General features: G+C 65.4%; 191 protein-coding genes, 2 tRNA genes, 1 other RNA gene and 3 pseudogenes (1 of these 197 cut by a window edge). 104 read left to right on the top strand and 93 right to left on the bottom strand.

Going from position 1 to position 230,686, the window contains the following annotated elements; translation table 11 throughout:
- Window positions 1-298: 298 nt before the first annotated feature.
- The 9 genes from pheT to rpmI form a co-directional block, all read right to left on the bottom strand.
- Complete coding sequence (pheT, locus tag J6595_RS11840) at window positions 299-2,713, bottom strand: phenylalanine--tRNA ligase subunit beta (protein ID WP_209594775.1); 2,415 nt, start codon at window positions 2,711-2,713, stop codon at window positions 299-301.
- Between the two features lie 66 nt (window positions 2,714-2,779).
- Window positions 2,780-3,181, bottom strand: coding sequence for a hypothetical protein (locus tag J6595_RS11845; RefSeq protein ID WP_209594776.1), 402 nt, complete (start codon window positions 3,179-3,181; stop codon window positions 2,780-2,782).
- A 55-nt stretch (window positions 3,182-3,236) separates the two neighbouring features.
- Window positions 3,237-3,656: a GFA family protein gene (locus tag J6595_RS11850; RefSeq protein ID WP_209594777.1), complete on the bottom strand. Its 420-nt coding sequence runs from the start codon at window positions 3,654-3,656 to the stop codon at window positions 3,237-3,239.
- A gap of 38 nt (window positions 3,657-3,694) precedes the next feature.
- Entirely contained in the window at window positions 3,695-4,153 is a 459-nt protein-coding gene (locus tag J6595_RS11855; protein WP_209594778.1) for a hypothetical protein, read from the bottom strand.
- Window positions 4,146-4,466 (bottom strand): hypothetical protein, encoded by a 321-nt coding sequence (locus tag J6595_RS11860; protein ID WP_209594779.1) that lies wholly within the window; start codon window positions 4,464-4,466, stop codon window positions 4,146-4,148. The genes J6595_RS11855 and J6595_RS11860 overlap by 8 nt, the downstream gene beginning before the upstream one ends.
- 55 nt (window positions 4,467-4,521) lie before the next feature.
- On the bottom strand, window positions 4,522-5,610 hold the full coding sequence (gene pheS, locus J6595_RS11865; RefSeq protein WP_209594780.1) for a phenylalanine--tRNA ligase subunit alpha: 1,089 nt from the start codon (window positions 5,608-5,610) through the stop codon (window positions 4,522-4,524).
- 145 nt (window positions 5,611-5,755) lie between these two features.
- Window positions 5,756-6,478: a sulfite exporter TauE/SafE family protein gene (locus J6595_RS11870; RefSeq protein ID WP_245198257.1), complete on the bottom strand. Its 723-nt coding sequence runs from the start codon at window positions 6,476-6,478 to the stop codon at window positions 5,756-5,758.
- Between the two features lie 440 nt (window positions 6,479-6,918).
- A complete protein-coding gene (gene rplT, locus J6595_RS11875) occupies window positions 6,919-7,338 on the bottom strand; it encodes a 50S ribosomal protein L20 (protein WP_209594782.1) in 420 nt (139 codons plus the stop codon).
- Between the two features lie 43 nt (window positions 7,339-7,381).
- Complete coding sequence (gene rpmI / locus J6595_RS11880) at window positions 7,382-7,582, bottom strand: 50S ribosomal protein L35 (RefSeq protein ID WP_209594783.1); 201 nt, start codon at window positions 7,580-7,582, stop codon at window positions 7,382-7,384.
- A gap of 297 nt (window positions 7,583-7,879) precedes the next feature.
- Here rpmI and trpS point away from each other — a divergent pair, with 297 nt between their 5' ends.
- The 18 genes from trpS (at window position 7,880) to trmB (ending at window position 22,910) form a co-directional block, all read left to right on the top strand.
- Window positions 7,880-8,944 (top strand): tryptophan--tRNA ligase, encoded by a 1,065-nt coding sequence (gene trpS / locus J6595_RS11885; protein ID WP_209594784.1) that lies wholly within the window; start codon window positions 7,880-7,882, stop codon window positions 8,942-8,944.
- Window positions 8,945-9,018: 74 nt separating this feature from the next.
- Window positions 9,019-9,276 (top strand): hypothetical protein, encoded by a 258-nt coding sequence (locus J6595_RS11890; protein WP_209594785.1) that lies wholly within the window; start codon window positions 9,019-9,021, stop codon window positions 9,274-9,276.
- Window positions 9,273-9,569 carry a type II toxin-antitoxin system RelE/ParE family toxin gene (locus J6595_RS22950; RefSeq protein WP_209594786.1) on the top strand — a complete coding sequence of 99 codons (297 nt, stop codon included), beginning with the start codon at window positions 9,273-9,275 and terminating at the stop codon, window positions 9,567-9,569. The genes J6595_RS11890 and J6595_RS22950 overlap by 4 nt, the downstream gene beginning before the upstream one ends.
- Window positions 9,570-9,626: 57 nt before the next feature.
- A complete protein-coding gene (locus J6595_RS11900) occupies window positions 9,627-10,118 on the top strand; it encodes a universal stress protein (RefSeq protein ID WP_209594787.1) in 492 nt (163 codons plus the stop codon).
- A 174-nt stretch (window positions 10,119-10,292) separates the two neighbouring features.
- Window positions 10,293-10,865 carry a NifU family protein gene (locus J6595_RS11905; RefSeq protein ID WP_209594788.1) on the top strand — a complete coding sequence of 191 codons (573 nt, stop codon included), beginning with the start codon at window positions 10,293-10,295 and terminating at the stop codon, window positions 10,863-10,865.
- A 79-nt stretch (window positions 10,866-10,944) separates the two neighbouring features.
- Complete coding sequence (locus tag J6595_RS11910) at window positions 10,945-11,166, top strand: type II toxin-antitoxin system Phd/YefM family antitoxin (protein WP_209594789.1); 222 nt, start codon at window positions 10,945-10,947, stop codon at window positions 11,164-11,166.
- Between the two features lie 41 nt (window positions 11,167-11,207).
- Window positions 11,208-11,465, top strand: a complete 258-nt coding sequence (locus tag J6595_RS22955) for a PIN domain-containing protein (protein WP_425342149.1) — start codon at window positions 11,208-11,210, stop codon at window positions 11,463-11,465.
- Window positions 11,453-12,208, top strand: coding sequence for a tRNA (adenosine(37)-N6)-threonylcarbamoyltransferase complex dimerization subunit type 1 TsaB (gene tsaB, locus J6595_RS11920; RefSeq protein WP_209594791.1), 756 nt, complete (start codon window positions 11,453-11,455; stop codon window positions 12,206-12,208). The genes J6595_RS22955 and tsaB overlap by 13 nt, the downstream gene beginning before the upstream one ends.
- Before the next feature lie 149 nt (window positions 12,209-12,357).
- Complete coding sequence (locus J6595_RS11925; RefSeq protein WP_425342150.1) at window positions 12,358-12,870, top strand: GNAT family N-acetyltransferase; 513 nt, start codon at window positions 12,358-12,360, stop codon at window positions 12,868-12,870.
- 102 nt (window positions 12,871-12,972) lie between these two features.
- Window positions 12,973-13,764 (top strand): lyso-ornithine lipid O-acyltransferase, encoded by a 792-nt coding sequence (gene olsA, locus J6595_RS11930; protein ID WP_209594793.1) that lies wholly within the window; start codon window positions 12,973-12,975, stop codon window positions 13,762-13,764.
- Window positions 13,765-13,908: 144 nt separating this feature from the next.
- Window positions 13,909-15,339 (top strand): tRNA (N6-isopentenyl adenosine(37)-C2)-methylthiotransferase MiaB, encoded by a 1,431-nt coding sequence (miaB, locus tag J6595_RS11935; RefSeq protein ID WP_209594794.1) that lies wholly within the window; start codon window positions 13,909-13,911, stop codon window positions 15,337-15,339.
- On the top strand, window positions 15,336-16,382 hold the full coding sequence (locus J6595_RS11940) for a PhoH family protein (protein ID WP_209594795.1): 1,047 nt from the start codon (window positions 15,336-15,338) through the stop codon (window positions 16,380-16,382). The genes miaB and J6595_RS11940 overlap by 4 nt, the downstream gene beginning before the upstream one ends.
- A gap of 138 nt (window positions 16,383-16,520) precedes the next feature.
- Entirely contained in the window at window positions 16,521-17,066 is a 546-nt protein-coding gene (gene ybeY, locus J6595_RS11945; RefSeq protein ID WP_342453172.1) for an rRNA maturation RNase YbeY, read from the top strand.
- Between the two features lie 63 nt (window positions 17,067-17,129).
- A complete protein-coding gene (locus J6595_RS11950) occupies window positions 17,130-18,212 on the top strand; it encodes a hemolysin family protein (protein ID WP_425342144.1) in 1,083 nt (360 codons plus the stop codon).
- 100 nt (window positions 18,213-18,312) lie between these two features.
- Window positions 18,313-19,995: an apolipoprotein N-acyltransferase gene (lnt, locus tag J6595_RS11955; RefSeq protein WP_245198258.1), complete on the top strand. Its 1,683-nt coding sequence runs from the start codon at window positions 18,313-18,315 to the stop codon at window positions 19,993-19,995.
- Between the two features lie 138 nt (window positions 19,996-20,133).
- Window positions 20,134-20,559 carry a helix-turn-helix domain-containing protein gene (locus tag J6595_RS11960; RefSeq protein WP_209594797.1) on the top strand — a complete coding sequence of 142 codons (426 nt, stop codon included), beginning with the start codon at window positions 20,134-20,136 and terminating at the stop codon, window positions 20,557-20,559.
- Window positions 20,560-20,749: 190 nt separating this feature from the next.
- A complete protein-coding gene (metK, locus tag J6595_RS11965) occupies window positions 20,750-22,015 on the top strand; it encodes a methionine adenosyltransferase (RefSeq protein WP_209594798.1) in 1,266 nt (421 codons plus the stop codon).
- A gap of 193 nt (window positions 22,016-22,208) precedes the next feature.
- On the top strand, window positions 22,209-22,910 hold the full coding sequence (trmB, locus tag J6595_RS11970) for a tRNA (guanine(46)-N(7))-methyltransferase TrmB (protein ID WP_209594799.1): 702 nt from the start codon (window positions 22,209-22,211) through the stop codon (window positions 22,908-22,910).
- A 13-nt stretch (window positions 22,911-22,923) separates the two neighbouring features.
- On the opposite strand, the gene J6595_RS11975 is transcribed toward trmB, so the two are convergent.
- From J6595_RS11975 to mutS, 5 genes are all read right to left on the bottom strand, one after another.
- Complete coding sequence (locus tag J6595_RS11975; protein ID WP_209594800.1) at window positions 22,924-23,316, bottom strand: VOC family protein; 393 nt, start codon at window positions 23,314-23,316, stop codon at window positions 22,924-22,926.
- A gap of 3 nt (window positions 23,317-23,319) precedes the next feature.
- Window positions 23,320-24,951: a murein biosynthesis integral membrane protein MurJ gene (murJ, locus tag J6595_RS11980; protein ID WP_209594801.1), complete on the bottom strand. Its 1,632-nt coding sequence runs from the start codon at window positions 24,949-24,951 to the stop codon at window positions 23,320-23,322.
- On the bottom strand, window positions 24,948-27,824 hold the full coding sequence (locus tag J6595_RS11985) for a [protein-PII] uridylyltransferase (protein ID WP_209594802.1): 2,877 nt from the start codon (window positions 27,822-27,824) through the stop codon (window positions 24,948-24,950). The genes murJ and J6595_RS11985 overlap by 4 nt, the downstream gene beginning before the upstream one ends.
- A 131-nt stretch (window positions 27,825-27,955) precedes the next feature.
- Window positions 27,956-28,375, bottom strand: coding sequence for a hypothetical protein (locus J6595_RS11990; RefSeq protein WP_209594803.1), 420 nt, complete (start codon window positions 28,373-28,375; stop codon window positions 27,956-27,958).
- Between the two features lie 281 nt (window positions 28,376-28,656).
- A complete protein-coding gene (gene mutS / locus J6595_RS11995; protein ID WP_209594804.1) occupies window positions 28,657-31,377 on the bottom strand; it encodes a DNA mismatch repair protein MutS in 2,721 nt (906 codons plus the stop codon).
- 367 nt (window positions 31,378-31,744) lie between these two features.
- Here mutS and J6595_RS12000 point away from each other — a divergent pair, with 367 nt between their 5' ends.
- Complete coding sequence (locus tag J6595_RS12000; RefSeq protein ID WP_209594805.1) at window positions 31,745-32,050, top strand: DUF1236 domain-containing protein; 306 nt, start codon at window positions 31,745-31,747, stop codon at window positions 32,048-32,050.
- A 428-nt stretch (window positions 32,051-32,478) separates the two neighbouring features.
- Here the strand turns inward: J6595_RS12000 and olsB are convergent, their stop codons facing one another.
- The 5 genes from olsB to J6595_RS12025 form a co-directional block, all read right to left on the bottom strand.
- Window positions 32,479-33,321: a l-ornithine N(alpha)-acyltransferase gene (gene olsB / locus J6595_RS12005; protein WP_209594985.1), complete on the bottom strand. Its 843-nt coding sequence runs from the start codon at window positions 33,319-33,321 to the stop codon at window positions 32,479-32,481.
- 314 nt (window positions 33,322-33,635) lie between these two features.
- Window positions 33,636-34,631 (bottom strand): acrylyl-CoA reductase (NADPH), encoded by a 996-nt coding sequence (gene acuI, locus J6595_RS12010; RefSeq protein WP_209594806.1) that lies wholly within the window; start codon window positions 34,629-34,631, stop codon window positions 33,636-33,638.
- A 98-nt stretch (window positions 34,632-34,729) separates the two neighbouring features.
- Complete coding sequence (gene lspA / locus J6595_RS12015) at window positions 34,730-35,236, bottom strand: signal peptidase II (protein WP_209594807.1); 507 nt, start codon at window positions 35,234-35,236, stop codon at window positions 34,730-34,732.
- Window positions 35,233-36,102 (bottom strand): TrmH family RNA methyltransferase, encoded by an 870-nt coding sequence (locus tag J6595_RS12020; protein ID WP_209594808.1) that lies wholly within the window; start codon window positions 36,100-36,102, stop codon window positions 35,233-35,235. The genes lspA and J6595_RS12020 overlap by 4 nt, the downstream gene beginning before the upstream one ends.
- Window positions 36,095-37,183, bottom strand: coding sequence for a class I SAM-dependent methyltransferase (locus J6595_RS12025; protein ID WP_209594809.1), 1,089 nt, complete (start codon window positions 37,181-37,183; stop codon window positions 36,095-36,097). Before J6595_RS12025 ends, J6595_RS12020 begins: the two co-directional genes overlap by 8 nt.
- Window positions 37,184-37,347: 164 nt before the next feature.
- Here J6595_RS12025 and J6595_RS12030 point away from each other — a divergent pair, with 164 nt between their 5' ends.
- The 3 genes from J6595_RS12030 (at window position 37,348) to J6595_RS12040 (ending at window position 39,448) form a co-directional block, all read left to right on the top strand.
- Entirely contained in the window at window positions 37,348-37,815 is a 468-nt protein-coding gene (locus J6595_RS12030) for an SRPBCC family protein (RefSeq protein WP_209594810.1), read from the top strand.
- A gap of 134 nt (window positions 37,816-37,949) precedes the next feature.
- Window positions 37,950-38,921 (top strand): alpha/beta fold hydrolase, encoded by a 972-nt coding sequence (locus tag J6595_RS12035; protein ID WP_209594811.1) that lies wholly within the window; start codon window positions 37,950-37,952, stop codon window positions 38,919-38,921.
- Between the two features lie 125 nt (window positions 38,922-39,046).
- On the top strand, window positions 39,047-39,448 hold the full coding sequence (locus J6595_RS12040) for a carboxymuconolactone decarboxylase family protein (protein ID WP_209594812.1): 402 nt from the start codon (window positions 39,047-39,049) through the stop codon (window positions 39,446-39,448).
- A 98-nt stretch (window positions 39,449-39,546) separates the two neighbouring features.
- On the opposite strand, the gene hisN is transcribed toward J6595_RS12040, so the two are convergent.
- Complete coding sequence (gene hisN, locus J6595_RS12045) at window positions 39,547-40,329, bottom strand: histidinol-phosphatase (protein ID WP_209594986.1); 783 nt, start codon at window positions 40,327-40,329, stop codon at window positions 39,547-39,549.
- 291 nt (window positions 40,330-40,620) lie between these two features.
- Window positions 40,621-41,523: an N-formylglutamate amidohydrolase gene (locus tag J6595_RS12050; RefSeq protein WP_209594813.1), complete on the bottom strand. Its 903-nt coding sequence runs from the start codon at window positions 41,521-41,523 to the stop codon at window positions 40,621-40,623.
- Window positions 41,524-41,678: 155 nt separating this feature from the next.
- Between J6595_RS12050 and cpdR the strand changes: the two genes are divergently transcribed.
- On the top strand, window positions 41,679-42,044 hold the full coding sequence (gene cpdR / locus J6595_RS12055; protein WP_209594814.1) for a cell cycle two-component system response regulator CpdR: 366 nt from the start codon (window positions 41,679-41,681) through the stop codon (window positions 42,042-42,044).
- Between the two features lie 209 nt (window positions 42,045-42,253).
- Window positions 42,254-42,328: transfer RNA gene (locus J6595_RS12060), tRNA-Val, on the top strand.
- Between the two features lie 287 nt (window positions 42,329-42,615).
- On the opposite strand, the gene J6595_RS12065 is transcribed toward J6595_RS12060, so the two are convergent.
- On the bottom strand, window positions 42,616-45,447 hold the full coding sequence (locus J6595_RS12065) for a glycosyltransferase (RefSeq protein ID WP_209594815.1): 2,832 nt from the start codon (window positions 45,445-45,447) through the stop codon (window positions 42,616-42,618).
- A 634-nt stretch (window positions 45,448-46,081) separates the two neighbouring features.
- On the opposite strand from J6595_RS12065, the gene trxA reads away from it, so the two are divergent.
- Both trxA and J6595_RS12075 read left to right on the top strand, forming a co-directional pair.
- On the top strand, window positions 46,082-46,399 hold the full coding sequence (gene trxA, locus J6595_RS12070) for a thioredoxin (protein ID WP_209594816.1): 318 nt from the start codon (window positions 46,082-46,084) through the stop codon (window positions 46,397-46,399).
- A 176-nt stretch (window positions 46,400-46,575) separates the two neighbouring features.
- Window positions 46,576-47,148, top strand: coding sequence for a DUF2937 family protein (locus J6595_RS12075; protein WP_209594817.1), 573 nt, complete (start codon window positions 46,576-46,578; stop codon window positions 47,146-47,148).
- 58 nt (window positions 47,149-47,206) lie between these two features.
- Here J6595_RS12075 and J6595_RS12080 read toward each other — a convergent pair whose 3' ends face one another.
- The 8 genes from J6595_RS12080 to J6595_RS12115 form a co-directional block, all read right to left on the bottom strand.
- Window positions 47,207-48,541: a bifunctional folylpolyglutamate synthase/dihydrofolate synthase gene (locus J6595_RS12080; protein WP_209594818.1), complete on the bottom strand. Its 1,335-nt coding sequence runs from the start codon at window positions 48,539-48,541 to the stop codon at window positions 47,207-47,209.
- A 45-nt stretch (window positions 48,542-48,586) separates the two neighbouring features.
- Window positions 48,587-49,552: an acetyl-CoA carboxylase, carboxyltransferase subunit beta gene (accD, locus tag J6595_RS12085; RefSeq protein WP_209594819.1), complete on the bottom strand. Its 966-nt coding sequence runs from the start codon at window positions 49,550-49,552 to the stop codon at window positions 48,587-48,589.
- A 65-nt stretch (window positions 49,553-49,617) separates the two neighbouring features.
- Window positions 49,618-50,448, bottom strand: a complete 831-nt coding sequence (gene trpA / locus J6595_RS12090) for a tryptophan synthase subunit alpha (RefSeq protein ID WP_209594820.1) — start codon at window positions 50,446-50,448, stop codon at window positions 49,618-49,620.
- A 181-nt stretch (window positions 50,449-50,629) separates the two neighbouring features.
- A complete protein-coding gene (gene cutA / locus J6595_RS12095; protein WP_209594821.1) occupies window positions 50,630-50,956 on the bottom strand; it encodes a divalent-cation tolerance protein CutA in 327 nt (108 codons plus the stop codon).
- A gap of 33 nt (window positions 50,957-50,989) precedes the next feature.
- Complete coding sequence (locus tag J6595_RS12100; RefSeq protein WP_209594822.1) at window positions 50,990-51,274, bottom strand: type II toxin-antitoxin system RelE/ParE family toxin; 285 nt, start codon at window positions 51,272-51,274, stop codon at window positions 50,990-50,992.
- Window positions 51,271-51,552 (bottom strand): CopG family ribbon-helix-helix protein, encoded by a 282-nt coding sequence (locus tag J6595_RS12105; RefSeq protein WP_209594999.1) that lies wholly within the window; start codon window positions 51,550-51,552, stop codon window positions 51,271-51,273. Before J6595_RS12105 ends, J6595_RS12100 begins: the two co-directional genes overlap by 4 nt.
- Before the next feature lie 68 nt (window positions 51,553-51,620).
- Complete coding sequence (gene trpB, locus J6595_RS12110; protein WP_209594823.1) at window positions 51,621-52,838, bottom strand: tryptophan synthase subunit beta; 1,218 nt, start codon at window positions 52,836-52,838, stop codon at window positions 51,621-51,623.
- A gap of 20 nt (window positions 52,839-52,858) precedes the next feature.
- Window positions 52,859-53,512 (bottom strand): phosphoribosylanthranilate isomerase, encoded by a 654-nt coding sequence (locus tag J6595_RS12115; protein WP_209594824.1) that lies wholly within the window; start codon window positions 53,510-53,512, stop codon window positions 52,859-52,861.
- Between the two features lie 479 nt (window positions 53,513-53,991).
- Here J6595_RS12115 and J6595_RS22960 point away from each other — a divergent pair, with 479 nt between their 5' ends.
- A complete protein-coding gene (locus J6595_RS22960; RefSeq protein WP_425342151.1) occupies window positions 53,992-54,213 on the top strand; it encodes a hypothetical protein in 222 nt (73 codons plus the stop codon).
- Window positions 54,138-54,668, top strand: coding sequence for a helix-turn-helix domain-containing protein (locus tag J6595_RS12125; protein WP_245198260.1), 531 nt, complete (start codon window positions 54,138-54,140; stop codon window positions 54,666-54,668). The genes J6595_RS22960 and J6595_RS12125 overlap by 76 nt, the downstream gene beginning before the upstream one ends.
- Before the next feature lie 83 nt (window positions 54,669-54,751).
- Here J6595_RS12125 and J6595_RS12130 read toward each other — a convergent pair whose 3' ends face one another.
- From J6595_RS12130 to J6595_RS12145, 4 genes are all read right to left on the bottom strand, one after another.
- Window positions 54,752-55,528, bottom strand: coding sequence for a M48 family metallopeptidase (locus tag J6595_RS12130; RefSeq protein WP_209594826.1), 777 nt, complete (start codon window positions 55,526-55,528; stop codon window positions 54,752-54,754).
- Between the two features lie 186 nt (window positions 55,529-55,714).
- On the bottom strand, window positions 55,715-56,158 hold the full coding sequence (locus J6595_RS12135) for a DUF2852 domain-containing protein (RefSeq protein ID WP_209594827.1): 444 nt from the start codon (window positions 56,156-56,158) through the stop codon (window positions 55,715-55,717).
- Window positions 56,159-56,377: 219 nt separating this feature from the next.
- Complete coding sequence (locus J6595_RS12140; RefSeq protein WP_209594828.1) at window positions 56,378-56,965, bottom strand: DUF2380 domain-containing protein; 588 nt, start codon at window positions 56,963-56,965, stop codon at window positions 56,378-56,380.
- Window positions 56,966-57,028: 63 nt separating this feature from the next.
- The gene (locus J6595_RS12145; RefSeq protein ID WP_209594829.1) at window positions 57,029-58,600 is read right to left on the bottom strand and encodes an SLC13 family permease; all 1,572 of its coding nucleotides are present in this window, start codon (window positions 58,598-58,600) and stop codon (window positions 57,029-57,031) included.
- A gap of 245 nt (window positions 58,601-58,845) precedes the next feature.
- Here J6595_RS12145 and J6595_RS12150 point away from each other — a divergent pair, with 245 nt between their 5' ends.
- Window positions 58,846-60,108, top strand: coding sequence for a glycerophosphodiester phosphodiesterase family protein (locus J6595_RS12150; protein WP_209594988.1), 1,263 nt, complete (start codon window positions 58,846-58,848; stop codon window positions 60,106-60,108).
- Between the two features lie 542 nt (window positions 60,109-60,650).
- Complete coding sequence (locus J6595_RS12155) at window positions 60,651-61,316, top strand: ceramidase domain-containing protein (protein ID WP_209594830.1); 666 nt, start codon at window positions 60,651-60,653, stop codon at window positions 61,314-61,316.
- A gap of 12 nt (window positions 61,317-61,328) precedes the next feature.
- Here the strand turns inward: J6595_RS12155 and J6595_RS12160 are convergent, their stop codons facing one another.
- Together J6595_RS12160 and J6595_RS12165 are read right to left on the bottom strand one after the other, a co-directional pair.
- Entirely contained in the window at window positions 61,329-62,426 is a 1,098-nt protein-coding gene (locus tag J6595_RS12160; RefSeq protein WP_209594831.1) for a quinone-dependent dihydroorotate dehydrogenase, read from the bottom strand.
- Between the two features lie 33 nt (window positions 62,427-62,459).
- The gene (locus J6595_RS12165; RefSeq protein ID WP_209594832.1) at window positions 62,460-62,807 is read right to left on the bottom strand and encodes a DUF952 domain-containing protein; all 348 of its coding nucleotides are present in this window, start codon (window positions 62,805-62,807) and stop codon (window positions 62,460-62,462) included.
- Window positions 62,808-62,962: 155 nt separating this feature from the next.
- Here J6595_RS12165 and J6595_RS12170 point away from each other — a divergent pair, with 155 nt between their 5' ends.
- The 3 genes from J6595_RS12170 to J6595_RS12180 all read left to right on the top strand — a co-directional run bounded on the left by J6595_RS12170 (window position 62,963) and on the right by J6595_RS12180 (window position 64,096).
- Entirely contained in the window at window positions 62,963-63,442 is a 480-nt protein-coding gene (locus tag J6595_RS12170; RefSeq protein WP_209594833.1) for a hypothetical protein, read from the top strand.
- Between the two features lie 302 nt (window positions 63,443-63,744).
- Window positions 63,745-63,834: transfer RNA gene (locus tag J6595_RS12175), tRNA-Ser, on the top strand.
- Between the two features lie 100 nt (window positions 63,835-63,934).
- Window positions 63,935-64,096: a hypothetical protein gene (locus J6595_RS12180; RefSeq protein WP_209594834.1), complete on the top strand. Its 162-nt coding sequence runs from the start codon at window positions 63,935-63,937 to the stop codon at window positions 64,094-64,096.
- A gap of 60 nt (window positions 64,097-64,156) precedes the next feature.
- On the opposite strand, the gene J6595_RS12185 is transcribed toward J6595_RS12180, so the two are convergent.
- Both J6595_RS12185 and J6595_RS12190 read right to left on the bottom strand, forming a co-directional pair.
- Entirely contained in the window at window positions 64,157-66,142 is a 1,986-nt protein-coding gene (locus tag J6595_RS12185; protein ID WP_209594835.1) for a CHASE2 domain-containing protein, read from the bottom strand.
- A complete protein-coding gene (locus J6595_RS12190) occupies window positions 66,142-69,726 on the bottom strand; it encodes a FecR domain-containing protein (protein ID WP_209594836.1) in 3,585 nt (1,194 codons plus the stop codon). Before J6595_RS12190 ends, J6595_RS12185 begins: the two co-directional genes overlap by 1 nt.
- A gap of 199 nt (window positions 69,727-69,925) precedes the next feature.
- Here J6595_RS12190 and J6595_RS12195 point away from each other — a divergent pair, with 199 nt between their 5' ends.
- From J6595_RS12195 to J6595_RS12220, 6 genes and pseudogenes are all read left to right on the top strand, one after another.
- A complete protein-coding gene (locus J6595_RS12195; protein WP_209594837.1) occupies window positions 69,926-70,408 on the top strand; it encodes a Pycsar system effector family protein in 483 nt (160 codons plus the stop codon).
- Window positions 70,409-70,587: 179 nt separating this feature from the next.
- Window positions 70,588-70,758 carry a hypothetical protein gene (locus J6595_RS12200; protein WP_209594838.1) on the top strand — a complete coding sequence of 57 codons (171 nt, stop codon included), beginning with the start codon at window positions 70,588-70,590 and terminating at the stop codon, window positions 70,756-70,758.
- A 157-nt stretch (window positions 70,759-70,915) separates the two neighbouring features.
- Window positions 70,916-71,140, top strand: a pseudogene (locus J6595_RS12205) (AraC family transcriptional regulator); the annotation flags it as partial.
- 126 nt (window positions 71,141-71,266) lie between these two features.
- The gene (locus J6595_RS12210; RefSeq protein ID WP_209594840.1) at window positions 71,267-72,730 is read left to right on the top strand and encodes an aldehyde dehydrogenase family protein; all 1,464 of its coding nucleotides are present in this window, start codon (window positions 71,267-71,269) and stop codon (window positions 72,728-72,730) included.
- A 19-nt stretch (window positions 72,731-72,749) separates the two neighbouring features.
- Window positions 72,750-73,799 (top strand): tartrate dehydrogenase, encoded by a 1,050-nt coding sequence (locus J6595_RS12215; RefSeq protein ID WP_209594841.1) that lies wholly within the window; start codon window positions 72,750-72,752, stop codon window positions 73,797-73,799.
- Window positions 73,800-73,803: 4 nt separating this feature from the next.
- Window positions 73,804-75,261 carry an NAD-dependent succinate-semialdehyde dehydrogenase gene (locus J6595_RS12220; protein ID WP_209594842.1) on the top strand — a complete coding sequence of 486 codons (1,458 nt, stop codon included), beginning with the start codon at window positions 73,804-73,806 and terminating at the stop codon, window positions 75,259-75,261.
- A 77-nt stretch (window positions 75,262-75,338) separates the two neighbouring features.
- Here the strand turns inward: J6595_RS12220 and J6595_RS22535 are convergent.
- Window positions 75,339-76,616, bottom strand: a pseudogene (locus tag J6595_RS22535) (NAD(P)/FAD-dependent oxidoreductase).
- A gap of 4 nt (window positions 76,617-76,620) precedes the next feature.
- Window positions 76,621-77,283, bottom strand: a complete 663-nt coding sequence (locus J6595_RS12235) for a haloacid dehalogenase type II (protein WP_342453173.1) — start codon at window positions 77,281-77,283, stop codon at window positions 76,621-76,623.
- A gap of 243 nt (window positions 77,284-77,526) precedes the next feature.
- On the opposite strand from J6595_RS12235, the gene argE reads away from it, so the two are divergent.
- The 9 genes and pseudogenes from argE (at window position 77,527) to J6595_RS12280 (ending at window position 88,212) form a co-directional block, all read left to right on the top strand.
- Complete coding sequence (gene argE, locus J6595_RS12240; protein ID WP_209594846.1) at window positions 77,527-78,675, top strand: acetylornithine deacetylase; 1,149 nt, start codon at window positions 77,527-77,529, stop codon at window positions 78,673-78,675.
- Between the two features lie 150 nt (window positions 78,676-78,825).
- Window positions 78,826-79,671 carry a GNAT family N-acetyltransferase gene (locus J6595_RS12245; protein WP_209594847.1) on the top strand — a complete coding sequence of 282 codons (846 nt, stop codon included), beginning with the start codon at window positions 78,826-78,828 and terminating at the stop codon, window positions 79,669-79,671.
- Between the two features lie 21 nt (window positions 79,672-79,692).
- Window positions 79,693-81,072 (top strand): aspartate aminotransferase family protein, encoded by a 1,380-nt coding sequence (locus J6595_RS12250; RefSeq protein WP_209594848.1) that lies wholly within the window; start codon window positions 79,693-79,695, stop codon window positions 81,070-81,072.
- A 5-nt stretch (window positions 81,073-81,077) separates the two neighbouring features.
- Window positions 81,078-82,006 (top strand): annotated as a pseudogene (locus J6595_RS12255) (2-hydroxyacid dehydrogenase).
- Window positions 82,007-82,291: 285 nt separating this feature from the next.
- On the top strand, window positions 82,292-82,996 hold the full coding sequence (locus J6595_RS12260; RefSeq protein ID WP_209594849.1) for an HAD-IA family hydrolase: 705 nt from the start codon (window positions 82,292-82,294) through the stop codon (window positions 82,994-82,996).
- A gap of 62 nt (window positions 82,997-83,058) precedes the next feature.
- Window positions 83,059-84,672: an ABC transporter substrate-binding protein gene (locus tag J6595_RS12265; protein WP_209594850.1), complete on the top strand. Its 1,614-nt coding sequence runs from the start codon at window positions 83,059-83,061 to the stop codon at window positions 84,670-84,672.
- A 74-nt stretch (window positions 84,673-84,746) separates the two neighbouring features.
- The gene (locus J6595_RS12270) at window positions 84,747-85,703 is read left to right on the top strand and encodes an ABC transporter permease (RefSeq protein WP_209594851.1); all 957 of its coding nucleotides are present in this window, start codon (window positions 84,747-84,749) and stop codon (window positions 85,701-85,703) included.
- Window positions 85,700-86,551, top strand: coding sequence for an ABC transporter permease (locus J6595_RS12275; protein ID WP_209594852.1), 852 nt, complete (start codon window positions 85,700-85,702; stop codon window positions 86,549-86,551). The genes J6595_RS12270 and J6595_RS12275 overlap by 4 nt, the downstream gene beginning before the upstream one ends.
- The gene (locus tag J6595_RS12280) at window positions 86,551-88,212 is read left to right on the top strand and encodes an ABC transporter ATP-binding protein (RefSeq protein WP_209594853.1); all 1,662 of its coding nucleotides are present in this window, start codon (window positions 86,551-86,553) and stop codon (window positions 88,210-88,212) included. The genes J6595_RS12275 and J6595_RS12280 overlap by 1 nt, the downstream gene beginning before the upstream one ends.
- A 27-nt stretch (window positions 88,213-88,239) precedes the next feature.
- Here the strand turns inward: J6595_RS12280 and J6595_RS12285 are convergent, their stop codons facing one another.
- Window positions 88,240-88,731, bottom strand: a complete 492-nt coding sequence (locus J6595_RS12285) for an Lrp/AsnC family transcriptional regulator (RefSeq protein WP_209594989.1) — start codon at window positions 88,729-88,731, stop codon at window positions 88,240-88,242.
- A 219-nt stretch (window positions 88,732-88,950) separates the two neighbouring features.
- Here J6595_RS12285 and J6595_RS12290 point away from each other — a divergent pair, with 219 nt between their 5' ends.
- A complete protein-coding gene (locus tag J6595_RS12290) occupies window positions 88,951-90,276 on the top strand; it encodes an NAD(P)/FAD-dependent oxidoreductase (protein ID WP_209594854.1) in 1,326 nt (441 codons plus the stop codon).
- Window positions 90,277-90,368: 92 nt separating this feature from the next.
- Entirely contained in the window at window positions 90,369-91,265 is an 897-nt protein-coding gene (locus J6595_RS12295) for a LysR family transcriptional regulator (protein ID WP_209594855.1), read from the top strand.
- Window positions 91,266-91,273: 8 nt separating this feature from the next.
- Here J6595_RS12295 and J6595_RS12300 read toward each other — a convergent pair whose 3' ends face one another.
- A complete protein-coding gene (locus J6595_RS12300; protein ID WP_209594856.1) occupies window positions 91,274-92,410 on the bottom strand; it encodes an NAD(P)/FAD-dependent oxidoreductase in 1,137 nt (378 codons plus the stop codon).
- 166 nt (window positions 92,411-92,576) lie between these two features.
- On the opposite strand from J6595_RS12300, the gene J6595_RS12305 reads away from it, so the two are divergent.
- From J6595_RS12305 to J6595_RS12325, 5 genes are all read left to right on the top strand, one after another.
- A complete protein-coding gene (locus J6595_RS12305) occupies window positions 92,577-94,634 on the top strand; it encodes a hydantoinase/oxoprolinase family protein (protein ID WP_209594857.1) in 2,058 nt (685 codons plus the stop codon).
- Between the two features lie 4 nt (window positions 94,635-94,638).
- Window positions 94,639-96,624 carry a hydantoinase B/oxoprolinase family protein gene (locus J6595_RS12310; RefSeq protein WP_209594858.1) on the top strand — a complete coding sequence of 662 codons (1,986 nt, stop codon included), beginning with the start codon at window positions 94,639-94,641 and terminating at the stop codon, window positions 96,622-96,624.
- On the top strand, window positions 96,621-96,923 hold the full coding sequence (locus tag J6595_RS12315; protein ID WP_209594859.1) for a (2Fe-2S)-binding protein: 303 nt from the start codon (window positions 96,621-96,623) through the stop codon (window positions 96,921-96,923). The genes J6595_RS12310 and J6595_RS12315 overlap by 4 nt, the downstream gene beginning before the upstream one ends.
- A complete protein-coding gene (locus J6595_RS12320) occupies window positions 96,920-98,311 on the top strand; it encodes an FAD/NAD(P)-dependent oxidoreductase (protein ID WP_209594860.1) in 1,392 nt (463 codons plus the stop codon). Before J6595_RS12315 ends, J6595_RS12320 begins: the two co-directional genes overlap by 4 nt.
- 457 nt (window positions 98,312-98,768) lie before the next feature.
- A complete protein-coding gene (locus J6595_RS12325; RefSeq protein WP_245198262.1) occupies window positions 98,769-100,634 on the top strand; it encodes a methyl-accepting chemotaxis protein in 1,866 nt (621 codons plus the stop codon).
- Between the two features lie 164 nt (window positions 100,635-100,798).
- Here J6595_RS12325 and J6595_RS12330 read toward each other — a convergent pair whose 3' ends face one another.
- Both J6595_RS12330 and J6595_RS12335 read right to left on the bottom strand, forming a co-directional pair.
- A complete protein-coding gene (locus tag J6595_RS12330; RefSeq protein ID WP_342453175.1) occupies window positions 100,799-102,535 on the bottom strand; it encodes a chloride channel protein in 1,737 nt (578 codons plus the stop codon).
- A 202-nt stretch (window positions 102,536-102,737) separates the two neighbouring features.
- Window positions 102,738-103,226: a cupin domain-containing protein gene (locus J6595_RS12335; RefSeq protein ID WP_209594863.1), complete on the bottom strand. Its 489-nt coding sequence runs from the start codon at window positions 103,224-103,226 to the stop codon at window positions 102,738-102,740.
- Window positions 103,227-103,727: 501 nt separating this feature from the next.
- Between J6595_RS12335 and J6595_RS12340 the strand changes: the two genes are divergently transcribed.
- Window positions 103,728-106,253 (top strand): methyl-accepting chemotaxis protein, encoded by a 2,526-nt coding sequence (locus tag J6595_RS12340; protein ID WP_209594864.1) that lies wholly within the window; start codon window positions 103,728-103,730, stop codon window positions 106,251-106,253.
- 506 nt (window positions 106,254-106,759) lie between these two features.
- Here the strand turns inward: J6595_RS12340 and J6595_RS12345 are convergent.
- The 5 genes from J6595_RS12345 to J6595_RS12365 all read right to left on the bottom strand — a co-directional run bounded on the left by J6595_RS12345 (window position 106,760) and on the right by J6595_RS12365 (window position 113,236).
- Window positions 106,760-108,238: a Ppx/GppA family phosphatase gene (locus J6595_RS12345; RefSeq protein ID WP_425342145.1), complete on the bottom strand. Its 1,479-nt coding sequence runs from the start codon at window positions 108,236-108,238 to the stop codon at window positions 106,760-106,762.
- A gap of 28 nt (window positions 108,239-108,266) precedes the next feature.
- Complete coding sequence (locus J6595_RS12350; protein ID WP_209594990.1) at window positions 108,267-110,468, bottom strand: RNA degradosome polyphosphate kinase; 2,202 nt, start codon at window positions 110,466-110,468, stop codon at window positions 108,267-108,269.
- A 363-nt stretch (window positions 110,469-110,831) separates the two neighbouring features.
- Entirely contained in the window at window positions 110,832-111,500 is a 669-nt protein-coding gene (locus J6595_RS12355; RefSeq protein WP_209594866.1) for an HdaA/DnaA family protein, read from the bottom strand.
- 6 nt (window positions 111,501-111,506) lie between these two features.
- Window positions 111,507-112,673: an AI-2E family transporter gene (locus tag J6595_RS12360; RefSeq protein WP_209594867.1), complete on the bottom strand. Its 1,167-nt coding sequence runs from the start codon at window positions 112,671-112,673 to the stop codon at window positions 111,507-111,509.
- Window positions 112,670-113,236 (bottom strand): CDP-alcohol phosphatidyltransferase family protein, encoded by a 567-nt coding sequence (locus tag J6595_RS12365; protein WP_209594868.1) that lies wholly within the window; start codon window positions 113,234-113,236, stop codon window positions 112,670-112,672. The genes J6595_RS12360 and J6595_RS12365 overlap by 4 nt, the downstream gene beginning before the upstream one ends.
- 195 nt (window positions 113,237-113,431) lie before the next feature.
- Between J6595_RS12365 and purM the strand changes: the two genes are divergently transcribed.
- The 4 genes from purM (at window position 113,432) to J6595_RS12385 (ending at window position 116,109) form a co-directional block, all read left to right on the top strand.
- On the top strand, window positions 113,432-114,502 hold the full coding sequence (purM, locus tag J6595_RS12370; RefSeq protein ID WP_209594869.1) for a phosphoribosylformylglycinamidine cyclo-ligase: 1,071 nt from the start codon (window positions 113,432-113,434) through the stop codon (window positions 114,500-114,502).
- A complete protein-coding gene (purN, locus tag J6595_RS12375; protein WP_209594870.1) occupies window positions 114,499-115,209 on the top strand; it encodes a phosphoribosylglycinamide formyltransferase in 711 nt (236 codons plus the stop codon). Before purM ends, purN begins: the two co-directional genes overlap by 4 nt.
- Window positions 115,210-115,298: 89 nt before the next feature.
- The gene (locus J6595_RS12380; RefSeq protein WP_209594871.1) at window positions 115,299-115,727 is read left to right on the top strand and encodes an I78 family peptidase inhibitor; all 429 of its coding nucleotides are present in this window, start codon (window positions 115,299-115,301) and stop codon (window positions 115,725-115,727) included.
- A 151-nt stretch (window positions 115,728-115,878) separates the two neighbouring features.
- Window positions 115,879-116,109 (top strand): hypothetical protein, encoded by a 231-nt coding sequence (locus J6595_RS12385; RefSeq protein WP_209594872.1) that lies wholly within the window; start codon window positions 115,879-115,881, stop codon window positions 116,107-116,109.
- A 311-nt stretch (window positions 116,110-116,420) separates the two neighbouring features.
- Here the strand turns inward: J6595_RS12385 and J6595_RS12390 are convergent, their stop codons facing one another.
- The 3 genes from J6595_RS12390 to J6595_RS12400 form a co-directional block, all read right to left on the bottom strand.
- On the bottom strand, window positions 116,421-116,879 hold the full coding sequence (locus tag J6595_RS12390) for a c-type cytochrome (protein ID WP_209594873.1): 459 nt from the start codon (window positions 116,877-116,879) through the stop codon (window positions 116,421-116,423).
- A gap of 202 nt (window positions 116,880-117,081) precedes the next feature.
- Window positions 117,082-117,684, bottom strand: a complete 603-nt coding sequence (locus tag J6595_RS12395; RefSeq protein ID WP_209594874.1) for a superoxide dismutase — start codon at window positions 117,682-117,684, stop codon at window positions 117,082-117,084.
- A 201-nt stretch (window positions 117,685-117,885) separates the two neighbouring features.
- Window positions 117,886-118,764: a branched-chain amino acid aminotransferase gene (locus J6595_RS12400; RefSeq protein WP_209594875.1), complete on the bottom strand. Its 879-nt coding sequence runs from the start codon at window positions 118,762-118,764 to the stop codon at window positions 117,886-117,888.
- 211 nt (window positions 118,765-118,975) lie between these two features.
- Between J6595_RS12400 and J6595_RS12405 the strand changes: the two genes are divergently transcribed.
- Both J6595_RS12405 and J6595_RS12410 read left to right on the top strand, forming a co-directional pair.
- Window positions 118,976-119,638 (top strand): haloacid dehalogenase type II, encoded by a 663-nt coding sequence (locus tag J6595_RS12405; RefSeq protein ID WP_425342146.1) that lies wholly within the window; start codon window positions 118,976-118,978, stop codon window positions 119,636-119,638.
- Window positions 119,639-119,934: 296 nt separating this feature from the next.
- Window positions 119,935-120,642 (top strand): L,D-transpeptidase, encoded by a 708-nt coding sequence (locus J6595_RS12410; RefSeq protein WP_209594877.1) that lies wholly within the window; start codon window positions 119,935-119,937, stop codon window positions 120,640-120,642.
- 186 nt (window positions 120,643-120,828) lie between these two features.
- Here the strand turns inward: J6595_RS12410 and J6595_RS12415 are convergent, their stop codons facing one another.
- The gene (locus tag J6595_RS12415) at window positions 120,829-121,674 is read right to left on the bottom strand and encodes an ion transporter (protein ID WP_209594878.1); all 846 of its coding nucleotides are present in this window, start codon (window positions 121,672-121,674) and stop codon (window positions 120,829-120,831) included.
- 301 nt (window positions 121,675-121,975) lie between these two features.
- Here J6595_RS12415 and J6595_RS12420 point away from each other — a divergent pair, with 301 nt between their 5' ends.
- The 3 genes from J6595_RS12420 to J6595_RS12430 all read left to right on the top strand — a co-directional run bounded on the left by J6595_RS12420 (window position 121,976) and on the right by J6595_RS12430 (window position 125,039).
- On the top strand, window positions 121,976-123,553 hold the full coding sequence (locus J6595_RS12420) for an FAD-dependent oxidoreductase (RefSeq protein ID WP_209594879.1): 1,578 nt from the start codon (window positions 121,976-121,978) through the stop codon (window positions 123,551-123,553).
- Window positions 123,554-123,846: 293 nt separating this feature from the next.
- Complete coding sequence (locus tag J6595_RS12425; protein ID WP_209594880.1) at window positions 123,847-124,401, top strand: sigma-70 family RNA polymerase sigma factor; 555 nt, start codon at window positions 123,847-123,849, stop codon at window positions 124,399-124,401.
- Complete coding sequence (locus J6595_RS12430; RefSeq protein WP_209594881.1) at window positions 124,401-125,039, top strand: NrsF family protein; 639 nt, start codon at window positions 124,401-124,403, stop codon at window positions 125,037-125,039. Before J6595_RS12425 ends, J6595_RS12430 begins: the two co-directional genes overlap by 1 nt.
- 62 nt (window positions 125,040-125,101) lie before the next feature.
- On the opposite strand, the gene J6595_RS12435 is transcribed toward J6595_RS12430, so the two are convergent.
- Complete coding sequence (locus J6595_RS12435) at window positions 125,102-125,515, bottom strand: hypothetical protein (protein WP_209594882.1); 414 nt, start codon at window positions 125,513-125,515, stop codon at window positions 125,102-125,104.
- Window positions 125,516-125,686: 171 nt separating this feature from the next.
- Here J6595_RS12435 and J6595_RS12440 point away from each other — a divergent pair, with 171 nt between their 5' ends.
- Both J6595_RS12440 and J6595_RS12445 read left to right on the top strand, forming a co-directional pair.
- Window positions 125,687-127,315: a long-chain-fatty-acid--CoA ligase gene (locus tag J6595_RS12440; protein ID WP_209594991.1), complete on the top strand. Its 1,629-nt coding sequence runs from the start codon at window positions 125,687-125,689 to the stop codon at window positions 127,313-127,315.
- Between the two features lie 132 nt (window positions 127,316-127,447).
- Complete coding sequence (locus J6595_RS12445) at window positions 127,448-128,368, top strand: DUF1499 domain-containing protein (RefSeq protein ID WP_209594883.1); 921 nt, start codon at window positions 127,448-127,450, stop codon at window positions 128,366-128,368.
- Between the two features lie 18 nt (window positions 128,369-128,386).
- Here J6595_RS12445 and J6595_RS12450 read toward each other — a convergent pair whose 3' ends face one another.
- The 4 genes from J6595_RS12450 to J6595_RS12465 all read right to left on the bottom strand — a co-directional run bounded on the left by J6595_RS12450 (window position 128,387) and on the right by J6595_RS12465 (window position 133,608).
- A complete protein-coding gene (locus J6595_RS12450; protein WP_209594884.1) occupies window positions 128,387-129,328 on the bottom strand; it encodes an MBL fold metallo-hydrolase in 942 nt (313 codons plus the stop codon).
- A gap of 235 nt (window positions 129,329-129,563) precedes the next feature.
- Window positions 129,564-131,063, bottom strand: coding sequence for a TadE/TadG family type IV pilus assembly protein (locus J6595_RS12455; protein WP_209594885.1), 1,500 nt, complete (start codon window positions 131,061-131,063; stop codon window positions 129,564-129,566).
- A gap of 122 nt (window positions 131,064-131,185) precedes the next feature.
- Window positions 131,186-132,511: a lysine N(6)-hydroxylase/L-ornithine N(5)-oxygenase family protein gene (locus tag J6595_RS12460; protein ID WP_209594886.1), complete on the bottom strand. Its 1,326-nt coding sequence runs from the start codon at window positions 132,509-132,511 to the stop codon at window positions 131,186-131,188.
- A complete protein-coding gene (locus J6595_RS12465; RefSeq protein ID WP_209594887.1) occupies window positions 132,508-133,608 on the bottom strand; it encodes a hypothetical protein in 1,101 nt (366 codons plus the stop codon). The genes J6595_RS12460 and J6595_RS12465 overlap by 4 nt, the downstream gene beginning before the upstream one ends.
- A gap of 109 nt (window positions 133,609-133,717) precedes the next feature.
- Here J6595_RS12465 and J6595_RS12470 point away from each other — a divergent pair, with 109 nt between their 5' ends.
- From J6595_RS12470 to J6595_RS12480, 3 genes are read left to right on the top strand one after another with little or no spacing between them, the layout of a single operon-like run.
- Window positions 133,718-135,358, top strand: coding sequence for an IucA/IucC family protein (locus tag J6595_RS12470; RefSeq protein ID WP_209594888.1), 1,641 nt, complete (start codon window positions 133,718-133,720; stop codon window positions 135,356-135,358).
- Window positions 135,355-136,233, top strand: a complete 879-nt coding sequence (locus J6595_RS12475) for a GNAT family N-acetyltransferase (RefSeq protein WP_209594889.1) — start codon at window positions 135,355-135,357, stop codon at window positions 136,231-136,233. Before J6595_RS12470 ends, J6595_RS12475 begins: the two co-directional genes overlap by 4 nt.
- Before the next feature lie 2 nt (window positions 136,234-136,235).
- A complete protein-coding gene (locus J6595_RS12480) occupies window positions 136,236-137,981 on the top strand; it encodes an IucA/IucC family protein (protein WP_209594890.1) in 1,746 nt (581 codons plus the stop codon).
- A gap of 252 nt (window positions 137,982-138,233) precedes the next feature.
- Here the strand turns inward: J6595_RS12480 and J6595_RS12485 are convergent, their stop codons facing one another.
- The 7 genes from J6595_RS12485 to J6595_RS12515 all read right to left on the bottom strand — a co-directional run bounded on the left by J6595_RS12485 (window position 138,234) and on the right by J6595_RS12515 (window position 148,936).
- Window positions 138,234-139,268, bottom strand: coding sequence for a siderophore-interacting protein (locus tag J6595_RS12485; RefSeq protein WP_209594891.1), 1,035 nt, complete (start codon window positions 139,266-139,268; stop codon window positions 138,234-138,236).
- Complete coding sequence (fhuB, locus tag J6595_RS12490) at window positions 139,265-141,469, bottom strand: Fe(3+)-hydroxamate ABC transporter permease FhuB (RefSeq protein ID WP_209594892.1); 2,205 nt, start codon at window positions 141,467-141,469, stop codon at window positions 139,265-139,267. Before fhuB ends, J6595_RS12485 begins: the two co-directional genes overlap by 4 nt.
- Window positions 141,379-142,296: an iron-siderophore ABC transporter substrate-binding protein gene (locus J6595_RS12495; RefSeq protein ID WP_209594893.1), complete on the bottom strand. Its 918-nt coding sequence runs from the start codon at window positions 142,294-142,296 to the stop codon at window positions 141,379-141,381. The genes fhuB and J6595_RS12495 overlap by 91 nt, the downstream gene beginning before the upstream one ends.
- Window positions 142,297-142,317: 21 nt before the next feature.
- Entirely contained in the window at window positions 142,318-143,148 is an 831-nt protein-coding gene (locus J6595_RS12500; RefSeq protein WP_209594894.1) for an ABC transporter ATP-binding protein, read from the bottom strand.
- A gap of 6 nt (window positions 143,149-143,154) precedes the next feature.
- A complete protein-coding gene (gene rhtA, locus J6595_RS12505) occupies window positions 143,155-145,392 on the bottom strand; it encodes a TonB-dependent siderophore receptor RhtA (RefSeq protein ID WP_209594895.1) in 2,238 nt (745 codons plus the stop codon).
- A gap of 453 nt (window positions 145,393-145,845) precedes the next feature.
- The gene (locus tag J6595_RS12510; RefSeq protein ID WP_209594896.1) at window positions 145,846-147,807 is read right to left on the bottom strand and encodes a phosphatase PAP2 family protein; all 1,962 of its coding nucleotides are present in this window, start codon (window positions 147,805-147,807) and stop codon (window positions 145,846-145,848) included.
- 400 nt (window positions 147,808-148,207) lie between these two features.
- A complete protein-coding gene (locus tag J6595_RS12515) occupies window positions 148,208-148,936 on the bottom strand; it encodes a GntR family transcriptional regulator (protein ID WP_209594897.1) in 729 nt (242 codons plus the stop codon).
- 112 nt (window positions 148,937-149,048) lie between these two features.
- Between J6595_RS12515 and J6595_RS12520 the strand changes: the two genes are divergently transcribed.
- From J6595_RS12520 to J6595_RS12540, 5 genes are all read left to right on the top strand, one after another.
- The gene (locus J6595_RS12520; RefSeq protein ID WP_209594898.1) at window positions 149,049-150,032 is read left to right on the top strand and encodes a C4-dicarboxylate TRAP transporter substrate-binding protein; all 984 of its coding nucleotides are present in this window, start codon (window positions 149,049-149,051) and stop codon (window positions 150,030-150,032) included.
- Between the two features lie 99 nt (window positions 150,033-150,131).
- On the top strand, window positions 150,132-150,710 hold the full coding sequence (locus J6595_RS12525; RefSeq protein ID WP_209594899.1) for a TRAP transporter small permease: 579 nt from the start codon (window positions 150,132-150,134) through the stop codon (window positions 150,708-150,710).
- 9 nt (window positions 150,711-150,719) lie between these two features.
- On the top strand, window positions 150,720-151,997 hold the full coding sequence (locus tag J6595_RS12530) for a TRAP transporter large permease (RefSeq protein WP_209594900.1): 1,278 nt from the start codon (window positions 150,720-150,722) through the stop codon (window positions 151,995-151,997).
- 137 nt (window positions 151,998-152,134) lie between these two features.
- The gene (uxuA, locus tag J6595_RS12535) at window positions 152,135-153,343 is read left to right on the top strand and encodes a mannonate dehydratase (RefSeq protein WP_209594901.1); all 1,209 of its coding nucleotides are present in this window, start codon (window positions 152,135-152,137) and stop codon (window positions 153,341-153,343) included.
- Window positions 153,344-153,716: 373 nt separating this feature from the next.
- The gene (locus tag J6595_RS12540; protein ID WP_209594902.1) at window positions 153,717-154,634 is read left to right on the top strand and encodes a hypothetical protein; all 918 of its coding nucleotides are present in this window, start codon (window positions 153,717-153,719) and stop codon (window positions 154,632-154,634) included.
- Window positions 154,635-154,751: 117 nt separating this feature from the next.
- Here J6595_RS12540 and J6595_RS12545 read toward each other — a convergent pair whose 3' ends face one another.
- The 9 genes from J6595_RS12545 to ffs form a co-directional block, all read right to left on the bottom strand.
- Entirely contained in the window at window positions 154,752-155,489 is a 738-nt protein-coding gene (locus tag J6595_RS12545; protein WP_209594903.1) for a FadR/GntR family transcriptional regulator, read from the bottom strand.
- Entirely contained in the window at window positions 155,486-156,469 is a 984-nt protein-coding gene (yjfF, locus tag J6595_RS12550) for a galactofuranose ABC transporter, permease protein YjfF (RefSeq protein ID WP_245198264.1), read from the bottom strand. The genes J6595_RS12545 and yjfF overlap by 4 nt, the downstream gene beginning before the upstream one ends.
- Window positions 156,466-157,509 carry an ABC transporter permease gene (locus J6595_RS12555; protein WP_209594904.1) on the bottom strand — a complete coding sequence of 348 codons (1,044 nt, stop codon included), beginning with the start codon at window positions 157,507-157,509 and terminating at the stop codon, window positions 156,466-156,468. Before J6595_RS12555 ends, yjfF begins: the two co-directional genes overlap by 4 nt.
- Window positions 157,506-159,077: a sugar ABC transporter ATP-binding protein gene (locus tag J6595_RS12560; RefSeq protein WP_245198265.1), complete on the bottom strand. Its 1,572-nt coding sequence runs from the start codon at window positions 159,075-159,077 to the stop codon at window positions 157,506-157,508. Before J6595_RS12560 ends, J6595_RS12555 begins: the two co-directional genes overlap by 4 nt.
- 291 nt (window positions 159,078-159,368) lie before the next feature.
- On the bottom strand, window positions 159,369-160,331 hold the full coding sequence (gene ytfQ, locus J6595_RS12565) for a galactofuranose ABC transporter, galactofuranose-binding protein YtfQ (RefSeq protein ID WP_209594905.1): 963 nt from the start codon (window positions 160,329-160,331) through the stop codon (window positions 159,369-159,371).
- A 560-nt stretch (window positions 160,332-160,891) separates the two neighbouring features.
- The gene (locus J6595_RS12570) at window positions 160,892-161,920 is read right to left on the bottom strand and encodes an endonuclease/exonuclease/phosphatase family protein (protein WP_209594906.1); all 1,029 of its coding nucleotides are present in this window, start codon (window positions 161,918-161,920) and stop codon (window positions 160,892-160,894) included.
- 16 nt (window positions 161,921-161,936) lie between these two features.
- Window positions 161,937-163,439, bottom strand: a complete 1,503-nt coding sequence (locus J6595_RS12575) for an AMP nucleosidase (protein WP_209594907.1) — start codon at window positions 163,437-163,439, stop codon at window positions 161,937-161,939.
- A gap of 49 nt (window positions 163,440-163,488) precedes the next feature.
- Window positions 163,489-163,683, bottom strand: coding sequence for a hypothetical protein (locus J6595_RS12580; RefSeq protein ID WP_209594908.1), 195 nt, complete (start codon window positions 163,681-163,683; stop codon window positions 163,489-163,491).
- A gap of 463 nt (window positions 163,684-164,146) precedes the next feature.
- An RNA gene (gene ffs / locus J6595_RS12585) (signal recognition particle sRNA small type) lies at window positions 164,147-164,244 on the bottom strand.
- 81 nt (window positions 164,245-164,325) lie between these two features.
- Between ffs and J6595_RS12590 the strand changes: the two genes are divergently transcribed.
- On the top strand, window positions 164,326-164,739 hold the full coding sequence (locus tag J6595_RS12590; protein ID WP_209594909.1) for an HIT domain-containing protein: 414 nt from the start codon (window positions 164,326-164,328) through the stop codon (window positions 164,737-164,739).
- 52 nt (window positions 164,740-164,791) lie between these two features.
- Window positions 164,792-165,787 carry an NAD(+) diphosphatase gene (nudC, locus tag J6595_RS12595; protein ID WP_209594910.1) on the top strand — a complete coding sequence of 332 codons (996 nt, stop codon included), beginning with the start codon at window positions 164,792-164,794 and terminating at the stop codon, window positions 165,785-165,787.
- Between the two features lie 376 nt (window positions 165,788-166,163).
- Here the strand turns inward: nudC and phaR are convergent, their stop codons facing one another.
- The gene (gene phaR, locus J6595_RS12600) at window positions 166,164-166,784 is read right to left on the bottom strand and encodes a polyhydroxyalkanoate synthesis repressor PhaR (RefSeq protein WP_209594911.1); all 621 of its coding nucleotides are present in this window, start codon (window positions 166,782-166,784) and stop codon (window positions 166,164-166,166) included.
- Between the two features lie 400 nt (window positions 166,785-167,184).
- On the opposite strand from phaR, the gene J6595_RS12605 reads away from it, so the two are divergent.
- The 5 genes from J6595_RS12605 (at window position 167,185) to J6595_RS12625 (ending at window position 171,740) form a co-directional block, all read left to right on the top strand.
- On the top strand, window positions 167,185-168,369 hold the full coding sequence (locus tag J6595_RS12605) for an acetyl-CoA C-acetyltransferase (RefSeq protein WP_209594912.1): 1,185 nt from the start codon (window positions 167,185-167,187) through the stop codon (window positions 168,367-168,369).
- Window positions 168,370-168,396: 27 nt separating this feature from the next.
- A complete protein-coding gene (locus J6595_RS12610; RefSeq protein ID WP_209594913.1) occupies window positions 168,397-169,167 on the top strand; it encodes a hypothetical protein in 771 nt (256 codons plus the stop codon).
- A gap of 5 nt (window positions 169,168-169,172) precedes the next feature.
- Window positions 169,173-170,069, top strand: coding sequence for a patatin-like phospholipase family protein (locus J6595_RS12615; RefSeq protein WP_209594914.1), 897 nt, complete (start codon window positions 169,173-169,175; stop codon window positions 170,067-170,069).
- A 91-nt stretch (window positions 170,070-170,160) separates the two neighbouring features.
- Complete coding sequence (gene phbB, locus J6595_RS12620) at window positions 170,161-170,886, top strand: acetoacetyl-CoA reductase (protein ID WP_209594915.1); 726 nt, start codon at window positions 170,161-170,163, stop codon at window positions 170,884-170,886.
- A 512-nt stretch (window positions 170,887-171,398) separates the two neighbouring features.
- Window positions 171,399-171,740 carry a PepSY domain-containing protein gene (locus J6595_RS12625; protein WP_209594916.1) on the top strand — a complete coding sequence of 114 codons (342 nt, stop codon included), beginning with the start codon at window positions 171,399-171,401 and terminating at the stop codon, window positions 171,738-171,740.
- Window positions 171,741-171,947: 207 nt separating this feature from the next.
- Here the strand turns inward: J6595_RS12625 and J6595_RS12630 are convergent, their stop codons facing one another.
- The 7 genes from J6595_RS12630 to J6595_RS12660 all read right to left on the bottom strand — a co-directional run bounded on the left by J6595_RS12630 (window position 171,948) and on the right by J6595_RS12660 (window position 184,334).
- A complete protein-coding gene (locus tag J6595_RS12630; RefSeq protein ID WP_209594917.1) occupies window positions 171,948-174,443 on the bottom strand; it encodes a DUF1217 domain-containing protein in 2,496 nt (831 codons plus the stop codon).
- A gap of 209 nt (window positions 174,444-174,652) precedes the next feature.
- The gene (locus J6595_RS12635; RefSeq protein WP_209594918.1) at window positions 174,653-175,759 is read right to left on the bottom strand and encodes a Gfo/Idh/MocA family protein; all 1,107 of its coding nucleotides are present in this window, start codon (window positions 175,757-175,759) and stop codon (window positions 174,653-174,655) included.
- A 13-nt stretch (window positions 175,760-175,772) separates the two neighbouring features.
- On the bottom strand, window positions 175,773-176,558 hold the full coding sequence (locus J6595_RS12640) for a ThuA domain-containing protein (RefSeq protein WP_209594919.1): 786 nt from the start codon (window positions 176,556-176,558) through the stop codon (window positions 175,773-175,775).
- Between the two features lie 67 nt (window positions 176,559-176,625).
- Window positions 176,626-179,331, bottom strand: a complete 2,706-nt coding sequence (gene treY, locus J6595_RS12645; protein WP_209594920.1) for a malto-oligosyltrehalose synthase — start codon at window positions 179,329-179,331, stop codon at window positions 176,626-176,628.
- Complete coding sequence (gene malQ, locus J6595_RS12650; RefSeq protein WP_209594921.1) at window positions 179,328-181,187, bottom strand: 4-alpha-glucanotransferase; 1,860 nt, start codon at window positions 181,185-181,187, stop codon at window positions 179,328-179,330. Before malQ ends, treY begins: the two co-directional genes overlap by 4 nt.
- Window positions 181,187-183,073 carry a malto-oligosyltrehalose trehalohydrolase gene (gene treZ / locus J6595_RS12655; RefSeq protein WP_209594922.1) on the bottom strand — a complete coding sequence of 629 codons (1,887 nt, stop codon included), beginning with the start codon at window positions 183,071-183,073 and terminating at the stop codon, window positions 181,187-181,189. The genes malQ and treZ overlap by 1 nt, the downstream gene beginning before the upstream one ends.
- A 187-nt stretch (window positions 183,074-183,260) precedes the next feature.
- A complete protein-coding gene (locus J6595_RS12660; RefSeq protein ID WP_209594923.1) occupies window positions 183,261-184,334 on the bottom strand; it encodes a zinc-binding metallopeptidase family protein in 1,074 nt (357 codons plus the stop codon).
- Window positions 184,335-184,561: 227 nt separating this feature from the next.
- On the opposite strand from J6595_RS12660, the gene J6595_RS12665 reads away from it, so the two are divergent.
- Window positions 184,562-188,011: a transglutaminase family protein gene (locus tag J6595_RS12665; protein ID WP_209594924.1), complete on the top strand. Its 3,450-nt coding sequence runs from the start codon at window positions 184,562-184,564 to the stop codon at window positions 188,009-188,011.
- Between the two features lie 224 nt (window positions 188,012-188,235).
- Window positions 188,236-189,660: a DUF2252 domain-containing protein gene (locus J6595_RS12670; protein ID WP_209594925.1), complete on the top strand. Its 1,425-nt coding sequence runs from the start codon at window positions 188,236-188,238 to the stop codon at window positions 189,658-189,660.
- Between the two features lie 184 nt (window positions 189,661-189,844).
- Here J6595_RS12670 and J6595_RS12675 read toward each other — a convergent pair whose 3' ends face one another.
- A complete protein-coding gene (locus J6595_RS12675) occupies window positions 189,845-191,914 on the bottom strand; it encodes a thioredoxin domain-containing protein (protein WP_209594926.1) in 2,070 nt (689 codons plus the stop codon).
- Window positions 191,915-191,966: 52 nt separating this feature from the next.
- A complete protein-coding gene (locus tag J6595_RS22965; RefSeq protein ID WP_425342147.1) occupies window positions 191,967-192,269 on the bottom strand; it encodes a hypothetical protein in 303 nt (100 codons plus the stop codon).
- Window positions 192,270-192,528: 259 nt separating this feature from the next.
- On the opposite strand from J6595_RS22965, the gene J6595_RS12685 reads away from it, so the two are divergent.
- The 4 genes from J6595_RS12685 to J6595_RS12700 all read left to right on the top strand — a co-directional run bounded on the left by J6595_RS12685 (window position 192,529) and on the right by J6595_RS12700 (window position 196,673).
- On the top strand, window positions 192,529-193,644 hold the full coding sequence (locus J6595_RS12685) for an NADH:flavin oxidoreductase (RefSeq protein WP_209594927.1): 1,116 nt from the start codon (window positions 192,529-192,531) through the stop codon (window positions 193,642-193,644).
- 302 nt (window positions 193,645-193,946) lie between these two features.
- Window positions 193,947-194,579, top strand: a complete 633-nt coding sequence (locus tag J6595_RS12690) for a LysE family translocator (protein WP_209594928.1) — start codon at window positions 193,947-193,949, stop codon at window positions 194,577-194,579.
- A gap of 112 nt (window positions 194,580-194,691) precedes the next feature.
- Window positions 194,692-196,140 carry a tRNA uridine-5-carboxymethylaminomethyl(34) synthesis GTPase MnmE gene (gene mnmE / locus J6595_RS12695; RefSeq protein WP_209594929.1) on the top strand — a complete coding sequence of 483 codons (1,449 nt, stop codon included), beginning with the start codon at window positions 194,692-194,694 and terminating at the stop codon, window positions 196,138-196,140.
- Between the two features lie 11 nt (window positions 196,141-196,151).
- Window positions 196,152-196,673, top strand: coding sequence for a GNAT family N-acetyltransferase (locus J6595_RS12700; RefSeq protein ID WP_209594930.1), 522 nt, complete (start codon window positions 196,152-196,154; stop codon window positions 196,671-196,673).
- Window positions 196,674-197,283: 610 nt separating this feature from the next.
- Here the strand turns inward: J6595_RS12700 and J6595_RS12705 are convergent.
- Complete coding sequence (locus tag J6595_RS12705; protein ID WP_209594931.1) at window positions 197,284-198,000, bottom strand: gamma-glutamylcyclotransferase; 717 nt, start codon at window positions 197,998-198,000, stop codon at window positions 197,284-197,286.
- A 165-nt stretch (window positions 198,001-198,165) separates the two neighbouring features.
- On the bottom strand, window positions 198,166-198,744 hold the full coding sequence (locus J6595_RS12710; protein ID WP_209594932.1) for a Uma2 family endonuclease: 579 nt from the start codon (window positions 198,742-198,744) through the stop codon (window positions 198,166-198,168).
- 232 nt (window positions 198,745-198,976) lie between these two features.
- Here J6595_RS12710 and mnmG point away from each other — a divergent pair, with 232 nt between their 5' ends.
- The 4 genes from mnmG to J6595_RS12730 all read left to right on the top strand — a co-directional run bounded on the left by mnmG (window position 198,977) and on the right by J6595_RS12730 (window position 203,654).
- Window positions 198,977-200,893 carry a tRNA uridine-5-carboxymethylaminomethyl(34) synthesis enzyme MnmG gene (gene mnmG, locus J6595_RS12715; RefSeq protein ID WP_425342148.1) on the top strand — a complete coding sequence of 639 codons (1,917 nt, stop codon included), beginning with the start codon at window positions 198,977-198,979 and terminating at the stop codon, window positions 200,891-200,893.
- On the top strand, window positions 200,883-201,683 hold the full coding sequence (gene rsmG / locus J6595_RS12720) for a 16S rRNA (guanine(527)-N(7))-methyltransferase RsmG (RefSeq protein ID WP_209594933.1): 801 nt from the start codon (window positions 200,883-200,885) through the stop codon (window positions 201,681-201,683). Before mnmG ends, rsmG begins: the two co-directional genes overlap by 11 nt.
- A 94-nt stretch (window positions 201,684-201,777) precedes the next feature.
- A complete protein-coding gene (locus tag J6595_RS12725) occupies window positions 201,778-202,587 on the top strand; it encodes a ParA family protein (protein ID WP_425342152.1) in 810 nt (269 codons plus the stop codon).
- An 83-nt stretch (window positions 202,588-202,670) separates the two neighbouring features.
- Window positions 202,671-203,654 (top strand): ParB/RepB/Spo0J family partition protein, encoded by a 984-nt coding sequence (locus J6595_RS12730; RefSeq protein WP_209594935.1) that lies wholly within the window; start codon window positions 202,671-202,673, stop codon window positions 203,652-203,654.
- A gap of 109 nt (window positions 203,655-203,763) precedes the next feature.
- Here J6595_RS12730 and J6595_RS12735 read toward each other — a convergent pair whose 3' ends face one another.
- Window positions 203,764-204,159, bottom strand: coding sequence for a (R)-mandelonitrile lyase (locus J6595_RS12735; protein WP_209594936.1), 396 nt, complete (start codon window positions 204,157-204,159; stop codon window positions 203,764-203,766).
- A gap of 815 nt (window positions 204,160-204,974) precedes the next feature.
- On the opposite strand from J6595_RS12735, the gene J6595_RS12740 reads away from it, so the two are divergent.
- Window positions 204,975-205,907, top strand: a complete 933-nt coding sequence (locus J6595_RS12740; RefSeq protein WP_209594937.1) for an aldose 1-epimerase — start codon at window positions 204,975-204,977, stop codon at window positions 205,905-205,907.
- Between the two features lie 404 nt (window positions 205,908-206,311).
- Here the strand turns inward: J6595_RS12740 and holA are convergent, their stop codons facing one another.
- From holA to leuS, 3 genes are all read right to left on the bottom strand, one after another.
- Window positions 206,312-207,358 carry a DNA polymerase III subunit delta gene (gene holA, locus J6595_RS12745; protein WP_209594938.1) on the bottom strand — a complete coding sequence of 349 codons (1,047 nt, stop codon included), beginning with the start codon at window positions 207,356-207,358 and terminating at the stop codon, window positions 206,312-206,314.
- Window positions 207,359-207,507: 149 nt separating this feature from the next.
- Window positions 207,508-208,104: a hypothetical protein gene (locus J6595_RS12750; protein WP_209594939.1), complete on the bottom strand. Its 597-nt coding sequence runs from the start codon at window positions 208,102-208,104 to the stop codon at window positions 207,508-207,510.
- Window positions 208,091-210,709 (bottom strand): leucine--tRNA ligase, encoded by a 2,619-nt coding sequence (gene leuS, locus J6595_RS12755; RefSeq protein WP_209594995.1) that lies wholly within the window; start codon window positions 210,707-210,709, stop codon window positions 208,091-208,093. The genes J6595_RS12750 and leuS overlap by 14 nt, the downstream gene beginning before the upstream one ends.
- Before the next feature lie 420 nt (window positions 210,710-211,129).
- Between leuS and J6595_RS12760 the strand changes: the two genes are divergently transcribed.
- From J6595_RS12760 to J6595_RS12775, 4 genes are all read left to right on the top strand, one after another.
- The gene (locus J6595_RS12760) at window positions 211,130-211,801 is read left to right on the top strand and encodes a YggS family pyridoxal phosphate-dependent enzyme (protein ID WP_209594940.1); all 672 of its coding nucleotides are present in this window, start codon (window positions 211,130-211,132) and stop codon (window positions 211,799-211,801) included.
- A gap of 305 nt (window positions 211,802-212,106) precedes the next feature.
- The gene (locus J6595_RS12765; RefSeq protein ID WP_209594941.1) at window positions 212,107-212,835 is read left to right on the top strand and encodes a gluconate 2-dehydrogenase subunit 3 family protein; all 729 of its coding nucleotides are present in this window, start codon (window positions 212,107-212,109) and stop codon (window positions 212,833-212,835) included.
- A gap of 3 nt (window positions 212,836-212,838) precedes the next feature.
- Window positions 212,839-214,602: a GMC family oxidoreductase gene (locus tag J6595_RS12770; protein WP_209594942.1), complete on the top strand. Its 1,764-nt coding sequence runs from the start codon at window positions 212,839-212,841 to the stop codon at window positions 214,600-214,602.
- Window positions 214,602-215,825 carry a cytochrome c gene (locus J6595_RS12775; RefSeq protein WP_209594943.1) on the top strand — a complete coding sequence of 408 codons (1,224 nt, stop codon included), beginning with the start codon at window positions 214,602-214,604 and terminating at the stop codon, window positions 215,823-215,825. Before J6595_RS12770 ends, J6595_RS12775 begins: the two co-directional genes overlap by 1 nt.
- A gap of 148 nt (window positions 215,826-215,973) precedes the next feature.
- Here J6595_RS12775 and J6595_RS12780 read toward each other — a convergent pair whose 3' ends face one another.
- Window positions 215,974-216,642, bottom strand: a complete 669-nt coding sequence (locus tag J6595_RS12780; protein WP_209594944.1) for a DedA family protein — start codon at window positions 216,640-216,642, stop codon at window positions 215,974-215,976.
- 625 nt (window positions 216,643-217,267) lie between these two features.
- Complete coding sequence (locus tag J6595_RS12785) at window positions 217,268-219,475, bottom strand: TonB-dependent siderophore receptor (protein WP_245198266.1); 2,208 nt, start codon at window positions 219,473-219,475, stop codon at window positions 217,268-217,270.
- Between the two features lie 499 nt (window positions 219,476-219,974).
- Between J6595_RS12785 and J6595_RS12790 the strand changes: the two genes are divergently transcribed.
- The 7 genes from J6595_RS12790 (at window position 219,975) to J6595_RS12820 (ending at window position 229,448) form a co-directional block, all read left to right on the top strand.
- Window positions 219,975-220,883, top strand: coding sequence for a helix-turn-helix domain-containing protein (locus J6595_RS12790; RefSeq protein WP_209594945.1), 909 nt, complete (start codon window positions 219,975-219,977; stop codon window positions 220,881-220,883).
- A 107-nt stretch (window positions 220,884-220,990) separates the two neighbouring features.
- The gene (locus J6595_RS12795; protein ID WP_209594946.1) at window positions 220,991-222,100 is read left to right on the top strand and encodes an AI-2E family transporter; all 1,110 of its coding nucleotides are present in this window, start codon (window positions 220,991-220,993) and stop codon (window positions 222,098-222,100) included.
- 80 nt (window positions 222,101-222,180) lie between these two features.
- Window positions 222,181-223,200, top strand: coding sequence for a purine-nucleoside phosphorylase (locus tag J6595_RS12800; RefSeq protein ID WP_209594947.1), 1,020 nt, complete (start codon window positions 222,181-222,183; stop codon window positions 223,198-223,200).
- Between the two features lie 405 nt (window positions 223,201-223,605).
- Complete coding sequence (locus tag J6595_RS12805) at window positions 223,606-224,004, top strand: DUF1761 domain-containing protein (RefSeq protein WP_209594948.1); 399 nt, start codon at window positions 223,606-223,608, stop codon at window positions 224,002-224,004.
- Between the two features lie 149 nt (window positions 224,005-224,153).
- On the top strand, window positions 224,154-226,103 hold the full coding sequence (gene acs / locus J6595_RS12810) for an acetate--CoA ligase (RefSeq protein WP_209594949.1): 1,950 nt from the start codon (window positions 224,154-224,156) through the stop codon (window positions 226,101-226,103).
- A 606-nt stretch (window positions 226,104-226,709) separates the two neighbouring features.
- Complete coding sequence (locus tag J6595_RS12815; protein WP_342453177.1) at window positions 226,710-227,723, top strand: MBL fold metallo-hydrolase; 1,014 nt, start codon at window positions 226,710-226,712, stop codon at window positions 227,721-227,723.
- Window positions 227,724-227,864: 141 nt separating this feature from the next.
- Complete coding sequence (locus J6595_RS12820) at window positions 227,865-229,448, top strand: peroxidase family protein (RefSeq protein WP_209594950.1); 1,584 nt, start codon at window positions 227,865-227,867, stop codon at window positions 229,446-229,448.
- 893 nt (window positions 229,449-230,341) lie between these two features.
- Here the strand turns inward: J6595_RS12820 and J6595_RS12825 are convergent.
- Window positions 230,342-230,686: the 3' portion of a PRC-barrel domain-containing protein gene (locus tag J6595_RS12825; protein ID WP_245198267.1), read on the bottom strand. 570 nt of this gene lie beyond the right edge of the window; the window shows 345 of its 915 coding nt (coding positions 571-915); the start codon falls outside the window, past its right edge — the gene reads right to left on this strand; the stop codon is at window positions 230,342-230,344.

The following is a 230,686-nucleotide window of genomic DNA, read 5'->3' on the forward strand; positions in this document are numbered from 1 at the left end:
CAGCCTCATGCAACTGTTCAGGTTTCGAAGACGGCGCGGGAAGGGGCCATGCCAGGCACCGGTCTGCCTTGCGGACGACCAGGATTCTCTCGGCCTCCTTCCCGCCTCCCACCATACACCAACGGCCTCCTTCCCGCCTCCCACCATACACCAATTCGAACACACAGGATTCTCGGGACGGGGCCCGAGAATGACGAAGCGTCGAATGGTGCGCCTTATCGATCAAGCCGTGGCCGGCCCTCGAGGATCGTGTCGTGCACTGCGGCGTCCGTTCGGACGCACGCCGCTCTAGGGCCGATCAGCCGCGCAGGGTCGCGCCGGTCGCTTTCTGAACCTGCGAGACGATCTTCGCCGAAACCGCCTCAAGCTCCTCTTCGGTGAGGGTGCGCTCGGCTGGCGCCAGGGTCACCTCGATGGCGACGGACTTCTTCGCTTCGCCGAGCGCGGAGCCGGCGAAGACGTCGAAGACCCTCACTTCCCTGACCAGCGCCTTGTCGGCGCCCTCGGCGGCCCGCACGATCCGGCCCGCCTCGACCTGATCGTCGACGACGAAGGCGAAGTCGCGCCGCACCGGTTGGAAAGGCGAAAGCGTCAGGACGGGCTTGGTGCGCGTCGGCTTCTTCTTCGGCTGGGGCACCTTGTCCAAAAACACCTCGAAGCCGCAGAGCGGGCCGGAGACGTCGAGGGTCTTCAGAACGGTCGGATGGAACTCGCCGAACTCGGCGATGACCACCTTCGGCCCGAGCTTGATGCGGCCCGAGCGGCCGGGGTGATACCACTCGCTCGCCGGCGCCTCGATCATCAGCTTGTCGGCCGGGAAGCCGGCCGCTTCGAGGACGGCGAAGGCATCGGCCTTGGCGTCGAAGACCGACACGGCGGGCGAATTGCCGGCCCAGTCGCGGCCCGTCCCGTCCAGTCCGGCCGTGCCCCGGCGGATGCCGCCGGCAACGCGCTTCTGGCCATCCGGCAGATCGGAGACATAGACCCCGGCCACCTCGAACAACGCCGTGTCGCCATAGCCGCGGGCGGCATTGCGGCGGGCGGCGGCGATCAGCCCCGGCAGCAGCGAGGGCCGCATGTCGGAGAGATCGGCCGAGATCGGATTGGCGAGCTTCAGCGACGCATCGCCGCCGCCGAAGGCTTTCGCCTCGGCCTCGGAGACGAAGCTGTAGGAGACGCACTCGACCATGCCGCGCGAGGCCAGCGCCCGGCGGGCGGCCCGGTCGCGGATCTGGGCCGTCGTCAGGATCTTGCCATTGACGGCCGCCAGCGAGGCGAGCGGCGCCGGCTTGATCTCGTCGACGCCGTGAAGACGCATGACCTCTTCGACGAGATCGGCCTTGCCGTCGACATCCGGGCGCCAGCTCGGCACGGTGGTGACAAGGGTCTCGCCCTTTCGGCGGGGCTGAAAGCCGAGAACGTCGAGGATGCGCTCCTGCTCGGCCGGCTCGATGGCGAGCCCCGTCAGCCGCTGGAACTCGGTCAGCGGCAGGACGACCTCCTTCGGCTCGAAGGGTTTGACGCCTTCGACGACGCGCTTGGACGCGGTGCCGCCGCACAGATCGAGCACCATCTTCGTGGCCAGATCGAGCCCCGGCTCCATGAAGGCCGGGTCGACGCCGCGCTCGAAGCGGTAGCGGGCATCGGTGATGATGCCGAGGGCGCGGCCGGTGCGGGCGATGTCGAGCGGCTCCCACAGCGCCGATTCGATCAGGACTTCGGTGGTGGTCTCGTCGCAGCCCGAATGCTCGCCGCCCATGATGCCGGCGATGGATTCGACGCCCTTGTCATCAGCGATGACGCAGGTGCCGGCGGCAAGGGTGTATTCGCGCTGGTCGAGGGCGAGGATGGTTTCGCCCTCTTGCGCGTCCCTAACCTTGAGGGCGCCCGCCACCTTCTTCGCGTCGAAGACGTGGAGCGGCCGGCCGCGATCGAAGGTGATGTAGTTGGTGACGTCGACGAGGGCGTTGATCGGGCGCAGGCCGATCGCCTTCAGCCGCTTCTTCAGCCACTCCGGCGAGGCGCCATTCCTGACGCCGGACACCCGGCGGAGCGCGAAGCCGAGACAGGTCGCGCTGGAAACGTCGAGCGCGACGCCGACGTCGCCCTCGCCTTCGATGCGCGGCACCTCGGGTGTCTTGAGCGTGCCGAGGCCGGAGGCGGCGAGATCGCGGGCGATGCCGAAGACGCCGGTGGCTTCCGGGTGGTTCGGCGTCAGGTTGATCTCGATCACCGGATCGATGAGATCGGCGTAATCGGCATAGCGCGTCCCAACCGGCGCGTCGGCCGGAAGGTCGATGATGCCGTCATGGGCCTCGGAAAGTTCGAGCTCGCGCTCCGAACACATCATGCCGAAGGATTCGACGCCGCGGATCTTGCCGACCGACAGCGTCGTGTCGATGCCGGGAACATAGGTGCCGGGCAGCGCCAGAACGCCGACGAGGCCTTCGCGGGCATTGGGCGCACCGCAGACGATCTGCAGCGGCTTGCCGTCGTTGACCTCCGGCCCGGCATCGACCGAGAGGAGCTTCAGACGGTCGGCATCCGGGTGCTGAGAGGCGGCGATCACCCGGGCGATGCGGAACGGTTCGAACACCGCCCGGTCGTCGACGGATTCGACCTCGAGGCCGATCATCGTCAGCCGCTCGCAGATGTCGGACAGGCTCGCCTCGGTCTCGAGGTGATCCTTCAGCCAGGAGAGTGTGAATTTCATCGGGTCAGCACTTCATTCGGTTCGAAACAGGACGTCGGTCCGCCGACTTGCGCCAGCGGTATCGGACTAGGAAAGCGTTCGATCGGCCTTGCCGCCAAGATCGGACGCTTTGCGTCCGGCGCGCACGAAGCGATAAGTGAACAGCGCGACGACGGAAAACACGACATAGAGAAACGTGAGCGATGTCGTCGACAGGGACGAGCCGAAGACGATCTTCTCGGCGACGAGCGGCACGACCACGCCGGTAAAGAAGGACGCGATCGCCGCCCCCGTCGCAGGTAGAACGCGATAGTAGAAGGCGAACAGGCCGACGGTGAGGAGGACGATGATCCACCGGCCGATCGACGCGACCATGCCGGTGACCGAGAGGTTGAACAGCACCCAGCCGAGGATGTCGACGACGAAGAGGCCGACGATGGCCCCGGCCAGAACGGCGATGATGTCGAGAACGAGCAGGCGGGTTTGCATTTCGGGGGTCCGTTCGGAATTTTGGGTTTGGCGGTCTTGCGTCGCGACGGGTCGTTCAGGGCCGGGGAACGCCGCCCTTATCGCGAGCCGGCAGATCGATGGCAATGCAGGCGAAGGGCAGCCTTTCGGCTGCATAGGCCTGCAGCGTCGGCTCGTAGCGATGCGGCGCGTCCATCGCGCCGAGATTGAAGTAGATCCTATCCGGCAGCCGCGTGTCGTAATAGGCGATCGGCGCCCCGCATGTCTCGCAGAAGCTCCGCCTGGTCGGCCCGCTGCCGTAGCCTCTCCCCTCGCCGCCATCGAAGCTCACCTCGCTGCGATAGAAGCCAACAAAGGAAAGAAATGGCGCACCGGACGCCCGGCGGCAGTCCTCGCAATGGCACAGAGACGCGAAATGCGGATCGGCGGAGGCCGCAAAGCGGATCGCGCCGCAGCGGCAGCCGCCGGTGTGGTGAGGGGTGGAGGGGTGGGTCATGGCAAGTTCCGATTTGCGCTGCAACGTCGCATGGCCAGTTAGTCCTTCCTCACGCGAAACAGCAGGCAGACCGCAAGTTTGCGGCAGTCCGCAACACTGAGGCTGCGCAGAGCAGCTATCACGTTTCGGGCCTGCACGATGAGATCGGCTACTTGGCTCAAAGAGAAAAGCGAGGGATCGCTCGGCAGATAGTCGGCCCTGGCCCGTTCGATCTGTAGCTGAACGACGGACTGGCCGATCATCCGAAACCGTTCGTCGTCCTTCAAGGGAAACTGAAGGAAGACATTCTTGAGCGGTCCATGGTCGAGCGAGCGGTAAGTACGGGCATACTCCCAGCTGTCGGAGTTCATCTGCGGCAGCAAAGTGCTGGCTGCAAGGTCGGCCAAGGCATGAAAAACCGCATAATAGGCCGTGCTTACGGCCTTTCGCCGCGAGGATTGGTTCTCGCCGCCCTCGCGCAGGAGGGCTTCAGCCGTCAGAAGGAGGTCGTCAACCATCGTTCGAACCGGGATTAACGGCTGACATACCGACTCCGGAGGCAGGATCGGGACGGCGATAGGTCAAAAGCGCAAACCGCGCGTCTCCGCGATCGAGCAAAGCGCCCCAGATCTCCCCGCCCACATCGAGCATGGCACGGCCCGATACCTGCCGATCGACGTCCACCGTGAGCCTCAGAACCATGTCGCCGTCGAAATCCTCCTCGGAGCTGACGACAACACCACGATAGCCGAACTCCTTCAGCCGCTCCCGCAAGAGGGGATCAACAAGGCGGCGCGCTTCATCGTCACTCAACACCGTGATGATCGACATCCCGTTTTCCTTCCTGCTTCTGGGGCCTAATCCAGCGGCTCCCCGTCTTTGACTTTTACCCCTGGCTCAAGCCCCCGAACAGCGTCGGCATGTCGAGCGGGCGGAAGCCGTAATGCTCCAGCCAGCGAACGTCGGCGTCGAAGAAAGCTCTGAGATCGGGCATGCCGTATTTCAGCATGGCGATGCGGTCGATGCCCATGCCCCAGGCAAAGCCCTGATAGACGTCCGGATCGAGCCCGCCGGCGCGCAGGACGTTGGGATGCACCATCCCGCAGCCGAGGATCTCCATCCAGTCATTGCCCTCGCCGAAGCGCACCTCGCCGGCTTTCGACCGGTCGCACTGGATGTCGACCTCCATCGACGGCTCGGTGAAGGGGAAGAAGGACGGCCGGAACCGCATCTTGAGCTGCGGCACCTCGAAGAACGCCTTGCAGAACTCCTCCAGCACCCAGCGCATGTTGGCGATGGTCGCGGTCCTGTCGATGACGAGGCCCTCGACCTGGTGGAACATCGGCGTGTGGGTGGCGTCGGAGTCCTGCCGGTAGGTCTTGCCGGGAATGACGATGCGGATCGGCGGCTCCTGGGCTTCCATGGTGCGGATCTGCACCGGCGAGGTGTGGGTGCGCAGCACCTTGCGCTCGCCCTTGTCGTCCGGCGAGAGGAAGAAGGTGTCGTGCATCTCGCGGGCGGGATGGCCCTCGGGAAAATTCAGCGCCGTGAAATTATAGTAGTCGGTCTCGATGTCCGGCCCTTCGGCGATCGAGAAGCCCATATCGGCGAAGATCGCGGTGATCTCGTCGATCACCTGGGAGATCGGATGAATGCGCCCGCGCGCCGCCGCGCCCTGGCGTACAGGGAGCGTCACGTCGAGGCGCTCGGCGGCAAGCCGTGCGGCGATCGCCGCCTCGGCCAGCACCTCGCGCCTTGCCGCAATCGCAGCCTGCACGCGGTCGCGCAGGCCGTTCAGCCTCGGGCCGGCCTCCTTGCGCTCTTCGGGGCTCATCTTGCCGAGCCCCTTCATCATCTCCGAAATCCGGCCCTTCTTGCCGAGCTCGGCAATGCGGATCGCCTCCAGCGCTGCTTCGTCCTTGGCAGCGGCGATCTTTTCGGTCAGCTCGGCCTCGATCGTGTCGCTCTCGCTCACGCGGTCACTCCAAACATGTCAAGTCGCCGGACACCCGGCCATTCTCGACGCCTCGTTAACGCAAGGGGCGGGATGATGGAAGCGCGGCGGCCCGAACGACGGTCCGCCAACGATGCGAATAGGCCGATTGCCCGGCCCGTTACTCTCACGATCGCAGCAGCGGGTCGAGAACCGGCAGGCTGATGATCGTCGCGCCCGCGATCAGGCCGTAGCAGATCCAGCGATAGGTCCGGTCGCTGGCTTTGCCAAAGAGTCGCGATCCGGTGAAAAGGCCCAGGCCGTAAAGCGGCGTGGCGGCCCATGCGAGAGGCACCAGCGACCACTGGAAAAGACCTCCGACCGTGTAGCTGACGGTGGTGACGAGGGTTCCGAATGCGAAGAACATGACGATGTTCGCCCGCACCTTCGCACCATCTGAGCCCGTTCCCAGCCAGTATGCGACGACCGGCGGCCCGCCCGCCCCCGCAGCGCCCGTGAACATGCCCGACATCCATCCGACCGCCACGGTCAGAAGCGGTGGCCTCCGGCCCGAATAGCGCCAGCCCGAAAGCAACAGGACGAGAAGACCCGTCACCATCGCGGCGATGAACCAGCGCACGGTCAGCGGCGAGACCAGCGCGAGCAGCGCCGTCCCAAGCGGGATACCGACAATCGCCCCGATCGCCATCACGGCAACGCCGCGAATGTCTGCCCGCCCCAGCGCATTCGGGATCAGGCCGGATGCAGCGATCCCGTCGACGATCAGAAGCAGAGGCGCCGCAAGCTTCGGCCCGATCAGCGAGCTTGCAAGCGGAACGAAGATCAGCGCGGCGCCGAAGCCGGAAAAGCCTCTCGCCAGCCCTGCAATCAGGGCGAAGGCGGCGATCAAGACGACATGTTCCGTGGGAAGGGATGATGCGAAGTCGAACAATGCCGGACACTCCCCTGCCTCGAACGCCCCTGCCTCGAACGCAAAGACCCGCGGCTCGCCGCGGGTCTTGAAAGCATCAGAACGCCCTGCGTCCTATTGGACGCCATAGTGCATGAGGGGCGGCCGCGACTTGATCGAGAAGGCGCACCATTCGACGCTTCGTCATTCTCGGGCCCCGTCCCGAGAATCCAGAAACGTTCGACAAAACAGACGCTTAATCGGCGCACTGGATGCTCGGGACGGGGCCCGAGCATGACGAGCGCGATATAAACACACGCCTGATCTCGGAGTGCCAAGCCTTCGATATGCGCCGTTCGACGAGACTGTCGTCCACTATGATTGGACGCGGGAAAAACGCTCTGAACGTCTGAATCTGCGTATCGGAAAGGCTAAGCCGCTCAGGCCGCCTTCTTCTCGCCGACAGCCCGCTCGTAAGCGTTCGGGAACTCGCTCTCTTTGAGATAAGCAAGAGCGGTCTTGGCCTGCTCGCATAGGGCGGCGAAGGCCTCCGGCTCGTGGATCGCGATGTCCGACAGAACCTTGCGATCGACCTCGATGCCGGCCTTGGCGAGACCGTCGATGAAGCGGCCATAGGTCAGGCCATGCTCGCGGACGGCAGCGTTGATGCGCTGGATCCACAGGGCGCGGAAGTTCCGCTTCTTCACCTTGCGGTCGCGGGTCGCATACTGCTTCGAGCGGTCGACGGCGGCTTTCGCGGTGCGGATGGTGTTCTTGCGGCGGCCGTAGAAACCCTTGGCCTGCTTGAGAACCTTCTTGTGCTTTGCGTGGGACGTGACGCCCCTTTTGACGCGTGCCATGATCTAAACTCCTGAAATCAATCTATGCCGGGATACGCGCCGCTCAGCGGTCGTAGGGCATGTAGGTCTTGACGATCCGCTCGTCGGGCTTCGACAGGATCATCGTGCCGCGCGCGTCGCGAATGAAGTCGTTGGAGCGTTTGATCATGCCGTGGCGCTTGCCGGCGGCACCGGCCTTGACGTGGCCGTTGGCGGTCATGCGGAAGCGCTTCTTGGCGCTCGCCTTGGTCTTCATCTTGGGCATTTTGCTCTCCTGATTAAGAGGATCGCGACTTGAAGCTCCACCGCCTCTCGGCGCCGGGACTGACTGCCTTCTCTCAAAGGAAGTGTCGCGAACAGCATTTGGAGCCGCCACGGCATGCCCTGCCGGCCGGCTCTCGTCTGAACGCGGGTCTCTTACGCGAGAGGCGGGACATGCGCAAGGCTCTCGTGCCGGTTGGTGCCGGTTTTCGTCGCCGCACCGCCCACTGCTTGATCGCCGCCCTCCCCTCCGCCATAAGGCCCGGCAATATCAGTGAAGCTTTCCCTCGGGAGCCACCCCATGAGCGATTTCGCCCCCCGTGTCTTTTCCGGCGTCCAGCCGACCGGAAACCTGCATCTCGGCAATTATCTCGGCGCGATCAGGAAATTCGTCGCCCTGCAGGAAAGCCAGGACTGCATCTATTGCGTCGTCGATCTGCACTCGATCACCGCGCAATTGGTGCACGAGGATCTCAAGAGCCAGATCCGCTCGATCACCGCGGCCTTCCTCGCCGCCGGCATCGATCCCAAGCGCCACATCGTCTTCAACCAGAGCCGGGTGTCCGGCCATGCGGAGCTTGCCTGGATCTTCAACTGCGTCGCCCGCATCGGCTGGATGAACCGGATGACCCAGTTCAAGGAGAAGGCCGGCAAGGACCGCGAGAACGCCTCGCTCGGCCTCCTCGCCTATCCGAGCCTGATGGCGGCCGACATCCTTCTGTATCGCGCCACCCACGTCCCCGTCGGCGACGACCAGAAGCAGCATCTGGAGCTGACCCGCGACATCGCCATCAAGTTCAACAACGACTTTTCCGAGCGCATTGCCGAAGCCGGCCTCGGTACTGAGATCGCCGTGGGCGAGGAGACGGTGAACGGCTATTTCCCGATCACCGAGCCGCTGATCGGCGGCGAGGCGACGCGCGTCATGAGCCTGAAGGACGGCGCCAAGAAGATGTCGAAATCCGATCCCTCGGATTTGTCGCGCATCAACCTCACCGACGACGCCGAGCAGATCGCCCGCAAGATCAAGAAGGCCAAGACCGACCCCGACGCCCTGCCCTCGGAGCCCAAGGGCCTCGAAGGCCGCCCCGAAGCCGACAATCTCGTCGGCATCTTCGCAGCACTGGCGGAGAAGACCAAGGCGGATGTCCTCAGCGAATTCGGCGGCCGGCAGTTTTCCGAATTCAAGCCGGTCCTCGCCGATCTCGCCGTCGAAAAGCTCTCGCCGATCAATGGCGAGATGCGCCGGCTGATCGACGATCCCGGCCATATCGACGCGGTGCTGAAGGACGGCGGCGAGCGGGCCGGCGCGATCGCGGAAAAGACGATGCGCGACGTGAAGGACATCGTCGGGTTTTTGCGGTAGGCCGCCGAGGGCTCGCGAAAGCGTCGATCTTCGGCTATCTTCGGACCACCGTCATTGGTTGCGCGAGAAATGTGATGGCCAAGGAACCACTGACTTTGACCCTTTCGGGTGTCGCGGCCGACAAGCTCCGCCGCCTGTCGGAAGCTTCCGGGCACGATCCCGCCGCCTATCTCGGTGTCATGCTGGACGAGCATTTCGCGGAAGACATGGCCGAGATCGCCGAGTTGAAGCGGCGGATTGCCGATGTAGAGGCAAATGGCGGCATCGACCATGAAGACGCCATGACGGAGATTCGCGCCATGCTGGCGCCGGATAAGCGCCTTTCGGCTTGAGGAAAATCGTCTGGGCACGGGCAGCGCGAACAGAGTTTCGCGAGGCAATGCGGTATCTCGGCCGTCACGATCGCTCCGCTGCGCGGCTCGTTTCCGAGCGTATTTCAGCAGCGGTCTTACTTGTCGCGAAGCACCCGGTCGGCCGTCCGACGAAAATACCGGGCGTCTACGTCAAGCTCATTGTGAAAACGCCTTACGTCATGACCCATCGTGCAAATGTCGGCGAAATCGAAATCTTGCGCCTCATCCATCAGCGACAGTCGAGCGCGCCCAGCGGAGACGCCTCGTCCTGACCTTTGCCGCTTTGCCCCACCTTGCCGACACCGCCCTTACCCGCCATCTTAATGCCCATGGTTTCGAAACGACTCGGCCGCGACGCGGGCGGCAAGCGCAAATTCCTGGCGATCATCGACGGCACGCCCGAATGCGGCCGGGCGGCCTCCTATGCCGCCTATCGGGCCAAGGCGTCCGGCGGCGGGGCGGTGCTGCTCTACGTGATCGAGCCCGGCGACTTCCAGCACTGGCTGGGGGTGGAAAAGCTGATGCGGGCCGAGGCCGAGGAAGAGGCCCATAATGCGCTCGCCAAGGTGGCCGAGGATCTGCGCGAGATCGTCGGCATCGAGCCCGAAACGGTGATCCGCGAGGGCAAGATCATCGAGCAGATCCACGCCCAGATCGAGGCGGACCGTGAAATTGCGATCCTGGTGCTCGCAGCTGGCGAAGCCGGCGAAGGTCCCGGCCCGCTGGTTTCGGCGGTGGCCGGCAGGGGCGCGGCCTTCCCGATCCCGGTGACGATCGTGCCGGCCTCGCTCACCGACGACGAGATCATCAGCCTGAGCTGAGCCGCATCGAGCGATCGCCGGGAAATGCTCCGCGCGGCTTCGCTCGCAAGACAGAGCGATGGCGGCGACCGGTCACAGGACGCGCCCGGCCCCCCATCTGTTGCGGGAGGCGCAGCCAGCCGATAGGTTTCGATCAATTCCAAACGATGCCGGCATGACCGGCGAGAGGCAACGATGTTCATCCAGACCGAAGTCACCCCGAATCCCGCCACCTTGAAGTTCCTGCCCGGCAAGGTGGTGGTCGAACGCGGCACCGAGGAGTTTTCCTCCATGGAGGAGGCCGAGGCGCGCTCGCCGCTGGCCGCCAAGCTGATGGCCATTCCGGATGTGTCCAGCGTCTTCTTCGGCTACGACTTCGTCACCGTGACGAAGAGCGGCGCCGAGTGGCAGCATCTGAAGCCGGCGATCCTCGCCGGCCTGATGGAGCACTTCATGTCCGGCGAGCCGGTCATGGCGGCCTCCGGCGCCCCGGCGGCCAGCAGCGGCGAAGAGTTCTTCGAAGCCTCCGACGAGGCGACCGTCGCGACGATCAAGGAACTTCTGGAGACCCGCGTGCGCCCGGCCGTCGCCCAGGACGGCGGCGACATCACCTTCCGCGGCTTCAAGGACGGCACGGTCTATCTCAACATGCGCGGCGCCTGCGCCGGCTGCCCATCCTCGACCGCGACGCTGAAGCACGGCATCCAGAATCTTCTCCGCCATTTCGTGCCGGAGGTGCAGGAGGTCGAGGCCGTCGAGGCGGCTTGAGCTGGCACGTTGATCGCAGCGCCCTGATGGCTGAGCTTGCGGCCGCGAATCGGAAGCGGCTCGAGGGAAGGTGAATCAGATGAAGGTCTCCATCGCAGAAGCCGAGAACTGTCTCGACGATCTCGCCAGCCGCGCGGCCGCCGGCGAAGAGGTGATTTTGACCCGCAATGACGAAGCCGTCGTTCGACTTCTTCCCATTCAAATTCGAAAAAAGCGCAAGATCAGCAAGGAATTCTTCAAGGCACTGCAGGCCGAGGTCCGGGCCAAGGCGACCCCCGGGCCGTCTGCGGCCCGCAGCTAGGACTTTCTCTACGACGAGAACGGCCTGCCAGATTGATCGTCGTGGATACGTCTGCCCTCATCGGCATTCTTTTCGGCGAACCGGAGTCAGATGCCTGTACCGATGCCGTGCAGGACGCTGAACGCATCTTGATCTCCGGCGCCACTTTGGCGGAAGCGCTCATCGTCGCTGCCCGAAAGGGTTTTGGCCCTCAGATGCAGCGACTGATCGAGAAGATCGGGCCAGATGTGATCGCCCTCCGTCGAACAGCCTCGCAATTTTCCACCCCAGCCCACCCGTGTCCCCGATGCCCCCGCTGATCCTTGCCATCGACACCGCCTTTTCCCGCTGCATGGCGGCTGTCTTCGATGCCGTCGGCGACGGCCGCCTGCTTTCTGCGACGGAACCCGAAATCGGCAAGGGACATGCCGAGCGGCTCGTCGGCGTCATCGACGACACACTTTCTGACGCCGGCGCCTCCTATCGCGATCTCGGCCGGATCGTCGTCACAACCGGCCCCGGCTCCTTCACGGGCATTCGGGTCGGCGTCGCCGCCGCGCGCGGCCTCTCGCTCGCACTGGATAGTCCGGCCATCGGCGTCTCGACGCTCGCAGCGCTCGCCCATGGTGTCTTGGCTTCCGAGAAGGCGCTCGGCAGCGAGGAAGGCGATGAAATCCGCTCGCCCGTTCTTGCAATCCTCGACGCGCGCAGGGGCGAGGTCTATGCGGCGCTTCATTCGGCAAACGGCGATGAACTGAACGGGCCGGCGGCGCTGGCGCCCGAACTGCTCCACGATTTCGTCGCTCCGGCGATGGGGCAGGCGTTCAAGGACGTCCCTCTCCGCCTTGTCGGCAGCGGCGCGGCGATTGCGGCGGCGCATCTCGCCGGCCATCGGTGCGTCGTGGCGAGCGAAAGCGACCGCATCGACCCTGAAGTTCTCGCCCGGCTCGGTGCCGCGATAAGGCCGGGTGACCCGCCGCGTCCGCTCTATCTGCGCGGCGCCGACGCCAAGCCTTCCTCGATGCGATCGCTGCGTGAACAGGGCGGGGAAAGCATTCCCTAATTCCCTTCGCGCTATCATATTAAGCTGAATGAGCGATCCCGCCGCCGAAGCCTGGCCGTTGGGGGAGCATGCATGGCATCGACGGGCTATGAGGATCGCCGCGGACCGATGTCGGGAGGACGAGCGTCATGTATTGGTATCTGCCCTGGATGTGGACGGCGAACTGGCTGGAAACCTGGCTCGGCCAGGGCGAGCCCTTCGTCGCCGAACTTGCCGACAATGATCTCGACGCCGCCGCCGAACTGCACAGCGAGGCGTTCGACCAGCCCTGGTCCGGCGACGAGCTCGGAACGCTCCTGGCGCAGCGTGGCAGCTTCGGTTTCGTCGCGCGCATTACCGGCATGCCACACAGCGCGCCGCTCGGCTTCGTTCTCGCCCGCCTCGTCGCGGGGGAAGCCGAAATCCTGACGATCACCGTGGCGCGCCGAAACCGGCGGGCGGGCGTCGGGCGCATGCTGATGGATCAGGTGCTGCAGAAGCTCCATGCCGAGCGGGCGCACTCGCTGTTCCTCGAGGTCGACGAGGAAAACCAGGCGGCGCTGAGGCTTTACAAGCGGCTGCGTTTCGAGGAAGTGGGGCGGCGCCCCGCCTATTATCAACATCCCGACGGTCGGCGGACCAGCGCCCTCACCCTGAAGCGGAGCCTCGTTCCCACGGCCTGACGCCGCTCGTTGCGAAAAGGCCAGGAACCCGAGCGGATCGTGACGTCCAGCCAGCATGCATAGCCTCAGCCGCCATAACTTCAGCCCCAAGACCGAAACAGCATGATCGCCTCGGCGCGCGTCGTCTTCGTGGCCGTCGCTCTCGTCACGATGACGCTGATCCTTTGGCCGTTGCAGGCGCTCGCCATGCGGCGCGGCTGGCCGATCCAGCGCAAGCTGCCGCATCTGTGGCACCGTGTCGCCCGCCGCGTCGCCGGGCTGAGGGTTCACGTGACCGGCACGCCCGCCGCCGGGCGGCCGCTGCTCCTCGCCTCCAACCACCAGTCCTGGTCGGACATCATGGTGCTTGGCGGGGTGATGCCGCTCTCCTTCATCGCCAAGGCCGAGGTGCGGGACTGGCCGGCCTTTGGGCTCCTGGCAAAGCTCCAGCGCACGGTCTTCGTCGAGCGCGAGGCGCGCGGGCGCACCGGAAAGCAGGCTTCGGAGATCGCCAAGAGGCTGTCGGAAGGCGACGCGATGGTGCTGTTTGCCGAGGGCACGACCTCCGACGGCAACGAGGTTTTGACCTTCAGGACGGCGCTCTTCGGCGCAGCGCAGCTCGCCTTGCGCGATTCGACCTCCGGCTCGGTGCTGGTCCAGCCCGTCGCCGTCGCCTACACCCATGCCAACGGCCTGCCGCTCGGGCGCTATTTTCGCCCGCTCGCGGCCTGGCCCGGCGACGTCACCCTCGGACCGCATCTTACGGCGTTTCTGAAGGAAGGGGCCATCGACGCGACCGTCGCCTTCGGCGAGCCGATCGCCTTCACCGGGACGTCGGACCGAAAGGCGATGGCCCGCAGCGCCGAGGAGAGCGTGCGCCGTCTTCTGGCCGACACGCTGGCGGGGCGTTCCTGACACACGCGAAAAGACGCCGAAGCGGCTTGCGCAATGTCATGATGGCGTCGATATATGGTGGCAGTGAAAAGCTCCTGACGCCCCGTTTGCCGACGGCCTGCGGCAGGGCGAGACCACGGAACGAAAGCCTGAACTGAAGGGCGCATGACGGATACCAGCCAAGCGACAGTTTCGCCGACGAACCCTGCCGGTTCGCGCAAGGTCTTCATCAAGACATATGGCTGCCAGATGAATGTCTACGATTCCCAGCGCATGGGCGATGCGCTGGCGAGCGACGGCTATGTGGCGACCGCGGCGATGGAAGAGGCCGATCTCGTCCTCATCAACACCTGCCATATCCGCGAAAAGGCCGCCGAGAAGATCTATTCCGAGCTCGGCCGCATCCGCAAGATGAAGTCCGAGGGCGAGCTTGCCAAGGATCTGCGGGTCGCCGTCGCCGGCTGCGTCGCCCAGGCCGAGGGCGAGGAGATCATTGCAAGGGCGCCCGTCGTCGACCTCGTCATCGGCCCGCAGACCTATCACCGCCTGCCCGAGGCGCTGGCGCGGGTCGCAAAGGGCGAGCGGGTGATCGACACCGACTACGCCGTCGAAGACAAGTTCGACCATCTGCCGCAGGCCAAGCCCGCGCAGCTCAAGGCCCGCGGCGTCACCGCCTTTCTCACCGTGCAGGAGGGCTGCGACAAGTTCTGCACCTTCTGCGTCGTGCCCTATACGCGCGGCGCCGAGGTCTCGCGCTCCTTCGTCCAGATCATCGACGAGGCCCGCCAGCTGGCCGAGGCCGGCGTGCGCGAGGTGACGCTGCTCGGCCAGAACGTCAATGCCTGGCATGGCGAGGACGCGGCCGGCCGGCCCGTCGGCCTCGGCGGTCTCCTCTTCGCACTCGCCGAGATTCCGGGTCTCGAACGGCTGCGCTACACCACCTCCCATCCCCGCGACATGAACGACGAACTGATCGCCGCCCATCGCGATCTCGCCGAGTTGATGCCCTATCTGCATCTGCCGGTGCAGTCGGGCTCCGACAAGATCCTCAAGGCCATGAACCGTCGCCATACGGCAGAGGACTATCTGCGGCTGATCGACAGGATCCGCGCGGCCCGGCCGGACATCGCGCTTTCCGGCGATTTCATCGTCGGCTTTCCAGGCGAGAGCGACGCGGACTTCGAGGCGACGATGCGGCTGATCGAAGAGGTGGGTTACGCCTCGGCCTTCTCGTTCAAATATTCGCCCCGCCCCGGCACGCCGGGCGCCGAGATGGACGGGCATGTGGAAGAGCCGGTGAAGGTCGAGCGGCTGGCAAGGCTGCAGGAACTCGTGACGAGGCAGCAGCGGGCCTTCGCCGAGAGCCTTCTCGGCCGCACATTGAGCGTTCTCGTCGAAAAGCCCGGCCGGCATCCGGGCCAGATCGTCGGGCGCTCGCCCTATCTCCAGCCCGTCGTAATGGCGAAAACCGCCGGCGCGATCGGCGATGTCGTGACGGTCGAGATCGCCGAAGCCGTCGCCAACTCCTTGATCGGCAAGGGTGCCATGATGTTCGATCCTTCCACTTCGCACCAACCAGCAGGGATGGTCGCATGAAATCAGTGCGCGGCGCGGCCCCGGTTTCCGGCGCATCGGACATGGCGCACATCGTCCTCAACTTCGAGGACAATCGGCTGGCGAGCGCGCTTTTCGGCCAGTTCGACGAACATCTGGCGCTGCTCGAGCAGAAGCTGGGCGTCGATGCCAGGGCGCGCGGCAACAAGGTGGAGATCCGTGGCGAGGCCTCGGCCGTCGAGCAGGGACGACGCGCCCTCGATCATCTGTATGAGCGCCTCCAGAGCGGCAGCGACATCGGCTCCAAGGATGTCGATGGCGCGGTCCGCATGGCGATCGCCCAGGACGACCAGCTCGTCCTGCCGACCCTGGAGAAAAAGGGCCGGATGGCGCTCGCCCAGATTTCCACCCGCAAGAAGACGATTCATGCCCGAACGCCCACCCAGGACGCCTATATGCGCGCTCTCGACCGGGCCGAGCTCGTCTTCGGCGTCGGCCCCGCCGGCACCGGCAAGACCTATCTCGCCGTCGCCCATGCCGCGCAGCTTCTCGAGCGCGGTCAGGTCGACCGCATCATCCTGACGCGGCCGGCCGTCGAGGCCGGCGAGCGGCTCGGCTTCCTGCCGGGCGACATGAAGGAAAAGGTCGATCCGTATCTGCGGCCGCTCTACGACGCGCTCTACGACATGATCCCGGCCGAGAAGGTCGAGCGGGCGTTGACGGCGGGTGCCATCGAGATCGCGCCGCTGGCCTTCATGCGCGGTCGCACGCTCGCCAATGCCGCGGTGATTCTCGACGAGGCGCAGAACACCACGTCGATGCAGATGAAGATGTTTCTCACCCGTCTGGGCGAGAACGCCCGCATGGCCGTGACCGGCGACCCGTCGCAGATCGATCTGCCGCCGGGCCAGAAATCGGGCCTCGTCGAGGCGCTGCGCGTTCTCGACGGCGTTTCCAACGTCGTGACGGTTCGCTTCGAGGCCAAGGACGTCGTGCGCCATCCTATGGTCCAGGCGATCGTCGAGGCCTATGAGCGGGACGCGACGGAGCAGCGCGGCGCCAGCGGCCTGCCCCTCGATCGGTGAAATCGCCATGACGCCACCGGGAGAACCGCGAGGATTTCGACGCGGTGAAAACCATATGAGCGAAAGTGCGGGAAGATGAGCGCTGCGCGCGAGACGTCTTCGACAGACGGGCAAGAGGCGGACGGGCCTGAGGGGAACGTGAGTTTTACTCAGTCCCTGCCGGGTTTTGCCGCGACCACCGTGGTGATCGCGGTCGAGGCGGATGGCTGGAGCGACAGGTTCGCAACCGGCGAGCTTTCGTCGCTGACGGGGCAGGCGCTGGCCGCCGCCTGCCGCCATCTCGGCCTTCCCGAGAGCCTGGAAACGGAAATCTCCGTCACCTTCGCCGACGACGAGACGGTCCGCGCGGCCAATCGCGAATGGCGCGGCAAGGACAGGCCGACGAATATCCTGTCATTTCCGATGGCGGCGCTCGATCCCGGCGACTTGCCAGGCCCGCTCGCCGGCGATCTTCTCGTGGCGTTCGAGACCCTCGAGCGGGAAGCCGAAGCGGAGGCGAAAGCCCTCCCCGACCATCTCCGCCATCTTCTCGTCCACGGCTTCCTCCACCTTCTCGGCTACGATCACGTCGAGGACGAGGACGCGGCCGCGATGGAGGAGGCGGAGGTTGCCATCCTCGCCGGGCTCGGCATATCGGACCCTTATCGCGAAATGGCAGCGCCCGATGGACCGCCATCTCGATGAGCGGTCTCGCAACTCTGCCGATAATCCTCTATCTTCAGGGCCACAAACACTTTGAGTGAGACGATGCCACGCACTGATACCGCCGCAGAGCGACCGCCCGTGGAGGCGGCTTCCGCGAGCGAGGATAGCGCCGGCGACGACCGAAGTCGCCCGCCCTCCGTCCAGCCCGTGCCCGCCGGCCACGGCGGACGAGGCTTCTTCGACGGCCTGTTCGACCGGTTGCGCCCGCGCATGCCGAGGCTTGTCCGGGAAGACCTGACCAAGGCGCTCCTGACCCAGGGTCAGGAAGAGGACGCCTTCTCGCCCACCGAGCGGGCGATGCTCAACAACATTCTGAGGCTGCGCGAGGTCCGCGTCGAGGACATCATGGTGCCGCGCGCCGACATCCGCGCCGTGGAGATCACCACCACCCTCGGCGAGATGATGAAGCAGTTCGAGGCGAGCGGCCATTCGCGCATGCCGGTCTATGGCGAAAGCCTCGACGATCCGCGCGGCATGATCCACATCCGCGACGTCGTCAGCCACATCACGCGCGTCGCCCGGCCGGCCAAGCCGCAGAACGGCAATGGCACGGCGGCGAAGAAGCCGCGCGCCGGCCTCGATCTGAGGCAGATCAACCTCGCCCGCAAGGTCGAGGCGCTCGGGATCATCCGCAAGGTGCTGTTCGTGCCGCCCTCCATGCTCGCCACCGACCTGATGGCGAGAATGCAGGCCGCACGCATCCAGATGGCGCTGGTCATCGACGAATATGGCGGCACGGACGGCCTCGTCTCGCTGGAAGACGTGATCGAGATGGTGGTCGGCAACATCGAGGACGAGCACGACGACGAGGCGGTGATGATCACCGAGCGCGGCGACGGCATCTTCTATGCCGATGCCCGCGCCGATCTCGACGACGTCAAGCGCGTCGTCGGCGAGGATTTCGACATCTCCGAATATGAAGAAGAGGCCGATACGATCGGCGGGCTTTTGTTTTCCGAGCTCGGCCGGGTGCCGGCGCGGGGCGAGGTCGTACAGGCGGTCCCTGGCTTCGAGTTCCAGGTGCTGGAGGCCGATCCGCGCCGGGTGCGCCGAGTGCGGATCGTGCGCTTCCGCCAGGGCGAGAAGCGACGGCGCATCGTCGAGGGTCTCGCCGATCAGGCGTGATCCGAAGACAGGCTGACGAAAGTCATCTGGCGTCAATTGCCGTTCTACGATAAGCCCAGCGTCAAGGGCCAAAAGCATCGGGAACTGCGGGCGGGGGCGGTTGAGCGCAGCGATAAGCCAGAGCGAAAACGCGGGTGCGGGCAGGTTCATCGACCGCCTCGCTGGCCGGGTGATGCTGCTCGAAGGGCTGCCGCGCGTCCTTGCCGCGATCGCGGCGGGCGCGCTGGCGACGCTCGCGCTGCCGCCGATCGACTTTCCCGCCAGCGCCTTCGTCGCCTTCCCCGTCCTCGTCTGGCTGCTCGACGGGATCGGGGCACGTCAAACGCTCTTGCGCACGCTTCTCGCCGATTTCTGGATCGGCTGGCTGTTCGGCTTCGGCTATTTCGTGGCCGGGCTGTGGTGGCTCGGCAGCGCGATGCTGGTGGATGCCGCCGCTTTCGCCGTGTTCATCCCCTTCGCCGTCCTCGGCCTGCCTGCCGTTTGCGCCGTCTATTTCGGCCTGTCGACGATGCTCGCGCGGCGGTTCTGGTCGCACAGCGCCTTTCGGATCCTGGTTCTCGCAGCCTCTTTCGGCCTTTTCGAGTGGCTGCGATCCTTTGTTCTCACCGGCTTTCCGTGGAACGAGATCGGCGTTCTCGCAGCGCCGACGCCGATGCTGATGCAGAGCGTCAGCCTCGTCGGCATACACGGGATCAGCCTTCTGGCCGTGTTCGTCTTCGCGGCGCCCGCCGTGCTGGCCGACAGGCACGGGCGCGTGCCGGTCGTCACGCTCGCCGTCCTGATTGCGGCCGGCCATATCGGTTACGGCTACGTCCGGCTCGCCGCCAATCCGACGAAATTCGTCGATGGCACCCGCGTCAGCGTCGTCCAGGCGAACATTCCCCAGTCCGACAAGTTCGACGAGGCCGCAGCCCAGAAGATCTTCGCCCGCCAGATCGCCGTCACCGAAAAGGGCCGGGAGGCGCGTCCCGCAAAGCCCGAACAGGGGACTGGCGCCAAGATCGTCGAGACGGCGCCGCAGGAGCGCACCTTGATCGTCTGGGCGGAATCCTCGCTGCCCTTCATCCTCACCGAGCGCCCCGAGGCGATCGCGAGGCTTGCCGACATGATCGAGCCCGGCGAGATGCTGATCGCCGGCGCGCCGCGCATCGAGACCCTCGCCTCGGGCCGCGAGCGCCTCTACAACTCCGTCCTCGTCATCGACGACAATGGCGAGATCGTCGATGCCAGGGACAAGGTGCACCTCGTCCCCTTCGGCGAATACATGCCCTTCGGCCGGTTTTTCGAAAGCCTCGGGATCATGAATCTCAGCCAGATGCCGGGCGGCTTCTCGGCCGGCAGCGCGCACGATCCGGTGCCGATCGACGGGTCGCCGTCCTTCCTGCCGCTGGTGTGCTACGAAGCCATCTTCCCGGCCGAGATCGCGCCCAGCATAGCCAAGGACCGCCCCGGCTTTCTCGTCAACGATACCAATGACGGCTGGTTCGGCAACACGCCGGGCCCCTACCAGCATCTGAGGCTGGCCGAACTCTCCGCCGTTGCCCTGGGTCTTCCTTTGATCAGGGCTGCCAATACCGGCATTTCCGTCGTCACCGACGCTTACGGCCGGGAGATCGACGCTCTCGCGCTCGGGGCGACGGGTACGATCGAATCCGCGCTTCCGGCGGCGGCGCCGGCAACGCCTTATTCCCGCCTTCGAAATCTTCCCTTCTTCGTACTCTTGGTTGCAAGTTTCGCGATTTCAGTAAGCATATGGTTATTCATCAGCCGGCAATTGGATTGACATCGCGGCGGTAATGAGCGACGCCGTTGGCGATGATAAGGATTTGTGAGTTTCTGTTCATGCTCACGCAAGGCCCTTACCATTTGGCCTCCCGGCTGGCGTAGCCCCTGGGTGGCAAGAAGCGAGAAGGCGTAAGCGATGCAGGAGAGCAAGAAGAAGCCCAACCCGATCGACACGCATGTCGGATCGCGGGTCAGGCTTCGACGTACCATGCTCGGCATGAGCCAGGAGAAACTCGGCGAGGCGCTCGGCATCACCTTCCAGCAGGTACAGAAATACGAGAAGGGCTCGAACCGGATCGGCGCAAGCCGCCTGCAGAATATCTCCGATGTTCTCAGCGTGCCGGTCGCCTATTTCTTCGAAGACGCACCGAACTCGCCGGGTTCGGGCGGCGGCGGCCTGCAGGAATCCGGCTCCGACTACGTGGTCGATTTTCTGTCGACATCCGAAGGGCTTCAGCTCAATCGCGCCTTCGTCAAGATCGCCGATCCGAAAGTCCGCAAGCGCGTCATCGACCTCGTTCGCACCCTTGCCGGCTCCGCCGAAGAGCTGCCGAAAAGCTGAAAATTTGCGCCATTTCGGCGCTTTTTAGCACTTAATCTCCTTGACCTGATAGTGCACGTGCCGCAAACCCCACCGCGGCCAGCGGGTAATTCCGCGCCCCAAACTCTTCCATCCCGGCCGCGTTTGCATCGGCAGTGATGTGGATTGTCCGCATCTGCCGGCTCGTGCGGCTTCATCAGAGGGAATTAGGATGCCACGCAGCGACTACCTATTCACCAGCGAAAGCGTGTCCGAAGGTCATCCCGACAAGGTCTGCGACCGCATCTCCGACGAGATCGTCGACCTGGTCTATCGGGAAGCCAAGAAGGCCGGCGTCGATCCCTGGTCGGTGCGCATCGCCTGCGAGACACTGGCGACGACCAATCGCGTGGTGATTGCCGGCGAGGTCCGTTTGCCGCCGTCGCTGATGAAGACCGACAAGAACGGCAAGGACGTCATCAACCCCTCGCGCTTCAAGTCGGCGGCACGCAGGGCCATCCGCAATATCGGCTACGAGCAGGACGGGTTTCACTGGAAGACCTGCAAGATCGACGTTCTCCTCCACTCCCAGTCGGCCGACATCGCCCAGGGCGTCGACAAGGCCCATGAGATCCGCGACAAGGCCGGCGCGAACGACATCGAGGAAGGCGCCGGCGACCAGGGCATCATGTTCGGTTATGCCTGCAAGGAGACGCCGGAGCTGATGCCGGCGCCGATCTATTATTCGCACAAGATGCTCGAACTGCTCGCGGCGGCCAGGAAGGCCGGCGAGGGCGAGGTCGCCCGTCTCGGCCCCGACGCCAAGAGCCAGGTGACGATCCGCTACGAGAACGACAAGCCGGCTGCCGTCACCTCGATCGTCCTGTCCACCCAGCATGTCGACGAAAGCTGGGATTCGGCCAAGGTTCGCCAGGTGGTCGAGCCCTATATCCGCGAGGCGCTCGGCGACATGCCGATCGACGACGACTGCATCTGGTACATCAACCCGACCGGCAAGTTCGTCATCGGCGGCCCGGACGGCGACGCCGGCCTCACCGGCCGCAAGATCATCGTCGACACCTATGGCGGCGCGGCGCCCCATGGCGGCGGCGCCTTTTCCGGCAAGGACACGACCAAGGTCGACCGCTCGGCCGCCTATGCCGCGCGCTATCTCGCCAAGAACGTCGTCGCGGCGGGTCTTGCCGAGAAGTGCACGATCCAGATCGCCTATGCGATCGGTGTCGCCCAGCCGGTCTCGGTCTATGTCAACCTCCACGACACCGGCAAGAATGTCGGCGAGGCGGAAGTGGAGAAGGCTATCCGTTCGGTCATGGACCTGTCGCCGACCGGCATTCGCCGGCATCTCGACCTCAACAAGCCGATCTACGCCAAGACGTCGTCCTATGGCCATTTCGGCCGCAAGCCCGGCCGGGACGGCTCGTTCTCCTGGGAAAAGACCGATCTCGCGCCGAAGCTGAAGGCAGCGCTCAAGGCCTGACCCTTCGCCGTGCCACGCCCTGCCGCGCCCCCCGACAGCCGATCACCGGCGCGGCGCGGCGCAGGGCAAGGTGAGAAAACCATCGGGCCCGGCCAGCGCCGGGCCCTTTGCTTTGTCCTGCACGATCGAGACGATCGCTATAAAGGGCCTGCGTCTCGCCATCGCCGGCCGCATCGAACCGGAGCCATCTCCCATGGTCGCAGAGGACCGTCCCGAACGTCGCCGCGAAGCCTTTTTCGGCCGGCTGAAAGGCCCGAAACTTCGCCAGCATCAGGCCGATCTCATCGAGCAGCGCCTGCCGCATCTTCGCGTCGATCTCGCACAGCCGGCTCCGGCCGATCTGGCGCGCCTGTTCGAGGCGCCCGTCGAGCGCGCGAGGCTGGAAATCGGATTTGGCGGCGGCGAACATCTCCTCCACCGTTCGGGCGAGGATCCCGCCTGCGGCTTCATCGGCGTCGAACCCTTCGTCAACGGCATGGCCAAGCTGCTCTCGGCCCTCGAAGACGCCCCGCGCGACAACCTTCGGCTTTACGACGACGACGCGGCGATGCTGCTCGACTGGCTGCCGGATGCCTCGCTCGACGCCATCGATCTCAACTATCCCGATCCCTGGCCGAAGAAGAAACACTTCAAGCGCCGCTTCGTGAACGCCAGGAACCTCGACCGCTTCGCCCGCGTCCTGAAGCCCGGCGGGCTGTTCCGCTTTGCCTCGGACATCGACACCTACGTCAACTGGACGCTGCGCCACGTCGCCGATCACGCCGGCTTTAACTGGACGGCGCAGCGACCGGCAGACTGGCACACGCCCTTCGACGGCTGGCCGGGCACGCGCTACGAGGCAAAAGCCATCCGCGAGGGGCGGCCGCCGGCCTATCTGACGTTCCAGCGCCGCTGACGACAGGGCTGCCTTACGTCGGCTCGATCAGGTCCCAGCGATTGCCGCAAAGGTCCTCGAAGACAGCGACCTTACCATAGGGCTCGACGCGTGGCGCCTCGATGAACCGGACGCCAGCCGCGGCCATGCGCGCGTGATCTCTTGCGAAATCATCTGTCTCGAGAAAAAGAAACACTCGGCCTCCGCCCTGCTTTCCAACGAAAGCGCGCTGCGAATCATCGGCCGGACGGGCGAGAAGCAATTCCGCACCCGCCCCGTTTCCCGGGGCAATGCGAACCCAGCGCTTGCCATTACCAAGCGGCGTGTCTTCGACGAGGACGAAATCGAGACGATCGCAGAACCAAGCGATCGCGAGGTCATAGTCTTCTACCAAAAGCGCCATACGGGCGACCGAGCGGCGGGTCATGGGCTATTGATCCGAACTGCTTGCGGCCGCTTTCGGCCGCCGGCGCCGGACGGTCTTCATGATCTGGCTGCGATCCGCCGCTCCCGTCGCAAAGGCGAGAATGAAGTAGATCGCCATGGCGGCGAGGACGAGAGCGCCGAGCGCCGGCAGCTGGCGGTGCAGCCCGTCGCCGGAGCCGAGCCAGGGCGAAAGCTCGGCGAGGCCGAAGACGAGGACACCGCCCATCACCGCCGAACACAGGCAGACCAGTGTCGCCCGTTTCAGAAGCGCCCGGTCCATCTCCCAAAGTCCGCGCCGGTAGAGCCCGAGGAACAAAAGCCCCGCATTCAACCAGCCGGCCAGGGTCGTCGCCAGCGCAATGCCGCGTTCGGCAAGGAGCCAGAACAGGCCGAGCGAGAGGGCGATGTTGGCGCCGGCCGAGATCAGCGTCGCGATCATCGGCGTCTTGGTGTCTTCGCGGGCGAAGTAGCCCGGCGAGAACACCTTGATCATCACGAAGGCCGGCAATCCGAGGGCGTAGAGCCCGAGGACCGAGGCGACGGCGACGGTGGCGGAAGGCTCGAACGAGCCGCGCTCGTAGATCACCCGGATGATCGGCTCGGGGATGAGGAACAAGGCGACCGCCGCCGGCACGGTGAGGAACAGCGCGAATTCCAGCGAGCGGTTCTGGGTGTGCTGGGCCTCGCGCAGATGCCCCGCCTTCAGCGCGCGGGAGAGTTCCGGCAACAGGACGACACCGATCGCGACACCGACCATGCCGAGCGGCAGCTGATAGGGCCGGTCAGCATATTGCAGGATCGACACCGCGCCCGGCTTGAAGGAGGCGATCGCCTGGCCGACGAAGAGGTTGATCTGGGTGATCCCGCCGATCAGCGCCGCCGGGCCGGCAAGAACCAGAAGGCGCTTCAGGCCCTTGGTCCAGCGCGGACGCTTCAGCGACACGCCGAAGCCGGCTAACTTCATGGCGATCACGACCATAGCCAGCTGAGCAAAGCCGGCGACGAGCACGCCCCAGCTCATGAAGGCGCCGATGGTCTGCTTGTCGGCGCCGATCCACAGGGCGTAGGAAATCACCCCGATGAGGACGAAATTGAGGAGCGTTGGCGCCACGGCGGCGGCGAAGAAACGGCGGAAGGCGTTGAGGATCCCCGACACCATGGCCATGAGCGACATGCAGGCGAGATAGGGAAACATGATGCGCGAAAAGGCGATGGTGATCTCGTAGCGATCGGCGCAGGAGATCACCGCGCCGCCGGCCGACGGGTCGTCGACGCAGACCGCAAGGCCCGGCGCGATGATGGTCTTGACGAGGAACGGCATGAAGATCATCGCCAGGACGGTGAGGACGGTCAGCACCGTGAACAGCGTCGAGAAGACTTCCGTGGCGAAGCGCCGGGCGCCCTCCTCGCCCTCTTCCTCCAGCGATCGTGAAAACAGGGGAATGAAGGCCGCGTTGAAGGCACCCTCGGCGAACAGGCGGCGAAACAGGTTGGGAAAGCGGAAGGCGAGGTTGAACGCGTCGGCGACAGGGCCGACACCCAGCGCCGAGGCCATCAGCATTTCGCGGGCGAAACCGAACATCCGGCTGACGAGGGTCGCGCCCCCGACCGTCGCGAACTTGGACAGAAGGCTCATGGCCGCGCCGGCCCATAGACTTTCTCCGCCGGCATGATGCCAACGGTCGGCGGCTCGCTTCCGGGATTTTCAAACATGTGGGTCAGCCACGCGATGATCCGCTCCGTCCGGCTGTCCGACGTGATCTTTGTTCCCAGAAGATCGGTGACGTAGAAGACGTCGACCGCCTTCTCGCCATAGGTCGAGATGTGCGCCGAGCGGATGTCGAGATTGAGGTCGGCCATCGCCCTCGTCAGATCCGACAGGAGCCCCGGCCGGTCGAGGCCTTCGATTTCGACGACGGTGAACTGGTTGGAGAGGTCGTTGTCGATCCTGACGCTCGGATGGATCGAAAAGGCGGCTGGCGGTCGCTTCGACTTCTGCCCCGAAATCAGTCGCCGGCGGGTATCCTTGCCCTGCAGGAGCGCGCGGATGTAGCCGGAGATCCGCTCGCCGCGACGAAGCTCGTCGGCGTCCTCGGTGAATTCGCGGTTCAACACCAGAACGTCGAGGGCGCGTCCGTCCGACATGGTGAAGACCTGGGCGTCGGCGATGTTGGCCCCGGCTCCCGCGCAGGCGCCGGCGATCGACGAGAGCAGCCGCGGATGGTCCGGCGCCAGCACCATGATCTCGGTGATCCCCTGGAAGACGTCGGTTCTGACACGGGTCGCCAGCGGCTCGCCGGAAGAGGATGCGTCACGGATGAAATCCGCATGGCGGACCTGCTCCTCGAGCGGCGTCGTCAGGAAATAGTTCGGATAATGCAGCTCGAGATATTCCGCCCGTTCCGCCTCGCTCCACTCCGAGAGCCGCGCCGCCAGCCGCTCGCGCGAGGCGCCGAGCCGCTCGGCCCGGGTCGAGCGGGTGAAGCCGCCGGTCAGCGTCGGCTCGGTCTCGAGATACAGCGTGCGCAGGAGCTGGCCCTTCCAGCCGTTCCAGACCCCCGGCCCCACTGCGCGGATGTCACAGACCGTCAGGATCATCAGGAGATTCAGCCGCTCGAGGGTCCGCACCCTTTCGGCGAAATCGAGGATGGTCTTGCGGTCGTTGATATCGCGCTGCTGTGCCGTCATCGACATGACGAGATGATCCTCGACCAGCCAGGAGACGAGGTCCGTCTCGCGCTCGTCGAGCCCGAGCCGCGGACACAGCTTGCGCGCCACGCGCGCGCCGGCGATCGAGTGATCCTCCGGCCGGCCCTTGGCGATGTCGTGGATCAGCGAGGCAACGTAAAGCACCCGGCGGTCCTTGATCGATCGGACGAGCTCGCTCGACATCGGATGATCGACCGTCAGCTCGCCCCGCTCGATGCGAGACAGATTGTCGATGGTGCGCAGGAGATGCTCGTCGACGGTATAGTGATGATACATCGAGAACTGCATCATCGCGACGATCTTGCCGAATTCGGGAATGAACCGGCCGAGGACGCCGGCCTCGTTCATCCGCCGCAGATGGAATTCCGGATTGGTCCGGTCGGTCAGAACGTCGAGAAACAGGCTGTTGGCTTCCCGGTTCTCGCGAAGCTCGCCATTGATCAGCCGCAAGGAACGGCGGATCAGCTTCAAGGTATCGGGGTGATATTCGAGCTCGTTCGAGGCCGCGAGCCGGAACACCCGCACGAGATTGACCGGATCGTCCTTGAAGACCGTCGGCGAGGAGACGTTGATGCGGTTGTTGTCGATGTGAAAGTCGATGGTGCCGGGGATCTTTTTCGCCCGGCTGCGCAGGCTGCGCACGAGATTGCGGATGCCCGAGATGCCGGGCGCCGGCTTGGCATGCTGCTCCTCCAGCGCGGCGCAGAGGATGCGGGTCAGATCGCCGACGTCCTTGGCGATCAGGAAGTAGTGCTTCATGAACCGCTCGACGTCCTTCAGCCCCGGATGGGCATTGTAGCCGAGACGGTCGGCGATCTCCGGCTGGAGATCGAAGGACAGCCGCTCTTCCGCCTTGCCGGTCACGAAGTGCATGTGGCAGCGCACCGCCCACAGAAAGTCCTCGGCCTTCTGGAACAGGCGGAGTTCGCGCCGCGAGATCACGCCGAGTTCGGCGAGCGCTTCGGGCGTCCTCACGCGGTAGTGATACTTGGCGATCCAGAACAGCGTGTTGAGATCGCGCAGCCCGCCCTTGCCCTCCTTCACATTCGGCTCGACGAGATAGCGGGTGTTGCCGAGCTTGGCGTGACGGGCGGAGCGTTCGGCGAGCTTGGCGGCGATGAAGGCCTCGCTCGTCCCCTCGACGACTTCGCTCTCGAAACGCTGGCCGAGTTCATCGAACAGCGCCTGATCGCCGACGATCAGCCAACGCTCGAGGATCGAGGTGCGGATCGTCATGTCGGCGCGGGCGAGCTTGATGCACTCGTCGATGTCACGCGTCGCATGGCCGACCTTGAAGCCGAGATCCCACAGAAGATACAGGAGATACTCGACCACCTGTTCGCCAAGGGCGGTCTGCTTGTAGGGCAGGAGAAACAGAAGATCGATGTCGGAGCCCGGCGCCAGCGTGCCGCGCCCGTAGCCACCCACGGCGACGATCGCCATGCGCTCGCCCGCCGAAAGATTCGACGAGCCAAAGACATGGCGCAGCGCGAAGTCGTGGATGGTCGCGATCACCACGTCCTGGACCGATGCCAGGCGCTTGGCGCAGTCGAGACCCGCGTTGTCCTGCCTGAAACTCTCTTCGATGCGGCCGCGCGCTTCACGAATTGTCTCGCGTAGCAGCGAGAGGACGGCCCCTCTTGCGGCATCCGACGCGCCTCCGGCACTGTCGGCTTCGGCGATCTTCGTCAGGCGTGCAGCAAGGCCGACCGAATCAATGAAGGGCGAAACGTCGATCTGTACGGCATTTTCATCGTCCGGAACGACATTCGCGCGGTTTGAGACCGCCTGATGAGACATCTGCAATCCTGCGGCGTCTTTAAAGGGCCGCCCGGCTATATCGCATGTCCCGGCACCGGCAAAGAGAAGGGCCGCCCCAGCGTCTGCCGGGGCGGCCCTGAACCGTCGACGTCATGCGACGGAGAGACGTCTTACTGCACCGAGTTGGTCGGAGCTTCGTCCTGGAGAGCCTGATCGGCCTGGCTCTTGGGAGCATTCGTGTCGCCGAAGGTCGCGCCGGACCCCGGAACGATCGGGCCGCCGTCCGTCGCACCGTCGGCATTCATCGCGCCGGTGCTCATCGTGTCGTCGGCCGCAACCGCGTCACGCTGATCGGCGCGGTTATTGGCACGCTGGCTGTCGCTGCCCGGAACGATGGTCTCGCTCGACGGCTGCGAGACTGCCGCATTGCCCATGCCGGCGTCGTCGGCGACGTTGTCGCGCTCCTGCGCGTTCTGCATTTCGACCTGTGTTTCCGAACCAGGAACATCCGGGCTGGTCTGAGCCAGGGCACCGTAGCTGAACATGGAAGCACCAAGAAGGGCGGCGGAGAAAATGGCGGTCGTTTTCATGTAATTCCTCTCGAATTCATCGGGCCGAATAGATTCGATTTGTCGCGACTTAGCGGCAAACCGGCGTTAGTTCGGTTTGGTATGACTGTACAACGGGCCCAGACGGCAGCGGTTCCTTTGACTTCTGCGTCATTCGGTCACGGTGTGTTCACGGATCCGGCGACAGTCAGGCTGCCTGCGCAATTTCGCAGCCTACCGGCGGCACTCGGCATATGGGCAGGGCGGCCCGGAACAAAGCGCTCCCGGGACAGCCACCCGGGTGACGTTTGCAGACACCACGATCATTGGGTCTTGGCGAGCGTCTTCAGCCGGTAGAGTTCCTCGAGCGCGGCTTTCGGCGAGAGAGCGTCCGGGTCGAGCGCGGCGATCGCCTCGACGAGCTTTGCCGAAGCATCCTTCTCCGCCGCAGACGCTGCGGCCGCTTCGGGTTCTTTCTCCTGCCGGTTCAGCGCCGCTGAGAACAGCGGCAGATCGTCGATGAAGGCAGTCCGCCGCGCCTGGCTGCCGCCACGCTCGAGCTCGGCGAGAACATGCCTTGCCCGCGCCACGACGGAGGCCGGCAGTCCCGCGAGCTTGGCCACCTGGATACCGTAGGAGCGATCAGCGACGCCGGCCGTCACCTCGTGCAGGAAGATCACCTCGCCCTTGTATTCCTTCACCCGCATCGTCGCGTTGCTGATCCGGGAGAGCTTCTTGGCGAGCGCCGTCATTTCGTGGAAATGGGTGGCGAAGAGGGCGCGGCAGCGATTTGCCTCATGCAGATGTTCCACGGTCGCGAAGGCGAGCGACAGGCCGTCATAGGTGGCGGTGCCGCGGCCGATCTCGTCCAGAATGACGAGGGCGCGCTCGCCGGCCTGATTGAGGATCGCTGCGGTCTCGACCATCTCCACCATGAAGGTCGAGCGCCCCTCGGCCAGATCGTCCGACGCCCCGACCCGCGAGAACAGCCGGTCGACGACGCCGATACGGGCCTTGGCGGCCGGAACGAAGGCGCCGATCTGGGCGAGCACGGCAATGATCGCGTTCTGCCTGAGGAAGGTCGACTTGCCGCCCATGTTGGGGCCGGTCAAAAGCCAGATCGAGCCCTTGCCCCCGTCGCCCTTCGAGCCGCCCCCATTGCGGGGAGACAGATCGCAATCGTTGGCGACGAAGGGCTCGCCCGATCCCGCCTTCAGCGCCGCCTCGACCACCGGGTGCCGCCCGCCCTCGATGACGAAGGCGAGCGAATCGTCGACCAGCGGCCGGGTCCATCCGGCCTCGACGGCCATTTCGGCAAGGCCCGACGATACGTCGAGGACGGCCAGCGCCTCGGCGCCGGCGCGCAGCGCCTCGCTGGCATCGAGGATCGCCGCGCCGAGATCATCGAAGCAGGCGAGCTCGATCGCCAGAGCCTCGCTCACCGCGCCGGCGATCCGGCTTTCCAGCCCGCTCAGCTCCTCGGTCGAAAACCGCATGGCATTTGCCATGGTCTGGCGGTGGGAGAAGGTCGCGGCGTTCTCGCCCGCCATCAACACCTTGGCGTTCGCCTCGTTCGTCTCGACGAAATAGCCAAGGACGTTGTTGTATTTGATCCGCAGGCCGCGAATGCCGGTCTCGGCCACATAGCGGGCCTCGAGTTCGGCGATCACCCGCCGCGAGTTCTCGCCAAGTGCCCGCGCCTCGTCGAGTGCGGCGATCGCCCCCTCGCGCACGAAGCCGCCATCGCGCTTTAGGGCTGGCGCGGGGTCGGCGAGATGGCTTGCAAGGGTCTGCGCAAGGTCGCGCGGCAGAGCCAGGATGGCGAGCCGGCACGCCGCCATCTCGGCCGGCAGGTCCTCGGGAAGCATTTCACCGACGGCAAGGGCGGCGGCGAGACAGTCGCGCACGGCGGAAAGGTCGCGCGGCCCCGCCCGCCCGAGCGCCAGGCGTGAAAGCGCCCGCTCGCAATCGGGCAGGCCGGCGAGCGCCTTGCGCAAGCCCCGCCGCAGCTCCGGCTCGTCGACGAAGAAGGCGACGGCGTCCTGGCGCGCGGAAATCGCCGCGACGTCCGTCAGCGGCGCCGCGAGGCGCGCGGCGAGCAGGCGCGCCCCCGCCCCGGTCACGGTCCGGTCGATCGTCGACAGCAGCGAGCCCTGGCGCTTGCCCGAGAGCGTCCGGGTGAGCTCCAGCGAGAAGCGCGTCGCCGGATCGATCTCCATGATGGTTCCGGCCGAGACCTGCACCGGCCGCTCCAGCATCGGCTTTGCCGCAAGCTGCGTCTTGCCGAGATAGGCGATCAGCGCGGCGGCGGCAGACAGTTCGGCCCGCGAGAAGCGGCCGAGACCTTCCAGTGTCGCGACGTCGAAGAAGCGGCAGATCCGCGCTTCGGCGGTCGCGCCGTCGAAGAAGGCCTGCGGCTCCGGCCGCACCGCCCGGCCGAAACGCTTCAGCCGCGGGGCGAAGGCCGGATCGTGGAACAGCGTGTCGGCAACCACGATCTCGCTCGGCTCGACGGCGGCGATCTCGGCCTCGATGCCGTCGGCGCCGACGGCCGAGGTGCGGAAGATGCCGGTGGAAAGATCGGCCCAGGCCAGCGCGTAGTCCGGCGCCTCGCCGCCGCCGATCCGTGTGAGGGTCATCAGATAATTGGCGCGGCCGGGCTCCAGCAGCGCCTCTTCGGTGATCGTCCCGGGGGTGATCAGGCGCACGACGTCGCGCTTGACCACCGACTTGGCGCCGCGCTTCTTCGCCTCGGCGGGGTCCTCCAGCTGCTCGCACACCGCCACCCGGTGGCCGAGGGCGATCAGCTTCTGCAGATAGTCGTCGGCGGCGTGGATCGGCACGCCCGCCATCGGGATGTCCTCGCCCAGATGCTTGCCGCGCTTGGTCAGGGTGATGCCGAGCGCCCGCGAGGCCTCGGCCGCGTCCTCGAAGAACAGCTCGTAGAAATCGCCCATGCGGTAGAACAGCAGGCAATCGGGATTGGCCGCCTTGATCTCGATATACTGGGCCATCATCGGCGTCGGGGCGGCGTCGCTGGTCATCGGCCGGGTGTCACCTCGTCGTGCGATCGGGAATACTGGCCGGCCCCCGACATTGCGCCGAGGGTCCCGTCTGCCGGCCAGCGGACATGGCGAATCGCTATCGGGGCAGCGATCGGCACGCAAGCGGGGCGAGACGATCATCCCCGCCATTCCATCGATGCGGCAGCCCGCCACCGCCCGAAATCGACAAAGGCTTCACGCCCCTTCAAGACAATGGGCGTAACGACCATCTTCAGGCAAAGGCAGGGCCGCGCCTTGCTTTTGCCCCGTCGCTCAGCTTCCGTTCATCGGGGCTGTGCGATTATGAGAGCGAGTTCGTCCGTGCGCCGTCGCGTTTCGGGCTCTCGAGATTGAGAGGAAAGTCCTGATGCCAGCGAAAACCACGCGCCTTGCCATTGCCGCGATTTTCGGGGCCGCGATTTTCGGGCTGCAGCTTGCAATGCTCGTGCCGGCCAGCGCCGCCAACGAGAAGGTCAATGTTCTGCAATACGCGCTCGCGCATCCGACCGACAATGCCAGACTGCCGACCCCGCCGGCCCTCGGCGATTCGGTCCCCGCGTCAGTGAAGCTCCAGCGCCCCGAGGGCAGCTCGACCTTCGCCTATTTCTATTTCCGCGGTCAGCCGGTGATCGTCGACATGAAGACCCGCAGCGTCGTGCGCATCGGGGAGTGACGAACCTGAAGCATCGGCCCTCAAGATCGGAATCGATTTGGGAAGCCCGATGTTTCGTTTCAGACCCTCGGAGCGTCCTTTCTGCGTCCACGACCCTGCACGACACGATGCTCGCGCGCCGGCCGCGACTTGCAGGAGAAGGCGCACCGTTCGACGCTTCGTCATGCTTGGGCCCCGTCCCGAGAACGACGAAGCGTTTGACGAAGTAGAAGCTTAATCGGCGCACTGGATGCTCGGGACGGGGCCCGAGCATGACGAGCGCGACAAAGGCGGACGCCTGATCCCGGAGTGCAAGGCCCTCGATATGCGCCGTTCGACGAAACTGTCATGCACTCTGGCGTCCATCCGAACGCACGACGCTCCAAAGCCCGGCGCCGTCCTTCTGCCGGGCTTTGCATCATGGGGCGGCCAGGCCCGGCCCGCGCGCGTTACGCCGCGAAGCGGCTGGCGTCGGCGCCGTAATGGCCGACATAGCGGGGATTGATGTTCTTGCGCGGCAGGACGACGAGAACGTCCGTCGTGCCGAACTGATGATCAACGACCGCGCCCTCGCCGACATAACCGCCGAGCCTGAGATATCCTTTGAGGAGTGGCGGCAGCACGGCGAGCGCCCGGCGCGCGTCGATCTCGGCGCCTTGCGCATCGGCGAAAGTGCCGCGATGGGCATGGGCGCGCACACGCCATTCCTCCGGCGCGGCCGCATTCGCCTGAAGGAAGGCCAGCGGCGCGGCCAGCGTTTGCGGATCGGTCCCCGAAAGCGAAGCGCAGCCGAACAATACGTCGATGTCGTTGGCCAGGACATAGGCCCAGATGCCCTGCCAGAGCAGCTCGACCGTGCGCTTGCCGCGATAGTCCTTCAAGACACAGGAGCGGCCGAGTTCGAGGAAACGCTTGCCAGGATGGCGCGCCAGCATCGGCGCGATGTCGAATTCCTGCGCCGTGTAGAAGCCGCCGGCGAGCAACGCCCGCTCGCCGCGCATCAGCCGGTAGGTGCCGACGATGCGCCGGGTGATCGGCCCGCCCCGGCTGTGGTCGACGACGAGGAGATGGTCGCAGTAACGGTCGAAACCGTCGCGATCCCGCCGTGTCATCTTCTGCAGTTTCGTGGGCTGGGCGCTCATTTCCTCGTAGAAGACCCGGTAGCGCAGCTGCTGCGCCGCCTTGACCTCACCGGCGTTGCGCGCGAGCCGCACCTCGAGATCGCCAATCCGGCCGAGCAGCGGCGACGAGGGATCGAACCGGCGCACGAAATGCAGGATCTTGGCCGGCATCGCTCCGAAGCCGCCGGATTCGCCGTCGAACCCGATCTTGCGGAAGGAGAAGGGCAGCGACGGTTTCACGGGGCCTCCCGGTCCGCCATCAAAGGCAAGATCGCGCGCTTCGAGCGCTTCGTCCGTGATCCCGAGACTTTGTGTTGCCATCCCTGCTCTCCATCCACCATCAGGCGTGCCACGACGATTTACGAATTTTCGGCAACGGTTTCGTGACTGAATTCAGGCAGTATGACGCTCGCTAAGCCTGCAAAACAAGTTCCGATTGCGGAATAATCGCCGTGGCTCGTTTCGTGAACTGAGAACATCGGCAGTCATCCCGTCATTTTCGCAACGATGCGGCCGCGGATCTTCCCGTCGATGATATCGCGCGCAGCACCGATCAAATCGTCGAAACCGATATCGGTGGCGATCTGATCGAGAACCGACTGGTCGAGATCCTCCGACAAGCGCCGCCATGCCGCTTCCCGTCTTTCGAGCGAAGCCATAACAGAATCGATGCCGAGAAGGGAAACGCCCCTGAGGATGAAGGGGGCGACCGAGGACGGAAGTTCCATCCCCTGCGCCAGTCCGCAGGCAGCGACCGCCCCGCCGTATCTCGTCGCGGCAAGGACATTGGCCAGCGTGTGACTTCCAACCGCGTCGATGCCGGCGATCCAGCGCTCCTTGGACAAGGGCTTGCCCGGATCGGAGAGCTCGGCGCGGTCGACGATCTCGCTGGCGCCGAGCGCCTTCAGATAGTCCGCCTCCGCGGTGCGGCCGGTGACGGCGAGAACCTCCCAGCCGCGTTTGGCCAGAAGCGCGATGGCGAAAGACCCGACACCGCCCGACGCGCCGGTGACGACCGCCGGCCCGTCCTTCGGCGACAGGCCGGCCGCCTCGAGGGCGAGCACCGACAGCATCGCCGTATAGCCGGCCGTCCCGATCGCCATCGCATCGCGCGCCGAGAAGCGTTCGGGCAGTGCGACGAGCCACTCGCCCTTCAGCCGGGAAAGGCCGGCATAGGCGCCGTAATGGGTCTCGCCGACGCCCCAGCCGTTCAGCACCACTTCGTCGCCGGGCTTCCATCTGGCATTGTCAGAGCGCACGACGGTGCCGGCGAGATCGACGCCGGGGATCATCGGCCAGCGACGGACGACGGGCGATTTCCCCGTGATCGCCAGACCATCCTTGTAGTTGACCGTGGTCGCCGCGACCTTCACGTCGACATCGCCATCCATCAGATCGTCCGGCGTCAGTTCGACGACATCGACCGACTGCTTCTTGTCGTCGTCACGCGAGATCAGGATTGCCCGGAAGGTCTCGGCCATCGTCGTCTCCCTTTTGTCGCGGCTGTCCGGATCGCGGCCGCTCGGCCATGTCCGCGCTCGTTATCTTGGTGAGGAGAAAGGGCGCCGCGCGGCCTTTGTCAATCGACGTCGCTGCCTGCCTTGTCCGGGCGAGCCCGGGCGCCTCCGGCGAGGATGAACTCGTCGACGAGGAGGATGACCGCCCCGACGGTGATGAAGGCATCGGCGAGATTGAAGACCGCGAAGTCGAAGGCCGGCGTGTGGAAATAGACGTAGTCGACGACATAGCCGAGGCTGACGCGGTCGATCAGATTGCCGATCGCGCCGCCGACGATGATGGCGAGACCGAAATGGGTGAGCCTGCGCCAGGCCGGGGTCTTCCACCACAGGAACAGCACGACCGCCAGAACCGCCGCGGCAAGCAGCGACAGGCCGACATCGCCGAGCCCGGCAAACATCGAGAAGGCGATGCCGGTATTGCGGGCATGATACAGGGCCAGAAACGGCAGGATCTCGATCGCCGAGCCGAGCGGCATGGTGGCGACGACGATCGCCTTGACCACCTGGTCGAGGACGACGGCAATGACGACGAGTGCGAGGTTCCACACGATCAGACGAGTGTTCATAGCACGAGCGCTCCCCGGCGTGCCTCGAACAGCATGACACCCGTCGCGACGGCGAGATTGAGGCTGTCGGCGCGTCCGGCCTGCGGAATGCGAACGAGCACCGAGCAGGCGGCCGCCATTTCCTCCGAAAGCCCCGCCTGTTCGTTGCCCATGAACAGGAGCGTCGCGCCGCCGGCGTAGTCCGGTGCGCGGTAATCGACCGTCCCGGACATGTGGGTGCCGACGATCTGTCCCGTAAAACCGGCCCGCCAGTCGAGAAACTCCGCCGCCTTCGCCTTCACGACGGGGACCGCGAAGATCGAGCCCATCGTCGCCCGCACGGTCTCGAGAGAAAACGGATCGACGCAGTCGCCGACGAGGATGACGGCTTTGGCGCCGGTCGCATCGATGGTGCGAAGGATGGTGCCGAGATTGCCGGGATCGCGCACCCGGTCGAGAGCGACGGCGACCTCTCCGGGCTGCAGCCTGATCCTCGAAATCGGCATGAGCTGGCGCCTGAAGACGCCGATCGCCGCCTGCGGATTGTCCCGCCGGGCGATCGCCTCCAGCACCTTGGCGCTCGCCTCGACGACGTCTGCGCCGAGACCGACGGCGCGCGATACGGCGCGGGTGAGCACCTCGCTGCCGCCCTGCAGCGCGGCCTTCGAAACCACGAGGGTCGCAAGATCCCAGCCGCTCTCGATCCCGTCGAGAACGAGCTTCAGCCCCTCGACGAGGAACAGTCCGGTTTCGTCGCGATGGCGCTTCTGGGCGAGCGCCCGGATGTCCTTGACGATCGGGTTGGAGACGCTCGAAATTTCCTTGATCCGGCCGGGCGCGGCCAGCGCTCCGCCGGGTCGGCGCGAAGAATACGTCTCGTCAGTCATCGGCAATCCAGCGGCAGAAGAGCGAGGTTGAGAGGAGCCGCGGCTCGTCGCCGGCCTCGCCGATCACCAGTTCGCCCGCCTCGATCTTCCCCGAAAGGCCGCGAAAGGCTTCGCCCATCAGTGCGCCGAGAGAATAGAAGGAAGAGCGGATCGAATAGGCGGTGAGAACGATGCAATCGGGCTTTTGCGAAAGAAGTGCGCGGGTCAGGGAGACGAGATAGGGCAGGTCGTCGAAGAGCTGCCAGGTCTCGCCCTTCGGGCCGCGGCCGAATTTCGGCGGGTCGAGAAGGATGATGTCGTAGCTCTTGCCGCGTTTCACCTCGCGCTCGACATAGCGAACGGCATCCTCGCAGATCCAGCGGATCGGCTTGTCGAGGAGGCCCGCCATTTCCTGATTCTCGCGGGCCCAGCCGATCGCCTTCTTCGAGGCGTCGATATGGGTGACCTCGGCCCCGGCCCGGGCGGCGATCAGCGAGGCAAGGCCGGTATAGCCGAAAAGGTTGAGGAGGCGCGGCGTCGATCCCGCTCTGATCCGCCTTGCGATCCGGTCCTCGACGAAAGCCCAGTGCGCCGCCTGTTCGGGGAACACGCCGACATGGCGGAACGAGGTGAAACGGCCGAGATAGGAAAGCCCGTCATGGGCCATCGGCCAGGTCTCGCCGAGCGGCTCGCCGGGAAACTGCCAGCGCCCGAGGCCCTCTTCTTCCACATCTCCGGAAAAGACGGCGCTGGCGCCCTCCCAGTCCTTGGTGCCGAGGCGGCGCGGCCAGATCGCCTGGTTTTCCGGACGGCGAATGCGCAGATCGCCATAGCGCTCGAGCTTCTCGCCATCGCCGCTGTCGACGAGCTCGTAGTCCTTTCCCGGCAGAACCGTCAGGACGACCGGCGCTTCGAGGCCGGGCCTTTCGCCGACGGCAGGCGCGAGATCGAGCCGCTTTGCCGGCACGGCGGGCTCTGCCGCGCTCTGACGCGCCGGCCGCTCGCGCGGCGGCTTGTCGTCCGCGCCGCCTCGGCCCTTGGCGGGCGGGCGCCGCGCCTCGTTCGAAACGCTCGACTGCTGCGAACGGCGGCTTCGCGCCAAGGGCGGATCTCCTCAACTAACATTTTGCCGGCCTGCCGGCATCCCGCGGTCTCTATCGCGTCTCGAACGGCTTGGCAAAACCCGCAAAACCGTCAACTAAAGGAACGTTGCAAGACAATGATCGCGGCCGCATGCTCGGCCGGACGCATCAGGGGAGAACCGTCATGGATCTGAAGGGTGAATACCGCTTGCCGGCAAGCCGCGAAACCGTCTGGGACAAGCTCAACGACCCGGAGGTTCTCAAACGCTGCATTCCGGGCTGCGAGGAGCTGGAAAAGACCGGCGACAACGAGATGAAGGCGACGGTCACGGCCAAGGTCGGGCCGGTGAAGGCGAAGTTCAACGGCGAGGTGCGCCTGGAAAACATGAACCCGCCCGAGAGCTACTCGATCGTCGGCGAGGGCAAGGGCGGCATTGCCGGCTTTGCCAAGGGTGGCGCGGACGTCCATCTCGCCGAGGACGGCGCCGAGACCATCCTGACCTACGAGGTCAGCGCCCAGGTCGGCGGCAAGCTCGCCCAGCTCGGCGGGCGACTGATCGATTCCTCGGCCAAGAAGCTGTCCGGCCAGTTCTTCGACAACTTCGCCAAGGAGGTCGAGGCGGCCGAACAGGGCCAAGCCGTCGAGACGTGACGACGCGGCACTGAGATCAGAAGACACACGGCGATGGGCTCGGTCTCGTTAGGACTTTTCGGCCAGACTGGCGTGTATGTATGGAACCCAGCGGGCTGCTCGAGACAGCTGAACGCGATGGCCAAGATGCGACCATGAGCGATATACGAGAGCAGCCCAAAATCTTCGAAGTTCCCGGCAACCCGGCGCCAAAGGGGCTCGTCGTCCGTTATCTGACGACGTCCGATCGAAAGCGGCTGCGCTACGCGATCTCGAAGGGCGAGAATTCCTCGCGCGGCACCGTCCTTCTCCTTCAGGGGCGCAACGAATCGCTCGAAAAATATTTCGAGACGATGGTCGACCTCAACGCGCGCGGCTTCGCCGTCGTCACCTTCGACTGGCGCGGTCAGGGCGGCTCGGAACGGCTCATCGCGCAGTCGAGCCTTGGTCACGTCAAGCATATCGGCCAGTATCTGATCGACGTGGAATGCATGATGCAGGAGGTCGTGCTGCCCGATTGCCGGGCACCGTACAACATCCTCGCCCATTCGATGGGAGGGCTCATCGCCCTTCACGCCTCGTCGCGGCTCGTCAACCAGGTGGAACGGCTGGTGCTGCTCGCGCCGCTCATCGGCTTCGCGCCGAGCCTGCCCTCGCTTGCGACGCTCGATCGCATCGCCCACACGGCCCGCTGGCTCGGCTTGTCCACACGCCCGGTGCGCCGGTCGATCCCCGGCCGGCTGCCGAACCCGGCCGACAATCCCCTCACGTCTGACCTTACGCGCTACAAGCGCAACCGCCTGCTCGCGCAAATCGCGCCGGACCTCTTCGTCGATAGGCCGACGGTCGCCTGGCTTGCATCGATGACCCGCGCGATGCGGCGGCTGGAAAGCTCCGCCGAGATCGCGGCGCTCTCGATCCCGTCGCTGTTTGTCATTCCCGGCGCCGATCAGGTGGTCTCGCCATCCGCCGCCGAGCGCCTCGCCTTTCGCATGCGCTGCGGCTCGAGCCTGACGATCCCACGGGCGCGGCACGAATTGTTGCAGGAAGCGGACGTCTTTCGCGAACAGGCCCTGGAGGTCGTCGATGCCTATATCGGCGCCGATGCATCGCTGGCGGCCGAATAGGGCCCGACGGCTTCGAAAAGAGGCCCCCGCGCTTTTCCCGCGCGTCTTCGCCCGCCTTTATGCGACGATGGCGATGGTGCGGCCCTGCCGCCTGCCCTCTTCCCGTAGAACCAGGATACGCGATCATGACAACCGACGACAAGACCATGAAAACCCTGTTCGACGAGGGTCTCGCTCTGCGGCGCCAGGTACTCGGTCCCGACTATGTCGACACGTCGATGGCTTCGGCCAACGACTTCATGATGGCGTTCCAGAAGATCACCACCGAGTGGTGCTGGGGCTATGCCTGGGGCCGCGATACGCTCGACCTGAAAACCAGAAGCATGCTCAATCTGGCCATGCTGACGGCGCTGAACCGCGCGGCCGAGGTCAAGCTGCATGTGCGCGGCGCGGTCAACAACGGCGTCACCGCCGAGGAAATCCGCGAGGTGCTCCTGCATGCCACCGTCTATTGCGGCATCCCGGCGGGCCTCGATGCCTTCAAGGCCGCCAATGAGGTGCTGACGGAAATGGGCGAGATCGAATAGGGCGAGGCTTCATCCGGCCAGGACCGGCGCGGCGCTGCTGCCCGTCGATGGACCCGCGAGCGCCGATCGTTGACCGGCGAGCGACCGTGGCCGCCGCTTCATGCGCCCGAAAGGATGCCGCAGGCAGCGGCATGAAGTTCCGGCGTCGCGGCCGCGACGACGTCACCGCCCTGTTCGGCCCTCTCGCCCGAGACCGTCGTGACGACGCCGCCGGCCTGCTCGATCAATGCGATGAGGGCGGCGATGTCGTAGGGTTTCAGCCCGCTTTCGACGACGAGATCGACGTGGCCCGCGGCCAGCATGGCGAAGGCGTAGCAGTCGGTGCCAAAGCGGGTCAGGCGCGCCTTGGCTTCGAGTTCCTCGAAGCCTTCGAGGAGCGGCCCCGAAAACAGCCGGGGCGAGGTCGAAAACAGCGTCGCGGCGGCGATCGTCCCGGTCTTGCGGGTGGCGAGGGGTCGCGCCTCATCTTCGCCCCGCTTCCAGAAGGCGCCGCTCCCATCGGCATAGAAGCGCTCACGCGTGAAGGGCTGCGACATGATCCCGAGCGCCGCGCGCCCGCCGACATAGTGCCCGATCAGCGTTCCCCACACCGGAATCCCGGTGATGAAGGCTCTCGTCCCGTCGATCGGATCGATGATCCACTGACGCTCGCCCGAGCCGGTCTCGCCATATTCCTCGCCGAGGATCGCATGGTCGGGAAAGCGCTGGGCAATCAGCGCCCGGATCGCCCGCTCGGCCGCCCTGTCACCCTCGGTCACCGGGTCGAAATCGGCCCCCTTGAGCTTGTTGTCGACGCCGCCGCCGGCCCGAAACCGCGGCAGGGTCTCACGATCGGCGGCTTCGGCGAGCTCGATCAGGAACGATGCATCCGGCTCGCTCATCGGCATGGCCAGGCTCCCTTTCGCGGCGACTGCGACAGCATACCGCATTCCATTTCACGAAACTGTGATGACACCCCTCCCGAAAGTCGGTCAAGAGTGTTGACATATTTGGCAGCGCAACATAGCTTTTGCGGTGCGGCATCCGTGCCGCTGCCCTTATGGGCGTTTCCTCCCTAGACTCAAGGCCGCGCTGTTTCCAAGCAGTGCGGTTTTTTTTGGCCGCAATCCGGCCGTTGCGTCATCAGAGCCTCGCGCCGGTCGCCATGAAGCCGTTCACACCATTTCCGCGCGTCATTCGGCGGCAGCCGGACGCGATTGGCTTTCGGCGGCGACGTCCGCTGCAAACCCTTCCACGAAACGTGTCAGCTGTTCCTTCAGCCGCAGGAAACCGCGATGCGGGCGGAAGGTGCTTTCATCGGCATAAAGACCGCGATTGATCTCAATCTGGATGGCATGGAAGCCATGGCCGGGGCGGCCGTAATTCTCGGTGATGTAGCCGCCGGCATAGGGCTTGTTGCGGGCCACGTCGAAGCCGAAGGTTGTCAGCTGCGAGGTCGCCATCGCCACGAAGCGGCTCGATGCGCTGGTGCCATAGCGATCGCCGATGACGATGTCGGGGCGCCGGCCGCCCGGAAGCGCCCGGACACTCGACGGCATCGAGTGGCAGTCGATGAGGATGGCGAAGCCGAATTCCGCTCGGGTCCGGGCCAGCAGGGTTTCGAGCGCCTGATGGAACGGCCGGTAGATCGCATCGATCCGCCGCATCGCGGAAGCCACCGGCATCATGCCGCGATAGATCTCCTCGTTCTCCGCAACGATCCGCGGCACCGTGCCGAGACCGCCCGCGACCCGCAGCGAGGCCGAATTGACGAATCCCGGCAGGGCATCGCTGAACATTTTCGGATCGAGTTCGAAGGGTTCGCGGTTCACGTCGAGATAGGCCCGGGGAAAGCGCGCTCGCAGCATAGGCGCGCCGAAGCTCGGAACGAAGGCGAACAGATCGTCGACGAAGATGTCCTCGGAGCGACGAATTGCCTCACGTCCCAGCCGCGTCGCCGCCATGAGTTCGCTCGGATAATCCCGCCCACTGTGGGGCGAGCAGAACACGAAAGGGATCGTCGGCTCGCTCGGCTCGATGATCTCGAAGGCCGGCACCAGGCCATCGCTGGTCTTGAGTGTCGGAATTTTCGTCAAACGTCCCTCTCTCGCCGCATGTATCGACAAACTAGGGCCGTAGGCCCAATTGCGCCAATTCCTTTTAGAAAATATTGGACCGATCTGGTATGAATTTCGTGTAAGATTGGGGTGATGGCCGAGGCGGCCTCCCCAGGCTCATTCGGATGTTGGGAATGACGAAGATACTACTTGCTGAAGACGATAACGACATGCGCCGGTTCCTGGCGAAGGCGCTGGAGCGCGCCGGATACGAGGTGGTAGCGTTCGACAATGGCGGCAGCGCCTACGAGCGTCTGCGCGAAGAGCCGTTCTCGCTGCTTCTGACCGATATCGTCATGCCGGAGATGGACGGCATCGAGCTCGCTCGCCGCGCGACCGAACTCGATCCGGATCTGAAGGTGATGTTCATCACCGGCTTTGCCGCCGTCGCTCTCAATCCTGATTCGAAGGCTCCGAAGAACGCCAAGATCCTGTCGAAGCCGTTCCACCTGCGCGAGCTGGTCGAAGAGGTTGGCAAGATTCTCGAAGACGCGGCCTGACGGGCCCGCGTGGGGCCTTGGATGCCGGGCCCGCGAGGGTGCGGTCGTCGGCTCGAACGCGGCTGCCATGCAGCCGCGTCGCGGTGCTCGGCGATCTCCCGCCTTCCTCAGCTCCGGGCTTTGCGGCGGCGTCGCAAATGTTTCGAAAAACGCCAAATTCCCCTATTGACGCCGCGCGCGCTGATGTGGTCTACGACCCTCCGTCGAATGGGCGTGTAGCTCAGCGGGAGAGCACTTCGTTGACATCGAAGGGGTCACAGGTTCAATCCCTGTCACGCCCACCATTCGCACTTCTCTTTCAGATTTGAGAAACCATCCGGCCGCTGACGGCGCCATGACGCGCCGGTTCTGCGATCGGAATGCGTCGTAGACGGCCCGATCGCCGCACGAGACGTCCGAACCGCTCAACTCGCATCCACTATCCGCGCTGCCCGGCAGAAAGACAGGGCAGAGCGGACGCCAAGCCGGCGTCAGGACGGCGCGCCGCCCAGATGGCGGCCCTGATTCTCGCCCAGCGCTTTGGAACAATCTACAGATTTTGCCCTGGCCCGAAGACGGAGCCCACAATCGGTCAGATCGCCTCTTCGTGCTCGTCATGGGCGAGATAGTCGCCGATCGAAGCGTAGGAGGCGAAATGCTGGCTCCGGTTCACCGGCTTTTGCCAGATCGTCGCAAGGTCCCTGTCGTCGAGAAGCCGGGCGAGTTCGACGATCCGGTCCTTCATCGAAGGATCGAGCAAGAGGCCTCTCTCGTAACGCCGCAGCCTCTCGCCCTGAGCGCCGATATCGAACCCGAAGGTCGGAATTTCGAGCGCCATGGCGAGCGACAGCGAATAGCAGTAGGTTTCGGGCCAGATCGACAGGCTGAGCGCCGCGTCCGGCTCGATCTCTCGCAACAGACCCAGCGCCTCCTCGTCGTCGGCGTAAAGCCCGTGTACGAAGCAGGATGTTCCGTTGCCGACGTCCTGGAAATCCAGATAACCGACGACGTGCAATTCGAGATCAAGTCCGAGCGTTTCGATCGTGTCGCGCAGGGCGACGACGAGCCGCGAGCCCTTATGCGGGCCGAGCGCGCCGATCAGGGCCAGCCGCCGCTTGCGACCGGCCGCCATCGCCGGCCGTGCGGCGGGCGCAACGGACATCAGATCGGGCTCGAAATGCTGCCGGACGACGACGCGCGAGGGATCGAGGAACCCCTCGCCGAAATATCGCGCGACCTCCGGGTTCGGCAGGATGATCGTCCGGCTTGCATCGAGGATGGCGCGATGCACGCGCTTCCATTCGGCCATCTCGATCGACATCTGCGGCCGGTATTTGTGGATGCAGTCCCGGCACACCGAGTTCTCCTGCTCGCCGCCGCAGAACTCGTTGATCGCATTGACGAGATTGGCTCTCGGGCAGATGAACGAATAGTCGTGGACGACGGTGACGAGCGGCTTGGACGATTGCGCGCAGCTGTTCGACAGAAGCTGGCGAAGGGCCGTTCCCGCCCCCATCATCGAGTTGAAGACGACGCCCTGGCAGGTCGCAAGACCTTGCAGCCGGGCCATGAGGCCTTCCAGATCGTCGAAATGCACGAGGCCGAGATTGGGGAGCGACAGCTCCCCCGTCGGCTGGAACAGCCTGATCGAGCAATGGCTCTCCGTCTCGACGCTGACACAGACGAGGCTCTGCCCGGAGCTGAAGCCGAGGTTCCGGAACTCTTCGACATAGTGGCCGATTCCGCCGCCGAGCTTGTGCTCGATCGACAGCATGAATTTTGCGTCGCCGATCGCATGGACGAGGCGCGCCATATCCAGCTCGCGGCGCGCGGGAAGCATGGGATCGCCGTGGATGAAGTCCTGAACCGCCAGATGATACGTCGGATAGCGCTCGCCGAGGACCCGTTGCGCGTAAGAGTGATGTTCGACATGCAGCTCGGCGAAGGAAACCGCGCCGAGATGGGTGACGAAGACATCGGGCGCGCAGATGTTTCGCAAGCCCGCCTGTCTGGCGCGCTGGCAAAAGTCCACCTCCTCCCCGTAGCCGCGCTTGAAGGCGGTCTCGTCGAGATGGCCGAGCTGGCGCAGCGCTTCCTGCGAAATCAGCATCGCGAAGCCGACCCCGGTGATCAGCTCGACGGAATTGACGGAGCTTTCGCGCGCAAGCCCGGCAAGTGCCGCGTGATCGATCTCGAGCTCGTAATTGTTGTCGGAGCAGAAGACCGGATAGCTCAGGATCGTGGCATTGTTCGACAGCGGCGTGATCGTCGCGACGTCGGTCTCCCGCTCGAGGCGCGCCAGCATCAGGTCGATCCAGAAATCATGAACGACCGTGTCCGCGTTGAGGAGGATGACGTGCGAGGCGCCGATCCGCTCGACGGTCTCGAAGCCGAAATTGATGTTCCCGACGAAGCCGCGATTGGTTTCGTGGCGGTGGTACAAGGCGCCGATTTCCGCGCACAGCCGCGCCGCCGCCTCGGAGAGCTCGGCGTCGGGCGAGCAGTCGTCGAGCACCGCGATCTTGAACGGCCGAACGGTCTTGGCGACGGCCGCCGCGCGGATGGACGACAGCGTTTCGTCATATCCCTTGTAGATCGGAATCAGCACATAGACGTCGGGTGTCTGCGGATCGCTCCACGCCCGCAAGCCTTCCGCCTTTTCGTGAATCGCCAGAGCCTGCGGCGACGCCTTGGCCGAGCGCAGACGCGGGCCGCTCGTCGGCGTCGTGATGCGAGGGTCGCGCCCGCGATAGGCCAGATGCCGTTCGAGGGTCGTCAGCACACCATGCCGATCGGGATATTTCGACCGGTAGAAGTGCACGGAAAACCCGTCATTCGGATCCAACCCGTGCCGATCGCCAAAGAGGATGTAGTGCAGCGCCGGATCGACCGTGGTGTCCTTCAGATAGGGCAGCTGCTCGTAATATCGTTTCGGATCGATCGATGAACGCACGCGCTCCGCGCGCTCGGCAAATTCCGGAGCAACGGGAACCAGCCGGGTGTCCTTTGCCGAAAGCCGGCCTTCCCGCCAGCCATATTCCGCGTAGTGAATCAGCGGCTCGATGCCGTAGTGACGAATGTCGTAATTCGTGTCCCGGTAAAATTGCGGGTCGAATTTCGGGGAAATCGAAATCCCGAGCTGATGGCCCCACGCAAAGTAATGGAGGACCGGATCGACGGTATGCGCGAACTCGTGCCCGGTCTGCCTGAAATAGAACTCCCTCTCGGCATGGGGCGACAAAAGGTCGAACACTGTTCGCCCAAGCTCGGACAGGATACGGTTGACGTCGTCTTGCGGCCGACTCTTGCGGCCTTCGAACTGGCCCCAACGGATAAAATGGTCGAGCGGATTGACGTCGACCTCGCGCACGTCATCGTTGCTGTTGCGGTAGTAATGGGTGTCGAAGACCGCCGACGGGTTCAATCCCTTCCGCCAGCCCTCATGCATGTAATGATCGAAAAGCGAGCCTGCCGCAGATAATCCATGCCGATCGAGCTCATTTTTGTAGAATTCAGAATCAAAAAACTCATCAAAACTGAAGGTTGATGAATACATCTTATCGATCATCAAGAATTCCACATGCGCGTTGATTACCTTCCGAGGTCTAACACAGAAATGCAGCGATTGGAGCCCGAGCGGGGCTGATCCCGGCCACCTCGCATAACGCTCAAGACGGCGATCCCGATCCTCGAAAACCGGCCTTGATCCCTGTCGGACGAACGGCCGGACGAGGGGCTATTGATCGACGTCCTGCGAGGACTGCGCAGCCAATACGCGAAGAGCGCGCGCCAGAGCGATTCGGGATGTCCGCAGCTCCGACGAACAAGACGTATTACCGACGCGAATGGGGCCGTTTTCTGCCGACGGCGCCACCCAGCGCAACGACTGGTCCGGCGCATCCTTCGCCGAAAGCCCGTGCTGCGCGCCGATCTGGTTCACGCTACGGCAGCACGCCGTCTTCAAAGTGAAAACACCGCGTTCGCCGACCCGTCCCCTTCCTTGAATTGCTATGCCTGCGAGGCTACCTTTCGACCGAAACGTCAAACAGGAGCCGAGCATGGCCACCAAGAAAGTCGATAGCCAGAGTTTCACTGCCGACGTCCTCGAAAGCCAGAAGCCGGTTGTCGTCGACTTCTGGGCCGAGTGGTGCGGGCCGTGCAAGATGATCGGACCGAGCCTGGAGGAGATCTCCGAGGAAATGACCGACATCGAGGTCGCCAAGGTCAATATCGACGAGAACCCCGATCTCGCCGCAAAGTTCGGCGTGCGCTCGATCCCGACGCTGCTTTTGTTCAAGAACGGCGAGCCGGCGGCGGTTCAGGTCGGCGCCCAGTCGAAATCGAAGCTGGTCGACTGGATCAAGGGCGCGGCATAATCCGCACCGAAATCGTCATGGCGATCAAGGGGCCTGCGCGACAAGCGCGGGCCTTTTTCTATATCAGCTGCGAGATGCCATGCTGACCGGGCGAAGACCGATCCGCGCCTGCCTCCGCGCGAGCCGGGCAGCCGGGCGCCGGGAGACGCCGATGATGATCCGGCCTCGCGCCGGGATTGCCGCAACCAGGTGAGGCCGAGAAGGAGAACCGTCTGAGCGCATTTCTCGCCCGGGTCGTCGCCGCGCTGTTCGGCGGCCTCCTGTTCAGCCAGTCGGCCGAGTTCACCCAGCAATATCTGCAGCGCCTCGGCGGTGCGGCGGACGAAATGCGCGCGGTCGTCCGGCGGTTTGAGGAAGGCGCGGCGGTCTCCAAGCTGACGCCGGATCAGGCGATCGAGCGACTGAAGCGCAACGATGACGAGGTCGCGATACGCCAGGGCAGCGACGCGGAGGAAAACCGCGATCGCTATCGATCGCTCGAACGCAGATACCAATCCCTGACCGCGACCTCGCCGCTCTTGCGGCCATTCGAGGCGGCAGCCGATCCCGACTGGTCCGTCGTCTCGCGCGCCGCCGGCGACTACCGCCCGGCCATTCCGGCGACCGGCGACGGCGTCATCCTGGCGCTTGGCGGCTTCGTTCTCGGCTGGGCCTGCGGCGGCGGCGCCCATGGCGCCGTCGCGCTCGCCAAACGCCGCCGGAAAAGGCGCAGCGAAGCCGCACAGACGAGCGACGACCTCTTGAACTGACCCATGATGTCGTCCGGCCCAGCCGAACAAAGACCGCCAGCGCCGCCGGTCGCAGGATCTACAGAGGCGTCATCCCGTTGCGCCCGAGCACCTCGCCGACGAGATAGAGCGATCCGCAGATCAGGAAGCGCGGCGCGGGCGTCACCTGCCAGTTGGCAGAGACCAGACGGATCGCCTCCTCGACGGAATGCGCGGGCTCCGCGTCGAGGCCGGCCTCGATCGCCGCATCCGCGAGTTCGTCCGGATCGATCCCGGCCTCGGTCATATTGACGGGAACGGTGAAGACCCGGCGCGCCATTCCCGCAAAAGCGGCGAAGAACCCGACCGGCTCCTTGGTGTTGATCATGCCCGTTATGAGAAAGAGCGGCCGCTGCACCCGCTCTTCCATGTCGGCCAGCGTCTCGGCGATGGCGACGCCGGCGCCCGGATTGTGGCCGCCATCGATCCAGATCTCCGAGCCGGAAACGGCAAGATCGACGAGTGGTCCCTCGGTGATGCGCTGCATGCGCCCGGACCAGTCGGTGCTGACCAGCCCCTTTTCCACCGCCGCGTCGGAAGGCGGGAACGGCCCTTTGCGCAGGGCCGCGATGGCCGTCGCGGCATTGACGATCTGATGGCGGCCAGGCAGGCGCGGCAGCGGCAGATCGAGCAGGCCGTGATCGTCCTGATAGACCATCCGGCCGTGCTCCTCATAGGCAAAGAAATCCTCGCCATAGGCGAGAACGGGCGCCCCCACCCGGTCGGCGATGCTGGTCAGGACCTCGAGCGCCACCTCCTCGGTCTGCTGGCCGATCACGACGGGGACCCCCGGCTTGATGATGCCGCCCTTTTCCGCCGCGATGAGCTCGACCCGGTCGCCGAGGAACGACTGGTGATCGAGCGAGATCGGCGTGATCACGCTGACGGCCGGCTTCGGCATTACGTTGGTCGCGTCGAAGCGGCCGCCAAGGCCGACCTCGACCACCGCGACATCCGCCGGATGCTCCGAGAACAGCATGAAGGTGACGGCGGTCAGGATCTCGAAGACGGTGATCGGCTGACCCTGATTGGCCTTTGCCGCGCGCTGCACCGCCTCGGCGAGGATCGCGTCTTCGACGAGACGGGAGCGGCCACTCGCCTCGGCAAGACGATAGCGCTCGTGCCAATTCACGAGATGTGGCGAGGTGTGGGTGTGGACGGCGCGACCGTCGGCCTCGAGAATCGCCCGGGCAAAGGCCGTGACCGAACCCTTGCCGTTGGTGCCCGCGACATGGATCGTCGGCGGCAACGCCAGGTGCGGATCGCCCAGCGCTGCAAGCAGCCGCAGGATGCGGTCAAGCGACAGGTCGAAGCCCTTGGGATGGCGACCGAGAAGGGTGTCTATTTCGGCCGCGGCGAGTGAAGTCGTGGTCATCGCCGGGTGTTACGCCAACCCTTTGCCGGATGCAAAACGTTCCCGTCAGACGACTGGCGGCCGCTCGGCGTCTTCGGGCTTGTCCTTCTCGCCGTCCGTCTCTGACGGGGCAGAAACGGACGGGCCCGCAGCACCATCGGCCAGCCCGCCGTCATCCTGCGCAGGCGCTTTCATCAAAAGCTTCAGCAGCGTCGCGATGCGGCCTTTCAGCTGATGACGCGGCACGACCATGTCGACCATACCGTGCTCCATCAGATATTCGGCGCGCTGGAAGCCGTCCGGCAGTTTCTCGCGGATGGTCTGCTCGATGACACGAGCGCCGGCAAAGCCGATCACCGCTCCCGGCTCGGCGATATGCACGTCGCCCAGCATGGCGTAGGAAGCCGAGACGCCGCCGGCCGTCGGATTGGTCAGGACGACGATGTAGGGAAGCCCCGCCTCCTTCAGCATCTCGACCATGGCCGTCGTACGCGGCAGCTGCATCAATGAGAGGATGCCTTCCTGCATGCGCGCGCCGCCGGACGCCGAAAACAGGACCAGCGGCCGCTTCTCGGCGATCGCAGTCTCGAAACCCTTGATGATCGCCTCGCCGGCCGCCATGCCGAGCGAGCCGCCCATGAAGGCGAAATCCTGTACCGTCGCAACGATCGGCAAGGCTTCGATCGCGCCCTTGGCGACGAGAACGGAATCGTCCATCTCCGCCTTGGCACGATTTTCCTTCAGCCGGTCCACGTAGCGTTTCTGATCACGGAACTTCAGCGGATCGACGGCGGCCGTCGGAAGATCGACGAGTTCGTAGGCGCCATCGTCGAAAAAGTGACCGAGGCGGTCCTTGGCGCGGATGCGCATGTGAAAGCCTGAGGTCGGCACCACCCACTGATTGGCCTCCAGATCCTTGTGGAAGACCATTTCGCCGGTCTCGGGACACTTGATCCAGAGGTTTTCCGGCACCTGGCGCGCCGCAAGCAGGCTGGAGATCTTGGGACGGACGTAGTTGGTGATCCAGTTCACGGAAAATCTGTCTTTCGCATTTCTGTCGAAAATCTGGGGCTTTGCCCCAAGAGATGGCCGTCCGCTCAGGGCTTGGCAAGGCGAGCCGAACGCACGCCCTCGGCCAGACTTGCCACGATGTCGGTGACCGCCTTCAGCGCGGCATCGCCGCCGCCCTTTTCGCTCGACGCCTCGATCGCCGAGACCAGCGCCGAGCCGACGACGACGCCATCGGCATTCCCGCCGATCTCGGCCGCCTGTTCGGCGGTGCGCACGCCGAAGCCGACGCAGACTGGCAGGTCGGTGTGACGCTTGATCCGCGAAACCGCCGCCGCGACCTTGCCGGCATCGGGCGCGGCCGAGCCGGTGATACCGGTGATCGAGACGTAGTAGACGAAGCCGGAGGTGTTCTTCAGGACGGCCGGCAGGCGCTTGTCGTCGGTGGTGGGCGTTGCCAGACGGATGAAGTTCAGCCCGGCGTCAAGGGCCGGCAGGCAGAGCTCGTCATCCATCTCCGGCGGCAGATCGACGACGATCAGCCCGTCGACGCCGGCCTCGAGCGCATCCTTCACGAAGGCTTCGACGCCATAGATGTAGATCGGGTTGAAATAGCCCATCAGGATGATCGGGGTGTCGCCGTCGCCCTTTCGGAAATCCTTCACCAGAGAGAGCGTCCTCTGCATGCTGGCGCCGGCTTTCAGGGCCCGCAGGCCCGCCTTCTGGATCGAAGGGCCGTCGGCCATGGGATCGGAAAACGGCATGCCGAGCTCGATCACGTCGGCACCTGCGGCAGGCAGGGCCTCAACGATCTTCAGAGCCGTCTCGTGATCGGGATCGCCGGCCATGACGAAGGTCACGAGGGCGGGGCGGCCTTCCTCTTTGAGGCGAGCGAAACGGGCTTCGATGCGGGTCGTCATAAATAGCTTTCAGATCGGGGCGTCCCGGCGGCAGCGATCGCCAGGCGCGGGAATTCTGTCATGAGACGTTGGCCGCGATCCTTACGCCATCCGGCAAGCCCCTGCCAAGCACGAAGCCACCAGCCGCATGTCGAGGAGACGATCGCTCCTGACACAACGGACCGCCAAACCCTTTCGACGCTCAGCCCGGCCGGCAGGATTCATCCAGCCACGCTGCCGTCGCCTCGTCGACGAAATCGACCCTGAAGCCGAAGATCGCCGGCGTCTCGTAGGGATGGGTCTCGCGGATCGACGCTGCGCAGGCGTCGAAGAGATCGGCCCGCGTCTTGGCGATCAGCAGCCATTCGTCCTGGCGTTCCTGCTTGCCCTTCCACCAGAAGCGGCTGTCCATCTCCTTGGCCGGAATGTTGCAGCAGGCGGCAAGCTTGTCGTCGAGCAGCTTGTGGGAGATCTCGCGCGCGTCGAGCAGCGAGGGGCAGGCGACGTGGATTTCGACGATTTCGGTCATGGAAAGGGCTCCCGGCCGGTTGTCTCCGGCGTTCTATGGCCAGTCGGCAGATCGTTCGGCTCGCTGATCCCATATGCGAATGATCTCGAGTCGATCCTCACGGAGGACGTAGACAAAAATGAACGGTGTTCGTCCAACGACGATCTCACGGGTGTCTTCCTCTCCGGGCCGACCGGAGAGCGGATAGTCCTGAATCGTCCGCATGGTCTTCGCAAACTGAGCGCGAGCGCGAACGGCGCCGTCCGGGAAGACCTGTTCGTAGTACCGGCGAAACCAGCCGAGGTCATCGCGTGCACGCGGAAGGAAGACGATTTTCATCGCCGGAAGAAGACGTCCGGCTCCGGAGGTGGCAACTCGTCCGCCGTCCCCCAGCTTTCGACCCAGTTCGTAACCGCCTCATGCGAGACGAATACCCCCTTTTCGGCCTCCTTCAGGCCGTGACGCACGGCTTCGCGTTTCAGTTTTCGACCGGCAAGATACTGCGTGATCGCCTGTTCAGCGATCTGGGCTTCGGTCGCGTTGGATAAGCGCGCCTCTGTTTCGAGAGCCGCCTTCACATCGGGCTCGACCGAAATGGAAAATTCACCTGACGCCATCGAGACATTTCCTTCGCTTCGGCGGGGATATGGTCGATCCCTCATCCCCGCGCCTCGTCCCGGAGTTCCTAGATCTCCATCCCGAGATGCTTGGCCACCGTGTGCACGTCCTTGTCGCCGCGGCCGCACAGATTCATCACGATGATCTGGTCACGGTCCATCTTCGGCGCACGCTTGATCACCTCGGCCAGCGCATGGGCCGGCTCCAGCGCCGGGATGATGCCTTCGGTGCGGGTCAGCATCTGGAAGGCCGCAAGCGCCTCCTGATCCATGATCGGGACGTATTCGACGCGGCGGGTATCCTTCAGCCAGCTATGCTCCGGGCCGATGCCCGGATAGTCGAGGCCGGCCGAGATCGAATGGCCTTCCTTGATCTGGCCGTCGGAATTTTGAAGGAGATAGGTGCGGTTGCCGTGGAGAACGCCGGGCGCGCCGGCGGTCAGCGAGGCGCAATGCTCCTCGCCCTCGAGGCCCTTGCCGCCCGCCTCGACGCCGACGATCGAAACGTCCTTGTCGTCGAGGAAGGGGTGGAACAGGCCGATGGCGTTCGACCCGCCGCCGACGGCCGCGACCAGCATGTCCGGCAGGCGGCCCTCGGCCGCCATCATCTGCTCGCGGGTCTCCTTGCCGATCACCGACTGGAATTCGCGCACGAGCTCCGGATAGGGATGCGGGCCGGCGGCCGTGCCGATCAGGTAGTAGGTGGAATCGACATTCGTCACCCAGTCGCGCAGCGCCTCGTTCATGGCATCCTTCAGCGTGCCATGGCCGGCGGTGACCGGGATGACCTCGGCGCCCAGCAGCTTCATGCGGAAGACGTTGGGCGCCTGCCGTTCGACGTCGGTCGCGCCCATATAGACGACGCAGGGCAGGCCGAAGCGGGCACAGACCGTCGCCGTCGCGACGCCGTGCTGGCCGGCGCCGGTCTCGGCGATGATCCGGGTCTTGCCCATCTTGCGGGCGAGCAGGATCTGGCCGACGCAGTTGTTGATCTTGTGCGAACCGGTGTGGTTCAGCTCGTCGCGCTTGAAATAGATCTTCGCGCCGCCGAGTTCTTCCGTGAGCCGCTCGGCGTAATAGAGCGGCGACGGCCGGCCGATATAGTGCCTGTTCAGCCCGTCGAGCTCGGCCTTGAACTCCGGGTCTTTGCGCGCCGCGTTCCAGTGCTCCTGCAGATCGAGGATCAGCGGCATCAGCGTTTCGGCGACGAAGCGCCCGCCGAACAGGCCGAAGCGACCCTCTTCGTCGGGGCCGGCACGGAAGGAATTGGGCAGTTGCTGGTTCACGGGGTTCTGGCCTTTCTGGCTCAACCGGCGGCGGTGGCCCGCTCGATCGCGTCGAAGAATGCATGGATGCGGCCGACGTCCTTCACGCCCGGCGCGCTTTCGACGCCGGAAGAGACGTCGATGCCGGATGGGCGCGCGATCGCCAGCGCCTCGGCGACGTTCGCGGCGTCGATCCCACCGGAAAGCATGTAGGACAGATCGGGGTCAAGGGCAGTGAGAAGCGTCCAGTCGAAGGAAACGCCGTTGCCGCCCGGCAGGTTGGAGCCCTTCGGCCGTTTGGAATCCAGCAGGATGCGATCGGCGACGCCGCGATAGGCGGCGATGGCGTCGAGATCGCGGGCATCCGACACCGGCAGCGCCTTCATCACCTTCAGCCCCGTCCGCGCCTTGACCTCGGCGACACGCTGAGGCGTCTCCTTGCCATGGAGCTGCAGCCAGTCCGGCCTCACCTCCTCGGAGAGCCGCGCGATCAGATCGTCGTCGGGGTTCACGGTGACGATGACCGTCCCGGCCCGGCCTGCGACGAGGCGCGCCAGCTCGGCCATCGGCGCCGTGTCGAGATGGCGGGGGCTCTTGGCGAAAGAGACGAAGCCGATGTGGCTCGCCCCCCGCTCCAGCGCCGCCCGAAGGGTCGCGGGCGTGGAAAGACCGCAGATTTTGACGTCGGGTTTCATGCGGGTGGAAGTGGCATCAAAACCGGGGGATGTCGAGAGATCGCTTCCAATGCTCGATGAGAGCGGCCGCTGCCAGCAGCGCAACACATGACCATACCTCCTGCGCGAACGCCATGTCCAAACGACCGTATCAGGCTGTAAGGCCGAGCATATCTCCAGAATCCAGGGACACCGGCTTGGAATGTAACCATGCGATGACAGGGCCGCCCGAATAGGTTCACATCGGGATTTTTCTTCCACCTCGCACCACTGTTCAGCAATCAATGGCTACCCAGATGTATCACCGTGATATATGTATCGCTGCGTGCTGTGGCGAGACTGGCCGATGACAAGCGTGGAATAGGGATCTCGCCGTGGCTTGGACACCGAAGGAGGCGACATATGCAATCCGTGAAATCGCACGATCTGATCGCCTTTCGCTCACATATAAGCTGCATGCCAAAGAGCGGCTGTCTGAACGAGGGTTGATCAATTCTGATGTGCTGTACGCGCTGAAATATGGCTTCGTGCATCAACCATCGGAACCCGCCACGAGAGCTGGTTACAATCGCTACCGAATGGAAGGCAAGACGCCGAACAGTGGCGCGCGGTCGATCGGGGTTGTGGCAATTCCGGATAGAGCAGGATGCCTTTTGACGATCGTAACGGTCATGTGGCTCGACGAGTTCGAGACACGATCGGGTTCGATCATAGGAGAATGATAATGACGACCCATCACTACACCGAGAGCGGCCTCGACAATGTCTTCATCGAAGGCATTCTGATCGAGCGCGACGACGAGGGCGACGAGGTCATCACGATCCCTGCGATCAATGAACTGCACCGGGTCATCGCGATCGGTATCGTTTCTCATGAGAAGGGCATGAGTGGTCCGGAACTGCGCTACCTTCGTAGCGAAATGGGTCTGACCCAGGCGGAGCTTGCTACCGTGGTTCATCGCGACAAGCAGTCGATCGGGCGGTGGGAGCGCGGCGAGGTTGAAATCGACAGCACCGCCGAAACCCTGATCCGGCAGATGGCGATCGAGAAGCTCAATCTTCCGTTTCGCGACGGCATCGACACGTTGTCCCAGCGCAGCGTGCCGACGGCCGAAACACAGCCGATCAAGATCCACGCCAAGGACGGCGGCAATTCAGGCTATTCGCTGGCCGCGTGACAGACTGAACAAGGCATGAAGGGGCCTCGTCAGGAGGCCCTTTTCAAAACGCGTCTCAGGCCATCGCATCTGCCGGCCTGAAATCAGCCGACCCCGACCGCATGGAGCCCTGACCCGTTGCGCTTCAGCCAGAGCTTCCCCGCCTCCGTCTCCGGGCAGAGCTTGTGGCACAGCGCCCAGAATTTCGGCCCGTGGTTCATCTCGCGAAAATGCGCGACCTCGTGGGCGGCGAGATAGTCGAGGACCGCAGGCGGCGCCATGATGATGCGCCAGGAAAAGGCGAGCCGGCGGTCGGCGGTGCAGGAGCCCCAGCGGCTGGTCGTGTCCTTGATGGTGATGGCGCGCGGCTCGAGCGCGACGGCGGCGGCGTGGATCTTCACCGCCGCTTCCAGATCCCGCCGCGCTTCCCGGCGCAGATAATCGAGGACCCTTCGCGAAAAATGCTCCGGCGCGCCGCCGACGAGAAGCTGTTGCCGGACGCCTGGAGCGGCGATCTCGCCGGATGGCGCGTCGTCCGCGTGCGGCTCCAGCCGCGTCACCTGCCGGCCGCCGCGATGGGTGAGCAGCGTCGGCTCGCCGCGAATGGGGATGATCGCCCCCGGCGCGATGACGACGCGATCGGGCGCCCGCGACACCCGCTCTTCGACCCAGCCGCGATGACGATCGAGAAACTCGCGGACCTTGCGGTTGGACATGCCCCTCGGCACGGTCACGACCAGCGCGCCGCCCCCCGGCGCGATGCGCATGATCATCCGCTTGGCGCGGGGGTTCTGACGGACCGTCAGAGGAAGCCGCCCGCCGGCGATGTCGATCGCCTCGGGGAGCGGAGGTTCTAGCTTGCGGCGCAGGAGCGATGGCATCAAGCGACAGGCGATCCGGTCTTAGCGTTCCGTCATGGACATCATGGATGAGCGATCGTATCGCACAACGCCAAGCGGCGGCACCCCGAGGAACGCCGCCGCTCAAATCAATCAACCGTTTTCAGGCGACCGCCTTCGGGCAACCGCCCGGCCTCGACCTGTGAAGCCAAAGCGCGTCCGGCTGGCTCAGGCCGGATGGCCGTCGACGATCGGGCCGTCATTGCCGCGCGCCGTTTCGCGGGAGCGGCGATCGCGCATGAAGCGATCGAACTCTTCCTGGTCCTTGGCCCGGCGCAGTTCGCGGGCATAGGCCTCGAACTCGGTTGCCGCCTCGTTGAGCTTGCGGCGCTCTTCATCGAGGCGCGACAGCTCGGCCTCGCGCCAGTCGTCGAAAGCGACGTTGCCGGTGCGCTCGGCGGCGAAGGGCTGCTTGAAGCCGGTGCGTTTCATGCTGTTCATGACCTTGTCCGTCGTAGAGTTGACGTCCCGCTTGAAACCCTCGAGGCGCTCGCCCCACAGGATGTAGGCGAGCATGGCGAGGCCGACCGGCCACCAGACGAAGAAGCCGCCCACCATCACGGCGATCGTCACCGGCGTCCAAGCAGGACGAATCAAAGCTTGTGAAGACATCGCAGTCACGTTCCTTTTGAAAATGGCCGCGACGACAAGCATCGCGGGAGAGCAGCCTCTCTTTTGTTACCGATGACAAAAAGATGGTGAGCGAATTCTCGCCGTTCAATGGTTTTGTCGCGAAAATCGAACCGCCAATCTCCGATTTCACAAAGCTCCCATGGCCGGGCCGGGCGCCAAGCGCTGGCTCGCTTGGCAAACGCGCGCCGGCGGCATGGCTCAGGGACGGGCCGGCTCGCGGCCAGGTCCGGCTGATTGCGCGATCGCTCCCGTCTCGTTCAAACTCCGCAGGATGTCGCGCACGACGAACTCGGCCGCCCTTCTGAAAGCCTCGTCGCTGTCGCCGCGAAACGAGATGGTCCGCTCGAAGACGAGCTGGTCCCGAGCCACGTCGAGGACGTCGATCCGCCCGAAACCGACCAGCGTGCTCATCTTGTGGATCTCGCCGAAGACCAGATAGTTCGCACCCGCATCTTTCGCCAGAGCCAGCAGACGCTGCGGCCGCAAGGTGCCGAGGCTGCAGGCCGATCGATCGACACAGTCGAGCGAAACCACTGAGAGGGCCTCGTCTCCGGCCGTCAGACCCGCCTCGATGCCGGCGCGAAAGGCGCTCAGCCGCGCTTCATGCTCGGCCGACTGGTCACGGATTTCCCCGGACGTGTCCTTGTAGTCGAATTTTGCGACCGCGACGGCTTTCGCCGCACCGCGCGCGCCTATGCCATCGCCCTGGCCGGCAAGCGCCGGGCCGAGCCCGGCGAAGGCGGCGAAAGCACCGATGACCGAAAGGCCTGCCTTGCCAGACATCATGCTTGCCTCCCGCAGATCCGGTTTCAGATCACGCCGTTCCTCCCGGTGATCGCGAAACCATGGTCATTTTGGCTGGGCCGCTTCGCCGCTCCCACCGCCTGACGCCCATTCGGGCAGTTCCCCGACCGTCACACCGAACAGCGTCGTCATCGTCAGATAGCCGAGCGTCGAAATGACGATGAGAGCTGCCAGATTATGAAAGCCACCATAGCGCACCATTTGCGGGATCGTCACCTTGCCCGACGCGAAGACCAGCGCGTTGGGCGGCGTGGCAACCGGCAGCATGAACGCCATCGAGGCCGCGAGCGCGGCCGGCACGCTGAGCATCAGCGGGTTTTCGCCAAGATCGAGCGACAGCGCGGCAACCAGCGGCAGAAAGGTCGCCGCCGTCGCGGTGTTGGACGTGAACTCGGTCAGCAGCAAGATGACCAGCGCGACGACGAGAACGAGGCCGATCAAGGGGATGGCGCTGGCAAAACTTCCGAGCGCTTCCCCGATCCACTTGTCGAGACCCGTGCTGGAAACGGCCTTGGCAAGGCTCAAGCCGCCGCCGAACAGAAGCAGGACGCCCCAGGGAAGGTCGGCAGCGCTCTTCCAGTCGAGAACCGCCTTCCCCTTGCCGGCACCGGAACCTTCGCCTTTGCCGTCGCCTGCGGGAATCAGGAAGAGAATCAGCGCCGCCCCGATGGCGATGCCGGCGTCGTCGAGGCCCGGCACGTAGTCGTCGAGGAAGGATCGCGCGATCCACAGAAGCGCGGCCGAGACGAAGACCACCGCGACGACCTTCTCGGCCTGCGACATGGCTCCGAGATCGGCGATCCGCCTGGCGATCAGATCGGACGCCCCCTCGATCTCGCTGCGGTCGAGCCGAACGAGGAGGCGCGTCAGGAGCAGCCACGAGATGGCGAGCATGACGACCGCCACCGGCACGCCGAGGAGCATCCAGCGGCCGAAGCCGAGGTCGTAGCCATATTGCTGGCTGAGACTGCCGGCAAGCAGCGCGTTGGGCGGCGTTCCGATCAGCGTCGCCACACCGCCGATCGAGGCGGCATAGGCAACGCCGAGAAGCAGGGCGAGCGGAAACTTGCCGATGTCCTCGCCTGATCCGGTCTCGCCTTCCAGAAGCGTGGCGACGGACAGCGCGATCGGCAGCATCATGACGGTCGTCGCCGTGTTCGAGACCCACATCGACAGGAACGCCGTCGCCAGCATGAAACCGGCGACGACCATGTGCTGGCGCGAGCCGGTTCTGGCGACGATATTGAGGGCGACCCGGCGGTGCAGGTTCCATTTCTCCATCGCGGCCGCGAGCATGAAGCCGCCCATGAACAGAAAGATGATGGGATCGGCATAGGGAGCGGCGGCCGCTTCCATCTCGACCGCCCCGAGCAGCGGAAACAGCACCAGCGGCACGAGCGCCGTGGCGGGAACCGGGACCGCCTCGGTGATCCACCAGACGATCATCAGACAGGCGACGGCCACGACGCGCCAGGCTTCGATCGAAAGCCCCACGGGCGCCGGCAGAAACAGAAGCACGACGAGGAGGGCGATGCCGATCAGCGCGGGCACGAGGCGCAGCGAGCGTTCACCGGTGTCGTCGCGCTCGGCCTGCTTTGACGCCTCGCTTGAACTCATGTCGCGCACTCCCCTGCCATCACTGCAATCTGGCGTTCCGGATCATTGATCTGGCAGACTTCCTTTCCGAGGCAAGATGCAGGCTCGCCGGGGCGAAAGCCACGGCGCTCAAGGGGCCGCAGGTCAGCCGACCGGAACACGCGCCTTTGTCGCCCGAAGGTTGCAGTCATCGGCTAGGCTGGGGCAATCCTTGCTTCATCGTCCGGAGACGCCTCATGCCCCGACCGACCCGCGCCGTCATCCTCATGGCCGCTCTCGCCTCGATCGGCGGCAACGCCGCTGCACAGACCGGTGACGGGCCGCCGGCAACGGCTGAGACCGCCTTTGTCGGCGTGCGCCCTCTGGCGCTCGTCGATGCGCTGAAGGACGGCCCCTTGAAGAAAAAGCTCTCGGCCTGCATCGGCCAGCCGATGAAACCGACCGACTGGTCGATCGGCCATCGCGGCGCGCCGCTGCAATTTCCCGAGCATTCGCGCCAGTCCTATCTGGCCGCGGCGCGCATGGGCGCCGGCATCATCGAATGCGACGTCGCCTTCACCAGGGACCGGGAGCTCGTCTGCCGGCACTCCCAATGCGATCTGCACACAACGACCGATATCCTGATGCGGCCCGACCTTGCGGCGCAATGCACAGAGCCCTTTACGCCGGCCGATGCATCGAGCGGCCGGCAGGCCAGCGCCAGATGCTGCACGTCCGACCTGACGCTCGCGCAATTCATGACGCTGAACGCCAAGATGGATTCGGCCGACACGGCGGCGACGACGCCGCTCGCCTATCAGGGCGGCAACGCCCCATGGCGCACGACGCTCTACGCGCCCGCAGAGGTGATGAGCCACAAGGGCTACATCGAACTCATCAAGTCCCTCGGCCGCAAATTCACGCCCGAACTGAAAACCCCCGAAGTCGCGATGCCATACGAGGGCGACTACACCCAGGAGGACTACGCCGACCAGATGATCGCGGACTACGAGGCCGCCGGCGTGCCGGCTTCGGACGTCTACCCCCAGTCGTTCCGGCTCGACGACATCCGATACTGGATCGCGAATCACCCCGAATTCGGCCGGCAGGCCGTCTATCTCGATGGCCGCAACAGATTGCCGTGGGGGTTCGATCCGTTGAAGCCGAAAAGTTTCGAGCCAACCATGGCCGAACTCGCCGAGGCCGGCGTCAGGATCATCGCACCGCCCTTGTGGATGCTGGTGACGCCCGGCGAAAACGGCGCGATCGTCCCCTCGGCCTATGCCAAGGAGGCCGGACGGGCCGGTCTCGATATCATCGCCTGGTCGCTCGAGCGCTCCGGCCCGCTCGCCACCGGTGGCGGCTGGTACTACCAGACGATTTCGCGGGTCGTGGACAGTGACGGCGACATGCTCCGTCTTCTCGAGACCCTGGCCAAAGACGTCGGCGTCATCGGTGTTTTCTCCGACTGGCCGGCGACGACGACGTTTTTCGCCAACTGCCTCGTTCCCGGCGCCACCAACGACCCAGACATACGCTCACACAACTGAAAGTTGGTGTATCACGGCGGTCTGTTTCTTCGGGCAAAAGCAGAAATTCTCGTCACTTACCGGGATACTCCCCAACCGTTGCAGCTATATTCGCCCATCTTCGGCGGATGGCAGGGCGGCTCATAATTTATACTTACTATCCGTTACACAGATTGCCATTCCCATGCTCTACCACCCTAGATCTATTGTTGGCGTGGCGCGCCAAGCCGGCTAGGAGATAGATCGGGGACAGCGGCGTTTTCGGCGCCAACAATGCGAGGGGTCGGCATGCTCTTCTACGACGACGCGCCGGGCGATCGATCCGGTGCGATCGAGGCATCGGCTTCGGGCAAGGCAGGGCTTCTTGAGCGCTCGGTTGCCATTCCAGGAATTTTCCGGCCTCAAGGCGCGCTGACGGCCGCCACAGAGGCGTCCAGCGCGGCAGCTGGCGCGGGCGGAAGCTTACAGTCGTGGCGTTCAGGCACGGCCGTCTCATGCCGCGATTGCCGGTAGTGCCCTCCGTGTCCCAAGCCTTCCCCGTGACTGTCTGAACGGCCGCGATCATGAACTGGACCGATTCGATCGACGCCTATTGCGAGCGTGTCAGCCCGGCCTTCTGGGCAGAACCGCTCAACGCTTTGTCCAACGTCGCCTTCATCGCCGCGGCGCTGATCGGGCTCAGCCTCTGGAAGATGCGCGGCGGCAAGGACCGCCCGGCATTCGTGCTGTGTTGTCTCGTCGCCGTGATCGGCGTCGGTTCCTTCACCTTCCACACCGTCGCCACCCGTTGGGCGAGCCTTGCCGACGTGATCCCCATCGCGCTGTTCATCTATGCCTATTTCGCCCTGGCGCTCACACGCTTCTTCGGCCTGTCGAAGCTCGCCGCAGGGGCCGGGACGGTCGCCTTTTTCGGCGCCTCGTTCCTTGCCCAGCCGGTCTTTGCCACAATCGTCGGGTCTTCGGCCGGCTACATTCCAGCGCTCTTGGCGATGCTCGCGATCGGAAGCCTTCTCCTCGCCCGGCACAATACGGCCGGCGCGCTCGTCATCTCGGCCGGAGCGACGTTCCTGGTCTCTTTGTGTTTTCGCATCTTCGACCAGCCGATCTGCGAGGTCTGGCCGCTCGGCACCCACATGATTTGGCACGTTCTCAACGCCGCAACGCTCGCGCTGCTGCTTGCCGCCGCGATCGATGCCCATCCGACCCCTGCGGTTCGGCGCAAACACTGACGCGGCGACAGGTCAGGCCGGCGGCGGCCCGGCCAGGAGATCGTCGACCCTGCGGTCGCGAAGCGAGGCGATGTCGGCGATGTCGCCCATGTCGAGGAGCCTCAGCATCCCCTTGAGGATCCGCGCCGGCAGATGCGGGCCGCCATAAACGAGGCCGGTATAAAGCTGGATGAGATCGGCCCCGGCCTCGATCTTCATGACCGCAGTGCGCGCGTCCTCGACGCCGCCGACGCCGATCAGCGGAAAGTCCGGCCCGACGGCCCGGCGGAAGCGGGCGAGCACCCAGGTCGAGCGGCGCATCAGCGGCCGGCCCGACAGGCCGCCGGCCTCGGCCGCCAGCGGGTGGTTTTCAACGCCGTCGCGGGCAAGCGTCGTGTTGCCGACGATCAGGCCGTCCACCGCGCGATGTCTCGCCGCATCGGCGATTTCCTCGATCTGGTCCTCGTCGAGATCGGGCGCGACCTTGACGAAGATCGGCTTGCGCGGGCTCGCCATCATCGCCGCATAGCCGTTGCGCGCGGCAACCACCGCCTTCAGCAGGCGATCGAGGTCGTCGCCCCCCTGAAGGGCGCGCAGCCCGGGCGTGTTGGGCGAGGAGATGTTGATGGTCAGATAGCTGGCGAAGCCCTCGAAGACGTTGACGCCCTCGACATAGTCGGCGATCCGGTCCTGCGAATCCTTGTTGGCGCCGATATTGACGCCGACGATGCCGGGCTTGCCCGTCCTTGCCGCCAGCCGCTCCGATGCGTCGGCATGGCCGTCATTGTTGAAGCCGAGACGATTGATCACGCCGCGCGCCTTCGGCAGGCGAAAGATACGCGGGCGCGGATTTCCCTCCTGCGGCTTCGGCGTCAGCGTGCCGACCTCGGCAAAGCCGAAGCCAAGCCGCAAGGCCTCGTCGGGCACCTCGGCATTCTTGTCGTAGCCTGCCGCAAGGCCGAGCGGATTGGGAAAGCGGATGCCGGCGACCTCGACATGCAGCCTTCCATCCACCGGAATGTCGAGATCGCGGACGAGCCCACGCTTCAGCGCCGTCAGCGACAGTTCGTGGGCGCGTTCGGCCTCGAGCCGAAACAGCGCCGGCCGCGCCAGCCTGTAAAGAACGCTCATGGCATCATCGCCGGTGCCGGCCCCATCGGTTCCTCACCGCATCGCTCCGGGAAACAGGTGATGTCCGTCCGGCCCGATGGGCAGTTCCTCGACCCACAGCACCGCCTCGACCGGCAGACTCGCGTACAGATGGGGAAACAGCGCACCGCCACGCGATTGTTCGTATTTCAACCTGTCGCCGAGCGGCGCGGGATCGACCGCCAGAAGCAGGAGATCGTCCTGGCCGGCGAAGTGACGGGCCGCCGTCTCGCGCACCTGCGCACTGGTCGAGAAGTGGATGAAGCCGTCGGCATGATCGACCGGCGCGCCGTCGAGCCGCCCGCTGGCCCTGGCCTCTTCCCAAAGCGCTCTTGGCAGAATTTTATAGATTGTCTGGTTCATGAAGAGATCGGTGCCAAACAATCTGGAGAAAATCAATTCCGGCCGCGCCGTCATATACAAGCCACCGAAGGCTGCCAGCTTTTTCTCCTGTTCCGGCGAAGCTCTCGGCGGGCCGCCACGCCCTGTCGCCAGTCGCCTCTGGCAGGAGAAAGACGATGACGAAGACCCGCAACCTTTCCGCGCTTGCGGCGACGATCAGCTGCTTGTGCCTGCTTGCACTTGGCATGGCAGGCAGGGCGAGCGCCCAGTCCGGGCTGAGCGAGACCGACCCGCAGCTTGAACCCGGCCGATACGAGATCGTACGGATCGACGGCGCCGTCGCACGGCTCGACACGGCCACGGGCGAGCTTTCGCCCTGCCGGGTCGTCGCGGATGCCCTGACCTGTGGGAACGCTGCCGGCCCGCGCGATCAAGCCGCTTCGAACGCGCGCATCCGCGCGCTGGAAAAACGGGTCTCGGCGCTTGAGGCAGAGCTTTCAAAAGGCGGCTCGGCGCTCACCGGCAGCGACGAGACCGATGCTGCGATCGCGCGGATGCAAAAACTCTTTCGCGGCTTTGCCGACATCGTCAAGGAGCTTGAGGAGGGCCGCGACGCGGCAAGAGGGACCGACGCCTCGCCGCCCGACCGGACGTGAAGACGGGCCGACGCGCCTGCTTGGCAGCGCATTGGCCAATCAGTTTGATTGCGAGACCTCCGCCCGCCGCAATGCCTTGAACCACCCTGTCCGGCCGCGCTGCGGGCTGTCTCCCGAAGGCCCGGACCCTGCCGCTTTGAAATCGGGGCTTGAAGACGCGGCCATTCTGTCATATTCCCCCGCCGTTCGAAGACGGGCCCGAAACCGGGGCCCGGGGCGCTTCTTCCGGGATGACCCGCATCGAGATCGAAGCCGCTGAGGCGTTCATGCTTCAGCCGATGATCTTGCATGATTCGAACATGGGTGAGGTGGCCGAGTGGTTGAAGGCGCACGCCTGGAACGCGTGTATACGGGAAACCGTATCGAGGGTTCGAATCCCTCTCTCACCGCCATTTCCCTGATTTTCCTATAAGCGCCTGATTTTGAAGGCTAATTTTCGGCAGCTGCATTTTGCTCCGACCTAGCGTTCAGACCAAATTTGAGATGGTCCATATGTTTGCGCAGAAAGCACGGGCGGACGAGCGCCACGCCCAGTTCCTCAAACGCCATCCGGACCGTCGCCAGAGGATCGAAACGCTGGCGCGCGCTCGCTTGGATGCAAATCAGATGACGATCCCGCCGGAAATCCAGGTCACGAAAGATGCCGTGCAATAAGGCACAGGAGGACGTCGAGACCTTTCCTGCTCCATCTCGCATTTCGGTCTGGATCGCGGATCAGGCCTCGATCCCGTCGGGCGCGAAGGGTCGCAGAAGCCCACGCTTGCGCTCCTCCCGCCCGGCGATGACCGAAAGCAGCCCGGCGAGTTCCGGCTCGTCCTCAAACGCGGCCTTCGCCGGGGCGCCACCGGCCAGGATCTCTTCGACCGCCGCGTCGAAAGCCTGACGCTTTTGGTCCGTGATGGGATCCGTCGAAACCACCGTGTAGACCGGTGCGACGCCGCTGCGGCCCTTCACCGAGACCCGCGCGACGAGAAGCGGGGCAAGCCTGCCGGCAATCTTCGCGGCAGTAGAGGCCCCGATCAGCAGAGGAACGCCGCATTCCTTGGATGCGCCTTCGAGCCGCGAGGCGTAGTTCACGGCATCGCCGAGCACGGAATAGTCGAAGCGCGTCGCCGAGCCCATGTTTCCGACGACGCAGATCCCCGTATTGATGCCGACGCCGACGGCGAGCTTCGGGGCGTCGTCGCCGAATTCCTGTCGAAGCTCCGCGTTCAGCGACGAGACGGCGCGGAGCATGGCGAGGCCTGCTTCGACGGCGCGGTTGGCGTGATCGGGATCGTCAAGCGGCGCGTTCCAGAACGCCATGATGCAGTCGCCGATGAACTTGTCGATCGTCCCGCCCCGGTCGAGCACGGCCTGCGAAAGCGGTGTGAGCAAGCGGTTGATCAGCTGCGTCAGCCGCTCGGGATCGTCCTTCATCGATTCCGCCAGCGTCGTGAAATTGCGGATGTCGCTGAACAGGATCGTCAGCTCGCGCCGTTCGCCGCCGAGCTTGAGCGCCGAAGGATCGCGCGCCAGGCGCTCGACCAGTGCCGGGGCCAGATAGTGCCCGAAGGCCCGGGTCACGTCTCGCCGCATCGCGCGTTCTCGGGCGATGTCACGGGCCGCAAGGGGGGCAATGACCGCCGCGACGGCAAGCGACGGCGCCAGCGGCGAAACGAACGTCTTGAGAAAAAAGAACGTCGCCGCGCTGAGGACGACGATGAGCGCGACGAGTCCAAGCCCGAGAACGACGGTCCCAAGATCTGCCGGTCGCCAGGCGATCAGCGCGGCAAGCAGCGCTGCACCAGCGATCATGAGACCCGTGACCGGCAATCCGGCCTCCACGATCGAAAGGCCATAGCGAAGATTGTCCGCGATCGTCGCCTGGACCTCGACGCCTGGAACCAGCATGCCGGTGGCGGAGGTGAAGGCGGTGGCGAAACTGTCGGCCCCCCCGGTTTCGGCAGGGATCGCCATCTGCAGACTGCGGCCGACCAGAACGATTTTGTCCTTTAGAAAACCCGGCGGCAGGAAGTCCTGTGGAGCGAGCGCCTGATAGTATGAGATGGTCGGATAGGTCCGCGCCGGTCCCATGGGGCGAATGAGGCGGCGACCGCCCGTCTCGACCGGCCGAGGCGCCAGGACCAGACGTTTCTCCGCGCCCTTGACGGCTTCAGCCGAAAATCCATCGGCAGCCGTCGGCATCCCGCGCAGCACGTTGTCGGGGTCGAGCGCCACCGAGGCGAGCCCCACCCGGGCTCCGGCCGCCACAAACTCGGGAAGCGGCTCGGTCCGGATCATCTGGCTCATATGTGGCGTTTCGATCAGGCTCTCATCGGCCGCCAGCACGACATCCGGTCCCAAAGCCTCGGCGAGCGCCTGATCGGCGTCTGCCGTTGAGGGCTCGGCAAAAATGAGGTCGAGGGCGATCGCCTTGACGCCGGCGCCCCTCAATGCGCGGATCAACTGCGCATGCAGATCCCGGGGCCAGGGCCACTGCAATCCGATCTCCGCAAAGGCCGGCTCGTCGATCGCCACGATGACGATGCTCTCATCCTTCTTGGCGAGCTCGCTCATCGAAGGCGGCGCGAGGGTCGCCAAGACATCGAACACCCGCATTTCGGCCATTCTGAACGGTTGCCACGTGGCAAGCGCAAGGCACAGAAGCGTCGCCGCCAGAGCCGACACGGCGGTCCCTGCAGCACGGCGGCGGTCCATCAGAACCGCGCCTGCAACGTCGCCCGGACCGTGCGTTGGGCCGTGGGCACGAAAGGCGCCACCTCGATTTTCTGGTCGAAGACGTTGTAGACACCGAGATTGGCCTCGAAGTGCCGATCCTCGCTCTTCCAGCTTCCGAAGAGATCGGTCACGAAGGCCTCGTCGAGCTCCCGTTCGGCGATCTGCGAGGTCCGCTCCCCGAGATAGGTCTCGCGAGCGGTGAACTTGACCCGGCTCGGATGGACATAGGTGAGGGCCGCGGTTCCGCTCCAGTTCGGAAGGAAGGGAATGTCGCCGGTTTCGTCCGCAACTGTCCCTTCGGACCAGCTTCTTGCAAGGGTCGCGGACGCGCCGAGGCCATTTCCGAGCCAGGTATTGACGGTGAAGGCGACGCGATCAAGCTTTGCCTCTTCGACCGCGATGCCGTCCACATAGCCGGGGATCGAGAAACTGAGATCGGTGTAGTCCTGGTGCTGGTATTCCAGCGAAGTGAAAAGATGTCGGCTCCATTCGCTGTCCAGCCGCAGGATGGTGGAATCCACATGGTCGACGTTGTCGGGGATCGCGTTCGAGCGCAGCCCAACGACGCCGATGGGGCCGAGCGTGTAGCTGTCCTCGTTCGGCCTTTCGCGCAGGAAAGCGGCGCGCAGCCACTGGCCGTCGAGCGGCATGTAAGCAACGCCGAGGCGCGGCGCGAGCGCTTCGTCCCGAACGCCATCCTCCTCGATCGCCGAGCCGAAGAGACCGGCCTCGAAGCGCAGATTCTCCGTGGCTTCGAAGGTCAGGTCAATCCAGGCGCGACCAAAGCTGCTGCGGCTCTCGGAGGCGGTCTGGATGGAGGGCACGGGGGACGTCAGATAAAGCTCGGCGTTCGCTTGCGAATGCGCGCCGCCGTACTCGCCGCCATATTCCAGTATGAACGGCTCGAACCCGATGCGATGTGTGGCGCTCGCCTTGAGAAGATCCTGCCGGGCATCGGCGGAATAAAGACCGGGCACCCCCAGAACGAGGAGATCGAGCGGCGTCACGTTCTGGGCGCCGTCGTTCCGCGAGCCGAACACGGCGACATCGAGAATGTTCTCATAGCCGAAAGTATGGCTGAACCCCAAAACGCCGACGAACGTGTCATCGGTGCGCGTGTCCGAGAACGTGGCGGGAACATTGGCCAACGCAACCTCGCCCCGGTCCCAGTTCGCCGACAGGAAGCCGGCCATTCGATCGTAGGCCGTCAGCTGAACGCCGAACCCCGCCACGATCTGATAGTTTTCGTCCGCCTGGGAGGCGTAGTCCGGCGCGACCCTGTTCACGTTGGCCTGGATGAACATCGAATAGGGCAAGGGATCATAGCCGAGCGACTGGAAGCCCGCGCCGAAGACACCCCCTCCGTCGTCACCCTCCCCGAGGAACCCGCCCGTCAGAGACGCTTCGGAAAACGGCGCGGTGACGAAGGACGGCCGAAGATCGGAGCCGGCAAGGCTCATCGCATCGCTCAGAATGCCTTTGGTCAGCAGCGAAAAACCTCTCGCGTCCGCAGTCGGGTTCGGTGTCGCGAGTTCATCGCCACGCTCCAGATAGAAGGGCGCGGCGGTCCCGGTCAGGGCGCGGTCGAAATAGCCCGCCGAATCGAACGGATCGAAGACGATCTCGCTCCAGTAGGAGCCCCAGGCATCCAACGAGAGAAACCCGTAAGCCGACGACAGGACCGAGCCGGACTCGCGCGTGGCGTGGATGGACTCGTAGTCGCCGCCCCTCGCCCGGATCCGCTTCACCGATTCCCTGGCATAGTCGATCGCCTGGTCGGCCTGATACTGGTCGATGGCGAGTGAGGCCAGATACTGCGCTGCCAGCACGCTGTTCTTGTCGAGACGATTGGCGTCCTCGAAGGCTTGTCGGGCGTGCTCGATATCCCCGGACGCTGCGTAGGCCTCCCCAAGAACCAGGAGACCGTCGGAATAAGCGGGATTCGCCGTGGTCGCCTTGAGGAAACTGTTCAGCGCCGCCTCTGGATTGCCTTCCAGCATCTGCTGGCTGCCGCGCACCATATTGGCAAGCGAGAAGGCGGGATCGACCTCAAAGATCGTATCGATCAGAGGCCGTGCCTCCACGAGGCGACCCTGCGACAGATAGAGCATCGCCAGGTTGCTGCGGTTGATCGGGTCCTCGGGCTCGATCTCGATGGCGCGCAGGAGCGCCGCTTCGGCTTCCTTTTCCGCGCCCCGGTCCGCAAGTGCGAGAGCGTAATCGTTGAGGAGGCTGGTGTTGCCCGGCGCGACGGCCAGTCCCTTTTTGATGTCGGCGATTGCGCCCTTGAGGTCGTAGACGGCGTTGGCACGGTAATAGGCCCGGGCGGAGAGGACTTCGGGATCGCTGGGATCGAGCGCATACCCTTGCTCGGTCGCCTTCCGCGCCGTTTCGAAATCGCCCGCCAGCATCGCCAGCTTGGCAACCGCAGCGACATATTCAGGATCCTTGCTGAAGCGCGGCTCCGCATCCTGCAGGATCTTCAGGGCGTCTTTCGGCGTGCGAAGCATGGCGGCGATAACCGCTTCGCCGACCACCGACACGCGGTCTTTCGGATCGGGCCGGGGTGGGGGCGGGGGTTTCGTGGGGTCGGCCAGCGAGCGGGCGAAGTACATTAGATAGGTCGCCGTCGTCCGCCTCTCGCCTTCAAGATGCGGCAAGGCTCGCGCGTAAAGATCGGCGGCCTGAGCATAATCCTGGCGCGCTCCTGCAATGTTCGCTGCAAGGAGATCGAGCCGGGCGCTCTGCGCGGCCGTCAGTTCAACGCCACGTGCAGCGGCGATCGCAGTTTCGGCTTTCTGTCTGCCGTCCCGATCCGCGGCGATCTCGGCCGCCAGCACGCGATCCTCCGCGCTTCGCCGCGATGGCGGCAAGGCCGCGAGCCGATCGCGTTCGGCGAGGAGCAAGCGATTGGGCAGCGAGGCCGCGGGAAAGGATTCGAAGGCTCCCCGCAGCGACAGGTTCACCAGCATCTGTTCGTGAAAGTCATCGGCGACGATGACGATCCTGGCGGGTGCCTGGCCGAGGGTCGCCGCGGCCGCCTCCCCTTGCCTCAGCGTCACCGAGCCCTGCGGATTGAAGAATTCCACTTCGCCGTCGAGCACCATGAGTGTCGTGCGGTCGCCTTCGGTCCGCATGCTCCAGTCGGTGCCGCGGATCGCCGCCGTCGCTGCGGTCGTCTCGACATACACGCCGGTTCCGCCGCGCGCCGCGCGGCCGAAGATCTGGCCACGTTCGAGGACGAGACGGGTATCGCCGCCAGCCACCCGGTCCTTGACGAGAAGTGTCGAGTTGCGTCCGACGCGGACTTGGGTCTGATCGGAAAACAAGACGGCGAGCTGACCGGTCGCGTTGGTCCGCAGGAGGTCACCGGTCTTCACGTCCTGCAAAACCTCGACGCCACGCCAGCTCGGCGCGTCGACGAACTCGATCTCTTCACCGAGCTTGGTGGCGATCACCGTCCCCGCAGCCGGCGCAACGCGCGGCACCGGTTCGGCCGAAGCGGGCGTTGCAGAGAGACCTGAGATGGCGAGTAAAGCGAAACGGCAAAGCGTCAACTTCATCTAGGGAAACTTCGAACATCATGACGAGACACGAAGAGGTCACGTCACTTCTCCTGTCAATCTGAGGGTTTGAGCTTGAGACGCTTCGTCAAATCATCGCGTGGGGAATGTGTCGGTCTAGACACAGACGCTTTTCGCGAAGACTTGGCATCCGGATTAGTGCTAGTGCGATCGAATCACACTGACCGGAGCTCCCGCGATGTCCGAGCGGCATCTTTCCCACCTCGTCGAAGCCAATCGCATTTTCGCCGAGCAGATCCGAACGGCCGACCAGAAGGCAGCCTACATCTTCACCTTCATTCTGGCGCTGGTCGTCTGGTCGGCGGAAACGCGCCGATCGTTCTCGCTGGAGCACTTGATGTCGGCGGGCCTCGTCAGTCTTGTCGCCAGCTTCGTGCTGATGGCAGCCGTCGCGGTCGCTCTCGTGTCCGCGATCTGCGTTGTCCTGCCGCGATCAAGGCCCGGTACGAGCATCCTTTACTGGGGTGCGTGGCCGCAGGCGGGCGAGGCCCTGGAGGCGGCGCGCAAGCGCGAGGATCTCGACTTTCTCTATGACGACTATCTGCAGAATACGAGCACTCTGGCGGTGATCTGCCGGGCAAAATACCGGCTTGTCGCGCTTGCCTTCCGAGCGATGCTCGTCGTGGTGACGAGTTATCTGGTCCTGTTGATCAGCAGCTAGCGGATAAAGGTCGGCTTTCAGAAGCGGCATGGGGGCCGAGCAACTTGCAAATTGCGTTGCGGCGTCGGGCGTGCTTCCGTGGCTTTCGGGTCCATGAATCGAGAGCGCCGGGATGCGTGCGAAGGAGCGGCGGGACAGCGGGCAGACCCGGCATCGGACATCTCAAGGCCGACCACCGGATGGGCCGCAGTCACCTCGCCCATGCCACCGGCGACGCCGCCAACGCCGTCCTCGTCGCCGTAGGCTACAGCTTCCGCCGCATCCTCATCTGGCTGAAGCTTTTTGCCAGCTTCATCCAGGCCGCGATCCTGACAATGCTCGCTCAGGGCCAGCTTCGCTCAGCGGCTTGATCAGCCTACTTCACGCAGGACCGTCGAGATCGACCGTCAGCAGAGAGTCGAAAGCGATCGGGATCTGACCTTGCCCTCAAGTTTTATCCAGCCGTGAGTTCGCTTCCGGCGGTTTTGTTGCCCTTGGGGGCGGGCATTCAACGCAACGCGGCTCGATCTCACCGTGGTGGCAGAGCGCTGCGGCTTTTCCTCCTATTCGCATTTTCGCCGGCTGTACAAGGCGAGTTTCGGCGCCTCGCCTTCGGCCGACCGGCGCATGAAGAACCTCGCCCCGGCCGCCCCGGCCGCCCCGGACGAGATGTCGCCGCTTCACGACCTGCATCCCTATCAGAACCAGCTCGATCCCGTGCGCATGGTCCGACGGCGCGGTTCCACGCCATAATCGATCATCGCGCCCGCCGGTCGCGGGTGATTATGCCAAGAACCGGCCGCCTACGCGATCTCTTGTCGAAGGGCCGGGGATAAGACGGAACCAACCCTGTGTTCCGGCTCGTGAAAGGCCCGCCTGATGTCACTCAGCTTCGATCCCGCGGCCATCGAACTTCCCGAAGGTCACCATATCGGCGGACGCCTCGTCCCGGCGGAAACGCAAATGCCGGTTCTGCGCCCGTCCGACGGCGTCGCCCAGGCTGGCTGTCCGATCGCCGACGCCGGGATCGTCGATCAGGCGGTCGAAGCTGCAAAGACGGCTCTCAAAACCAGCGGCTGGGCGGGCCTGCGTCCGCGCGAGCGGGTCAAGGCGCTGCACCGCTTTGCCGATCTCATCGAAACCGAGGCGGAGCGGCTGGGGCGGCTGGAAAGCGTCGTCTCGACCAGGCCGATCGCCCAGTCGATTTCCGGGGACGTGGCGATCACCGCCGAGCAGATCCGCTTCTTTGCCGAATTCGCCGACAAGGAGGGTGGGACGGTCGCGCCCACCGCGCAGGATAAGCTCGGCCTGATCGAGAGCGAGCCCTATGGCGTCGTCGGCGCCATCACGCCCTGGAATTTCCCGATCTCCATGGCCGGCTGGAAGCTCGGCCCGGCACTTGCCGCCGGCAATGCGGTGGTGCTCAAACCGTCAGAGATGACGCCCTTCACGGCGGTGGCCCTGGCCGAGCTTTCGGTTCGTGCCGGCCTTCCCGAAGGGCTCGTCAACGTCGTCCTTGGCGACGGCGCGACGACGGGCAACGCGCTGACCGGCCATCCCGGCATCGCCAAGATCTCCTTCACCGGCTCCACCGCGGCCGGAGCCGCGATCATGGGCAATATCGCGCGCACGGGCATCAAGCCGATGACCCTCGAACTCGGCGGCAAGAGCCCGCAGATCGTCTTCGCCGACGCCGATCTCGACCTCGCCGCCGACTGCATCACGCGGGGCATTCTGTCGAATGCCGGACAGGTCTGCGTGGCCGGCTCGCGGGTCGTCGCCGAGGCGTCGATCCTCGACGCGCTGCGCGAGCGGCTGGTCGCGCGGTTTGCCCAGATCGCGCCCGGCCCGACCTGGGACGAGACGAGCAGCTACTCGCCGATCATCTCGGAACGCCAGCTCGCCCGCATCAAGACGATCCTTTCGAGCGCGCGCCAGACGGGAGCCGAGCTCATCATCGGCGGCGAGAGGCTGGATCGTGCCGGCTCGTTCTTCGCGCCGACGATCCTTGCGGGGGTTGGCCCGGATTCCCCGGCCGTACGAGAGGAGATCTTCGGCCCGGTCCTGACGCTTCAGGCCTTCACTGACGAGGCCGAGGCGCTGGCGCTGGCCGACCATCCCGATTACGGCCTGTGCGCCGGGGTCTATACGGCCAATCTCTCGCGTGCCATCCGGATCACCCGCTCGATCCGGGCGGGAACGGTCTGGGTCAACCGCTACGGACGCTCCACCGACCACATCCTGCCGACCGGCGGCTACAAGGGCTCCGGCCTCGGCAAGGATCTGGGCCGCGAGGCATACGAGGCCAATCGGCGCCAGAAGTCGGTGCTGATCGATCTTTGACACAAAAGGAAATGAAGCCATGAGGTCCCATCGCATCGCACTGATCCCCGGCGACGGCATCGGCCCCAACGTCGTCGAGGCGGCCTTCAAGGTCGGCGAGGCAGTCGCCGCGAAGGAGGGTTTTACCCTCGAGCCGACTTACTTTCCCTGGTCATGCGAGTTCTACGCCGAGACCGGGGCGATGATGCCGGAGGACGGGATTGAGACCCTGCGCGGCTTCGACGCAATTCTCCTCGGTGCCGTCGGCTGGCCGGCGAGCGTGCCGGATTCGGTGTCGCTGCACGGCCTGTTGCTGCCGATCCGCAAGGCCTTCGTGCAATATGCCAATGTCCGCCCACACCGCCTCCTGCCGGGCGTCGAGGGGCCGCTGAAGGCCGAAAGCTTCGACATTCTGTGCATTCGCGAAAACACCGAAGGCGAGTATTCCGGCGCCGGCGGCCGCGTCCATCAGGGCGGACGCGACGAGGTGGCGGTGGAGACGGCGATCTTCACCCGCACCGGCGTCGAACGCATTCTTCGCTACGGCTTCGAACAGGCGCGGCTGCGCAGCGGCCGGCTCGCGTCCGTGACCAAGTCGAACGCCCAGAAGCACTCGATGGTGTTCTGGGACGAGATCACCCGGGAACTCGCCGAGGAATATTCCGACGTCGAGGTCACGTCCTACCACATCGACGCCATGGCCGCGCGCATGGTAATGGCGCCGCAATCCCTCGACGTGGTGGTTGCCTCGAACCTTTTCGGCGACATCCTCACCGATCTCGGCGCGGCCATCCAGGGCGGCCTCGGCTTTGCCGCCTCCGCCAATATCGACCCGACCCGCTCCGGCCCCTCGATGTTCGAGCCGGTGCACGGCTCGGCGCCGGACATTGCGGACAAGGGCATCGCCAATCCGCTCGCGACGATCTGGTCGCTGGCGATGATGCTGGACCATCTCGGCGAGGGTGAAGCCAGCGCGCGCGTCATGCGCGCCATGGAGGCCGCCACCCGCGGCGGGATCGGGGTCCGGCCCGGCTCCGACACGACCGGCGCCATTGCCGACGCCGTCTTGAATGCCATCGAAAGGGACTGACGACATGGACGCAATCGAAACGATGACGCTGCTTTATCAGAATGGTCTCGTCGGCGGGGAATGGATCGGCGCCGATGGCGGCGAAACGCTCGACGTCACCAATCCGGCGACCGGCGAGACGCTCGGCACCGTCCCTGCCATGGGCGCGTCGGAAACCGGCCGGGCGATCGCCGCGGCAGAAGCCGCGTTCCAGGGCTGGCGCCGGCGCACCAATGCCGAGCGCGCCGGGCTGCTGATGGCCTGGTACGATCTGATGATCGAAAACGCCGAGGAGCTCGCCCTCATCCTCACCCTCGAACAGGGCAAACCCTTGTCCGAAGCGCGGGGCGAGATCGGCTACGGCGCCTCCTTCGTGAAATGGTTCGCCGAGGAAGCCCGCCGGATCGGCGGCGGCATCATCCCCTCCCCGACCGCCGACCGCCGCATCGCCGTCCTGAAGGAGCCGGTCGGCGTGTGCGGCATCATCACGCCGTGGAACTTCCCGAACGCGATGATCACCCGCAAGGTCGCTCCGGCCCTCGCCGCCGGCTGCACGGTGGTGGTCAAGCCGTCGGAACTGACGCCGTTCTCGGCGCTCGCCATGGCGGCCCTGGCGGAAAAGGCCGGGATCCCCGCCGGCGTCGTCAACGTCGTCACCGGCATGCCGGCGGCGATCGGCGGCGAGCTGACGGGCAATGCCGTGGTCCGCAAGGTCAGCTTCACCGGCTCGACCCGGGTCGGAGCGCTCTTGATGGAGCAGTGCGCGCCGACCATCAAGCGCCTCAGCCTGGAACTTGGCGGCAACGCACCCTTCATCGTCTTCGACGACGCCGATCTCGACAAGGCGATCGAGGGAGCGCTCATCTCGAAATTCAGGAATGGCGGCCAGACCTGCGTCTGCGCCAACCGCATCCTCGTCCAGTCCGGCATTCACGACGCCTTCGTCGAAAAGCTCGCGGCGCGGGTCGCGGCGATGAAGGTGGGGCCGGGAACCGAGGACGGCGTTGCCATCGGCCCGATGATCAACCGCGCGGCGATCGACAAGATCAACCGCCATGTCGACGACGCCCGCTCGAAGGGCGCTAAGCTCGCGACGGGCGAGACCGCCCTCCCCGAGGGGCCGCAATATGTGGCGCCGGTGGTCCTCACCGAGGCGACCACCGAGATGCAGCTCGCCGCCGAAGAGACCTTCGGCCCGGTCGCGCCGATTTTCCGCTTCGAGACCGAGGATGAGGCGATCGCGATCGCCAACGGCACGCCCTTCGGCCTCGCCGCCTATTTCTTCACCCAGGATCTCGCCCGCAGCTGGCGGGTCGGCGAAGCGCTGGAATTCGGCATGGTGGGTCTCAACACCGGCCTGATCTCGACCGAAGTCGCCCCCTTCGGCGGCGTCAAGCAGTCCGGCCTCGGCCGCGAGGGCGCCGAGATCGGCATCGAGGAATATCTCGAGACCAAGGCCTTCCACATCGGCGGTCTTGGCTGAGGCGCGAGCCGCAGAAACAAACAGAAAAGCCGGCGAACCATTCCGCCGGCTTTTCCCGCAGTTGCATGTGAGCGATCCTATTGGATCCGGTCGAGCATCTTGTAGTAGAGCCCGACCGCCGGCAGGAACCAGGGCTTGCCCGAATAGCCCCGCACCGCGTCCCAGGCGAGGCCCTTCAAAGGATTGCGGTCGGGCTTTCCGGCAATGATCTCGCCCATGATCGTGCCCATATGCGTCGAAAGCTGTGCGCCATGGCCGGAATAGCCCATGGCGTAATAAAGCCCGTCCGCCTCCCCGGCGCGGGGAAAACGGTCCTTGGTCATGCCGACCAGCCCGCCCCAGCAATAGTCGATCTCGATCCGGGAAAGCTGCGGAAAGATCTCTGCCAGCCCCGCCTGCAGGATACGGCCGGAGATCGCGTCCGACTTCGCGTCCGAGGCGGCGGAAAACCGCGCACGGCCGCCGAAGATCAGCCGGTTGTCCGGCGACAGGCGGAAATAGTTGCCGATATTGAGCGAGGTCACATAGGTGCGGTTGCCCGGCATCGTCGCGGCCACCTCCTCGGCGCTCAAGGGCCGGGTGGCGACGATCTAGCTGCCGACCGGGATGATCCGTCGCCTGAAATGCTCGAACGGACCTTCGGTATAGGCGTCGGTCGCGACGAAGACGTTCCGGGCGGACAGATGTCCCCTCGGCGTTTCCAGCCGCCACCGACCGCCGCTCTTGGTGCGGGCGACGACGGGGGCGTCCTCGAAGATCGTCGCGCCGTGGCGCGTCGCCGCCTCGGCCATGCCGACGACGAAGCGTCCCATATGCATCATGCCGCTCTTCTTCGAGAGCATCGCGCCGTGAAAGGCATCGGAGCCGATCTCCGGAGCGAGCTCCTCGGCCGTCAGAAGCGCGGTGTCGGGATCGACCTCGCGGTTGACCACCTCGAAGTTCCTGGCGATCGCGTCGAAATGCTTGGGCTTGGAAGCCAGCTTCAGCTTGCCCGAGCGGCGGAAGTCGCAGGCGATGCCTTCCTCCGCGACGATCTGTTCGATCGTGTCCACCGAATCGTCGAGCGCGTGATAGAGCGCTTTCGCCCGCTCCTCGCCCAGATGCTGTTTGGCCTCGAGATAGCCATGGGCAAGGCCGCTGTTGAGATGGCCGCCATTGCGCCCCGACGCCCCGTATCCCACGTGGCGCGCCTCCAGAAGCGCGACCCTTGCGCCTTCCTTGGCAAGGGTGCGGGCCGCCGACAGGCCGGTGAAGCCGCCGCCGACAACCGCGACGTCGAACTCCCCTTCCACCGCTCCCTCTGCCGCGCCCGAAAAGCGCGGCGCGGTGGCGTGCCAGTAGGATTTGAATTCCATGGCCTCAGAGACCCACGACGCCGGGAAGGCCGGAAATGTCCTCAATCTCCGTATAGCCGTAATAGGGATTGGCCGGCTCGTGGCCGCGATTGACCCAGACCTTGTTCTCAATGCCGAGATCGTGGGCCGACATCAGATCGTAGCGGAAGGACGAGGAGACGTGGAGAACGTCCTGCGGCCCGCAACCCAGCTGGTCGAACATGTATTCGAAGGCCTGGAAGCGAGGCTTGTAGGCATTGGCCTGCTGGGCCGTGAAGACGTGGGCGAAGGGCGCGCCGAGTTTCTCGACATTCGACATGATCTGCGCGTCCATGGCGTTGGACAAGACGACGAGCGGAAACTCCTCGGCGACTTTCGAAAGGCCGGCGGGGACGTCGGGATGCGGGCCCCAGCTCGGCACCGCCTCATAGAACTGGCGCGCCTCGCTTTCATGAAAATCCACCCCGTTGCGCTTGCAGGCGCGTTCGACGGCGTTCACGAGAACCTGGTCGTAAGGCTTCCAGTCGCCCATGATCTCGTCGAGCCGGTAGGCCGCGAAATTCTTGATGAACCGCTCCAGAAGCTCCGGCTTGAGGCGCGCGCCGTAGATCTCCCGTGCTTTCTCGGCCATCTGGAAATGGGTGAGGGTTCCGTAGCAGTCGAAGGTAATGAATTTGGGGCGGAACACGGCTGTGTAACCTTTCCTTGGGAGTTGGACGCCGACCCTCGCAAGGCGGGACGACCGGCTGCGACGGGAAAGATCGTAGCGTTCCTTCGAAGGGTGGTTTGTCGCTTTCGCGCCCATACAGAAAGCAGAATCTCTCGAAAGCGCCGGGCATCACGGCAAGGCCTGCCGCTCCTTTCGCGGCACTGTTGACGCAACCGGCAGTGCGCCGGGACGTCGAAACGCCCATCCGTGCGAGAACCACAGATGACACCGCAAGCCATGCTGTCGAGCCTCGTCGCCTTCCCCACCGTGGTCGCAAGGCCCAACGGGGCGCTCATCGACTATGTGCGGGACTATCTTGCCTCGCAGAACATCGCCTCGGCGGTGGTCGCCGGCCCCGAAGGCGACCGCTTCAATCTCTTCGCCACCATCGGACCGGCAGACGTTCCCGGCTACATCCTGTCCGGCCATGTCGACGTCGTGCCGGCGAACGAGCCCGGCTGGCAGGGAGACCCGTTTCGCCTGCGCGCGCAGGAAGACCGGCTTTATGCGCGCGGCGCGGTGGACATGAAGGGCTTCGTCGCGGCGGTGCTGTCCGCCGTTCCCGAGCTTGCCGCGATGCCGCTCGCGCGCCCCGTCCACATCGCGCTGTCCTATGACGAAGAGGCCGGCTGCCGGGGCGTTCCCCACCTGATCGAAAAGCTCCCGACGCTCTGTGCCCCGCCGCTCGGCTGCATCGTCGGCGAACCGTCGGGACTGGTGCCCGTGCTTCGCCACAAGGGCAAGGCGGCGCTCAGAATCACCGCCCGCGGACGATCGGGGCACAGCTCCCGCCCCGATCTCGGGCACAACGCGATCCACGCCCTCCTGCCGGCGCTGGGCGCGATTGCCGCCGAGGCCGAACGGCAACGCCGGGACGGGCCGACCGACGAGCATTTCCTGCCGCCCTATTCGACGCTGCAGATCGGCAAGATCGCCGGCGGCGCGGCGCTCAACATCATTCCCGACAACGCATGCGCCGAGATCGAGGCGCGGGCGATCGCCGGCGTCGATCCGCTGACGCTTCTCGAACCCGCCATGGCGGTCGTCGCGAACGGGGAGGCGCTCTCGGCCGAGATCATCGCCAGCTATCCGGGCCTTGCCCTCGACGAGAGCCACGATCTGGCACGGCTCACGGCAAAGCTTTGCGGCAACGCGCCGCTGGCGGCGGTCAGCTACGGCACGGAGGCGGGCCTGTTTCAACAGGCCGGCATCCCGGCCATCGTCTGCGGACCCGGCGACATTGCGCGGGCGCACAAGCCCGAGGAATACATCACCATCGCCGAGCTGCAGGCCACGCGGCAGATGGTGCTGCGCCTCGGCCAGGAGCTTTGCGCCGGACAGGCGTCGGCGCCCGCCACGGCGGCCCGCTGAGCCATGTACCGGCGCCGGGCGTCGCCATTAGCTGCGGCGGAAGGCAGGCGACACGGCGGGAAATCCCGCCGCCGCGTCGATGGCCGGAAGCATGTTTTCCCACGCCCTTGCTACGACTGATCGAGACGAAACACGAGGTTGCCCGCCACAATGCCCGATCTGCAGATTCTTCCCTTCCAGGATGGCCACCTGCCAGAGGCCGTCAGGCTGTCGGCCGATGAGGGCTGGCCCCACAGGCCGGAAGACTGGGCGCTCATCGCCGAAATTTCCCGGCCATTCGTCGCCTGCGAGGGCGACAGGATCGTCGGCACGGCCTTCTGCACGCTCTTCGGCGACGACGTTGCGATGATCAACATGATCATCGTCGATGCGGCGATGCGCGGTCGCGGGCTCGGCCGCCGGCTGATGGAGACGGTGATGGCCGAGGCCGGCAAACGCGAATTGCGGCTCACCGCAACGGCTGCCGGGCTGCCGCTCTACGCCAAGCTCGGCTTCGTCGAGAATGGGCAGATCCTCCAGCATCAGGGCGAGATCGGCGCGGTCGCCGCGCCCGAGGGCGTCGAGGACGCCATGCCAGACGACTTTGAAGCGATCGTGAAGCTCGACCGGGCGGCGACCGGTGCCGACCGCATTTCGCTGTTTGAGCGGCTGCGGGCGCTCGGCGAGACGGTGGTCACCCGCGGCCCTGAGGGGCGCGTTTCCGGCTTTGCCATCTGCCGCCCCTTCGGCCGCGGCTTCGTCATCGGCCCGGTGGCTGCCTCCGAACCCGGGACCGCCCGGCGGCTGATCGCGGCGCATCTTCACCGCCATCCCGGCCGCTTCCTTCGCGTCGATACCCCGGCCGAGAGCGGCCTTGCGCCCTTTCTCGCAGATCACGGTCTCGCCCATGCCGGCGGCGGCACCGCGATGGCCCTGGGGGCTGAAGCGCGAGCTCCGCAATCATCGCCATCGACAAAGCTGCGCGCATTCGCGCTCGCGGCCCAGGCTCTCGGCTGACACCTTCTGGAAGGACACGACATGCTTGCCAATTCCCTCGTCGAACTGGATCGCCGGCATCTGATCCATCCCTTGAGTTCCTATCGCGGCCATGAGCAGGTCGGCGTGCGCGTCATGCGTTCGGCCAAGGGGGCGACCCTCACCGACAGCGAGGGCCACCAGCTTCTCGACGGCTTCGCCGGGCTTTGGTGCGTGAATGCCGGCTACGGCCATGAGAGCATCGTCGAGGCGGCGGCCGAGCAGATGCGCCGGCTGCCCTATGCGACGGGCTATTTCGATCTCGGCTCGGAGCCGGCGATCCGGCTCGCCGCCGAGATCGCCGACCGCGCGCCCGGCGATCTCGACCATGTCTTCTTCACCCTCGGCGGGTCGGACGCGGTGGACAGCACGGTCCGCTTCATCCGCTATTACAATCACGCCCGCGGCACGCCGCAGAAGGACCAGTTCATCTCGCTCTCGCAGGGCTTTCACGGCTCCTCGACGGTCGGCGCCGGGCTGACGGCACTGCCGGGTTTTCATGCCGGCTTCGGCGTTCCCCTCGACTGGCAGCACAAGATTTCGTCCCACTATGTCTACCGCAACCCGGTGGGCTCGGATCCTGCGACCATCATCGATGCCTCGGTGGCGGAGCTGAAGGCCAAGGTCGAGGAGATCGGACCCGACCGCGTCGCGGCCTTTTATGCCGAGCCGATCCAGGGTTCGGGCGGCGTATTGGTGCCGCCTGCCGGCTGGATGAAGGCGATGGCCGACACCTGCCGGGAGCTCGGTATTCTCTTCGTCGCCGACGAGGTCATCACCGGTTTCGGCCGCACCGGGCCGCTCTTCGCCTCAGAGGAAGACGGCATCGTCCCCGATTTCATCACCGTCGCCAAGGGGCTGACCTCGGGCTATGCGCCGCTCGGCGCGGTGCTCATGGCCGACCATGTCTATCAGACCATCGCCGACGGCGCGGGCGAGGCCCTGATCGGCCACGGCTACACCTATTCGGGCCATCCGGTCAGCGCGGCGGTCGGGCTCGCCGTCCTCAAGCTCTATGAGGGCGGACTTCTGGACAATGGCCGCAAGGCCGGCGAGCGGCTGATGGCCGGCCTCCATGGCCTTTCGGATCATCCCCTCGTCGGCGACGTGCGCGGCCGGGGCATGCTGGCGGCGATCGAACTCGTCACCGACAAGGACGCCAAGACGCCCCTGCCGGCCGCCAGCGAGCCGTCCAGGCGCATCTTCGACCGCGCCTATCGCAACGGTCTCATCATTCGCGCTTTCGGCAACGGGGCGATCGGCTTTGCGCCGCCTTTGTGCTGCACCACCGAGGAGATCGACGAGATGGTGGCGCGGGCCGGCCGCGTCCTCGACGAGACCCTCGACGATCCCGATATTCGCGCCGTGATGAAGGGCGCGTGAGCGCCATGGCGCTGCTTTACCTGTCGAGCGCCGAGCGGGCCGCCATCTGGCGACCGATCTTCGAGCGCGAGCTGGCGGAGGTGCCCTTCGTCGAGGGGGAAGCGGCGGTCGAGGACCCCGCCTCGATCCGCTACATCGCCGGCTGGACGCTGCCCGACGGCGTCTTCGAGCGATATCCCAATGTCGAGATGGTTCTGTCGGTCGGCGCCGGTGTCGATCAGTTCGACCTCGCCCACCTTCCGCAGAATGTTCTGGTGGCGCGCACCGTCACGCCGAGCATCGGCGAAATGATGCGCGACTATACGGTCCTCGGCGTCCTCGCCATGCACCGGGATCTGCCGCGCTACGTCGACCAGCAGCGGCGTGGTCTGTGGGAGAGCGGCCCGGTGGCGCTCGCCCGGCGCCGACAGGTCGGCGTGATGGGTCTCGGGCAACTGGGCCTGGCAACCTTGGAAGCGCTTCGCCCCTTCGGCTTTCGTCTGGCGGGCTGGTCCCGCTCGGCGCGCGAGATCGCCGGTGTCGAGACCTTTTGCGGGAAGGACGGGCTCCAGCCCTTTCTGGCCGGCACGGATATTCTGGTCTGCCTTCTGCCCCTGACCGACGAAACCCGCAACATCCTCGATGCCGGGCTGTTTGCCGCCCTGCCCAAGGGCGCCTGTCTCGTCCATGCCGGCCGCGGTCGGCAGCTCGATCACGAGGCGCTTTTAGAAGCGCTCGACAGCGGCCATTTGCGCGGCGCCTTTCTCGACGTGACCGAGCCCGAACCGCTGCCCGCCGGCCATCCCTTCTGGTCCCATCCGTCGGTCGTTTTGACCCCGCATGTGGCGACGATGACCGATTTCGAAGAGGGCGCCCTGTCCGCCATAGCGAGCCTTCGGGCGCATCTGGCGGGCGCATCAATCCAGGGTTTGTCGATCGCGAACGCGGCTACTGAGGCTCCGCCGAATCTTCCGCAGGCAACGGATTTTCGAAACAAGATGCCGCCAGGACCACCGGTTTTGACGTTTCCGAAAGGCCGGCACCTGCGAAAGTCTTGTGCAGAACGGCCGCTGCACATCCTGTGTGCAACGCAACAACACGCTCGAAAGAAGGGAACATACGCCCCTTCGAAAGCGGCATCCGCCGGCAGAGCGCCCGACCATGAGGGAGTTCACGGCGCAGAATAAAATGCCGATCCGCGAGGTCGGCATCGAGCCCTACTCTGACCGGAGGTTCGCCCTTGCAAGTGACGCCAGCCAAATTCAAGGTTCTGACCTTCGACGTCGTCGGAACGCTGATCGACTTCGAGGCCGGGTTGACCGGCGGCCTGATGGCCATTGCGGAGGAAAGCGGCGTCGACCTCGACGGCGAAGCGGCGCTGGCGCTCTACGGGGAGTGCCGCCGCGACCCCGCTGCCGAAAAGTTTCCCGACGATCTCGCCCGCTGCTATCAGGTCATCGCCGCTCGCTTCGGCCTGCCGACGGGTGACGAATACGGTGCGCGGATGGTCGAGGCGGTCGCCGCCTCCCCCGCCTTTCCCGACAGCGTTTCAGCGCTGAAACGGCTCGGCGGGCATTTTCGCCTCGTTGCGATGACCAACGCGCGGCGCTGGGCATTCGAGCGCTTCTCCACCGCGCTCGCCGATCCGTTCTGGAAAGTCTTCACCACCGACGACACCGGGACGGAAAAGCCCGATCCGGCGTTCTTCGAACACGTCTTTGCCGATCTGGCCGGACACGGCATCGCCAAGGCCGATATCCTGCACGTGGCCCAGAGCCAATATCACGACATCGGAATCTCGCGGCAGCTGGGCATGACCAATTGCTGGATCGAGCGGCGCCACGGCCGGGCCGGCTATGGCGGGACCATCGCGCCCGAAAGTTTTACCGAGCCGGATTTCCACTTCACGTCGCTCGCCGCACTGGCCGACGCAGTCGAAGCTTGATGCAACCGCCGCAAGTCTCACCAACGAGGCTGGGGCTTCCTGACACGAAAAGGGGTCGACAGATGAGCAATGACAATGTGACGAACTGGTCCGGTCGCGATGACCGGATGGTCGAGAATGCCATTCGCCGCGGCGCCACGCGTCGCGAGCTTCTCCAGCTTCTGATGGCGAGCGGCATCGGCCTTGCGGCCGGCGGCACGATCATCGGGCGGGCGACGAAAGCGTTCGCCGATACCCCGAAATCCGGCGGCTCGATCACCGCCGCGGGCTGGTCTGCCTCCACCGCCGACACGCTCGATCCGGCCAAGGCATCGCTTTCGACCGACTATGTGCGCTGCTGCGCCTTCTACAACCGCCTGACCTTTCTGGCCGACGGCGGCGAGCTGCAGATGGAGCTGGCCGAGAATATCGAGACCAAGGACGCCAAGACCTGGAAAGTCACGTTGCGGCCGGATGTGACCTTCCACGACGGCAAGACGCTGACCACCGACGACGTCATCTACTCGATGAACCGTCACAAGGACGAGAGCGTCGGCTCGAAGGCCGCCGCCATGGCCAAGCAGATGGAGACCTTCCGCAAGATCGACGACCGGGTCATGGAGATCGAGCTCTCCGCCCCCAACGCCGATCTGCCGATCATCCTGTCGCTGCACCACTTCATGATCGTCGCCGACGGCACCACGGATTTTTCCAAGGCCAATGGCACCGGCGCCTTCAAATGCGATGTGTTCGAGCCGGGGGTCCGCTCGGTGGGCGTCAAGAACGAGAACTACTGGAAGGACCAGCTTCCCCATCTCGACAGTTTCGAGTTCATCGCGATTTCCGACGAGCCGGCCCGCGTCAACGCGCTGCTTTCCGGCGACATCGCGCTGGCGGCCCCCGTCAATCCGCGTTCGATTCGGCGGCTGGAGGGCGTCGAGGGGATCAACCTATCGAAGACGACCTCGGGCAACTATACCGATCTCAACGTCCGCCTCGACATGAACCCCGGAGACAAGGCCGGCTTCGTCGAAGGCATGAAGTATCTGATCAATCGCGAGACCATCAAGCGCTCGGTCCTGCGCGATCTCGCCGTGATCGCCAACGACCAGCCGGTTTCGCCCAACGACAAATATTACAACAAGGAGCTGCAGGCGAAGGAGTACGACCCGGAGAAGGCCAAGAGCCTGTTCAAGAAGGCCGGTGTCCTCGGCCAGTCGATTCCGATCATCACCTCGGACGCGGCGAGCTCAGCCGTCGATATGGCGACCGTGGTCCAGCAGGCCGGCCAGGAGATCGGCATGCCCTTCGACGTGCAGCGCGTCCCCTCCGACGGCTACTGGTCGAACTACTGGCTGAAGGCGCCGATCCACTTCGGCAACATCAATCCGCGCCCGACCCCGGACATCCTGTTCTCGCTGCTCTACGCCTCGGACGCGCCCTGGAACGAGAGCCAGTACAAGTCCGGGAAATTCGACAAGATGCTGGTCGAGGCGCGCGGCTCCCTCGACGAGGCCAAGCGCAAATCGATCTATGACGAGATGCAGGTAATGGTCTCGAACGAGGCGGGAACGGTGATTCCGGTCTGGATGTCCAACGTCGACGTCCTGTCGTCGAAACTGAAGGGCCTGAAGCCCAACCCGCTCGGCGGCATGATGGGCTATGCCTTCGCCGAATATGTCTGGCTGGACGACTGATCCACCGCCCTTTCGGCCGGGCGCTCCGTGCCCGGCCGTAGACCTTCACGCGATCACTGGGAGCTGTCGCCGCCATGAATGCCCTCATCGCCCGGCTCGTCGCCAAGCGCCTGGGGATCATGCTGATCTCCCTCCTGATCGTCGCCTTCGCCGTGTTCTTCGCGACCGAACTCCTGCCGGGCGACGTCGCGCAGATCCTGCTCGGCCAGTCTGCGACGCCGGAGGCGGTCGCCGGTCTTCGCAAGGCGATGCATCTCGACCAGCCGGCCTTCCTGCGCTTCTTGTACTGGCTCGGCGGGCTCATGACCGGCGATCTCGGGCGCTCTTATGCCAACAATCGCGAGGTCGCCGATCTCATCGCCGGGCGGCTGGCGAATTCGCTCGAACTCGCCTTCGTCACGACGCTGTTCTCGGTGCCGATCGCCCTCACCCTCGGCATCACCGCGGCGATGTTCCGCGGCTCGACCTATGACCGGCTCGTCTCGGTCTTCACCGTTTCGGTGATCTCGATCCCCGAATTCATGGTGGCGACGCTCGCGGTTCTGGTCTTCGCGGTCTATCTCAAATGGCTGCCGGCCCTGTCGGTCGCCAATGACGTGCACGGGCTCGGCGAGCTCCTGCGCATCTACGCGATGCCGGTCATCACCCTGTCCTTCGTCGTCTCGGCCCAGATGATCCGGATGACGCGGGCGGCGGTCATCGACACTCTCGACACCGCCTATGTGGAGATGGCGCTGCTCAAGGGCGCGTCCCGCAGGAGGATCGTCCTCAAGCACGCGCTGCCCAACGCCCTCGGCCCGATCGTCAACGCCATGGCGCTGTCGCTCTCCTATCTTCTGGGCGGCGTCATCATCGTCGAGACGATCTTCAACTATCCGGGCGTTGCCAAGCTGATGGTGGACGCCGTCTCCACCCGCGACCTTCCGCTCATCCAGTCCTGCGCGATGATCTTCTGCGTCAGCTATCTTCTCCTGATCCTGATCGCCGACCTCGTCGCGATCATGGCCAACCCGCGGCTGCGGAACCAATGACGATGACGATCACAAATCCCGGCCGCAAAGGCCGCTTCGGCTGGCACATGAACGCCGTCGGCATCATCGGCGCGGCGATCATCCTGTTCTGGATGGTGGTGGCGATCGCCGCGCCCTGGATCAGCCCCTATCCGGTCGGCAAGATCGTCGATTTCGACTATTACGGGCCGATGTCGTCGCAGTTCTGGCTCGGGACCGACTATCTGGGCCGCGACATGCTCTCCCGCGTCCTGATGGGCGCGCGCTACACCGTCGGCATCTCGCTGGCCGCCGTCACCCTCGCCTGTTTCGTCGGGGTGACGCTCGGGATGATCGCGGCTGTGATCGGCGGCTGGTTCGACCCGGTTCTGTCCCGCTTTCTCGACGCGCTGAACTCGATCCCCTCTTTGATGTTCGGCCTCGTCGTGGTGGCGTCGGTGGGCAGCTCGATGACGGTGCTCGTCCTGACCATCGCCGTCCTCTACGCTCCCGGCAGCTACCGTTTCGCCCGGGCGCTCGCCGTCAACGTCAACGCCATGGACTTCGTCACGGTGGCGCGGGCGCGCGGCGAAGGCACCATCTACACGATCCGCGAGGAGATCTTCCCGAACATCATCGGCCCGGTTCTGGCCGATTTCGGCCTGCGTTTCGTCTTCATCGTGCTCCTTTTGTCGGGCCTGTCCTTCCTCGGCCTCGGCGTCCAGCCGCCGAACGCTGACTGGGGCGCGCTGGTGCGCGAGAATATCGGCAGCCTCTCCTTCGGGGCTCCGGCGGTGATCGTGCCCTCGATCGCCATCGCCAGCCTGACGATCTCGGTCAACATGCTGATCGACAACCTTCCCCGGCGCATCCGCGACAGGAGCGATTGATGGGCAAAATCATCGAAATCCGCGATCTCCGCGTCGAGGCGAAGACCGATTCCGGCCGCGTCGTCGAGATCATCAAGGGCGTCGATCTGTCCGTCGCCGATGGCGAGATCGTCGCGCTGATCGGCGAGAGCGGCTCGGGCAAGACGACCATCGCCCTCACCCTTCTTGGCCATACGAGGCCGGGATGCGCGATCACCGGCGGCGAGGTGGTCGTCGCGGGGCGCGATACGGTGACGATGAGCGAGGCGCAGAAACGGGCGCTCCGCGGCACCGAGGTCGCCTATGTCCCGCAATCGGCGGCGGCCGCCTTCAATCCGTCGAAGACCATCATGGACCAGGTGGTCGAGGTCGCCAAGATCCATCACCTCATGCCGCTGCCCGAGGCCCGCAAGAAGGCCGTGGAGCTCTTCAAGGCGCTGGCGCTGCCCGAGCCCGAAACGATCGGCCAGCGCTATCCGCACCAGGTCTCCGGCGGCCAGCTGCAGCGCCTGTCGGCGGCCATGGCGCTGATCGGCGATCCGAAGGTGATGGTCTTCGACGAGCCGACGACGGCCCTCGACGTGACGACACAGATCGAGGTTCTGCGCGCCTTCAAATCGGTGATGCGCGAGCGCGGCATGGCCGGCATCTACGTCTCCCACGATCTGGCCGTCGTCGCCCAGATCGCCGACCGGATCGTCGTCCTGAAGGGCGGCGAGGTCCAGGAGGTGGGCACCGCCGAAACGATCATCAATCAGCCGACCCACAGCTATACCAAGGCGCTGATCGAGGCGTTCCACCCCAAGGGGCGGGATCCGGACGCGCGGCCCGAAAGCGCCGAGCCGCAGCCGATCCTGAAGGTTTCGGGTCTGACGGCCGGATATGGCGCCGTCGGCAGCGACGGCCTGCCGAAATTCGTCATCCTGAAGGACATCGACCTCGAGCTGGAACGCGGCCGAAGCCTCGGCGTCATCGGCGAATCGGGCAGCGGCAAATCCACCTTGGCACGGGTCATCGCGGGCCTGCTGCCGGCGGCGAAGGGTAGCGTCGCGATGGACGGTGTTTCCCTCGGCCAGCGCACGAAGGATCGCTCCAAGGAGGAGCTGCGCAAGCTTCAGATCGTCTTCCAGCTGGCCGACACCGCGCTGAACCCCAACAAACCCGTCGGCGCGATCGTGGCGCGGCCGCTGGCCTTCTATCACGGGATGGGCGGCCGCGAGCGAGAGGCCGAGGTCGACCGGCTCCTCGACATGGTGCGCCTGCCCAAGGCGCTCAGGCACCGGCTGCCGTCCGAGCTTTCGGGCGGGCAGAAGCAGCGGATCAATTTTGCAAGAGCGCTCGCGGCCCGGCCCGAACTGATCCTGTGTGACGAGATCACTTCGGCGCTCGATACGGTGGTCGCAGCCGCCATTCTCGAGCTTCTCGACGAATTGCAGCGCGAGCTCGGCCTCACCTACATGTTCATCAGCCACGATCTTTCGACCGTCGAGGCGGTCTGCGACCGTGTCGCGGTGATGTATCGGGGGGAAAAGGTCGAGGAGATGCCGACGAGCCGGATGCAGTCCGGCGCCGAGCATCCCTATTCGAAACTCCTGATCGCCTCGGTCCCCAAGCTCGACACCGGCTGGCTGGACGGCCTGCACCAAAATCCCGCCATTTCCGAGGGCATGAACAGGGCCTGAACCACGGGACGGGAAGGCGAAGGACCGTCAGGCCGCCGAAACCTCGTCCCCGAACAGCTTGTTCAGCGGCAGATGCGCCTTGATGAAGGGCGACTTGATCACGACGAAGCTGAAATACTTGTCGATGCCGACGTCCTGATCGAGCAGGTTCTCGATGATCGACTGGTAGTGGACGATGCCGGAGGTGATGAACTTCAGGAGATAATCGTAGCCGCCCGAGACGAGATGACACTCGATGCAGGCATCGACCTTGCGAACCGCCGCCTGGAACCGGTCGAAATCCACATGGCGATGATTCTTCAGCGTCACCTCGGTGAAGACCGTCAGGACCTCGCCCAGCTTGGCGATGTCGATCTGGGCCGAATAGCCGGTGATGTAGCCCGCCGCCTGCAGGCGCTTCATCCTCGTCAGACAGGGACTGGGCGATAGGTTGATGAGTTCGGCCAGCTCGACATTGGTGATCCGACCGTTCTTCTGCAGTTCGCAGAGAATCTTCACATCGATCATGTCGAGTTTCATGCGCGTGCCCGTCGTCATCATCTCTCTCTTCGCGCGGCAGAATAATCTGTGAGAGTGGTCCGGTTCGGCTCCACTGGCAAGCCGTGATCTCGTATTCACCGGAAAAATCAAGTTCCGCGCGCCCCGTCGGCGACGGCATGAAATGCTGCATGACGACGGGATTGATCGTTTTTGCTCTCCCGTCCGGGGGTACACTCGAGGCATAGTCAGGAGTCAGCCATGCCAGCCCCCCTTCTCGTCGTGCCCTCGTCGGAGCGGCTGCCGGACACGGCCGACGTCGTCGTCATAGGCGGTGGCATCGTCGGGGTCAGTTCGGCCTATTTCATGGCGCGGCAGGGCCTGAAGATCGCGCTGGTCGAAAAGGGCCGCATCGGCGCCGAGCAATCCAGTCGGAACTGGGGCTGGTGCCGTCAGCAGAACCGCGACGCGCGCGAGTTGCCCATGGCCACCCAGAGTCTTGCCCTGTGGGAGGAGATCACCGCGGAGCTCGGGGAGGACCTCGGCTTTCGCCGCTGCGGCCTGCTTTATCTGTCCGACAACGAAGCCGAGATCGCCGGCTGGGCGAAATGGCGCGACTTTGCCGCAACGAAGGGCGTGGCGACGCATATGCTGAGTGCGGCCGAGGCGGGCGAGCGCGGCGCGGCCACCGGCAAGCCCTGGAAGGGCGGCGTGTTCTCCCCCACCGACGGCATCGCCGATCCCTCCCGCGCGGCTCCGCTGATCGCCGGGGGCGTCGTCAAGCATGGCGGCACGATCCACCAGTTCTGCGCGGCGCGGGGCATCGAGACCGAGGGCGGCAAGGTCAGCGGCGTCGTGACCGAAAGCGGCACGATCCGCACGAGCCGCGTCGTCCTGGCCGGCGGCGCCTGGGCCTCCTCCTTCTGCCGCCAGCTCGGCATCACCTTCCCGCAATCCTCGGTGCGCTCGCCGATCCTGTCGGTGATGCCCGGCGCCAGAGGGCTTCCCGACGCGCTGCATACGGCCGAGGTGTCGGTGACGCGGCGCGGCGACGGTGGCTACACGCTCGCCGTCTCGGGCCTCGCGAGCGTCGATCCGACGGCCCAGCAGCTGCGCTTCGCCAGAAGCTTTCTGCCCATGTTCGCCAAGCGCTGGCGCGTTTTGACGCCGGGCAACCTGTCGGGCTTTGCCTCGGGGCACGAAACGCTGAAGCGCTGGGCACTCGACGAGCCGACGCCGATGGAGCGCATGCGGATCCTCGATCCGGTCCCCTCCGCCCGGGCGATCGAGACGATCCTGATGCGCGCCCGCCGGCTCCTGCCCGAACTGACGACCATCCCCGTGCAGGCGACCTGGGCCGGCTATATCGATTCGACGCCGGACGGCGTACCGGTGATCGACGACGGGGTCGGGCCTCAGGGCTTCGTGCTGGCCGCCGGCTTCTCCGGCCATGGCTTCGGCATCGGCCCCGGCGCCGGGCGTCTCGTGGCCGACATCGTGACGGGCCGAACGCCGAGCGTCGAGCATCGCCAGTACCGTCTGTCGCGGTTCGGCAAGAGTGCCTGGGGCCAGGTCTCCGAGTTCTGACGATCGCACCGGACCGTGAAGGTCGAGGGCGCTCCTCGCTCATGCCGGCGCCACTTTGAATTCCGGTCGCCCCGCCTTCGAAGGTCTCAGCCATGCGTGCTCGCCAGTTGGAAGTCTTCTGCGCCCTGATGCGGGCCGGCACGGTCACGGGAGCCGCCGCCGCCCTCAACATCTCGCAGCCGGCGCTCAGCCAGATCCTCCTCCACGCCGAAGACCAGCTCGGCTTCAAGCTCTTCAACCGCGTCAAGGGCCGGCTGGTGGCGACCGAGGAAGCGCTCGAACTCTATCCGGAAGCCGAACGGGTCTTCGGCGAACTGGCGGCGCTCAGACGTCGCACGGCGGACATGCGCCACGGCCGAACCGGGCTCGTTCGTCTCGCAGCGTCGGCGCCGCCGGCCATGGCACTCGTCCCGGACGCTCTGGCCGCGTTCCGGCACTCCCACCCCAATGTCGTGGTCAGATCGCAGATTGCGCCGGTGCGCCATGTCGTCGAGCTCTTGCGTGACGGCGAGGTCGCCCTCGGCATCGTCATGAACGACAAGCCCCATCAGGGCATCGACGTCGAAAAGATCGGCGAATCGGAGCTCACATGCCTGGTTCCGAAGAACCACTCCCTGGCGGCGCGGCAAGCCATCGGCTTTGCCGATCTCGCCAACGAGGCCCTGATCGCCTACCACCCCGAGGTCCTCCCCGGCCTGCTTCTCTCGGCAATCGCCGATGCCGAGGGGATCGAATATGCGCCCTCGATCGAGATCGACGTTTCGATGAGCGCGCTGCCATTCGTCCAGAGCGATCAGGGCATCGCCATCGTGGACCGGCTTTTGCCGTGGGACAGCTTTCACGGGGTGACGATGATCCCCTTCGTGCCTCGAACCGCGCTCCCCGTGGCGATCCTGACGAGGACGGATCATGCTCTTGGCGGCGCTGCCGCGACGATGCGGGAGGAACTGTGCCAAGCCTGGGCGCGATACGCCGCAACTGCCCGGTGACGGATCGCTCAGCCGGCAATCGGGGCGGCGTCTTCGCCTTTGAACCGGGCGATGTCGAAATCACCGATGGGCGTATCGGTCTTGCCGGTCGCAATCAGCTCGGCCATCACGTCGCCGACGCCGGGTCCGAGCTGGAAGCCGTGACCGCAGAAGCCGAAGGCATGATAGAGGCCGGGCGTCGTTGCCGAGGCGCCCATGACCGGCAGATTGTCGGCGACATAGCCCTCGACGCCCGACCAGGTTCGGATGACCGAGACATTTGCAAGGGCTGGCACGAGCGGCAGAAGCGCGGCTAGCTGGCCCGGCAGGCGCGCCGGGTCGGCCTTGGCGTAGCGCGTGCGGTCGAGGTCGACATGGGTGCGCTCCGCGCCGCCGCCGAAGACGATATTGCCGCGCTCCACCTGCCGCAGATAGCCGTTGGGCCGGCCTGCCGCCCACATGCCGACGACCGGCGCGATGCGGTAGGGCAAGGGTTCGGTGACGCCCATCTGCGGGCCGCGGGCCTCGATCGGGACGGTTTCGCCGAAGCGGGCGGCGAGCTTCGCGCCCCAGGCGCCGGCGGTGTTCAGGAGAATGTCGGCTCCGTGACGGCCGGCTGACGTGGTGACCGAAAACCCTCGAGCGGTCCTGGCAACCTCCAGAACCTCCTGTTCTTCGAGGATCCTCGCGCCGAGCTTCTGCGCCGCCGCGGCGAAGGCCGGGCAGATCAGCCGCGGATTGCCGTTGCCGTCCTTTTCGGCAAAGGACGCGCCGATCGCGTCGGGCCCGATGCCCGGAAAACGCGCGCGCAGTTCGTTCTGGCCGATCTCCTCCGGCTCGAAGTCCCATGCCCTCGCCGCTTCGATGAAGCGGCGCATGTCCGCGCGCCCCGTCTCGTCGAAGACCAGCCGCAGATGGCCGGTGGCGCGAAATTCCACGTCCCGGCCCAGCATTCGCTCGGCCTCGCCCCACAGCGCGCGGGAGCGATGCGCCAAAGGCAGTTGCGGCAGGTAGCGCCCGGTCCGGCGGACATTTCCGAAGGACGCGATCGTCGCCCCGCTCCCGACGCGTCCGCGTTCGATCAAGGTGACCTTCACCCCGCGCCGCGCCAGGAAAAAGCTGGCCGCGGTCCCCATCAGTCCGCCGCCGATCACGATCACGTCCATCCGCCGTCTCCTTCACCCTTCCTTCTGCCGGCCGGCGGACCGCCGCGCAAAGACGCAAACGCAGGGGGCGCATAAGGCCCGCTTATGGCGCGGCCCGCTTTGCGTCTTGGACCCGCCTCGCGGCATCTGCCAGCCTTGCGAAAAGCACAATTGCGGAGATGTCATCATGGACGCTGCCGGCGAGGCGGACTGGAAGATCGGGGTGGATATCGGCGGCACCTTCATCGACTTCTGCGCGCTGGAGGCGCGCTCGGGGCGGGTCGCCTCCCTCAAGGTGCTGACGACGCCCGACGATCCGGGGGCGGAACTGATGACGGGCCTCACCCTGCTTGCCGAGCGGGAGGGGCTGGACCCTTCCCGGGTGAGCCGGTTCGTCCACGGCACCACGGTCGGCATCAACACCATCATTCAGCGGCGCGGCGCCAATCTGGCGCTGATCACCAATGCGGGCTTCGAGGACATGATCGAACTCGCCCGCCTGCGCATGCCGGACGTTTATTCGCTGTTCTGCTCGCGCCCCGACCAGCTGATCCCCCGAGACCGCATCTTCGGCATCCCGGCGCGGATGCGCGCCGACGGCAGCACGACACGCGAGCCCGACATTGAGAGGATCGCTGAGGCCGTCGCCACGGCGCGCCGGAGAGGAGCCGAAGGGATCGTCGTCGCCCTCCTTCATGCCTGGCGCGATGCATCCCAGGAGGCGGCGGTGAAGGCCGAGATCGAGAGGATCGCGCCAGAACTCTTCGTCTTCACCTCGGCGGAGGTCTGGCCGGTCATCCGCGAATACGAGCGCACCACCACGACGATCATGAACGGCTACGTCCATCCCCGCGTCGCCGGATACCTGACCGCGCTCGAGAGCCGCCTGGCCGAAAGGGGCGTGCCCGCGCGCGCGATGCTGACGAAGTCGAATGGCGGGCTGATGAACGCCGCGGAGGGCAAGCGCGCCTGCGTCAACATGCTTCTGTCCGGCACGGCCTCCGGCGTCATGGGCGCGGCCTGGCTGGCGCGGCAGGCCGGTGAAAGGCAGATCCTCACTCTCGACATCGGCGGCACCTCGGCCGATTTCGCGCTGATCATCGACGGCGCGCCGCAATTCGGTACGGGCGAGCTGATCGGCGAGTTCCCGCTCTACGTTCCGTCCGTCTCGGTCAGCTCGATCGGCATTGGCGGCGGCTCGATCGCCTCGATCGACGAGCGCGGCGTCCTGCGCGTGGGGCCGGAATCGGCCGGTTCGACCCCGGGGCCGGCCTGCTACGGGCGCGGCGGAAGACGGGCGACCGTGACCGACGCCATGGCCGTCTGCGGCTGGCTCGGCCACAGCCAGATGGCCTATGGCCAGCTGCGGATGGATGTCGATCTGGCGCGCGAGGCGGTGGCGGACCTCGCGGCAGCGCTGGGCCGCAGCCTGGAGGAAACCGCCCAGGCGATCCTCGACATCGCCGTGTCGGAAATGTTCGTCGAGGTGGAAAAGCTCGCCTCGCGCTCCGGCGTCGATTTGCGCGACTTCACCTTGATGCCCTTCGGCGGCGGTGGCCCGATGCTCGGCGCCATGCTCGCCCGCGAGATGGGCATCCGGCGCGTGATGGCGCCGCGCCGGCCCGGCGTCGTCTCGGCGCTCGGCGGCCTCGTCGCCGATCTGCGCGGCGATTTCATCCGCACGACATTCGTCGATCTTTCGGCCGATGCGCTGGCAAAGCTCTGCCTTGTGCTCGCCGAGCTCGAAGCCGAAGGCCGAAGCTGGCTCGCCGCGCAGGGCCATCACGGCGCCCTTGCCCTGCAGTTCGCCGCGGACATGCGCTATGCCGGCCAGAGCTACGAGATCGAGGTGCCGGTCGAAGCGCGCTGGTTCGAGACCGCCGACCTTCGCGCCATCGCGGCGGCGTTTCACGAGCTGCATGACGCGATCTACGACTTTCACGATCCCGAAGGCCGCATCGAAATCGTCAACCTGCGGCTCTCCGCCGTCGGCGCCGGACCGGCTCTGAATTTTCCAGAGGAGGCGGAAGCGGCAGGGGACGCGATCGCTGAACGCATGACGCCGGTCTTCGTCGATGGCGCAAGGCGCGACATTGCGCTCTATGCCCGGGCCGACCTTCATGCCGGGTCGAGCTTTAAAGGCCCCGCGGTCGTCGCGCAGGAGGATACGACCTTCGCCATTCCCGGCAAGATGGTGGCCAAGGTCGACCGCTTCCTCAATCTCCACCTCACCTTCGCGGAGTAGCCCGATGTTCGATCGCACGAACCTGCAGGTTCTCGCCAACCACGCCCGCGCGGCCGCCGAGAACATGGGCTTCACCCTGCAGCGAACCGCCCATTCGGCCTTCGTCAAGGAGACCGAGGACTTCACCGTGATGCTCCTGAACCGCAAGGGCGAGACCTTCGCGGTTCCCATGGATCTCGGCGCCACCTGGTATTGCGGCCTCACCTTCGGCCGGGCGATCGAGATGATCGAGGATTACAGGCCCGGCGACATCGGCTTCACCAACGACACCTATTCCAGCCATGTTGCCACCCACACGCCGGACACGGTGCTGTGGAAGCCGGTCTTCTACGAGGGCGAGATCATCGCCTGGACCGGCGGGCACATCCACAACACCGACATGGGCGGCGCCGTCCCCGCTTCGCTCAGCCGCTCTTTGACCGAGATCCACCAGGAAGGCATCCGCTTTCCGCCGATGAAGCTCGTCAACGAGGGGGTCTATGACGAGCAGATCCTGAAGATCATGGCCGCCAATGTCCGCAAGCCGGACCTCAATGTCGGGGACATCAAGGCGATGGTCGGCGCGTTGAAGACCGGCGAGCGCAAGATCCTCGCCATGGTCGAGAAATTCGGCAAGGAAGCGTTTCTGGAGGGCGTCGAGGCGCTGATGGATCACGCCGAGGCGCAGACCCGCGACATCCTGCGGGCCATGCCCGACGGGACATGGGAGTTCGCCGACTATGCCGACGAGGATTCCGTCGAGGCCAATCCCTGCCGTCTGAAGCTGACGCTGACGATCAAGGGCGACGAGGCGATCCTCGACTTCACCGGCTCGGACCCGCAGCTCGGCTCCTCGCTCAACGTGCCGTCGGGCGGCGATCCGCGCCACTCGATGCTTCTCGTCGGGATCTACTACCTCCTCTACACGCTGAACCCGCGCATCTATCTGAACACCGGCCTGACCCGGCCCTTCACCTGCATCGCGCCGGAGGGCACGGTGCTCAACCCGGTCAGCCCGGCGGCGGTGGGCATGCGCTCCTTGACCTGCGCGCGGCTGCGCTCGGTCCTGTTCGGCGGGTTCAGCCAGGTGGTGCCCGATCGCCTGCCCGCGGCACCGGCCGGCAACAACTGCATCGTCAATGTGATGACCACCGACGAGCGCAGCGGCCGCACCGTCATTTCCGCCGTCAATCCGGTGGTCGGCGGCGGCGGCGGCATGCCCCATCGCGACGGCACCAACGGCTCGGGCGCGGATGCGGCCTATCTGAGGAACACGCCGATCGAGATCACCGAAACCGAGACCCCGATCGAGTTCCTGAGATACGGGCTGGCACAGGACAGCGGCGGCGCCGGGCGCTGGCGCGGCGGGCTCGCCACGGAAATGGTGTTCAAGGTGTTCGCTCCCGACACCAGGGTGACGGCGCGAAACCGCGACCGCTCGCGCTTTCGCCCCTGGGGCGTCCTCGGCGGCAAGGCGGCGGGGCTTTCGGACATGTGGATCAATCCCGGCCGGGACGATGCCCGCCATCTCGGCAATATCGACACCGCGACGCTCCAGCCGGGGGACATCCTCTCCATCCGGTCGGCAGGCGGCGGCGGGCGCGGCGACCCGATGGAGCGAGAGCCATGGCGCGTCGCCGGGGACGTGGCGCGCGGCTATGTCTCCCAGGAGGCGGCGCAGGAGCATTATGGCGTGGTGCTGGTCGAGGGGATCGTGGACGAGGCGGCGACGCAGACCCTGCGCCGGGGGAGACCGGCGCCGGAAGGCCATTTCGACCTGGGCGCCGAGCGCAGGGAATACGAAACCCAGTGGACGCCCGAGGCCTATGCGCTTTTGACCGAGACGCTGAACGCTCTGCCGATCCATTGGCGCTTCTTCGCCAAGACCGAGATCTTCCGCCGCATGGCGGGCCGCTCGGGCGCGGCCGGCGTCGCCGAAGCGCTGGCCGAAGTCCACAAGCGCTTTCCCGAGATGCCTTTACCGCACCAGATCGCGGAGGCCGCGCAATGAGCATGGACGGCCGCATCCGGCGTCTGGCCGAGACAGACCGTCCGCCGGTCGATTTCGTCCTGGATGGCCGGGACTGCCGGGCGCTTGTCGGCGATACGGTGCTGACGGCCGTTCTTTGCAACGCGAAGACGTTGCGGCAGGCCGAGTTCGGTCCCGAAGGCCGGGCTGGCTTCTGCCTGATGGGCGCCTGCCAGGATTGCTGGATGTGGCAGGAGAACGGGCCGCGCCTCCGCACCTGTTCGACACCGATTGCCCCGGGAATGCGCCTGATGAGCGCACCACCCGGAGATTGGCCATGAGCGAGCGGGTGGTCATCGTCGGCGCCGGTCCGGCCGGAATCCGGGCGGCAGAGGTTCTGACGCAGGCCGGTCTGCGTCCGACGGTCGTCGATGAGGGTATGCGCTGTGGTGGCCAGATCTACCGGCGCCCCCCCGAAGGCTTCACGCGAACGGCGGAAAAGCTCTACGGCTTCGAGGCGGAAAAGGCGCAGGCCCTCCACGCCAGTTTCGGCCGGATGCTGGCCGAGGAGAGGCTGGCCTATTGTCCGCAGAGCTCGGTTCTTTCGGTTGCCGAGAACGGATTGCAGGTTCTGACGGCGGCCGGGCTGCATCATCTGGCCTTCGATCGCCTCATCATCGCCACTGGCGCGACCGAACGCGTGGCGCCGGTTGAAGGATGGGAAAGTGCCGGCGTCTACGGCCTTGGGGCGATGCAGATCGCACTGAAGTCGCAGGGCGTGGCGCTGGGGCGGCGGATCGTTCTCGCCGGCTCCGGCCCGCTTCTGACGCTGGTCGCCGCGCAGCTTCTCGATGCCGGGGCGGATGTCGCCACCGTGCTCGACACCTCTTCGCTGGCGACGCAGATGCGCGGCCTGCCGCTGATGCTCGCGCGTCCCGGACTCGTCGCGCGCGGCATGGCGATGCGCGCAAGGCTCGGCCGGCGTTACCTTGCTGGCGTCAGGCTCGATCGGATCGAAACGTCGCGAGACGGTGTCGAAGCCATCGCATGGAGCCATCGCGGCACCTCCCATCGCACCAAGTGCGACGCGGTCGGCCTTGGCTGGCATCTGCGCTCGGAGACACAGCTCGCCGGGCTCGCGGGCGCCGATTTCCGCTATGATGACACCTTCGCGCAATGGCTTCCGCAGGCAGACAGCATGGGACGGGCAGGCGACCGCCTCTATCTTGCCGGCGACGGCCTGCGCCTGCTCGGCGCGGACGGTGCGCAGATCACCGGCCGTCTGGCCGCCAGTGCCTGCCTCAAGGACATGGGCCTCCCTTTTCCCGACATGCGAGCCGACCTGCGGCGAATGCAGCGCCTCGACCGTTTTGCCGCGGGCCTCAGCCGGGCTTTTCCCTGGCCCGCCGAGGCGGTTCGCCGCCTCCCCGACGAGGCGGTGGTCTGCCGCTGCGAGAGCGTCACGGCCGGCGCGCTGCGCGAGGCTGTCGATGCCGGCGCCAGCGAGGCGAACCGCGCGAAGTCGCTCAGCCGGGTCGGCATGGGGCGCTGCCAGGGCCGCTACTGTCAGCTCGCCGGCGCCGAGATCGTCGCTGCCCGCGCCGGTCTCGCCGTTGCGGCCGTCCGACGCCTGCGCGATCAGGCCCCCGTGCGCCCGGCACCGATCGGCGCGTTGAGTTCGGCCCTTGATCCGACACCCGCCAAGTCGCCGAGCGACGTCGCTTCCTAGCGCCGTGCGTCCGCATGGACGCACAAAGGACCCGCGATCGCTCTGAAGCTGCGCATCGTGCGACGGAAACGATCACGCCGGCCGGTGCATGACAGACCGCATTGGCTGGCCCCGCGCAAGCCACTGGCTTGCATGCCGGCGGAGAAGCATCGATCCGCCCTGCCCGAACGATGTGGCAAGACTTTTCCCGTCAGTCAGCCGGTCTTAGGGCTCCTGCAGGACGACGTGCCGTCCAGCCTGACGGTTGCAAGTACGATTTTTTCAATCCCTATCCGCATCGCCGTTCGTGGGGAAACGATTCTTTTAAGTCTGCGTGAGTATATGGACCAGAAGTTCCTTCAGCGCGATCGCTGCGAAGTCGTCGCCGCGGTCGGAAAACCACGATCCTAGCCGTTCACCAAGTCGGGGCGCGAGTTACTGCATGTTGAAATCCAGTCTATCGGCAAAAGTTTCCGCAATGGTCCTGGGCGCAATTGCCGTTGTGGCGCTCATTCTCTCGTTCGCCGCCCTGCTCGAAGTGCGGAGTGACGGTTTGCGTCGCGCCGTCGAGCGACAGGAATCCAACATGCGCGTCGCCTGGGACGTGATCGGCCGCTACGGCGACTGGTTCAAGGTCGATGGCGACAAGATCTATGCCGGCTTCCAGCCGCTCAACGATTTCAACACACCGGTCGATCGGATCAAGGAGCTGGTCGGTGGAACGGCGACGATCTTCATGCGCGACACGCGCGTGGCGACGAACGTCCTGAAGCCCGACGGCAGCCGCGCCATCGGCACGAAGCTTGCCCCCGGCCCCGTCTATGACGCGGTGCTGAGGGACGGCAAGCCCTATCGCGGCGAGGCCGACATTCTCGGTACGGAATTCTTCACCGCCTACGACCCGATCAAGGACAAGTCGGGCCAGACCATCGGCATCCTCTATGTCGGTGTCCCGAAGTCCGAATTTTTCTCATCCGTCGAGGCCCTGGAGATCCGCTTCGGGCTGATCGCGGTCCTCGTCGCGCTCGTCGTCGGCGGTCTCGCCCTCCTGGTGTCCCGCCGCATGTTCCGGCCGCTCCAGGGCCTGACGCAGACCATCGCCGACGTCGCCGAAGGGCGCACCGACGGCGAGGTGGAAGGCCTCGACCGGCGTGACGAGATCGGCCGGATGGCCCGGTCGGTAGAGACGCTTCGCCATGCCGTCATCGACCAGCAGACGCTGAGGCAGGAAGCCATCGACGCCGCCGCCCAGAAGGAGATCGAGCGCCGTCGCCAGGACGAGATGGGCGAGGAATACGTCAAGGCGCACGAATTCTTCATGGCAGAGGTGGAATCCGGCTTCGGTCGGCTGGCCGGGGGCGACCTGACCGTGCGTCTCGACAAGCCGTTCTCGTCCGACTACGAGGGCGTCCGCAAGCACTTCAACGACAGCGTCGCGACACTGGAGACCGCCTTTGCCGAGGTGATGAGCCTGATCGGCTCGAACCGCACGGGCATTTCCGAGATGATCGTCGCGACCAACGACATCGCCCAGCGCACCGAGCAGCAGGCGGCGAGCCTGGAAGAGACCGTCGCGGCCCTCGGCGAGGTGACCGGCGGCGTCAACCGCACGGCCGAAGGCGCCGGCGAAGCACGCCGGACCGCGGAATCGGCCCGCTCCAAGGCGCAGACGGGCGGCGAGATCGTCGCCCAGGCGGTTGCGGCGATGAGCGAGATCGAGGGATCGTCCCAGCAGATCACCCAGATCATCTCGGTGATCGACGAGATCGCCTTTCAGACCAACCTCCTGGCGCTCAACGCCGGCGTCGAGGCGGCGCGGGCTGGCGAAGCCGGCAAGGGCTTTGCGGTCGTCGCCCAGGAAGTGCGCGCGCTGGCCCAGCGCTCGGCGGAAGCGGCGAAAGAGATCAAGGGTCTGATCAGCGCCTCCTCCGGGCAAGTCGAACGCGGCGTCGAGCTGGTGACGGCGTCGGGCAAGTCGCTGGACGAAATCGTCGCCGAGGTCGCGTCGATGTCCGAAATCATCGCCCAGATCGCCGACAGTGCGCGGGAGCAGGCGACGAGCCTTCGCGAGGTCTCTAGCGCGGCCGACCAGATGGACAAAGTGACCCAGCAGAACGCCGCGATGGTGGAAGAGACGACGGCTGCCTGTCAGGCCCTCGGCAACGACACCGAACGCCTCGCCGGCATCGTCGACAAGTTCCAGACACGGGGCGTCTCGAACGCTCGTTTGCAAGCCCGGAGCGCGGGCCGGCCGGCGAAGCCGAAGACGGTTGCCCAGATGCGCTCTGGCGCCCAGACCGCGCCAAGGCCGGCCAACGACACCGAGGGCTGGGAAGCGTTCTGACGCGATGAGGCCAGCGGCCGGGGAATATCACCCCCGCGCCGCTGGTGAAATAAACAAAGCCCTGCCCGGCGCGCGAGCCTAGACACCGGGCGCCGGTCAAGGACCGGATAAGGCAAAACACAACAGGACCCGGCGATCCTTGTCGATCGCCGGGTCCTGTCGTTTCAGCCGTAGTGGTTGCGCACCAGCGCGTTGGCGATTTCTTCGCGGCCGATGATGCCGGCGATGTTGTCCGGCCTCGGCAGGCCGCGTGTGTCGCCCACGACGATCGCATAGCTGCGGCCGCGCCGGTTCATGCGGGTGACCACGGTGTTGAGGTTGTTGCCCGTGGAGGCGATGATGAATTCGCTCGAGGAAATGTCGTCGAGGGTCTGACGGGAGAAGCGATCCGCCTGATAGGGGATGGTGCCGAAGCGCACGAAGCCGGTGATGCGAGTGCCGTCCGTGGTGATGACCCGGGTCTTGTGGACCTCGACCTGTTTCAGCGCGTCACTCACCGTTGTCGAGCCGGGCAGGACGACGAAGTCCTTGTACATCACCTCGCTCGCCGAGCGCACGAGGAACATGTTGGTGGTGCGGTCGACCGGGATCGGCTTGCCGCGATTGCGCAGCTTGATCGTGTAGATGTCGGCGGTGGTGAGCGCGCGCCGGACACCGATGGCCAGCGCGACGGACAGAACGAGAGGCAGGATGATCTCGTAGTCGCGGGTCATTTCGAAGATCATCACGATCGCCGTCATCGCCGCCGAGGTGGCGCCGCCGACCATGGCGCCCATGCCGATGATGGCGAAGGTCGTCGGCGTGATGCCGGCGCCCGGAAGCAGCACCTCGCCGATCACCCCGACGGCACCGCCCAGCGTCGCGCCCATGAACAGGCTCGGCGAGAAGATGCCCCCGGATGCGCCGGAGCCGAGGCTGAGGCAGGTGGCGACCAGCTTGCCGACGAACAGCAGAAGCAGGAGCCAGGCGGTCGACAGGCCGCCATTCAGCACGTCCTGGATCGACGAGTAGCCAACGCTGTAGACGTGGTAGTGGCCGGTGAACAGCATGAAGCCATAGCCGAGCAGGCCGACGGCGAACATGCCGATGATGTTCTGGAGATAGGGGTTGATTCCCGAATCGTCGAAGACGTCCTCCGCCTTGGCGAGAAGCTTCACGAAAGCCCAGGCCGCAAGCCCCATGAGAACGCCGAGAAGCGCGGCGAGGACGAGTTCGGCGCCGTTGACGACATGGCCCTGGGCGAGCCCGTCGAACGGCACGACGAAGGCCGACTCGACACCCATCACCGCCCGGTAGACGTAAGTCGACGTCGCCGTCGCCACGACCACCGGAAGGAATGTGCGGGTCGAGACTTCCGGCAACAGCACTTCCGAGGCGAACAGCACGCCGCCGAGCGGCGTGTTGAAGGTCGCGGCGATACCGGCGCCGGCACCGGCCGAAAGAAGCGTGATCTTCTGATGCTGGACGAGATTGAGGGCTCTGGCGAAGGTCGAACCGAAGGACGAGCCGATCTGGATGATCGGGCCCTCGCGTCCGACCGAGGCGCCGGTGCCGATCGAGATCGCCGAAGCGAGCGACTTCACGAGGGCGACGATGCCGCGGACATTGCCGTTCTGGTGATAGATCGCGAACATCACTTCGGGCACGCCGTGGCCCTTGGCCTCCGGCGCGAAGCTCCGCACCAGCCAGACGACGACGAGGCCGCCGATCACCGGTACGAGGATGATGCCGGCGCCCCATGGGCTCGGCGGCCCGTAGGCATTCGGATCGAGATGCAGGGTGAAGATGCCGTAGAAGGCAAGATTGTAGATGACCGCGATCAGATATTTGAAGAAGATCGCCCCGAGGCCCGCCACGATGCCGACGACGAGTGACAGGACGAGCATGACTTTCAGCGTCACTTCCCGTTCCGGCGGCGCCTCCGCCCCCGTTGCGTTCGCAGCGGAAGAGACGGGCGGATCGACGACGGACATGGGGATGGACTGACTTTTGCAGATAAAATAGCGGGCGGAAGAGCCTTTCTATTTCATCCTTCGCGGCCAAGCGGAAGGGCGCGGCGGAAAAAAAGCCACATTGCGGCAGATTGTTCCCCCGCATTCGCGCTCATTTCGCGAGCCAGGGCGTCAATGCCCGCCCCGTCACGGGGTCGAACTCCGGCACGGCGAGACCCGCGACGGTCTTCCCCGCGATTTCGACATCCACCGTCCCCGCCCTCGTGATCGCCCCATTCTGTCCGGGGGGATAAGCGCCGACGACGGCGAAATCGCCCGTCGCCGACAGCCGCTTGTGGCCGACGCCGGCGGGAATCACCACGATGTCGCCCGGCGTCATCTCGAGGGTCAAGCCGTTCTCGCCCCCGAAGCCGACCCTCGCCGAGCCGGAGGCGCAGCCAAGCACTTCGTGTCCCTCGAGGTGATAGTGCCAGTAGTCGAAGATCGTGTAGACCCAGGTCCCCTGCCAGCCATTTGCGACGAAGCGCCCGGCGATCGTATCGGCGTCGAGACCGGCGAGGACCCCGGAGGCCGCGAGCAAGGGCAGCGGGCTGTTCGGCATGGTATCGTCGGCACCGAGGGGATGGGTTTGAAACGTCATGAGCAGTTTCGCCTTGTTCGCTCGCGGCGGCCCCGCCGCCACTGATCCATCTGCGGCACAGCGGCCTCGCCGCAAGGGTCGGCGGGTTCTCCAGCGTTTCAGCCGCTAGCACCTCTGACCACTGGTTGCGGGCTACCTCTGGCTAATCTGGCGAGCGATCGAAGCGGTTTCACCGCCCGAATGGCGCGATGGCGCTTGGTCGCCATCACCCACAAGCCACGCACGCGCATGTCCAACGCTTACAGCGCCGGTCAGAGCTGCGGAGTGCGTTTCTTATCGGATCTTTAAGGGAAAAAGGGTTCTCATCGTGTGGAAGCACAGCTTTGCCGAATGTCTTGCCATGGGGCCTCGGCGAGTTGTTCTGCAAGCCTTACGATAGAAATCGGATTCTTACTCGAAACAGCTTGAACTCGCCACGGCCCGGGCGGTCGTTGTTTCGACAAGCCCCTCCACGGTTGCAACCGGCGTGCCGCAGCGCAGCCAACACATCGGAATGACGCAATGAATGCTTCGACCGCGAAACGCCATCCCTCACTGCGGATGAATTCCATCGGCGTGAAGGCCGGCGCGGCGATGGCGGCCTTGGCACTCGTCGTCCTGGCGATCGGCGGTGTCGGCCTCAGCGGCATTCGGACCTTGAGCGGCGCGGTCTTTCAGAGCGAGAGCACGTCCAGCGTTCTCATCGCCATCAACAAGGCGGGCGGATCGGTCTCGGAATATCTGCTGCAGAAGGATCCCGCCCATATCGAAGCGGCGACCTCGACACTCGACGCGGCCCGGGACAGCATCGAGTCCCTCAAGATCGCGCCGGAAGCCCGCGACGCTTTGGCGAGCGATTTCGACGAGATGAGCAAGGCGATCACCGGTCTTGCCAGTGCGAACGAGACCGTCGAAGCGGCCAAGCAGACCTTCATGTCGCGCGCGGACGCGCTGCTCACCAGCGCGGCCAAGGGCGAAAACCAGGGGGCGGAGGCCGCCAAGGTCGCCGAGCGCCAGTCCACCCAGGCCATCGTCGGTCTCGAAGCCATGCGCAAGCTGACCTATGATGCCGGACGCTTCGAGGGTCTGGCCCGCGAGCTTCAGCTCGCGCTTGTCGGCCAACCCGCAGATGGCACGGCGCCCGCCTCGGCGGCGGTCAGAACGCTCGCCGAACAGGCGAAGGTGCCGCTCAAGGGCATCATCGATCTCGGCGGATCACCCGATCTTCAGCCGATCGTTGTCAGGATCAGCCAGTCCTTCGACGCGATCGAAACGACGCTCGGCAATGCCGGCCTCCTGTCTTCCTCCGATCGGGCGCGCCTTCTGCAGCTCGCCGAAGCCTCGGCGCTCGCCACGAAAGAACTGGCTGAGGAGCTCGGCACGATGGCCGAGGCGCAACTTGCGATCAAGGACGAGAAAAACAACGAGCGATCCAAGGCGCGGGTCTTTGCCGGTCTCGCCGGCAACTTCGCCAAGATCATCAACAACGCCGTCAGCGACGCGCAGCGTTATCTCGTTCGGCCCTCGGACGAGATTTCCGATCAGGTCATGGCGCAACTCGACAAGTCCGCAGGCTTCGCCAAGATCCTCTCGCGCCAGGGAGACATCGATCTCGGCGGCGGCGTGGAAGAGCTGAAGCAGAGCTTCGCCGCGATGACCGCAGCGCTCGCCGCCTTCGAACGCCAGGCCGTCGTCGTCGGCGACGCGTCTCACAAGGTCTCCGAAACCGTCGTCTCGGTCGCAGGCAAGACGACGAAGCAGGCCCAGGTCAAGAGCGAGCAGAGCAGCCTGTTGATGTGGGGCGCGGGCCTCACCTGCCTGCTCCTGACGGCCGCGATCGCCTATCTTCTGGTGCGCTCGATCGCCCGGCCGATCGCCGACATCACCCAGTCGATGTTGCGCCTCGCCGGCGGCGACACCACGATCGACAGCACCTTTGCCGATCGCAAGGACGAGATCGGCGGCATGGCGCGTTCCCTCAGCGTCTTCCAGAAGACCGGCCAGGCCAAGCTCGAGGCCGAAGCCGAAGCCGCGCGGCAGCGCGAGGCGGCCGAGGAAGAACGCCGGCGCGCCGAACGCGAGCAGGCCGCCGAGGCACGCTCCCTCGACCAGGCCTTCGCGGCGATCTCGGCCGGCCTCAATGCTCTTTCGCAAGGCGATCTCACCGCCCGGGTCGGCAAGGTCGACGCGAAATACGAACCCATCCGCGAGCGATTCAACGCCTCCGTGGCAGCCCTCGAGGCGACCATCGGCTCGGCCGTGATCGCGACCAGACGCATCCGTACGGGTCTTTCGGAAATCTCCGCCGCGTCGGTGGAGCTGGCCCGGCGCACGGAGCGTCAGGCGGCCAATCTCGAAGAAACCGTCGCCGCCCTGTCAGAGGTGACCGAAGCGTCCACCCGCACCGCCGAAGGCGCCCGCAAGGCGCAGCTTTCCGCCGACGATGCGCAGAAGACGGCTCAGGAAGGCGGCACGGTCGTCGCCGAGGCGATCGGCGCCATGCGCGAGATCGAGGCCTCGTCCGAGGCGATCGACCAGATCATCGGTCTGATCGACGACATCGCCTTTCAGACCAATCTTCTTGCCCTCAATGCCGGGGTCGAGGCGGCAAGGGCCGGCGCCGCAGGACAAGGCTTTGCCGTGGTCGCCCATGAGGTGCGCGAACTGTCCCAACGCTCGGCTTCGGCGGCCAAGGAAATCCGCAGCCTCATCTCCACTTCGCGCCAGCAGGTCGGTGTCGGTGTCGAGCGCGTCACCGCGTCCGGAAAGGTTCTGGACAGGATCGTCGCCGAGGTCAGCGCGATGGCCGAAGTCATTCGGGTCATCGCCGCGGACGCCCGCGATCAGTCGGTGTCCCTTCGCGAGGTTTCCACCGCCGGCGATCAGATGGATGCCGTGACCCAGGAGAGCGCGGCCATGGTGGAAGAGACCACGGAAGCCTGCCGGAGCCTCGAGGCGGAGACCGCCGAGCTCGACGCCTCGATGCAGCGCTTTAGGGCGGAATGCCGGACGCCGGATACGGACTATGGCTATGGGCAGGCGGCGTAAGGATTGCCGCGCAGCCTGCCGTCACCGTGACACGCGCGGCGCTTCGAAGCGATCGTGTGGGCGGGGCGCATAGTGAGACATCCGTCGCACAGACCCAATCTTCGCGAAACGACAGGGCTCATACTGCTCCAGCATCGGCCCGAAAATCGGAATCGATTGTCGGAAAGCACGGTGCGGTGATTCAATAAGGAAGAGCGTCCTTTGTCCGTCTATTTCGTGTACACGACACGATCCTCGAAGGCCGGCCACGGCTTGATCGAGAAGGCGCGACATTCGACGCTTCGTCATTCTCGGGCACCGTCCCGAGAATCCAGAAACGCTTGACACATCAAAATCTTAACCGGTGCACTGGATGCTCGGGACGGGGCCCGAGCATGACGAGCGCGTGAAAAGCGGACGCCTGATCTCAAAGTGTCAGGCACTCGATATGCGACGTTCGACGAGAATGTCGTGCACACTGGCGCCCATTCCGACGCACGGCGCTCCAGGCTGACGCGGCCAGGCTTTCAGCGCGCTTCCATGCGCAGCACCTTGCCGACGACCTTGGCGAATTGCTGGAGCCGGCCATCGGGCCGCTCGCCGATCAGATCGGCGAAACTCGGCGGGATCACCAGCGTGAAGCCGCCGCGCGGATCCTGCGCCCATTTGAACTGGTCGAGAATGCCCGGCATCGAGGCGGTCAGGAGATAGGTCGCCCGGAACAGCGAAGCGAGGATCTGCGCCCGCTTCAAAAGCCGCTCGTCGACGAGGCTTTCGAGCTCGGGAATGTGCTGCTGGTCGAGGCTGCCTTCATGGCGGTAGAAGTTGGTGAGGCCCAGAAATGCCCGGCCCCGGTGGTCCACCGCTGGCATCGCGGCATGGGCGATGATCGACAGGGCCTGCTTGCCGCGATAGTCGGGATGAGCCCGCCAGCCGATGTCGGCGAGAAGGCAGGCGGCAACGCGCAGCCGCTCTTCCTCGGGCGTCTCGTCGATCCCCAGCGCCTCGAAGCTGCGGCGGCTCCAGTCGACGAGTTCGCGCGCATGGTCGGGCGAGCGCGACCGCAGCAGCGACAGCTCCCGGGCGCTCGCGATGAGCGGGTCCTCAGCCTGAATGTCGGGCGACAGCCTCTCGTAGAGATAACCCTCGCGCACGCCGAGGGCGGACAGGACGATCTTTTCGGGTTCGATGAAACGCAGGACGCTCTTCAGGGCGACCGCGCCATAGGCGAGCAGCGTGCGCCTGGATTTGGAGACCGCCGAAATGCCGGTCAGCTTGTCGGGATCGGACTTGATCACGGCGTCAAGGAATCCGTCGACCCCGCTCGCGGGCATCTCATAGGCATGCATGACGTGCAGCGGGTAGGAGGTCTGCTCCATGTGCAGCTTGGCGAGATTGCGCCATGTGCCGCCGACGGCAAAGAAGTCCCTGCCCTTCCCCTTCCCGGCCAGGGGAGAGGCGGAGATGTGGCTGTCGGCGATCGACTGGGCCTTGGTGAGATCACCGCCGGACAGGTCGCGCAGGCGCAGCCCGCCGAGCGGCGTCGTCATTCCCACGCCGAGACCCTCGGGCGTCACGTCGATCAGTTCGAGGCTGCCGCCGCCGAGATCGCCGACGATGCCGTCGGGCCGATAAAATCCGGCCAGAACCCCGTGGGCGGCGCCCTCGGCCTCGCCGGACCCGGTCAGGATGATGATCTCGCGGTCGAGCACGGCCTCTGCCGCAGCGATGAACTCCGGCCCGTTCTGCGCCTCGCGAGCGGCTGCCGTCGCAATCGGATAAAGATCGACGACACCGGCCTGACGCGCCAGCAGGGCGAAGCGCCGCAGCGCCGAAAGCGCGCTCTCCACCGCCTGGACGTCGAGCCGGTTGGTCTGGGCGAGCCCCTTGCCGAGGCCGCTCAGCACCTTTTCGTTGAACAGAACCGTCAGCGAACGTGCCAGGCCCTCGTAGATCACGAGACGCACGGAGTTCGAGCCGATGTCGATGACGCCGACGGGCGTCATGCCCGGGAGCCGGCCAAGGGCGGGATAATCAGTCAAAGCGCCCGTGTTCTGCCTTTTGTCTGGCGATGAGTCTTGGAGCATCCGTCTTCAGCGCCTTGCCTCGTCCCGAAAGACTGGGGTTTGTCATGAAGTAACGCTGGGCATTGAACGGCTGTTCCCCCGGCGACGGGACGATGCGACGAGACGACCCGTCCGCAGCTACCGACCAGCTCTGCTGGTTGTCAAGAATGTTGCCGAGCATGATCTGCGACAGGATCTGGCTGTGAACGGTCGGGTTGGTGATCGGCACCAGCACCTCGACCCGCCGGTCGAGATTGCGCGGCATCATGTCGGCCGAGCCGTGATAGACGATCGCCTGCTCCGAAGGCAGGCCATGGCCGTTGCCGAAACAGAAGATGCGGCTGTGCTCGAGAAAGCGCCCGACGATCGATTTCACGCGGATATTGTCGGACAGGCCCGGCACGCGCGGCTTCAGGCAGCATATCCCGCGCACCACGAGGTCGATCTCGACGCCGGCCTGGCTTGCCCGGTAGAGCGCGTCGATGACGGCGCCATCGACCAGCGAGTTCATCTTCATCCATATCTGGCCGGGCCGCCTCGCCTTCACATGGGCGATCTCGTCCTCGATATGGCCGATGATCTTGGAGCGCATCGTCACCGGCGAAACCGCGAGCCGCTTCACTTCGGAGGGTTCGGCATAGCCGGTGATGTAGTTGAAGACGAGCCCGACATCGTGGGCGATGTCCGGATCGGCGGTGAAGTAGGACAGATCGGTGTAAATCTTCGCGGTGATCGGATGATAGTTGCCGGTGCCGATATGGCAGAAGGTCACGAGCTTGCCCTCCTCGCGCCGGATGACGAGGGAGAGTTTCGCGTGGGTCTTCTTTTCGATGAAGCCGAAGACCACCTGCACGCCCGCCCGCTCCATGTCGCGGGCCCAGCGGATGTTCGCCTCTTCGTCGAAGCGCGCCTTCAGCTCGATCAGCGCCGTCACCGACTTGCCGGCCTCGGCGGCGTCGATCAGGGCGCGCACGATCGGCGAGTCGTTCGAGGTGCGATAGAGCGTCTGCTTGATGGCGAGGACGTTGGGGTCGAGCGCCGCCTGGCGGACGAACTGGACGACCACGTCGAAGGATTCGTACGGGTGGTGGACGACGATGTCCTTCTCGCGGATCGCCGCGAAACAATCGCCATTGTGCTCGCGGATGCGCTCGGGAAAGCGCGGAATGTAGGGTTTGAACTTCAGATCGTCGCGCGGCAGCTTGCAGAGCTGCGACATGGAATCGAGCGCCAGCATGCCGTCCATCACCGAAATGCGCGCTTCCGGGACTTCGAGCTCGGCGGCGACGAAATTGCGCAGCGCCTCCGGCATGACCGAATCGAACTCGATGCGGATGACCGAGCCCCGGCGCCGGCGCTTCAGCGCGCTTTCGAACAGCCGCACGAGGTCTTCGGCCTCCTCCTCCACCTCGATGTCGGAATCGCGGATGATCCGGAAGGTGCCGGCGCCCTTCACCCTATAGCCGGGAAAGAGCTTGCCGATGAACAGGGCGACGACGCTCTCGATCGGCACCATGCGCACCACGCCCTTGTCGTTCATCGGCATTTCGATGAAGCGCTGCAGCGCGACGGGCAGGCGCAAAAGCGCGTTCATGCCGTTCGAATCGCGCTCGCGGACCAAAGAGAGGGCGATCGAAAAGCCGAGATTGGGAATGAAGGGAAACGGGTGGGCGGGGTCGATCGACAAGGGTGTGAGGATCGGGAAGATCCGCTCCTCGAACAGTCTCTGCAGCCAGGCGCGGTCCTCGCCCTTGAGCTCGCCGGCACCGACGATCATCACCTTCTCGGCCCTCAGCGCCTTCACCAGTTCGGCGAGTGAGGCCTGCTGCTCGTTCTGCAGCTCGCTGACCGCTTCGAGAATGCGGTCGAGCTGTTCCTGCGGCGTCAGCCCGTCGAGGGAGCGAACCGGCAGCTTCTCGCGCACCTGGCCGGCGAGACCGGCGACGCGGACCATGAAGAACTCGTCGAGATTGTCCGCCGAGATCGACAGGAACCGCACCCGTTCGAGCAGCGGGTGGTTCTCGTTCTGGGATTCCTCGAGGACCCGGCGGTTGAATTGCAGCCAGGAGAGTTCGCGGTTGATGTAGCGATCGGCAGGCAGGTCCGGGGTCGCTTCGGAGGTGATCAGGGCCGTCTGGCCGCCGGCATCGGCGACGTCGGCGAGGATCATCGCGGCTTCGGCGACCAGCGCGTCTGCCGATTCGACGGTCTCGCTCGCCGAGGGGGCGCTGGCCGACGAAGCGGCAGCGCGCTTGCGAGCGGCGGGGCGCTGATCCTGCGGAGCCGTCGCGGCGGATGGCTTGGTCCTGGCGGAAGCGGCGGCTGGGCGGCGCGTCCGAGGCTTGCCGGCGGTGGTAGCCTTGCCGGCGGTGCTGCGTCGACGCGCCGCCCTTGCCGGAGCGCTCGCTCCGGGCGCGTCTTGCGTTGCCTCCGTGTCAGGCGTGTTCGGCCGGTCCTTGTCGCTCATCGTCGGTTCCCTCGTTCGCCCCTTCCGCCTAGCCGCTGCAAAAGAAGGTTTCATGACATGGCGCGCTCAGCCGGCTTGCCATCCCCCTTCGGTGAGAACACGCCGTAAAAACGGCCGCGTCACGCGCTTCTTTTCGGCGAGCGCCTGACGGTCCACGGCCGCCACGATGCGCCGAGCCGCCTCCAGCGAGCGCTCCATGCGCTCGACCAGATAGCGCAACGCTCCGGGCTCCACCTCGATCTGCCGGTCGGAAAACAGCTTGGCGAGCACCCCGGTCAAAAGCGCGTCGTCGGGTGCCCCCAACGAGGCGATGGTGGCGGCGGCGAGCCGCGAGCGCAAGTCGGGCGTTTCGATTTTCATCGCAGACGGCAGGCAGCGGGCGGTGACGACGAGCCAGCCGCCGCCCAGACGCGCGGCATTGACGAGGGCAAAGAGCTGATCCTCCGGCAAAGCGCCGCGGTCGGCATCGTCGACGACGGCGCGAAAATCCCGCGTTGCGAGAATCGCGCCGAGATTGTCACGGCCGGCGAAAGCGGCACCGGCCGCGCCGGCCCAGATCTCGGCGAGATGGCTCTTGCCGGAGCCGGCCGGCCCGGTGACGAGAAGAACCGGATGCGGCCAGTTCGGCCAGGCGTCCACCGCCTCGACCGCCAGCCGGTTGGCGCTGGAGACGACGAGGTCGTCGCGCGAGAGCGACGGACGATGGGGAAGTTCGAGCGGCAGCTGCTTTGCCATGGCGCCTCACTCCGCCGGATTGGCGCCGGCCCTCCCGCGCCCGGGGAGCGCCGGCGGCACGATGTCGTTCTCGATCATCTCCGCCTCCTGACGCGTCGGCTCGCGGCCGAAATACATCTCGCTCTGCAGATACTGCGTGAGCGCGAAACGCACCAGAACGCCGACGGCCGCCGCCGAGGGGACGGCGATCAACAGCCCGACGAAGCCGAACATCGCCCCGAAAGCCAGGAGCGCGAACATCAGCCAGACCGGATGCAGCCCGACGGACGCGCCGACGAGCTTGGGCTGGAGAATGTTGCCTTCGAGAAACTGGCCGATGAAGAAGATCGCCGCGACGACGACGATCCATGGCCAGTCCGGCCAGAACTGAATGAGCGCGACGCCGACGGACAGAACCAGGCCGCTGATCGAGCCGACATAGGGGATGAAGGAGACGAGCCCGGCGAAGAGGCCGATGAGAAGGCCGAAATTCAGGCCCACGAGCGACAGGCCGATGCCGTAGAAGGCGCCGAGGATGAGGCAGAGGCTCCCCTGTCCGCGCAGGAAGCCGGCGACGGAGCGGTCGATGTCGCGGAACAGGCGGCGGACCGTCGCCACATGCTGGCGCGGGATCCAGTCGTCGATCTTGGCGACCATCCGGTCCCAGTCGAGCAGCATGTAGAAGGCGACGACGGGCGTGACGACGAAGAGCGAGACGAAGTTGACGACCGCGAGCGACGACGACCAGAGCGAGGAGAGGAACGAGGTGATGATGCCCGTGCCCTCGCTGACCAGCTTGCCGAGATCCTGCTTCAGATTGGCTTCGCCTTCCGGCAGGAGCCAGCCGATCGAACTCGACCGGATCCCCTCGATGATCGTCTGGACCCGGTCGACATATTCGGGAAGCCGGCTGGCGAGCCCGCCGAACTGATTGACGATGACCGGCACGAGAATGACGATGACGCCGGCGAAGATCAGGACGAACAGCGCGAGAATCAGCACCGTCGCCCAGAGCCGCGACAGCCCCCGCCGTTCCAGCCAGTCGGCCACCGGGTCGAGGAAATAGGCGATGACCATGCCAAGGACGAAGGGCAGGAGAATGCTGGAGAACAGGTAGAGGAGCAGCACCGCCACGAAGGCGGCGATGCTCCAGAACAGAACCTGACGCCGGATGAGCGCGCTGTGGTCGGTCATGGGCCTTCGTCGTCTCCGGTTTCAGCGCCGTCAGGCGACGCCATGTGCCGCAGCCAGTCAGTGAGATAGGCGGCGGCGGAGGCGACGGTCAAGATCAGCGTCAGCGCGACGAGCAGATCGCCCACATAGCCGAGCGAGAGGCCGAGCGCCGATTCGCCGAGGACGCTTGCGGCGAGGACGATCTGCGCCGCCGTCGTCGCCTTGGAGACGAAGAGCGGGCGCACCGTCATCGGCAGACCCATGACATAGGCGAGAAGAAAGGCGGCGACGATCAGAACATCGCGGCTGACGACCACGATCACCAGCCAGTCCGGCAGCCGGCCGAGCACGCCGAGCCCGATGAACACCGTGGTGAGCAGCGCCTTGTCGGCGATCGGATCGAGATAAAGGCCGAGGGTGGACTGCTGATTGAAATGGCGTGCGATGGCACCGTCCACTGCGTCGGAGACGCCGGCCACGACGAAGGTGATGAAGGCAAGGCCGAAGCGGCCGTCGATCAGCGCCCAGATCATCACCGGAACGGCCAGCAGACGGGCGATCGAGATCAGGTTGGGAATGGTCATCGCGCAGCTCGCGGCAACGGGCATGAAACGCGCTGAAGGCAGCTAAGAGAGACCATGATACAATACAGGACGGCTCGCATCGTCACGCCTTCACTCGCCGCGCAAACGCCCGCATCGACACTTTTGCCCATCCACCGGGTCTTGCTCGCAGCACACGATCGTGTCAACTCCGGCATAAATGGGGCGCGGAAACAGATGGCAGACAAACGCAATTCCTTGACCTATCGCGACGCGGGCGTCGATATCGATGCCGGCAATGACCTGGTTCAGCGGATCAAGCCCTTCGTGCGCTCGACCGCGCGCAAGGGCGCCGACGGCGAGATCGGCGGCTTCGGCGGCCTGTTCGATCTGAAGGCGGCCGGCTTTTCGGATCCGATCCTCGTCGCGGCCAATGACGGCGTCGGCACCAAGGTGAAGATCGCCATCGAGACCGGCCTGCACCAGACGATCGGCATCGATCTCGTCGCCATGTGCGTCAACGATCTCGTCGTGCAAGGGGCCGAGCCCCTGCTCTTCCTCGACTATTACGCCACCGGCCATCTCGATCCGGCCGAAGGCGCCAGCATCGTCGAGGGCATCGCCACGGGCTGCCGCATGGCCGGCTGCGCGCTTCTCGGCGGCGAAACGGCCGAAATGCCGGGCCTTTATGCCAAGGGCGACTACGATCTGGCGGGCTTTGCGGTGGGCGCGGCCGAGCGCGACACGCTGTTGCCGAAGACGCAGACGCTGGCCGCCGGCGACGTCATTCTCGGCCTTGGCTCCTCCGGCGTTCATTCCAACGGCTATTCGCTGGTCCGGCGCATCGTCGAAAGGAGCGGCCTTACCTATGGCGATCCTGCCCCCTTCGAGGATGGCCGCAGCCTGGGCGAGGCGCTGCTCGAGCCGACGCGGATCTATGTGAAACCCCTTCTGGAGACGATCCGTGCCGGCGCCGGCATCAAGGCGCTCGCCCATATCACCGGCGGCGGTTTCACCGAGAACATCCCCCGCGTGCTGCCCGATCACCTCGCCGCGGCGATCGATCTCGCCACGATCCCGGTCCCGAAGGTGTTCGGCTGGCTGGCGCGGACGGGTGGGATCGAGACGTTGGAAATGCTGCGCACCTTCAATTGCGGCGTCGGCATGATCGTCGTCACGTCCGAGGCGGAGGCAGGCAAAGCGGTGGAGATGCTTCGCGATGCCGGCGAGACGGTCATGACGCTCGGGCGCCTCAGCCCGCGTGACGGCGAAGGCGTGACCTTCACCGGCGAGCTGTCCTTGCGATGACGACGCCAAGGCGCAAGCGCATCGCGGTCCTGATCTCGGGGCGAGGAACCAACATGGGGGCGATCCTCGCCGCCTGCATGGATCCGTCCTTTCCCGGCGAGGTCAGGACGGTGATCTCCAACCGCACCGACGCGCGGGGTCTCGAGACCGCGCGTCGCTACGACATCGCGGCCCATGCCGTCGACCAGAAGGCCTATGAGAGCCGCGAGGCGCACGAGCGCGCGGTGCTCGACATTCTCGAAGAGGCCGAGCCCGACGTGATCTGCCTCGCCGGCTACATGCGGCTTCTGACGGTGGACTTCGTGCGGCGTTTCGAGGGGCGGATGATCAACATCCACCCCTCCCTCCTGCCGCTGTTTCCCGGCCTCGACACCCATGCGCGGGCGATCGCCGCCGGCATGCGGGTGCATGGCTGCACGGTGCATTACGTCACCGAGCGGATGGACGAGGGCCCGATCATCGCCCAGGCTGCGATCGCGATCGAGCCGGGCGACACGCCGGACACGCTGTCGGACAGGCTGCTGCGCGCCGAGCACAGGCTCTACCCCCATGCCCTTCGAATGGCGCTGACCGGCGACGTCCGGATGGTCAACGGGCAAGCCGCCTTCCGGCGTCGCCCCCCGGCGCAGGCGAGCGACGACATTGCCTCCGCGACGAACGGACCTTCGCCGCAGATCCTGCTGTCGCCGGATGGCAGGGGAAACTGAACGCAGCCGTCGTTGAGGCATTTTCCCCGAGACAGTTTCAGCCAGACGAAGTCACCCCGATAGAAGCGACGAGACAGGAGAGGCAGACGATGCCCCAAAGACTTGCCACCGCCGCCATTTGCGCGATCGCCCTTGCCGGCGGCGCGTGTTCGAGCCCCAGTCAGAGCCCGGCCCCGCGTCCGGCCGCAAACATGCCGATGGCGCAGGCGGATGGCCCGGTTGGCGCACAGCCGGGCCTTGGTGCGCAGCCGGGGCTAGGGGCCCCGCCGGCCGCGCCGCAGCCCGGCTTCGTCGCCGCCGGCGCGGGGTCCCCGGGCGCCTGCAACGCCGCCGCCGCGCGCGTCGTGATCGGCGAGCTCGGCACGAGCGTCGCCGCCGATCGGGCGAAGGAACTGACCGGCGCAAGCACGGTTCGCATCCTTTATCCCGGCCAGCCGATCACCCGCGAATTCATCGCAGACCGGCTCAATCTCGACACCAATGACGAAAACCGGATCGTCAACGCCCGCTGCGGCTGACCGCGATCGGCGAAAAGGGCGGATCGGCCATCCTGGCGGTGGCGATCCGCGCCATGTCGTGAGCCACCTGCGGGGTTTCGCCGCAAGAGGCCACCGGATTCGAGTCGACCTTCGCGAGAAGAACAAATAAGGAACATATCGGAGGTATCCGGTGTTCCTGACCATCGCCGATCTGCGTCACAAACGCCTGTGGCTCGAAGTGCGCTGTGTGACCTGCCAGCACACGACGTTCCTGCCCGTCGGCCTGTTGCCGAAAACGCTGCGCGACGATCTTCCCGTCCATCTCGCGGCCGCCTTCTTCCGCTGCCGCTGCGGGTCGAAGCAACTCTCGACGCTGATGGTCGATCTCGACGCCGCCAAGCCCAAGCCGCCGGGATTTTGACGGTGAAACCGGCGGAGAGGGGTGGTTGCCGGAGGAGCCTAGCCTTCACGCCCTCGTCATCCCGGCTTGACCCGGGATCCATTCCAGATCGTCGATGCTGTCACTGCCGTGACGGGCTGGAACATTGGTTTTTCGGCGCCGGAGCGGCCATTGCGACGTGAAGGAATGGATCCCGGTCGGAGGCCGGGATGACGACGCGTTGCTGCTGGCGGGCTTCCTGCAAACGGATATCACAGGCTAGCCGCGACATCACGGTGCCGGCCGCGGCAAGCCGAAAATCCCGCCGGTCCAGCCCGCATCACATGCGCCGATCACTTGTCGACGCGGAACTCCTCGTGGCAGCCCTTGCAGTTCTGCGCCACCTTGCCGAACTGCTGCTTGAAGGCGTCGAGGTCCTGAGGTGCCGCGTCGATCGCCGCCTGGGTGTCTTCCTGATATTTGACGAGCGCGGCCTTGAACTCCTCCGGCTTCTCCCAGATCGCCGGCGCCGCCTCGGTCTTGCCGCCGGTCTTGGAATCCTCGGGGAAATAGTCGCCGAATTCCATCGCGATCTCGTGCATCTGACCGAATATCTCCTCCGCCTTTGCCGGCGAGAACTCCGCCTCGCCCTTCAGGATCGCGCCGCCGGCCTTGGTGGCCTTGCCGTTGTCCTTCATCAGCTGCTGGCGCTTTTCGATCGCGTCGAGATTCTGGGCAATCGCCGGTACCGCAAGGACGGCGGCGCCCGACAAGGCGAGGACGGCGAGGCTGAACGGGCGTTTGTCGATCATGGAAAGCTCCCTGGCGAAGCGCTCGACGAGCGCGGATCACCAACGAGTTGGAACATTTCCAGTCTCCGGCAACGGGGCGACGGCGATGGTTGCGGTCACAAACAGGTTTACCGGCGATGGCCGGAAACGAAAAACGCCCCGGCAAAAGGTGCCGGGGCGCAAGGGACAGAAGTCCGATCAAACTCTGGGCAGGCGCTCTGCCTCAGGCGGTCGCCGTCTCGTAGCATTCGAGGACGTAGTCCCAGTTGACGAGATTGTCGACGAAAGCGGAGAGATACTTCGGACGCGCGTTGCGGTAGTCGATGTAGTAGGAGTGCTCCCACACGTCGACGCCGAGAATGGGCGTTGCGTCGTGAACCAGCGGGTTCTCGCCGTTCGGCGTCTTCATGATCTCGAGCTTGCCGTTCTTGACCGCGACCCAGGCCCAGCCCGAACCGAACTGGCCGGCGCCCGCCGCCTCGAAATCGGCCTTGAACTTGTCATAGCCGCCGAGATCGGAATCGAAGGCCGTCTGCAGCTTGCCCGGCAGGCTCTTGCCGCCGCCGCCCGGCTTCATCCACTTCCAGAAATGGATGTGGTTGTAGTGCTGGGCCGCGTTGTTGAAGAGCGCCTGATCGGTGCCGTACGACTTCTTGACGACTTCCTCGACGGACAGGCCGGACATGCCGGCCTTCTCGGCCAGCTCGTTGCCCTTGGTCACATAGGCGTTGTGGTGCTTGTCGTGATGAAACTCGAGGGTTTCCTTCGACATGTAGGGGCCGAGCGCGTCATAGGCGTAGGGAAGTTCCGGAAGTTCGAAAGCCATGGTCCGTCTCCTTCTGATTCAATCGTGATTGGACGAAGCGGGCAGCCGCGAAACCGCGCGCCCGCTTTGGGACCGAACATAGGTTTCGATGACCATCCGTCTACCAATCGCCGCAAGAACCCGGCCGGCCGACGTCAACTTTCACAGGCGCTCGCCCGCTGCCATCCCGCCGATTGCCCGGCTTACGCGCGACCTGTCCGGTCAGCTGCCGGCCTTGGCGAAGGCCATATAGGCCTCGCGCGCTTCCCGGTAGACCGGGCCGGGTTGCAGCTGGCGTTCCTCGATGCGGTTGACCGGCACGACCTTGGAGTGATTGCCCGTCGAGAAGATCTCGTCGGCATCCATGAACTCGGCGACCGACAGGCTCTTTTCCACCACCTCGCGGCCGGCGTCCCGCAACAGCTTGATCACCCGTTGGCGGGTGATGCCATTGAGGAAACAGCCGTTCGGCACGGGCGTGTAGACGACGCCGTCCTTGACGAAGAAGATGTTCGACGTGCCGGTCTCGGCGACATTGCCGATCATGTCGAGGACGAGGGCGTTCTCGAAGCCGCGGGACTTCGCCTCCATGATCGCCCGGCCGTTGTTGGGATAAAGGCAGCCGGCCTTGGCGAGGGTCGGCATCGTTTCCGGCGTCGGCCGGCGGAACGGCGAGACCGTCACCGAAAAGCCTGCCGGCTCGATCATCGGCGTCTCGTAGAGGCACAGGCAGAAGCGGGTCGATTGGGGATCGGCGGGAACGCCCATATAGCCGCCGTCCTCGGCCCAGTACATCGGCCGGATATAGACGGCGGTCTTGCCGGAAAAGCCTTCCAGGCCCTGCCGCGCCAACGCCTCGATCTCCGTTGCCGCCACTGTCGCCTTCAGGCCGAGCGCTTCGGCCGAGCGGTTGACGCGGGCGCAATGCAGGTCGAGATCGGGTGCCACGCCCTCGAACCAGCGGGCGCCGTCGAACACCGTCGAGCCGAGCCACATGGCGTGGCTCTTCGGGCCGATCAGCGCCGGGCTTCCCTCGTGCCAGGTGCCATCGACGAAAGTGCGGGTGCGAAGCTCCGACGGCGAGTTTGACGCATGCGACATGGGTTATTGCTCCTCTCGGCCCGATCGTGAAACGACGATGCCGGGTCTTTGCTCTCCAAGGCTCCGGCGGCGGCGCGGTGCCGGATCGATCCGCCTGGGTTAGCGCCGCCAAGGCGACATTTCAATCGCCGGCCGTATGGCGTCGCCGGGCCCCTGCCCCATGTTCACGCTTTCAAAGCCGCGACCGCCACGCATGAAGAGGATCTCAGCCTTGCATTCCGTCTACGTCTTCGACGCCTATGGAACGCTGTTCGACACCGGCGCCGCCGTCGCCAGGCATGGCGGCGAGATCGGCGAGAAGGGCCGGGAACTGGCCGAGGTCTGGCGGCGCAAGCAGCTCGAATATTCCTGGGTGCGCGGGCTGATGGGCGATGCCAGCCGCAATTTCTGGGAGCTGACCGAAGACGCGCTCGACTATGCCTTCGAGAAGGTCGGCGACGTCGACAAATCCCTGCGCGAGCCGCTGCTCGAGGCCTATCGCGATCTCGACTGCTACCCCGAGGTGCCGGCGACGCTGCGCGCCCTGAAGGAGCGCGAGGCGCGTGTCGTGATCCTGTCCAACGGTTCGCGCGAAATGCTGGCGCGGGCGGTGCGTTCGGCCGGGCTGGAAACCCTCGTCGACGAGGTCTTTTCGGCAGAGGATTGCGGCCAGTACAAGACGTCACCGACCGTCTACGACATGGTGACGACAAACTTCCGAATCTATCCGGACGCCGTCTCCTTCCAGTCGTCCAATCGCTGGGACATCGCCGGAGCCAAACATTTTGGCTTTCACACCGTTTGGATCAACCGGAAGAGCGAGCCCGACGAATATCCCGATCTTGCGCCCGATGCGATCCTGCCGGATCTGAAGACCCTGCCCGGCGGGCTCTGATTTCGCCGAGCGAGCCTTTGTCCGGCTCGCCGGCCGAAAGACGGCAACCGCTCACCGACGACGCTTCAGCCGGTTTTGCGATCAGCGATTGCACGACCTGGCCGTCGGCAACCTTCGAAAGACCGACACTCCTGAAGACACTGGCGCCGATGCCACAGTCGTCCGGCAAGCGACTGGCGCTCAAGCGTGTGTGATCCGGGAACCACTTCGTCACTTGGTCGTTTGTGTACAATGATTTGCGAAGGATCGGCCCGTAGAATGGCCGAATCCGAAATAATAAGATCAAGGCTGGAACGATGACCGATTTCAACGAGCGACTTCTGTCGCGGCGTGGCTTCCTGACCGTGGCTGGCGTCGGCGCCATTGCCACGGCATCCGGCTGCGCGAGTTCGACCCGCGCGCGGATCGCTTCCCTCACCGCGTTTTCCGGCGGGGGCGCCTACGGCAATCCCCGCTACAGAGAGATGTACGGCCAGATGGTCGACCACGGCGAGGTCATTCCCGCCGTCAATCTCGACCGTGTTCCCGAACAGTTTCTGCGCCGCGAGGTCGCCGATCCCACGGGTGCGGCACCGGGCACCGTCGTCGTCGATACGAGCGCGAAGTTCGCCTATTATGTCATGCCCGGCGGTCGCGCCATGCGCTACGGCGTCGGCGTGGGGCGTGAAGGCTTCGGCTGGAGCGGCAAGGCCAGGGTCCAGTTCAAGAAGATCTGGCCGACCTGGACACCGCCGAGCGAGATGATCGATCGCAAACCCGATCTGGAGGAATACCGCAACGGCATGCCCGGCGGCATCATGAACCCGCTCGGCGCCAGGGCCCTCTACCTCTTCCAGAATGGCCGCGACACGCTCTATCGCCTGCACGGCTCGCCCGAATACTGGACGATCGGCACCAATGATTCCTCGGGCTGCATCCGCTTCATGAACCAGGACATCATCGATCTGTATGACCGCGTGCCGCAGGGCGCGCCGGTGATCGTCGGATCCGGCGCCTACGTCTGATCCGATCGACAGACCGAAAGAAACGGAGCGGGTGGCATTGGCCGCCCGCTTTTCTTTGCCACGAGGCGACCCGTCACAGCACTGTCATCGCGCTGAGCGGAACTGCCGAAAAGCCGACGTTCCCGCGGTTTCCCGCTGCCGCCGGATGGATGGGCCTTTCCACTCCCGCGACAGGCGACGATGCGGTCAGTCCGGATTCGTCCCTTGTGACGGGGCTGAGACCATCTGCCCTTGGCGCAATTGCGATTGAAGCGACGCCATCTCGGTCCGCAGCGCTCGGACTTCGGCCAGCACCGCCCCCATATCGTTCATCATCGCCTCGCGCTCGTCATGGGCGTCCGACTGGTGCTGGCTCTGCATCGCGTCGACGATGATACCGACGAACAGGTTGAGCACGGCAAAGCTCGTGATCACGATGAACGGGACGAAAAATGCCCAGGCATAGGGGAATGCCTCCATCACCGGTCGGACGATGCCCATCGACCAGCTCTCCAGCGTCATGATCTGGAACAGCGAATAGGCCGATTCGCCGAGCGTGCCGAACCATTCGGGGAAGGCTTCACCGAAGAGTTTCGTCGCCATCACCGCAAAGACATAGAAAATCAGCGTGAGAAGCAGAACGATCGAGCCCATGCCGGGGATCGCGCTCAACAGGCCGGCGACGACACGGCGCATCGAGGGGACCGAGCCGATCAGCCGCAACACGCGCAGGATGCGGAACGCACGCAGCACCGAGAGATTGCCCGTTGCCGGCACCAGCGCGAAACCGACGACGATCAGATCGAAAACCCGCCACGGGTCGCGAAAGAAGGCCAGCCTGCGGACGTAGAGACGAAGCAGGAGTTCGGCGACGAAAGCCGCAAGAATGGCGCGATCGAGGCCGATCAGAAACGGCCCCGCGGCAGCCATCACCCTTTCACTGGTCTCCAGGCCGAGAGTGAACGCGTTCAGGACGATGAGCGCCGTGACAGCCCGTTCGAAGCCGGTGGTCTCGATCAGTGTGCGGGCGCGCTCTCGAAGGGAAGGATGCATCGTGGCTGAGATCTGTCTCTGGCTGGTGCACCGGCCACATGGCCGGATCGGCTGCTGGATCCGAACAGTTCCGCTGATCGGCGATTCCAAGGGTTTTGGAACCGGCAGTGAATGTGATGTCGCCAGTGATACCCGGCAAGCGGCGTTTGCCGATCAGCCTTGCGACGGCTGTTGATTGCGAAGGCAAACCCGCCGGTCGCCTCCGGTTTCCGCGACCGCCCGCCATCGGCGTGACGGAACCTGCCTGTATCGCTCGCCGTTGGCGTTCAATCGAACCATTCCAAAGTCTGAGCGAGTGACGATGAAACACGACGTCTGTGCCCTGGCCGACCTCTCCGACGACGGCCTTCACGAAGTCGAGGCCGGCGACATCAAGATCCTGCTGGCTCGTGACGGCGATCAGGTCCTCGCCACCGGCGCCCGCTGCACCCACAAGGGTGCGCCGCTGAAGAACGGCACGCGGATCGGCAATCGTGTCATCTGCCCCTGGCACCATGCCTGTTTCGATCTGACCAATGGTGATCATACCGAGCCGCCCGGACAGGGTTGCCTTTCGAGCTTCGAGACCGCTGTCGTCGACGGACGTGTCATCGTCGAGCTGCCCGAGGCCGCATCGGAGCATCGGCCGGAGGTCGCGCCGGCCGAGCGCAAGGCCGGCGGCACGCGGATCTTCGCCATCGTCGGCGCCGGCGCGGCCGCTGTCGGCTGCGCGCAGGAGCTGGTGCGTCAGGGCTTCGACGGGCGGATCGTGATGATCAGCGAAGAGGGCGAACCGCCCTATGATCGCACCGCCCTGTCGAAGACCTACCTCCAGGGCAAGACGAGCGACGACGACCTTTCCCTTCTCGGCTCCGACGGCCTCGCCGCGATCGGCGTCGAGCACATCACCGAGACCGTCGAGCGGATCGACGCGGCCAACCGCACCATCCACTTCGCCGGCAAGATCGGTCCGGACAAGGGCCTGGTTTACGACCGCTGCTTCGCCGCGCCGGGAAGCGACGCGGTCGTCCTGCCGCTGGACAATACCGATCTGCCGAATGTCCTGACCCTTCGCAGCCATGAGGATGCGGCGGCGGTCAGGAAGGCGGGCGAGACGGCGCAGGAGATCGTCATCGTCGGCGCCGGCTTCATCGGCATGGAGGCCGCAGCCGCTCTCGTCCAGAGCGGCAAGACCGTCACCGTCGTCGCGCAGGAGGCCCTGCCCTTCGCCGGCAAATGGGGCGAGGAGGTCGCCGGCCAGATCGTCGGACAGCACCGCGAGAAGGGCGTCACCATCAAGACCAGCACCGGCATATCGGCGATCGAGGCAAATCGCGGCGATCTTTGTGCCGTGCATCTGTCGAGCGGCGAGGAAGTGCCGGCCGATCTCGTTCTCCTGGCGGTCGGGGCAAAGCCGCGCCTGTCGATCTTCGGCACGGAGGCCGCGGCGGCCGGGGGCGTCGAGGTCGCGCCCGATCTGTCGGTCGATGCCAGCCTCTTTGCCGGCGGCGACGTCGCCAAATTCCCGCTGAACGGCCGTGGCTACTCGGCAAGGATCGAGCATTGGCGGGTTGCCGAACAGCATGGCCGTCACGCGGCGAAGGCCATGCTCGGCGACACGACGCCGTTTGCCGGCGTGCCGTTCTTCTGGTCGGCGCAATACGGGCCGATCCACTATGTCGGCCACGCCGCCGATTTCGACGAATGCCACATCGCGGGTGACCTCGCCGCCGGCAGCTACACCGCCTTCTACATCAAGGACGGCAAGGTGATCGCGGCGCTCGGCCGGGGCAAGGCGGACGTCACCGCCGATCTCCACGGGCTGATGATCCTGTCCGACCCGGCACCGGCGAAAACCAGCCTCGAAGCGGTGGACTGGCAGCCGAAGGAACTGCTGTAGCAAGGCGGAACTGCGGGAATTGCGACAGGCGGCAGAGCGCAGACACGTGCCCCCCCTCGCTGTCGTGGCCCGGCAAAAGGCGTCCCGCGAGCCCTTGCCGGCGCAACCGACGTTCGGCGGCAGCGCCATCGCGGCCCATGGACGGGTGAAAATTCGTCCGACCCTCCCGGTTGGTCGACGGGATAGTTGCGGCAAAAGGCGATTTCACACGCAAGTGAATGCGCGGCGATGTCGCGCGGGAAAAAAATCGGCATGGTCGAAACAATTTCCGGCACCGCTTCGAAAGGACGGTCATGGCGCCCGCCCCATCGTCGAAACGTCAGGCGCTCGATGCGCTCATGGGTCGGGCCGTCGCAGGTGACGAGAAGGCCTATCGGGCCTTTCTGACCGAGGCGGCCATCATCGTCCGCCGCTTCGCTGCAGGTCGCATGCCGCACCATTCGGCCGGGTTCGATCTCGAGGATCTCGTGCAGGAGGTTCTTCTGGCGGTTCATACCAAGCGGCACACCTGGCGGGTGGGTGAGCCGGTCACCCCCTGGCTTCTGGCGATTGCCCGCTACAAGGCCATCGACGCCTATCGCAGGCGCGGCAAGCGGGTGGAGATCGACATCGACGCGATGGGCGATGTCTTTGAGGATCCTTCGGCGATGCCGACAGCCACCGGCCACGATGTCGGACGGGCGGTCGCCTCGCTCGGCGGGAGACAACAGGCGGTCGTCTCGGCCCTATCGGTCGAGGGAAAGTCGATCAGCCAGACGGCCCGCGACCTCGATATGAGCGAGGGGGCCGTCAGGGTGGCGTTTCACCGGGGTCTCTCGACGATCGCCAGAAAATTCGGAAGGACCTGATGCAGACCGATGATCTGATCGCGCAACTGGCGGAGAGAAACGCGCGGGACGGCGAGAGCTTCGTCTTGCCGCTGTGGCTTGCCGCCCTGTTCGCGCCGGTCATCGGCTTTGCCGGCTTCATGGCGTTGCTCGGCCCGCGGCCGGATTTCCTGGCGTCGCTGTCGACGCTGCGCTTCGACATGAAATTCGTCGAGGCCGGCCTTCTGGCGATCGCCGCGCTCGGCCTTCTGGCTGCGCTGGCCCGGCCGGCCCGGCCATGGCGCAGCCGGGCGAGGATGCTCCTCGTTCCGGCCGCCGTTCTGTCTGCTGCCGTAATGGTCGAACTTGTCGTCGTTCCCGCCGATCTCTGGGGCGCGCAGGCGTTCACCGCCAACGCCTGGACCTGCCTCGTCGCCATTCCGGCGATCGGCGCGCCGGTCCTGGCGCTCTTCGTCGTCGCGCTCTCGCAGCAGGCGCCCACTCGGCCAGGGCTGGCCGGCGGCGTCGCCGGGCTCGCGGCCGCCGGCGTCTCGGCGGTGTTCTACGCGGCCCATTGCCCGAGCGATTCGCCGCTCTTCGTGGCGCTCTGGTATCCGTTGGCGACGCTCATCCTCGTCGCCGGCGGTGCCGTGGCCGGCAGGATGTTCCTGCGCTGGTAAGGCGCCGCTCGCCGACGCCGAAGCCCACGAGCGAGCAACGACGGAGCCCTTCGTTGAAGCCCTCAGGCAGTGCCCTCGGGGACCAGCCTTCCGAATGACGGCATCTCGTCGCGAATACGCGACAGAACGCCGACGAAGGCGCGGGCAAATCCGTGGAACCGGTCGCCGACCTCTTCGCGGTCCGCCACCCGCACCGCATCACCCTCGCCGTTCAAGACGGCGAAGAGGACGCGGCCGCCGCCTTCATTCGCATCGCCGATGCGGATCGCGGCTATCTCGCGCGCGTCCTCGATCGATCCGTCGGCCGGCATGGCGAACAGAAGTTCCCCGCCGATCATCTCGGCGGCCTGCCGGACGCAATCCTCGAAGCTCGTCTCGCCGAGATCGCTCGTGCCGAGCGCGATTTCGAATTCCACCGCCTCGACGCTCTCGCCTGCCTCGAACGGATCGCCCTCGACCGCCTGATTGATCTGCATGACGAACTCCCCTGTGTTGTCGTCCCTTGCACAGGGTTGTGACGGTGGGAAATGTCCAAACTTTGTTCCTCTGCCAAACGGCTGGACAAGCCGCGTCCTTTGGCGACACAGTGCGCTCAACGAGAAAACGCGGCGGCCGAACGCCGCTGTGGCGCCAAGGGAGGAACCATGATGCGCGGATTGATGCAGGACTGGCCGCTACTGTGCTCGAAGGTGATCGACCATGCGGCACACGAGCATCCGCTGCGCGAGGTCGTCAGCCGCTCGGTCGAGGGGCCGATGCACCGCACCAACTACCGCGAGGTGCGCGATCGCGCCCTGAAGATCGCCCAGATGCTCGAGCGCGACGGCTTCCAACCCGGCGACCGGATCGCCACCATGGCCTGGAACACCTGGCGGCATCTGGAATGCTGGTACGGCATCACCGGCATGGGCGGGATCTATCACACCCTCAACCCGCGGCTCTTCCCCGAGCAGCTCGCCTGGATCATGAACGACGCGGAAGACAAGCTCATCTTCGTCGACATCACCTTCATGCCGCTGATCGAGGCGCTCGCGCCGAAGGTGCCCAGCCTGAAGACGGTCGTCGTCCTCACCGACGCCGAGCACATGCCGCAGACCAAGCTCGACAACGTCGTCGCCTATGAGGAATGGCTGAAGGGCGCCGACGGCGATTTTTCCTGGCGCGAGTTCGACGAAACGACGGCCGCCGGCATGTGCTACACCTCCGGAACGACGGGCAACCCGAAGGGCGTCGTCTACTCCCATCGCTCCAACGTCCTGCATTCGATGATCGCCCAGGCGCCGGACGCGATGAACCTGTCGTCGTCCTCTCGCATGCTGCCCATCGTGCCGTTCTTCCATGCCAATGGCTGGGGCATCGCCCTGACGACGCCGATGACCGGCGCGGCCCTGGTCATGCCGGGGCCGGCCATGGACGGCGCGTCGGTCTACAAGATCCTGACCGAGGAGAGGGTGACCTGCACGGCGGCGGTTCCCACCGTCTGGCTGATGCTGCTGCAATATCTCGAGGAGCATGGCGGCGAGTTGCCCGATCTCGAGCGGGTGATCATCGGCGGTTCGGCCTGCCCGCGCCGGGTGACCGAGGCATTCCAGAACCGCTATGGCGCCCAGGTCGTCCATGCCTGGGGCATGACGGAGATGAGCCCGCTCGGCACGCTCTGTGCCATCAAGCCGGAATATGCCGATCTGACCGGCGAGGACCTTCTCGCCGTCGAAGACAAGCAGGGCTTTCCACCCTTCGGCGTCGAGATGAAGGTGACCGACGACGCCAACGTCACCCTGCCGCGCGACGGCAAGACCTTCGGCCGGCTGAAGGTGCGCGGGCCGGCAGTCGCCAGCTCCTACTACAAGAACCAGGGCGCCGAACTCTTCGACGACGAAGGCTGGTTCGACACCGGGGACGTCGCCCATATCGACCCGCACGGCTACATGCAGATCACCGACCGCGCGAAGGACGTCATCAAATCGGGCGGCGAGTGGATCTCCTCGATCGAGATCGAGAACATCGCCGTCGGTCACCCCGATGTGAGCGAGGCCGCCGTCATCGGCCTGCAGCATCCCAAATGGGACGAGCGGCCGCTTCTGATCTGCGTCAAGAGGGACGGCAGGAACCCGACAAAGGACGATCTCCTCGGCTTCCTGGAGGGCAAGATCGCCAAATGGTGGATGCCCGACGACGTGGTCTTCGTCGAGGAAATCCCCCATACGGCGGCAGGCAAGATCCGCAAGACGGCATTGCGCGAGGAGTTTGGCGACTATGTTCTGCCGACGGCGTGAGGGAACCCCCGAAGCCGGCCGCGCCGCACCCGGCCCGGGAAGGTTCGAAAGCCGGCCTTTCCCGGCAGCCGCGATTTCGGCTAAGGTCCGGCCGTGATCGTTCCGTGAGCCCGCTTTCATGAGCCCGTTTTCATGACCATGGCCTTCGCCAACCTCCCGGTCTCCGGCCATTTCGTCCGCAAGCGCGTGCGGCTTGCCGGCTTCGCCCGCTGGCTCGCCGTGTTCGCGCTTGTTCTGGTGGTGGTTGGTTTCGCGGTCTTCAGAATGCGGGGGATCGAGCCACAGGCGCTGGCGGGCCTTCTGATCCTGTCGGCGGCGATGGCGGCGATCGCCTTCGTCATCGCTGTCTACGGTCTGGCGCGGGTCTGGTTCGGCGGGCTCCTGGGCGGTGGCAAGCTGATCGCCGCCTTTGCCTTTTCACTGGTCGCGCTTTCGCCCTTCGCTTTCGCGGCATTCCTGGCAGTGGAAAATCCCCGTGCCAACACCGCCTATAGCGAGGGCATGGAGCCTGACGTCGACCCGGGCGTCGTCGATGCGCCGCAGGACACCCTGCCGCGCTGGCAGCGGGCGATCAATGCCGAGGATCCGCCGAGCATCGTCACCGGACGGCGGTTTCTGGCTGCCGCACCCGAGATCTACAAGGCGGCTCGCCTGGTTCTCGCAGACAAGGGCTGGAAGATCGACGACGTCGTCGTCGGCGATCCCGACGACCAGCCGACCGGTCCCGAGACCGGCGATCTCGGCGTCAGCGGCACGATCGACATTCCCGTCCCGACGTCACGCGCCGAGGCCGAGCAGCTGAGCGCCGAAGACCTCGCCGGCACCCGCGACAGCGATCAGTACCGCATCGAGGCGACGGCCCGCGACTTTCTGCTCGGCCTGCCGAGCATCGTCGTCATCCGCATCGTCGAGGATGGCAACGAGACCTTCGTCGATGCCCGCTCGACCTCGCTCCGGATGCAGATCGACTTCGGCCAGAACCGACGCTTCCTCGAAGGCTTCTTCGCCGATCTCGACACGGCACTGGCCGGTCAGGTCTCGACAGGCTCGTGACGGTGCGGGCGGCCCGACTTACCCGACCGGCGAGACCAGCCGGTAGGTCGCCATCCCGTTCGCATCGCCTGCCTTGACGATTTGGCCGCGCTCTTCCAGATCGAGAAGATGCGCCAGGACCGAGAGGCCGGCGGCGCGGGTCAGTCTCGGATCAAGGCCGGGATAGGTCGCGGCGACGATCTGGTCGATCGTCCCGTCACCGGCCGCAAGGTGCTTGAGGATCGTCGCCTCACGCATCAGCCGATGCCGGATCAGCCCACGGACGAAGGGAACCGGCCGCTCCACCGGGCCGCCATGGCCGGGCAGATAGACGTCTTCCGTGCGCCCGAGGAGCTTTTCGAGCGAGGCCATGTAGTCGCCCATCGCGCCGTCGGGCGGCGCGACGACCGGCGTCGACCAGGCCATGACGTGATCGCCTGAAAACAGGACACCTGCCTCCGGCAGCGCCAGCGCCAGGTGATCGAAGGCGTGGCCGGGCGTCGCGACGGTCTCGACGGTCCGGCCTGCGAGATCGAGCCTGTCGCCGTCGCCGAGGTGGCGGGCATAGACGATGTCTTCGGCCGGCGGAACGTCGAGCGGTTTGCCCTCCTCGGCATTCTCTATCGCCCCACGCCCCTTGGCGCCGAAAAGCGGCGCTGCAACCTTTGCCGAAAAGCGCATCGCCAGCGCGGAGTGGTCCGAATGGGTGTGGGTGAGAAGAACCGCATCGACCCTTCGCCCGGCGACGGCGCCAAGCAGCGTTTCGAGATGGCGATCGTCCGCCGGCCCCGGATCGATCACGAAACAGCGCGCGTCGTCGCCGACGACATAGCTGTTGGTTCCCGCGAAAGTCATGGGCGACGGGTTGTTCGCCGTCACCCGCAAAATGCCGGGGGCGACTTCGACGGCGCGGCCATAGGCGGGATCGAAGCCTTTGGAAAATTGCGGCCCGTCGGGTTTTTCGGTGGCGGCGTTGGTCATTGGCACTCAGCTGATACCGGTTATCGTCGTCCGTCATGCCTTCTTATCGGCAAGCCCGCCGGATCGGAACCGCCGGACGACGATCGACCGCACTGGTCCATGCGTCATGCCCCGAAAGTCGGGCGACACGCAGCCGAAGATCCGCCGGTGCGCCGGCGGGCTCGAGCGATCGATTGCAAAAGAATCGGGCGCCTCGTTCAAAGGGCAATAGATCAACCGAAGCGGCCCTGCCGCGTCAGCTGACGATCCGCAGGCGCTTCACGCGTTCGGCGATGTCCTGGAAAACCGCGCTCAGCTCGCTCGCTTGCTTTACCGAATAATAGTGGCCGGCGTCGGTCGCGCAGTTCTGCAGGAGCGTCTCGTTCCCCTCGATCACCCGGATCGTGTAGAGTTCGAGGTCGGAGCCGTCGGTGTTGGTCATCGCCTTGGCACTGGAGCAGGCGAGCTCGGTGCGATCGTCGATCGATGCACTGTCGGAGGAGTTGTACCAGCGGTCCTGCGTGTTGTCGCCATCGGTCAGAACGACCATGATCTTCTTGGTGCGCGTATCGGAATTCGCCCCCTGCAGCGGATTGGCGCTGGTCAGCGCCTCCATGCCCCACTGGACGCCGATGGCGATGTTGGTGGTGCCGGACGGGGTGAGCTTGGCGACGGCGGTTCTCAGACCGTCGAAGTCGTCCGTCAGGCCGACCACCGGCTGCAACGAGCTGCTGCACGCGGCCGAGCGGGTATAGAGGGTCTCGGCGTCGCTGGAGACGGCGACGTCGGGTGTCGTGTCGTATGGCTGCAGGCGATCCATGATGCAGCCCGAATAATTTCCATAGACCTTCGTCAACGTCTCGTCACGGCTATAGACCAGGGACGCATCGCTGATGGTACAATCGCTGTACGTCCTTTTCTTACAGCTATAGGTATACCGCGTGATCTTGAGAACCTGATCGGGCGTATCACTCGCCGTGTAGTAATATTTTATATATCTGTGCGACGAACGGTCTCGGCCGGCATAGTAGGTCTCGCCGGTGCCGAGGACGAAGCCGTCATCGCCGGAATTGCAGTAGCCCTTGTCCGGCTCAGACAGGAAACGGCAATCGGCCTTTGGCGGCTCGAGCATCGTCATGTTGGCGTCGTCGATCCTGATCTGATAGTCGAACGGGATCATTGCCACCTGCACCTTGGCTTCCTCAGAGACGTCGTCGAAATTGTCGAGGAAGAGGTTCACCGCAGCCTTGAGCTGCGTCATCTTGCCATAATACTCCATCGAGCCGGTCGAATCGAGGACCAGCGCAATGTCGAGGGGGGTGTCTGACTGCTTGACCACCGACTGGACCGCCATGTCGAGCTTGTCGATGCTGATCAGGCCCAGAAAGGCCGTCGGCATGGAGAAGGTCGCGTCATAGACCCAGGACCCGTCGACTTTCTTGAGAGCGGTCGACTGCACTTCGATATCGGGATCGAGATTGGCCTTGAAGTACATGTCGGCGCGCTCGATCCGCGCCTTCTCGTCATTGCCGGAATATTTGGCGGCGGTCAGCGCAGCGGAATCGGCGGCCGCCTGGACACTCGATTTTTCGCGCAGAGCGTTGGAGTAGTCGACGGCGCCGCCGATACCCAGGATCAGGGGAACGGCCGACAACCCGAAGATCAGCCCGAAATTGCCGCCATTCGCCGCCGCAAAGCGGCCGAGGCTGTCGAAGATGCCGCCCAAGGCAACCTTGCCGTCGTGACCCGAGATCATGTGCGCTTGTTCCGGTGAGACTGATGGTTGCCGGTGACAATTGCAAAAATTCCCTAAGGATCACTTTGCAGGATCGCGTCAATGCGACCAACCACGCGCCATACCCCCTTTTTGACGCTCGGTCAGGACGCCGTCAGCCGCGGCAACGGGCGTGCCCCGGCATCGTCGCTCTCCCCATCGCCTCGCCAGCGAACGAGGGGGTCTTCCTCGGCGAGGGGAAAGACCGCACGGCCGCAGAGATCGTTGAGGATGACGGCGCTGCGCCAGGCCGCCATCGAAAGCTGCGGGTCGATGACGCCATAGGTGCGGCGCCCCTGATTGAGCCCGTAGATCGGATTGTCGTCGGGCCCGTCCCAGACGACGCGGTAGTTCGCTCCGAGTGCCAGCGCCCCGTCGGTTTCGAGCGCCAGGCGGCTGCCGAGACCCGCTAGGCAGGAGGGTGCGGCGGCGCGATATCCCGTGGCAAGAACGACGACATCCGCCTCCAGCGCCTCGCGCATGCCCTCCGCGTTGGAGGAGACGACCGTCTGGCCACAGCCGCCCGGACGGATGTGAAGGAGATTGCGCCCGGGATGGAGACAAACGTCGTCGCGGCCTTCGAGATGCCGGCGGCGATAAAGATGGCGATAGATCTCGTCGGCGGTCGCGGGCGTCAGCCCGTCCGAGGCGAATTTCTGCGAGGCGAGCGCCCGCGCCTGAACCTCCAGCGGCATCTCGCGATAGGCCGCGAGATAGCCGGGGGTGAAGAACTGGTCGACGAGGCCGCCCTCCTGCAGGGTCCAGAAGCCGTCGCGGCGGCTGATCCAGTCGATCGAGGCGGGCGCCGACGGGCCATCTTGCTGCAAAAGGTTGAGCACCACCTCGGCGCCCGACTGGCCGCCGCCGACGACGGCGACCCGGCGGCCGGCGACCTTCGGCCGGATCTCCAGATAGCGGCTGGCATGGAAGCAGGCCGGGCCCGTCACGACGCCGGCCGGAATCATCGGCACGCGGCCGGTGCCGATGGCGAGCGCCCGCGCGCGGCACTCCGGGCGGTCGTCGAAGCCCAGCCGGAAATATCCGTCCTCGTATCTGACCGACTCCACCGATGCGCCGAAATGCGTCGAGGAAAGGCCTTCGGCCGCCCAGGCGAGATAGGTGCTGAACTCCTGCCGCGAGACCGTCTCGAAACGCGCCGACATGAAGTCGAAGAACCGCCCCTTCTCGACCAGATGGTTGAGGAAGCTCCACGGGCTGGTCGGGCAGACCGGCGTGACGAGGTCCTTCAGGGGCGAGGTCTGCAGCATCGCATCGGGGAAGCACAGCCCGGGGTGCCAGGCGAAGGTTTCGCGCCGCTCGAAAAAGGCGGTTGCAACGGCTGGAATGCCGTCGGCCAACGCCGCGAGGCTGAGGTTGAACGGGCCGATGCCGATCCCAGCGAGGTCGACGATTTCAGTATCCTGTCTCATGCCGCGGGTTTCCTCGATGACGAAATGGCCAGCATGGCCGAAGCCATGAGGATGGCCGACAAAATGACCGATCGGTCCGGGCCGAAGGTGAGGACGGCCGAGCCGATCAGGGCGCCGACGGCAAGCCCGCCGGTGGAGACGGTGGCGTTCCAGGCGGCCTGGCTGGCGCCCCGCGCCTGTGACCGGCGAAGCGCGCCGTGAAGATTGTGGGTGAGCAGCATCGCGCTGGCCCCGCCGACGATGGCCGAAAGCGCGACGACGAGACCAGCTGAGGGCCAGAGCGCCATCCACAGCAGCGCTGCTCCGCCGACAAGCGCGGCCAGCCGCAGACCTGCGATCCCCACCTTCGGCGTGACGAACCGATGGGCGACGAGAAGGCCGATATTGGCCGCGGCGAGCGCGAAGCCGGCCGTTGTCGCGGCGGCGAAATCGCCGGCGCCCGGCTGCGCCGCAAGGAGCGGAGCGAGCGAGACATGGGTGATGCCGAGGCTCGCCTGAACGACGAAGGGGAGCGCCAGGCTCTTGATGTCGGGCGGCGCGAAACCGAAGATCTCCGGCGTTCGCGGCGGGCCGTCGTGCCGCATGGCCCAAAGGCTCGACACGCTGCCGGCGATCGCCGGAAGCATCGGCAGGACGACGCTGATCGCGATCATCGGGCCGACCAGAACCGCGCTCGCCGCCCGGCCGATCCCGGCGAAGGACTGTGTCGCGGCGAGCCTCTCGCGCGAGCGCGCGCCGCCGGCAAGGCTCAGCGTCTGGGCGTGCACCAGCACCGTCGCGGCCGAGACGCCCTGAAACAGCCGCAAGCCCAGGAGCCCGATCAGGGCGAGGCCCGGCGTCACCGGCTGGATGAGCAGAAGCGCCAGGCCGATGGAGCAGACGATCATGGCGACCAGCGAGGGCCGCACGAGGCGCCGGCTGCCGAACAGGCCCATCAGCGGGATGGTCGCCGTGGATGCAGCCATGCCGAGGGCGACCGCCGTCCCAACGACAGGGTCGGACAGGCCGAGCCGCCCGGCGATCAATGGCAGCATCGCCATCAACGCCGTTTGCTGGAATGCGTGTCCCATCAGGGCGGGAGCGAGAGGAGCGTTCATCGAGGCGGCAAAATTCATACGCGGTGACGAGCGTCAAGAAAAATCTTGACTGCAATAGTCATGTTTATAGTTTGCCGCTCGAAAGCTGCCAGGGGGAGCCGTTCCTGCGATGACCGAAACTGCCGATATTCCCGCCCTCGACGCCTTCCTGAACGCAGCGCTCAGGGAAAACCGCCTCAAGGGCGCTCACTTCAACGGGGCGCAGCTTCGCTTCGCTCTCTGCGATGAAAGCCCGGTCACGGTCGCCGTCATCGGGCGCAGCCGGTTCCGCTGTCGATTCGCGCCGCCCTTGACGATCGCCGGCAGGCCCGCCCGGATCGAGGAACTGCTGCAACGCCTCACCGAGACGGCCGAACCGGCCTTTTCCGAGCGGGTCGCGGCCAGCCTTCGCGCCATTCGCGGCACCAGCGACGCAGAAGGCGATCCGCAGGGCTGGAACTTCCGTAAGGCGGAAACCGCCTTGCGCTTCGGCCACGTGCTCCATCCCAATCCGCGCTCGCGCGACGGCATCACCGCCGAGGAAGCCGCGATCTATGCGCCCGAATCCGGCGGGCGCTTCGCGCTCGAATGGTTTGCCGTCGAGCCCGAGCGCTGGACGGGCGGCGGCTTCGCCGTCGAAGGCTTTTCACGCCTTGCCCGCGCCGACGGCATCGAGCCGCCGACGAACCGCCGCGTCTTTCCGGTCCATCCGTTTCAGCTCTCGCGTCTGAAGAACGACTCGCGCTTCGCCGACTTGCGCGCCAAAGGCTCAGTCGAGCCGCTCGGACCCGGTCGGCCGGACTGGAGCGCCACGGCCTCGATGCGGGCGGTCCACGGCTTTCACGCCCCCTTCATGGTGAAATTCTCACTCAGCCTTCGCCTGACCAATTCGATGCGGCTGTTGTCCCACCGCGAGGTTCTGCGCGGGCTGCATGTCACCGACCTTTTGAACAGCGCGGTCGGGGCGGAGATCTCGGCCACCTTTGCGGGCCTCACCATCCTCACCGAACCGGCCTTCGCCGCGCTGACAAACGAGCGCGGCGCGCTCATCCCCGAGACCATCGCCGTCCTGCGCGACAACCCCTATCGCGACGCCGCAGCGCCCGGCCCGGTCATCCTCGCGGCTCTCTGCGAGGCGCCGCGAAAGGGCCTCTCGCCGCTCGGCCGCATCGTCACGAGCCTTTCCGATAACGGCGACACGGCACCCATGGCGATGCGCTGGTTCGCGGCGTTTCTCGACAAGGCGATCTGGCCGATCCTGGAAATGCGGGCCCGTTTCGGCCTCCTTTTCGGCTCGCACCAGCAGAACATGATGCTGAAGCTCGAAGGCGGCTGGCCAAGCGGCGTTGCGATCCGCGACTGCCAGGGAACCGGCCATCTGACGACCTTCCACGAGCGGCTGTCGAGCGTCTGCCCGGGCATTGGCGAAGGGGCCGAGAACATCGTTCCCCCGGAAGCGGGCGATGCACTCCTCACCTACTACGTCGTCGTCAATTCGGTGATGAACACGCTCTCGATGATCGTCCTCGACGAGCTTGCCGGGGAGGACGCCCTTCTCGCCCTCTGGCGGAGCTTTCTCGAACGCTGCGCCCGCGAGACACCCGGCGACGCCACCCTCTACCGCCGGCTCCTGGAGCGCCCCGGCCTCACCGCCAAGGCCAATTTCGCCACCTCGCTCTCCGGCGTCAACGAGGCCGATGGCGGCGCCGACGGCCAGCTCGCCAGCTTTCTCGAACTCGACAACCCCATCGCTTTGACAGAGGCCGCATGACCCTGACATTTCCGCTGCCCGTCTCCGCCGGCTCGAAAGTCTTCGAGCTTTGGCGCGAACTCGATCGACGCTTCGCCGAGAGCGCGGCCGACCGGCTCGATCTTTCGCCGGCAAGGCTTGCGGAAGACGGCATCAGCCTGCGCGAGCTTCGCTGCGGCTATGCCGCCGATGGCGCGATCGTCGTCGAGCGCTCGGGCTTCTATCAATCGGCCGGGCTGTGGACGAACAATCCTTCGGCAACGCACATGTCGGCCGGCCTCATCGCAGGCCCGGACGGCCGCGACCATCCGCGTCGGCCGGCCAAGCCCGTCGGCGGCTTCTACGAGCGCTTCGACCGCGAGGCGGGAGCGAGCGTCGGCTTCGAGGTCTTGGAACTCGAGCAGCATCTGTCGCTCTTCCACCGCTGGCAGAACGATCCGCGCGTCGCCTTCTTCTGGGAAGAGGACAAGTCCGAGGCCGAACTCGCCGCCTATCTGACGGCCCGGATCGACAATCCGAGCGTCATACCGGTGATCGCGAGTTTCGACGGCGATCCGGCCGGCTATCTGGAATTCTACTGGGGCCGCGAGGACCGGCTCGGCGCCTATTACGACGCCCACCCCTTCGATCGCGGCTGGCACGGCCTGATCGGCGAGCGCAGGCATCTGGGACGCCGAAAGACCGCGGCGTGGATCCGGTCGCTGACCCACTTTCTCTTCCTCGACTGCCCGATGACCGAGAAGATCGTCGGCGAGCCCCGCGCCGACAACGTCAAGCTCCTGCGCTATACCGACCCCCTCGCCTACCGGAAGATCCGGGAGTTCGACTTCCCCCACAAGCGCGCCGCGCTGATGCATTGCGACCGCGGCGATTTCTTCGCGACCGTGAGGTTCTGAAGATGATCGGGAGCGTCACACAGCAGCGCTTCGACGCGGTCGGTCGGCGCTGGCTTGCCAAGGCGATCAGCGAACTGTCCTTCGAGGAGGTGTTCGCGCCGGGGGATGGCCGGCTGTCCCTCGCCTCAGGCGCGACCTACAGCTTTGAAGCCACCCGGCGCATCTGGGGCAATCTCGACATCGACCCGGCGAGCATCAGCCGGAACGGCGAGGCGCCCTCGCCGCTGCAATTCGTCATCGACGCCAGAGCCGAGCTCGCCATGGCGCCGGCGACGGAGGCGATGTTCCTGAAGGAGCTGAAGAACACGCTTCTTCAGGACTGCGCCATCGACGCGCGCTGGGGCGGCCTTTCGGCCGAAGAGCTCGCCGATCTTCCGACCGACGCTCTCCATGCCGCGCTCGAGGGCCATCCCAAGGCCGTCGCCAACAAGGGCCGGCTCGGCTGGGGCCTCACCGACCACGCCCTCTATGCGCCGGAAAGCGCCGAGCCGATCAAGCTGCAATGGCTCGCCCTCGACCCCGCATATGTGCGGCGCGGGAGCGGCGCCGGCATCGAGGATGCCGCACTGCTCGACGCGGTGCTCGGCCCGGAGGAGGCGGCCCGCCTCATCGCCGCTGCCGGCAATGGCGCCGAGGCCGGCAAGCCGATCCTGATGCCGGTCCATCCCTGGCAGTGGGACAATTGCCTCGCCCAGAGCCTCGTCGCCGACATCGCCGCGGGGCGCGCACGCCATCTCGGCACCTTCGGCCCGGAGTTCGTGGCAAGCCCCAGCCTGCGCACGCTCGTTCCGAAAAATGGCGGGCCCTATGAGGTGAAGCTCGCGCTCGCCATTCTCAACACCTCCGCCTGGCGCGGCATGCCCGGCAAATACATCGAGCAGGGCGCGGCGATCTCCGACTGGGTCGAGGCGATCCTTGCTGACGATCCGGTGACGGCGGAGACCGTCACGGTGCAGCGTGAGGTGCTCGGCCTGTGGTGGACCGATCCGATCCTCGCCCAGGCGCCGGACGCGCCCTATCGCTGGCACGAAACCCTCGGCGCGATCTTTCGCGAGCAAGCCGAGGCGAAGCTTCCCGGCAAGCGCGTCGTGATGGCGGCCGCCCTCTTTCACGAGGGTGCAGACGGTCTGCCGCTGGCGGCGGTCTTTGCCCGGCGCTCGGGGCTTTCGATCGAGGACTGGCTGACGAGGCTGTTTCAGGTGTCCGTCGTGCCGCTCTGGCACATCTTGTGCCGCACCGGTCTCGGCTTCATCGCCCATGGCCAGAACATCAGCGTGGTCCTCGAAGACGACCTGCCGGTCGGCATCACGGTGAAGGACTTTCAGGGCGATCTCGACCTCGTCGATCAGGACTTTCCCGAGACCGCCAGCCTGCCGGAGGCCGCCCGCGCCGTCCTGCCGCGAAAGCCGCCGGCCTATATCGTCCACAACATCCAGACGGCGCATTTCGTCACCGTGCTGCGCTTCCTGTCGGCCGGCCTCGCGCGCCATGGCATCCTCGGCGAAGCGCGGTTCTACGGCCTTCTGCGCGACGCGCTCCTCGCCCATGCCGCCGCTCACCCACAGATGGCCGAGCGCTTCGCCAAGTTCGATCTCTTCCAGCCGACAATGCCCCGTGTCGCGATCAACCGGGTGCGGTTTCAGATCGGCTACGAGGACGCGGCGCAAAGGCCGCTGCCGGCCCGCGGAACCGACCTCGACAACCCGCTGGCGCATAAGGCTGGCCATCGCAGCGAAGCGGCGGAGTGAGGAGGCGGTTGCATTGCTCGGAAAGGCCGCGGCGAGTTACCCCCCCCCCTCTGCCTGCCGGCATCTCCCCCACAAGGGGGGAGATCGATGGCTTCGCCCCCTTGCCGCGCTCCTCTGACCGGTCATTTCATTGCTGTTGAAGGACGGGCGCCACCCGGCATCGCGGCCTGATCTCCCCCCTTGTGGGGGAGATGTCCGGCAGGACAGAGGGGGGGCGCCTCGCGCTGACGTCGAACCCGTCTCGCCTGCTCCTCACCGCGACCAATAGGCCGAGATATAGGCCTCGTCCTGTTTCACACCCATGGTGTCGCGGAAATGCAGCCGGGCCTTGCGGGCGAGGTCGCGTTCGGCGGAAATCCAGACGAAGCGGCTTTCTGAAGCCTCGGGAAACGGGACGGCGACGATCCGCTCCCAAAGCTCCGGCCCCTTGCCCCGGGTCAGCCATTCGACCGTCATGCCGGACGGCGCCTTGAGGTCGCAGCGATCGGCCGGGTCGCCGAGCTCGACGAAGACATGGCCGCGCCGGTCCTTCGGCGAGAGTTCGAGAATGCGCCGGATCGCCGGCAGCGCCGTCTCGTCGCCGCCGATCAGGAGGAAATCGCCCGGCGGCGGTGTGCCGCCCCCCGGCCCCGCCACGCCGACACGTTCGCCCGCTTGCGCGCCGAGGGCCCAGCCGGTCGCAGCGCCCCCCTCGTGCAGATAGAGATCGAAGGCGAAGCGGCCGGCCGCCGGATCGACATCGACGAATGTATAGGCCGGGTTATGCAGGGCATCCTCGCCCTTGGGCCATCGTGTGCGGCCGCCGGCATCGAGATGCGGCCACACCGGGGCACGGCCCTTCGGCGGGATGGCGAGGCGAAAATGCATGCCGTCATCGACGAAGTCCTCGACGTTTTCGGCAGCGAGCGTCATGCGCAGGAAGTTCGGCGAAACGCTCTTCGTGCCCACCACCGTGGCGACGCGGAAGTTCGGCGGGTACTGGCCCTTCGGCAGGTCTCCGCGCCAGTCCATCCGGTCGGCAAGGCCCGGCGCGGCATGATCGAGGAGATGCAGAAACGCCTCGCGCATCTGGTGGATCTGCTTCAGATCGCTCGACGCGATCCGCACCGCGAAACCGGCCTCGGCCGCTTCGGCCTCGACCCGCCCGACGGGAAGCGTGATGGCAAGCTCGGCCCCCTTGCGCGCAACGTCGTAGCCGTGCTCGGCGATTTCGGCGGCGAGGTCCTCGATCAATGTCGCGGGAAACGGTCCGGCCGCGGTGCCGACAGCATGGGCGGGAAACGTCATGTGCGATGTCCTTGCTTTCGAATGGCATGATGGCCGAGGTGCGGCAGCGATCGATCGGGGCCGGTCGCTTTGGCTCGCCGCAATCTGGGCGACCACCTCCTTTGCCCTGGCTCTCCCGCCGGCTTGCGGCCGATCAACAGGATGAAGCCGAGGCTTCCCAGAAGTCCCGCGACGAGGCCGCCCGGCACCTGCCAGGGCGTCAGGCCGACACGGCCGATCCAGTCGGACAGGGTCATGACGATGGCGCCGATAAGAACCGTCGCGAGGGTCTGTTCGACGAGCCGCCTTGCCCGGACGAGCCGCGCCAGATGCGGCGCGATCAGCCCGACGAAGCTGAGCGGGCCGATGACCATGGTCGCCGCGCTCGCGAGCAGCGCGGCCAGAACCAGGCCGAGCGTCTGCGCGACGCGGCCCCGAAGCCCCAGCGCCCGCGATAGCTCCGCGCCGAGATCGAGCAGCGTCAGGGCCCGGCAAAAGCCGAGGACGATCGCCACCGCGACGGCGAGAAGGAGGCCGAGCGCCAGCGTCTCCGGCAGGGAGACGAGAACGGTCGAGCCGGACATCCAGGTGAGGAGTGCCGTCGCCTGCATCGAGGCATTCGCGAGCGCGATGCGCACGATGGAATCGAGAAACACGCCAAGCGCGATGCCGGCCAGAAGAACCGCGGCGATCTGGTCGCGGTGCCGGCGGGCGAACCACAGGACGAGCAGGGTGGCAAGGCTCGCGCCGGCAAAGCCGCAGAGGAGAAGAGCGCCGCGCGAAAGAACGCCGAAGGCAAGCGCCGCAAAGACGATCGCCGCCGCCGCGCCGTTGCTGATGCCCAGAAGCTCGGGGCTGGCAAGCTCGTTGCCGACGATCTTCTGGACGAGCAGCCCGGAAAGCGCGATCGCCCCGCCGGCCAGAAGCGCGCCGAGGACACGCGGCAGCCTTGCAAGAAACAGGGCGCCGTCAGCGGCCGGATCGAGAATTTCCCACCCCGCGCCGGTGCGGCCGACGAAGAGCGCCGCGGCGGCGACGAGAACGAGGGCCGCTGCAAGGCCCACCGGCAGCGACTTTCCCGCGTCGGCGAACGTCCCCGCGAAAGATCTCGTCGCCGGGTTCGGGCGGCTGGCAAGGCTCGTGCGCGCCAGAAGCAGAAACAGCACCGGTGCGCCGAACAGCGCCGTCAAAGCACCGGCCGGAACCAGCCGGCCGCTCATGGTGGACAGGAGCTGCGCCAGGGCGTCGGCGGTGAACAGCGCCAGCGCGCCGAGGCCGGCGGAGGCAAGAAGCGTCGCCACGACGGAGCGCGGCCGGCAGAGCCTGACGATCGCCGGGATCGCGAGGCCGACGAAACCGACGACGCCGATCCGGCTGACGACACAGGCGGTGAGGGCGACGGCGACGAGAAGGATCAGGATCCGCGCCGTTTCGGCTCGCAGTCCGACGCTGCCGGCGATCTGATCGCCGACGGCAAGCAGGCCGATCGCCCGGGACGACATCAGCATCGCCGCGAGCGCCGCCGCGAGGATCGAGGCGATGACGGTCGCGCTCGTCCAGTCGGACTGGGCGAGATGGCCCGAGCCCCACAGAAACAGGAAGGCCAGCCGCTGCTCGTTGAACAGGACGAGCGCGGCGGCGGCAGCCGAGAGGAACAGGCTGATCGCCATGCCGCCCAAAGCCAGCCGCGCCGGGTCGAACTGGTGCCTCTTGCCGACGACATAGACGAGCCCGGCGGCGGCAAGAGCCCCGAGAAAGCTCCAGGCCTCACGCGGCAGGAACGCCGCTGCGGGGCCGGCGAGCGCGGCGAGCGCCAGCGCGAACTGGGCCCCCGAAGCGACACCGAGCGTCGTCGGCGAGGCCAGCGGATTGCGCAACACCGACTGCATCACCGCCCCGGCAAGCCCCAGCGACGCGCCGGCGACCAGCGCGACGATGATCCGCGGCAGCGTCGCATAGTGAAACATCACTGCCGCGAAGACGTCGTTTGGCGGATCGAAGAGCCCGAGCCGGACGACGGATGCCGTCACGCGCGGGTCCCAGCCCGCCGCCGACGCGCCGATCCCCGCCGCGGCGAGAGCCAGCGCGACGAGGACGATCCTTGCGCCGGGCGCCCGTGTTTCGTCGGCGTTCAGCGGCTCTCCCCCGCGCTTTCGCCCGTCAGGGCGTCGGTGATCGCCCCGGCCATGGTGATCGCCGAGGGTATGCCGCCGAAGGTCCACACGACCGGCAGGGCATGGACGCGGCCCGCACGCACCGCCGGCAGCGCCTTGCCCAGCGGCGTGTCGAAGACCGAGGCCATTTCCGCGTCGCTGACCGGACCGACGACGAGAATGTCGGCGTCGGGATCTTCGGCAAGGGCGCTCGGCTCGGCGGTCGCAAAGCCCCAGTCGTTGACCTTGCCCTGATAGGCGTTGACGAGCCCGAGCTTGGCAAGCACCTTGTCGGCGACCGCGTTCTTGCCGTGGATGCGCAGCGCGTTCGGGCCGATGATGCGCACCACATAGACATGGCGGTCCGACAGGCCGGCCGTGCGCAGCGTCTCGGCGTCCTTTGCAAAGGCCGTGTCGGCACTCTCGATCAGCGCCTCGGCGGCCTCCGTCTTGCCGGTGAGGGCGCCCACTCTCCGGGTGCCGTCGAGGACAGCCTGATAGGTGTCGCCGCCGGTGCCGTTGAAGGTCACGTCCTCGACTCGGGCGCTGGCCTCCAGCTTCTCCTTTAACGGCCTCAGATGGGCATGGGACAGGATGAGATCGGGCTTCAGCCGGGCGAGCTCCTCCAGATTGGGCTCCTGGCGCGAGCCGATGTCGGCGACGCTCTCGGGCAGCGCCGGTTTGGCCACCCATTCGCGATAGCCGCCGGCATCGGCCGCGCCGACGGGCGTGATGCCGAGGGCGAGCAGGGTTTCGAGACCGGCCCATTCCATCGCGACGATCCGCTCCGGGGCCTTGCCGGAGAGGGGCTCTTCGGCAAAGGCAAGGCTCGGCGGAGCGAGACATGCGAGGAGCAAGAGCGCCGTTGCGAGCGCATTGCGGAAAAAGCGACCCATCGGTGTCACCTCGATCTGTCGTTACAGGGGATAGACGACCGTCGGCCCGGCTTCGCTTGGCCGCACGGTGCCGATCGGAAGATCATAGATGCCGGAGAGGACGTCGGGCTTTGCCAGCGCTTCGGGAGAGCCGGCGAAGATCGGCCTGCCGGCTTTCAGCGCGACGAGATGATCGCAAAAGCGGATCGCCATGCCGATGTCGTGGATCGCCATGACGATGGTGAGCTCGTGCTCGCCCCTCAGCCTTTGCAGGAGCTTGAGGACCTCCAGCTGGTGCTTCATGTCGAGAGCGGCCGTCGGCTCGTCGAGAAGCAGGCAGGCCGGCTGCTGGGCGAGCAGCATCGCCAGCCAGGCGCGCTGGCGCTCGCCGCCCGAAAGGCTGGTCATCGCCCGCTCGCTCATCCCGGCGAGACCGACCTTCGTCAACGCCTCGGCAACGGCCCGCCGGTCGTCCTCACCATGGCGCATGAAGGCGCCGCGCCAGGGGTAGCGGCCAAGCTTTGCCACCTCCGCGACCGTCATGTTCGCGGCCGCCGGCGGCTGCTGCGGCAACCAGCCGATCCGCCGCGCGAAGTCGCGCTGGCCGTATGAGACAAGCGATTTGCCGGCAAATGCGATCTCGCCTTCGCTCGGGACGAGCTGCCGGGCGAGCAGCGACAGAAGCGTCGACTTGCCGGACCCGTTGTGGCCGATCAGGGCGACGAAACGGCCGGCGGGGATCGCAAGGTCGAGCGGGGCGAGGATGCGTGTGCCCGCGACCGCGTAACCGGCATTCTTCAGCTGAAACGACGCGGCGCCCGCGGCAGCGGAAGCCACCGGGACGCGCGCGTCGAGAATGGGGGCAAAGGCCATCTGCGATCAGAATTCCTTCGTCATGGAGACCGTGAAGGTCCGGCCACGGCCCTTGTAGTCGAACACTTCCTCGCTGGCATAGGCGGCGTAGAAGATCTTGGCGCGCTGGCCCCAGATCGTCGTGTAATCCTTGTCGAACAGGTTGAGGACGCCGAAGTTCACGGTGACGTCGGCGGGCTCGTATTTCCACGAGCCGACGAGATCGAACAGGGTGTAGCCCTCGAGCTCGAGATCGTCACTGTCGGTGTAGTCGAAGATGTGCTGGCCGTTGAGGGCGATCTTGAAGACGTCGTTCGACCAGCCGATGTGCCCGCCGAGCGTCGAGGTGCTGGCATCGGTGACGCTCGCGGCCTCCCAGTCGTCATTGTCCTTGACGTCGGTCCGCACATAATGGCCGAGGACACCGGCATCGAAGCCGTGCGGCAGCTTGACGTCGAGCTTGCCCTCGACGCCGTAGACGCGGCGGTCCTCGTCCTGCAGCGAGATGAGCAGCGAGGTCTTGTCGTAGACGACCGTCTTGTCCGACAGGGAATAATAGGCGGCGACCTGGGCTTTCACCTGATCGTCGGCGTAGCGATAGCCGAGTTCGTAGGAGTCCGTCTTGATCGCGCCGAGGGCGGACTCGTCGACATTGACCGAGGAGAGCAGCACGTAGCGACCGGCGGAATAGGCATAATTGCCCTGGCCGTAATATTTCGCCGGATCGGGAAGCTCGAAGCCCTGGCTGAAATTGCCGTAGACCTGGCTGCCGCCGCCGACGTCGATCGTCGCGCCGATGTTGAAGAGATCGTCGGAATAGTCGACGGAACCGCCGGGGATCGTGTCCGCGCCAGTCGCGAGCCCCAGGGCGATGGCCGCCTGCTGGGTCGAGGCGACGAAGTCGTCGATGTCGGTCTTGACGTATTGATGGCGATAGCCGCCAGAGATCGTCAGCCAGTCGGTCGCCTCGTAGCTCGCCTGGGCGAAGCCGGAAACCGTCGAGACCTTGATGCCGGGATAGCGGCCGATCGTGGCATAGCTTTCCAGATCCATGGCGCCGGTGGCCGCCGACAACACCGGATTGAAGATCGTCTGGGTTGCCGAGAAATCGTCGACGTCGCCGTCGGAGCCGAAGGTCACCTTCAGCCCGTCGAGGGGCTCCGTGACGATCGCGGCCTTGTAGCCGTAAAAATCCGTCTTCTGGCTGGAGGCCGAGAAGAAGCGGCCCGAGGAATCGGGGAACGGGTTGAAGTCAAGAGTTTCGGAGCGCCAGAAGCCCTGCAGGATCAGCTGTTGTCCGAACAGGTTCTCGTTCGAATAATTCGCCGTGACCATCTTGCGCTCGGTCGCGGGATCGAGGTCGGACTCGTAGCCGTCGCGGATCTCGATGTCTTCCGGACTGCCGAGGAGACCCGAATAATTGGTCCCGAAGAACAAGCCGTAGGGGCTGTCCTGCTTGCTGTCGTAATATTGCGCGGTCAGTTCGAGACGCTGATTGGCGTCGATCTGCAGGCCGACATTTCCGAAGACGTCGACGGCGGTGTTGAACTGGGTCGAGGTCTGGGTGATGTCGGGAACGATCATGTCACCGTTGCCGTCGAAGAACGCCCCGGTATCGGCGCCCGCGACGGACAGGCGCATGTCCCAGGTCTCGTCGTTGTAGGTGACTGCGGCCGCGCCGTTGAGATCGCGGTCCTCGTCGGAATTGAAGCCGGTGCCGACGCCCGCCGTGACCTCGCCATGAAGGCCCGGCTTGGCGTCCCGGCCCTTCTTGGTGATGATGTTGATGATGCCGCCGGAGGCGTTGCCGCCATAGATCGCCGTGGCGCCCGAGAGCACCTCGATCCGGGCGATGTTGAACGGATCGATCGAATCCAGCTGGCGGCTGATCGCGCGGGCGGAATTCAGCGACACGCCGTCGATCAGAACGAGGGCGCTGCGGCCGCGAAGGTTCTGGCCGTAATTGGTGCGGGTGCCCCGGCTGCCGGGATCGAAAGCCGGGATCTCCTGGCCGAGAATGTCCTTGAGCGAAAGGCCGGCGCGAGCCTCCTCCTCGATCGTCTCCTGCTCGACCACGGTGATCGTGTTGGCGATCTCGGAGATGCGCTGCGGGGCGCGGCTGCCGGTGATCACCACCGTATCGAGCGAGATCGTCTCGCCCTCCTCCTGAGCCTTTGCCGGCACGGAGACGGCCGCCGCGGCGACGACGGCCAGAGCGCTCGTGCAACGAAGGATCGAACGGAAAGACGAAGCGGATACGCGCATGGTGACGGCCCATTCTGGCGACGGCCGAAAGCCTCCCGCAAGGGCGGGCACGCCTGGCCGAATACTGAAGTCGGCAGCCGTTTTTATAGACATTCCAAAGAGTTGAAGAAGTGTCCCGACTGCCTCGCCGGGACAGTGCTATTTATCATGATAATTGGAGTCAACTATTAAGCCGCGCCGTTTTTCCGCCGCAATCGGGATGTGGCACATGTGCAACTGCTTTTGGATGAATTCCAAAGTTGCGGGGGATTTCCTCAGCGGCGTCCACCCGGCTTGGCAGGTGGAGGTCCAGTCCCTTCACCCAACAACGCCAGAGCGTTTCCGGCGAACAAGAGTTCACCCGAAACGCTCGATGGCTTTGACGAGTCTTATTGTCCGGGCGTGAAAGCCGAACAGGCTTTCACCGGAAATGCTCGAGATACGGCCGCGATGTGTCGCGTTTCGAGGCCTTCGTCAGTCGACGAAATGGCGCCTCCACCATTCGTCGTAGTCTATTGTCGTATGCGCCCCGTCATAAGCGTGGCGCTCAATCGTTACGCCGTCGCCGTTGCCTTCCAAAACGATGCGGTCGCCGTCGAAGGATTCAAAGCGCATCGAGACGGGTTCGGGATAGGTGAGGAGCTGTTCCTCCAGAATGCCGACCGCCACACGCTCGCCCAGCCGCAGGGAGGCGTAGTAGTCGATATAGTAGTGAACGCCTGCGATGTTGCGGGCAATCGAGATATTCGCGGCAAGCTTGTTGAGCTCACCGATGAGCGTCAAATTATTGTCTTTGTCGATCTTGGTAGCGTGCAGTTTGTCTGTCTTTGCGTCCGACGGGGGTCGGTAGATGGATTGAAGCTGCTTTTCTTTCGCTCCGATCTTGTCGAGCGTCAGTTTGTCTTTCCACCACCGGGCGTCATGGAAGTCGGGGGGCACATAGCCTGAGGCCAGCGGGTCGGTTTGATTGCCTTTTCGCGGATCGGCATAGGTCTGGAACACCGCCTTGAGAATGGTGACGCAGGCGCCGGCGACGGTCGCATGGCCGGCTGCGTAGGACGGGTGCATCGGCGAGCCTTCCGGAAAGGCCTGGGGCAACAGCTTCTGCACGTCCGGCCCGGACGGCGGCGTGACGCCATTGGGAAGTTTCAGCCATCCGGGCAGCTTACTGTCAATCTTGAGACCGAAAATCCCGGCCTTATCAAGTGCATCGTAGGTCTTCTTTGCGTCCTCCTGAGCGGAGCCCAGATCGGAAGCTTTGGTGCTCGCCGACAGCGACAGCATCGCCGCCAGATATTCCGGCCGGGCGCGCAGCTGCCACTGGAATTTCTGCCGCCTCGCCGCCTTCAGGGCTCGGCTCGAGACTTCGGTGAGCAACGTCTGAAAATGCGGCGGCCCGAAGGTGGCAAAGGAGCCACGGGTCGGATGGAACCCTCCGGACGGCAGGCCGACGTCGAGATCCGCCTTGAAGCCCGTCAGCAGCAGGTAGGCGTTGAGATAGGCCTGATAGAGCGCGTCGAAATGCACATAGGTCGCAAGGTCGCGCAGGGTGGTGATGAAGCGCGGCTTGCCGTTCTGCCAATACTTGTCCAGCTCTCTGAAGTCGGCGCCATTCTGGGCGTCGAGCCAGCTTGCCCAATCGCCGAGATAGTTCAGACCCTCCTCGTGGACGCTGAGACGCTGATTGATCGTCTGGACGCCCCAGAGAATATAGCCGTCCTCGATCTCGGCGTGGCCGTAATCGCATTTTCCGTCTGCACCGACCTTCATGACGCAGACGGGCGCCGGATTGTTGGCGATCCGCGAGTCGGTCGTCCCAGGCGTCGGGGCAGCACGCCCCTTATTGCCGATCAGCAGGAACTGCGAGACGAACGGGCCGTCCTTTGCTCCGGGCGCAGAGCCGCGAAAGAGGTTCTTGGTATCGAGCGCATAGCTCGTCGGCGCAGCCTGACCGGGATCGACGAAACGCGCGAGATGGCGTCTTGCCTCTTCGTCGCTGAGCCCTGCCGGCTTGCTATTGAACCATTTGAGCTTGTTCAGCGCTGCCAGCGCTTTCTTCACCTTGGCGTCGGCCGGCGCAGTTTCCTCGAAGTGAATCACCGGCACGTCGCGCAGATATGCCATAGCGTAAAGTTCGCCCATTTCGGCGATCAGCTCGGATGTGCCGAGTTTCGGGAACGAGGAAATCGCCAGCGCCGCCGCGTCGGGTCCCTCGAGGTCGTAGACGTGGCCGGCGCGGGGGCTCTCCCAGTTGCGAACCTTCACATCGGCGGTCTCGCCGTTTATCACTTTTCTGAAGCTGAACTTCGTCGGCGAGACCGTTTCCGTATAGTATTTGGGCCGATGACTCATCTCGGCATCCTTCGGGCCGATCGGCACGTCGAAGGGATAGGCATCGCCCGCGCTATCGGCGTTATTGATCGCCGCGACAAACATTGCGAAGGCGTTCGCATCGACGAGGCCGGTGTCGCCGTGATGCGGCAGACCTTTGCTGTAATTGGTCGGCCAGACGCCGTCATAGGCGTCGATTTCGCCATTGACCGGCTGGGGTGGCTGACCGCGCGAAAACGCGGCCTCTGCCGCTGCCAGGCGGCGGTCGCGAGCGATCTTGCGCCGTACTTCGCCGCGAGGATTGGGGCGTCTCACCAGCATGCATGCCTCCCGAATTTGCGGCGAAATGCCGTTGCAAACTTCACGACGCCATGCGGAAAATCCGCCACGAACCTCAGAAGGGACAAACCTTTCCTTGCGTCAATTTGAAGTCAACACCGGCTGATTGCCACTGTCAACCTGAACGTGCATTGTGCAAGAATTATCCGCGAAGGTTCGAACGCGATCAGAGCTCTTCGCGCAGCGCGGCCTGCAGATCCGCCGCGTGGCCGGGCAGGTCCTCGTCCTCGAAGAGGTCGGGAAAGGTCCTGGCGAGGCGGGGAAGCGCGAGAAGGATCTCGCGCAGATGAAGGCGCACGGCCGCGGATGCCGCCTCCGCATCGCCGGCCCGGATCGCTCTGAGAATGGCGCGATGCTGATCGATCAGAAGCGGCATCGGCGAGGCCTCGGGAAGCGACAGATACCGCACCCGGTCCATCTGCGCCTTGCCCATCTCGATGACGCGCCAGGCCTCGCTGCAGCCCACAGCCTCGGCGAGCCCCTTGTGGAAAGCCTCGTCGAGGGCGAGGAAGCCGGTGTGATCGTCGGTCGCCGCGGCCCGCTCCTGATCGAGGACGATCCGCTCCAGCCCATCGAGCGAAAGCGTATCGACCGAAAGACAGCAATGGCGCGCGACGGCGACCTCGACGGCCTCGCGCACGAAACGCGCGTCGGCCACCTGGCGCGGCGAGACCTTGACCACATAGGTCCCGCGCTGGGGCAGGATGCGCACGAGACCGGCCTCTGCGAGCTTGATGAAGGCTTCGCGCGCCGGCTGCCGGCTGGAGCCGAAGCTTGCCGCGATTTCCTTTTCCGACAAGGCCTGGCCGGGTTTCAGCGCCATGGTGATGATCGCCTGACGAAGCGCCGCATAGATCTGCGGCGCGACCGCCCCTCTGTCGTCGATCTTCAGCATGCCGGAATTTTTCCACTTGCAATCGTAGCGCCTAAACTACCATACTAGCCAGATCAGACAAGCGGCCGCGGGGAGAAACCGGCCGTCGTCTCGAATCGGGAGGTTCATCGAAATGTTTCGCAAGACCCTTGCAGCGGCCGCACTCGTCGGCTGCATGATCGCGGGCTCCGGGCAGGGCGCCCTTGCCCAGGACTATCAGCTCAACGTCAACACGGCCCTCACCCAGGAAGACCCGATCTACAAGGGTCTCGAAGCCTTCCGCGACAAGGTCAAGGAGCGGACCGAGGGCAAGGTCGAGATCCGCCTCTTTCCGAGTTCACAGCTCGGCAAGGACGAGGACGTGCTCGAGCAGGCGCGCGCCGGGGCGAATGTCGCCGTTCTCGTCGATCCGGGCCGCCTCGCGGTCTTCGTGAAGGATCTCGGCGTCCTTGGCGGGCCCTATCTCGCCTCCGGCTACGAGCAGTATCGCAAGATCACCCAGTCCGATCTCTTCAAGGGCTGGGACGACGAGCTCGACAAGACCGCCGGGCTGAAGATCCTCTCCTTCAACTGGTGGCAGGGCGCGCGCCATCTGGTGACGCAGAACGCCGTCAGCAAGCCGGCCGATCTTGCCGGCGTCAGGATGCGCACACCGGGCGCACCGGTCTGGATCGAGACGATCAAGGCGATGGGCGCGACGCCGACGCCGATGGGCTGGACCGAGGTCTATCCGGCGCTCCAGCAGAACGCCATCGACGCCGCCGAGGCGCAGGACACCGCCGTCTACGGCGCCAAGCTCTTCGAAGTCGCCAAGCACCTGACCAAGACCGCCCATATCGGCCTCCTCACCGGCCTCGTCACCTCCGGCCAGTGGTACGATTCCATGCCGCCGGAGCTGCAGACCATCGTCTCGGAGGAAGCGCTCGCTGCCGGCGACGTCGCCTCAAAGGGCACCGAGGATGCGATCGCGAAGGTCGATGCCGAAATGGAAAAGGCGGGCATGTCGATCGACGAGATCGACGTGACGCCCTTCAAGGAAGCCACTGCGGGCGTCTACGAGACCCTCGGCTATGGCGACCTGAAGAAGAAGGTCGACGCCGTTCTCGCCGGCGAATGACACCGTCCTCCCAGGGATAGGTCCCGGCGTCGCCCTCCTGGCGGCGCCGGCCCGTCTGCCGGCCCAATGGCGATCCCTCCTCAATTCGGCCCATCCCAAATGTCCGCAGTCCTAGCCCGCATCGAAGACGTGATCGGCCGTCTGCTCCTTGCCGCCGTCGTCGTCCTCGTCTTCATCGGCGCCGTTTCGCGCTCGGTGAATCATCCGATCATCTGGTCGGTGGACATGGCTCAGGCGGTGTTCGTCTGGCTCTGCTTCTTCGGAGCGATGCGGGCGATGCGCGCGAAGGCCCATATCGGGGTCGACTATTTCGTCGCCAAGCTGCCCCCCGCCGCGCGCCGCGCGATCGAGCTCTGCCTTGCTGTTCTCGCCCTTGCCTTCCTTGCCACCATGGGCTGGTTCGGCATCCAGCTGACCATCCTCAATTCCATGCGCATCTTCGGCGACAGCGGCATCTCCTATGCCTGGGTCACCGCCGCCGTGCCGGCCGGCTGCCTCGCCCTCGGCCTGATGCTTCTCGTCCATCTTTTTCGCGCGCTGCGTTTCGGCGGGCTGGTCTTTTCGCCGGAGCCCCGCCCCCTCGGCGAAGCCGACACGACCGCATCGCCCGGCAACGCGCCGGCCGACGCCCCGGGCCATGGCGACGCCAGGACCGTGCGCAGCGCCGGGGAATTGTGAGCCGGTTCCATGTTGCTCCCCACGATCCTGTTCTTCGCGCTGATGCTGCTTGGCATGCCGATCGCCTTCGCGATCGGGATCGCGGGCTTCTCCTTCTTCCTGACCAGCCAGTTCATCCCGGTCTCGATCGGCATCCAGCAGGTGGCTTCCGCCTCCCAGAGCTTTCCGCTGCTCGCCGTTCCCCTGTTCCTGCTCGCCGGCCACATGATGAACAAGACCGGCATCACCCGCCGGCTGATCGACTGTTCCAACGCCCTCGTCTCGTGGATGGCCGGCGGCCTTGCCCAGGTCTGCATTCTGCTCTCGACCTTCATGGGCGGCGTGTCCGGCTCGGCCGTCGCGGATGCGGCGATGGAAGCGCGCATTTTAGGGCCGGAGATGATCCGCTCGGGCTACGACAAGGGCTTCACCGCCGCGACGATCGCCGTCGGCTCGCTGATCACCGCGACGATCCCGCCGAGCCTCGGGCTCATCCTCTACGGCTTCGTCGGTAATGTCTCGATCGGCCGCCTGTTTCTCGCCGGCGTCATCCCGGGCCTGTTGATGATGGTCGCCCTGATGGCGACGGTCTGGATCGTCGCGAAGAAGCGCGGCTATGGCGGCGAGGCGCGTTCGCTGCCGGACATCGGCACCGTGGGGCGCACGCTGTGGGACGCCAAATGGGCGCTGATCTTCCCGGTCGCGCTCCTCGTCTCGATCCGCAGCGGCATCTTCACCGCCTCCGAGGTCGGCGCCTTCGCCGTGGTCTATGCGCTTGTCGTCGGGGTGTTCGCCCATCGCGAGCTGAGCTGGAAGGACCTGCAGGAAGCGCTCTCGGACAGCGTCGTCGACATCGGCGTCATTACCCTGATCATCCTGTTCTCCGGCATGGTCGGCTATGTCATCGTCTTCGAGCGGGCGCCGCAGACGATCGCCGAGGCGCTGCTCGGCCTGTCGAGCCAGCCGATCATCGTCGTCTTCCTGATCCTCGTCTTCGTCTTCCTCTGCGGGCTGTTCATCGAAGCGACGGTCTTGGTGCTCCTTTTGACGCCGATCGTCCTGCCGATCGTCCAGCCGCTGGGCGTCGATCCGGTGCATTTCGGCATCCTGATGATGACCATCGTGACGCTCGGCGGCATGACCCCGCCGGTCGGCGTCGCGATGTATGCGGTCTGCTCGATCCTCGACTGTCCGATCGAGGCCTATGTGAAGGAATCAGTGCCCTTCGTCGTGGCGATCCTGTTGGTCGTCACGATTCTGGCGCTGTTTCCCGGGCTCGTCCTGTTTCTCCCGAATATGTTGATGTAAAGCCGACCGAGCGCTCGGCGCTGCCCGAGCATGATCCCGGCAAGCGCTGACGCGCGACGAAGGATCATCGCAAAACCCACAAGATGACGCGGCCGAGCCAGTGCCGGTCGCTCGACAACGATGAATGAGGAATGACGATGCGGCAGACCTGGCGTTGGTTCGGCCCCAATGATCTCGTCAGCATCGACGACATGCTGCAGGCCGGTGTCGAGGGTGTCGTCTCGGCCTTGCACCACGTGCCCACCGGCGCCGTCTGGACGCTGGAGGCGATCGAACAGCGCCAGCGCGAGATCGCCTCGCGCCGGGACGGATCCCCCTCCGGCATTGCCTGGGACGTGGTGGAGAGCCTGCCCGTCTCGGAAGACATCAAGAAGCAGACCGGCGCGTTTCGCGAGCATGTCGAAAACTACAAGACGAGCCTCAGACATCTGAAGGCCGCCGGCATCGAGACGGTCTGCTACAATTTCATGCCCGTCCTCGACTGGACGCGCACGGACCTTGCCTACCGGGTCGCCCATGGCGGCACGGCCATGCGTTTCGACCTCGTCGATTTCGCCGCCTTCGACATCTTCATCCTCGAGCGCCCCGGCGCTTCCGAGAGCTTTGCCGAAGACGTCGCCGCGGCCGCCAAAGAGCGCTTTGCGAAGATGGACGAGACGCGCAAGGAGGCGCTTGCGAGGAACGTCGTCTTCGGCCTTCCCGGCGCGGCCGAGCATTTCACCCTCGCCGACGTCCGCGCCCATCTCGCCGAATACGGCGCGATCGACGAGACGAAGCTGCGCGCCCATTTTATCGACTTTCTGTCGGAAGTCGCGCCGCTCGCCGAAGAGCTCGGCGTCAGGCTCTGCTGCCACCCGGACGATCCGCCCTTCCCCCTTCTCGGCCTGCCGCGCATCATGTCGACCGAGGCGCAGTACAAGGCGATGATGGAGGCCGTCGACATCCCGGCGAACGGCATCACCCTGTGCTCCGGCTCCCTCGGCGTTCGCCCCGACAACGACCTTCCTGGCATGATGGCGCGGCTCGGCGACCGGGTCCATTTCCTGCACCTCAGAAACACCACCCGCGAAGGCGCCGGCCTGCCCGTCTCCTTCCACGAGGCCGAACATCTTGCCGGCGACACCGACATGGTCGCCCTCATCGCCGCCGCCCTGAAGGAAGAGGCGAAGCGCAAGGCCGCCGGCCGCCCCGACGCCTCCATCCCCTTCCGCCCCGACCACGGCCAGGACATTCTCGACGACCTGTCGAGAAAGGCGCAGCCCGGCTATCCGGCGATCGGGCGGCTGAAGGGACTGGCGGAACTCAGGGGGGTGATCGCGGGGCTGGGGTATGGCGGCCAGAACTGAGCGCTCTTTATCGCCGCGGGTTCGACGCAAACCCAACCGTGACGCCGAATTCTCCCGACCAATCACTCAAACCCGTTGGAGAGGAACGCGGCGAAGGCTGAAGCTCGTCATTCTCGGGCCCCGTCCCGAGAATCCAGGGGCGGCCGCCGCCACGTTTGCCACGACCGCCTCCACAACTTGAGCCGATTGCGCCCGACGATCGCTGGATTCTCGGGACGGGGCCCGAGAATGACGAAGCGTCGGGCCAATTCCGCACCGCGGCGCGACATACGCACAGCTCGTCGAGCGGCTTCGGGAAATCGTTGTTGACGAGCATGAGAGCGACCTGCGGAATAGGGGGAACTGAGGGATTTCATCGCAAGGTTTTTCTGCAATGCTCAAAAGCAAGCGAGGCAATTTCTATTCCGCTATCGGATACCTATCGGCTTCATTGTTAATTTTTCTATTCCTCGCCGTAGTTTGGAACGTTTCGTCTGAAACAACGCGAGTTCGCGTCGAAAACGAAGCCGCCGCGAAGCAATACTTAGAGGATACCGAGAAAAAAGTTCGCGCAGCGTGCGTCATCACTGACACCATCGCATTTACCAAATGCGCTATTGAACAAATTAAGGCCAGCCGCGAGGACCAGCGTGCAGAGCAGGAGCTTATAGCCCAGACCGGCATGAATCGGTGGGCCTATTACATGCTATGGGTAGGCGTTGCTAGCGCCGCCATCACAGCACTCGGCGCTTGGTGGGTTAGAGAGACACTCATTGCGACGCGCGACATGAATAAGATTGCTCGCGCTGCCATCGGCTACGACAGCCGGGCATGGCTGAGACTTCAAGCGCAACATGTGCGTTTCAGCCGCCTTCCAGATCGGCTCCTCATCGTATGGGGCGCCAGTATCGAAAATATAGGAAAATCGGCTGCTACCGACATTCACATTTTTACACGCGTTTTGGTTTATCCAATTGAACGCAATCGGTCGCAGGATGCAGCCATCAGGAAGTCCGAACGCGTCCGCAACGGACGAGCTATGGCCCTTTTCCCTCAAGAGCGGCTTCACAATCGTTTATGTCCTGCAGATTCTCCCGTTCCTGCAGAGCCATCGATTTATCAAATCGTTGGGACTATTGAATACCGATTGACCTCCGATGGCCCAGGCGACCCCGCCCATGTCACCGAGATTACTTTCGATGTCGCCTTTGGTGAGTTCAGAAACGTCTACGGAGACGATCTGCTTGACGAGAGTGGAGGTATTCACGCTACGCTCACTCAAAGCAGTGAAGGCCGAGTGCGTATTACATAGGAACATAGCCGCCAAACCCGCCGGCGCCGTTATGGCGGCACCTCTGGACCTCGGTGCGTTTGGTAAATAAGGGCCTAGAAACGCTCTCATTCTCGCCATAGCGGCACGTGGGCCTTCTCACCCCTCCCCCAGCGCGCCCTGCGTCCGCGTCGCGCCGAGTTCGATGACGGTGCGCATCGTCGCCCGGGCGCGCTCCTCGTCCTTCGACGCGATGGCCTCGACGATGAGGCGGTGATTGTCGGCGCATTCGCGGATCATGTCGGCGTCGTCGGCGGGTGACGAGAGCCTGAGGACGATGGCGAGCGCCGTTTCGATCAGGCCGCTCGTCGCGCGCATGAAAGGGTTCTGGGAGATGTCGGCGACAACGAGGTGGAATTTCAGGTCGACCCGGGCGATCGAGGTGCGGTCATGACCAAGATCGCCCATCTCCTCGACGATTCCCATCAGCCGCTCGATGTCCGCGGCGGTCGCCCGGCGGCAGGCGAGCGCGGCGGCTTCCGGCTCGAAGGCGAGGCGCATCGTCGCCAGATCCTCGATGAAGCGGGCGTCGAGGCCGGTCTCGACCCGCCATCTGAGAACGTCGGGATCGAGGAGATTCCAGCGTTCGCGCTCGAGCACCTTGGTTCCGACCCGCGTCTTCGCCTCGATCAGCCTTTTGGCGGCGAGCGTCTTCATCGCCTCGCGAAGGACGGTGCGCGAAACGCCGAAGGTCTCGCCGAGGTCCTTGTCGCCGGGCAGGATCGCGCCGGGGGGAAAGGTGCCCCCGACGATCTGCCGGCCAAGGGTCGCGACCACATGGGCGTGGCTCGAATGGCCAGACCCCGTGTCGCCCAATGTGGCGAGAAGACCGGTCATGCGGGGATGGCGGCCGCGCCGCGGCGCCGGGCGCTCAGCCAGACGAGGCCGCGCTGAAGCGCGATGAAGCTGAACAGGAGCAGTCCGATCACAATCTTGGTCCACCAGCTCGAGAGCGTGCCGTCGAAGACGATATAGGTCTGGATCAGCCCCATGATCAAAATGCCGAGCAGCGTTCCGGCGACATAGCCGGAGCCCCCGGTGAGAAGCGTGCCGCCGATGACGACGGCGGCGATCGCATCGAGCTCGACGCCGACGGCGGCCAATGAATAGCCGGCTGACGTATAGAGCGAAAAGGCGATGCCGGCGAGCCCTGCCAGAAAGCTCGACAGCGCGTAGATGAGGATGGTCGTGCGCGCGATCGGAACGCCCATCAGCTCGGCCGACTGGCGGTTGCCGCCGATGGCGTAGACGTTGCGGCCGAAGGAAGTGAAATGGGCGATCACGATGCCGGCGACAACGACGGCCAGCATCGCCATGCCGACGAAGGACAGCCGTCCGCCCCCCGGCATCCTGAAATAGAGATCCTGCAGCGTATCGTAGAGCTCGACCCTGATCGGCACCGAATCCGTCGAGATCAGGAAGGCCATGCCCCGGGCGAAGAACATGCCGGCGAGGGTCACGATGAAGGGCGGCATGGCGAGATAGTGGATCATCGCGCCCATCAGCGCGCCGAAGGCCGTGGTGATGGCAAGGACGAGCAGAATCGCGAAAAGCGGCGGCACGCCTCCTTCGCCCATCGTCACGGCGAGAAACACCCCGGTGAAGGCGATCACCGAGCCGATCGACAGATCGATGCCGCCCGACAGGATGACGAAGGTCATGCCCACCGCGGCGATGCCGAGAAAGGCGTTGTCGGTCAAGAGATTGCCGATCACCCGGGTCGACAGCATGTTGGGGAACTGGGCGTAGCACAATGCATAGGCGAGGATGAAGATGACGAAGGTCGTCGCCAGCGGAAACAGTCTCGACCCGATCATCGCGCGGCCTCCTTCTCGGGTTCGCGGACGGGCGCGGCAGCGTCCTCTTCGCTGCGCGGCCGCGATTTCATGAAGGCGAAGAGCGTCTGGCTGGCCGGCGACTGGACGACCAGGATGACGACGATGATCGCCGCCTTGATCACGAGGTTGAACTCCGGCGGAAAGCCGGCGAGCAGGATGCCGGTATTGACCGACTGGATGATCATCGCGCCGATCAGCGAGCCGGCGATGGAAAACCGCCCGCCCATCAGCGAGTTGCCGCCGACGACGACGGCGAGGATGGCGTCGAGCTCCAGCCACAGGCCGGCATTGTTGGCGTCGGCGCCGCGAATGTCGCCGGCCGCGACGATGCCGGCGACGGCGGCGCAAAGCCCCGAGGCCGCGTAGACGGCCAGAAGCAGCGCCGAGGTGCCGATGCCGGCGAGCGAGGAGGCCCGCCGGTTGATGCCGATCGCCTCGACCAGAAGCCCGAGGGCCGTCGTGCGGAACAGGACGGATGCGGCGATGCCGATGGCCACCCAGAGGATGACGGGAAAGGGGATGCCGAAGACAGCGCCCGTCCCGACGAAGACGAGGCCCGGATCGTTGAAGGTGAGGATGACGCCTTCGGTGATCAGCTGGGCGATGCCGCGCCCCGCGACCATCAGGATCAGCGTCGCGATGATCGGCTGGATGCCGAGAAAGGCGACCAGCGCGCCGTTCCACAGCCCGCAGACAATGCCGACGCCGAGCGTCGCGAGGATCGTCGCGGCGAGCGAGTGATCGCTGGTGATCAGCGCGGCGGCGACCGCGCCGGCGATCGCCATCACCGCCCCGACGGACAAATCGATGCCCTTCGTCGCGATCACCAGCGTCATGCCGACGGCGAGCAGCGCCACCGGCGCACCGCGATTGAGAATATCGATCAGGCTGCCATAGAACCGGCCATTGGCGAAGGCGATGTCGAGAAAGCCCGGCGCGATCGCGGTGTTGAGCGCCAGAATGACGAAGAGCGCGACGAGCTGCGGCAGAACCCGCCTGATGGTGGTCGGGAGTGTCACGCCGTGCCCTCCCGCAGGATTTCGGCGGCCCGGCCCTCGCCGGCTCCGCCCCCCGACGTCTCGTCCTCGGCCGAGGCGATCGCCCGCATGATGGCGTCGGCGCTGATCTCGCCGGCCGGCAGTTCGCCGGTGTGGCGGCGGTCGGCCAGAACCCGCACCCGCGTCGCATAGGCGACGATCTCCTCGAGTTCCGAGGAGATGACCAGAAGCGACATGCCGCGCTGGCGCAATTCGCCGATCAGCCGGATGATCTCGGCATGGGCGCCGACATCGATGCCCCGCGTCGGCTCGTCGAGGATCAAAAGCCGGGGATCGGTGGCGAGCCAGCGGGCGAGGATGACCTTCTGCTGGTTGCCGCCAGACAGGAACTTGATCGGCTTTTCCCGGTCGCTGGTCCGGATGTCGAGGGCTTCGATATAGCGGTCGGCGATCGCCTCCTGCTCCTTTCGCGGCAGGGGTTTGGCCCAGCCGCGCCGGGCCTGGAGCGCAAGGACGATGTTCTCGCGCACCGACAGATCCTCGACGATGCCGTCCAGCTTGCGGTCCTCCGGGCAGAAGCCGAAGCCGTGGGCAATCGCGTCGCGCGGCGAGGCGAAGGTCACCGGCTTGCCGTCGACCTCGATCGTGCCGTGATCGGGTTGGTGAATGCCGAACATCAGCTCGGCGGTCTCGGTGCGGCCGGACCCGAGAAGCCCGGCAACGCCGACGACCTCGCCGGCCCGCATCTCCAGGTCGAAGGGGGCGATCTGCCCATTCTTCGACAAGGCCTTGAAGCTGGCGACGACCGGCTTTTGCGACCGGTCCACCGGCTCGGCGACATGCGCCTCCTGCTCCTGCAATTCGCGGCCGAGCATCAGCGAGACGAGCTCGATGCGCTTGAGGCCCTCGATCGGGCGCGTCGCGACCTTGTGGCCATTGCGCAGGATGGTGACACGGTCGGCGATGCGATAGACCTGGTCGAAGAAGTGGGTGATGAAGACGATCCCGAGGCCGCGCTGCTTGAGACCGTCGAGGATACTGAAAAGCCGGCTAACTTCCGCCGCGTCGAGACTGGCCGTCGGCTCGTCGAGGATCAGCACCTTGCCGGAAAGATCGACGGCCCGGGCGATGGCGACGATCTGCCTCACGGCGACCGAATAGGTCGCAAGAAGCGATGTCACATCGATGTCGAGCCCGTACTGGCCCAGGATTTCGCGCGAACGCCGGTTCGCCTCGCTCCGGTTGGTCAGGCCGAAGCGCTTCGGCTCGCGCCCGAGGAAGAGATTTTCGGCGACCGTCAGATTGGGCAGGAGGTTGACCTCCTGATAGACCGTGCCGATGCCCAACTCCTGCGCGTCCATCACGTCGGAGGGGTCGATCGGCTTGCCGGCAAGGACGATCCGCCCGCCGTCGCGGCGATAGGCGCCGGTCAGGATCTTGATGAGGGTGGATTTTCCGGCCCCGTTCTCGCCGACCAGCGCATGGACCTCGCCTGCGGCCAGGTCGAAATCGACGTTCGAGAGCGCCGTAACGCCGAGAAATTGCTTGGATATGCCTTCCGCGCGAAGCAGCATTTCGCTCCCGATCATGACCCGTCCCGAAACGAAGCGGCCCGCGGCGGGCGCAAGCGACCCGTCCTCGGCCCGCATGTTGCCGAACTCAACCACATCCTTGCGCGCAGTGACTGCCTTGCACCGACGTCATCTGCCGAAGCGTTGCAAATTTCAGGCATCTTGAAACCCGGCGCCGGAACCTGCCGCGGCGATCCATGCGCGTTCCCGGCCGAAGTGTCGAACCGCCTTCGGCCGGGAACGCGCCGCGAAGAGAACGCCAGCCTGCGGATCGTCCAGAATCCGGCGGGCTGACGGAACCTTGTGGGCTCAGTAACCCTGGTTCTTCTTCTCTTCGTAGATGGCCTTGGGATTGTCGGACTGCGTGTAGAGTTTCGATTCGGTCTGAATGAACTTCGGCGGCTCGGTGCCGTCGCTCTTGTAGGCTTCCAGCGCGTCGAAGGCGGGCCCGGCCATGTTCGGCGTCAGCTCGACAGTGGCGTTCGCCTCGCCGTTCTCCATGGCGAGGAAGATGTCCGGAACCGCGTCGATCGAGACGACGAGAATATCGGAGCCAGGCTTCAGACCGGCTTCCTTGATCGCCTGGATGGCGCCGACGGCCATGTCGTCATTGTGTGCGTAGAGCGCGCAGATGTCCTGGCCGCCGTTTTCGGCCTTGAGGAAGCTCTCCATGACCTCCTTGCCCTTGGTGCGGGTGAAATCGCCGGTCTGCGAGCGGACGATCTTCACGTTGTCATGGCCGGAGATCGCCTTTTCGAAGCCCGCCTTGCGCTTGATGGCCGGCGAGGAGCCGGTCGTGCCCTGCAGCTCGACGACGTTGCAGTCCTTGTCGCCGACTTCCTTCACCAGCCAGTCGCCGGCGACTTCGCCCTCATGCTCGAGGTCCGAGCCGACGGCGGTCAGATAAAGATCGTCGGACGAATCCACCTGCCGGTCGAGCAGCACCACCGGGATCTCGGCGTCCTTGGCCTCTTCCAGGACCTGGTCCCAGCCGGTCGCGACGACGGGCGCGAGCAGGATGGCATCCACACCTTGCGCGATGAAGGAGCGGATCGCCTTGATCTGGTTTTCCTGCTTCTGCTGCGCATCGGCGAATTTCAGATCGATGCCGCGCTGTTCGGCCTGCTGCTTGGTCAGCGTCGTCTCGGCCGCACGCCAGCCCGATTCCGAGCCGATCTGCGAGAAGCCGACGGTCATGTCCGCCGCGGCCGCCGAACCCGCCATCAGGGCCGAAAGCGCCACTGCGCCCGCGAGCGTCTTCAAATTCTTCATGATTTTCCTCCCGAAAACACCCGGCCTCCACACCGGATACGGAAAGGATAATATTATATGATAAATGATGTCCAGTGGTGCGCCGGTGGAAATTCGACCAGAGTACGAGAGGGCCGGCCGCAACCGAGGCGGGACCCGGACTACAGCATCGGCCCAAAAATCGGAATCGATTTTCGGAAAGCACGATGCGTGGATTCAATAAGTTAGAGCGTCCTTTGTGCGTCCATGTGGACGCACGACATTCTCGTCGACCGGCGCATATCGAGTGCCTGACAGTCTGAGATTAGGCGTCCGCTTTTATCGCGCTCGTCATGCTCGGGCTCCGTCCCGAGCATCCAGTGTGCCGTTTAAGCTTCTGTTTCGTCGATAGTTTCTGGATTCTCGGGACGGGGCCCGAGAATGACGAAGCGTCGAATGGTGCGCCTTCTCGATCAAGTCGTGGCCGGCCCTCGAGGATCGTGTCGTGCACTGTTTCGTCCATTCGGACGCACGGATACTCTAATCGTCCGGGCGGGCTGCGAGCGGCGGAAACCTCGCCATGCCTGATGGCTGCGACCGGCTTACCGGCGGGGTGCCTGATCGACAAGCCTTGCGGGATCTTTCGCGCCGGTGGGGCCTTGCGGAACGTCGAACTTAACGAGCAGTGGCAGATGGTCGGATGCCGTCGCAGCCTGGCGCGTGACGCCATGCAGGCGGACGCCTTCGGAACTCAGGATATTGTCGATCGGCAGCCCGAGGAAGGGGCGCAGCGCCCCCGGCAGCCGGGTGGTCAGCCAGGTCGGGCCGATGCCCGGCGCAGGCGTCGTCGCGGACAGATCGGCATAGCGCTGGACCGTCGCGCTCCAGGGAGCGGCGTTGAAGTCGCCGGCGACGAGAAGCGGCTTCTTCAGATCCGGCAAGACCGTCGTCAGGCGCGCGATCTGGCGCTTCTGGCGATAGGGCCAGGGCCAGACGAGATGCTCCGAGACGACCGTCAGGCCCGTCCCCTGCCCCAGATCGAGGCGCCGTGACAGGAACCCGTCCTCAGCCCGGCAGATCGCATCGTCCTCGCCGAACGGGATCTTCGACAGGATGGCGAGGCCGCCCTTGAAATCGCCGACGCCGCAAGAGGCGTCATGGGCGTATTTCGAGCGCAGGGGGCCGAGCGCGTCGGCCCAGCGCCGGTTGATTTCCTGCAGCGTGACGATGTCGGGATCGAGCCGCGTGATCATCGCGATGGCCGGCGCGGGATCGGCATCGTAGCGCAGGTTCATCTGCAACAGCGTCAGCGGCCCGCGAGGCCCGGAGGCCGCCGTCGCGACCGCCGGATCGCTCGGGGGCTCTGCCGGTCGCGGCACGATGAAGGCCGAAACCGACAGGACGGCATAGGCGGCGACGGCCGCCGCCAGGATCGCCGCCAGAACGCGGCGCAGCGAAAGCAGCAACAGGGCGACGGCGAAAAGCGCAACCGTCAGATGAGCGCGAAACTGGCCGAGCGAATCGAAGAACGGAACCGTCTGCCCGAAGAAGCCGCAGACCAGCGCCGCCCCGAGAAGCAGCGCCAATCCAAGAGCGAGCGTTGCGAACAGGCGGTGGAGCGAGGTCTTCAACTGGATGCGCCCGTCGTCACTGGAATGCGGTCTCGAAGAACGAGCGGAGCTTTCTCGAATGAACCCGCTCCGACGGCAGTTCGCTCATCAGTTCGAGGGCCCGCATCCCGATTTTCAGATGCTGCGAAACCTGCCGCCGATAGAATTCGGTCGCCATGCCGGGGAGCTTCAATTCGCCATGAAGCGGCTTGTCGGAGACGCAGAGCAGCGTCCCGTAGGGCACCCGGAAGCGAAACCCGTTGGCGGCGATCGTCGCCGATTCCATATCGAGGGCGATCGCCCGGGATTGCGACAGCCGCTGCACCGGCTCGCGCTGGTCCCGAAGTTCCCAGTTGCGATTGTCGATCGTGGCGACCGTTCCGGTGCGCATGATGCGCTTCAGATCGTAGCCGGAAAGGCCGGTCACCTCCTCCACCGCCCGCTCCAGCGCCACCTGCACCTCCGCCAGCGCGGGGATCGGCACCCAGAGCGGCAGGTCGGCATCGAGAACGTGATCCTCGCGCACATAGGCATGGGCGAGAACGTAGTCGCCCAGCGCCTGCGAGTTGCGCAGGCCCGCGCAATGGCCGAGCATCAGCCAGGCATGGGGCCGCAGGACGGCGACGTGATCGGTGATGGTCTTGGCGTTGGAGGGCCCGACGCCGATGTTGATCATGGTGATGCCGCTGCCGTCGCGGCGGCACAGGTGATAGGCCGGCATCTGCGGCAGCCGCTGGGGCGCCAGACCCGAAATCGGCTCTTCGGACCAGGCCGGCGTCAAAAGATCGCCCGGTTCGACGAAGGCGTCGAAGCCCTCGCCGCCCCGGCGCATCATCTCGCGGGCCAGCACGCAGAACTCGTCGACATAGAACTGGTAGTTGGTGAACAGCACGAAGTTCTGGAAATGCTTCGGCCGCGTCGCCGTGTAATGGGCGAGGCGATGCAGGGAATAATCGACACGCTGGGCGGTGAAGGGGGCAAGCGGAAGCCGTTCGCCGGCCTTCGGTTCGAAGGTGCCGTTGACGATGCGATCGTCGGTGGCGCCGAGATCGGGCACGTCGAAGTAATCGCGCAAGGGGTGATCGAGCTTGTCGGCGAGCACGCCGTCCACATAGACGCCATCGGGCAGCGCGAAATGCAGCGGGATCGGCGTCACGGAATCGCCGATGTGGATGGGCTGTCCGTGATTGCTCAAGAGCAGTTCGAGCTGCTCGGCGAGATAGCGGTCGAAGAGATCCGGCCGGGTGATCGTCGCGGCATAATCGCCCGGCAGAGGCACATGGCCGAAGGCCAGCCGCGAATCGACACGGGCATGGGTGCGGGTGGTCAGCGAGACCTCGGGATAGAACGCCCGGTAGCGACAATCGGCCCGGGCGCTCTGCATGACCTTGTCGAACTTCGCCGCGACGAAGGCGACCGACCTGTCATAGAGGCGCTTCAGCTCGGCCACCGCCTCTTCGGCATCATGGAACGCCCGCGGCGGTACGGCCTCGGGGGTCTCGACTGGCAGGTGCTCGGTGGTCGCGTCGAAAGCTGTCATGGCCTGCTTGATATCTTCGGTCGATGGCGCCGGTAAGACGACGCTCTGGTCAGAAATGCGCCATCCCCGCCGAACCGCGGCGATTGATCCTGCACACCTTGCCGGAGGAATAGTCGCAGCTTCCGCCGCTGAGCGAGGCGACGAAGCTGGTCGGCGTGCCGGCCGTCGAGCCCTGAACCAGATAGCTCATCGCGATGCCGAAGAGGGCGATCAGGAGCGTGAGAACGACGAGGCGCTTGTACATCTGGCGATCCGCTTTGCTTTGGCCGTGCCCATGGGCTTCAGCACCGATGATTCGGGATAGGCCATTTTTCGTGGGAATGCGACCTGAACGACACATGTCGTTGCCTTTTTTAGGCCAAACGGCGGTCGGCCCGCCTTGAAAGCTTCGTCGCATTCGGCTGTGGCGTGTCTTGCAATCGGCTGCTTACGCGAGGATTGCGTGTCGTTCGCGCGACACGAAGAAAGCGTGACGCTCACGCGAAACAATGCCGCAGACGTGATCGTCGCACCGAGGACGCGCCGAAGTTGGGCGGCGAGGGCGAACGAGCCGCAGCGCCGCAGGACGCTTCCGTGACCGGCTTTCGGAACTGCATTCGTCGGGAGAGGCTGAAGCGCCGGTCAAACCCGTTGCATTTTCAATCGCCAACCGGTCGCGGGCCGGTCCCGGAAAGCGCCGGTTTCGGCCGCGCTGCGAAAGAAAAAGGGTGGGAGGCTGGCACGGCGACCCGTGCCATAGCTCGTTGGGGCTGCTTCCTTCCGGACCTGACCCGGTTGGCGAGTGGCTCGTCCACCACCAACCTCCCGGGGCTCCATATCGGGGAAAACGCCTCTAGATGCAAGCGGGGTGACAAAAAGAAGACCGCCGGGGAGGTACGCAACGACGATGCGCCAGTTCAAACTCGATCCGCGCCTTGCGGCGGACACGGTCACGGTCGGAACACTCGGCCTTTGCCGGCTGCTTCTGATGAACGACCGGCGCTGGCCCTGGCTGATCCTGGTGCCCCAGCGAAGCGACGTCACCGAGGTCCACGACCTCACCCCGCTCGACCAGACGATGCTGACCTTCGAAACCTGTCTCGTCGCCAAGTCGCTGAAAAGCTTCTGCGGCGCCGACAAGATCAATGTCGGCGCGCTCGGCAACATGGTTGCCATGCTGCACATCCATGTCATTGCCCGGCGCACCGGCGACCCAAACTGGCCGGGGCCGGTCTGGGGCTTTGGCCGCGGCGAGCCCTATGACGACCCGTCGCTCGAGAAAATGCGAAACGACCTTGCGCAAGCCATCCTTTCGGTTTGAAAGCCTTCCCGATGGCAATGACCGGCCTTGGGCCGCGGCAAGGAGAGCTTCGATGAGCGAGACCGAGAGGCAGGCGGGGCTGCGGCCGGAGATCAGCCGCAACACGGGCTTTTCGCGCAACGACCTGCGCCGCGACGGGGAGCTGAGGACGGCCGAGAGCCTATCTGCCGCGCTTGGCCATCCGGGCGCCTCGCTTCACCTCACGGCGGGTGAGAAATGGCTGGTGAAGACGGACGGGCCGGCGCTGTCGGCGGCGTTTTCGATCCCCGAGGCAAGAGCGCTCGGCGCCGATCTCGATCAGGCGATCCTGCTCGGCTTCGATGCGACCGACCGGCCGGTACTGGCGGCGATCGCCCCCCTGGAAGAGGACGCTCTGGATCCGGGGCTCGCCGCCATGAACCTGCGCGCCATCGCCATGGAGGCGCGGCTCGACCCGGAGATCGAAGGGCGCCTCGGCCAGGCCGCCCATCTCATCCAGTGGCATGGCAAGAACCGGTTCTGCGGCACCTGCGGCCAGCCGATGCGATCTGCCGCCGCCGGCTATCGCCGCGAATGCACCGCCTGCGACGCCGTCGTCTTTCCGCGCACCGATCCGGTCACGATCATGCTCGTGCATGACGGCAGGGATCGCTGCATCCTCGGCCGGCAACCGCGCTTTCCGGAAAACTTCTGGTCCTGCCTTGCCGGCTTCGTGGAACCGGGCGAGACGCTGGAGGACGCGGTACGCCGCGAGACGATGGAAGAGGCGGGCATCACCGTCGGCGAGGTGGCGTTCCACGCCTCCCAGCCCTGGCCGTTTCCCTGCAATCTGATGATCGGCTGCCTGGCGCTGGCGACGAGCGAGACGATCCATTTCGACGTCGACGAACTCGAGGCCTGCCGCTGGTTTTCCCGCGACGAGGTTCGCGCGATGCTCGAGGAACGGCATCCGGACGGGCTGCTGGTGCCCAAACCCTTCGCCATCGCCCATCATCTGATCAAGGCCTTCGCCGAGGACGGGCCGCCGGCTGCCGGCTGCCGGCTGAAACCGCTCGACGCTCGGCGATGAGTGCGACGGCCGCGAGAGCATGATCGCGAAAAGTGAGAACCGGTTTTCGGAAAAGATCATGCCCCGTCAGAAGGAGAGAGCAGGAGGGTGAGCGAAGCTCCAGTGTGCGCGACAGTCTCGTCCAGCGGCGCATATCGAGTGCCTGACAGTCTGAGATCAGGCGTCCGGTTTTGTCCCGCTCGTCATGCTCGGGCTCCGTCCCGAGCATCCAGTGCGCCGTTTAAGCCTCTGTTGTGTCGAACGTTTCTGGATTCTCGGGACGGGGCCCGAGAATGACGAAGCGTCGAATGCTGCGCCTTCTCGATCAAGCCGTGGCCGGCCATCGAGGATCGTGTCGCGCACGCTGAGCGAAGCTCATCTCATCCCGCTCTCGAGATCAGCCGCCCTTCTTGGCATCCTTCGCGTCGATCGCCTCGAGACGCTCCTGCATGCGCTGCAGCTGTTCGCGCATGGATTTGAGGTCGTCGTCCCGGCCATGCGCCGAACTGCCGTTTGCGCGCGAATCGCCGTCGGAACTCCCCTCCTCGACGTCCCCGAGGGCCCCGGCGACGAAGGGATTGAACATCGTCATGGCGCGGCGGAACATTTCGGTGTTGCGGCGAACCTGCGCTTCCATCAGCTTGATCGGCGTCTGCGTCATGGCGCCGGTCATCTGCTCGCGAAAGGATTCCTGCTCCTTGGCGAAAGCCGACATGGAATGTTCCAGATAGCCGGGAATCACCATCTGCATCTGATCGCCGTAAAAGCGGATCAGCTGGCGCAGGAAGGCGATCGGCATCAGGTTCTGCCCGCCCTTGTTCTCCTGCTCGAAGATGATCTGGGTGAGCACCGAATGGGTGATGTCCTCGCCCGTCTTGGCGTCCTGAACGGTGAATTCCTCGTTGTTCTTGACCATCGCCGCGAGGTTTTCGAGCGTGACGTAAGTGCTGGTCCCGGTGTTGTAGAGACGCCGGTTCGCGTATTTCTTGATGACCGTCGTTTCCTCGTTTCTGGCCATGAAAAACTCCCTGAGAAACGCCAACCGTTGCAAAGCGCCGCGCTTTTGTGCGACCGCTCATGTGCGGCGCATAAATGATAGGCACAGATCGCAGCAATTTCCAAATCCTTCGCAGTGTTGCGACAGGGTTTTTGCATTGGCGAAACGGCCGCCTGCTTGAAAGCGTCTGTCGGCGCACCCGGCCTTCGAACGATCGCCCTGCCTCGGCTCGGCCGGGCCTTCCCGACATCGGCCATGCGCCGCGCTGTCGCACGCCAAAGCCATTGATGCGGCTCTCGAACACACGCAGCGATTTGAAAGGCTTGTGAGAAGCGACCGCCGATCTGGCCTGTCGCCCCTTTCGGCGTTGCGCCGAAGCCCTATCTCTTCGCCGAACACGCAAAAGGCGGAGGAAATGACGATGAGCAACACGCAATCCGTGGTGATCGTGGGTGCGGCGCGCACGCCGGTCGGGTCTTTCAACGGCGCTTTCGCGCAGGTGCCCGCCCATCAACTCGGCGCTGCCGCGATCAAGGAAGCGCTGTCGCGCGCCAAGGTCGACGCCGCCGAGGTCGACGAGGTGATCATGGGCCAGATCCTGACCGCCGCCGAGGGCCAGAACCCGGCGCGCCAGGCGGCGATGGCCGCCGGCTGCCCCAAGGAGACCACCGCCTGGGCGCTCAACCAGCTCTGCGGCTCCGGCCTTCGCACCGTCGCCATCGGCATGCAGCAGATCGCCATGGGCGACGCCAACATCATCGTCGCCGGCGGCCAGGAATCCATGTCCATGGCCCCGCACGCCCAGCATCTGCGCGGCGGCCAGAAGATGGGCGACCTCAAGCTCGTCGACACCATGCTGAAGGACGGCCTGATGGACGCCTTCAACGGCTATCACATGGGCAACACCGCCGAGAACGTCGCCCGCCAATGGCAGCTCACCCGCGAGATGCAGGACGAATTCGCGGTGAAGAGCCAGAACAAAGCCGAGGCCGCCCAGAAGGCCGGCAAGTTCCAGGACGAGATCGTGCCCTTCACCGTCAAGGGCCGCAAGGGCGACACGGTCGTCGACAAGGACGAATACATTAAGCACGGCGTCACCATGGAGAGCGTCGGCAAGCTGCGCCCCGCCTTCGACAAGGAAGGCTCGGTGACGGCCGCCAACGCGTCGGGCATCAATGACGGCGCCGCCGTGACCGTCCTGATGAGCGAGGCGGAGGCCGAAAAGCGTGGCCTCACCCCGATGGTGCGCATCGTCTCCTGGGCGACCGCCGGCGTCGATCCGGCGATCATGGGCACCGGCCCGATCCCGGCTTCCAAGAAGGCGCTGGAAAAGGCCGGCTGGTCGGTCGACGATCTCGATCTCGTCGAAGCCAACGAGGCCTTCGCCGCCCAGGCCTGCGCGGTCAACAAGGATCTCGGCTGGAACCCCGACATCGTCAACGTCAATGGCGGCGCCATCGCCATCGGCCACCCGATCGGAGCCTCGGGCAACCGCATCCTCAACACCCTCCTGTTCGAGATGCAGCGCCGCGATGCCAAGAAGGGCCTCGCAACGCTGTGCATCGGCGGTGGCATGGGCGTTGCCATGTGCTTCGAGCGGATGTGATATACCACCTCCAATAGGAGGAATGCGGTGGACAACCAGATCGGCAGTGAAGGTCTACAGGACGTTCCGGGCTTCGAAATGAACGCCCGGAACAAGCTTTTTTCATACCAGATCCTGAGTGCGGCCTTGGCAGCGGCCGAACACTACGCCTTTCTTTCGGGTGGGCGGCACATTCGGGATTCCGCCGTCGAGCACTTTATCTCTGTCGAGCTCGCCAAGGCTTTGGTCTCATACAAAGCAAAGATCTGGACGCAATTCTCCCTCGAATTGAATGACTTCGATCCTGCCGGTGAGGTGCATTCGGTCGATCATGCCATGCTAGAGGCAGGTGGGAACACCGTCTTTGGTGATGAAACGGAAAGAAAACGCATTGATATCGGACTGATCAGCGATTTTGGGGAGCGATATGGCCAGATTGGCCGGGATCCTCACGAGCTGATTTACGCAGTAGAGGTAAAGCGCAACCTTGCTGACTCGGCAGAGGATATCCTACGCGTTTGCGGCCTGATGGATCGTCATCATGAAAGCGGTTGGTGTTGTCAGGGCGGGGGTGTTCTAGGGTTCGTTTCGCGCGAAAATGCCGGGAAAAAATCGGTAGCGGAGTTGGTGAAGACGCAGGTGACAAGGTTTGCGGATCGTGTCTCAGGTCACGGCTCGGAATTCGGCAAGAGGATTTCGTGCTGCTACCTCTCGAGATCGAACCCTCTTACGGAGTTCGAGAACAGCTTTGTGGCTCACAACAAGAATCAGATCGCGATGTTGACGGCCTGTTTCGTTGCCGTTGAGTTTGAGGGCTGATCGCGGTGCCCGATCATACCGACGCCCCCTTCGAACAGCTCGTCTTCTCCGGCGGCGGCACGCGATGTTTCTGGCATGGCGGCTTCCTCGAAACGGTGCGCGAGCCGCTGGGCCTGAAGCCGGAGCGCATCGCCGGCGTCTCCGGCGGCGCGTTGTCGGCCGCATGCTTCATCGGCCATCGCGACCAGAAGCTCCTGGAGGTGATGGGCGCGGCCTTCGACGAGCGCGACACCAACGTGACCATCAACTGGGACGAGTTCGACCGGAACGGCCTCACCCCGCATCAGCAGATGTATCGCGAGGTCGTGCGCGAGACGCTGGACGACGAGGCGGTGGCAAAGATCGCCAACGGCCCGAGCTTCGAGGTGCTGCTCGCCCATCCACCCCATTCGGGCTTTCCCAAGCTCACCACCTTTCCGATGATGGCGGCCTATCTCGCCGACCTGACGATCCGCTCGACACCCCATGTCGTCTTTCCCGAAAAACTCGGGGCGCGCCAGGAGCTCGTCGATGCGCGGCAGGCGGCGCGTGACGGCAAGCTGGTTGATCTCATCTGCAACGCCGCCGTCATCCCGCCGGTGTTCAACCTGCAGGGATGGAACGGCCGCAAGGTGATCGACGGCGGCATGACGTCCAAGGCGCCGATGCCGAGCGACAATCACGGCCGCACCCTCGTCCTTCTCACCCGCAAGTTCCGAAAGCTGCCGGAGCATCCGGGCCGGGTCTATGTCGAGCCGTCGCAATCGGTGCCGGCCGACAAGATCGACTTCACCGATCGGGGCAAGATCGTCGCCACCTGGAACGCCGGGGTCGAGGACGGCAGGGCCTTCATGGCGAGTTTTGCATCCACCGCCCATCTCGTCGCGGCAGATTCCACGAGTGTTCCTGCAAATCCGGTCTAGTCAGGCACCATAACGGCCCCTACTCTCTTCAACGAAGGTTAACCGTCGGCTCGCCCAAATTGTCCGGCGGATCTGTCGAAAGGGAGGAACAATGACCAGAACAGCCATCGTCACCGGCGGAACCCGCGGCATCGGCGCTGCGATCGCCAAGGCGCTGAAGGCCGCCGGACACAACGTCGCCGCCACCTACGCTGGCAATGACGAGCGTGCCAACGCCTTCAAGGAGGAAACCGGCATCTCCGTCTACAAATGGGACGTCGCCTCCTACGACGCCTGTGTCGAGGGCATTGCCAAGGTCGAGGCCGAGCTCGGCGACATCGGCATTCTGGTCAACAATGCCGGCATCACCCGCGACGCCATGTTCCACAAGATGACGCCGGAGAACTGGCAGGCGGTGATCAACACCAATCTGAGCGGCCTGTTCAACATGACACGGCCTGTCTGGGAGGGCATGCGCGCCCGCTCCTTCGGGCGGATCGTGAACATCTCCTCGATCAACGGCCAGAAAGGCCAGATGGGCCAGGCGAACTATTCCGCCGCAAAGGCCGGCGACATCGGCTTCACCAAGGCCCTCGCCCAGGAAGGCGCGCGCAAGAACATCACGGTCAACGCCGTCTGCCCCGGCTACATCAACACCGACATGATGGCGACCATCCCCCCGGAAGTGATGGAAAAGCAGATCGTCGCCAACATCCCGGTCGGCCGGCTCGGCGAGCCCGAAGAGATCGCCCGCTGCGTCGCCTTCCTCGTCTCCGACGATGCCGGCTTCATCACCGGCGCGACGATCTCCGCCAATGGCGGCCAGTATCTCGCCTGACGGCGGGGGCCGTGAGTAACGTCACGGACGCGCCGCGCGCCAGGATCGCCGAAGGGGCGAGATAGTCCCGGGATCGGATCGACCGGTCCCGGGCTCCGTCGCTGTCGCAGCGTTGCTGCGACGTCACGCCGCAGAGCAATGCCGAACCACGTCGCCCGCGACAGTGTCGCACGACAGTCTCGTCGAACGGCGCATATCGAGTGCCTAACAGTCTGAGATCAGGCGTCCGCTTTCATCGCGCTCGTCATGCTCGGGCCCCGTCCCGAGCATCCAGTGCGCCGTTTAAGCTTCTGTTGTGTCGAACATTTCTGGATTCTCGGGACGGGGCCCGAGAATGACGAAGCGTCGAATGATGCGCCTTCTCGATCAAGCCGTGGCCGGCCTTCGAGGATCGTGTCAAGCTCACCTCGCCCGCGATAAGAAGCCCGTGGAACCTTTTGCGATTCCACCAGTTTTCTCCCCAACCCAGAAAACGAGACGCCGGCGACGTTTGCCGGTGGAGGAGATCACACATGCGTAAGGCCAATTGGACCTACGGTATCATCGCAGCTATGGCCATCGCGACGGCCGCTCCGGCCGCCGCCCAGACCGTCCAGATCGGGCGCGACGGCGTCAAGATCGTTCCCACCGAGCGCATGCGCGACGATCACCGGCGCGACGAGCGTCACGACAGGCGGAGCGATCGCATTTCCGAGCGCGAGGCGGTCCGGATTGCCCATCGCCAGGGTCTGCGGGACGTTCGGGAAGTGACCAGGACGCGCAATAGCTACCGCGTCGCCGGTCTCGACCGCCGTGGCCATCGCATTCGTGTCGACATCGATCGCAACAGCGGCGCCGTCATCCGCGTCCGCTGAGGCACGATCTGATAACATCGGCACCGGTTTTCCGGCGCGATCACGCGGCAGAAACGACAGCGGCGACGATGCGATCGAAGCGGATCGCGCTCCGCTCTCAAGTGGCGGTCTCGATCCGCACGAAACCGGGCGGTGGGCCATGTGGCCTGCCGCCCGTCTTCGTTTTCCTCAGACCGTCTTCGGCAAATGCTCGAAAGCGTTCGTCGGTCAGATATAGGAGGAGCTGGCGCTCAGGATCGACAGCGCCGGGTCCGTGCCTGACGTGTCGTTTTCCAGATCGTACATCGCCAGGAAGCGATTGATCATGCGCTCGACATATTCGGTGTCGCCGAGCTGCTCGACGTCGATCTTCTTTTCCAGATTTCGGGCCTGAACGTCGATGTCGCTCGAAGAGAACTCGTCCGGCAGGCCGAGAGTGGTCGTGACGAATTCCAGAAGAGCATCGTCGGCCAGGAACTCGTAGACGCTGGTGATATCCTCGGCCACGCGCTTGAAATAGAGCGCGAGGCGCACGCCGTTGCTCTCGTCGCCGGCTTCCTCCTCCATCTTCTGGCGAAGATAGAGATCCTGCGTCGTCAGCATGTCGGAGACCGTCTGGACGCGTGAGACGTCGCGTTCGATCGTCCCGTCGGTATCGAAGTTGAAGGCGGCGGCAAATTCCAGATAGCGCGTGTCGTCGTATTTCCCGGCGACGCTGTCGGGATCGGAGAGATCGCTGGTCAGGATCGCCCTCAGCTCGTCCGACGTCAGCTTCTCCCCGTCGAGCCCGAAGGCCTTCAGCGCGAAGTCGACGAGGGTCGTATTGGCGAGGAAGTCGTCCATCGTGGCGACCTCCGGCACGGCGTAATTATAGGCGAGAATGCCCTGCGCCGCTTCGATGAAATCCGTGTTGGCGCTGCCGAGAACCTTGTCGAAATACACGTCGATCATCACGTCAGTCCCGTCATCGCCGGTGGCCAGGGAAATATTGCCAAAGGCATCGATGTCGAAGGCGGAAGCCAAGGTCTGATACGCCTCGATGCCGAGGGCGTTGGTGAAGCTATCGGGGTCGGACAGATCGCTGGTCAGGACCTTTCGGATGATGTCCGGATCCTGGGTGTCGGGATTGAAGCCGATCGCCTTCATCGCATACGAGAAAGCATCCGTATCTTCTAGGAACTCGTCGATGCTCGAGATCGAGGCCATGGCCGACCGGAACGTTTGCGAATCCTGAACGGCCTCCGTGATCGCTTCCTTGTCCTCGTCGTCCTCCAGAAGGTTCAGATAGCGATCGATCGTGTCGCCCTGTGCGGTCTCGCTCTGCACCCGCCGCACTTCGGCGAGCTCGCCGTCAGAGCCGAAGTTGAAGGCGGCGGCCAGACGCACATAGGCTTCATTGCCGAGCTTCGAGGCATAGCTCGACGGATCGGAGGGGTCGGAGCGCAAGACCCGCATAATCGTCGACTTGCTCTCCTCCGCCGGGTCGAGGCCGACGGCCGTCAGGGCGTATTCATAGACCGTGCTGTTGGCGAGAAACCCGGCGACGGTGGAGATATTCACGATGTTGGCGGCATAAAGCGAGGCGCTGAGGCTGTCGTCCTCCGCGGCGGCGCCGCCATATTCTTCGAGAAAGGCGTCGGTCAGCGCGGTGACATTCTCGGCCGTCTGGGCGCTGTCACCATCAGCAAGGCTCCCATCCGTCTGGAACTGGAACATCTTCGCAAGCTCGATATACTGCTGCTTGCGGGTCGCGTCTGCCGTCGTCGCCTCCGACATCTGGTTCACGACGCTACCGGAATCTGACAGATCGCTGGTCAGCACATTCCAGACGAAGGCGGAGGTTTCGACCGAGGGATCAAGGCCGACGGCCGTCAGCGCGACCGTCAAGAGACGCGGATTCTCGATGAGATCGTCCGCCGACTCGATATTGCCGATCTCGGCCTCGTAATAGGACGCCTGCAGCGCCGCCGCCTGGGGCGAGGCCTCAAGCCCCTTCTGCTGATAGTAGAGATAGGCGGTCGAATTGATCTCCGACGCGCTCTGCAGCCCGTCCGCCGGCACTCGCCCATTCTCCTCGAAGGGCAGCATCGCCGCCAGAAGCAGGTAGCGGTCGTCGCCCTTGTCCGACATCTCGTCGGCCTTGGTGCCGGTCAGAACCTCGCGGATGAAGCTCTTCGACGCCACCGAAGCGTCGATACCGGCAGCTTCCAGCGCGACCGAGAAAAGCTGGTCGTCGGCAAGGAACTGGTCGACGGTGTTGATCTCGCCGATATTCGTGGTGAAGTAGTTGACGCTGGCGGCCACCGCCTGCGCGGCTTTCACCCGATGTTCCGAGTAGCTGTCGACCATGGCCAGCGTCTGGGCGTCGCTTTGGGCGACTAGCTCGACCTCTTCGGTCGTGGTGCCGAAGCTGAAGGCCGCGGCGAAGTCGCGATAGCGTTCGTCGGAAAGCTGGTTGGCGAAACTGGACGAATCGGAGAGGTCGCTCTCCAGCACCTTGCGGATCAGGGCGCGGGAATCGATCTGGTCTTCCAGACCATAGGCCGTCATCGCATAGGAATAGAGCCGGTAGTCGCCCATGAACTCGTCGATGGTTTCGACCGTGCCGATGTTCTCGCTGTAATAGGTCGCGAGGCGCTGGTTCATGCTGTCGGACGCAATGCGGTCCAGCACCCGCGACTGATCACGCGTGTAGAGCTGATAGGTCGTGAAGGTCGAAAGCATGGCGGTCCCGTAGCAGCGATGCGCGCAACACCCGGCCGGCGGTGGACACATCTCGTCGAACTGCATGCTACCGTTTTATGCTTAATGACCCGTTAAATCGAAACCGGCGATGGCTAAGATACTTTCCAAAGCATGTATCGCCGGTGGAATTTCAACCGTAACCACAGCGCGCAATTGCCGGCCCTGCGCTGACGATTGAAGCGGCTTTCTCACACCGGCGGAAGGACCACCGGCAGCATCCGCCGCTCCTCGTCGGAGACGAAGCACAGATCGAGCAGCTTCTGCACCTCGGCCGCGTGGCGGAAATCCGGCTCGCCGTTAACGCCCGACAACAGCGCCAGAACGAAACGGTCGGCATTGCGCGGTGTCGGCGGGCACTCGACCCGCCGCCAGCTCTGCGAGTGGATGTCTTCGCCCAGACACACGTCGAGGCTGGATTCGGTGGTGTTCGACCAGATCTTGAGGGCGCCCGTGGTGCCATGAATGGTGAGGTCGAGATCGTTGGCCTTGCCGGTGGCATAGCGGCTCATGTGAACGACGCCCAAAGCCCCGTTGTCGAACTCGACGGTCATCGCGCAGCTGTCATTGGCGTCGAGCCTGTAAGCGCCGATCGCTCCGCCTTCGGCCTTGTCGAAGGTCTTCAGCCGCGCCTGCAGCGCCGCGATGCCGAGCCCGGTTCCGAAACAGGCGAAATCGAGGATATGGATGCCGATATCGCCGAGAACGCCCTTGGAGCCGTGGCCGGAGGACAACCGCCAGAGCCAGCGCTCGTCGGTCTGCCAGTCGCCCCAATGGTTGCCGGTGAGCCAGCTCTGGAGGTAGCTCGCTTCGACGTGGCGCACGGTGCCGATCTCGCCGGCCTCGACCATACGACGGGCGAGCTGGATGGCATGGGCGTTGCGATAGGTGAGGTTGACCATGTTGATCAGCCCCGCCCGCTCTGCGGCGCCGACCATCTGGAAGGCGTCCTCGGCGTTCAGCGCCAGGGGCTTTTCGCAGAAGATCGCCTTCTTCGCCGCAATCACTTGCAGCGTCGTCGCCTTGTGGACGGCATCGGGCGTCGCGTTGACGACAGCGTCGAATTCGCCCCAGGAGAGCGCCTCGGCAAGATCGGCGAAAGATTTCTCGATGCCGTGCAGGGTCGCGAAGGCCTGCGACCGCTCGGCATTGACGTCGCAGGCGGCGACCACCTTGCAGCCGGGGATCGAGATGAAATGCTCGGCATGGCGATGGGCGATCGCCCCGGTGCCGAGGATCATGATGCGTTTTTCGCCGGACGCGCCGAGCCCGGCGGCGGACGGATTGTCGTTCGTCATCGTCGTCACCGCCTTACCGATAGCCCTGTTCGCCCGGCTTGTGCAGCGAGCCGCCCTTCTGCTCGATCTTTTCCGGCGCCTTGTCCACCGGCACGTTCGGCGCGGCGGAAACGTCCGTCCAGGCAGGCACGGGGTTGTAGGCCCAGCGCACGGCATTGACGATCACGCGCTGGATCTCGGGATTGTGGTAGATCGGATAGGTCTCGTGGCCGGGGCGGAAATAGAAGATCCTGCCCGCGCCACGCTGATAGGTCAGGCCGGAGCGGAACACCTCGCCGCCCTCGAACCAGGAGATGAACACGGTCTCCATCGGCTCGGGGACCAGGAACGGCTCGCCATACATTTCGGCGTTGGGAAGCTCGATCGACGGGCCGACGCCTTGCACGATCGGGTGCGAGCGGTTCACCGCCCACAGCCGCTCGCGCTCGCCGGCCTCGCGCCATCTGAGCGAACAGGGCGTTCCCATCAGCCGTTTGAACGGCTTGGAAAAATGCCCCGAATGCAGAACGATCAGCCCCATGCCCTGATGCACCCGCCCGGCCACCCGGTCGACGATCGCATCCTCGACGTCGCCGTGCATCTTGTGGCCCCACCACAGAAGCACGTCGGTTTCGTCGAGGCGCGCCTTCGAGAGGCCATGCTCGGGCTCGGGCAGTGTCGCGGTGGACGCTTCTATGCCGTCCTCGCGGCCGAGAAAACCGGCGATCGCCGCATGGATACCGTCAGGATAGATCTCCTTGACGACGTCGTTGTGCTGTTCGTGAAAGAACTCGTTCCAGACGAGCGCGCGAATGGTCATCTATCCCTCCCGGGCCGTTTTCCGGCCTTTCCCCGCCTTCATCCGGCCGGGCGCTTATTTGCGGGCCTCAGATCGCCGTGAGGATCGCCACGGGAAGATCCTTCAAGACCTGTGCGACGGCAAGCTCACTGCCGACATCCAGCGTTTCACCGGTCAGGATATCACGCCAGCCACGCGTCGCCAGACCCTCCGGGAGCCTGATCGTCGTCCCCTCCCAGCCTTTGGTCGCCGCCGCGATGTCGTCGCTTCCCTGAAGCAGGGTCAGGGTGAGACGCGGCGCGACGACGAGGGCGGCGTGGCCGTCCTCGCCCTTGCGGGCAAAGGCGACGACATGGGCGGCCCGCGGGCCGGTCACGGTGAGCGGCAGGTAGTCGGCGGCGGTGAAGACCTCGCGCCTTTGCGAGCGCAGCGCCAGGCCCGCCGCCGTCAGCCGCGCCTTCAGCGCGCCGGAGCGCCAGTCGGCAAGGTCGCCGGCAAGACTGCCGTCCTTGTCGATCACACGCGCCCGGGCGGCAAAATCCACCGGACGGCGATTGTCGGGATCGACCAGCGAGAAGTCGTAGAATTCCGTGCCCTGATAGATGTCCGGCACGCCGGGCGCCATCAGCTTGATCGCCGTCTGGGAGAGCGAATTCAGCGCGCCGGCGGCGACGAAGGGCTGCACGGCCCGCCAGAAATTGGCGATGAACGAGCCCTCGCCGCCATCCTCCAGCATCGCCCCGACGAAATCGGCGAGCGCCGCCTCATAGGCCTCGGCCGGCGACGTCCAGCTCGTCCAGCGTTTGGCCTCGCGCACGGCCTTTTCGGCGAAGGCGGCAAGCCGCGCCGCGATCTCGTCGCGCAGAGCGTCGTCGGCCGGGTCGAAATCGGCCGGGAGAACCCCGAGCAGCGACTGGTAGAGGCCCCATTCGGTCTCCGGATCGGGCGAATCAAGGCTCGGCTCGACGGAAATCCGGCGATCGGACAGGGTCTGGGCGAAGCCGGCGACGAGTTCCGCCCAGCGCTCGGGCGCTTCGGAGAGCGTGTAAAGCCGCGCCCGCGCGTCCTCGCCGCGCTTGGTGTCGTGGGTCGAGGTCGCCAGCAACCCTTCCGGCTGGTCCTCCAGCCGGATCTGCATCGCGTCGTGAAACACCGAGACGTCGGCGCCGTAAAGATCCGGCTCGCCGCCGACCTCGTTCAGCGCGATCAGCCGGTTGTAGCGGTAGAACACCGTGTCCTCGACGGCCTTGGCCATCACCGCGCCCGTCGTCTGCTGGAACCGCCGGGTGAAGTCGAGCGCGCCGGCAATGTCCGCCCCGTCCTCGAAATCGAGCTTGAGCAGCCGGCCGATGAACTGGATCGGCTCGTCGGCCTCCACCTCGCGCCAGGTCATGGCGAGATCGACGGCCTCGTCGATGATCGCGATGTCGCGGCTCGGCACGCCGTCGACCGAGACATAGGTGCGGTAGACCGGCAGCGCTGCGGCCACCTCGACGATCGAGCGCGCCATGGTGTCGGGCCCGAGGTCGCGGGTGGAAAGGCCGAGCGAGGCGACAGACAGGGCAAGACCCGTCAGCGCCGTCAGCTCGCCGGCGAGATTGCGCTGGAAGATCGAGCGCTTCTGGCGAAGGATCATGCCGCGCAGATCCTGCTCCTCGCCGACAAAGGCCTGATAGGCCTCGGTCATCTCGATTTCCCGATCGGAATCGACATAAAGCCCGGCCAGCGCCGTGATGAATTCGTAGCCGGTCGTTCCCTCGATCTCCCAGGTCGTGCGCAGCCGCTCGTCGCCGGTGAGGATCTTCTCCACATGCACCGACGGGGCGCGCCGGACCGAGTGAAACGCCTGGCGAAGCTGTTCCAGATAGCCCTTGGGATCGGCGAGGCCGTCGACGTGGTCGATGCGGATGCCGTCGAGACGCCGCTCGCGCGCCAGCCGGATGACGAGCTGGTGCGACTCACGAAAGACGCGGCGCGACTCCTGCCTGACGCCGATCAGATCGGCGATCTCGAAAAAGCGGCGATAGGTCAGCTTCTCGCGGGCCGTGCGCCACCAGGCGAGACGCCAGGCCTGCGCCTCGTGCAGCTCGTGCAGCGCGTCGCGGTCGGCGTTGATCGCGGCGATGGCGGCCTGCAGCGCCTCGCCGAATTCGCCGTCCTGCAGATGCTCGAGCAGGCGTTCGGTCAGCTCGTCGGCCTCCGCCGGCGTCGCCACCGAGAAGCGGCGCACCAGCCGGTCCTTCTCGGGATGGTCGATCAGGCCGAAGACGTGGCCGTAGCTGCGCGGATCGACCGGCAGGCCGTAGCCGGCCGCGTCGAAGCGCAGGGCGCCCGCCTTTTCGTCGAGCCGCACCGACAGGTCACCCGCCTCCAGCGCCTCGCCATAGGGCTTGCCGAGAACGGGAACGAGGATCTTCTCGGCCTCCCAGGCGATGTCGAAGGTCGGCGCGTAGCGGCTTTCCGAGCCCCAGCGCAAGACGTCCTCCCACCAGTGATTGGCCGGCGAAACGCCCATATGATTGGGCACAAAATCGAGAACGAGGCCGAGATCGGCGGAAGAGAGCGCGTCGCTCATCCTGGTGAAGCCACCGACGCCGCCAAGGCTTTCGTCGAGGCTGTTGTAGTCGGTGACGTCGTAGCCGTGGGTGGAGCCGTCGGCCGCCGCGAAGATCGGCGCGGCGTAGAGATGGCTGACGCCGAGCGCCTTCAGATAGGGCGCGAGGCCGGCGGCCGTTTCGAAGTCCATCCCCTCGCGGAACTGCAGGCGATAGGTTGCGACGAGCGAGCGGCTCATGAGGTTTTCGGCCTTTCTTCGCGCATCGCCGCCGCGAGCTCCCGGAAGCGGGCGTTTTCAGCCAGCTCTTCGAGGGGGACGGAGGTGACGATGCGCCAGTTCGGATATTGATCGGTGGTGCCGGGAAGGTTGGCCTGCCGCTTCGACCCGACCATGTCGTCGAGCTGAACGGCCAATAGCAGCGCCGCGCCGCGGGCGATATAGCGATGGATGGCGATGGCGAGCGCATCCGGCAGTTCGGCGGGAAGATCGCTCGTCCCGCCGGGGACCCCGGCAAATTCGTCCGGCAGAGCGCCGGCGCCGTCGAGCGCGCGGATCAGCATCGCCTTTTCCTGTTCGCGGGACTTGCGGTCGCGGGTCGTCGCCGCCTCGTCCTGCGTGCCGGCTTCGAAACGCAGCTCGATGTCGGCGCCCGTCCACCAGCCGGCGAGCGTCGCCAGATCATGGGTGGAAATGCAGGCGAGCGACAGGCGCGGATAATTGGCGGGGTCGATGAAGCTGCCGTCCTGATGGCGCTCGAAATAAAGCACCCGGTAGGAGAACACGTTCGCCTCCGCCATGGTCTCGCGAAAACCTTCCGGCACCGTGCCGAGATCCTCGCCGATGACGACACAGCGGTTCTCGTTCGCCGCCGATGCGACGGCGTCGACCATGGCGCCGAGATGATAGCGCATATAGCCGCCGCCGGCCGAGCGCGCCTCGTTCGGGATCCACCACAGCCGCGCAAGCCCCATCGCGTGGTCGATGCGCACCGCGCCGGCGTGGCGGGTCAGCGCCGAGAAGGCGTCGAACAGCGGCTTGTGGTCCCGTTCCGCGAGAGCCTTGGGGGAAAGCGGCGCGAGGCCCCAGTCCTGGCCCTGGCTGTTGAACATGTCCGGCGGCGAGCCGACGCGGGCGGAATTGACGGTGAGCGCCGGATCGGCCCAGGTCTCCGCCCCGTCCGGCGCGACGCCGACGGCGAGATCGAGATAAAGGCCGATCGCCATGCCGGCGGTCTTGGCCCGCGCCTGGGCACTGGCGAGCTGCTCCTCGGCCTCGAATTGCAGCCACAGGTGAAACAGCACGCGCTCGCGCTTTTCCGTCGCAAAGCGCGCGACGTCCGGCGAGCTGCGGTCTCTCAAGGCCTGCGGCCAGTGATGCCAGCCGGCATGACCGCCCTCGGCCACCTGATCTTCCGACAGCGCCTCGAACAACGCAAAGCCCTGAAGCGCCTCGCCGCCGTCCTCGACGAAACGCTGAAACGCCTGCAGGTCTTCCAGCTCGCCTTTGCGGCTCTCGAAGACCCGGTCGAACAGGGCCCGTTTCAGCCGGCCCATCAGCGGATAGTCGACGAGATCCTTCTTGCGATGGGAGAACAGGCCGGGCGCCTCGTCCTGCAGCGCCGCGATCGCCTCGGGGCCGCCGTCCATGTGATCGACGGCGATATAGAACGGGTTGAGGAACCGGCGGGTCGAGGGCGAATAGGGGCTGAAGCGCCCGCCTTCGGCGAGAAACAGGGCATGCAGCGGATTGACGCCGACGAAGTCCGCGCCCTCTTTCGCCGCGATGATCGCCAGCTGCGCCAGATCCTCGAAATCGCCGATGCCGAGATTGCGCGCCGAGCGCAGCGCGTAGAGCTGGCAGGCGACGCCCCAGTGGCGATGGCCGGCGATTTCGTCCGGCAGCGGGCAGGCAAGCGTCGGCGCCTCGGTGGCATCCTTGAAATCGCCGAAGCCGCCGCGATCGGGATCGACGCCCAGCACCTCGAGAAGCGCCAGCTTGGAGGCGTCGTCGATCTTCTTGTCCTCGCCGAGCTCGGAGATGTAGGCCGTCTGAATGCCGTGGCTTTTCGCCAGCCTGTCGAGATAGTCGTTCATCAGGCTTTCCCGGTAATCAGCTTCTGGCTTTCGAGGCGGAACACCACCGACGGTCCCGGCAAGATGCCGGTCCGCAGAATGTCGTCCGAGCCCTTCGGATAGGCATGGAGGAGTTCGCCGCAGGTGAGGTCCCCGGTGACGACGTCGGAGGGTATCGCCCAGGGTTCGTCGTCGAGATTGGCGAAGAGATGCAGCGTCGAGCCCTCCTTCAGATGCCAGGCGACGACGAAGGTGAGCGTATCGTCGGAGACGTGATATTCGCCGCAATTGCCCGGCAGCGGATCCTTGAGGAGAGGCACGACGAGCCGCAGGCGCTTGTCGAGGAGCTGCTTCACCATTGCCAGCCGCCGGCGATAGTTCGGCCTTCCGACCATCGACCAATCGAGCTTGGAGGCCTCGAAGGTCGTCTCGGCATTCGGATCGGGGATCAGCGCGCGGGCGTCCTCGTCGCGGAAGGCGGCGAACTTCTTGAATTCCGACCGCCGCCCTTCGCGCACGGCCGCCCCGAGTTCGCCGTCGAAATCGGTGAAGAAGCAGAAGGGGTGGGTGTCGCCATATTCCTCGCCCATGAACAGCAAGGGGATCTGCGGCGACAGGAGGAGGATCGCCTGCAAACACTCGACCACCCGCCGCGAGGACAGGTCGCTCAGCCGGTCGCCGAAGGCGCGGTTGCCGATCTGGTCGTGGTTCTGCAGGAAATTGACGAAGGCCGTCGGCGGCAGATGCGCCGAGGAGACGCCGACATCCTTGTCGCGATGGGCCGAATGGTCGCCCTGAAAGACGAAGCCGGTGGCCAGCGCCTTGGCCATCTGCGCGACGGAGCGGCGGGAATAATCGGCGTAGTATCCCTCTTCCTCATGGGTCGCGAGGACGTGGGCGGTGTGGTGGAAGTCGTCGTTCCATTCGGCCGAGACATGGGTCGGCTGGCCGTTCTCGCGCTCGATATGCCAGGTGATGTTGCGGTCGTCCTCGGTGGTGATGTGGACGTGGCGCCCTGGAAAGGCCGCTCGCACCCGTTCGGCCAGCTCCGTCACCAGCGGCGTGTCGGTGGTGTCCTTGATGGAATCGATGGCATCGAGCCGCAGTCCGTCGATGCGATATTCCTCCAGCCAGAACAGCGCATTGTCGATCATGAAGTCGCGCACCGGCTGTTCGTCATAGGCGATCGCAGCGCCCCAGGGGGTGTGGATCTCCTGATGGAAGAACTCCGGCGCATAGGCGCCGATATAGTTCCCGTCCGGGCCGAAGTGATTGTAGACCGCGTCGAGAAACACCATCAGGCCGCGCTCATGGGCGGCGTCGACGAGGCGTTTCAGCCCCTCTGACCCGCCATAGGCCTCGTGCGGGCAGTAGAGAAGCACGCCGTCATAGCCCCAACCCCGGCGCCCGCCGAACTGGGCGACGGGAAGAAGCTCGATGGCGGTGATGCCGGTGTCCTTCAGATAGTCGAGCTTCTCGACGATGCCCTCGAAATCCCCGCTGGGGCTGAAGGTGCCGGTGTGAAGTTCGTAGAAGACCGTCTCCTCCCAGGGCCGGCCGTTCCAGTCGGCGGTCTTCCATTCAAACGCCGTCGGATCGACCAGCACGGAGAGGCTGTGCACGTCGCCGAACTGCCGGCGCGAAGCCGGATCGGGCACGACGAGGCCGCTTTCGAGGCGAAAGCCGTAGGCGCCGCCCGGCTTGACCTTGTCGGTGGAGATCAGCCACCAGCCGCCGCCATCCTTTTCCATCGGCAGGAACCCGGCCGGCTTGCCGGCCGCGTCGCCGATGGCAAGTTCGACCGACGGAGCGGAGGGAGCCCAGAGGCGAAACTCCGTCCGCCCCCCATCGGCGGCGCGCGGGCCCCAGCTGGTTTCGAATGAAAAGCGATCGGCAGATCGAGCCATGTGACGTTCTCGTCCCTTCGAGGCATGTGTTCGTGCCGGCACCCGTCCCACCGGGGCCGCGAGCGCTGGCAATCGGCCGAGCGCTCCCGCACTGCACATTAACTAAAGCGTGCGGCAGAGCGTCCAGCCCCATAGGACGTTGAATTTTAATTGTCCGGCTGTGGCCCCGCCTCGCGAGGCCGCCGGCTCAGGCCTGCCCCGCCCTGCCGCGCACGAGCTCATGGATGAATCCGAGCTTGCCCTTCACCGTCTCGGAAATCACGAAGGGATAGAGGTCGTTGTGTCCCATCGATCGGTTGAAGGAGTTGAGCGCCGCAGACAGCGCCAGCCACGCCTCGTCGATGTCGCCGATCGTGGTTTCATCGGCGAAGACGTCGAAATCGATCGTCGTCGTCAAAAGGCCGGAATCGCGCACCCGCGGATCGACCGACACGCCCCACCAGTGGCCGGTCTCCAGGCTGTCGACGATGTGGAGGTAATGCGCCCAGGTCTCGGCGAAATCCTCCCAGGCATGGGCCCCGGAATAGGACGAGACGTATTCGTCCTGCCAGTTCGGCTTCGGGCCGTTCTCGTAATGGCGCTGCAGCGCCTCGCCGTAATCCTCGGTATCGTCGCCGAAGATCGCCCGGCAGGCTTCCAGCGCGCCGGGATTGCCGTCGCGCACCAGCCGGTCCCAGTACCAGTGGCCGACCTCGTGGCGAAAATGGCCGAGGAGCGTGCGGTATGGCTCGCCCATCGAGGTGCGGCGCTTTTCGCGCTCGGCGTCGTCGGCCTCGACGAGGGCGATGGTGATGAGGCCGAGATCGTGGCCGGTCATCACCTGCTCTTCGCCCTTGGTGTCGGCGAGGAAGTCGAAGCCGAGCCCTTCCGGGTGTTCGTCGCGCGTCACCAGCGGCAGTCCCAGCCGGATCAGCTCATAGAACATCCGCCGCTTGGCGATCTCCATCTTCTGCCAGCGCGCGAGATTCTGCGGATCAGAGACGTCGGGCACGGTGACGTTGTGGCGGCAGGCCATGCAGAACTCGTCGTCGCTCTCGCCGGCAATCAGCCAGTTGCAGACGCCGTGCGTGTAGTTGGCGCAGTATTTCCAGCTCGCCCCGTCGGAATGGCTTCCGGCGGCGACGAAGATGCCGTCCGAGGGCTCCAGCGCCAGCATGCGGTTCGAGGTGGGCTCGTAGCCCAGCGCATGGCCGCAGCGCTCGCAGACGACGTTTTCGAAAAACACGACCTGCGAACAGGAAGGGCAGGAGAACAGCTTCATCTTGTAGGGTCCTTGCGCCGGGCAAGCGCGTCAAAACGATTGCGCGCGTCAATGCTTAGTGCAAACGCCGGTTCCGCCGATCGGTCGCACGACCTGAAAAAATATCTTTGCGTCACCCGCACCGGCGGCGACCGCGATAGCGCGCATGGCTTGCCGCATTGCGAGATAAGCTTAAGCTTTCGTCTGAAACGAAACGGGACGTCCCGACGGGAGACACGAAAGCGACCATGTCGATCCTTGCCGCGCTCAACCACCTGACGCACTACAAATACGACCGCCCCGTCAACCTCGCGCCGCAGATCATCCGGCTGCGCCCGGCGCCGCATTCGCGCACCAAGGTGCCGTCCTACTCGCTGAAGGTGACGCCGGAAAACCACTTCATCAACTGGCAGCAGGACCCGTTCGGCAATTATCTCGCCCGCTTCGTCTTCCCGGAGAAGGCGACCGAGTTCAAGATCGAGGTCGATCTCCTCGCCGACATGACGGTCTACAATCCCTTCGACTTCTTCGTGGAAGAAGCCGCGGAAAGCTGGCCGTTCGAATATGACGCCATCCTGAAGAGCGATCTCGCGGCCTATCTCGTGCCCGAGCCGATGGGCCCCCTGGTCGAGACCTTCCTGAAGGATCTCGACCGCTCCGAGACCCACACGGTCAACTTCCTCGTCGGGCTGAACCAGACGATCGCCAACCATGTCGAATATCTGGTGCGCATGGAGCCCGGCGTGCAGACGCCGGAGGAGACGCTGCAAAAGGGCTCCGGCTCCTGCCGCGATTCCTCCTGGCTGCTGGTCAATATCATGCGGCATCTGGGCTTTGCCGCCCGCTTCGTCTCCGGCTATCTGATCCAGCTGAAGCCCGACAAGGTGGCGCTGGACGGGCCCGCCGGCACCGATGTCGACTTCACCGACCTTCACGCCTGGGCCGAGGTCTATCTGCCCGGCGCCGGCTGGATCGGCCTTGACCCGACGTCGGGTCTTCTCACCGGCGAAAGCCACGTGCCGCTCGCCGCGACGCCGCATTACCGCTCCGCCGCGCCGATCTCCGGCGCCGTCGATTATGCCGAGGTCGAGTTCGATTTCGCCATGTCGGTCACCCGCGTCGCCGAGCGCCCGCGCGTCTCCTATCCGTTTTCCGACGAAAGCTGGGAAGAGCTCGACGCCCTCGGGGCGAAGGTCGACGCAGAACTCCAAGCCGCCGACGTCCGCCTCACCATGGGCGGCGAGCCGACCTTCGTGTCGATCGACGATTTCGAGGCGGCCGAATGGAACGCCGACGCCACCGGCCCGACCAAGCGCGGCCTTGCCGACGATCTGATCCGCCGCTTGCGGGATCGCTTCGCGCCCGGCGGCTTCCTCCATTACGGCCAGGGCAAGTGGTATCCCGGCGAGACCCTGCCGCGCTGGACCTTCTCGCTCTACTGGCGCAAGGACGGCGCGCCGATCTGGAAGAACGAGCGGACGATCGCCCGGGAAAAGACCGACCGCGAGGTCGGCCCGGCCGAATCCGAGCGCTTCACCAGGGCCATCGCCGGCGCCCTCGGGCTCGCCGACGACTATGTCATGCCGGCCTTCGAGGACGCGGCCTACTGGATCCTGCGCGAGGCCCAGCTGCCCGAAAACGTCGAGCCGACCGATTCCAAGCTGGAAGACCGGGAGGAGCGCGCCCGCCTCGCCAAGGTGTTCGAGCGCGGCCTGCCGAAGCCGACGGGCCATGTCCTGCCCGTTCAGGCCTGGCAGGGCCGGGCGCGCAGCGTCAGATGGCTGTCCGAGCGCTGGAAGACCCGGCGCAAGAACCTCTTCCTCGTGCCCGGTGACAGCGCCATGGGCTATCGCCTGCCGCTGGCGGCCCTGCCGCATCTCGGGCCGGCGGACTTTCCCTTCATCCATCCCGACGATCCGACCCAGCCCTTCCCGCCGCTGCCGCCGCAGAACCGCCAGCAATGGGGCCGGGTGGAGATGCAGCAGCATCTCGGCAGCGCCGGCGCCACGGGCGACGCTGCCCAGTCAGCCGGCGGCATGAGCCAGTCGATCGGCGAAGACGGCCGGATGCGCCAGGACATGCCGCCGCTGCCGCCACTGCCGGAAGGCGCCGCCGCAGCCGGCCTGATGCCGACCTACGGCTCCTTCGCCCCGGCATCGGGCGAGATCGTCGGCCATGTGCGCACTGCCCTGTCGATCGAGCCGCGCGACGGCAAGCTTTGCGTCTTCATGCCGCCGCTGGAATCGACCGAGGCCTATCTCGACCTTCTCGGCGCTATCGAGGACATCGCCGAGGCACAGGAACTGCCGGTGCAGATCGAGGGCTACGCCCCGCCCAGTGATCCGCGCCTCAATGTCGTGCGCGTCGCCCCGGATCCGGGCGTCATCGAGGTCAACGTCCATCCGGCGGCGTCCTGGGAAGAAGCCAAAGCCATCACCACCGGCGTCTACGAGGATGCGCGCCAGTCGCGGCTCGGCACCGACAAGTTCATGATCGACGGCAAGCATGCCGGCACCGGCGGCGGCAACCACGTGGTTGTCGGCGGCGCGACGCCGCTCGATTCCCCCTTCCTGCGCCGGCCGGACCTCCTGAAGAGCCTCGTTCTCTACTGGCAGCGCCACCCTTCGCTCTCCTACCTCTTCTCGGGCCTGTTCATCGGGCCGACGAGCCAGGCGCCCCGTATCGACGAGGGCCGCCACGACCAGCTCTACGAGCTGGAGATCGCCATGGCGCAGGTGACCCGGGATCAGGGCTCGACCCCGCCCTGGATGGTCGACCGGCTGTTCCGCAATCTCCTGATCGACGTCACCGGCAACACCCACCGGGCCGAGATCTGCATCGACAAGCTCTATTCGCCCGACGGCCCGACCGGCCGGCTCGGCCTCGTCGAGTTCCGCGGCTTCGAGATGCCGCCCGAGCCGCGGATGAGCCTTGCCCAGCAGCTCCTGATCCGGGCGCTGATCATGAAGTTCTGGAAGGAGCCAGAAGAGGGCCGGCTGGTGCGCTGGGGCACGCAGCTGCACGACCGCTTCATGCTGCCGGAATTCGTCTGGGCCGATTTCCTCGACGTGCTCGCGGACCTTTCCCGCTCGGGCTATCCGCTGAAGCCCGAATGGTTCGAGGCCCAGTCGGAGTTCCGCTTCCCCTTCTGCGGCAAGATCGAGCGCGAGGGGATCACGCTGGAGCTGCGCCAGGCGCTGGAGCCCTGGAACGTCATGGGCGAGACCGGGGCGATCGGCGGCACGGTGCGTTTCGTCGACTCCTCCGTCGAGCGGCTGCAGGTCAAGCTGTCGGAGTTCATCCCCGGCCGCCATATCGTCACCTGCAACGGCCGCGAGGTGCCGATGATGGCGACCGGCAAGGGCAAGGAAGCCGTCGCCGGCGTGCGCTTCAAGGCCTGGCAGCCGGCCTCCGGCCTCCACCCGACGCTTCCCGTCGATGCGCCGCTCACCTTCGACATCTACGATCGCTGGTCGAAGCGCTCGCTCGGCGGCTGCGTCTATCACGTCGCCCATCCGGGCGGCCGCAGCTACGAGACCTTCCCGGTCAACGCCTACGAAGCCGAGGCGCGGCGCCTCGCGAGGTTCGAGGACATCGGCCACACCCCCGGCGGCTACACACCGGTTCGTGAGATCCCCGATCCGTCCTTCCCCGCGACGCTCGATCTGCGCCGGCCGGCGGGGCTGGCGGTGATGTGACGGCCCGTCTTGCCTTGCGGCTTCGTGGCCAGGCGCACCGCGCGACGCTTCAGAAGCCGGCAGGGAACGCCGTCGGACGCGATGCGGCGGCGACCATTCCTGAGGTTCGCAGACAATGAATTTCGGCCGGTGCGCGGGATCGGCGCCTTCGGCGCAGGCATTCCACGACGGAACGGCAATCCTTTCCACGCGTTCCCGAAGTCGAGCGAAAAGGAAGATGCACCGTGGCCAAAGATCAGAAGAAACGAAAGACGGCGACGAAATCGAAGAAGGCCGAGGTCAAGCCTTCCCGCAAGGCGGAAGGCCGGGTCGATGCGTTTCGTGAGCTTTCCAGCCGGATCGCGGCCGGCGGTGAGATCCATCCCCCCGTCTTGTTGACGGGCCAGGCGCGCCGGGAGCACGTCCGCTCGACGCTGCGCGAGGATCATGCGCAAAGGATCGAGCAGCGCAGCCAGGCGGCGCTCGAGAAGTTCGACAAGCTCGCCGACGATTTCTTCAAGTTCTTCCGCGGCACCGCGCTGCTCTTTTATCGCGACATGGTCGGCCAGGATGCCGACATGCCGTCGGTCATGGCGCTGGGCGACGTTCATCCGGAGAACTTCGGCGTCATGCCGGACGAGCACGGCGCGCCGATCTTCGGGGTCAACGACTTCGACGAGACGATCTACGCGCCCTTCACCTGGGATCTGAAGCGAGGCGCCGTCGGCTTCTGGATCGGCGCCCGCGAGGAAGGCGGGCTGAAGCGCAAGAAGCGGCGCAAGATCGTCCGCAAATTCGTCAAGGGATATCTCGAAGCGATGGACGGCTATGCCGAGCACGCGACCGAGAAGAACGACGGATACCGGATGGACAATTCGCCGAAGGTCATCCAGCGGCTGTTCGAGGAAGCCTGGGAAGAGCGGCAGGAATGGCTCTGGGACGATTATCTCAAGGGCTCCGGCCGCGGCTTCCGCGCCTCGGACGAATTGCAGCCGATCTCCAGCGAGATCCCCAAGTTCCAGAAGGCGATCGACGATCTCGCCAAGGCGAACGGGATCGACGCGCCCGAACGGGCGGGCGAGCTCAAGGTCAAGGACGTGTGCATGCGCCATGGCCAGGGGACGGCGTCGCTGGGCCTGCCGCGCTATTACGTCCTTATCGAGGGCCCGTCGAAGGACGCGACCGACGACCTCATCATCGAGTTCAAGAGCGCCCGCCGCTCGGCCCTCGACGGGCTCGCCCCGCCGTCGGACTTTAATGCCGGCGACAAGGCCGACCGCATCGCCCATGGCCAATCCGTGCAGCTCGCCCATGGCGACATCTTCTACGGCGCCGTCGAGATCGACGGCGAAAGCTTCATGAGCCGCGAGCGGGCGCCGTTTCGCGACGACATCGATCTCGACGAATTGAGCTACGGTACCTGGAAGGAATATGCCGAAGTCTGCGGCGCGGCTCTGGCCCAGGCGCATGCCCTGTCCGATGATCTCGGCCAGGTCGATTACGACGTCGAGCCGTCGATCATCGCCGCGGCCAGCCCGCGCAAGCTCTTCATCGCCGATATCGTTCGCTTCGCCGAGGAAGCGGCCGACCGGCTGGAGGCCGACCACGAATTCTTCCGCGAAGACCATGCCCTCGGCGCCTTCGACATCATCGACATGGTCTATCGCTGACGATAGCGTGGCTAACTTAGCCGACTTATAAAGGCCGATCCCAGGCCCTCATCCGGAAATCTGTGCCTGACACCCTCCGGCCAACACGGAGCTGTGCTTCAGCAGGTCGCGGAACCAGGCCATAAGCGGGCAGTTTGGACAGGGTCGTCCGCGCCTTCACGCCAGTCCCGCGGATGCTCGCCGGTCAGAGCTGCTTCGGTTCGAGCAGCGCCGTCAGATCCTCCGCCGAAAACACCGGCGCACGGCAGACCCGGGCCTCACACAGAAGCGCCGCCGGCATCCGCTCGGGCCGGATACCGGCGATCGCGAGTTCGGCCGGCAGCTCCTCGGGCGACGCTGCGTCAAGGTCGAGCCGGTCGAGATCGACCGCCGACAGGGCTGCCAAGCGCAACGCGTCGTGGCGGGAGCCGACCGGATCGCCCCCCTCACCCGCGGCCTCCCCGAAGATAGCCAGCTCCGAGCCCCGCTTGAGCCGCCTTGCCGCCGCGACGATGCCGGGATGGCCGAAGACATTGACGCCGATCCGCACGGCCGCCGCTTCGGCCGCCCGCTCGGCCGCCTCGGTGATGGCGATGCGGCCGCTCGCCTGGCCGAGCATCGCCAGCCCCTCGATAACCAGCGAGGTCGCGCTCGGCACCGCCTCGTCCTGATCGCCGCGCAGGCGGAACAGGACGTCGGCGGAGTCGGTGGCGTTGAGGGTGTGGCCGCCGGCGCCATCGCCGTGCCAGCGCTCCAGCTCGGCGGCGAGCCACTGGCCGTGCTCCAAGAAAGCGGCGTCGAGGGTCCGGGCGAACAGCGCTGCGGCCGCCGCCATCAGCGCCCCGTAGTCGGCGGAGAGCGCCAGACCGGCCGTGCGCCCGTCCCGTGCCGCATGGCGCAGCCGGCCATCGACGACCATCTCGCGCATCACGAAGGCGAAGGCGTCCTTCGCCATCTGGAGCGACCGGTCGTCGCCCAGAATGGCCGAAACCTCGCAGAGCGCGCGGATGGCGAGCCCGTTCCAGTCGGCGAGAACCTTGTCGTCGCGGCCGGGCCGGGCGCGGCTCGCCCGGGCGGCGAGCAGCGTCGCCTTGGCCTCGGCAAAGTCCGGGTCGTCGCTGCGGGTGCCGGGATGGAGGCGGTGGAGGATCGCCTTGCCCTCCCAGTTGCCGCCGGGCGAGACGTCATAGGCGCGCTTGAAGCCTTGCGCGTCCTCGCCGAGCAGCGCCTCGATCTCGGCTTCCTGCCAGACATAGAAGGCCCCCTCCTCCGAATGCCCGTGTTCGTCCAGGCTGTCGGCGTCGAGGGAAGCGGCAAGCCCGCCGCCGGCAAGCCGCATCTCCCGGTCCAGCCAGCCGACGGTCTCCGCCATCCGCTGGCGAAACAGATCGTCGCCGGTGGCGCGAAAGGCCCAGCCGAGATGGCGCAGGAACTGGGCGTTGTCGTAGAGCATCTTCTCGAAATGCGGCACCAGCCAGCGCTCGTCGGTGGAATAGCGGTGCAGCCCGCCGCCGAGATGATCGTAGATGCCGCCATTCGCCAGCGCCTGGGTCGTTCTGAGGAAGGCGCCGAGATGGGCCTCGTCGCCGGTCTCGAAGGCGGATCGGGCGAGGATTTCCATGAAGGGCGCATTGGGAAATTTCGGCGCGCCCTTCATGCCGCCGCGAGCCGGGTCGATCATCTGGGCGATGCGCGCGGCCGACCCCGTGAGGTCGAGCCTTGCAAAGCTCCCCTGTGGCGCCGCCTGCGCAGCGTTTCCAACGGCGGTCTGCCCGACGGCAGTCTGGATATGGGCCGTGATCGTCCCGGCGCTCCGGTCGATCTCCTCCCGGCGCTCGTGCCAGGCCTTGTCGATCGCCTCCATGACCTGAACGAAGCCGGGGCGGCCATAGCGCGGGTCTTTCGGAAAATAGGTGCCGCCGAAAAACGGCTTTCCCTCCGGCGTCAGGAACATCGTCATCGGCCAGCCGCCCTGCTCGCCGAGCGCATGCAGCGCCGTCATGTAGAGATGGTCGATGTCCGGGCGCTCCTCCCGGTCGACCTTCACATTGACGAAGAGGCGGTTCATCACCGCGGCGACGCCCTCGTCCTCGAAGCTCTCATGGGCCATGACGTGGCACCAGTGGCAGGCGGCATAGCCGACCGAAAGAAGGATCGGGCAGTCCCGGCGCTTCGCCTCGGCCAGCGCCTCGCCGGACCATTCCCGCCAATGAACCGGATTGTCCTTGTGCTGCAGGAGATAAGGGCTGACGGCATCGCCAAGCAGGTTGCTCATGGTTTCGCTCCGGCCTGGGTGTCTGAAAAATGTGCGTACCGAAGGCTGACAGTTAAGGCGCGCCGGTCTTGTTTCGAGAGCTGGTTCCGCGCCGCTCCATGATCATGTCGAGAAAGGGGGCTACGCCCCCGGTTCGGTCCAGCAGCCGACCGCTTCCGGCACGCTTGTCGAAGCGCGTCCTCGTTGCCTCGACGGCGTCGAGGTTCTGCATCGTCCGGGCATGGAACGTCTTGAAAGGCGGCAGCAGGGCGCGACCGAGGGCGATGATCCCGTATGCGACCGCGACCGGGAAAATCGCGATGACGTGGCGGGCGGGCAGGCCGTTGCGCTCCAGCCGGCGCAGATACTGCCTCAATGCCTTTTGCGACGCGCCTTCGAGGCAATGCTTGATTTCATTGAACCCGCAAAGGGCCGCTGTCCAGCACCGTCAGCATCATAACCGACCATTTGTCGGCGATCTGGTCGGACAAAATTCGGCTCGGGCAGTCGAGATGAAAGAAGGTTTCGTCCAACGGCTGTTTCCTGAACATACCGGGTCGATCCGAAATGTGTAATTGATGCCAAGTCTCGACCGTATTCGTGGAAACCTCTCTTCCTAACGGAGCTTTCCATCGATGACCTCGCAGGCTGCTGATGTCCTCTTCCGGCCCTTCCGGCTGAAGAGCCTCGATCTGAAAAACCGCATCGTCATGGCACCGATGACCCGTTCGATGGCGCCGAACGGCATTCCCGGCGCGGCCAATGTCGCCTATTACCGGCGGCGTGCCGAGGGCGGCGTTGGCCTGATCCTCTCCGAAGGCACGGTGATCGATCGGCCGGCTTCCCGCAACGAGCCCGGCATTCCTTTCTTTCATGGCGACGAGGCCCTCGCCGGCTGGCAGGCCGTCATCGACAGCGTGCATGCGGCAGGCGGCAAGATGGCGCCGCAGATCTGGCATGTCGGCTCGGTGAATAGTCCCCTGACCGAATGGGAGCCGGCGAGTGGTATCGAGAGCCCGTCCGGTCTCGTTGCTCCTGGCATGCGTCGGGGCGCGGCAATGAGCGAGGAAGCGATCGCCGACACCGTCGCCGCCTTCGCCAAAGCCGCCGCCGATGCCAAACGCCTCGGCTTCGACACGGTGGAGATCCATGGTGGCCACGGCTATCTCATCGACCAGTTCTTCTGGTCCGCCACGAATGGCAGGGTCGATCGCTATGGCGGTGCCACCATCCGGGAGCGCTCGCGGTTTGCCGCCGAGGTGGTGGCGGCGATACGGGCCGCTGTCGGGCCGGACTATCCGATCATCCTGCGCGTCAGCCAGTGGAAGCTGCAGGATTTTGCCGTCCGGCTGGCCGAGACGCCGGACGCCATGACCGACTGGCTGGCACCGCTGGTCGACGCCGGGGTCGATATTATCCACTGCTCGCAGCGGCGCTTCTGGGAGCCGGAGTTTCCTCAGATCGACGGCGAAGACGGCCTCAGCTTCGCCGGCTGGGCAAAGAAGCTGACGGGCGCGGCGACGATTAGCGTCGGCTCCGTCGGCCTTTCGGGCGATTTTATGGGCGCCTTCGGTGGCGAGAGCTCATCACCGGCCGGCATCGAGAAGCTCGTCACCCGGATGGAGCAGGGCGAGTTCGACCTCATCGCCGTCGGCCGCGCACTGATCAGTGATCCTCACTGGGCGCGCAAAGTGAAGGACGGCGAGCCGCTGAACGGCTTCGAAGCGGCAAAGCTCGCCGAGCTTGCCTGATCTCGCTCATGGCTCATGACAGAGCCTGCGCTTCCACCGGCCCGGCACCGTTCAATGCCGGCCTGCGTGAGGCCGCCTTGGCATCCGCTCGGCCGACCGGCGGGCATATCCACGGCGAAATCGGCAGATCGTCCGGCGTAATGAAAGCAAGGCATCGCCGTAGAGTGACTGTCGCGGGGGTCGTCCAGAACGGGAGCTCCCAGGGCGTACCGCACCCGTGGTCGCCTTTTCGGTTATCGGGCGACCACCGGCCAGGAGCCGGTCCTGTAACGAGATGATGGGACCTCATGATTGCCTCCCCCATGACACCCTATCTTGCCTATGTGGTCGCGCTCAGTATCGTCGTCGTCATCCGCGGGCCCGGGATTGCCGGTCTCGTCGGCCAGTCCCTCGGCAATGGGCTGAAGGTTTCGCTGTTCTTCATGGCCGGGATCGTCGCCGGCGATGTCACCTATCTGACAGTCGCCACCGCCGGCCTCGCAGCTCTGGCGGAAGTCTTCGCCAGGGCGCTGCTCGTGGCGAAGGTCCTCGGCGGCGCGTATCTTGTTTATCTCGGCATTCTGTTCTGGACGAACAGGGGCGGCATTGAAATCCACCAAAAGGCAAACTCGCACGGCGGGCCGAAAGCGCTTCTCAGTGGCTTCATGGTGACCCTTGGCAATCCGAAGCCCATCGTCTTCTATCTCGCCTTGCTGCCAAGCGTGATCGATCTCCACCGCGTCGGTTTTTCGCAATGGTCGATTCTTGCGGTTCTGACGATCCTTGTCCATTCCACCATCCTGACGCCCTATGCCCTTGTCGCTGCCAAGGCCCGGAGTGTGATGACGCGGCCTACCGCTGTCCGCCGCCTCAACCGGGTCGCTGGCGGGATCATCGGTGGCGCTGGCGCTCTTATGCTCTGGGAGGTGGCCGTGACCGCCTGGCGGCGGGTCTGATCATAGGGCGCTGGTCCACAGACAAGCGTCTTGGTCGGTCGCGCTCGTGATCTCGATCGCGTAAGATCGGGCGAAACCGATCCACCGACGCGACACCCGAGGACGCCGGTCCATGCATTCCGACACCATCGCCGCCCTTTCCTCCGGCGCCCTGCCCTCGGGCGTCGCCGTTATCCGGGTGAGCGGGCCGGATGCCGCCGACACCATGCAGAGGCTCTGCGGCAGCGTGCCGCCGGAGCGCCGGGCAAGCCTGCGGACGCTGAAGGGTGCGGAGGGGGCGGTCATCGACCGGGCCATCGTCCTCTTCTTTCCGGGGCCGGGGACGGTGACCGGCGAGGATCTCGCCGAGTTTCATCTGCATGGCGGACGCGCCGTCGTGTCGGCCTGCCTCGAGGCGATCACCGCCGCCGTCGGCACGCGCCTCGCCGAGGCCGGCGAATTCACCCGCCGGGCCTTCGAGAACGGCCGCATAGACCTCACCGAGGCGGAGGGCCTCGCCGACCTGATCGCCGCCGAGACCGAAGGCCAGCACACTGCCGCGATCCTCCAGGCCTCGGGCACGCTGCGAGCGCTCTATGAGGGCTGGGCGCAGCGCCTGACCGAGGCGCGGGCGCGGCTCGAAGCCTCCTTCGACTTCTCCGACGAGGGCGATGTCGGCGAGGACGTCGCCGACCACGTCCAGTTGGACGTCGCCTCCATCGTCGCGGAAATCCGCGCGCATCTTCAAAAGGCCGACCGGGGCGAGATCCTGCGCTCGGGCTTCAAGGTGGCGATCGTCGGGGCGCCCAATGCCGGCAAGTCGAGCCTCCTCAACGCGCTGGCCGACCGCGAGGTGGCGATCGTCACCGAGGTCCCCGGCACCACCCGCGACGTCATCGAGGCGACGCTCGATCTCGGCGGCATACCGGTGCGTCTGTCCGACACCGCCGGGATCCGCGAGACCGCCGACAGGGTCGAGGCGATCGGTGTGGAGCGGGCGCGCGAGGTCATGGCCAGGGCCGATCTCGTCCTCGCCCTCGTAGATCCCCATCATGGTCATGGCCCCCTCGCCCGCTTCTCCGAGCTTTTGTCTCACGTGAAACATCCGATGATGGTCGCCGCCGAAGCCTCCCATGAAGACCTCGCAGAGGGAACGGCCAAGGGCCGGCGGCGCATTCTCACCGTGCGGACCAAGGCCGACCGGCCGGCGCCGACGGGCCTTTCCGCCCGCTTCTCCAACGAATGGAGCGACTTTCGCTTCGACTTTTCGATCTCGGCCAGGACCGGCGAAGGTCTCGATGCACTGACGGCGAAGATTGCCGAGCTTGCGGTGGCAGCCGCCGGGCTGGACGGGGAAAAGAACGCCGGGGAGGCGGCGATCCCGCTGCGGAACCGCCAGCGCGAGCTCGTCATGGAAACGCTGCACATCCTGGAAGAATTCGTCGGCAATGCCACCCTTGCCCCGGAGATCGGCGCCGAAACCCTCCGCCGCGCGGCCGACACCCTCGGCCGGCTGACCGGAAAGGTCGGCGTCGAGGATCTCCTCGACGTCATCTTCTCGCAATTCTGCATCGGCAAGTGAAGAGAACCGCAATGCCCGAGGCTGCCTCCGCCCGTCTCGTCCGCGCCGCTCGCGAGAGCGATCTCGAAGGCCTGAACGCGCTGATGAATCTGCCGAACTATCGCAGGGGAACGCTCCGTTTGCCCCATGAGAGCCTGGCAGCGACGAAAAATCGGCTGTTCGGCGTCTCGTCAGATTTCACGCTTCTCGTCGCCGAGGAAGCCGGTGCTCTCGTTGGAACGGCAAGTCTCAACCGCCTGGCCGGCCGGCGCAGCCATGTCGGCCAGCTCGGCATGGGCGTTCACGACGACCATCTTCGGCGCGGGGTCGGCACGGCGCTGCTTTCAGAGCTCGTGTCGCTTTCCGACGAGTGGCTAGGCCTCGTGCGCCTCGAACTCGACGTCATGGCCGACAACGCCCCGGCCATCGCGCTCTACGAAAAACATGGCTTCGCCCTCGAAGGCCGGCTGCGCGCCTCGGCGCTGCGCGAAGGCGTCCTGGTCGACACGCTGATGATGGCGCGGATCAGGCCGGCGCCGCAATCGGCGGACTGACCGGGCGGACCGTTGCCGGAGCGGCGCACGTCCCTCCTGCCTCCGGTCCAGCCAGTGATATCCAGATCGCGGGCTCGCGCGCTCTGCCCGAGAGCGAGGCGTTTCCTCATCCCTCATCCTGAGGTGCTCGCGAAGCGGGCCTCGAAGGGCGAGGGATGACGGATGCCGAGTCTCGCCCCTCGCCCTTCGAGGCTTCACGGGCCTTCGGCTCGCTCGCACCTCAGGATGAGGGGCTCAGGATGGCGAGCGCTGCCGCCGGTGAGCGTCGAGGCTCAGCCATGATCTTGGGACTGCAACGATGATGCGCGGTCTGCGCGGCCAGCCGTTCATGCTCAGTCCAATATCCGCAAATCCTCGCGTGTCACTCGCGTGTTCTCGCCTTCCGCTCGCCTGCTGGGCTTGGGGGTATTCCGAATGGCCCCGATCACAAGGGAAAGACGCGACGGTCTGCGCAATTCCGCGACCCGGCCGATCGATCGAGGAGCGGGTCTATCGACGAAGCGCCAACGCGAAACCGTGAAGTTATGGAGCTCCCGGACTGTCGACCGGCTTCGTGCCCAGCCCGACGGCTCCATATCCAACATGGCGTCTCCGCCTTCTACGCGCACGCTCACGCCGCCTGCGGATGGATCGCCCTGATCTCCTCGGCGACGAGTTTCTGCAGCTCCCAGAGATTGCGGTCGCGAATGCCGAACTCCTCCAGATGCTTCACCGTATTGTGCAGATATTCGGCACAGGAGCCGACCGGGCCGCAGGCCCTGGCGAGGATCGGCGCGACCTCTTCGAGGGGCAGGCCGCTCGCGACACGCTCGCCGGTCGGGCCTGCCCAGAAAGTCAGCGCCCGCATTGCGCCCTCATCGGTGCGGACCGTGACCCAGCGCGCCATCTCCGTCGTCTGGTGAAAGCGGACTTCGCGATAAAGGACGCGGCGAAGCTGTGCCCGGCGGTCCTCGTCGCGAAGCCGGTAGATCACGCCGTCGCAGCGCCCGCCGCTTTCCAGCGCCATCATCAGCCCCGGCTGTTCCGGCGAGCCGCGCCAGCGGTTCATCTTCAGGCAGAAGGAACGGTGCCAGCCATAGGCCGTGGCCCGGCGGTGATCGACGGCGTCGAAATCCGGCTTCCAGATCAGCGATCCATAGGCGAAGATCCAGACGGGATCGTCCCCGGCTTCTTCGTCATGGCGGGCCGCCAGCGCGTCGAGCTCCTCCTCGCTCAAAAGCGTCCAGCCGGGCTCGAAGCCGAGATCCGGCTTCGGCTGGACCGTCAGAGCGACGAGTTCGGGGGTGAGGGAAAGAGCGGAAGCGGACTGTTCGGCTGTGTCGGTCATGAATTGTGTCGTCGAAGCCAGGAGTTTTCCGCCGGAGGGCGGGATATGCGCGGAAACCGCTGTGAGCGGTCTTTCGTCAGAGTAACGCGGCGACGGACCGCGTCCAGACGACTTTCGGTCTACGGACCGTCTGCGGCCGGCTTGCGCTGCCGGCCGTGGGCCGGCTCAGGCCTTGAAGTCCAGTCGATCGTAGATCTCGGCAAGCGGCAGCTCGAGGGCGACCGCGTGGAGGCGGATGACACGATCGATCCCGATCATTTCCTCGGCGGTCCACTCGCCGTCGCTTCGGCCCGTTTCGTCCCGGGACCACACAAGCACCTGCGGCCGCGTGGGTTCGACGACGACGATATGGCGCATTGCGGCGACGCGCTTGTATTCCTCCACCTTGCGCAGCCGATCGAAGTCCCGTGTCGAGGGCGAGAGCACCTCGAAGACGACGACGGGCTCGGCGGCGAGATATCCATCGGGATCGAAGGCGCCGCAGTCGATCCCTGCGTCCGGCCGGCGGATCTGGCCGGGGAAGGTTTCCACCGCGCCGTCACCGGTGAAGTGGCGGCAGGTTTTGCCTTTCAGCTTCTCCCACAGCTGGCCCTGGATATTTGCGGTGACGACATCGTGCCGGTTCGAGGCCCCGGTCATCATCTTCGCGGGAAAGCCGTTGACGAGTTCGTAGCGCTCGTCCTGGAGCTCCTGCCACGCAAAGAACTCGCCGAGCGTCCAAGGCTGAATTTCCAGCAGACTCATGGCTAGCGGCCTCCAGACGACCGGGACGGGCAAAGACTGCGACATTGTTCGAAGCTGCGGTTTATCTTATAGGAACGGATGATAGAGCAAAGCGCTCGCCCGCCCAACTGACGTCCCGTCCCGGCGCGACCGGTACCCTTCAGGAAGGCCGCACGAAACGGCGCATGCCTTCGGCTTCGACCGCGATCTTTGCCTGCACCGGCCCGATGAACCAAGCGACAGTTCGACGATCATGACCGAGTCCCGTCTCCCCTCTCCTGCCGCTTCCGGCTCGGCCGCGATGCCGTCGGCCTGCGACGTCGTCGTCGTCGGCGGCGGCCATGCCGGCTGCGAAGCTGCCAGTGCCGCTGCGCGGGCCGGCGCCGACACCGTCCTCGTCACCCACCGCTTCGACACGATCGGCGCGATGAGCTGCAATCCGGCGATCGGCGGCATCGGCAAGGGCCATCTGGTGCGCGAGATCGATGCGCTGGGCGGCCTGATGGGGCTTGCCGCCGATCGCGGCGGCATCCAGTTCCGCATGCTCAACCGCCGCAAGGGCCCGGCCGTCTGGGGCCCGCGCGCCCAGGCCGACCGCAAGCTCTATCGCGCCGCGATGCAGGATCTGATCGGCGCGACGGACGGGCTTACGATCGTCGAAGGCGACGTCTTCGATCTTTCGCTCGATGGCTCCGGGGCCGTCTCGGGCGTCGTTTTCGCCGATGGCCGGACGATCGCCTGCCGCGCCGTCGTTCTGACCACCGGCACGTTTCTGGGCGGGCTGATCCATCTCGGCGATCGCCAGATTCCGGCCGGACGCATGGGCGAAGATCCCTCCCTCGGCCTGTCGGGAACACTGAAGCGTCTCGGCCTGTCGCTCGGCAGGTTGAAGACCGGCACGCCCGCGCGCCTCGACGGAACCAGCATCGACTGGGACGGCCTCGACAGGCAAAGGCCGGATGCCGAGCCGATCCCCTTTTCCTTCCTCACCGAGCGCATCGACACCCCGCAGATCGATTGCGGCATCACCCGCACGACGCCAAAGACCCACGCGATCATCCGGGACAATCTGTCGAGATCGGCCCTTTACTCCGGCAAGATCGAGGGCGTCGGGCCGCGCTACTGCCCGTCGATCGAGGACAAGATCGTCAAGTTCGGGGACCGCGACGGCCACCAGATCTTCCTGGAGCCGGAGGGTCTCGACGACGACACGGTCTATCCGAACGGCTTGTCCACCTCCCTGCCCGAGGACGTGCAGGAGAGCTTTCTGCGCTCCATTCCCGGCCTCGAGCGGGTGCGTATCCTGAAGCCGGGCTATGCGATCGAATACGACCATGTCGACCCGCGCGAATTGAGCCGCGCCCTTGCCGTCACCAGGGCGCCGGGGCTGTTCCTCGCCGGCCAGATCAACGGCACGACCGGCTACGAGGAAGCCGCCGCACAGGGGCTTGTCGCCGGGCTCAATGCGGCGAGGCTCGCGGGCGGCTCGCAGCCCGTCGTCATCGGCCGCAGTGACGCCTATATCGGCGTGATGATCGACGATCTCACCCGCACCGGCGTTACCGAGCCCTATCGCATGTTCACCTCGCGTGCCGAGTTCCGCCTGTCGCTGCGCGCCGACAATGCCGACCGCCGGCTGACGCCACTCGCCATCGAGCTCGGCATCGTCTCCACAGAGCGGGCAGAGCGTTTCGCGGCCCGCGAGGCATCGCTGCGCGACGCCCGCGCCGCCCTCGAGGCCGCGACGATCACCCCGTCCGAGGCGAGCCGGCACGGCATCGCCGTCAATCAGGACGGGCGCCGGCGCAGCGCCTGGCAGCTGATTGCCCAGGGCGCGGTCGAAAAGGACGAGATCGACCGTGTCTGGCCGGAGCTTGCCAGGATCGGGGCGGAAACCTTCGCACAGGTGAAGATCGAGGCGGCCTACGACGTCTATCTCGATCGCCAGCGCAAGGATCAGGACCGGCTGAGGCAGGACGAGGCGCGGGAGATCCCCGGCGATATCGACTATGGCGCGATCGCCGGCCTTTCCAACGAGCTGCGCCAGAAGCTTTCCACCCGCCGGCCGCAGAACCTCGCCGAGGCCGAGCGGATCGACGGAATGACGCCGGCGGCGCTCGCCCTCATTCTCCTTGCCATCAGGCGGAAGGGGCTTGCCCATGCGGCGTGACCGGCCCAAGCGCATTCACCCCTCCGACCGGCAATATGAACGCGCAAGGAGCGACGACCGCAGCTGGGGCGAGCACGAAAGCACGGTGCTTCGCCCGAAACATCGCCCGAAGCAGGACAAGGACACCAAGCGGACCGCGCCATCGGCCGCCGAGATCGCGGCTCAGCAGGCCGCCGGCCGGACCTGGTTTCTAAGCGAATTCGACGTTTCACGTGAAACCATGGCGCGTCTCGACGTCTTCGTGCGCCTTCTCACCGAGTGGCAGGCGCGGATCAATCTCGTTGCGCCGGCGACGCTCGGCGACGTCTGGCGGCGGCACATCGCCGACGCCATGAACCTCGAGAAACATCTGCCGGCCTTTTCGAAGGCCGTCGATCTCGGCTCGGGCGGGGGGCTGCCGGCGCTGGTCGTCGCGGCCTGCCGGCCGCAATCCGTCGTCGATATGGTCGAATCCAGCCACAAGAAGGCGGCCTTCCTCGCCGCCGCTCAGCGCGAGATGGGCCTCACAGGGCGGGCGCATCCGGTGCGCATCGAGACCGCCGGACAGATCCTCGCCGGCGCCGATATCGTGACCGCCCGGGCGCTCGCACCGCTCGGCGACCTACTCCAGATGGTCGCGCCCCATGTTTCACGTGAAACGCGGTGTTTCTTCCCGAAAGGCCGCAGTCATGAACAGGAAATTGCGGCGGCGTCTGCCCATTGGCGATTCACCATGATAATTCATGTCTCTGAGGTCGAGGCTGATTCGGTCGTTCTCGAGGTCGCCGATATCGGGGCGATGGAGCGCTGAGGCAGCGTCCGGGCGTCGGGCGACAGCGTCCGAGCACCCGGCCTCCGGCAGACGATGCACGGCCAAGACTTTGACGAACATGGATTTTCAGCCGATGGACGTGGCAGCGAAGAAGCCCATGCGGATCATCACAATCGCCAATCAGAAGGGCGGCGTCGGCAAGACCACGACGGCGATCAATCTTGCGACGGCGCTCGCGGCGATCGACAAGCGCGCCCTCCTCATCGATCTCGATCCACAGGGCAACGCCTCGACCGGGCTTGGTATCGACAAGGACGATCGCGAGATTTCGTCCTACGACGTCCTGAAGGAGACCGCCTCGATCCGCGAGGCGGCGATGCCCACAGCCGTTCCCAATCTGGCGGTCATTCCCTCGACCATGGATCTCCTCGGCTTCGAGATGGAGATCTCCGGCGTCCATGGACGAGCCTATCGCCTGCGCGACGCTCTGCATTTCCACCAGCAGGACCAGGCCGATTTCGACTTCGTTCTCGTCGATTGTCCGCCCTCGCTGAATCTTCTGACGATCAACGCCATGGCCGCGGCCGATGCGATCCTGGTGCCGCTGCAATGCGAGTTCTTCGCGCTGGAAGGCCTGTCGCAGCTCCTGCAGACGGTCGAAGAGGTGCGCGACAGCCTCAATCCGATGCTCGGCCTGCACGGCATCGTCCTCACCATGTTCGACAGCCGCAACAATCTCGCCGCACAGGTCGTGCGCGACGTGCGCTCCTTCATGGGCGAGCATGTCTATGAGACGGTCATCCCCCGCAATGTGCGGGTTTCGGAGGCCCCCTCCTTCGGCAAGCCGGCGATCCTCTACGACATGAAATGCCCGGGCAGCCAGGCCTATATCCAGCTCGCCTCGGAAGTCATACGCCGCGAGGGACGGCTCGTGGCGGCATGAGCGCGGCGGGCGGCAAGGGGGTTGGTGACGGGGCAAAAGGCCCGGGAACCACAGGGCGCAGCAATGAGAACGGGACGAGGCCAATGAGCGAAGACAGATCGCGGCAGAGACTGGGTCGGGGGCTCGCCTCGCTGATCGGAGCGGGCGCTGCCGGCGCGTCGCGACCGGTTCCAGGCTTCGAGACCCAGCCGGCCGCACCGACGATCCAGCCGGAGCGGACGGTCCCCGTCGATCGCATCACGCCCAATCCGCACAATCCCCGTCGCTCCTTCCGCGAGGACGAGCTCGCCGAACTCTCGGCCTCAATTCGCCAGCACGGCGTCGTCCAGCCGCTTCTGGTCCGGCCGCTGCCAAGCGATGCCACGCGTTTCGAGCTGGTCGCCGGCGAAAGACGGCTGCGCGCGGCGCTTCTGGCCGGGCTTGCCGAAGTGCCGGTGGTGCTTCGCGAGATCAACGACCGGCAGTCGCTCGAGATCGCCATCATCGAGAACGTCCAGCGGTCCGATCTCAACGCCATCGAGGAAGCGCTCGGCTATCAGGCGCTGATCGACGAGCACGGCTACACCCAGGCCGATCTCGCCGAGATCCTGGCCAAGAGCCGCAGCCACGTCGCCAATACGCTGCGGCTTCTGAAGCTGCCCGCGGAGGTTCGCTCCATGGTTGAGGACGGCAGCCTGTCGGCCGGCGCGGCGCGCACAGTGGTCACCGCCGAAGATCCGGTCGGCCTCGCCCGCCGCATCGTCGGCGAGAACCTTTCGGTGCGCGAGGCCGAAGCGCTGGCCCGCGATCCGGCCGCCGAGGAACCGGCAGCGCCCAAGCCCCGTGGACGCGGCCGACAGCCTGCCGAGGTTGCGGACGAGCCGAAAAGCGAGGCGCTGCTTGCCCATGAGCGCCGACTGCGCGAGGCGACAGGCCATGACGTCTCGATCACGCTCTCAGGCGGGCGCCCGGCCGTCACTATCCATCTCGACCGGGAAAGCGATCTGGACGATCTCGTCGAGCGCCTCGAAGCCGGCAGCCCAGGCCATGCGAAGGCTTTCGGCGGGCCGCGGCTGCGGTCGCTGTAGGGCGCAAAGAACGGCATCCCGACGGGGCCCGGGCCCGCTCTCCGCGCCCTCCCCTCCCCGCATGCGTCCCTGTTCCTCCCTCCTCCGGCCGGCCCGGCCCGGCCCGGCCTCAGGACATGTAGTCCTCGTCCGAGACATGCTCCAGCCAGTCGACCGGGCTGCCATTCTCGCGCTCCTGAATGGCGATGTGGCTCATGCCCGTCGTCGCCGTCGCCCCATGCCAGTGGCGCTCGCCGGGCGCGAACCAGACGATGTCGCCCGGACAGATCGTCTCTTTTGGCCCACCCTCCTTCTGCACCCAGCCGCAGCCGTCGGTGACGATCAGCGTCTGGCCGAGCGGATGGGTGTGCCACGCGGTTCTCGCGCCAGGCTCGAAGGTGACCTTGGCGGCTGCGACGCGCGCGGGCTCGGCCGGGCTGATCACCGGATCGATCCGCACGCGCCCGCTGAAATACTCGGCCGGCCCTTCGCTGGAAGGCGTTTCGCCGCTGCGTTTGATATCCATCCTATCGTCCTCACTGCTCTGCGCCGTTTCAGCGCTCTCGTCACGAGAAGATAAGGCAGGTTGCCGGCGCGGCAGCGCCCATCTCGGCCCGTCGGCAGAAATCACGGCCCGCAGGCGCTGGCGGAAGCATCGATCTTTCGGCCAATCGCCCGGAACGACGAAGCAAAAGCCGATAGAATAAGCCGGCTTATCGTTATGCCGCAGGAGCCAAATTTGCGTCTTTCACCCGCCCTCTGCAAACCCAGTGGCCTCGCCATGCCGCTGGCTTCCATGCTGCGGGCGAGAGCCCCATCTTTGATGGCAAACCCACGCCTTTCCGACCCAGTGCCCGGGCCCTATTGGACGCCATAGGAAACGACAGTCTCGTCGAACGGCGCATATCGAGGGCCCGGCTTTCAGAAATCGGACATTCGCCTTCATCGCGCTCGTCATGCTCGGGCCCCGTCCCGGGCATCCAGTGCGCCACTGGAGCTTCTCTTTTATCGAAGATTTCTGGATTCTCGGGACGGGGCCCGAGAATGACGACGCGTTGAACGAAGCGCCTTCTCGATCAAGTCGGGGTCGGCCCTCGAGCATCGTGCCGTGCACATCGATTGGAGGCAGAAGGGACGCTCGACCTGTCTTAATCTACGCATCATGCTTTTCGAAAAGCGATTCCGATTTTCGGGCCGATGCTGTAGGCCGCGACCACTCGCGAAAGGCCGAAGGCTGGCATCGGGAGCCCCATGCGTTTTGGTCCGAACCATTCCGATCAGACCGCAATGCAGCGCCTGAACCGACGCGCGACGCAGCAGCAAGGAGACGACCGACCGCCCATGACCCAGCCAAGCGAAATGCCCGAATGCCTCCGCCTGACCGCCGGGGACTTGCGCCTCAGCCTCGCTCCGGGCGTCGGTGGCGCGATCACCGGCCTCACCCGCCGCAATGTTCCGATCTTGCGCGAGACGCCGCCAGAGGCCCTCCTGGAGCGCCGGGCGGGCCTTTGCAGCTCCTATGCGATGATCCCTTACTCCAACCGCATCGCCGATGCGAAATTTTCCTTCGGCGGCGAACGCTTCCAGCTCGCCAGGAATTTCGGCGACAATCCCCACAGCCTCCACGGCAATGGCTGGCAGCGCGAATGGACGGTGGTTTCGGCCGCTTCCGAAACCGCCGTCCTCTGCCTCGATCACGACCCCGGCGAGAGCCCGCAGCGGCAGGCCGAATGGCCCTTCGCCTATCGGGCGACGCAACGGTTTGTGCTGGAACCCAGCGTGCTCACCATCACCCTTACCCTGGAGAACCGGGACACGCGTCCTATGCCGGCCGGTTTCGGCCTTCACCCCTATTTCGATCGGGCCGGCGCATCGTTGCGCTACGAGGCCGGCACCGTCTGGCAGAGCGACGCCCGGCTTCTGCCGACTGTCAGGAGCCCGGTCCCCGCCGGCTGGGACGCGACCAAGTCGCGCGCGGTCGATGGCATGACCGATGTCGACCACTGCTTCGAGGACTGGAACGGCCCCGCCGAAATCGCCTATCCCGGGCGGGACGAGGGTCAGGGTATCGGCATTCGCATCATCGCCGACGACCTGTTCTCGAAGCTCGTGATCTTCCGGGCCGACGCGCGCGATTTCTTCGCCGTCGAGCCGGTCAGCCACATGGTCGATGCCGTGAACCGGATGGACGTCGAGGATCACGGCCTTCACGTCCTTTCGCCCGGCGAAAGGCTCGAAGGCACGGTGCGCTTCGAGATCACCGAGGGGCGGTAATCGGGAAGTCCGCCCGCTTTCCCGCCTCGAACGGCAAGCTTGGAGCGCCCCCGCGTCCTGTTGGACGCCACAGTGCGCGACGCGATGCTCGAGCGCCGGCCGCGATCTGATCGAGAAGGCGCACAGATCGACGCTTCGTCATTTTCGGCCCCCGTCCCGAGAATGACGAAACGGTCGACATAACAGAAGCTTAATCGGCGCACTGGATGCCCGGGACCGGGCCCGAGCATGACGAGCGCGTTGAAGGCGAACGCCCGATCTCTGATTGCCGGGCCCTCGGGATGCGCCGTCCGACACACTGTCGTCCCCTGTCATCGAACACAGAGAGGACGCCCCGACCGTCTGAACCGACGCATCGCGCTTTTGAGACGATCGATTCCGGTTTTCGGGCCGATGCTGTCGCCCTACCGGCGCCCCCGCGCCTTCAGCCGCGCCGCCTCGACGGCCGAATCCATCAGCGTGCGATGGGTGATCGTCAGCGAAAGGGCCGCGTCCTTGCGGCTCATCAGGATGTCCGCCTCGATCGCCTGCAGCCGCGCATCGATGGCCGAAAGCGTCCAGGCCGAAAGCGCCGTCTCCATCGCCGGGCGGCGGCGGAAATGCGGGCGCCGGCGTTCGACGGCCCGCGAGACCGGTTCGCCGCGCCTCTCGACGCCCTCCCGCAGCGCCTGGAGCTGCTGAAAATAGCGCAGCAGAGCCTGATGCAGCTGGAACGTCGGCGTGCCTGAGGTGGTCAGCCGGTCGATCAGATGCGGCAGCCGCCTGACTTCGCCCGAGACCGCGGCGTCGATCGCCTCGTCGAGAGTGTCGGCGGACACGTCGCCAACGACCGCCGCGACATCGTCCTCGGTGACGGTCGGGGCGCCGAGGGCGTAAAGGCAGAGCTTGGCGACCTCACCGCGCGAGGCGATCCGGTCGGCGCCGAGGCGCGCCTTCAGCGCGTCGCGGGCCTCGCGGTCCATCGACAGGCCGGCCGCGGAGAGCTCCTCGTCGATCATCTGGTCGAGCGCCCGGCCTTCGTCCTGATAGCAGGGCAGGGCCATGGCATGGCGGCCGCGCTCGGCATTGGCGCGCAGGGCGGCGCTTTTCTTGAGGTCTCCGGCCTCGATGATGATCAGCGTGTCCGCGAGCCGCTCGCCCGCGAGCGCCCCGACCGCCTCGGCCAGCTGCCGACCGGCGCCGGCGCCACGGACCCGCACGAGCCGCTTGCCGCCCAGAAGCGACAGGGTCCTGGCCTCGTCGAACAGGCGGCCGATATCCTTCTCCAGCTCGTCGGCCGAAAGCGTGACCGCCGAGAACGGATCGGAGGGATCGACGCCGAAGGCCTTTGCGAGCTTGGCCGAGCGCTCTGAGACGAGGCCGGCGTCAGGCCCGTAGAACAGGGCAAGGCTATAGGCGAAGTCCGGCCGGGTGAGAAAGGCTTCGACTTCGCCGGCTTTCTTCTGGGCCATGGGTCTTCTCTCGTGAGAGATTGCTCTGCGTCGCGGTCGGGTGACCCGCGTGTCGTCGCTCCTCGACGAAGCGGCGAGACACACTTTCTCCCGAACCCGCGGCGCCTCGCACCGAGGCGCATGGCCGAGCCAGGCGCTCGCCCGCAGCCTCACCCCCCGCTGCGGGACAGGGCCGAGGCGATCGCGAGTTCCAGCTGGCCGGCCAGCTGCCTGCTCGCTTCGCTGCGGGCGTTCTTCAACGCGCGCTGGCTGGCATAAAGCTGGATCGTCTGGTCGTAGGGCACGGTCGCCGAGCGCTCGCCGGAGGTGATCACGGCGTTGTCCGAAAGGCGAACCAGCTGGTACTTCGCCGTCTCGATGTAGATCACCGAACGCGATACGCCTTCGCTCTGAATGATCGAGCCACGCGCCTTGCCCGTCACCTGGAGCCGCAGCTCGTAGAGCGGGTCGGCGACCGGCTTGCCGCGGTTGAGGCGGAACAGGAGTTCGTTGCGCACCAGCTGGTCGGTGCGGGTGTCGGCCTCGGTGATGGCGATGCGTCCGGCATAGGGCAGGCGCGCGGCGGCACTGCCGATATCCGTGCCCCCGACGCCGTTCGTCCCGTAAAGCGGGCCGGCCGTGCAGCCGGCGAGAAGCGCCGCGACGACGCCTGCAAGCAGCGCCGGGGCGCGGGCAGGGTGGCGATGCCAGCCCCGATCCGGCGCGCTCACGATGCGGCCGGGCCCGGCGCGATCAGACGACGACATTGACGATTCTCCCCGGCACCACGACCAGGCGTTTGGGCGCCTGGCCGGCCAGTGCCTCGCGCACGAAATCGAGCGCGAGCACGGCCTGTTCGATGTCAGCTTTGCCGGCGTCGGCGGGCACGGTCAAGTCGCCACGCTTCTTGCCGTTGATCTGGATCGGCAGTGTGACCTGATCGTCGACGAGAAGCGACCGGTCGATCTGCGGCCAGGGCGCGGAGGCGGCGAGCCCCGGCTCGCCCAGCACCTCCCAAAGCGCTTCGGCCAGATGCGGCATCATCGGCGCGACGATGCGCGCGAGCATCGACAGCGCCTCGCGGGCGGCTGCCGTAGCGCCGCCATTGCCGGCCTCCATCCTGCCGAAGGACGCCGACAGCTGGTTGACCAGCTCGTGGACGCGGGCGATCGCCTTGTTGAAGGCGAGGCGCTCGATGTCGTCGGACACGCCCGCGACCGTCCGGTGGACCGCCTTGCGGATATTCAGCGAGAGATCGTCACTGCCGGGGGTGGCCCTGGCGCCCGCTGCCGGAAGCTTCGGCGCGGCGTCGACGAACAGCCGCCACAGCCGCTGGACGAAGCGGTGGGCGCCCTCGACGCCGGCCTCCGACCAGATCACGTCGCGGTCCGGCGGCGAGTCCGACAGGACGAACCAGCGGGCCGTGTCGGCGCCGTAGGAGGCGATGATGTCGTCCGGATCGACGACGTTCTTCTTCGACTTCGACATCTTCTCGATGCCGCCGATCTCGATCGGGGCGTTGGTGGAGATCCTTGTCGCGACCCGCTTGCCCTCGGTCTCGGAGAAGCGGACATCCACCGGCGGCACCCATTCGCGGCGGTCGCGATAGGTCTCGTGAACGACCATGCCTTGGGTGAAGAGGCCCTTGAAGGGCTCGTCGAGATCGAGATGACCGCATTCGCGCATCGCCCGCACGAAGAAGCGCGAGTAAAGGAGATGCAGGATCGCATGCTCGATGCCGCCGATATACTGGTCCACCGGCAGCCAGGCATTGGCCGCCTGCGGGTCAGTCGGCTCGTCGGCGCGGGGCGCGGTGAAGCGGGCGAAATACCACGAAGAGTCCACGAAGGTGTCCATCGTGTCTGTTTCACGTGAAGCATCGCCGCCGCATTGCGGGCAGGTGGCCTTGCGCCAGGTCGGGTGCCGGTCGAGCGGATTGCCGGGTTTGTCGAAATCGATGTCCTCGGGCAGGACGATCGGCAGGTTCTCGCGCTTCTCCGGCACGACGCCGCAGCTCTCGCAGTGGAGAACCGGGATCGGGCAGCCCCAGTAGCGCTGGCGCGAAATGCCCCAGTCGCGCAGGCGGTAGTTCACCTTGCGGCTCGCCTGGGGAGCGCCGAAAAGCTGGGTGGCCTCGAGCCTTTCGGCGACGGCCTCGAAGGCCTCGTCCGGCGTCTTGCCGTCGAGAAAGGCCGAATTGTAGATGACGCCGTCGTCCACATAGGCCTTGTCGGCGACCGAAAAGGCGACCGGATCCTCGTGCGGCGGCAAGACGACGGGGCGCACGGGCAGGCCGTATTTGCGGGCGAAGTCGAGGTCGCGCTGGTCATGGGCCGGACAGCCGAAGACGGCGCCCGTGCCGTATTCCATCAGGACGAAATTGGCGACATAGACGGGCACCCGCCAGCTCTCGTCGAGCGGATGCACCGCCTCGATGCCGGTCGCAACGCCCTTCTTCTCGGCGGTCTCGATCGCCGCGGCGGTGGTGCCGGTCTTGCGGGTCTCGGCGATGAAGGCGGCGAGCGCCGGGTTGCTCTCGGCGGCCTTGGCGGCGAGCGGATGATCGGGCGCAACCGCGATGAAGGACGCGCCATAGAGGGTGTCCGGCCGGGTGGTGAAGACGGTGACGTCGTCGATGCCCGCGGGCGCCGTGTCCTTCGCCAGGGCCCAGCGCAGCATCAGCCCTTCCGACTTGCCGATCCAGTTCTTCTGCATCAGCCGGACCTTTTCCGGCCATTCCGGCAGCCGGTCGAGCGCCGTCGACAGATCCTCGGCGAAATCGGTGATCTTGAAGAACCACTGGGTCAGCTCGCGGCTCTCGACCTCGGCGCCCGAGCGCCAGCCCTTGCCGTCGATCACCTGCTCGTTGGCGAGAACGGTCATGTCGACCGGATCCCAGTTCACCTTCGACTTCTTGCGATAGGCGAGGCCCTTGGCGAGCAGGTCGAGGAACAGCATCTGCTGGCGGTGGTAGTAGTCGACGTCGCAGGTGGCGAACTCGCGCGACCAGTCGAGCGAAAGGCCCATCGATTTCAGCTGCTTGCGCATCGTGTCGATGTTCTCGTAGGTCCATTTCGCCGGATGGACCTTGTTCTGCATCGCGGCGTTTTCCGCCGGCATGCCGAAGGCGTCCCAGCCCATCGGATGCAGGACGTTGAAGCCCTTCGCCCGCTTGTAGCGCGCCACGACGTCGCCCAGCGCATAGTTGCGCACATGGCCCATATGAATGCGGCCCGACGGGTAGGGGAACATCTCGAGGACGTAGTATTTCTCGCCCGCAGCGTCGGTCTGCGTCTCGAAGAGTTTCGCCTCCGCCCAGGCCTTCTGCCATTTCGGCTCGGCGGTGCGGGGATTGTAGCGTTCGGTGGTCATGTCGGGCATCTCGTCGAAAATGTCGGCGCAGAACGGCTCGGGCGTTCCGTCAGAAAACTGAAGCAAGGGGTTATCCGCGCGCGGCGCAAAGCGCAACGCCGGCCTTCCCAAGCGGTGTCACGAACGGCATAAATCGGATCATGTGGGCAGAAGCAGCGGGCGCCGAGGCCAGCCGGCGCCGCCGCGGAGGATGAGCCACCGCGGCCCTGGCAAGGGCTTTGCCTTCATTCGGAGTGACAACGATGTGGATGATTCCACTGACGGTCACGCTTAGAGTGAAACGGACCCGGAGCGGCTGGCTGGTCGAACTCCGGGTCCAGATCATCACCTGAGCGACGGGTGCTGAGGTTTCTGCCTCAGTACCCACTCCGGCAAGATAATCCGGAAATCTTTCCGCATCAAGAAAGCGCGACAACACTCATGACAGACCACCTCACCGGCTACGACGACGTCCGCGAACGCATCGCCAAGGCTGCCGCCGGTGTCGGCCGCACCGCCGACGCCGTCACGCTCGTCGCCGTCTCCAAAACCCATGGCGAGGACGCGATCCTGCCGGTCATCGAGGCCGGCCAGCGGGTGTTCGGCGAGAACAAGGTGCAGGAGAGCCAAGCCAAGTGGCCGAGCCTGAAGGAGCGCTTCCCGGACATCGAGTTGCGGCTGATCGGGCCGCTGCAGTCCAACAAGACGGCGGATGCGGTGGCGCTGTTCGACGTGATCGAGAGCGTCGACCGGGAGAAGATCGCCCGGGAAATCGCCAAAGAGATCAACAAGCAGGGCAGGGCACCCCGGCTCTACGTTCAGGTCAATACCGGCGAGGAGCCTCAGAAGGCCGGTATCCTGCCGGCCGAGGCGGTGGCCTTCGTCGCCCGCTGCCGCAAGGAGCATGGGCTCGCCATCGAGGGCCTGATGTGCATTCCGCCGGCCGACGAAAATCCCGGCCCGCATTTCGCGCTTTTGAAGAAGTTAGCCGGCGAAACAGGCATCGAGAACCTATCGATGGGCATGTCCGGCGACTTCGAGACAGCCGTCGAGATGGGCGCAACCTCGGTGCGGGTCGGCTCGGCGATCTTCGGGGCGCGCGATTACGGCTAGGGTCTGCGGCGCTTCGCTTTTTGCGACGAAGCCCCGCAGCTGAGGTCTCCATCCCGCAGGCCGCGGACCATGTGGAATGCGGTCTCTCACCTGCAAAGCTTCCGAAGGGGCAGGGCGGCGTTCGAATTGATCTGCAATCCTTAGTTTATTGGAATCGTCCCAACGCCAAATGTAAGACATTGGCCAGTCTGGATTCGTTCCAGCCAAGGGCCGCTCCGGGGGGAAGCGGTTCGTCTTCTGTCCGAGCTTGAAGCGCCGGGCGGTCTGACGGCCCGTCCGCCATTCCGCCGGCGGGAGAATCCACCATGAATCGCCGCACATTCTTGACCACGACGGCCGTCGGGCTGGTCGCGCTCGCCTCCGGCGTGGCGCAGGCCCGCAGCATTTCCGGGGCCGTTCCCTGGGAAGCCTTCGCCGGCGAACCACCGACGCCGGTGACGCCCGGCGGCTGGCATTTCTTCCAGCCGCGCGAGGTGGTGCTGATGGAGGCGATCGTCGATCGGCTGATTCCCGCCGACGATCTTTCGCCATCGGGCCGCGACTGCGGCTGCGTCGTCTATGTCGACCGGCAGCTCGCCGGCTCCTTCGGCGAAGCGGCCCGGCTCTACATGAAAGGGCCGTTCCTGCCCGGCCTGCCCACCCAGGGCTATCAGAATTCGCTCACCCCCGCCGGCCGCTACCGCGCCGGCCTCGCCGCCTTCGACAAGGCGGTGAGCGACACCTTCGGCGGGCGCTTCGAGACGCTGAGCCCGGGAAAGCAGGATCAGGCGCTTTCCGAGCTTGAAACCGGCAAGCTCAAGCTTTCCGGCAAGGTCGACGGCAAGGGGTTCTTCGCGCTCGTTCTCGAAAACACCATGGAAGGCTTCTTCGCCGACCCCGTCCATGGCGGCAATCGCGACATGGCCTCGTGGAAGATGATCGGCTTTCCTGGCGCGCGGTACGACTATCGCGACTGGGTCGATCAGCACGACAAGCCCTATCCGCGGGGGCCCGTCTCCATCCTCGGCAACATCGTTCAAGCGAAGGCGGGCTGACCCATGACCACCATCCTTCCGAAAAAAGACGTCGTCATCATCGGGCTCGGCTGGACCGGCTCGATCCTCGCCAACGAGCTGGCGGATGAAGGCCTCGACATCGTCGCCCTCGAGCGCGGCCCCTGGCGCGACACGGCCACCGACTTCAACATCGCCTACATGCAGGACGAGCTGCGCTACGCGATCCGCAAGGATCTCTTCCTGCATGCCAGCGAAGAAGCCATGACCATGCGCAACAACACGTCGGAAACGGCGCTGCCCATGCGCGACTACGGCTCCTTCCTGCCCGGACGCGGCGTCGGCGGCGCCGGCGTCCACTGGAACGGCCACACCTGGCGCTTCTACGACAGCGACTTCGAGCTCAAGAGCCATCTCACCGAGCGCTACGGCGCCGATCGCCTCGCCGATCTGACGATCGAGGATTGGGGCGTCACCGGCCGCGAGCTCGAACATTCCTACGATCGCTTCGAGCAGCTGGCGGGCATTTCCGGCAAGGCCGGCAATATCGACGGCAGGATCGAGGAGGGCGGCAATCCGTTCGAATCGCCGCGCAAGCGGGATTATCCGCTGCCGCCGAACCGCATGCCCTACGGCCCGGCGCTGTTTGCCGACGCGGCGAAATCGGCGGGCTTCCATCCCTTTCCGACGCCGGCGGCGAACCTGTCGCAGAACTACGTCAACCCGCTCGGCGTCGCCATGGGCCAGTGCTCCTATTGCGGCTTCTGCGAGCGCTTCGCCTGCGCCAACTATTCGAAATCCTCACCCCAGACCTGCGTCCTGCCGGTCTTGATGCGCAAGCCCAATTTCGAGCTGCGCTCGAACTCCGACGTGCGCAAGATCGAGCTGGCCAAGGACGGCAAGACGGCGCGCGGCGTCACCTATGTCGACACGTCGGGCCGCGAGTTCTTCCAGCCGGCCGATCTCGTCCTCGTCTGCGCCTATGCGCTGCACAACGTCCGCCTGATGCTCCTGTCGGGCATCGGGCAGCCCTATGACCCGGCGACGGGAGAAGGCACGACCGGCCGCAACTACTGCTACCAGACCAATGCCGGGGTGACGGTCTTCTTCGACGACAAGAATTTCAATCCCTTCATCGCCGGCGGCGCGATCGGCCAGACCGCCGACGATTTCAACGGCGATTCCTTCGATCATTCCGCCCTCGATTTCGTCGGTGGCGGCGGCATCAACTGCATCCCGACCAGCGGCCGGCCGATCCAGCACCGGCCGGTGCCGAAGGGCACGCCGAAATGGGGCTCGGCCTGGAAGAAGGCGACGAAAGAGGCCTATCAGTCGACGCTTTCCTTCGGCGTCCAGGGCTCGAGCTACGCCGCGCGCGGCAACTACCTCTCCCTCGACCCGACCTACAAGGACCGTTACGGCGTGCCGCTTCTCAGGATGACCTTCGACTTCCCCGACAACGACATCCGCATGTCGCATTATCTGTCGGACCGGGCCCTGGAGATCGCCAAGGCGATGGGCGGCCGCGAGATCGCCGAGGCCCGCCGCGACAAGAGCTGGAACTCGGTGCCCTATCAGAGCACCCACAATACCGGCGGCGCGATCATGGGCTCGGATCCGACGAAGAGCGCGCTGAACAAGTATCTGCAGAGCTGGGACGTCGCCAACGTCTTCGTCATCGGCGCCTCGGCCTTCCCGCAGAATGCCGGCAAGAACCCGACGGGCACCGTCGGCGCGCTCGCCTACTGGGCCGCCGACGCCATCCGCAACCAGTATCTGCGCAATCCGGGCAAAGGGCTCGTCGGCTGATGAAAACGCTTCTGTCTCTCGCGCTGGCCACGAGCGCGCTGGCGAGCCCGGCCACGGCCGCCGACCTCCAGTCCTTCCAGGTCGAGAAGGGCCATTATCAGGCGATCCTCGGCGATTGTGCCGCCTGCCACTCCAAGGCCGGCGGCAAGCTTTACTCCGGCGGCGAGCCGCTGGAAACGCCCTTCGGCACGCTGGTGCCGCCGAACATCACGCCGGACCGCGAGACCGGCATCGGCGCCTGGACCAAGGCGGATTTCCGCAATACCATGAAGAACGGCGTCGGCAAGGACGGCAAGCACCTCTACCCGGCGATGCCCTATCCCAGCTATCATCTGATGCCCGACGAGGACGTCGACGATCTCTGGGCCTATCTCCAGACGGTCGAGCCGGTGCACCATGCGGTGGAGGCCAACCAGCTGCCATTTCCGTTCAACCAGCGGATCGTGATGCGGGGCTGGAACTGGCTGAATTTCGAGCCCGAGCCCTTCCAGCCGGATGAAAAGCAATCGGCTGAATGGAACCGGGGCGCCTATCTCGTCCAGGGTCCGGGGCACTGCGGCACCTGCCACACGCCGAAATCGGCGCTGGGCGCCGACGAGAGCGACGCCGCGCTTCAGGGCGCGACGCTGCAGGGCTGGTACGCGCCGAACATCACCGGGCAAAAGCGCATCGGCATCGGCGACTGGTCCAAGAATCAGATCGTGGCCTATCTCAAGACCGGCTCGAACGGCCACGCCATCGCCGCCGGTCCGATGGTCGAGGCCATTCAGGATTCGACCTCGCAGATGAAGGACGACGACCTCCAGGCGATCGCCACCTATCTCCTGTCGGTGAAGGCTGACGACGAGGACGGCGGCGGCGAGCAGCCGAAACCGCTGGCATCCGACGATAGTCAGATGAAGGCGGGCGCCGAGATCTACCGGACCAGCTGCGCGGCCTGTCACGGCATGGACGGCAAGGGCGCCGAGCATCTGTTCCCGGCGCTCGCCGGCAGTGCAGCGGTGCAGCAGGACGACGTCTCGACCCTGATCCACGTCATCCTCGCCGGCGCGAAGGGGCCCTATACCAAGGACCGGCCGACGGCGCCGGCCATGCCCTCCTTCGCCTTCCATCTGAGCGATGAGCAGGTGGCCGACGTCGCCACCTATATCCGCAACGACTGGGGCAATGCCGCCCCGGCGGTATCCGCCGATGCGGTCGGAGATGCGCGCGGCGCGGATTGAGGTCCTGGCGTTCCTTGCGGCGCCGACCTCCGGTCGGCTCAGGGGGCACTGATCCCCGCCTTCGCGGCGATTGACGGTGTCCGATCGGATCGGTCGGACACCGCAGGAGACCAGCCGGAAACGCCCTGAGCGAGAGGCGAGCCGGTGGTCAGTCGAGCCGGTCGGGCGCGGCTCCCGGCTCGACGACGGCGCTCGTGACGGCCGCCGCCCGCCGCCTTCGGCGCCAGTACCAGAGACCGGCTGCGACCAGCGACACGACCATCACCGCATCGGCGACGTGAAACGCCATGTGGAGGGCCGGGCTGTCGCCCCAGTGCTGGCCGAGGAGCTTGCCCAGCCAGGCAAGGCCGAGGCACCAGATGAAGGAGCCGGCGAAGGTGTAGGCGTGAAACTTCAGCTGGTTCATGTGGGCCATGCCGGCGGGCAGGGCGATGAAGGTACGCACCACCGGCAGCATGCGGGAAAAGAACGTCGCCGAGGCGCCGTAGCGGGCAAAGAACCGCTCTGCCATGCCAAGCTCGTCGATGCCGAACATGGAGCGCCGGGTCATCCGCCCGATCAACTTTCGCCCGCCTCGCGCGCCGACGGCATAGGCGACCCATGAGCCCAGATTGGAGCCGAGGGCCCCGGCAAGCGCGACTTCCCAAAGCTCGAACCGCCCGGTCGAGACGAGATAGCCCGCAAAGGGCATGACGATCTCGGAGGGGATCGGCAGGCAGGCCGATTCGAGCGCCATCAACAGGACGATCCCGGGAAGACCGAGCGCCGAGATGATGTCGAGGAGCCAGGACGAGATGGTGGCGAGGATCGAGGACATGAGGTGTTCCGCGGAGACGACAATGTCCCGCTAACGCATCGGCCTGAAAATCGGGATCGATTTTCGGAAAGCACGATGCGGTGATTCAGTGCATTAGAGCGTTCTTTGTGCGTTCATTCTGACGCGCGACATTCTCGTCGAACGGCGCATATCGAGTGCCTGACACTCCGAGATCAGGCGTCCGCTTTTATCGCGCTCGTCATGCTCGGGCTCCGTCCCGAGCATCCAGTGCACCGGTTAAGCTTCTGTTGTGTCGAACGTTTCTGGATTCTCGGGACGGGGCCCGAGAATGACGAAGCGTCGAATGCTGCGCCTTATCGATCAAGTCGTGGCCGGCCCTCGAGGATCGTGTCGTGCAGTGTGGCGTCCATTCGGACACGCACGGCGCCCTAACGCATGGACATGCCGAAGGATAGCACCCGCCACCATACGATTTGGTATAGTTTTGCGGGTGATCCAACCGGATCGATGCCGCCGCGCTCGTCAGGCGGGCGCAGGCCCGCAGCGCCCCGCTCAGCGCCGTCAGCCTCGGGCTCGGGCTCGTCCCGAGGTGGCGGATTTGGGTCTTTCCGCCACCGCCAGCCTGGCGTGGCAGGTTTCCCGGCCGCTTCGCCGGTCCCTCACTTCACCAGGTGTAGCGCAGGGTTCCGCGCACCGTGCGGCCGTCATTGTAATAGGCGGTGTCGTTCCACGTATCGACCTGCGTCACATAGCGCTTGTCGAAGATGTTGGTGGCGTTCACCTGGAAGGTCGCGTTGTCGGTGATCTTGTAGGTCAGCGCCGCGTCGAAGAGGGTGCGGGCGTCGAGATCGATGGTGTTGGCGTTGTCGGCATAGGTCTCGCCGACATAGCGAACGCCGGCGCCGAGCGTCAGGTCGCCGATCGCGCCCTCGCCGGGGATGGTGTAGTCGGCCCAGAGCGAGGCGATGTGGTTCGGCACCATCTGCGGGCGCTTGCCGACATTGCCGTCGAGCCCGTCCTCCAGGATCTCCGCGTCCCAGTAGGAATAGCCGGCGGTGAGGTTCATCCGGTCGGTCATCGCCACCTTGGCTTCCAGCTCGGCGCCGCGCACCCGAATTTCGCCGACCTGGGCCTGGGTCGTCGCGGTGACGTAATAGGCGACGTTGGTCTGGGTGAGATCGAAGAGGGCGAGGGTGAAGAGCGCGTCGAAGGCGTCGGGCCGGTACTTCGCGCCGACCTCGTATTGCGTGCCTTCCTTCGGCTTGGCGTCGCCGCCGACGAGGGTCGAGGGATCGAGGCCCAGAGGCTCGAAGCTTTCCGAATAGTTGGCGTAGAGCGAGACTTCCGGCGTGGCTTTGTAAGTCAGCCCGAAGCGCTTGGTGAAGGCTTCGTCGGTGCTCTCGTAGGCGCTGTCGTAGTCAGGCATGGCGTTGTCGGTCTCGACATGGTCGAAACGGCCGCCGGCGGTGAAGATCCAGGTGTCGTCGAGGGTCAGCTCTTCCTGCAGATAGACGCCCGTCGCCTTCTGGTCGTTGTTCCAGGTGTAACCGGGCGGCAGGGTGATGCAGGCGAGGCCGCAATAGTCCGGATCGTAGACGTCGATGCCCGTGGCCGAGCCGTAGACGCGGTATTCCGTCGTCTTGTCGCGGGTATAGTCGACGCCGAGAAGCGTGCGGCTGTCAAAGCGGCCGAAGCTCGCATCGTATTGAAGCTGGTTGTCGATCGCAAAGCGCTTGGTGTGGCCGTAGACCGCCCAGGCGCTGCGATCGATCGAGGAGTCGATGCGGGCGCCATAGACGGACTCATAGGTGAGATCGAGGTCGGAATAGCGGGCGTTCTGGCGAAATTCGAGGCCGTTGCCGAAGTCGTGGCGGAAGATCCAGCCGATGTTCTTCTCTTCGGTGTTCATCTTGTCGAAGTCGGGCTCGCCCAGATAGGTGTCTGGATCGAGGCCCGAGCCGAGCGGGATGCCGTGCGAGGTATTGCCCTTGCGCTTGTTGTAGTCGCCGAGGATCGTCAGCGAGGTGGATGCGTCCGGCGACCAGGTGAGGGCGGGAGCGATGTAGAGCCGGTCGTCATTGGTGTGGTCGGCGCCGTTGTCGCCGTTCTGCCATTTGGCGGTGATGCGGTAGGACCAGTCGCCGGTGGCCGTCAGCGGACCGCCGACGTCGGTGCCGGTCTCGATATGGCCGTCGCCGAAGGTGGTGTAGACCTCCCCGAAGGCAGTATCGGTCGGCCGCTTGGTGATGGCATTGACGAGTCCGCCCGGCGAATTCAGCCCGAACAGCGTCGAGGTCGAGCCCTTCAGCACCTCGATGCGCTGCATGCCGTAGGGCTCGAGCCGCGCGCCGGTATAGCCGAAGAGCCTGAGCGGCAGGCCGTCGCGATAGGTGCCGGTGTTCGACTGGTAGAAGCCGCGGATGAGATAGAAGTCGTAGCGATCGTCGGTGCCGTAGATCTCGGTCGAGACGCCGGCGGTGTAGGAGAGAGCCTCGTCGAGGGTCTCGACGCCGCGATCCTTCATCTCCTTTTCGGTGACGACGGAGACGGCTGCGGGGACGTCCAGCACTGGCGTGTCGGTCTTGGAGCCGACGGCGGTGTCTTTCGCGACGATGGAAGCGTCGGGGCCGATCGGCTTGCCGGTCTCGGCGTCGATGGTGACAGTGTCGAGGACGATCGTCGCGTCGGCGGCGGTCTCCTGGGCGAAGCCAGATGGCGGAAGAACCAGGGCGAGCGCCGTCGTGCAGACGAGCATGGCTGGAAGCTGCCGGCCATTCATGCGCTTCCTCCGGCTCGAGGCGTCGACGCTGAGCGCCTCGCGGGTGTGGAACGGATGAATCTCGTTGCGGCTACGCCTCTCGTCAGCTTCCATGATCTCGTTCCAGCATGTGTCGTTGCCGGCAGCCGCAAGCCGAGCTCGCGCGGCCGGATGGATGTCGTGATGGGAGCGGAACCGAAGGGCAAAGGCCCTCGTGGCGGTCGCCGGACCGCCGATACCGCCCGCTCGCAGCGCTCATCCGATAACTTGATCGTGATTGTCCAGTATTGAAGGATCCCGGCGTTTTGTAGGATTTCGGCACCATCGCCGTCGCCCGGCCAGTGGCTGTTGCGCTTCTGCAACGCCGCCCATTGTCGCGGGGCGGGGCCGTTCGGACCGGCATCAGCCCTTCCATGGTTTGACTGGCCGCTTGACAGCGGTCGAGAACATGACAATAGCAATCATGTTTTCACCGATCGCGCCGCGTCCGTGGCGTCGTGGGCGGCCGACCGTCCTCGAAGCGGCGGCGCGGCGAAAGCGCCGCGGCCTGTCTTCACCGCACGGCCGGTTCGCGATCTGATCCAGTCACCCCCAAGGCCGGCGGCTTGCGACGTTGAGCTTCAAACATTCCATGGTGAGCCGGACCGAGGGCATCAGAGCGACCGAGCCGGTGAAATGGCGCAGCCTCGATGGCTGCGCCGGCGTCTACTGGGTCGCGGAGGGCCAGCCGCGGGCGCGGGGCTACTACGTCTCCCCCGATCCGCGGATCGTCGTCTTTTTCAACGAGGTGTCCGCACAAATCCGCATGTGCGACCGCGAGGACGACCTGCCCCAGCGCTATCGTCCGATGCAGCGGGCGATCTACGTTCCCGCCGGCATGCCGCTTTGGACGGACTTTGCGGCGATGCACCGCTTCTCGCATCTCGACCTTCACGTTCATCGCGACCGGATGCTGCGGTTTCTCGCGCCATCGCTGGGGCATTCCGCCGCCAAGGCGGCCCTTCGCCGCCCGGCGGAAATCGCCGACATCGGACCCATCGAGACACTGGCCGGGCTGATCGTCGCGGAACTCAGCGTGCCGAGCCGTCACGCGGTCTATTGCGAAAGCCTCGTCGGCAGCCTCGCCGCCGCCCTTCTCGACATCCCGGCCGGCGGCGACGACACGGCGAGGGGCGGGGCACTGACCCCCAATCAGATGAACACGCTGACGGCGCGGCTGGACGAGACGAGCGCTCGCCGCCTCACCGTCGCGGAGATGGCGGCGGCGGTCGGCCTTTCGGAGACGCGCTTTGCGGCGTCCTTCAAGCACACGACGGGCCAGACACCGCTCCAGTGGCAACTCGCCCAGCGCATCGCCCGCGCCAAGGACCTCCTTTTGACGAGCGATCTGACGGTCGCCGGCGTCGCCTCGCAGCTCGGCTTCGCCGATCAGGCCCATCTGACCCGGACGTTTCGCCAGATCGCCGGCGAGACACCCGCGGCCTGGTGCGAGATCAACCGGGCCTTGCGTCGGAAAAGATAGCCGGCCCGCCGGCAGCCCGGTCGCCGACCGGCGCCGCGTCTCAGCCCCACCGGTTTTGCGTCGTGACCATGCTCTTTCTGCCTGTCGCGACAGAGCGCCGATGCCATATGGCTCACCGGAAAGGGCAATCGGAGCGGGGAGACAGGGTGAAGGACCGGATCGAGGAACAGCTGACCACCAAGGCGACGATCGTCACCGCCGTCGTTCTCGCCATGACGGCGACGCTGGCGCTGGTCTGGGCGGCGTCTGGCGCGCTTCTTTTGATCTTCGGCGGGCTTCTCTTCGCCGCGATCATCGCGGCGCTCGCCCGTCCGCTGCAATGGGCCGGAATTTCGCGCGGCCTCGCCTTCGCCATCGTCGTGACCTTGCTCTTCGTCCTTCTCGGCGGCGGCCTGTTCTATGGCGGGCTGACGCTGGTCAGCCAGTTCAACGAGCTGTGGCACCAGCTGCGCGAACAGCTTCAGTCGCTGGCGCAGGCCATGGCCGACATCGGCATCAAATCCGACAGCGCCTCAAACACCCAGGCCGGCGGCGATGTCGGGCTCGATGCGCTGTTTCCGAACCCGTCGGGGGTCTTCTCCTCGGCCTCCAAGGCGATGTTTTCGGTGCTCGGCGCCCTCGGCAACGTCTTCGTCATCGTCTTCATCGCGATCTTTCTGGTCGCCCAGCCCGAACTCTATCTGCGCGGTCTCGTCAGCCTGTTTCCGATGTCGAAGCGCTCACGGGTCGACCACACCATCTGCGCCGCGAGCGAGGAGCTGATCCTCTGGGTGGCCGGAACCGGCATCTCCATGGCGATCGTCTTCGTCGTGACCTTCGCCGGGCTCTGGCTGGTCGGCATGCCGAACGCCTTTCTGCTGGCGCTGCAGGCCGGGCTCCTGGCCTTCATTCCGACCCTCGGGCCCTTCATCGCCGGCATTCCGATCGTGCTCGTCGGCCTGTCGGAATCGGTGAACATGGCGTTATGGGGGCTCGGCGTCTACGTTCTCGTCCAGGCCGTCGAGAGCAATGTCGCCCAGCCGCTCGCCCAGCGCTATACCTCGGCCCTGCCGCCGGTCCTGACGCTCGGGGCACAGGCGGTGTTCGGCGTCCTGTTCGGCACACTCGGCATCGCGCTGGCCGTGCCGCTGATCGCCGTGATCATGGTCTTCGTGCGCGAGCTCTATGTGAACGACACGCTGGGCGGGCCCTATGAAACCGAACCGGTCGGCGAATAGGCAGATTGCCCCTTCTTGCGTCTTGCCAGCGCGGGCGTGCCCCCCCTAAACCCGCGTCCTGCCAAGACAGGAAAGACACCATGAAAACCTTCGCCGCCGCCGGTCTCGTGACCATCTCGCTCGCAAGTTCCGCTTTCGCCCAAACATCGCAAGAGCCCTTCGCCCCGAAGGTCGTGGTCGTGACGATGTTCAAGCACGAGGCCGCCAACTGGCTGAAGAACGAGACGCTCGACGAGACCACCGCCATCCCGGGCCTGTCGAAGGAGTTTCCTGATCTCGCCTGCAGCAGCGAAGGGCTTTGCCTCGTCACCACGAGCATGGGCTATGCCAATGCGGCAAGCTCGATCGCGGCGCTGATCTATTCCGACAAGCTCGACCTGTCGAAGACCTATTTCCTGATCGCCGGGATCGCCGGGGTGGATCCGGCCGACGGCACCACCGGCTCTGCCCATTGGGCGCGTTATGCCGTCGATGGGGGGCTGCAATGGGAGATCGACGCACGTGAACTGCCGAAGGACTGGAAAACTGGCCTGTTCGGCTTCTTCACGAAAGCACCGGGCGAAAAGCCGAGCTCGACCTATGGCACCGAGGTCTATCATCTCAACGAGGCACTGACCGACAAGGCCTTCGCCCTGTCGAAGGATGTCGAGCTCGCCGACGATGACACCGCCAAAGCCTACCGCGCCAACTACGCCGCAGCACCCGCCACGGATGCCCCGATCGTCTCGATCTGCGACACGGTTTCGGGCGACACCTGGTGGCATGGCAAGTCGTTCAGCGATGCCATGAACGACTGGGCGAAGCTCCTGACTGACGGCAAGGCGAACTACTGCACCACCCAGCAGGAGGACAACGCCACTTTGGCTGCCTTCTCCCGCGGCGCCGAAATGGGGCGGATCGACATGGACCGCATCGCCATCCTACGTACCGCCTCGAATTTCGACCAGCCCTATGAGGGCCAGACGCCCGACGCCTCGCTCAACGCGAAGTCCGGCGGCTTCACGATCGCGCTCGACAACGCCTACCGCGTCGGCTCGAAGCTCACCGATGCCATCGTCGGCAACTGGGACGACTGGAAGAACGGCGTGCCGGCAAACTAAGGGTGACAGAGTGGAGCGCCTTCGGCGGGCGCTTCCACGACCTCATGCGACGCCGCGGGTTTCCTCTGCGGTCGATCGCCATCAGGCATGATCGTCACCGACGGAGCATGCAGGCCAGACCTCATCCTTCAGCCTTGCCACGGAGGATGAGGGATCGTCGTGACCGGCCCTCCAGTTTCCCTCCGACGGCAGGTTCTGCTTCTTCAATGAGAGCTGACGGCTTCAATGCGTCTCTCGCGTGGCATGACTCCGCTGACGACGGCCGATTTTCCGGTCTCGCCCATGAAGCCAACGTCGAGCGACTACCGCCAACCGACACCACCCCACGCAACGAAGGCGCAAGCGGGGCGTTTCCGGAACAGCCGGATCGCGATCCGAATACTTTGAAGCCGAAGGACATCCGCCATGGGCCTTGCCGCCGCCGCCAATCCGATTCCCGCCCTCGTCGCCGCGCTGATTGCGTTGGGTTTCGGCTTTTTATGGCACCGGATCTTCGAAAGGCGCTGGATGACCGCGCCGGGCTACGAGGGCAAGCCGGCCCTCAAGCTCGCGCCGCTGGTCATTGTGTTTCTGGCCTATTTCATCATCGCCTCGATGCTGGCGGGCCTCACCGCCCATATCGGCGGGATCACGCTCGTCAATGCGCTGACCAATGCGCTTCTGGTCTGGGCGGGCTTCGTGCTCGCCGCCATGGTCGTCGATCATTCCTTCGAGGCGCGGCCGCGCAAGCTGACGTTGATCAATGGCGGGCACTGGCTCGGCGCCTTCGTGATCATGGCCGTGGTGATCGGGGTGATGGGATGACGGCGGCCGTTCGGGGCGTCGCCGCGCGAGGCGGCGGCAAGGCGAAAGTCTAACCAAGGGAAAGCTGGACCTTCACCGGCCCTTCGCCCTAAGTTCTTCTGGATGAGACCGCCGGAAGGCGGCGCAAACGCATGACCCGGGAGGAAGGCATGACGACGATCACCGTCAAGGACGAATGGAAACAGCGCGCAAAGCTCGACGCCGAGACCTACCAGACGTGGTATGACAGAAGCGTTTCCGACCCGGACGGCTTCTGGGGCGAACACGGCAAGCGGATCGACTGGATCAAGCCCTATTCGACGGTGAAGAACACCTCCTACGCGCCCGGCAATATCGACATCCGCTGGTTCGAGGACGGCACGCTCAATGTCTGCGCCAACTGTATCGACCGGCATCTGGAGAGCCGCGGCGACCAGGTGGCGATCCTCTGGGAAGGCGACGACCCGAAGGAGTCCAAGGCGATCACCTTCAAGGAGCTCCACGAGGAAGTCAGCCGCATGGCGAACGTCCTCAAGGAGCGCGGCGTCAAGAAGGGCGACCGCGTCACGCTCTATATGCCGATGATTCCCGAGGCGGCCTATGCCATGCTCGCCTCGGCGCGGATCGGCGCCGTCCACTCCGTTGTCTTCGGCGGCTTTTCGCCGGACGCCCTCGCCGGGCGGCTGGAGGGCGCCTCGTCATCGGTGCTGATCACCGCCGACGAGGGCCTGCGCGGCGGCAAGACCGTGCCGCTCAAGAAGAATGCCGACAAGGCCTGCGAGATCGCCAAGAAGGCCGGGCAGGAGGTGACGACCGTCCTCGTCGTCAAGCGCACCGGCGGCGACGTTCCGTGGAGCGAGGGCCGCGACGTCTGGTGGCACGAGGCGCGGGAGAGCGTTTCCGCCGATTGCCCGCCCGAGGAGATGAAAGCCGAAGACCCGCTGTTCATCCTCTATACGTCGGGATCGACCGGGAAGCCGAAGGGCGTCGTCCACACCTCGGGCGGCTATCTCGTCTATGCCTCGATGACCCACGAATATGTCTTCGACTACCATGACGGCGACATCTACTGGTGCACCGCCGATGTCGGCTGGGTGACCGGCCACAGCTACATCGTCTACGGTCCGCTCGCCAACGGCGCGACGACGCTGATGTTCGAGGGCGTGCCGAACTATCCCGACGCCGGCCGGATGTGGGAGGTGGTCGACAAGCACAAGGTCAACATCTTCTACACCGCGCCGACGGCGATCCGCGCCTTGATGGGCGCCGGCAAGGAGAAGGTGACGCGGGCTTCACGTGAAACACTCAAAATTCTCGGCACGGTCGGCGAGCCGATCAACCCCGAAGCCTGGAACTGGTATTACAAGGTGGTCGGCGACGAGCGCTGCCCGATCGTCGACACCTGGTGGCAGACCGAGACCGGCGGCATCCTGATCACGCCCTTGCCCGGCGCGACGGATCTGAAGCCCGGCTCGGCCACCCGGCCGTTCTTCGGCGTCAAGCCGCAGCTCGTCGACAATGAGGGCAACGTCCAGGAGGGGGCGACCGAGGGCAATCTGTGCATCACCGATTCCTGGCCCGGCCAGATGCGCACGGTCTATCAGGATCACGAGCGCTTCGAGCAGACCTATTTCTCGACCTACAAGAACAAGTACTTCACCGGCGACGGGGCGAAGCGCGATGAGGACGGCTACTGGTGGATCACAGGCCGCGTCGACGACGTCATCAACGTCTCCGGCCACCGCATGGGCACGGCCGAAGTGGAATCGGCGCTCGTCGCCCACGACAAGGTCTCGGAAGCGGCCGTCGTCGGCTATCCGCACGACATGAAGGGGCAGGGCATCTACTGCTATGTCACCCTGATGGAGGGCGAGGAGGGCTCGGACGAGCTGCGCAAGGAACTGGTCTCCCATGTCCGCAACGAGATCGGCCCGATCGCTTCGCCGGACAAGATCCAGTTCGCCCCGAGCCTGCCCAAGACCCGCTCGGGCAAGATCATGCGGCGTATTCTGAGGAAGATCGCCGAGGACGATTTCGGCTCGCTCGGCGATACCTCGACCCTGGCCGATCCGGGCGTCGTCGACGATCTGATCGACAACCGGCAGAACAAGAAGGGGTAAGGCGTCGCTGATAGTTACGGGGATAAGTCGTGGAGAATCGGCTATTTATCCACAGAAAAAAGTGGCTTGTGGCAAATTTTCGAGTCATTCCGAGTCGTTAAGGGGATGTTCTCCCAACTTTACCGGTGCCGCGTTGTGCTGTAGAGCATAGGTGTCAAGAAAGGCCCCGCCGAAGCGGGGCCAATTGCAATGGCACGTTATGGGCTAGAATAGACGGCTGACCGTGCTGTAACACGGCCAACGTCGGCAGTGTGAACAAACATGTTCCCACTGCCCTAGTCTATAACGCCAGTAGTCCGTTACGGACACCGGCTTATACACTGGGCAATTGATCCTCAATGGATCCTCCATTGCACGCGCGTCAAGATGGCCTTGACGGCCCTCCGCTAACGGTTCCAGCGAAGCTCTTGGTTTCTGTGCAGAAACCGCGAGGGGAGGCGCTTGCCCAGCTAAGTGGATTCAGTAGCGGATAAGATTAAATGGAGTCGAGTCGACACTTCAGACAGCAACCGCTTTTCCACCGGAATCTCTGGGTCGTTTCATCCCAACGGCAGGGCAGTGTTGCCTTAAGTTACTACACATCGAGCGCTAGGTGATCTGAGCATCGTGACCCGAAACCCCTATTATTCCGGTCCTGCCAGCGACCATTTCGACGGCACGCGCTTCTTCAATCCCGGCCAGCCATCGACCGACCGCTCCTTCAAGGATCTGTGGCGGTGGCGCAAGGAAACACGGGCGGAATGGCCGGAGCATGTGCCGGTCGTCCCTGCAATGCCCGAGAAGCGGGTCGCGGGATGCCGGGCGACCATGATCGGCCATGCGAGCGTGCTGATCCAGGTGGGCGGGCTGAACCTCCTGACCGACCCGGTCTGGTCAGAGCGCGCCAGCCCAGTCTCCTTCGCCGGGCCGAAGCGGGTGACGCAGCCCGGCATCCGCTTCGGCGATCTGCCGCCGATCGACGTCGTCCTTCTCTCCCACAATCACTATGACCACTGCGATCTGAAAACCCTGAAGCGGCTGGTCGACCGCCACGATCCGCTGATCGTCACGCCGCTCGGCAATGACAGGCTGCTCGCAAGGACCCTGCCGGCCAGCAACATCGTCGCAGGGGACTGGGGCGACACGATCGACCTGCCAGCCGCCGAGCCCGGCGCGTCGCCGGCCGGATCGGTGGCAATCGTCCCGGCGCAGCACTGGTCGCGGCGCGGCATCCGCGACACGCGCATGTGCCTGTGGTGCGGATTCGTGCTGAAGATCGCCGGCCGGTCGATCTATTTCGCCGGCGACAGCGGCTATGGCGACGGCAAGATCTTCCGCGAGATCCGTGAGGCTCATGGCTCGCCGGACCTCGCACTCATCCCCATCGGGGCCTACGACCCGCGCTGGTTCATGGCGCCGCAGCACATGAACCCGGAAGAAGCCGTGAAGGTGTTTCAGGATGTGGGCGCAAGCCGGGCCGTTGCCATTCACTGGGGCACCATCCAGCTGACCAACGAACCGCGCGATGAGCCGGCTGCCCTGTTGCGACGTGCTCTTGCCGACCGGCAGCTCGATGAAAGCGCCTTTATAGCGGCGAAGCCCGGCGAGATCGTCGAAATCGATCCTCGGGAATCTGTTTGAGCCGCACGGCGTCGGACAACTCTGCAGGTCGGCCGTACAAGCCCACGGCCCGACCGAGGGTCGTATTGATGACAGCCCACTATTTTACGTAACGTAAATTTATGCTACTCTCGGTTACATTCTTCACTGGGAGGCAAGCAAATGTCGCATGGAGGCACATTCGACCAGAAAGTCGTCGCTCCGCGCTCGAAGTTCTATCAAGGCCCCTTCGGGCGCATCTGCGCCGATCTGGAGCCCTGGTTTCCCCCTTCGGTCGATCGCAAAAGACCGGATGCCCTCGAAAGGCATCTTCTGACGATCGCCGAGGAGATGCTGGAGCAAGGTGACCTCACTCCCGAGACCATCGCTCAGGATCCCGGTCGCGTTCGGGAGCTCGAGCGTGTCTTCAGCAACTCTACGCCGGCCGGCTACACCTATTTCGGTCAGTTCATCGATCACGACATCACCTTCGATCCCGCATCCAGCCTGATGCGGACGAACGATCCGGCAGGATTGCTGAATCACAGGACGCCCCGTTTCGATCTCGACAACCTCTATGGCCGCGGGCCGGACGACAGCCCCTATCTCTACGACCGAAAGGACGTCTGGCACGATCAGGACGGCAAGGAGGTCGTCGACAAGTTCCTGATCGGCAAGGTGACTGGCACCGCACTCCCCGATCTGCCGAGGAACGCCCAAGGGCGCGCTCTCATCGGAGACATGCGCAATGACGAGAACGCCATGGTTTCGTCGTTGCAAGTCGCGTTCCTGCTCGCCCACAACGCGCTTGCGGAGCGGGCGCGAGCGAACGGGCCGGGGGATACTTTCGGCGCAGCGCGCAGGGTCTTGCGCTGGCTATATCAGTGGATCGTCTGGCACGACTTCCTCAAGCGGATCACCCGGGAAGACATCCGGGCGACGGCGCTGGAAGAGAAGCTGTTCGGTTCCGCCGGAAAGGCCATCGAGCTCGGGCTCGATCACGTCTACAAGTGGAAGGAGATGCCCTTCATACCCGTCGAGTTCGCCGTGGCGGCCTATCGCTTCGGCCATTCCATGGTTCGCAACAGCTACCAGACCAATCAGCCGTTCCGAGGCGCCGGAAATTTTGCACCGATCTTCGACAGGTCGGGCGATCCTGACGATCCGGCAACGCGTTTCGACCTCAGCGGTTTCCGTGAGATGCAGGCTCACAATGTCATTCAGTGGGACTGGTTCTTGCCGATGCGCAGTTCCTTGCAGGGGCAGTTTCCCCAAATGGCACGCAAGATCGACAGCCGGATGGCCAATGCCCTCGCCTTCCTCCGCGAGAGCGGTCCGAAGATGAACATTCTCGCGTTCCGCAATCTCTTGCGGGGCATCCGGTTCGAGCTGCCTTCCGGCACCAGCGTCGCCCGCAAGTTCGGCATAGATCCGATCGAGATCGACCCTGATCACGACGCCCTGTGGTTTTACATACTCAAAGAAGCGGAGATCAGGGAGAATGGCGAGCGGCTGGGGCCGCTCGGCTCCACGATCGTCTGCGCCGTGTTCGCGGGCCTCTTGAAAGGCGACGCGACCAGTTGGGTGAACACCGTGCCCGGCTGGCGACCCGAGACCGAACCGCTTTTGAGGAATGGCGAAGACAACCGGGATTCGGGCGCAGAATGGCAACTGTCTTCGATCATTCGCATCGGTGGCGCGCCGGTCGATGGCAACGACGTGGAAGCGTTGCGGAACGCACCAGGCGGCCTGGGGCGGACAGGATGAGAAGGCGCCTTGCCCGAAGCTGACGAAAATTTCGGCAGCCCCTTGTCTTGCCCGATTCGCAGCGCCATACTCTTCTCATGTTCAACGAAGCGAAAGGAGGTGATCCAATGTCGAGTGATTGTCTGAAGCCGGCTGGATCTTTGATTCTCGGTGGTTCGACGGAGCAGCCTCCTCGCTTCGCCTGAGAATTGCAGATGCCGCGATGGTCTCTGACGACCGCCGGCCGACGCCTATCACGGGGCCGCTTTCCTCATCGGGGAAAGCGGCCTTTTGATTTTGAAAAGGGCGGACAGCCGCTGGGTCCGTCCTCGCGCGAACAGCGCGCTCCCGCGAATGGGTGCTCCGGCGATTGAGCTACAGCATCGGCCCGAAAATCGGAATCGATTTTCGGAAAGCACGATGCGGTGATTCAAAAGGTTGGAGCGTCCTTTGTGCGTCCATTCGGACGCACGACAGTCTCGTCGAACGACGCATATCGGGTGCCTGACAGTCTGAGATTAGGCGTCCGCCTTTATCGCGCTCGTCATGCTCGGGCTCCGTCCCGAGCATCCAGTGCGCCGTTTAAGCTTCTGTTGTTTCGAACGTTTCTGGATTCTCGGGACGGGGCCCGAGAATGACGAAGCGTCGAATGACGCGCCTTCTCGATCAAGTCGTGGCCGGCCCTCGAGGATCGTGCCGTGCACTGTGGCGTCCATTCGGACGCACGGCGCTGTAGCCGATCTTGCTTTCGGACGGTCGCTCCCCATCGTCGGATCGACGCTGCCGGCGTGGCCGATCCCTGCCGCGTGATGGCCAATGACGAACGGCCCGCCCCGAAACGTTCGAGGCGGGCCGATGTCGGCAGATGTGCGACGAGCCCTTTCGAGCGGGCCCGCCGGTCTCGTCTCGAGCGATCAGTTCGCGGGAGCCGTATCGCCGCTCGCGGGCTGCGACGCGTCGCCGGAGGCCGGATCGGTCGAGGCCTCGCCGCTCTCGCTGTCTTCGCCCTCGCTCTCGGGCTCGCCATAGGCCGGCGCCTGCTCGAGCTGCTCACGCGAGACGTTGAGGACGATGCGATCGGGCAGATTGTCCTCGCCGACGACAGGCTCCTGGGGCTCGGCGGTCGCCTCGGGGGCAGGGGCCGCTTCGCCGCCCGCCGTCCCCCCGGCCATGCCGGTGCCGCCCGTCGTGCCGCCGGCCGTTCCCGTACCGCCGGCCATGCCGGTTCCGCCGGAACCCGCCGCAGCGCTCGCGGCCGC

The organism is Jiella mangrovi, assembly GCF_017815135.1.
Taxonomy (GTDB): Bacteria; Pseudomonadota; Alphaproteobacteria; order Rhizobiales; family Rhizobiaceae; genus Jiella; species Jiella mangrovi.

Coding starts and splice junctions, on each gene's coding strand:
- pheT (WP_209594775.1), bottom strand. CDS start 2,713: ATGAAATTCACACTCTCCTGGCTGAAGGATCACCTCGAGACCGAGGCG.
- J6595_RS11845 (WP_209594776.1), bottom strand. CDS start 3,181: ATGCAAACCCGCCTGCTCGTTCTCGACATCATCGCCGTTCTGGCCGGG.
- J6595_RS11850 (WP_209594777.1), bottom strand. CDS start 3,656: ATGACCCACCCCTCCACCCCTCACCACACCGGCGGCTGCCGCTGCGGC.
- J6595_RS11855 (WP_209594778.1), bottom strand. CDS start 4,153: ATGGTTGACGACCTCCTTCTGACGGCTGAAGCCCTCCTGCGCGAGGGC.
- J6595_RS11860 (WP_209594779.1), bottom strand. CDS start 4,466: ATGTCGATCATCACGGTGTTGAGTGACGATGAAGCGCGCCGCCTTGTT.
- rplT (WP_209594782.1), bottom strand. CDS start 7,338: ATGGCACGCGTCAAAAGGGGCGTCACGTCCCACGCAAAGCACAAGAAG.
- rpmI (WP_209594783.1), bottom strand. CDS start 7,582: ATGCCCAAGATGAAGACCAAGGCGAGCGCCAAGAAGCGCTTCCGCATG.
- trpS (WP_209594784.1), top strand. CDS start 7,880: ATGAGCGATTTCGCCCCCCGTGTCTTTTCCGGCGTCCAGCCGACCGGA.
- J6595_RS11890 (WP_209594785.1), top strand. CDS start 9,019: ATGGCCAAGGAACCACTGACTTTGACCCTTTCGGGTGTCGCGGCCGAC.
- J6595_RS11900 (WP_209594787.1), top strand. CDS start 9,627: ATGGTTTCGAAACGACTCGGCCGCGACGCGGGCGGCAAGCGCAAATTC.
- J6595_RS11905 (WP_209594788.1), top strand. CDS start 10,293: ATGTTCATCCAGACCGAAGTCACCCCGAATCCCGCCACCTTGAAGTTC.
- J6595_RS11910 (WP_209594789.1), top strand. CDS start 10,945: ATGAAGGTCTCCATCGCAGAAGCCGAGAACTGTCTCGACGATCTCGCC.
- tsaB (WP_209594791.1), top strand. CDS start 11,453: ATGCCCCCGCTGATCCTTGCCATCGACACCGCCTTTTCCCGCTGCATG.
- J6595_RS11925 (WP_425342150.1), top strand. CDS start 12,358: ATGTGGACGGCGAACTGGCTGGAAACCTGGCTCGGCCAGGGCGAGCCC.
- olsA (WP_209594793.1), top strand. CDS start 12,973: ATGATCGCCTCGGCGCGCGTCGTCTTCGTGGCCGTCGCTCTCGTCACG.
- miaB (WP_209594794.1), top strand. CDS start 13,909: ATGACGGATACCAGCCAAGCGACAGTTTCGCCGACGAACCCTGCCGGT.
- J6595_RS11940 (WP_209594795.1), top strand. CDS start 15,336: ATGAAATCAGTGCGCGGCGCGGCCCCGGTTTCCGGCGCATCGGACATG.
- J6595_RS11950 (WP_425342144.1), top strand. CDS start 17,130: ATGCCACGCACTGATACCGCCGCAGAGCGACCGCCCGTGGAGGCGGCT.
- J6595_RS11960 (WP_209594797.1), top strand. CDS start 20,134: ATGCAGGAGAGCAAGAAGAAGCCCAACCCGATCGACACGCATGTCGGA.
- metK (WP_209594798.1), top strand. CDS start 20,750: ATGCCACGCAGCGACTACCTATTCACCAGCGAAAGCGTGTCCGAAGGT.
- trmB (WP_209594799.1), top strand. CDS start 22,209: ATGGTCGCAGAGGACCGTCCCGAACGTCGCCGCGAAGCCTTTTTCGGC.
- J6595_RS11975 (WP_209594800.1), bottom strand. CDS start 23,316: ATGACCCGCCGCTCGGTCGCCCGTATGGCGCTTTTGGTAGAAGACTAT.
- murJ (WP_209594801.1), bottom strand. CDS start 24,951: ATGAGCCTTCTGTCCAAGTTCGCGACGGTCGGGGGCGCGACCCTCGTC.
- J6595_RS11985 (WP_209594802.1), bottom strand. CDS start 27,824: ATGTCTCATCAGGCGGTCTCAAACCGCGCGAATGTCGTTCCGGACGAT.
- J6595_RS11990 (WP_209594803.1), bottom strand. CDS start 28,375: ATGAAAACGACCGCCATTTTCTCCGCCGCCCTTCTTGGTGCTTCCATG.
- mutS (WP_209594804.1), bottom strand. CDS start 31,377: ATGACCAGCGACGCCGCCCCGACGCCGATGATGGCCCAGTATATCGAG.
- J6595_RS12000 (WP_209594805.1), top strand. CDS start 31,745: ATGCCAGCGAAAACCACGCGCCTTGCCATTGCCGCGATTTTCGGGGCC.
- olsB (WP_209594985.1), bottom strand. CDS start 33,321: ATGCCGGCCAAGATCCTGCATTTCGTGCGCCGGTTCGATCCCTCGTCG.
- acuI (WP_209594806.1), bottom strand. CDS start 34,631: ATGGCCGAGACCTTCCGGGCAATCCTGATCTCGCGTGACGACGACAAG.
- lspA (WP_209594807.1), bottom strand. CDS start 35,236: ATGAACACTCGTCTGATCGTGTGGAACCTCGCACTCGTCGTCATTGCC.
- J6595_RS12020 (WP_209594808.1), bottom strand. CDS start 36,102: ATGACTGACGAGACGTATTCTTCGCGCCGACCCGGCGGAGCGCTGGCC.
- J6595_RS12030 (WP_209594810.1), top strand. CDS start 37,348: ATGGATCTGAAGGGTGAATACCGCTTGCCGGCAAGCCGCGAAACCGTC.
- J6595_RS12035 (WP_209594811.1), top strand. CDS start 37,950: ATGAGCGATATACGAGAGCAGCCCAAAATCTTCGAAGTTCCCGGCAAC.
- J6595_RS12040 (WP_209594812.1), top strand. CDS start 39,047: ATGACAACCGACGACAAGACCATGAAAACCCTGTTCGACGAGGGTCTC.
- hisN (WP_209594986.1), bottom strand. CDS start 40,329: ATGAGCGAGCCGGATGCATCGTTCCTGATCGAGCTCGCCGAAGCCGCC.
- cpdR (WP_209594814.1), top strand. CDS start 41,679: ATGACGAAGATACTACTTGCTGAAGACGATAACGACATGCGCCGGTTC.
- trxA (WP_209594816.1), top strand. CDS start 46,082: ATGGCCACCAAGAAAGTCGATAGCCAGAGTTTCACTGCCGACGTCCTC.
- J6595_RS12080 (WP_209594818.1), bottom strand. CDS start 48,541: ATGACCACGACTTCACTCGCCGCGGCCGAAATAGACACCCTTCTCGGT.
- trpA (WP_209594820.1), bottom strand. CDS start 50,448: ATGACGACCCGCATCGAAGCCCGTTTCGCTCGCCTCAAAGAGGAAGGC.
- cutA (WP_209594821.1), bottom strand. CDS start 50,956: ATGACCGAAATCGTCGAAATCCACGTCGCCTGCCCCTCGCTGCTCGAC.
- J6595_RS12100 (WP_209594822.1), bottom strand. CDS start 51,274: ATGAAAATCGTCTTCCTTCCGCGTGCACGCGATGACCTCGGCTGGTTT.
- J6595_RS12105 (WP_209594999.1), bottom strand. CDS start 51,552: ATGGCGTCAGGTGAATTTTCCATTTCGGTCGAGCCCGATGTGAAGGCG.
- J6595_RS12115 (WP_209594824.1), bottom strand. CDS start 53,512: ATGAAACCCGACGTCAAAATCTGCGGTCTTTCCACGCCCGCGACCCTT.
- J6595_RS12125 (WP_245198260.1), top strand. CDS start 54,138: ATGCCTTTTGACGATCGTAACGGTCATGTGGCTCGACGAGTTCGAGAC.
- J6595_RS12130 (WP_209594826.1), bottom strand. CDS start 55,528: ATGCCATCGCTCCTGCGCCGCAAGCTAGAACCTCCGCTCCCCGAGGCG.
- J6595_RS12135 (WP_209594827.1), bottom strand. CDS start 56,158: ATGTCTTCACAAGCTTTGATTCGTCCTGCTTGGACGCCGGTGACGATC.
- J6595_RS12140 (WP_209594828.1), bottom strand. CDS start 56,965: ATGATGTCTGGCAAGGCAGGCCTTTCGGTCATCGGTGCTTTCGCCGCC.
- J6595_RS12145 (WP_209594829.1), bottom strand. CDS start 58,600: ATGAGTTCAAGCGAGGCGTCAAAGCAGGCCGAGCGCGACGACACCGGT.
- J6595_RS12150 (WP_209594988.1), top strand. CDS start 58,846: ATGGCCGCTCTCGCCTCGATCGGCGGCAACGCCGCTGCACAGACCGGT.
- J6595_RS12155 (WP_209594830.1), top strand. CDS start 60,651: ATGAACTGGACCGATTCGATCGACGCCTATTGCGAGCGTGTCAGCCCG.
- J6595_RS12160 (WP_209594831.1), bottom strand. CDS start 62,426: ATGAGCGTTCTTTACAGGCTGGCGCGGCCGGCGCTGTTTCGGCTCGAG.
- J6595_RS12165 (WP_209594832.1), bottom strand. CDS start 62,807: ATGAACCAGACAATCTATAAAATTCTGCCAAGAGCGCTTTGGGAAGAG.
- J6595_RS12170 (WP_209594833.1), top strand. CDS start 62,963: ATGACGAAGACCCGCAACCTTTCCGCGCTTGCGGCGACGATCAGCTGC.
- J6595_RS12180 (WP_209594834.1), top strand. CDS start 63,935: ATGTTTGCGCAGAAAGCACGGGCGGACGAGCGCCACGCCCAGTTCCTC.
- J6595_RS12185 (WP_209594835.1), bottom strand. CDS start 66,142: ATGGACCGCCGCCGTGCTGCAGGGACCGCCGTGTCGGCTCTGGCGGCG.
- J6595_RS12190 (WP_209594836.1), bottom strand. CDS start 69,726: ATGAAGTTGACGCTTTGCCGTTTCGCTTTACTCGCCATCTCAGGTCTC.
- J6595_RS12195 (WP_209594837.1), top strand. CDS start 69,926: ATGTCCGAGCGGCATCTTTCCCACCTCGTCGAAGCCAATCGCATTTTC.
- J6595_RS12200 (WP_209594838.1), top strand. CDS start 70,588: ATGGGCCGCAGTCACCTCGCCCATGCCACCGGCGACGCCGCCAACGCC.
- J6595_RS12210 (WP_209594840.1), top strand. CDS start 71,267: ATGTCACTCAGCTTCGATCCCGCGGCCATCGAACTTCCCGAAGGTCAC.
- J6595_RS12215 (WP_209594841.1), top strand. CDS start 72,750: ATGAGGTCCCATCGCATCGCACTGATCCCCGGCGACGGCATCGGCCCC.
- J6595_RS12220 (WP_209594842.1), top strand. CDS start 73,804: ATGGACGCAATCGAAACGATGACGCTGCTTTATCAGAATGGTCTCGTC.
- argE (WP_209594846.1), top strand. CDS start 77,527: ATGACACCGCAAGCCATGCTGTCGAGCCTCGTCGCCTTCCCCACCGTG.
- J6595_RS12245 (WP_209594847.1), top strand. CDS start 78,826: ATGCCCGATCTGCAGATTCTTCCCTTCCAGGATGGCCACCTGCCAGAG.
- J6595_RS12250 (WP_209594848.1), top strand. CDS start 79,693: ATGCTTGCCAATTCCCTCGTCGAACTGGATCGCCGGCATCTGATCCAT.
- J6595_RS12265 (WP_209594850.1), top strand. CDS start 83,059: ATGAGCAATGACAATGTGACGAACTGGTCCGGTCGCGATGACCGGATG.
- J6595_RS12270 (WP_209594851.1), top strand. CDS start 84,747: ATGAATGCCCTCATCGCCCGGCTCGTCGCCAAGCGCCTGGGGATCATG.
- J6595_RS12275 (WP_209594852.1), top strand. CDS start 85,700: ATGACGATGACGATCACAAATCCCGGCCGCAAAGGCCGCTTCGGCTGG.
- J6595_RS12280 (WP_209594853.1), top strand. CDS start 86,551: ATGGGCAAAATCATCGAAATCCGCGATCTCCGCGTCGAGGCGAAGACC.
- J6595_RS12285 (WP_209594989.1), bottom strand. CDS start 88,731: ATGAAACTCGACATGATCGATGTGAAGATTCTCTGCGAACTGCAGAAG.
- J6595_RS12290 (WP_209594854.1), top strand. CDS start 88,951: ATGCCAGCCCCCCTTCTCGTCGTGCCCTCGTCGGAGCGGCTGCCGGAC.
- J6595_RS12295 (WP_209594855.1), top strand. CDS start 90,369: ATGCGTGCTCGCCAGTTGGAAGTCTTCTGCGCCCTGATGCGGGCCGGC.
- J6595_RS12300 (WP_209594856.1), bottom strand. CDS start 92,410: ATGGACGTGATCGTGATCGGCGGCGGACTGATGGGGACCGCGGCCAGC.
- J6595_RS12305 (WP_209594857.1), top strand. CDS start 92,577: ATGGACGCTGCCGGCGAGGCGGACTGGAAGATCGGGGTGGATATCGGC.
- J6595_RS12310 (WP_209594858.1), top strand. CDS start 94,639: ATGTTCGATCGCACGAACCTGCAGGTTCTCGCCAACCACGCCCGCGCG.
- J6595_RS12315 (WP_209594859.1), top strand. CDS start 96,621: ATGAGCATGGACGGCCGCATCCGGCGTCTGGCCGAGACAGACCGTCCG.
- J6595_RS12320 (WP_209594860.1), top strand. CDS start 96,920: ATGAGCGAGCGGGTGGTCATCGTCGGCGCCGGTCCGGCCGGAATCCGG.
- J6595_RS12325 (WP_245198262.1), top strand. CDS start 98,769: ATGGTCCTGGGCGCAATTGCCGTTGTGGCGCTCATTCTCTCGTTCGCC.
- J6595_RS12335 (WP_209594863.1), bottom strand. CDS start 103,226: ATGACGTTTCAAACCCATCCCCTCGGTGCCGACGATACCATGCCGAAC.
- J6595_RS12340 (WP_209594864.1), top strand. CDS start 103,728: ATGAATGCTTCGACCGCGAAACGCCATCCCTCACTGCGGATGAATTCC.
- J6595_RS12345 (WP_425342145.1), bottom strand. CDS start 108,238: ATGACGCCCGTCGGCGTCATCGACATCGGCTCGAACTCCGTGCGTCTC.
- J6595_RS12350 (WP_209594990.1), bottom strand. CDS start 110,468: ATGATCCTCGCCGACGTCGCCGATGCCGGCGGCCAGACGGCCCTGATC.
- J6595_RS12355 (WP_209594866.1), bottom strand. CDS start 111,500: ATGGCAAAGCAGCTGCCGCTCGAACTTCCCCATCGTCCGTCGCTCTCG.
- J6595_RS12360 (WP_209594867.1), bottom strand. CDS start 112,673: ATGACCGACCACAGCGCGCTCATCCGGCGTCAGGTTCTGTTCTGGAGC.
- J6595_RS12365 (WP_209594868.1), bottom strand. CDS start 113,236: ATGACCATTCCCAACCTGATCTCGATCGCCCGTCTGCTGGCCGTTCCG.
- purM (WP_209594869.1), top strand. CDS start 113,432: ATGGCAGACAAACGCAATTCCTTGACCTATCGCGACGCGGGCGTCGAT.
- purN (WP_209594870.1), top strand. CDS start 114,499: ATGACGACGCCAAGGCGCAAGCGCATCGCGGTCCTGATCTCGGGGCGA.
- J6595_RS12380 (WP_209594871.1), top strand. CDS start 115,299: ATGCCCCAAAGACTTGCCACCGCCGCCATTTGCGCGATCGCCCTTGCC.
- J6595_RS12390 (WP_209594873.1), bottom strand. CDS start 116,879: ATGATCGACAAACGCCCGTTCAGCCTCGCCGTCCTCGCCTTGTCGGGC.
- J6595_RS12395 (WP_209594874.1), bottom strand. CDS start 117,684: ATGGCTTTCGAACTTCCGGAACTTCCCTACGCCTATGACGCGCTCGGC.
- J6595_RS12400 (WP_209594875.1), bottom strand. CDS start 118,764: ATGTCGCATGCGTCAAACTCGCCGTCGGAGCTTCGCACCCGCACTTTC.
- J6595_RS12410 (WP_209594877.1), top strand. CDS start 119,935: ATGACCGATTTCAACGAGCGACTTCTGTCGCGGCGTGGCTTCCTGACC.
- J6595_RS12415 (WP_209594878.1), bottom strand. CDS start 121,674: ATGCATCCTTCCCTTCGAGAGCGCGCCCGCACACTGATCGAGACCACC.
- J6595_RS12420 (WP_209594879.1), top strand. CDS start 121,976: ATGAAACACGACGTCTGTGCCCTGGCCGACCTCTCCGACGACGGCCTT.
- J6595_RS12425 (WP_209594880.1), top strand. CDS start 123,847: ATGGCGCCCGCCCCATCGTCGAAACGTCAGGCGCTCGATGCGCTCATG.
- J6595_RS12430 (WP_209594881.1), top strand. CDS start 124,401: ATGCAGACCGATGATCTGATCGCGCAACTGGCGGAGAGAAACGCGCGG.
- J6595_RS12435 (WP_209594882.1), bottom strand. CDS start 125,515: ATGCAGATCAATCAGGCGGTCGAGGGCGATCCGTTCGAGGCAGGCGAG.
- J6595_RS12440 (WP_209594991.1), top strand. CDS start 125,687: ATGCGCGGATTGATGCAGGACTGGCCGCTACTGTGCTCGAAGGTGATC.
- J6595_RS12445 (WP_209594883.1), top strand. CDS start 127,448: ATGACCATGGCCTTCGCCAACCTCCCGGTCTCCGGCCATTTCGTCCGC.
- J6595_RS12450 (WP_209594884.1), bottom strand. CDS start 129,328: ATGACCAACGCCGCCACCGAAAAACCCGACGGGCCGCAATTTTCCAAA.
- J6595_RS12455 (WP_209594885.1), bottom strand. CDS start 131,063: ATGATCTCGGGTCACGACGGCAAGGTTGCCTTGGGCGGCATCTTCGAC.
- J6595_RS12460 (WP_209594886.1), bottom strand. CDS start 132,511: ATGAGACAGGATACTGAAATCGTCGACCTCGCTGGGATCGGCATCGGC.
- J6595_RS12465 (WP_209594887.1), bottom strand. CDS start 133,608: ATGAACGCTCCTCTCGCTCCCGCCCTGATGGGACACGCATTCCAGCAA.
- J6595_RS12470 (WP_209594888.1), top strand. CDS start 133,718: ATGACCGAAACTGCCGATATTCCCGCCCTCGACGCCTTCCTGAACGCA.
- J6595_RS12475 (WP_209594889.1), top strand. CDS start 135,355: ATGACCCTGACATTTCCGCTGCCCGTCTCCGCCGGCTCGAAAGTCTTC.
- J6595_RS12480 (WP_209594890.1), top strand. CDS start 136,236: ATGATCGGGAGCGTCACACAGCAGCGCTTCGACGCGGTCGGTCGGCGC.
- J6595_RS12485 (WP_209594891.1), bottom strand. CDS start 139,268: ATGACGTTTCCCGCCCATGCTGTCGGCACCGCGGCCGGACCGTTTCCC.
- J6595_RS12495 (WP_209594893.1), bottom strand. CDS start 142,296: ATGGGTCGCTTTTTCCGCAATGCGCTCGCAACGGCGCTCTTGCTCCTC.
- J6595_RS12500 (WP_209594894.1), bottom strand. CDS start 143,148: ATGGCCTTTGCCCCCATTCTCGACGCGCGCGTCCCGGTGGCTTCCGCT.
- rhtA (WP_209594895.1), bottom strand. CDS start 145,392: ATGCGCGTATCCGCTTCGTCTTTCCGTTCGATCCTTCGTTGCACGAGC.
- J6595_RS12510 (WP_209594896.1), bottom strand. CDS start 147,807: ATGTTTGTCGCGGCGATCAATAACGCCGATAGCGCGGGCGATGCCTAT.
- J6595_RS12515 (WP_209594897.1), bottom strand. CDS start 148,936: ATGCTGAAGATCGACGACAGAGGGGCGGTCGCGCCGCAGATCTATGCG.
- J6595_RS12520 (WP_209594898.1), top strand. CDS start 149,049: ATGTTTCGCAAGACCCTTGCAGCGGCCGCACTCGTCGGCTGCATGATC.
- J6595_RS12525 (WP_209594899.1), top strand. CDS start 150,132: ATGTCCGCAGTCCTAGCCCGCATCGAAGACGTGATCGGCCGTCTGCTC.
- J6595_RS12530 (WP_209594900.1), top strand. CDS start 150,720: ATGTTGCTCCCCACGATCCTGTTCTTCGCGCTGATGCTGCTTGGCATG.
- uxuA (WP_209594901.1), top strand. CDS start 152,135: ATGCGGCAGACCTGGCGTTGGTTCGGCCCCAATGATCTCGTCAGCATC.
- J6595_RS12540 (WP_209594902.1), top strand. CDS start 153,717: ATGCTCAAAAGCAAGCGAGGCAATTTCTATTCCGCTATCGGATACCTA.
- J6595_RS12545 (WP_209594903.1), bottom strand. CDS start 155,489: ATGACCGGTCTTCTCGCCACATTGGGCGACACGGGGTCTGGCCATTCG.
- yjfF (WP_245198264.1), bottom strand. CDS start 156,469: ATGATCGGGTCGAGACTGTTTCCGCTGGCGACGACCTTCGTCATCTTC.
- J6595_RS12560 (WP_245198265.1), bottom strand. CDS start 159,077: ATGATCGGGAGCGAAATGCTGCTTCGCGCGGAAGGCATATCCAAGCAA.
- ytfQ (WP_209594905.1), bottom strand. CDS start 160,331: ATGAAGAATTTGAAGACGCTCGCGGGCGCAGTGGCGCTTTCGGCCCTG.
- J6595_RS12575 (WP_209594907.1), bottom strand. CDS start 163,439: ATGACAGCTTTCGACGCGACCACCGAGCACCTGCCAGTCGAGACCCCC.
- J6595_RS12580 (WP_209594908.1), bottom strand. CDS start 163,683: ATGTACAAGCGCCTCGTCGTTCTCACGCTCCTGATCGCCCTCTTCGGC.
- J6595_RS12590 (WP_209594909.1), top strand. CDS start 164,326: ATGCGCCAGTTCAAACTCGATCCGCGCCTTGCGGCGGACACGGTCACG.
- nudC (WP_209594910.1), top strand. CDS start 164,792: ATGAGCGAGACCGAGAGGCAGGCGGGGCTGCGGCCGGAGATCAGCCGC.
- phaR (WP_209594911.1), bottom strand. CDS start 166,784: ATGGCCAGAAACGAGGAAACGACGGTCATCAAGAAATACGCGAACCGG.
- J6595_RS12605 (WP_209594912.1), top strand. CDS start 167,185: ATGAGCAACACGCAATCCGTGGTGATCGTGGGTGCGGCGCGCACGCCG.
- phbB (WP_209594915.1), top strand. CDS start 170,161: ATGACCAGAACAGCCATCGTCACCGGCGGAACCCGCGGCATCGGCGCT.
- J6595_RS12625 (WP_209594916.1), top strand. CDS start 171,399: ATGCGTAAGGCCAATTGGACCTACGGTATCATCGCAGCTATGGCCATC.
- J6595_RS12630 (WP_209594917.1), bottom strand. CDS start 174,443: ATGCTTTCGACCTTCACGACCTATCAGCTCTACACGCGTGATCAGTCG.
- J6595_RS12635 (WP_209594918.1), bottom strand. CDS start 175,759: ATGACGAACGACAATCCGTCCGCCGCCGGGCTCGGCGCGTCCGGCGAA.
- J6595_RS12640 (WP_209594919.1), bottom strand. CDS start 176,558: ATGACCATTCGCGCGCTCGTCTGGAACGAGTTCTTTCACGAACAGCAC.
- treY (WP_209594920.1), bottom strand. CDS start 179,331: ATGAGCCGCTCGCTCGTCGCAACCTATCGCCTGCAGTTCCGCGAGGGG.
- malQ (WP_209594921.1), bottom strand. CDS start 181,187: ATGAACGACTATCTCGACAGGCTGGCGAAAAGCCACGGCATTCAGACG.
- treZ (WP_209594922.1), bottom strand. CDS start 183,073: ATGGCTCGATCTGCCGATCGCTTTTCATTCGAAACCAGCTGGGGCCCG.
- J6595_RS12660 (WP_209594923.1), bottom strand. CDS start 184,334: ATGAAGCTGTTCTCCTGCCCTTCCTGTTCGCAGGTCGTGTTTTTCGAA.
- J6595_RS12665 (WP_209594924.1), top strand. CDS start 184,562: ATGTCGATCCTTGCCGCGCTCAACCACCTGACGCACTACAAATACGAC.
- J6595_RS12675 (WP_209594926.1), bottom strand. CDS start 191,914: ATGAGCAACCTGCTTGGCGATGCCGTCAGCCCTTATCTCCTGCAGCAC.
- J6595_RS12685 (WP_209594927.1), top strand. CDS start 192,529: ATGACCTCGCAGGCTGCTGATGTCCTCTTCCGGCCCTTCCGGCTGAAG.
- J6595_RS12690 (WP_209594928.1), top strand. CDS start 193,947: ATGACACCCTATCTTGCCTATGTGGTCGCGCTCAGTATCGTCGTCGTC.
- mnmE (WP_209594929.1), top strand. CDS start 194,692: ATGCATTCCGACACCATCGCCGCCCTTTCCTCCGGCGCCCTGCCCTCG.
- J6595_RS12700 (WP_209594930.1), top strand. CDS start 196,152: ATGCCCGAGGCTGCCTCCGCCCGTCTCGTCCGCGCCGCTCGCGAGAGC.
- J6595_RS12705 (WP_209594931.1), bottom strand. CDS start 198,000: ATGACCGACACAGCCGAACAGTCCGCTTCCGCTCTTTCCCTCACCCCC.
- J6595_RS12710 (WP_209594932.1), bottom strand. CDS start 198,744: ATGAGTCTGCTGGAAATTCAGCCTTGGACGCTCGGCGAGTTCTTTGCG.
- mnmG (WP_425342148.1), top strand. CDS start 198,977: ATGACCGAGTCCCGTCTCCCCTCTCCTGCCGCTTCCGGCTCGGCCGCG.
- rsmG (WP_209594933.1), top strand. CDS start 200,883: ATGCGGCGTGACCGGCCCAAGCGCATTCACCCCTCCGACCGGCAATAT.
- J6595_RS12725 (WP_425342152.1), top strand. CDS start 201,778: ATGGACGTGGCAGCGAAGAAGCCCATGCGGATCATCACAATCGCCAAT.
- J6595_RS12730 (WP_209594935.1), top strand. CDS start 202,671: ATGAGCGAAGACAGATCGCGGCAGAGACTGGGTCGGGGGCTCGCCTCG.
- J6595_RS12735 (WP_209594936.1), bottom strand. CDS start 204,159: ATGGATATCAAACGCAGCGGCGAAACGCCTTCCAGCGAAGGGCCGGCC.
- J6595_RS12740 (WP_209594937.1), top strand. CDS start 204,975: ATGACCCAGCCAAGCGAAATGCCCGAATGCCTCCGCCTGACCGCCGGG.
- holA (WP_209594938.1), bottom strand. CDS start 207,358: ATGGCCCAGAAGAAAGCCGGCGAAGTCGAAGCCTTTCTCACCCGGCCG.
- J6595_RS12750 (WP_209594939.1), bottom strand. CDS start 208,104: ATGTCGTCGTCTGATCGCGCCGGGCCCGGCCGCATCGTGAGCGCGCCG.
- leuS (WP_209594995.1), bottom strand. CDS start 210,709: ATGACCACCGAACGCTACAATCCCCGCACCGCCGAGCCGAAATGGCAG.
- J6595_RS12760 (WP_209594940.1), top strand. CDS start 211,130: ATGACAGACCACCTCACCGGCTACGACGACGTCCGCGAACGCATCGCC.
- J6595_RS12765 (WP_209594941.1), top strand. CDS start 212,107: ATGAATCGCCGCACATTCTTGACCACGACGGCCGTCGGGCTGGTCGCG.
- J6595_RS12770 (WP_209594942.1), top strand. CDS start 212,839: ATGACCACCATCCTTCCGAAAAAAGACGTCGTCATCATCGGGCTCGGC.
- J6595_RS12775 (WP_209594943.1), top strand. CDS start 214,602: ATGAAAACGCTTCTGTCTCTCGCGCTGGCCACGAGCGCGCTGGCGAGC.
- J6595_RS12780 (WP_209594944.1), bottom strand. CDS start 216,642: ATGTCCTCGATCCTCGCCACCATCTCGTCCTGGCTCCTCGACATCATC.
- J6595_RS12785 (WP_245198266.1), bottom strand. CDS start 219,475: ATGGAAGCTGACGAGAGGCGTAGCCGCAACGAGATTCATCCGTTCCAC.
- J6595_RS12795 (WP_209594946.1), top strand. CDS start 220,991: ATGGCTCACCGGAAAGGGCAATCGGAGCGGGGAGACAGGGTGAAGGAC.
- J6595_RS12800 (WP_209594947.1), top strand. CDS start 222,181: ATGAAAACCTTCGCCGCCGCCGGTCTCGTGACCATCTCGCTCGCAAGT.
- J6595_RS12805 (WP_209594948.1), top strand. CDS start 223,606: ATGGGCCTTGCCGCCGCCGCCAATCCGATTCCCGCCCTCGTCGCCGCG.
- acs (WP_209594949.1), top strand. CDS start 224,154: ATGACGACGATCACCGTCAAGGACGAATGGAAACAGCGCGCAAAGCTC.
- J6595_RS12820 (WP_209594950.1), top strand. CDS start 227,865: ATGTCGCATGGAGGCACATTCGACCAGAAAGTCGTCGCTCCGCGCTCG.